The sequence below is a fragment of the Pseudomonas sp. PA-1-3F genome (genome assembly GCF_021609665.1).
Taxonomy (GTDB): domain Bacteria; phylum Pseudomonadota; class Gammaproteobacteria; order Pseudomonadales; family Pseudomonadaceae; genus Aquipseudomonas; species Aquipseudomonas paracarnis.
On the sequence record NZ_WJZD01000008.1, the window covers coordinates 1 to 182,345 of the forward strand.

The following is a 182,345-nucleotide window of genomic DNA, read 5'->3' on the forward strand; positions in this document are numbered from 1 at the left end:
GGGCTGCGTAGCGGCCCCAAAAAAATGGGAGCGCTGCGCACTCCAGCGGGAGCAAGCTCCCTCGCCACAGGTGCGTCGCTTATACAGCACGAGGTTAGCCGCGCTTGTAGGCAATTTCCTTGGTGCCACCTTCGCAGGTGCCAACTACTTTCTGGTCACTTGGCGTAGCACCTTTGTCCACCACTTCCAGCGAATACCCCGAAGCACCCTTGGCGTCGATTTTCGCTGCGATTTCGCTTTTCAGCTCTTCACAAGGCTTGCCCGCCGCCATAGCGGTACCCGCAATGCTCAACAACCCTACCGCTAACAGAAACTTCTTCATCCGTTACTTTCCTTGCGCTGATCAAAAAGAGCGTGCCGACGCTCATCGCGTCGGCACCCGTTGTTTGTAGCGCAGGTTATGGCAATCGGCCAGCGGGCAAAGTTCAACTCTGCCGATCAACTACTGGCAATGCGGAATCCCACTTTGAGCGTGACCTGGAAGTGCGCAGCCTTGCCATCTTTGATGTGACCACGGGTTTCGGTCACCTCAAACCACTCCAGATGCTTGATGCTTTTGTTGGCTTCAGCCAGGGCATTGTTGATCGCGTCTTCGATGCTGGTGGTGGAAGAGCCAACCAGTTCGACTTTCTTGTACGTGTGATGATCACTCATGGCGTTTCTCCTTTAGGTCGTCAATCAAGACTAGCAGCGAATGTGCGTACTGCTTCAGGCGACCGTTGGGAGGCGAAAGTTCAGAATTACTGCACTTTCTGAAAGCGGCGCAGTCGGTATCTACACACGCCACTCAATCACTTCAGGAGATGTCCACATGGCCAACACTTCTTTACGCAAAGCGTCGCTGGAAAGCATGGAAGCCGAGATTTCGAGCCTGCTCAAATCGCTGGAGAGCCTCAAAGACGACGCGTCCGATGAGTCGCGCAAAACGCTGAAGGCCTTGAAAAGCAATGCCGAGAACGCCCTCAAGCACTCTCGCCACCTGATCAGCGACGCCTACGAAGAAAGCAAAGTCAAAATCCGCGAAACCAGCGCTGCCACCCGTGACTACGCACAAGAGCACCCCTGGACGACCGCCGGTGTCGCCGTTGGCGCGCTGGGCCTGCTGGCGGCTTATCTGCTGTGCAAACGCGGTGACTGATTGACCGGTTACATCGGTTGACGCAACAGCTCAGCCTTGAGCCATTGCGCCAACTGCCCGGCGCGCCCGTCTGCGGCGCGCTTGGGTAGCCACAACGCCAGGTGCGCCGGGGTTTCACTGAACCCCCAAGGCGCCACCAGGCGACCCGCTCGCAGGTCCTCTGCCACCAGCGGTTCTGGCGCAATTGCCACTCCCAAGCCGGCAACCGCCGCTTCCAGCAGATAATACAAATGCTCAAACCCCTGGCCGAGTTTCAGCGCGCCGGGCTCTAGGCCGTGTTGCCGTGCCCAACTGGGCCAGGCTTGCGGCCTTGAGGTGGTGTGAAGCAAGGGTTGCTCCAGCAGATCCGACGCTGGGGCCTGACGCAGTTGTTCAAAACCGGCGAAGCGGGGGCTCAAGACCGGGCCGATGCGCTCGCTGGCCAGCTCATACACCTGCATATCCGCCGGCCACGGCGGCTCAGCGAATACCAGCAAGGCATCCAGCCCCGGGCGGCGCGGGTCCAGATCGCCTTCGCCCGCCGACAGGTGCAAGCGTAAATCCGGCAAGTCAGCATTCAACCGCCCCAGCCGAGGGATAAACCAACGCGCCAGCAAACTGCCTGAACAACCAAGAACGAAGGGCGCGTCAGCGCCGCGTTGGGTGAGTTCGGCGCACACGTCGCGCAAACGCTCGAAAGCCTCGCTGCTGGCATCTCGTAGCCTGACGCCAGCATCTGTGAGTTTAAGGCCGCGCCCATCCTTGATGAACAGGCTCACGCCCAAGTGCTCCTCCAGCACTTTCAACTGGCGGCTGACCGCACCATGGGTCACGTGCAATAGCTCCGCAGCCTGGCTGACGCTGTTAAGGCGAGCGGTGGCTTCAAAAGCGCGCAGGGCGTTGAGGGGAGGAAGGTCGCGGCTCATCTGTGAGTTTTCCTGACAGGTTGCGGCGATCTTATCGGTTTTCAGGTCAGAGCGTCACGAGTAGAGTGACCGTCATTGCCTTTAAACACATTTTTCCTGGAGCGTCCCATGACTCAGTCCCAGACCGATCTACGCAACGGCCCTGACGCCAACGGCCTGTTTGGTGCGTTCGGCGGCCGCTACGTCGCTGAAACCCTGATGCCGTTGATTCTCGACCTGGCCCGTGAATACGAAGCGGCGAAGGTAGATCCGGCGTTTAATGAAGAATTGGCCTACTTTCAGCGCGATTATGTCGGGCGCCCAAGCCCGCTGTATTTTGCCGAACGCCTGACCGAGTTCTGCGGCGGCGCCAAGATCTACCTCAAGCGCGAAGAGCTCAACCACACCGGCGCGCACAAGATCAACAACTGCATCGGCCAGATCCTGCTGGCCCGGCGCATGGGCAAGAAACGCATCATCGCCGAGACCGGCGCCGGCATGCACGGCGTGGCCACCGCAACCGTGGCAGCGCGCTTTGGCCTGCAATGCGTGATCTACATGGGCACCACCGACATCGAGCGCCAGCAGGCCAACGTGTTCCGCATGAAGCTGCTGGGCGCCGAGGTCATCCCCGTGGTCGCCGGCACCGGCACCCTCAAAGACGCCATGAACGAAGCCCTGCGCGACTGGGTAACCAATGTCGACAGCACCTTCTACCTGATCGGTACCGTGGCCGGGCCACACCCATACCCGGCGATGGTGCGCGACTTCCAGGCCGTGATCGGCAAGGAGACCCGCACCCAGTTGCAAGCCCAGGAAGGCCGCCTGCCGGACAGCCTGGTGGCGTGCATCGGCGGCGGTTCCAACGCCATGGGCCTGTTCCACCCATTCCTGGATGACACCAGCGTCGAGATCATCGGTGTTGAAGCCGCAGGCCATGGCATCGAAACCGGCAAGCACGCTGCCAGCCTCAACGGCGGCGTACCGGGCGTGCTGCACGGCAACCGCACCTTCCTGCTGCAGGACGACGACGGCCAGATCATCGACGCCCACTCGATTTCCGCAGGCCTGGACTACCCCGGAATCGGCCCGGAACACGCCTGGTTGCATGACATCGGCCGCGTCCAGTACACCTCGGTAACGGACGACGAAGCCCTGCAAGCCTTCCACAAATGCTGCCGCCTAGAAGGGATCATTCCGGCACTGGAAAGCGCCCACGCCCTGGCTGAAGTATTCAAGCGCGCGCCAAACTTGCCCAAAGATCACCTGATGGTGGTCAACCTCTCGGGCCGTGGCGACAAAGACATGCAGACCGTGATGCACCATATGGAACAGTCCAAGCAGGAGAAACACTGATGAGCCGCCTGCAAACCCGCTTTGCGCAACTTAAAGAACAAAATCGCGCCGCCCTGGTGACCTTCGTCACCGCTGGCGACCCCGGCTATAACACCTCGCTGGCGATCCTCAAGGGCTTGCCGGCCGCCGGCGCCGATGTGATCGAGCTGGGCATGCCCTTCACCGACCCGATGGCCGATGGCCCGGCCATCCAGCTGGCCAATATCCGCGCACTGGGCGCCAAGCAGAACTTGTTGAAAACCCTGCAGATGGTTCGCGAGTTCCGCCAGGACAACGACGACACGCCGCTGGTGTTGATGGGCTATTTCAACCCGATCCACAAATACGGCGTGTCGCAGTTCATTGCCGATGCCAAGGCAGCTGGCGTCGACGGCCTGATCGTGGTGGACATGCCCCCCGAGCATAACGGCGAGCTGTGCGACCCGGCCCAGGCCGCAGGTATCGACTTTATCCGCCTGACCACGCCGACTACCGATGACGTGCGCCTGCCTACTGTGCTCAATGGCAGCTCCGGGTTTGTGTATTACGTGTCGGTCGCCGGTGTCACCGGGGCGGGTGCCGCCACCCTGGAACACGTCGAAGAAGCCGTGGCCCGTCTGCGCCGCCATACCGACCTGCCGATCAGCATCGGCTTTGGTATCCGCACACCCGACCAGGCAGCGGCCATCGCACGCTTGGCGGACGGGGTGGTAGTGGGTTCGGCGCTGATCGATCATATCGCCACGGCCAAGAACGACCAGCAAGCCATTGATGGCGTGCTGACCCTGTGCGCAGCGCTGTCGGAAGGTGTGCGCAACGCACGCAAGTAAGTTGCACGGCGCGACGACCGCAGCTTATACGCTAGGCTTCAAAGGAGGTGGGCATGTCGCCCACCTCCTTTTTTAATGCACTTCGTGCCCTTTGCCGTCTAACCACCTTCGCAAGCCCCGCAGTCCTTGCCCCTCGGTCGTTAAGTTAGCCGCATCAGAAGTCATTCTTGGCTCTTAGGAGTACATCATGGCATTTGATCTCGTCACCGTTTCAGACCGTCGTCACTCAACCCTGCAAAAGGGTTTCAATCTGCGCTGGCCCTTTGGCAATGTGCAGGGCCAGTCTTCGCCCAATGGCGCCAACCTGATTTACCTTTGCCGCAGCCCGCAAGACATCATGGACGCCGCCGCCCAGGCCTTGGCCCTGCCCAATGGACGCATCACCGTACGCAGCGGCGGTCATTGCTACGAAGGGTTTGTCGCTAACAAGATGCCAGACAGCCCGAATGAGGTGCTGTCGATCCTGGATATCAGCGCGCTGAACCGAGTGATCTACGATGCCAGCGGCCAGATCGGTTCCGAGCTGCGCCCCACGCAGCCCTTTCGCTACCGCTTTCGCCTGGAGGCCGGCGGCCAGAACTGGGACGCCTATGGCGCTTTGTACAAGCTGGCGAACAAAACCTTGCCCGGCGGCTCATGCTATAGCGTGGGCCTGGGCGGACACATTTGCGGTGGCGGCTATGGGCTGCTGTCGCGCAAGTATGGACTGGTGTGTGACTGGCTCAGCGGGGTCGATATCCTGGTGCCTGACAGCCAAGGCAAAGGGCTAGAACCGCGCCATGTCAGCAGGGACAGCACCCAACAGGACGAATTGGACCTGTTCGCCGCGTGCTGCGGTGCGGGGGGTGGTCAATTCGGCATTATCACCAGCTATTACTTCAAGGACCTGCCACCGGCCCCCAAAGAAGTACTGTGGCTGGTGTTGGAATGGGATTGGTCAGCACTGACCCAGGATGCACTTAACAATCTGCTGGTGGCTTACCAGAGATGGTTCGCCAGTCATCAGAGCAACCCGGACACCTGGGGCCTGGCGACCAAACTGGAAATGCGCCACGAGCACACAGGCAATATCACCTTGGGTATCCATTATGTGGACAAGGAGGGTGAGCTGAACGACCGTGCGCCCTTCGATGATTTTGTCGACAAGATGCTCACGGCCGTCGGCTTACCTGCCACCGAGTCGCTGGTGCCGTTTCATGTGGTCCATTTGCCGCCCGGCACAGCCGGCGGGCGCCCCATCGACTCAGTCTCATCCGCCCAGGCTGCGGCGCGGCGCCTGGACTGGCTGGTGTGCCAGCAAACATTGAATGGTTCGGGAGACAATCAGCGTGGGCGCTATAAATCGGCCTATCAGAAAGGTGAGTTCAGCCCCCAAGTGCTACAGGCCATCTGGACTACCCTGACCTGGCCGGACCCTGACAACCACCTGACACAAAGCCTGATCCAGATTCAGTCCTTCGGCGGCCAGATCAACGCCGCCAGCGCGCCCGTGCGCAAGGAGTCGTCGGCCGCCCAGCGTTCGTCCTTCCTCAAGTGGCAACCCCAGTGTTACTGGCACGACGACAGCGCGGCCGCGGATCAAGCCCATGCCGACTGGATCCGAGGGCTGTACGTCAATGCGTTTGCCGATGCGCAAGGCGTACCGCTCAACAATGCGTTCGAAGGCTGCTACATCAATTACCCCGACCTCGACATGACCTACACAGGCGGTAATCCGGCCAACGGCAAAAACCCCCAGTGGTACAAAATCTTCTTTCCCGATCTGATGATCGAAAGCCGCTTGCGCCGTACCAAGCAGCGCTGGGACCCGCACAATATATTTCGCAACGAGATGTCGGTGCCGTAGAACGAAAAAAGGGCGACCCGAAGGTCGCCCTTTTTACAGCTCGATCCGCTCGACTTTGCCGACCAGCAATATGTAGGAAAGCGCGCCGAGCAGCGCCAGGACCGCAATGTAGGTAATGGCCGGCGCAAATGACGAGCCACTGGCCAGAAAGCCAATCACGATGGGCGTGGCAATTGCCGCCAGGTTGCCGATGAAGTTGAACACCCCGCCGGTCAGCCCCAACAGACGGGCAGGCGCCAAGGTCGACACCAGCGACCAGGTGATCGACGCCAGGCCATTGCCGAAAAACGCCACCGCCAGAAACGCGATGACCCACCCCGTCGAGTCCACATAGTTGGCCCCGATGATCGCCGTGGAAATCAGCAGCCCACTGATGATCGGCAACTTGCGCGCAAAGCCCACCGATGCCCCACGGCGAATCAGCCAATCGGAAAACACCCCAGAACACAGCACGCCCACAAACGCGGCCAGGAACGGCAAGGAGGCCAGCAAGCCAGACTGGATAAAGTCCATGCCGCGATATTTCACCAGGTACGTCGGGAACCAGGTCAGGAAGAACCACAGCGTGGAGTTCAGGCAAAACTGGCCCAGGTAGATGCCCCACAGCTTGCGTTTGCTCAGCACGATGCCGAGGTCGGTCCAGCTGAAGGGTGCCTTGACGGTTTTAGCCTGCATGTCCACCAGCCCGCCACCGTCGCGGATCAGTTGGATTTCGGCTTCGTTGGCGCCTTTGAAATCTTTGGGCTCGCGGTACACCGCGTACCAGATCGCGGCCCACAGGATGCCGACGCCCCCGGTCACCACAAACACCATGTGCCAGCCGTACTGGTGCTGCAGCCACGCCAGCACCGGGGTGAGGAACGCCAGGCCGACGAATTGCCCGGAGGTATAGACGCCGATAGCCGTGGCGCGCTCGCGCTCGGGAAACCAGGTGGTGACCACACGGCTGTTGATGGGATAGGCCGGCGCCTCCAACGCGCCCACGGCCATGCGCAGCACGAACAGCGCGATAAAGCTGGCGGCGAAACCGAGCATCACGGTGGCAATCGACCACAGCAGCAGGGCGGCCGTGTAGAGAATGCGCGGCGGCACCCGGTCTACCAGCCAGCCACCCGGGATTTGCATGGCGGCGTAGGTCCAGCCGAAGGCAGAAAAAATCAGCCCGACTTGCACCGGATCGATCCCCAGCTCGCTGGTCAGCGCGGGCGCAGCAATCGACAGGTTGCTACGGTCGAGGTAGTTGATGACCACGGTGATGAACAGCAGCACCATGATGAAAAAGCGCTTTCTGCTAGGCGTGACTAAAGAAGCCTGCCCGGTGAGGGATTCAGGGTGCATGGGGGTGCCTCTTTTTATATTTGTTGAGGAAGGAACGCGCTCAATGTGGGAACTGGCTTGCCTGCGATGGCGGCATGAATGGCACCACTGCAGTGACTGACCCACCGCCATCGCAGGCAAGCCAGCTCCCACATTTTTTAGCGCGTTTCAATCAGGTGGAAATCACCACTCGGCAAAACTGCCATCGGCATGGCGCCAGATCGGATTGCGCCAGCGATGGCCGATGGCCGCGCGCTCAACCACATACTCCTCGTTGATCTCAATGCCCAGACCTGGGCCGTTGGGGATCTTCACAAAGCCCTGGTCATAGTCGAATACGCCTGGATCACGCACATAGTCGAGCAGATCGTTGCTTTCGTTGTAATGAATACCCAGGCTTTGCTCCTGGATAAACGCGTTGTAGCAAACCGCATCCAGCTGCAGGCATGCAGCCAAGGCAATCGGGCCCAGCGGACAGTGCAGGGCCAGGGCCACGTCGTAGGCTTCTGCCATGTTGGCGATCTTGCGGGTTTCGGTGATACCACCTGCGTGGGAGGCGTCCGGCTGGATAATGTCGACGTAGCCTTCGCTGAGCACCCGCTTGAAATCCCAGCGCGAGAACAGGCGCTCACCCAAGGCGATCGGCGTACTGGTCAGCGGGGCCAGTTCTTTCAGCGCCTCGTAGTTTTCGCTGAGCACCGGCTCTTCAATGAACATCAGTTTGTACGGGTCGAGCTCTTTCATCAGCACCTTGGCCATCGGCTTGTGCACGCGGCCATGGAAGTCGACGCCAATACCCACGTTAGGGCCGACCGCATCGCGCACAGCAGCGACATTGGCCAGGGCCAGGTCGACTTTTTCGAAGCTGTCGACAAACTGCAATTCTTCGGTGCCATTCATTTTCACGGCTGTGAAGCCACGGGCCACCGCCTCTTTGGCGGCACGGGCAGTGTCGGCGGGGCGGTCACCGCCGATCCATGAGTACACGCGGATTTTGTCACGCACCTGTCCGCCCAGCAGATCGCTGACCGACACACCGAGGGCCTTGCCCTTGATGTCCCACAACGCCTGGTCGATGCCGGCGAGGGCGCTCATGTGTACCGCGCCGCCTCGGTAGAAGCCGCCGCGATAGAGCACGGTCCAGATATCTTCGATATTGCGAGGGTCTTTGCCGATCAGGTAGTCGGACAGTTCTTCGACGGCGGCGGCCACCGTGTGAGCGCGGCCCTCGACCACAGGCTCACCCCAGCCGGTCACACCCTGGTCGGTTTCGACCTTGAGGAAGCACCAGCGCGGCGGAACGATAAAGGTCGTCAGTTTGGTGATTTTCATCTCTTGTCTCTCTTATAGATGCAGCGCCTGTGGGCGCGGAATATGCTCTCAGCTCAGGGCTTTCCAGGCGGCGACATAAGCCTGGGCACGGCTCGCAACCTGATCCACTGTCATGCCCGGCTTGAACAGCCCGGAACCCAATCCGAAGCCCTTGGCGCCGGCGTCGGTAAACACCTGCATGTTGTCCGGGGTAATGCCGCCCACCGGCAGCAGCAACGTGCCCGCCGGCAATACCGCCAGCCATGCCTTGATCACTGAAGGGCCCATCTGCTCGGCCGGGAACAGCTTCAACACATCGGCGCCTTCGGCCAGTGCGGCAAAGGCTTCGGTAGGCGTGGCTACCCCAGGCGACAAGTACAGGCCCGCCGCTTTGGCGGCACGCAGCACCTTGGCATCGCTGTGGGGCATGACGATCACCTGGCCTCCGGCCGCCTTGACCTGTTCGACCTGCTCAGGCGTCAACACCGTGCCGGCACCGATCAGGCAATCGGCGGGCAAGCTGTCGCGCAGGGTGCGAATGCTGGCGTAAGGGTCTGGCGAGTTGAGCGGCACTTCGATCACGCGAAAACCCGCGTCGTACAGCACCTGGCCGACCGCCTGGGCTTCGTCGGGGCGTAGGCCGCGCAGGATGGCGATCAAACCGTTTTGTGCGAGTGCTTGCTTGAGCATGTCAGGCCTCCAGTACAGGTCGAATGAGCCCGGCGGCTTGCGCCAGTTGCCACAGGCCACGCTCGGTGGCTTCTTGCGCCAGGCTGACGTGGGCAAATCCGCAAAGGGCGAGGGCGCGTTGATAGCGGGCGCAAAGTGCAGCAGCGCCGACCAGGATGATCGGCTGATGTTTGGCCGAATCTGGCAAGCCGGCGAGCTCATGTCCGATGAGCAGGCCAGACAGGTAATCGGGTTGCTGGTCGGGCGCCAGCTGCGCGGTGAGCCCAAGGGTACGGGCACTGAACAGGGTCGAAAGCACGCCACGCTGGCCATCGTTGGACAGCGCTACGCGCACGCCTTGATCAAACGCCTCGGCCTGGAACTGCTCGCTCGCTTGTTGGGTACGCCCCAGGATGCTGTGCTTGCTCAACACCGCAAACACTTCGCCAGTCATGAAGGTATCGAAATGGGTAATGCGGCCTTCCACCACCTCGACCCACTTGGAATGGCTGCCGGGCAGGCCGATCAACACCTGGGGCCCAAGGCCTTGCAGTACGCCGAGCACTTGGGTTTCTTCGCCACGCATGACATTAGGCAGACCCACTTGCTCGATCACCCCCGGCACGATATGCACCTGCACCCCACGCAGGCTGCGTATGCCATGCAACGCCTGGCCGAGACTGGCGACATCCACCGGCGTGCTGCGATAGGCCGCCTCGCTCCAACCCTGTGCGCTGCCGACCATGCCGCAAGCGATCACCGGTAGCCCGGGCTGGGCATCAAGCCAATCGCCACAGGCGCTATCGAACGCCAGTTCAAAGCCGTCAGTGCATAGCACACCGGCTATTTCCCGGGGCTCTGTGGGCAAATGCATGATGCCCCAGGCTTGCGAGCGCTGTTCCAGCACAACGCCCGCGGGGCCGAGTTTGTAAGCACGAAGGGAGCTGGTCCCCCAATCGAGCGCGATCAATTGCGCCTGCATCGCTTCACCTGAAATGAGTGGGTGCTGAAAAAAGCAGATGGGCGAATATAAACCTAGGGAGCGGAATATCTCAATATATAAATATCAATCCCATATAATGATACAAGACAAGATAAATCCTACAAACATTCTTGTTTTTACTTAGGGAAGGCTGCGGATTTATCGGGTAAGGAAGGTTAAAAAATCGACAAGTCCAGCTCGCGCATCGCGCCCATCCAGATGGCGTAATCGGTGTGGTCCTTGAGGTCGTCACCGGTTTCAGGGTGCAGGAACACCACCAGACCATTGCGATGCAGCGCCAGCCACGGCAACACCACACCGATATATTCCGGCTCGAACGCCAGCTGGCAACTCCAATCCGGGTGCGGGCCCACGGGCCGCTCGTGCACACGGCCCATGCGCAGCGGGAACAACTTGGCGGCGTCCTCACAGAGCGTGCGCGCCTGCTCAATCGTGCTGGCGTCGAAGTAGATATGGGCGTGGTAGCCCTTGATACGTTGCATGACTGACTCCGGTTCCACTGTGGGCCGATCCTAGACCGCAATCGACGGCAGGGCCAGCCCGGTCAACGAGTGCGCACTGTTGGCCTGTTCCGCCACAAGCCACTCGACAAAGCGGTCCACCAACTGTCCGCGGCGTTTGCGCTGGGGTTGCACCACGTAATAGCCCAAGCGCGAGATCACCGTGGAGCTGATCGGCCGGCACAGCCAATTCTGCTCTAGCAGGTTATCCACCAGGTGGCGCCAGCCGATGGCGACGCCCTGGCCGGCAATCGCGGCCTGGATCAGCAAGGTGTAGTTGTCGAAGCGCAATTGCCCCGGGGTCGGCGCAGCCGTGATACCCAGTTCGCGGAACACGCCGTTCCAGTCAAACCACTGGCTGTTGTTTTCCTGGCGCAGGTGCAGCAACGGGCAGTCTTGCAAGGTCTGCACCGTCAGGGGCGCGACCTGCTCCTTGAGCCACTGTGGGCTGCACACCGGGAACACTTCCTCATTGAACAACCACAGGCTCTCGCCCTGCTTGAAACGGCCATCGCCGAACAGCACCGCCACATCAATATCGCTGCGCAGGGTGGCCGGGTTGCGCTCACTGGTGACCAGGCTGACATCCACCTGCGGGTTGGCCTGGTGAAAACGATGCAGGCGTGGCATCAGCCAATAGGCGGCGAAGGCAAAGTCGGTGGCGACTTGCAGCACTTCATGCTGGCTTTGTTGAGTGATGGCGCCGAGCCCCTGGTTGATGTTCTGCAGGCCGCCTTGCACATGCTCGAACAGCAGGGCACCGGCGTCAGTCAGTTCGATGCCGCGGTAAATGCGATCAAACAGGCGGATCGCCAGTTGCTCTTCAAGGCGTTTGATTTGCTGGCTGACCGCCGGTTGGGTGGTGCCCAGCTCCATCGCGGCCGCGGTGAAACTGCGATGACGCGCCGCTGCCTCAAAGGCGCGCAGCAAATCGAGAGAGAGGTCACCCAGCGCTTCATACATAAGCTCAACTTATCCTAGTCATTGCTGCTCATGGGCTTTACCCCATAATTCATGGGCCGCATGCTCATTGGCATAAATACTGCCTATGGAATGCCGAGAAACCATGAAGCGCAAGAACATTCTTTTCATCATGGCCGATCAGATGGCCGCGCCGATGCTGCCGTTCTACGGGCCTTCCCCGATCAAGCTGCCCAACCTCAGCCGCCTGGCGGCACAAGGCGTGGTGTTCGACGCAGCCTATTGCAACAGCCCGCTGTGCGCACCGTCGCGCTTCACCTTGGTCAGCGGCCAGTTGCCGAGCAAGATCGGCGCCTACGACAACGCCGCCGATTTCCCCGCCGATGTGCCGACCTATGCCCACTACTTGCGCCGCCAGGGCTACCGCACCGCACTGTCGGGCAAGATGCACTTCTGCGGCCCCGACCAGTTACACGGCTATGAGGAGCGCCTGACCAGCGACATCTATCCCGCCGACTACGGCTGGGCAGTGAACTGGGATGAGCCAGACGTACGACCTACCTGGTATCACAACATGTCCTCGGTGCTGCAAGCCGGACCGTGCGTGCGCACCAACCAGCTGGATTTCGACGAAGAGGTGGTGTTCAAGGCCCAGCAATATCTGTTCGACCATATCCGTGAGGAAGGTGACCAGCCATTTTGCCTGACGGTGTCGATGACCCATCCCCACGACCCTTACACCATTCCCAAGCCGTTCTGGGACTTGTACGCAGACACCGACATCCCAATGCCCGCGACGCCGCCCCAGGCCGACCTCGACCCGCATTCCCAGCGGCTGCTCAAGGTTTATGACTTGTGGGACAAACCGCTGCCTGTGGATAAGATCCGCGACGCGCGCCGCGCCTACTTCGGTGCCTGCAGCTACATCGACAGCAACGTCGGCAAGCTGCTGCAGACCCTGGAAGACACCGGCCTGGCCGACGACACCCTGATCATTTTCTCTGGCGACCACGGCGACATGCTTGGCGAGCGCGGCCTCTGGTACAAAATGCACTGGTTTGAAATGGCCGCCCGCGTGCCGCTGCTGATCAGTGCGCCGGGGCAGTTCGCCGCTGGCCGCGTCACCCAGGCCGTGTCGACCGCCGACTTGTTGCCGACCCTGGTGGAATTGGCCGGCGGGGAACTGGACCCGCACTTGCCGCTGGACGGCCGCTCACTGGTCCCGCACTTGCAGGGGCAGGGCGGGCATGACGAAGTGTTTGGCGAATACATGGCCGAAGGCACCGTCAGCCCATTGATGATGATTCGCCGGGGCGCCTACAAATTCATCTACAGCGAGGACGATCCTTGCCTATTGTTCGATGTGCACAACGACCCGAGCGAGCAGGAAAACCTCAGCCAGTCAGCTGAACATCGGCCATTGTTCGAGGCGTTCTTGCGTGAAGCGCGGGCTAAATGGGACATCCCGGCGATCCATCAACAGGTGCTCGCCAGCCAACGCCGTCGCCGACTGGTGTTTGAAGCGCTAACCCATGGCAAGCTCAAGAGCTGGGATCACCAGCCACTGGTAGACGCCAGTCAGCAGTACATGCGCAACCATATCGACCTTGATGACCTGGAGCGCAAAGCACGTTTTCCACAACCCTGCCAAAACCAATAAGTAGACAGAGGGAAGGCCATGCAAAAGTTGAACGTGGTACTGAGTTTGGTGATGCTCAGCAGCGCCCAGGTGTACGCAGACACGCGCTGCGAAACGGTAAAGATGGCCGACCCAGGCTGGAGCGATATTGCCGCCACCAACGCTATCACCAGTTTCTTGCTGACGGGCATGGGCTATCAACCCAAGGTCGACACCTTGGCGGTGCCGATTACCTTCGGCGGGCTCAAGGACGGCCAGGTGGATGTCTTCCTCGGCAACTGGATGCCGGCGCAGCAAGGCTTCTACGACAAGTTCGTGGCCAACGGCGATGTGGTGCAACTGGCGAAGAACCTGGAGGGCACCGAGTTCACCCTCGCCGTGCCGGACTATGTGTGGGACGCCGGGGTGCATGACTTTGCCGACCTGAATAAATTTGCCGACAAGTTCGACAAGAAGATCTACGGCATTGGCTCCGGCGCGCCAGCCAATATCTCGCTGCAGGAGATCATCAAGAAGAATGATTTCGACCTTGGGCAGTGGAAGCTGATCGAGTCCAGCGAACAGGCGATGCTCGCAGAGGTCTCGCGAGCGGTGAAAAAACAGCGTTTTATCACCTTTCTCGGCTGGACCCCGCACCCGATGAATGTGCAACTGAAAATGCGCTACCTCAAGGGCGGCGAGCAGTACTTTGGTGCCACCGGCAGCGTCTATACCTTGACTCGCAAGGGTTACGCACAAGCGTGCCCCAATGTCGGCAAACTGCTGACCAACCTGAGTTTTACCCAGGCCATGGAGAACAGCATCATGGCTGACGTGGCCAACAACAAGGTCAGCAATGCGCAGGCGGCGAAGGCGTGGATCAAGGCCAACCCGGCAGTGTTGGACCAATGGTTGGAGGGCGTGAAAACCCTGGATGGCCAGGAGGCGTTGCCAGCGGTAAAAGCCAAACTCTGACGTTAAAATCGGACGCAGAGCGTCCCGAGCAGCATTCCCACGCAGAGCGTGGGAACGATCCCTCTGACGCTTGCCGGCGACCCTGTGGGAGCTGGCTTGCCTGCGATAGCATCACCCCGGTATGCCTGTCACACCGAGGCGCCAGCATCGCAGGCAAGCCAGCTCCCACAAGTACCCATGCATTGATACTCTTGCCAAAACCCTTTACCCGAGCCTGCGATGCCCCGGCCCAACCGCCATACACTTTTGCCCTTCCTGCGCTGGCTGCCGCGCCAAACCCGCGCCAGCGTCGGCCGGGATGCCATCGTCGGCCTCAGCGGCGCGGTGCTTGCGCTGCCGCAGTCGATTGCCTACGCACTGATCGCCGGTCTCCCACCCGAATATGGGCTCTACGCAGCCATCATCCCGGTATTGATCGCCTGCCTCTGGGGCTCGTCCTGGCACCTGATCTGCGGGCCCACGGCCGCCATCTCCATCGTGCTTTACGCCAGCATCAGCCCACTGGCCGTGCCAGGCTCCCAGGACTACATCACCCTCATCCTGTTGCTGACCTTCCTCGCCGGGGTATTCCAGTGGTTGCTCGGCCTGCTGCGCTTCGGCGCGTTGGTGAACTTTGTCTCCCATTCGGTGGTGCTGGGTTTCACCCTGGGTGCCGCCGTAGTGATCGCCTTGGGGCAACTGCCCAACCTGCTCGGCTTGGATTTACCGAGCCAGGCCACGGCTATCAATGGCCTGCTGGCGTTGATCGACCATCGTGGCGAGTGGGACCACGCGTCCCTGGCCCTGGGGCTGGGTACGTTGCTGACAGGTATGCTGCTCAAGTACCTGGTGCCACGCTGGCCGACACTGTTGATCGCCTTGGTGTCGGGCAGCGTGGCGGCATGGCTGTGGCCGGCGATGTTCGGGCATGTGGCACGGGTCAGTTCGTTTATTGGCAAACTACCGCCGTTCAGCCCGTTGCCAATGGATCTGGATCTGGTGCTGCGCCTGCTGCCCAGTGCCGTGGCGGTGGGAATGCTGGGGTTGGTAACCAGCCTGTCGATTGCCCGTTCGCTGTCCGCCCGCTCGCAACAACTGCTCGACGCCAACCAGGAAGTACGCGCCCAGGGTTTATCCAACATCGTGGGCGGATTTTTTTCCGGCTACCTGTCAGCCGGATCGTTCACCCGCTCGGGCCTCAGTTATGAGGCGGGTGCCTGTTCGCCATTGGCGGGTGTGTTTTCGGCCCTGTGGGTGGCGCTATTCGCGTTATTTGGCGCAGCGTTGATTGCGCATATTCCGATCCCGAGCATGGCGGCGAGTATCCTGCTGATCTGCTGGGGCCTGGTGGACCACCGCGGCATTCGTGCGCTGTTCCGGGTCAGCCGCGCCGAATTTGTGGTGATGAGCCTGACCTGTGTCGCCACCTTGTTGTTGGAGCTGCAAACGGCGATCTATGCCGGGGTACTGGCGTCGCTGTTTTTCTACCTCAAGCGCACCTCGCAGCCACGGGTGCAACACTGGCGCGACGGTGAAGCGGATGTGTTGCGGGTGGGCGGCTCGATCTTCTTTGGCGCCAGCCATTACCTGCAAGTGCGCCTGCAACGTCTGCAGGGTGAGCGGGTGGTGATCGAGGCGCAGCAGATCAACTTTATCGACTATTCCGGGGTGGAGATGCTGCACCAGGAGGCGCGGCGGTTGGCGGGGTTGGGCCGTAGCTTGACGTTGCGTGGGGCCAGGCCGCAGGTGGTCGAGGAACTGATGAAGCTGGAGGGCCCGGATAACTGCCCCCTCCATTTCGAAGATTAAACCCGATCAACTGTGGGAGCTGGCTTGCCTGCGATAGCGGTGGATCAGCGAGCACATGGGTAACTGACCTATTGCTATCGCAGGCAAGCCAGCTCCCACATTAAGTGTGCCCACATCAGCGTGTGGGATCAGGCCAATTGCCGGCGCAGTTCGGCCAGTACGGGCGCCGAATCCGGACGCACACCGCGCCACAGCAAGAAGGCTTCCGCCGCTTGCTCCACCAGCATGCCCAGGCCATCCATCGCCACCGCCGCGCCTTGCTCGCTCGCCCAGCGGCAGAATGCGGTGGGTTCCTTGGCGTACATCATGTCGTAGCAGAAGGTCTTGCCCGGCTCGATCAGGCTGCCGGCAATCGGCGGTACATCACCTGACAGGCTGGCCGACGTGGCATTGATGATCACGTCCACCGGCTCACGCAACCAGTCGAAACCACTGGCAGACACCGGGCCCAGGTCATCGAACAGCTCAGCCAGTCGCTCGGCCTTTTCCACGGTGCGGTTGGCGATGATCAACGACGAGGGTTGCTGCGCCAGCAACGGCTCCAGCGCACCGCGCACCGCGCCACCGGCGCCCAACAACAGGATGCGTTTGCCTAGCAGGCTCAGCCCGGCATTGACCGTCAAGTCGCGCACCAGGCCCGCGCCGTCGGTGTTGTCGCCCAACAATGTACCGTCAGCCAGTTTGCTCAAGGTGTTCACGGCGCCGGCGCGCTGGGCACGTTCGGTCAGGGTATTGGCGAGGCGATAGGCCTCTTCCTTGAACGGCACGGTCACGTTGGCGCCACGGCCCTGTTGGAAAAACTCACGGGCACAGGCGGTGAAGTCCTCCAACGGCGCGAGCTTCGTGCTGTAGTCCAGTTGCTCGTCGGTCTGGGCGGCGAACAGACGATGAATCAGCGGCGACTTGCTATGGCCGATGGGGTTGCCGAACACAACATAACGGTCCATCACACCGCCGCCTTGGGCGCGGCAACGCCGAGCCAGTCACGGTCTTGCAGGAAGTAGTCGGTGAGGCGCGCCTCTTCGCTGCCGGCTTCGGCCTTCCAGTCGTAGCTCCAGCGTACCTGAGGTGGCAGCGACATCAGGATCGACTCCGTACGCCCACCCGATTGCAGGCCGAACAGGGTGCCACGGTCATAGACCAGGTTGAACTCAACGTAGCGGCCCCGGCGGAACTCCTGGAACTGGCGTTGTTGCTCGGTGTACGCCATGGCCTTGCGACGCTGCACAATCGGCAGGTAGGCATCGATGTAGGCATCGCCGATGGCGCGGATGAAGGCGAAGCAGGTGTCAAAGCCCCACTCGTTCAAGTCATCGAAGAACAGACCACCGATGCCACGGGGCTCGTTGCGGTGTTTGATGTGGAAGTAGGTGTCACACCAGGCCTTGTAGCGTGAGTACACGTCCGGGCCAAACGGTGCACAGGCCTGCTCGGCCACGCGGTGCCAGTGAATGCAGTCTTCTTCATTGCCGTAATACGGGGTGAGATCGAAGCCACCACCGAACCACCACACCGGTTCTTCACCTTCCTTTTCAGCGATGAAAAACCGCACATTGGCGTGGGAAGTCGGTACATGCGGGTTATGCGGATGGATCACCAGCGACACACCCAGGGCCTCAAACCCACGGCCCGCCAGTTCAGGGCGATGGGCACTGGCAGACGGTGGCAGACCGCTGCCAAACACGTGGGAAAAGTTGACACCGCCTTTTTCGATCACCGAACCGTTTTCCATCACACGGGTACGACCGCCACCGCCGGCTGGCCGGGTCCAGGCGTCTTCGATAAAGCGAGTGTCCGTCTCGAAGGTTTCCAGGGCGCTGCAAATGCGGTCTTGCAGGTCAAGCAGGTAGGCTTTAACGGCCTCGGTGCGGGTAGTCATGGCATCACCTTGAATCGGGCAAAGCTACGCGAGGCCCATGGGGCGTCGGCGGCAAATGGGCGCACAGGATACCACTGCGCCTAGATGCCACTGCACTTAGGTGCACAGCAGTTGACGAGGATCAAGCTTAGGAGTCCGATAGGGGGCTACGCAGATTCGAACCCAAGGAGAAGTGCAGATGGCCAAACGTATCCAGTTCAGCGCCCATGGCGGCCCCGAAGTACTTGAATATGTGGACTACACGCCAGCGGAGCCTGGCCCACAGCAGGTTCGGGTGCGCAACGAGGCCATCGGCCTGAACTTCATCGACACCTACTTCCGCAGTGGCCTCTACGCGCCGCCCGCGCTGCCATCGGGCCTGGGTGCGGAAGGCGCTGGCGTGGTGGACGCGGTGGGCAGTGAAGTCAGCCAATTCAAAGTTGGCGACCGCGTGGCCTACGGCAGCGGCCCGCTGGGTGCCTACAGCGAGCTGCATGTGTTGCCTGCGGCCAACCTGGTGCACCTGCCGGATGAGATCAGCTTCGAACAGGCCGCCGGTGCCATGCTCAAAGGCCTGACCGTGCAATACCTGTTGCGCCAGACCTATGAGCTCAAAGGCGGTGAAACCATTTTGTTCCACGCCGCTGCGGGTGGCGTGGGTTCCCTGGCCTGCCAATGGGCCAAGGCCCTGGGGGTGAAGTTGATCGGCACGGTCAGCTCCCCGGAAAAAGCCGCCCTGGCCAAATCGCTAGGCGCTTGGGAAACCATCGACTACAGCAAGGAAGATGTCGCACAACGCGTACTGGAATTGACTGACGGCAAGAAGTGCCCGGTGGTGTACGACGGCGTCGGCAAGGACACCTGGCTGACCTCACTGGACAGCGTGGCTCCGCGGGGTTTGGTGGTGAGCTTCGGCAACGCGTCGGGTGCGGTGGATGGGGTGAACCTGGGGATTCTGTCGGCGAAGGGTTCGCTGTACGTCACCCGGCCGACTTTGGCGACCTACGCCAACAGTGCGGCAAACTTGCAGGCGATGGCGGACGATCTGTTTTCGATGATCAAGAGCGGCAAGGTGCGCATTGATATCAACCAGCGCTACCCGCTGGCGGAGGCGGCCAAAGCGCAGACGGAGTTGTCGGCACGGCGCACGACTGGCTCAACCATCCTGCTGCCTTAAGATCGTTCACGCTCTGCATGGGAATGCATACCGTGACGCTCTGCGTCACAAGCGGACGCAGAGCGTCCAATGCGGCGTTCCCACGCAGAGCGTGGGAACGAGCTTCACCTTACGAGGGGCGCACCACATCACCCGTCACCAGGTCCCGAATCAGGCTCGGGTTCTTGCGCCCACCCAGGGCGCCGCCCAACACCAAGTCCACTTGCCCGCGAAAATACTGCTCTACGCGAAGCCGCGTGCGGGCCGCCGGGCGGCCCTGAGGGTTGGCCGAGGTGGAAATCAACGGGCCGACCTGGGCGCACAAATCTCTCACCAACGGATGATCACTGACCCGCAGCGCTACGGTGTCATGCACACCCGTGACCCATTCAGGCAGCAAGTCTTGATGGGGCACCAGCCAGGTATTCGGCCCTGGCCAAGTGCTGGCCATGCGTTCGATCCACGTTTGCGGGAAATCTTCAAACAGAAAGTCGAACTGACGAATATTATCCGCCACCAGGATCAGGCCTTTGTCGACCGAGCGGTTCTTGATCGCCAACAGTCGATCCACTGCTTCTTCGTTCCACGGGTCGCAGCCCAGGCCCCAAACCGCTTCGGTCGGATAGGCGATCACTGCGCCTGCGCGAATTTCCCGTGCGGCTTCCAGCACACGCCACCTGTTGACCATTGTTTACTCTCCGGACTAAAGCTCTGGGCAGTTTACCGATCTTCGTTACAAAACCTAGCGCCAAAAACGGGCCACTACAAAAGCGGGCACCGCGCCAGCCAGCGCCCGCTTTCGCAAATCACCTGGCCCTCCAACTCCAGTTCCGTCAGGGTGGCCAGTACTTGGGACAACGGCCGACCGCTGGCAATCGCCAAGGCTTCGCTGGTATGCGGTGCCGCATGCAGCAGCGCTACCAGCGGATGGATCACGGGCACCGGCGCAGCATGGGACAACCGCTGCCAACCGCGCAGGCTTTCAAGAATGTGCTCGATGGTTTCCACAAGCACCGCGCCATCACGGATCAGTTGATGACAGCCCTTGGCGGCGGGGTGGTGGATGGAACCCGGAATCGCGTACACCTCGCGCCCTTGCTCCGCCGCCAGGCGTGCGGTGATCAGCGAGCCGCTGGCCATACTGGCCTCCACCACCAGCACGCCTAACGACAGCCCGCTGATAATCCGGTTGCGCCTTGGGAAATTACCGGCCTGGGGCGCTGCATCCAGCGGAAACTCGGAAACCACGGCGCTGCCTTGGGCAATCATCGCGGCGGCGAGCCTGCGATGGCGCTGTGGATAAAAATTTTCCAGGCCCGTGCCGAGCACGCCTATGGTATGGCCGCCTACGTCCAATGCCGCCTGGTGCGCCGCGCCGTCAATGCCCACCGCCAGCCCACTGGTGATGACAAAACCGGCGCTCGCCAGGCTACGGGAAAAGGCCGCTGCCGTGTCCATGCCCGGGCGAGAGGCACGCCGACTTCCCACCATGGCCAACTGTGGTTTTTCCAGAATACCGGGGTCGCCCGCCACGAATAACAACGGCGGCGCATCGTCGATCTGCGCGAGCAACGCCGGGTAATCAGGTTGGTCCCACATCAGCAAATGCTGGGCCGGGCGCCCCAGCCAGGCCAACGCTTCACTGGCACCGTCACGGACTTTGGGGCTACGTCGGGCCTCGGCACTGACGGCGGGCAAACCGAGGGAATGCCAGGCGCTGGCGGGAGCACTCAGGGCCTTGGAAGCGCAACCAAAGGCTTCGATCAATACGTGAAAACGCTTGGGCCCCAGTTCTGGCAGCCTGTGCAAGCGTAGCCGGGCTTCCAGCTCTGCCGGGGAAATATCGCTACTGTTTATCGGATTCATATGATCATCCTTGACCGGAACAAGCTGTGGATAACTCTGTTGGTAACTTATTTAGCAGGCTATTTATTGCGCTTGATCAGCCGTCTCGAAACGGTCTTGCACGGCTAGCGACCGTGAAGCACTGAGCACCAGGGCATAGCTGAGCTTTTCATAGGTACGAAACACCAGAAGGGTGCCGGCTCGCTCATCCGGGAGTGGCGTGGGCGTGCCGGTGAGGGCGTCTCGCACGGTGGCGCCAGCCTTGATCACCGTCAGCAGTTGGCCCTCCACCAGGCCATCGCGGCGGCCCTTGTTCAGGGTCACAGCGTCGAGCACGCCAATCTGCGTGACGCCCTTGGGGATGTCGATGATACGCCCTGTAATCAAGGGTGCAGGTTTGCACGGCCCCAGGTTCGCCAAAGCAACGGGAGGCTCGGCGCGCAACAAGCGGTCGCCTGGGCGGATTTCCTGGGTCACCCGTTGCACTGCGAGGGTGGTGAGGCTGTCGGCAAGCACAAAGCGCGCAGTGCCGATGTCGTCGGCATTGATGCCGAGTAACTCCTGGGTAACGGGGTCGGTGTAGGCCTTGCCTCGCCGAAAGATCCCGTAGCTCGGCTGGGCCGGGTCCAGACGCCCGCGCGCATGCACACGCTCGTCGTTGGCACCCAGCACGCGCCCGCCTTGCGCCGCAATAATATAAGGCGCGTTATCCAGGTCCTCGGGCGAGTCAAAAATACGGTTGTGCAGTAAAAAATGCTGGATGGCCTGTTGCGCTGCCTGATCCAGGCGCTCAGTGGGTTGCGCAATCAACGCCGTGGCGAACGGGGCCCACAGCAGCAAGACGAGTAGCGATTTCCTCATGGGGTGAATCTCCTTTATTATGTGCGTTCGCGTGAAATGCCATGGCCTTCGCGGCTTCCGAGCGTTTCACACCGGCCGTATGGGTCCATCCCACCGCCGATTTGTCTCTTCCTCACATGTGCAGCAATTACGCTTATGGCTATTTTGAACATCCTCGAATTTCCCGACTCGCGCCTGCGCACGATCGCCAAGCCGGTGGCCGTAGTGGACGACAAGGTTCGTCAGTTGGTCGATGACATGTTTGAAACAATGTATGAAGCCCCGGGCATCGGCCTCGCCGCTACCCAGGTCAACGTGCATCTGCGTGTCGTGGTCATGGACCTGTCGGAAGATCGCAGCGAACCTCGGGTGTACATCAACCCTGAGTTCGAACCGCTGACCGAAGAGATGGGCGAATACCAGGAAGGCTGCCTGTCGGTGCCGGAGTTCTACGAGAATGTGGAACGCCCGCTGCGCGTGAAGATCAAGGCGCTGGACCGTGACGGCAAGCCTTTCGAACTGGTTGCCGAAGGCCTGCTGGCGGTGTGTATCCAGCATGAATGCGACCACCTCAACGGCAAGCTGTTTGTCGATTACCTGTCCACGCTCAAGCGTGACCGCATCAAGAAGAAGCTGGAAAAAAAGCATCGCCAGCAAGCCTGATGCCCTTCTTCCAAAGGCTTGCTGCGGCAAGCCTTTTTCTTTTGTGACTGTTTTTAACCGAGAACTCCCATGACCGAGCCATTGCGCATTGTTTTTGCCGGCACTCCTGAATTTGCCGCCGAACACCTCAAGGCGCTGCTTGCCAGCCCTTATGACATCGTCGCGGTGTACACCCAGCCGGATCGCCCGGCCGGTCGCGGGCAAAAACTGATGCCGAGTCCGGTCAAGCAGTTGGCGCTGGAGCACAACATTCCTGTGCTGCAGCCGCCGACCCTGCGTAACGCCGACGCCCAGGCCGAACTGGCCGCGCTGAAGCCCGACCTGCTGGTGGTGGTGGCTTACGGTTTGATCCTGCCTCAGGCTGTGCTGGATATACCGCGCCTGGGTTGCATCAACAGTCATGCTTCACTGCTGCCACGCTGGCGTGGTGCGGCGCCGATTCAGCGCGCCGTTGAAGCGGGCGATCAGGAGAGCGGCGTGACCGTGATGCGCATGGAAGCCGGCCTGGATACCGGGCCGATGCTGCTCAAAGTCACCACCCCGATCTCCGCCCAAGACACCGGCGGCAGTCTGCACGACCGCCTGGCTGAGCTGGGGCCGCCCGCCGTGATCCAGGCCATCGCTGGCCTGGCTGCCGGCACCCTGCAAGGTGAAATCCAAGACGACAGCCTGGCCACCTACGCCCACAAGCTGAACAAGGACGAAGCGCGCATTGACTGGAGCCGCCCAGCCGTGGAGCTGGAGCGCCTGGTACGTGCCTTCAACCCATGGCCGATCTGCCACAGCACCCTGAACGGCGAAGCCTTGAAAGTGTTGGCCGCGACCCTGGCCGATGGCGTAGGCGCTCCCGGTGAGATCATCGGCGCCAGCAAAGACGGCCTGTTGGTGGCTTGCGGTGAACAGGCGCTGTGCCTGACGCGTCTGCAATTGCCCGGCGGCAAGGCGCTGAACTTCAGCGATTTGTTCAACAGTCGTCGTGAGAAATTCGCCCTGGGCACCACGCTTGGAGTGGTCACTCAATGAACCCACGTCTGGCCGCCGCCAAGGCTCTCGCCGCTGTGCTCAATGGCAAGGCTTCGCTCAACAGTTCTCTGCCGACGCAGTTGGATAAGGTTGAAGACCGCGACCGCGGGTTTACCCAGGACCTGGCCTTTGGCACCGCCCGTTGGCAGCCACGGTTGTCTGCGTTGGCCGCCAAGCTGCTGCAAAAACCGTTCAAAGCGGCGGACGCGGATGTCGAGGCGCTGTTGCTGGTGGGCCTCTACCAGTTGCTCTACACCCGCGTGCCGGCCCACGCCGCTATCGGTGAAACCGTCGGTTGCGCCGACAAGCTGAAAAAGCCCTGGGCCAAGGCCCTGCTCAATGCCGTGCTGCGCCGCGCCCAGCGTGAAGGCGAAACGCTGTTGGCCGAGCTGGAACATGATCCGGTGGTGCGCACCGCCCACCCGCGCTGGCTGCAAAAATCCCTGAAGGCCTTTTGGCCCGAGCAATGGGAGGCTATCTGCGCGGCCAACAACGCACACCCGCCGATGATCCTGCGGGTCAACCGTCGCCACCACAGCCGGGATGCATACCTGCAATTACTAGTCGGCGCGGCCATCAACGCCACCCCGTGCGTGTACAGCACGGACGGTATCGTGCTGGAAGTCGCCGCCGATGTACGCAGCCTGCCGGGCTTTGCCGAAGGCTGGATCAGCGTGCAGGACGAGGCCGCGCAATTGGCTGCCGATCTGCTCGATTTGGCCCCAGGCCAGCGCGTACTCGACGCCTGCTGCGCGCCAGGCGGTAAGACGTGTCACATCCTTGAGGTTGAAAAAGACCTGGCCGGTGTGGTGGCTGTGGACCTTGAGGCCAAGCGCCTGGTGCGCGTGCGGGAAAACCTTGCACGCCTGGGCCTCAACGCCGACCTGATCGCCGCCGACGGCCGCGACACCGCCACCTGGTGGGACGGCAAGCCATTCCAGCGCATCCTGCTGGACGCTCCTTGCTCCGCCACCGGCGTGATCCGACGTCATCCGGACATCAAGCTGACCCGCCAGCCCGACGACATCGCCGCCCTGGCGGTGTTGCAAGGCGAACTGCTCGACGCGCTGTGGCCAACCCTGGAAGTCGGCGGCATCCTGCTTTACGCCACCTGCTCCACGCTGCCCACCGAAAATACCGAGGTCATCCAAGCTTTCCTCGCCCGCACCAGCGGCGCGCGCGAACTGGACCTCGCCACTAGCGCCGGTATCAAGCAGCCCCACGGTCGCCAACTGCTCGCGCAGGAAGGCGGGCACGATGGCTTCTACTACGCCAAACTGATCAAGATCGCTGCCGCGCGCGGCTGAATGGTTTTAAGGGAGTGACCGGATGAAAATCATCATCCTTGGAGCAGGGCAGGTTGGTGGCACGCTGGCCGAACATTTGGCCGGTGAAGCCAACGACATCACCGTGGTCGACACCGATGCCGAGCGCCTGCGCAACCTGGGCGACCGCCTGGACATTCGTACGGTGCAAGGTCGCGCGTCGTTTCCGACGGTGCTGCGTCAGGCCGGTGCCGACGATGCCGACATGCTGGTGGCTGTGACCAACAGCGACGAGACCAACATGGTCGCCTGCCAGGTCGCCCACACCCTGTTCCATACCCCGACCAAGATCGCTCGGGTGCGGGAAGCGGCTTACCTGACCCGCGCCGGGTTGTTCGACAACGACGCCATTCCGGTGGACGTACTGATCAGCCCGGAACAGGTGGTGACCCACTACATCAAGCGCCTGATCGAAATTCCAGGTGCGTTGCAAGTCATCGACTTCGCCGAAGGCAAAGCGCAACTGGTGGCAGTGAAGGCCTATTACGGCGGGCCGTTGGTGGGCCAGCAACTGCGCCAGCTGCGTGAGCACATGCCAAACGTGGAAACCCGCGTCGCCGCGATTTTCCGGCGTGACCGGCCGATCCTGCCCCAGGGCGACACGGTGATCGAAGCAGACGACGAAGTGTTTTTCATCGCTGCCAAGGCGAATATTCGCGCGGTCATGAGCGAAATGCGCAGGCTCGACGAGAGCTACAAACGCATCGTCATCGCCGGCGGTGGGCAGATTGGCGAGCGTTTGGCCGAAGCCATCGAAAGCCGCTATCAGGTGAAGATCATCGAGATGAGCCCGACGCGGTGTCGGCATTTGTCCGACACCCTCGACAGCACTGTCGTACTGCAAGGCAGCGCCTCGGACCGTGATCTCCTGATGGAAGAGAACATCGCCGACGCGGATATCTTCCTGGCCCTGACCAACGATGACGAAGCCAATATCATGTCGTCCTTGCTGGCCAAGCGGCTGGGGGCGAAGAAGGTGATGACCATCATCAACAACCCGGCCTATGTGGACCTGATCCAGGGCGGCGATATCGACATTGCCATCAGCCCGCAGTTGGCGACCATCGGTACCTTGCTCGCCCACGTGCGCCGTGGCGACATTGTCAGCGTGCACTCGTTGCGCCGTGGCGCAGCGGAAGCCATCGAGGCGATTGCCCACGGTGACTCCAAGTCCAGCAAAGTGATTGGCAAGGCGATCCGCGATATCGGCCTGCCGCCTGGTACCACCATTGGCGCGATCATTCGCGATGAAGAAGTGATCATTGCCCATGACGATACGGTGATCGCCACCGGAGACCACGTGATTTTGTTCCTTGTGGATAAAAAACATATTCGCGATGTTGAGAAGCTGTTCCACGTGGGGCTGAGTTTTTTCTGATTAAAAAATTGTGTGAGCCTGCCGCCGCCATCGCGGGCAAGCCCGCTCCCACATATGATCGCGCTCCAAGTGTGGGAGCGGGCTTGCCCGCGATGACGATATCGAAACCGCTATGTAGCTAAAGGATGCACAGCCATGCTCGAATCCCTGGAAAAAATGCTCGCCAAGGGTGTGGATAATTCATTGCTGCGCTTTGGCCTGGGCAAGGGTTATCTGGACCTGAAGGACAACGCAAAGGCGGCCGAGCATTTGCAGCGATGCGTCGAGTTCGATCCGAAGTATTCGGCGGCGTGGAAGTTGTTGGGCAAGGCGCGGCTGGGATTGGAAGATCGCGCGGCAGCACACCTGGCATGGGAGAAGGGCATCGAAGCCGCCCAGGCCCATGGCGACAAACAGGCCGAAAAAGAAATGACGGTGTTCCTGAAGAAACTTGATCGCCAAACCTGAGGTGATCACCTGTGGGAGCTGGCTTGCCTGCGATGCAGACACCTCGGTATATCAGGCACTCCGAGGTGATGCTATCGCAGGCAAGCCAGCTCCCACATTTGATCTCCATTGGGCTGGAGGTCAGCGGTGAGTCAGTACCACCGCGCCTCACCCGGCGGGCGTTTCTTGAAGCGCTTCATGCTCCACATGTACTGGCTTGGGTAAGCACCTACATAGCGCTCAACTACCTTGCTCATCGCCGCACAGGACGTCGCGGTGTCGGTGCTGTACATGTCCTCCGGCGCCGCTTCCAGGATCACCTTGTAGCCCGAGCCGTCCGGCAGGCGCAGGGCGTGCAGGAATACGCCAACGGCCTTGTGGCCCGCGAGCATGTTCGGCACGAATTTACTGGTGAGCGCCTGGGTGGCAAAAAACGGTACGAAGATCCCGGCGGACTCAGCCGGCTCCGGGTCGGCAGGAATACCCACCTGGCCGCCTTTGCGCACTTCCTTGATCACACTGAGAATGCCTTCCTTGGTGGAAGCCGCCACGCGGTTGCCCAACTGCACGCGCTGCTTGCGCAGCAACTCGTCCACGGCCTTGAGCTTGGGCGGGCGATAGAAAATGATCGGTTTGCACTGGCTGCAGTAGAAGTGGTTCAACACTTCCCAGTTGCCCAGGTGGCTGGTGATGCCCACCACGCCTTTGCCAGAAGCCAGGGCCTCGTGCAGCACTTCCAGGCCCTCGACTTCGCGGACCAGGTCGATGGAGCGCTGCGCCGGCCAGATCCACGCGCAGGCGCTTTCGGTGAGGGACTTGCCGATGTCCATCAGGCTGCGGCCCACCAGGCGCTCGCGCTCTGCCGGGTCCATGTCCGGGAAGCATTTGGAGAGGTTGATCCGCACCGTATCGCGGGAACGGTTGGGGGTTTTCCACATGATCCAGCCGATCCCTGTGCCGACGGCTTGTACAGCGCGCCAGGGCAGCAGGGCAAACAACCGAAGAGCGCCTACCAGCAAGGCGCCTTTAAACTTTTCCACAGGTCACTCCTGATCGTGTGTGGTGCGCAAAGCCGGCATTCTAACCGGCGTTGACCAAGTCCGCGTAACGGTCGCAGTCCTGGGTGTGGTCCATGACCATGCCCGAGGCCTGCATGAAGGCGTAGCAGATGGTCGGCCCGACGAAAGTGAAGCCGGCCTTTTTCAAGGCTTTGCTCATGGCTTCGGCTTCGGGCGTGATCGCCGGGACGTCGCTGCGATCCTTGAAGTGATTGACCTTGGGTTTGCCGCCGACAAACGACCACAGCAACCCCACCGGGTCTTCCAGAGCCAGCCAGGCCGCGGCGTTGCGCCGGGTAGCGTTGAGCTTCAAGCGATTGCGCACGATGCCCGGGTCCTGCATCAGCACCTCGATTTCTTCATCGCTCAATTGCGCCAGACGCTGCGCGTCAAAGCCGAACAACACCTTTCGATAATGCTCGCGTTTGCGTAAAACGGTGATCCAGGACAGGCCTGCCTGGAACCCTTCGAGCAAAAGCAACTCGAACAAACCCTGCGCATCGCGCAGCGGCGTTCCCCACTCTTGATCGTGATAAGCCATGTACAGCGGATCTTCAGAACACCAAAAGCAGCGTGGCATAAGGCTCCAGGGAGTGGTGGCGGGGCCGAATCGGGTATACTCCCGCTCTTTAAATCGCAGCCCAAGTAACAGGTGAATTTCGTGAGCCAGCCTACGCCAGCCGTGCGTACCTTCCAAGACTTGATCCTCGCCCTCCAGCAATACTGGGCCGAGCAAGGTTGTGTGGTACTTCAGCCCTACGATATGGAAGTAGGCGCCGGCACTTTCCACACCGCTACATTCCTGCGGGCCATCGGCCCGGAAACCTGGAACGCCGCTTATGTGCAGCCCAGTCGCCGCCCGACTGACGGCCGCTACGGCGAAAACCCGAACCGTCTGCAGCACTACTACCAGTTCCAGGTGGTATTGAAGCCCAACCCGGACAACTTCCAGGAGCTGTACCTGGGCTCGCTCAAGCATGTGGGCCTGGACCCACTGGTGCACGACATTCGTTTCGTCGAAGACAACTGGGAATCGCCAACCCTGGGCGCCTGGGGCCTGGGCTGGGAAGTCTGGCTCAATGGCATGGAAGTGACGCAGTTCACCTATTTCCAGCAAGCCGGCGGCATCGAGTGCTACCCGGTCACAGGCGAGATCACCTATGGCCTTGAGCGCCTGGCCATGTACCTGCAAGGCGTGGACTCGGTCTACGACCTGGTATGGGCTGACGGCCCGTTCGGCAAGGTGACCTACGGCGATGTGTTCCATCAGAACGAGGTGGAGCAGTCCACCTACAACTTCGAACACGCCAACGTCGACAAGCTGTTCGAACTGTTCGACTTCTATGAAAGCGAAGCCAAGCGCCTGATCGAACTCGACCAGCCGCTGCCGTTGCCAAGCTATGAAATGGTGTTGAAGGCGTCCCATACCTTCAACCTGCTGGACGCGCGCCGTGCCATCTCGGTAACCGCACGCCAGCAATACATCCTGCGTGTACGCACTCTGGCGCGTTCCGTCGCTCAAGCCTACCTGCTGGCTCGCGCCAAGCTGGGCTTCCCGATGGCCACCCCGGACCTGCGTGATGAAGTGTTGGCTAAGCTGGAGGCTGCACAATGAGTGCTCAAGATTTTCTGGTTGAACTGGGCACCGAAGAGCTGCCACCCAAGGCACTCAATACCCTGGCCGATGCGTTCCTGGCCGGTATCGAAAAAGGCCTGCAGACTGCCGGCCTGAAGTTTGAAGCCAAAAAAGTCTACGCCGCGCCGCGCCGTCTGGCTGTGCTGCTGACCGCGCTGGAAACCCAGCAGCCGGACCGCAACATCAACCTGGACGGCCCACCGCGTCAGGCAGCTTTCGATGCCGACGGCAACCCGACCCAGGCCGCCCTTGGCTTTGCCAAGAAGTGTGGCGTAGAGCTGAGCGAGATCGACCAAAGTGGCCCGAAACTGCGTTTCAGCCAGGTCATCACCGGCAAGCCAACCGCCAGCCTGTTGCCGACCATCGTTGAAGACTCCCTGAACGACCTGCCTATCCCCAAGCGCATGCGCTGGGGTGCGCGCAAGGAAGAGTTCGTGCGTCCGACCCAATGGCTGGTGATGCTGCTCGGTGACCAGGTCATCGATTGCACCATCCTCGCCCAGAAGGCCGGTCGTGAGTCCCGTGGTCACCGCTTCCATCATCCAGAAAGCGTGCGTATCACTTCGCCGGCCAACTACCTCAACGACCTGCGCGCTGCTTATGTGCTGGCCGACGCCAATGAGCGTCGCGAGCTGATCAGCAAGCGCACCGAAGAATTGGCCCGCCTGCAGGAAGGCACCGCCATCGTGCCGCCAAGCCTGCTGGACGAAGTGACCGCCCTGGTGGAATGGCCGGTGCCGCTGGTGTGCTCGTTCGAAGAGCGTTTCCTCGATGTGCCGCAAGAAGCCTTGATCACCACCATGCAGGACAACCAGAAATACTTCTGCCTGCTGGATGTGGACGGTAAGTTGTTGCCGCGTTTTATCACCGTCGCCAACATCGAAAGCAAAGACCCGCAGCAGATCATCGCCGGTAACGAAAAAGTCGTGCGCCCGCGCCTGACCGACGCCGAGTTCTTCTTCAAGCAAGACAAGAAGCAGAAGCTGGAAGACTTCAACCTGCGCCTGCAAAACGTGGTGTTCCAGGAAAAACTCGGCAGCGTCTACGACAAGGCCGTGCGTGTGTCCAAGCTGGCGGCCTACATTGCCCCACGTATTGGCGGTGATGCCGCATGGGCTGCGCGTGCCGGCTTGCTGTCCAAGTGCGACCTGGCCACCGAAATGGTCGGCGAGTTCCCTGAGATGCAAGGTGTTGCCGGTTACTACTACGCCCTCAACGACGGCGAGCCGGACGATGTCGCCCTGGCCCTGAACGAGCAGTACATGCCACGCGGTGCCGGTGCAGAACTGCCGACCACCCTGACGGGTGCGGCTGTGGCGATTGCCGACAAGCTCGATACGCTGGTGGGTATCTTCGGTATCGGCATGCTGCCCACCGGCAGCAAAGACCCGTATGCCCTGCGCCGTGCGGCATTGGGCGTGCTGCGTATCCTGATCGACAAGAAGCTGGACCTCGACCTGACCCAGGCCGTGGTATTCGCCGTCGGCCAGTTCGGCACCAAGGTCAAGCAAGCCGGCCTGGCCGAGCAAGTGCTGGAGTTCGTGTTCGACCGCCTGCGTGCGCGTTACGAAGACGAAGGCGTGGACGTTTCCGTCTACCTGTCGGTACGTGCCCTGCAACCGGGTTCGGCACTGGACTTCGACCAGCGTGTACAAGCCGTGCAAGCGTTCCGCAAGCTGCCGGAAGCCGATGCCCTGGCCGCCGTGAACAAGCGCGTGTCGAACCTGCTGAGCAAGGCCGATAACCTCGGCAGTGCCGACGTTGATCCAAGCCTGTTTGCCGATGCCAAGGAGTTCTCGCTGAACTCGGCCATCGCCAAGGCCGAGAACGCTGTGAAGCCGCTGATCGCCGAGCGTGACTACGCGCAAGCGCTGGCGCGCCTGGCGTCGTTGCGTGAGCCGGTGGATGCGTTCTTCGAAGCGGTGATGATCAATGCCGACGATGCCGGCGTGCGGAAAAACCGTTACGCCATGCTCGCGCGTCTGCGTGGCCTGTTCATCAATATCGCCGACATTTCCGTACTGGGCTGACCATGTTGAAACTGCTGATTCTCGATCGGGACGGGGTGATCAACTATGACTCCGACGCTTACATCAAGTCGGTGGAGGAGTGGATCCCGCTGCCTGGTTCGATCGAGGCCATCGCGCAGTTGAGCAAAGCCGGCTGGACAGTGGCCATCGCCACCAATCAGTCCGGCATCGCCCGCGGTTACTACGACATCGCCACCCTGGACGCCATGCACGCGCGGTTGCGCACGTTAGTGGCCGAACAGGGCGGTGAGGTGGGGATGGTGGTCTACTGCCCCCACGGGCCGGACGAAGGCTGCGATTGCCGCAAGCCCAAGCCTGGCATGTTGAAAATTATTGCGGAACATTACAAGGTGCCCTTGGCTGGGATATGGTTCGTCGGGGACAGCCTCGGTGACCTGGAGGCGGCCAAAGCCGTCGACTCTCAGCCAGTTTTGGTTAAAACCGGAAAAGGCGAAAAGACCCAGGCTAAAAACCTGCCGGTAGGCACCTTGATTTTTGACGATCTGGCGGCCGTTGCCGCAGAACTTATCAACAACTAGCCGCCCTCGACTTCCTGACCAAGGACTGTTCGGGAGTGCGCTTTTAACAGGCGGGCCGTGTCCCGCAACGGTAAATGCCGCCATGTCGATCTTGCAGGCCATCAGAACCTTTTTCTTTTACCTGCTGCTGGGCACCAGTTCGTTTCTCTGGTGCACCCTGAGCTTTTTTATTGCACCCTTCCTGCCCTTCAAGGCGCGCTATCGCTTTATCAATGTCTACTGGTGCCGCTGCGCTTTGTGGCTGAGCAAGGTGTTCCTGAATATTCGTTTCGAGGTCAAGGGCGCTGAAAACGTTCCTGATCAGCCGTGCGTGATTCTCTCGAACCACCAGAGCACTTGGGAGACGTTCTTCCTCTCTGCGTATTTCTCGCCGTTGAGCCAGGTGCTCAAGCGCGAGTTGCTGTATGTGCCATTCTTCGGCTGGGCCATGGCCATGTTGCGTCCGATCGCCATCGACCGGGACAACCCCAAGGCTGCGCTCAAGCATGTCGCCAAGAAGGGCGATGAGTTGCTCAAGGACGGCGTCTGGGTGCTGATCTTCCCTGAGGGCACGCGGGTCCCCTACGGCACAGTGGGCAAGTTCTCACGCGGTGGTACCGCCCTGGCGGTCAACGCCAACCTGCCTGTGCTGCCGATTGCGCATAACGCTGGCAAGTTCTGGCCCAAGACTGGCTGGGCTAAACGCCCAGGGACTATCACCGTAGTGATCGGCGAACCGATGTATGCAGAAGGCGAAGGACCACGTGCCATCGCCGCCCTGAACGACCGCGCTGCGGCGTGGAATGAGGCGCAGCAACGGGCCATGGGCTCCCTGCCTCCGGAACCGGTGGTGGTGGAGACGCCGGCCGTTTGAGCATCTGTGGATAACCTGTGTACGCTTTGTTGGCGAATTGGCTTTTTTGCTTCATAACAAGCTGATTTACTTACATATTTCTGAAGCTCATAAAATTCAGAAAAACGTGCATAAGTTTTTTCTTCATAAAAAAACCGGTCCTTGTGACCGGTTTTTTATGCACAGCAAAAAAGCCGCTTTTTCAGTCCTCCAATAGCGGCAGCAGCAGGATAAACGTCGAGCCCTTGCCTAGCTCACTTTCGCACACGATCCGCCCTCCATGCCGTTCTACTACCGCCTTGACCATAGTCAGGCCCAACCCAAGACCTTCACTGCCCTGGGCCGAATCGAAACGTCGGTATTGGTTGAACAACTCCGGTAGATCCTTCGGCGCAATCCCCGGCCCCTGATCACTTATCCCGCATTCCAACCAGCCTTGCGCACTGCCATGCCTTAACCTGACGGTGGTGCCAGATGGGGAGTATTTGATCGCATTCTCCAGCACATTGAACAATGCCCGGGTGAGCAGCGATTGGTCGGCATAGACCATGGCTTCATCCGCCTCATCCAGGTCATGGAGCAAATGGATGCCCTTCAACTGAGCAATCACCGCCACTTGATCAAAGGCGTCCATCACCAGCATGGCAAACAGGGTGGGCTGGAACTGGTAACCGTCCGCTTCAGCCTTGGCCAATTGCACAAAGGATTCGGTCAGACTCAAGGCTCGCCGTACCTGCTGTTCGATCTGAGTAAACACCGGGGACTCCCCGTTGTGCACGTCCAGCAGGGCGAGGATCGCTGAATGTGGCGCACGCAGGTCGTGGGAAAGGAAACGCAGCATCGTCTCGCGATGCTGCTGGGCTTCACGCTCCTTGCTCAGGTCCGTCAGGCTCAACAACCAGCCGAGGGCGAAATCCCCTTCGGCAGGCAGCAAAGGGGCCAGTTCCATGCGCAAACTGCGTTGGTGGATATCGCGAAACTCGACCAGCTCCAGCGCCGAGAGGGCAGGGCGTACACCATTATGCAGCGGGGGATAACCCAGATCGGCGAGCTGTTCGACGAGGTTTTCGCCGACCAGGTCATTGCCGAATACTTCACGGGCCACGCGGTTGGCCAACAGGATACTGCCCTGGGGATCGGTAATCAGGGTCGCTACCGGCAGGCACTCCAAGCCATCAGCCATAAAGCGCCGCGTATCGCGGGTACGGCTGACGGCTTGTTCAAGGGCAAAGATCCGCCCTTGCAGCACATCGCCCTTACTGGCGGGCGCGCGACGACGTTCCGGAAGCACCTTGGGCTCGTTATCCAGGCGTGCCAGTTCCCAGCCAAAGTAGGCGAGGATCACGCTCAGACGGCGCCAATTCCAGATCAGGTAACTCAGCAACAAACCGATCAGGCACGCTGCCGGGCTCCACCAGTGGCCCAGGCGCAATAAGGCCCATGAGCCCAGCAAAGCCACGGCCATGCCTGCCAAGGTCATCCACAGGGCGTAGCGCGGGCGCACAAGCAGAAGGCCCAACAGCAGGGCCACCAGGGACGTTGCCAGCAACGCCGCCAGCCAGCCGGGCAAATCGACGATGCTGCGGCCCTGCAATAAACCATTCAGTACGTCCGCCTGGATCTCAACGCCCGCTGTAGTACCTACGGTGGAAGAGAGCGGCGTCACGAAACGATCGGCCATGCCATAGGCTGAGGCGCCGATCAGAACCAGGCGACCACGCAGCGACTCGGGAGGTACCTCGCCGCGCAATACGCTGACGTAGGACACACTGGGAAAATGGTCTGGTTCCGAAGTGAGCGGCACACGGATTTCATGTTCCTGGTGCCAGTGACCTCCAGTAGGCTCTTGCGGCAGGCCCGGCATCGTCTCGGCGTGCTCGCTCATGGCGAATGCCAGCCACGCCAACTGAGGAAGTGTGCTTCCCGGAGGGCCTTCACGTAGATACACGCTGCGCACCACTCCGTCGTTATCCGCTTCGACGTTGATGTGCCCGACGCCCTTGGCGCACTTGAGGAGTGGCGACAACGGCGTTATCTGGGCCCTGGGGCTGACGCTGCTGTCCCCGGCGATGGGCAGCAATACATTGCCGGCTTTGCAGACGGCATCGGCCAGTTGTTGGTCGTCATTATTGTCGCCGGGCTCACTGAAGATCACGTCAAACAAAATGCCCGCTGGCTGTGCGGCGTTCAGGCGTTCAATCAGCTCGGCATGCACGCTGCGCGGCCAGGGCCACGGGCCTAGTGCTTCCAGGCTGGGCGTATCAATGGTCACCAGAACGATCCGTGGATCTGCCGGTAACGGCGTCAGGCGGCGCAGGCTGTCATAGAGCGGATTGTTGAGTGCCAGCCCCGCACTCAAGGATAAGTACGCGGTGAAGGGCAGGAGCACCAAACCGATCAACAGCCATTCACGAACCAGCCCATGAAACAAAAGCTGCGCCTGGGTAGGTTGGCGTTTCTCGGCTTTGCGCCATAGGTTCACAGGGCTACCGCCAAAAGGGTGCCAAGGAGTCGATGGTCATTGAGTAAAGATTTCATAAGCCCAGGATCCCTCTCCATGGGGTTGCGATGAAGTGCATACGGTGTTCTGAAACCAGTGAAGCTTATTTGGGTCTCATTGGAGGAGTTCCCGCGGCCGCGCAATGAACGATACCGCACATTCAAGCAGGCATTACGCACCAGCGAGGCGATCGGCACCGACCCTTTTCCTGACCGACTGGAGCCGGTATCTTTCTTTGAGGACGTAGTGGGTGGCGTTTACGGCGCTTTCAGCGTATCGAGAGATACGAGCACCGTAAAATCCGCCCATAATTATTCAGATTCAGAGGCCGGCATTTGTACAGCATGTGCCCCTATCCAAGCTCTCGTTTTTTGTAGGAAGGACCCCACCCATGCGTGTCGCAATACTGGATGACGAACCCGCGGAGTTGCGACGGGTGGAACAGACACTGCGACAGATTCCCGGCCCGGCTGAACAGCCTTGGTCTCTGCATTTTTTCGAACGTGGTGAAGACCTGCTGCGCCAGCTACGCCGGGAAACCTTTGACCTGCTGATTCTTGACTGGCAACTGCCGGACATCTCCGGGATCGCGTTATTGCGCTGGACTCGCGAGCACATGGAATCGCCCCCTGCCGTGATCATGCTCACCAGTCGCGATGCCGAGAGTGACATCGTAACGGCGTTGAATAGCGGGGCGGATGATTATGTCAGCAAGCCATTTCGGCCCAACGAACTCAAAGCCCGAGTCAGCGCCGTGCTGCGGCGCCACGGTTTGCAAAAGTCGGCTACCCAGGAAGTGCAGAGCTTTAACGATCTGACGTTCGACGATGCCGAACTGACCGTCACCCGAGCGGGCAAACCCATCAACCTCACAGAACGAGAATACCGTTTGGCAAGTTGTCTATTTGCCAACCTGGCCCGACCGTTGTCTCGCGAGTACCTGTATGAGCGGTTCTGGAGCCACGAAGAAATGGTGTCGTCGCGGCCGTTGGACACGCATATCTACCGCCTGCGTAACAAGCTAGGGCTGACAGCTGATCGCGGTTGGCAGCTGTTGACGATCTATGGGTACGGGTATCGGTTGGAGAGTGTGACACCCGCCGCGCAAAATTGAGTACGCCGATGTTCCACGTGGAGCATTTAAGAATTCGAGTCTACAGACCAATAAAAAAGGCCAACGCTAAGCGTTGGCCTTTTGTTTTTAGCTGATGTGCCTGATCAGAAGTCCAGGTTAGACACCGCCAAGGCATTGCTCTCAATGAAATCACGACGAGGCTCGACCGCATCACCCATCAGGGTGTTGAAGATCTGGTCTGCGCCAATGGCGTCTTCGATAGTCACGCGCAGCATGCGACGTTGAGCAGGGTCCATGGTGGTTTCCCACAGCTGATCAGGGTTCATCTCGCCCAGACCTTTATAGCGCTGGATGGTATGACGCTTGGTGCTTTCCGCCATCAACCAGTCCAAGGCTTCCTTGAACTCCTTGACCTGCTTCTTGCGTTCGCCACGCTGAATGTAAGCACCGTCGTCCAGCAGGGTGCTCAGTTGAGCACCGAGGGTGACTACGGTCTTGTAGTCGTTGCTGCCGAAGAAGTCGCGGTTGAAGGTGACGTAGTTGGACAGGCCGTGGGAGATCAGTTCGACCTCTGGCAGCCATACGTTACGTTCACGGTCTTCACGCAGGCTGGCTTTGTATACCAGGCCGGACTTCTCCACAGTACGCAGGCGTACTTCGTACTGGGCCAGCCAATCTTGCATGGCGGCGTGATCGCCCAACTGCTCCAGGCTCACGGCTGGCAGGTAGATGAAGTGCTCGGTCAGCTCCTGAGGGTACAGGCGCGACAAACGCTTGAGCGTCTTCATGACCATACGGAAGTCGTTGACCAGGCGCTCCAGCGACTCACCCGAGATGCCCGGTGCTTCGTCATTCAGGTGCAGGCTCGCATCTTCAAGGGCCGATTGCGTCATGTACTCTTCCATGGCGTCGTCGTCTTTGATGTATTGCTCTTGCTTGCCCTTTTTCACTTTGTACAACGGCGGCTGGGCGATGTAGATATAGCCACGCTCGATCAGCTCCGGCAACTGTCGGAAGAAGAAGGTCAGCAGCAGGGTACGGATGTGGGAACCGTCGACGTCAGCATCGGTCATGATGATGATGTTGTGGTAACGCAGCTTGTCGATGTTGTACTCATCGCGGCCAATACCGCAGCCCAATGCGGTGATCAAGGTGCCGACTTCCTGGGAGGAAATCATCTTGTCGAAGCGGGCCTTCTCAACGTTGAGGATCTTGCCCTTCAACGGCAGGATGGCCTGGGTGCGACGGTTACGCCCCTGCTTGGCGGAACCGCCTGCAGAGTCACCTTCCACCAGATACAGTTCGGAGAGGGCAGGGTCTTTCTCTTGGCAGTCAGCCAGTTTGCCTGGCAGGCCGGCGATATCCAGCGCACCTTTACGGCGGGTCATCTCACGGGCCTTACGCGCGGCTTCACGAGCGCGGGCAGCATCGATCATCTTGCCGACGACCAGCTTGGCTTCGTTCGGGTTTTCCAACAGGAAGTCGGAGAAGTACTTGCCCATTTCCTGTTCAACCGCGGTCTTCACTTCGGAAGACACCAGCTTGTCTTTGGTCTGGGAGCTGAACTTCGGATCCGGTACCTTGACCGAGATAATCGCCGTCAGGCCTTCACGGGCATCGTCACCGGTGGTGGCGACTTTATGTTTCTTCGCCAAGCCTTCCGCTTCGATGTAGGTGTTCAGGTTACGCGTCAGCGCGGAACGGAAACCCACCAAGTGAGTACCGCCATCGCGTTGTGGAATGTTGTTGGTGAAGCACAACAGGTTCTCGTTGAAGCTGTCGTTCCACTGCAGGGCGATTTCCACGCCGATGCCGTCTTCGCGCTGAATGTTGAAGTGGAACACCTGGTTGACCGCGGTCTTGTTGGTGTTCAGGTATTCAACGAACGCACGCAGGCCGCCCTCGTACTTGAACAGCTCTTCCTTGCCGCTGCGCTCATCCTTGAGGACGATGCCGACACCGGAGTTAAGGAAAGACAGTTCACGAATCCGCTTGGCCAGGATGTCCCAGCTGAAGTGGATGTTCTTGAAGGTTTCTTCCGATGGCTTGAAGTGGATCTGGGTACCGGTGGTTTCACTGTCGCCGACAATTTTCATCGGTTCCTGTGGTACGCCGTGGACGTAGGTCTGCTCCCAAATCTTGCCGCTACGGCGGACAGTGAGGATCAGTTCTTCGGACAGGGCGTTCACTACCGACACACCTACACCGTGCAAACCACCGGATACTTTATAGGAGTTGTCGTCGAACTTACCGCCAGCGTGGAGCACGGTCATGATGACCTCTGCCGCCGAAACGCCTTCTTCTTTGTGCACGTCTACCGGGATGCCACGACCGTTGTCACGCACGGTGATGGATTCATCCGGGTGGATGATAATGCTGATGTCGTCGCAGTGACCGGCCAGAGCTTCGTCGATGGAGTTATCGACCACCTCGAACACCATGTGGTGCAGACCGCTACCATCATCGGTGTCGCCAATATACATACCGGGACGTTTGCGTACGGCATCCAAACCTTTCAGCACTTTAATGCTGGTCGAGTCGTACGTGTTTTCTTCGCTCATGCCTTCACTCCCGATGGTCGTGGGTCTGGGTGATACGGCCTTGTTCCACGTGGAACAAAGCGACTGGCGTTTCCGTCTGCCAGCCTTCCCTCAATAATTCGTGGTCTACACAGGTGATAAACACCTGGCAGCGTAAGTCTTCCAACAAGCGGCATAGCGAGCGGCGGTGCTGCTCGTCGAGCTCAGACGGCAAATCATCCACCAAATAAATACACTGACCGCGTCGAGCCTGGCTAACCAAATGGCCCTGCGCGATACGCAACGCACAGACCACCAACTTCTGCTGGCCGCGGGACAAGATATCCGCAGCATTGTGTGCACCTAATCTAAGGCGCAAATCAGCGCGCTGGGGGCCGGCCTGGGTGTGTCCGATTTGCTGATCCCGTTGCAAGGACGTTGCGAGCACTGCACTCAGCTCACGCTCTTTGTCCCAACCCCGGTAATAACTCAGCGTCAGCCCCTCGAGATCCAATAACTCGCTCAAGGTCTGCTCAAAGACTGGTTTCAAGGCTTTGATATAGGCGCGGCGGTATTCATCTATTTCGTCGCTGGCCAGGCACAGTTCACGGTCCCAGGCTGCTTGCGAAGCGGCGTCAAGTGTACCATGCCGCAGCCATGAGTTCCGCTGCCGCAGGGCCTTCTGCAGGCGCTGCCAAGTGGCCATGAAGCGTGGTTCCACGTGGAACACGCCCCAGTCGAGAAACTGCCGACGGATTTTCGGGGCCCCCTCCAACAATCGAAAGCTGTCGGGGTTGATCAGTTGCAACGGCAGGATCTCGGCCAGTTGCGCTGCGCTGCGCGCATTTTGCCCGTCGATTCGGATCTGAAATTCGCCACCGCGATCACGCGATATCCCCAGGCTGCTATGTCCGCCCTCAGCCAGTTCCACTTGGCCAAATACGGTACAGGCCAATTGTTCGTACTGAATAACGGGTAACAAACGGGCACTGCGGAAGGAACGCGCAAGCCCCAGCAGGTGGATGGCTTCCAGCACGCTGGTTTTACCACTGCCGTTGGCGCCATGGAGGATGTTGATGCGGGGGGAAGGGGAGAAGGTCACCGGGTGCAGATTGCGCACCGCGGTGACCGAGACGCGACTAAGGGACATCTAGCTTCTGCTGAGCATGATTACAGGCGCATCGGCATGACAACGTAAGCCGAGTCGTCGTTGTCAGATTCTTGCACCAGGGCGCTGCTGTTGGAGTCCGACAGGATCAGACGAACCTGTTCGGTGGTCATGACACCCAGCACGTCCAACAGGTAGCTCACGTTAAAGCCGATTTCCAGCGATGCGCCGTTGTAGTCGACACCCACTTCTTCTTCCGCCTCTTCCTGTTCCGGGTTGTTGGCCTGGATTTTCAGTTGGCCGTTGGCCAGTTGCAGGCGAATACCACGGTACTTCTCGTTAGACAGAATCGCAGTACGGCTGAAGGCTTCACGCAGGGCCTGACGATCACCGACCACCAGCTTGTCGCCACCTTTAGGCAACACACGCTCGTAGTCCGGGAACTTGCCGTCGACCAGCTTGGAGGTGAAGGTGAACTCGCCGGTGGTGGCACGAATGTGGTGCTGACCCAATACGATGCTGACGTTGCCGTCCGGCTCGGTGAGCAAACGCGCCAGTTCAAGGATACCTTTGCGTGGAACGATCACCTGGTGACGATCCGGCTGACCGATATCGGCACGCATCGAGCACATTGCCAGACGGTGACCGTCGGTGGCCACGGCGCGGATGATGCCTTCCGATACTTCCAGCAGCATACCGTTGAGGTAGTAACGCACGTCCTGCTGAGCCATAGCGAAGCTGGTGCGCTCGATCAAACGACGCAGCTTGCTTTGCTCCAGGCTGCACGTCAGCGAGCCCGGGCCTTCTTCTACGGTTGGAAAGTCATTGGCCGGCAAGGTCGACAGGGTGAAACGGCTACGGCCTGCCTTGACCACCAACTTCTGCTCATCCACCTTGATGTCGATCAGCGCATCGTTGGGCAGGCTTTTGCAGATATCCATCAGCTTGCGCGCCGGCACGGTGATCTCGCCGGGTTCGGCGGGCTCTTCGAGTTGGACGCGACCCACCAGTTCGACTTCCAGGTCGGTACCGGTCAAGGACAACTGCTGCCCCTCGACCACCAGTAATACGTTGGAAAGCACCGGCAAGGTCTGTCGGCGCTCGACGACGCCTGCGACCAGTTGCAGGGGTTTCAACAGGGCTTCGCGTTGAATGGTGAAATGCATGGTCTAGTCCCTTGCCTTAATAAGCTGCGCTGGTGTCATCACGTAGTCAGTGTACGCAGCAGGTTCTTGTAGTCCTCGCGAATATCCGCGTCGGATTCCTTAAGTTCATTGATCTTGCGGCATGCATGCAAGACCGTGGTGTGGTCGCGTCCGCCGAACACATCACCGATTTCCGGCAGGCTGTGGTTGGTCAACTCCTTGGAGAGGGCCATGGCAACCTGGCGTGGACGTGCGACCGAGCGCGAACGGCGCTTGGACAGCAGGTCGGAAATCTTGATCTTGTAGTACTCGGCCACGGTGCGCTGGATGTTATCCACACTCACCAGCTTGTCCTGCAAGGCCAACAAGTCTTTCAAGGACTCGCGAATCAGCTCGATGGTGATATCGCGGCCCATGAAGTGCGAGTGAGCGATGACCCGCTTGAGCGCGCCTTCCAGCTCACGCACGTTGGAACGTATGCGTTGGGCGATGAAGAACGCAGCATCGTGCGGCAGATCGACTTTAGCCTGGTCGGCCTTCTTCATCAGGATGGCAACACGGGTTTCCAGCTCCGGTGGCTCGACTGCAACCGTCAGGCCCCAGCCGAAACGCGACTTCAGACGTTCTTCCAGGCCTTCGATTTCCTTCGGATAACGGTCACTGGTCAAGATGACCTGCTGGCCACCTTCGAGCAGGGCGTTGAAGGTGTGGAAGAACTCCTCTTGGGAACGTTCCTTGCGGGCGAAGAACTGAATGTCATCGATCAACAGGGCATCAACGGAGCGGTAGAAACGTTTGAACTCGTTGATTGCGTTGAGCTGCAAGGCCTTGACCATGTCGGCCACGAAGCGCTCCGAATGCAGGTAAACCACCTTGGCATTCGGGTTCTTCTTTAATAGGTGGTTACCGACGGCGTGCATCAAGTGCGTCTTACCCAAGCCCACGCCGCCATAAAGGAAGAGCGGGTTGTAACCATGCTTGGGATTATCGGCGACCTGCCAGGCGGCCGCTCGGGCCAGTTGGTTGGACTTGCCTTCGACAAAGTTCTCGAAGGTAAAGGTGCGGTTCAGGTAACTGGTGTGCTTGAGCGCGCCTTCTACCTGCACAGTACGTTGCTCGGAGCGCACAGGCGCCTGTTGGGAGCTGGCACCAGCCATCGGGTCGAAGCTGTCGCGGGACGGCTCCTCATTCTCTGGCGCATTTTTGCGCGAGGACGGCTTGGACGGCGCAGCTGTCGGTGCAGGTGCTGCGGCGACAGGCGCCACTGCGGCCTGGGCTTGCGACGCAGCGGCGGCCAATGGCGCATTCGGCGCGGCGCGGGGAGCCGAGCTGCGCTTGCTGCCTATTAATAAGGAGAGAGCAGGCGCCAGACCGTTGCCATGTTCATCGAGCAATTCGAGAACGCGGCCCAGGTACTTCTCGTTGACCCAGTCGAGGACAAAACGATTGGGCGCATAGACACGCAACTCGTCGCCTTCGGCTTCGACCTGTAGCGGACGGATCCAGGTGTTGAATTGCTGGGCAGGCAGCTCATCGCGCAAAAGCTCCACGCACTGCTGCCAAAGTTCCACTGACACGGATATCCCCTAAGTTGAAAGCCGGTGAGGCAAAAACAGCCGCCATTGTAGCGACCAGCCGTCCACTTATCCACATGTAGGTTGCTCACAGGCCACCCAAAATCAATGCTTTAACCGCTAAAAAGGCGACCAGTGGTCTGTGCATAAGCTCTGTGGATAAACCCACCTGAGCTCGTTGCACAAGTGGGGTCAAAAGTCTGTGGGTAACTGGCCTGTGGATAACTGCCCGTTCCACACACAGCTTATCCGATAGCGCAGCACAGGCAGAGCACTGCTTCTCCCCCGTGTTGTCATTCTCTGTACACCACGCGGAACAAGGTCTAAAGGCAGTTATCCACAGATGATCGCGCTCCTAGCTTTTATAAGCTTTACAGAAAAGCTTTAAATAACTTCCTTCTTTATTTTTATATCTATCGCATGCCGGATGGAAGCCAAGCGGGGAGAAGGGCGTCAGGACCCCGTCGACATCTAATTAAAGGAAAAGCTGGTTGGAAATTGACCTAGAGGCTTGCTTTCTCTAGAATCGCCGGTCTCTTAAAACGGGGGCCATTCCGGCCCGTTGTGGACGAACCAGGTAACAACGCCATGAAACGTACTTTCCAACCAAGCACCATCAAACGCGCCCGTACTCACGGCTTCCGTGCTCGCATGGCTACCAAGAACGGCCGTGCTGTCCTGTCGCGTCGCCGCGCCAAAGGTCGTGCGCGTCTGGCAGTTTGATAATCCGGTACTGGTGGTGAGTCAGGACTTCAGTCGGGAAAAGCGTCTGCTAACCCCCCGGCATTTCAAGGCAGTCTTTGACTCCCCCACCGGCAAGGTTCCGGGGAAAAATCTCCTGCTCCTTGCGCGTAACAACGATCTTGATCACCCCCGTCTCGGGTTGGTGATCGGCAAGAAGAGCGTAAAGCTCTCCGTTGAGCGCAATCGCCTCAAGCGTCTGATGCGCGAATCGTTTCGCCTCCACCAGGACACTCTGGTTGGTTGGGATATTGTTATCGTCGCGCGCAAAGGCTTGGGTGATGTAGAAAACCCCGAATTGATTCAGCATTTCGGCAAGCTCTGGAAACGTTTGGCGCGTACCCACAAGCCAGCACCAGCAGTCAGCACCGAAACTGTAGGGGTAGACAGCCTTGATGCGTAAACTGGCAATCGTTCCGATCCAGTTTTATCGCTATGCCATTAGTCCTCTGATGGCCAGTCACTGTCGTTTCTACCCCAGTTGTTCCTGCTACGCGTTAGAGGCCATAGAAAATCATGGTCTTCTGCGCGGTGGCTGGCTGACCTTTCGTCGTTTAGGTCGCTGTCATCCGTGGAATCCCGGTGGTTATGACCCGGTTCCACCTATCCCTACCTCCCGTTCTTCTTCGATGGCCGAGTAATCATGGATATTAAACGCACAATCCTGATCGTCGCCCTGGCAATCGTGTCCTATGTCATGGTCCTTAAATGGAACCAGGACTACGGTCAGGCTGCCCTGCCGACTCAGAATGTTGCTACCAATCAGGCTGCGCCGGCTATTCCGGACACCCCGCTGGGTAACAATGCGTCCGCGAGTGCCGATGTACCCAGCGCGAATGGCGAGACAAGTGCCCCGTTAGAAACGCCAGTGGTCACCAACAAAGACCTCATCCACGTGAAAACGGATGTGCTCGAGTTGGCTATCGACCCACAGGGTGGTGATATCGCACAGCTGAAGCTGCCGCTGTATCCACGTCGCCAAGACCATCCGGATGTGCCGTTCCAACTGTTCGATAACGGCGGTGAACGTACTTATCTGGCACAAAGCGGCCTGACTGGTACCAATGGTCCGGATGCACGTGCTACCGGTCGTCCGGTTTATTCGACCGAACAAAAGACTTATCAACTGGCAGACGGCCAGAACCAGTTGAACGTCGACCTGAAATTCAGCCTCGACGGTGTCAACTACATCAAGCGTTTCAGCTTTACCCGCGGTTTGTACGATTTGAAGGTCACTTACCTGATCGACAACACCAGCGACAAAGCCTGGAGTGGCAACCTGTTTGCCCAGCTCAAGCGTGACGCCAGCTCCGATCCGTCTTCCAGCACCGCCACCGGCACCGCCACTTACCTGGGCGCCGCCCTGTGGACAAGTAACGAGCCGTACAAAAAAGTGTCGATGAAAGATATCGACAAGGGCACGCTGAAAGAAACCGTCCAAGGTGGCTGGGTAGCGTGGCTGCAGCACTATTTCGTGACCGCCTGGATTCCGAACAAGGGTGACGCGAACCTGGTTCAAACCCGCAAGGACAGCCAGGGCAATTACATCATTGGCTTCACTGGCCCGGCGTTGACCGTCGCTCCAGGTGCCAAGGCTGAAACCAGCGCTACCCTGTACGCCGGCCCTAAAAGCCAGGCGGTACTGAAAGAGTTGTCCCCAGGCCTGGAATTGACTGTGGACTACGGCTTCCTGTGGTTCATTGCCCAGCCGATCTTCTGGCTGTTGCAACATATCCACAGCATCGTGGGTAACTGGGGCTGGTCGATCATCTTCCTGACCATGCTGATCAAAGGGCTTTTCTTCCCTCTGTCGGCAGCCAGCTACAAGTCGATGGCGCGTATGCGTGCCGTGGCCCCGAAACTGGCCGCGCTGAAAGAACAACATGGTGATGACCGGCAGAAAATGTCGCAGGCCATGATGGAGTTGTACAAGAAAGAGAAGATCAACCCGCTGGGTGGATGCTTGCCGATTCTGGTACAGATGCCGGTGTTCCTGTCGCTTTACTGGGTATTGCTGGAAAGCGTTGAAATGCGCCAGGCGCCGTTCATGCTGTGGATAACTGACCTGTCGATCAAAGACCCGTTCTTTATCCTGCCGATCATCATGGGCGCGACCATGTTTATCCAGCAGCGTCTGAACCCAACCCCGCCGGATCCGATGCAGGCCAAGGTAATGAAAATGATGCCAATCATCTTCACCTTCTTCTTCCTGTGGTTCCCTGCTGGCTTGGTACTGTACTGGGTGGTCAACAACGTGTTGTCGATCTCTCAACAGTGGTACATCACACGTAAAATCGAAGCGGCTACCAAAAAAGCCGAGGCGTAATTTACTCTGTGGATAACCACTCAAGACGCCCCCTAGTGGGGCGTTTTGCTTTCCGTCACTTTTGTTCTGGAACATGCTGATGAGCGCTCCTCGTGAAACCATCGCTGCTGTCGCTACCGCTCAAGGTCGGGGCGGCGTCGGCATCGTTAGAATTTCCGGGCCATTGGCGGGCGTGGCAGCCAGGGCCATCAGCGGCCGGGAGCTGAAACCCCGTTATGCCCATTACGGTCAGTTCCTGGATGCCGACCACAGCGTATTGGACGAGGGGCTGGCCATCTATTTTCCAGGGCCAAACTCGTTCACTGGTGAAGATGTCCTTGAACTACAAGGGCACGGTGGTCCTGTGGTGTTGGACATGCTGCTGCAGCGCTGCTTGCAATTGGGTTGCCGCCTGGCCAGACCAGGGGAATTCAGCGAACGCGCATTCTTGAACGATAAGCTCGACCTGGCCCAGGCCGAAGCCATCGCCGATTTGATCGAAGCCAGTTCTGCACAGGCTGCACGTAACGCATTGCGTTCATTGCAGGGGGCTTTTTCCCTGCGTGTGCATAACTTGACCGAGCAACTGATCAGCCTGCGCATCTACGTCGAAGCCGCGATTGATTTTCCGGAAGAAGAAATCGACTTCCTGGCGGATGGCCATGTATTGGCGATGCTGGATAAAGTCCGCGATGAGTTATCCACAGTGCTGCGCGAAGCCGGGCAGGGCGCCTTGCTGCGCGATGGTATGACGGTGGTGATTGCCGGCCGGCCCAATGCCGGCAAATCCAGCCTACTCAATGCTCTGGCAGGGCGCGAGGCGGCCATCGTCACCGAGATCGCCGGCACTACCCGGGATATCTTGCGTGAACATATCCACATCGACGGTATGCCGCTGCACGTGGTCGACACCGCTGGTCTGCGCGATACCGACGACCAGGTGGAAAAGATCGGCGTGGAACGTGCGCTTAAGGCGATCAGCGAAGCCGATCGTGTGTTGCTGGTGGTGGATGCCACTGCACCTGAAGCTGTGGATCCTTTTGCCTTGTGGCCGGAATTTCTTGAACAACGGCCAGACCCGGCCAAAGTCACCTTGATCCGTAACAAGGCCGACCTTACGGGTGAAGCCATCGCCCTGGAAACCAGTGAAGATGGCCACGTCACTATCAGCTTGAGCGCGAAATCGGCGGGTGACGGTCTGGAGTTGCTGCGCGAGCACCTTAAAGCCTGCATGGGCTACGAACAGACCTCGGAAAGCAGCTTCAGTGCGCGGCGCAGGCACCTGGAAGCGCTGCGTCATGCCAGCGCGGCCCTGGAGCACGGGCGGGCCCAGCTGACCTTAGCGGGGGCTGGAGAGCTGCTGGCTGAAGATTTGCGTCAGGCGCAGCAGCTGCTGGGTGAAATCACCGGCGCTTTCAGCTCGGATGATTTGCTGGGGCGGATTTTCTCCAGCTTTTGCATTGGCAAATAGCCGAGTTATCCACATCGTCTACCAGTTGTAAGACACCGTACCGAGCAAGGTACGGCTGTCGCCCCAATAGCAACGCCCCGCATCGTTGCAACCGGATACATATTCCTTGTCGAACAGGTTCTTGGCGTTCAGGTCCACCGACCAGTGTGGGTTGATCTGATAACCCAGTGCCGCATCCACCAAGGTGACGCTTCCTGCGTCCAGCTTCCCGTAGAGCGTAGGCGGGGTGTAGGAAAAGGTACTGTCGAAATAGCGCACCCCGCCGCCCACGGAGAAACCCTTGAGTTGGCCGTCGAGAAAGCGATATTTGCCCCACACCGAAGCCTGGTTACGCGGCACGCCTGTCATCTGACGGCCTTCTACCAGCGAAGTGGCCGAATCCTTGGTTATCCGGGCGTCGGTGTAGGTATAGGCTGCCGTCACGTTGAAGTTGGAGCTGATGTTACTGTTGACCTCGACTTCCACGCCCTTGGCGCGACTTTCACCGACTTGGCGATAGCTGTTGGTGGTGGCATCGAGGTAGGTATCGTCCTGCTTGCGCAGGTCATACACCGACACGGTCATCGCCGTATCCCAGCCGATCGGTTCGTACTTAACGCCCACTTCGTATTGGCTGCTGGTGATCGGTTTCAACGGCGAGCCCGCGTTGGAGATCTGCTGCACGGGGACAAACGCGGTGGAATAGCTGACATAAGGCGTAAGGCCGTTGTCGAACTGGTACATCACCCCGCCCTGGTAAGTGAATTTACGATCCTGTGAGTTGATATTGCTCGATGGCTTGACCTTGTCTCGGTAATCGCTGTCGACCCAGTCCTGGCGGCCGCCCAGCAGAAAGAGCCAATGGTCGTATTTGCTTTGGATCTGTGCATAAATCCCTTTCATCTGCTGTTCAAGCAAGGTGTTTTGCACTGCCAGGGGAGTGAGCGGGTCGCGCAGGTACACCGGGTTATACACATCGATGGTGCCGGCGAAACCCGCATCCCAGTCTTGATTGAACGAGGTTCGGTCATAGCTGGCGCCCAATAGCACTGTGTTTTCCACACTGCCCAACTGGAACGTGCCTTCGAGCTGGTTATCCAGGGAATAGACCATCGATTTGTTGTAGCGGTCATAGGCGTTCATGTTCAGCCGGGTGCCGAAGCCACCGTTATTCAATGATCCAGGCCAGGTTTCGTGCCGGTTGATGCGTGACTGCATATAGCGCGAGTTCTGACGGAACTGCCAGTCATCATTGAAGCTGTGGCTCAACTCATAGCCGGTGCTCCACGCTTCGCGTTCAAAGGTGTTCCAGTCCGGATTGCCCAGCAGGGTGTGTTTGGACAGCTTCCCGTTGGGATTTGTGAGCAGCGTACCGGCGGCGGGTAGGCCAAGTTCCAGGTTGGTATGGTCTTTCTGGTAGTTGGCCAGCAGCGTCAGGGTGTTGTAGTCGTCGAAGTTCAGGGTCAGGGATGGCGCGATATATAGACGATCGTCCGGGACGTGATCGGTCTGCGTGTCGGATTTACGCCCCAGTATCACCACCCGGCCCAGAATATTGTCACTGTCGTTGAGCGGGCCCGAGATATCCACACCCAACTGGCGTCGATTATTCGAACCATAACTCACCTGCACCTCGCCTTGCGGGGTTGCAGTCGGGTGTTTACTCACCAGATTAACCAAACCACCGGGTGCGTTTTCACCGTAGAGCAGGGAAGACGGGCCGCGGAAAATCTCGACCCGTTCCAGGCCGTAGGGTTCGCTGGTGGTGTCGTATCGATTGCCTTGCACCCGCAGGCCATCTCGCAGCAGGCCGTAGCCGTAATCCGTGGCGTTGAAACCGCGAATGAAAAACAGATCGCCTGCCAAGCCGTCGCCCGCAGCGAACGGTGGGGCGAAGATTCCCGGTACGTAGCCCAACACGTCTGTCAGGGTTTGAGATTTCTGGTCCTTGATACGCTGGCCAGTGACAACGGACACCGAACGCGGAGTCTCGGACAGCGGCGTGCTGGTCTTCGTGCCGATCCGGCTGTTCTGCGCCTTGTAGCCTACATCCCCGGCGATCTCTTGATTGAAGCCGCCCTGTTGATAAGTGCTCACAGTGGTGGGTGCCAACGTGAGTCGGCCAGCAGGAGCCGCCTGTAATACATAGCTGCCGGGAGCTTGTGCGACCGCCTGCAGGTCCGAGTTCTGCAGCAGCAGCGCAAAGCCCTGGTCCACCGAATAGTCACCTTGCAGCCCCGGCGTATTCAAACGCGCGGTTTGCTGGGGGGAGAAGGACAGAATCACATTGGCCCTGGCAGCAAACTGGCTCAACGCATTGTCCAGCGGGCCAGCGGCAATTGCATAGTATTGCGTTGCGCTGGCGGCCGTGACGGCGGTGGCTAACAACACACCGGTGGTAGCGGTGATGAACTGCAGACCGTAGGTCATGCTGTGGCAGGAAAGTCGTTTGCGGAGCGGGGTGGGAAGGCGCATAGGTGAGTAAGCCCTGAAGGTAGCGTCGTGATTACCTGTAGGGCCGCACCAGGTCAAAAAAAGATAACCCCTCTGTGGATTATTTTTCGATTAGCCGATTCGGGTGACCGACACCCAATAGCGCGTAAAGTATTTCACTTGAATCGGCAGGCTCGCTTGCAGGTTAGTGAGGACGGCATCGGTTGAGTCCAGACGGAAGGTCCCGGAAACGCGTAGGCCTGCAGAGGCTGGGTCGCAGTGCAATACACCCGGCCGATAGCGCGCCAACTCATCGATAACTTCTCCCAGCCGAGCATCGAGCACGATCAGTTGGCCATCGACCCAGGCGGCCTGTACTCCGCCATATCGCTGGGCAGGGCGCACATTGCGCCGATCAAACTCTGCGCTCTCACCCGCGCCAATAGTGCGGCGAAGTTCGGGTTGGTCGCCGGGGGATATCTCAACCCGTTCTTCCAAGACACCAACCCGCGTGGCGTCGGGCAGTTGGCGCACAGTAAACCGAGTGCCCAGCGCCCGGACCCGGCCTTGGCGAGTTTCGACATAAAACGGTAAGTGCCCACCCCGTGTGCCGGTGTGGATAAGTACTTCACCCTCGCGCAAACGGATCAAACGTTGTCGCCCATCAAATGCCACATCGATAGCGGTATGAGTATTGAGATTGATCTGCGTGCCATCCGCCAGCTCGATGCGTCGCCTCTGGCCCACCGACGTGCGGTAATCAGCCCATACGTTGCCCAGCGACGTATGTTGCTGGACGTTCCACCCCAGATAGCCACCGCCGCTGAGCACCAGCATCCACTTGAGGACCTGGCGCCTCTGTTGCGTGGTGGATAACGCGCGGCGTGTGAGGTCAGGGGACAGGGCACCAAGGCTGCGCTGCAACTGCTCCATCTGGTTCCAAGCCGCCTGGTGGGATGGGTCACGATTAAGCCACTGCTGCCAGGCTTGATGTTGCGCGGGCGTCGGTGGTTGCGACTGAAATTGCACATACCAACTGGCAGCGGCCTCGAACGTCTTGCGGTCGGGGCTGACCATTACCGGTTGGCCATGATCAGGGAGCATTCGGTGAGGGCGCGGATCATGTGTTTCTTCACCGTGGTCAGCGATACCTGCAGTTGATCGGCGATCTGTTGATAAGTCAGCCCTTCAATCTGTGCGAGCACGAAAATTCGCCGTGCCCGCTCACCCAGGCCAGACAGCGCTTTATCCACAGCCACCAGGGTTTCGATGATGATTGCCTTGTCTTCTTCACTGATAGCTGTGGTTTCGGGACGCTCTGCCAGGGTTTGCCTGTAGGCCTGCTCGATGGCGTTCCGGCGATACCGGTCAATCACCAGGCCCCTCGCGATGGTGGTCAGATAGTCCCGTGGTTCGAGGATCTGCGCCGCATGTCGTCCACCGAGCATGCGCACGAACGTATCGTGAGCCACATCGGCTGCATCGCTGGCGTTATGCAATTTTCCCTTGAGCCATCCGCGCAACCACGAATGGTGCTGTTCATAGATGTGCTGGACCGCTGCGGTATGTGAGGAGGAAGGCATAGGCGCGACAAGGTAGGTTAATGATAATCGCTATTATTAACTGCCCCAGTGTTTTCCCACAATAGATCTGTTTTTGTCCCACCCAGGATTAATTCCCAGCTTTGCCGTGGACGAAATCGGCCGTTTCTGTGGATTAAGCCCTGTGAATAACAGCGGTTGTGCCCAGTTGATAACAGGGCCTGAAACCTGAGTAAAAACCCACCTGTGGATAACCAGTCGTTTAATTCACAGGCTTAAAGCACTTATCCAAAGGCCTCATCGGCAGATGAACACAACGTTTTGAATCGCTGTACACATTGAAAATAAAGGCCTTCAGAGATCTATCCACAGAAATGTTGCTCAGTATAAATAAACATAAAAACAAAGATTTAATAAATTTCTCTCTTTTAATTTCTATTGTCTGTGATTCATCCACAGCTGGTTAAATTTTGTGCAAAGGGTTCTTTAGGAAAGGCGAAGTCCCTATACTTGCCGCCAAAGCTGTAGAACCCTTTCAACAAACAATTCCTGATTACCTACATAAGCAGGCACGAGGTGCGTGGTGGATTTCCCTTCCCGTTTTGAAGTGATCGTCATCGGCGGCGGTCATGCCGGTACCGAGGCAGCACTGGCGTCAGCACGCATGGGCGTAAAAACCCTGTTGCTGACGCATAACGTGGAAACCCTCGGTGCCATGAGTTGCAACCCCGCAATTGGCGGGATTGGCAAAAGCCATCTGGTCAAGGAAATCGATGCCCTTGGCGGGGTAATGGCGATGGCCACCGACAAGGGTGGTATTCAATTTCGCGTGCTCAACAGCCGCAAAGGCCCGGCCGTACGTGCTACCCGGGCTCAGGCCGACCGCATCCTGTACAAGGCAGCGGTACGCGAAACCCTGGAAAACCAGCCGAACCTGTGGATATTTCAGCAGGCCGCCGATGACTTGATCGTCGAGCAGGACCAGGTACGCGGTGTCGTTACGCAAATGGGTCTGCGTTTTCATGCAGATTCGGTCGTACTGACCACGGGCACGTTCCTCGGCGGACTTATCCACATCGGTATGCAAAATTATTCCGGTGGTCGTGCCGGTGACCCGCCGTCGATTGCCTTGGCAAAACGTCTGCGTGAACTACCGCTGCGCGTCGGCCGTTTGAAAACCGGAACCCCGCCACGCATTGATGGGCGTTCTGTGGATTTCTCGATGATGACCGAGCAAGCCGGCGACACGCCGATCCCGGTCATGTCGTTCATGGGTTCCAAAGAACAGCACCCGAAACAGGTCAGCTGCTGGATTACCCACACCAACGCCCGAACCCACGAAATCATTGCCGCGAACCTTGATCGTTCGCCGATGTATTCCGGGGTGATCGAAGGCATTGGTCCGCGTTATTGCCCGTCGATCGAAGACAAGATCCACCGCTTTGCCGACAAGGAAAGCCACCAGGTCTTTATCGAACCCGAAGGCTTGACCACCCACGAGCTGTACCCCAACGGAATTTCCACTTCGCTGCCGTTCGATGTGCAAATCCAGATCGTGCAGTCGATTCGCGGTATGGAAAACGCGCACATCGTGCGTCCGGGCTACGCCATCGAGTACGACTACTTCGACCCGCGCGACCTGAAATACAGCCTGGAAACCAAAGTGATCGGCGGCCTGTTCTTCGCCGGCCAAATCAACGGCACTACCGGTTATGAAGAAGCCGGGGCCCAAGGTTTGCTAGCCGGGACCAACGCAGCATTGCGTGCACAAGGCAAAGACAGCTGGTGCCCGCGTCGCGATGAAGCCTACATCGGCGTATTGGTCGACGACCTGATTACCCTGGGTACCCAGGAACCGTACCGGATGTTCACATCTCGGGCGGAATACCGCCTGATCCTGCGCGAAGACAACGCCGACCTGCGCTTGACCGAAAAAGGTCGCGAGCTGGGCCTGGTCGATGACGCCCGCTGGGCGGCCTTCTGCAAAAAACGCGAAAGCATTGCGCTCGAAGAACAGCGTCTGAAAAGTACCTGGGTTCGCCCGGGCACGGAGCAAGGCGACGCCATTGCAGAAAAATTCGGCACGCCGTTGACCCATGAGTACAACTTGCTCAACCTGCTTTCCCGCCCGGAAATCGACTACGCTGGTCTGGTCGAAGTGACTGGCCAGGGCGCAGAAGACCCACAGGTTGCCGAACAGGTTGAAATCAAGACCAAATACGCAGGCTACATTGATCGCCAGCAGGACGAGATCGCTCGGCTGCGCGCCAGTGAAGACACCAAACTGCCTGTGGATATCGACTACACCGGAATTTCCGGGTTATCGAAAGAAATTCAAAGCAAGTTGGGGATAACTCGGCCGGAAACCCTCGGGCAGGCTTCACGTATCCCTGGCGTCACTCCGGCAGCCATCTCGCTGTTGATGATTCATTTGAAAAAACGCGGCGCGGGCCGTCAGTTGGAGCAAAGCGCTTGAGTTCGTTGGTCACCTCGCAACACGCCGAAGAGTTATCCACAGGAGCGCGCCAGTTGGGCGTAGCCCTGACCGAAGCCCAGCATGAGCTACTGCTGGGCTACCTGGCCCTGTTGATCAAATGGAACAAGGCTTACAACCTGACAGCAGTGCGTGACCCAGACGAGATGGTGTCGCGGCATTTGCTCGACAGCCTCAGCGTGATGCCGTTTATCGAAAATGGCCGTTGGCTCGATGTGGGCAGCGGCGGCGGCATGCCTGGCATCCCGTTGGCGATCCTGTTTCCCGAGTCCCACGTGACCTGCCTGGACAGCAACGGCAAGAAAACCCGCTTCCTGACCCAGGTCAAACTCGAACTCAAGCTGGATAACCTGCAAGTTATCCACAGTCGTGTCGAAGCATTCACGCCTGAACTGCCTTTCAACGGGATCGTGTCTCGGGCGTTCAGCAGCATGGAGAACTTCAGCAACTGGACACGCCACCTGGGCGACCGTGATACCCGCTGGTTGGCAATGAAGGGCGTTCATCCAAGCGACGAGCTGTTAGCATTGCCGGCAGACTTCCACCTCGATAGCGAACACGCCTTGGCCGTACCTGGTTGCCAAGGCCAACGCCATCTGCTGATACTGCGCCGCACGGCATGATTGGGAACACAAGCAAGAATGGCTAAGGTATTCGCGATAGCGAACCAGAAAGGTGGCGTGGGTAAAACCACCACCTGTATCAACCTCGCAGCATCCCTGGTCGCGACCAAGCGTCGGGTGCTGTTGATCGATCTCGATCCACAGGGCAACGCCACCATGGGTAGCGGTGTGGATAAACACGGCCTGGAAAACTCGGTCTACGATTTGCTGATTGGCGAATGCGACCTGGCCCAGGCCATGCACTATTCCGAGCACGGCGGTTACCAACTGCTGCCGGCCAACCGCGATCTGACCGCGGCGGAAGTGGTGCTGCTGGAAATGCAGATGAAAGAAAGCCGTCTGCGCAGCGCCCTGGCGCCCATTCGCGAAAACTACGATTACATTTTGATCGACTGTCCACCGTCGCTGTCGATGCTCACGCTTAACGCGCTGGTTGCCTCCGATGGGGTAATTATCCCCATGCAGTGCGAGTACTTCGCTCTCGAAGGCTTGAGCGACCTTGTGGATAACATCAAGCGAATTGCCGAGCTGCTCAACCCGAACCTGAAAGTCGAAGGCCTGCTGCGTACGATGTATGACCCGCGCCTGAGCCTGATGAACGATGTGTCGGCGCAGCTCAAGGAACACTTTGGCGATCAGTTGTACGACACCGTGATTCCACGCAACATCCGCCTGGCCGAAGCGCCAAGCTATGGCATGCCCGCGCTGGCGTACGACAAATCCTCGCGTGGTGCCATTGCCTACCTGGCATTGGCTGGCGAGATGGTTCGCCGCCAACGCCGTAATTCACGCACCGCTGCAGCCCAGCCAACTTAAGGAATCCCCATGGCCGTCAAGAAACGAGGTCTCGGACGTGGACTGGATGCACTGTTGAGTGGTCCGACCGTCACATCGCTTGAAGAACAAGCGGTGCAGGCTGACGAGCGCGAGCTGCAGCACTTGCCGCTGGACCTGATCCAGCGGGGCAAATACCAGCCACGTCGGGACATGGACCCCCAGGCCCTGGAAGAACTGTCCAACTCGATCAAGGCCCAGGGCGTGATGCAGCCCATCGTGGTGCGCCCCATTGGCGGTGGCCGCTTTGAGATCATCGCCGGGGAGCGCCGCTGGCGTGCCAGCCAGCAGGCCGGCAAGGAAACCATCCCGGCGATGGTGCGCGATGTACCGGATGAAACCGCGATCGCCATGGCGTTGATCGAGAATATCCAGCGTGAAGACCTCAACCCGATCGAAGAAGCGATTGCGTTGCAGCGTTTGCAGCAGGAATTCCAGCTCACCCAGCAACAAGTGGCCGAGGCAGTGGGCAAGTCCCGCGTCACCGTGTCCAACTTGTTGCGTTTGATCGCGCTGCCGGAAGTGATCAAGACCATGTTGTCCCACGGCGACCTGGAAATGGGCCATGCCCGTGCGTTGCTCGGTTTGCCGGAAAATCAACAGGTTGAAGGGGCGCGACACGTTGTCGCACGAGGCCTGACCGTGCGTCAGACTGAAGCGCTGGTGCGCCAGTGGCTCAGCGGCAAACCTGCACCGGTCGAAACCGCCAAACCTGATCCGGATATCGCGCGACTCGAGCAGCGCCTGGCCGAGCGCCTGGGCTCTGCGGTGCAAATTCGTCACGGCAAGAAGGGCAAAGGGCAATTGGTCATCGGATATAACTCCCTTGACGAGCTTCAAGGCGTCCTTGCCCACATCCGCTGAAACATTTGCTTATGTAGCGCGTGATCGGAAATCACTACCCGACAGTTGAATAGGGGCTGAACCGCCCCTATACTCTGCGCGCATTTTGTCGGCACAAATTATGCCAAGTTATTGATTTCCGGCAGCCGACCATTGAGGAGCAAGAGTGATGGAAACCCGCACGCCAAACACGTTGCCGTTCCATCGCTTGGCTGTTTTTCCGGTTCTACTGGCTCAATTTGTCATTTTGCTGATCGCCGCATTGGCGCTTTGGTATTGGCATGGAGTCGTAGCCGGGTATTCAGGACTCTGCGGAGGCCTGATAGCCTTGCTGCCCAATATGTATTTTGCTCACAGGGCCTTTCGGTTTTCCGGCGCCCGAGCAGCCCAGGCTATCGTCCGGTCTTTTTATGCCGGCGAGGCGGGGAAACTGATTTTGACGGCAGTGCTGTTTGCACTGACCTTTGCAGGTGTGAAGCCATTGGCGCCGCTGGCTGTATTCGGCGTCTTCGTGTTGACCCAACTGGTCAGCTGGTTCGCTCCCCTGCTAATGAAAACAAGACTTTCGAAACCTTAGGGCGTTTGAGGCAACCATGGCAGAAACAACCGCTTCGGGCTATATCCAGCACCACTTGCAGAACCTGACCTTCGGTCAGCTTCCTAATGGCGGCTGGGGCTTTGCCCACACCGCAGCAGAAGCCAAAGAAATGGGTTTCTGGGCTTTCCACCTGGATACTCTGGGTTGGTCGGTCGCATTGGGCCTGATCTTCGTTCTGATTTTCCGCATGGCGGCAAAGAAGGCGACTTCCGGTCAGCCAGGTGCTTTGCAGAACTTCGTTGAAGTATTGGTCGAATTCGTCGATGGCAGCGTGAAAGACAGCTTCCATGGCCGTAGCCCGGTGATTGCACCGCTGGCACTGACCATCTTCGTCTGGGTGTTCCTGATGAACGCCGTCGACCTGATTCCGGTGGACTGGATTCCTCAGTTGGCCATGGCGATCTCCGGCGACCCGCACATTCCATTCCGCGCCGTATCCACCACTGACCCGAACGCCACACTGGGCATGGCTCTGTCGGTATTCGCGCTGATCATTTTCTACAGCATCAATGTCAAGGGCATCGGCGGCTTCATCGGCGAACTGACCCTGCACCCGTTCGGCAGCAAGAACATCTTCGTTCAAGCCCTGCTGATCCCGGTGAACTTCCTGCTGGAATTCGTCACCCTGATCGCCAAGCCGATTTCCCTGGCTCTGCGACTGTTCGGCAACATGTATGCCGGCGAGCTGGTGTTCATTCTGATCGCTGTGATGTTCGGCAGCGGTCTGCTCTGGCTTAGCGGCCTGGGCGTAGTTCTGCAGTGGGCGTGGGCTGTGTTCCACATCCTGATCATTACCCTGCAGGCCTTCATCTTCATGATGCTGACCATCGTCTACCTGTCGATGGCGCACGAAGAGAACCATTAAGACCAGTCTCGACTAGTCTGATGTCCTTCCCGGTCAAACGGGAAGGTGGCCCAACAGGGCTATGAAACGATTTGTTTTACCGCTTTAAAATCTAAAAAACCTAAACCATACGACGTAAAAGTCGGGAGGAAAGATGGAAACTGTAGTTGGTCTAACCGCTATCGCTGTTGCACTGTTGATCGGCCTGGGCGCCCTGGGTACTGCCATTGGTTTCGGCCTGCTGGGCGGCAAATTCCTGGAAGGCGCAGCGCGTCAGCCAGAAATGGTCCCAATGCTGCAAGTTAAAATGTTCATCGTCGCCGGCCTGCTCGACGCCGTGACCATGATCGGCGTTGGTATCGCACTGTTCTTCACCTTCGCGAACCCCTTCGTTGGTCAACTCGCTGGCTAATCACTCGACTTTTCGAGTGATTGGGGTGATGGACAACGAATGAGCGAGGTGTTGGCGTGAACATTAATGCAACCCTGATTGGCCAATCCGTTGCGTTCTTCATTTTTGTAGTGTTTTGCATGAAGTTCGTGTGGCCTCCGGTCATCGCGGCTTTGCACGAACGTCAGAAGAAGATCGCGGATGGTTTGGACGCTGCCAGCCGTGCAGCTCGCGACCTGGAGTTGGCCCACGAGAAAGTGGGTCAGCAACTGCGCGAAGCTAAAGCACAGGCAGCCGAGATCATTGAGCAAGCCAAGAAACGCGGTAACCAGATCGTCGAAGAGGCTGTTGAAAAAGCCCGCGTCGAAGCTGACCGTGTGAAGGCTTCGGCTCATGCCGAGATCGAACAGGAACTGAACGGTGTCAAAGACGCGCTGCGTGCCCAACTGGGTGCTCTGGCCGTTGGCGGTGCTGAGAAGATCCTCGGTGCCACAATCGATCAAAACGCGCACGCGGAGCTGGTTAACAAACTGGCTGCTGAAATTTAAGCGAGGGCGATCATGGCAGAACTGACCACGTTGGCCCGACCTTACGCTAAGGCAGCCTTCGAGCACGCCCAGGCCCACCAGCAGCTGGCCTCTTGGTCAGCCATGCTCGGCCTGGCTGCAGCAGTGTCGCAAGACGACACAATGCAGCGCGTGCTCAAGGCCCCGCGCCTGACGAGCGCAGACAAGGCCGCCACTTTTATTGAAGTGTGCGGCGACAAGTTTGATGTGAAGGTGCAGAACTTCATCCACGTCATTGCCGAAAACGACCGTCTCCCGCTATTGCCGGAGATCGCCGCTCTGTTCGACCTGTACAAGGCCGAAGCAGAGAAATCGGTAGACGTTGAAGTGACCAGTGCTTTCGCATTGAACCAAGAACAGCAAGACAAACTCGCCAAGGTTCTCAGTGCACGACTCAATCGGGAAGTGCGCCTGCAAGCTTCGGAGGACGCATCGCTTATTGGTGGTGTTGTTATCCGTGCCGGCGACCTGGTTATCGATGGCTCGATTCGCGGCAAAATCGCGAAACTTGCCGAAGCATTGAAATCTTGAGTTTGAAGGGGCAGCAGAGCAATGCAGCAACTCAATCCTTCCGAAATAAGTGAAATTATCAAGGGCCGCATCGACAAGCTCGATGTGACCTCCCAAGCCCGTAACGAAGGCACTGTCGTCAGCGTATCTGACGGCATCGTGCGGATTCACGGTCTGGCCGACGTAATGTACGGCGAGATGATCGAGTTTCCGGGCGGCGTCTACGGTATGGCCCTCAACCTGGAGCAAGACTCCGTAGGTGCCGTTGTATTGGGCGCGTACACCAGTCTGGCTGAAGGCATGAGCGCCAAGTGCACAGGCCGCATCCTGGAAGTTCCGGTTGGTAAGGAACTGCTGGGTCGCGTAGTCGACGCACTGGGTAACCCTGTTGACGGTAAAGGTCCACTGGGCAACACCGAGACCGACGCGGTCGAGAAAGTTGCTCCAGGCGTGATCTGGCGTAAGTCGGTAGACCAGCCTGTACAGACTGGCTACAAGGCTGTCGATGCCATGATCCCAGTCGGCCGTGGCCAGCGTGAGCTGATCATCGGTGACCGTCAGATCGGTAAAACCGCTCTGGCGATCGACGCGATCATCAACCAGAAAGACAGCGGCATTTTCTGCGTCTACGTAGCCATCGGTCAGAAGCAATCGACCATCGCCAACGTAGTTCGCAAGCTGGAAGAAAACGGCGCCCTGGCCAACACGATCATCGTGGCTGCCAGTGCTTCGGAATCTCCTGCGCTGCAATTCCTGGCACCGTACTCCGGCTGCACCATGGGTGAATTCTTCCGCGACCGCGGTGAAGACGCGCTGATCGTTTATGACGATCTGTCCAAGCAAGCAGTGGCTTATCGCCAGATTTCCCTGCTGCTGCGCCGTCCACCAGGCCGTGAAGCTTACCCAGGCGACGTGTTCTATCTCCACTCCCGTCTGCTGGAGCGCGCATCCCGCGTTTCCGAAGAGTACGTAGAGAAGTTCACCAACGGCGCAGTGACCGGCAAAACCGGTTCCCTGACCGCACTGCCGATCATCGAAACCCAGGCTGGCGACGTTTCCGCGTTCGTTCCGACCAACGTGATTTCCATCACCGACGGTCAGATCTTCCTGGAATCGGCCATGTTCAACTCGGGCATCCGCCCTGCAGTGAACGCCGGTGTTTCGGTATCCCGTGTGGGTGGTGCCGCTCAGACCAAGATCATCAAGAAGCTCTCCGGTGGTATCCGTACCGCTCTGGCTCAGTATCGTGAACTGGCGGCATTCGCCCAGTTCGCTTCTGACCTGGACGAAGCGACCCGTAAGCAACTTGAGCATGGTCAGCGCGTTACCGAGCTGATGAAGCAGAAGCAATACGCCCCAATGTCGATCGCTGACATGGCGTTGTCGCTGTATGCCGCTGAGCGTGGGTTCCTGACCGACGTTGAAATCGCCAAGGTCGGCAGCTTTGAACAAGCGCTGATTGCTTACTTCAACCGCGATCACGCCGAATTGATGGCGAAGATCAACGTGAAGGGTGACTTCAATGACGATATCGACGCTGGCATGAAAGCCGGTATCGAGAAGTTCAAGGCCACCCAAACCTGGTAAGCCGCAGCGGGAGCCGCAAGGCTCCCGCTTGCTAACCTGATAGGTGTTACATGGCAGGCGCAAAAGAGATTCGCAGTAAGATTGCGAGCATCAAAAGCACGCAAAAAATTACCAGCGCCATGGAAAAAGTGGCGGTCAGCAAAATGCGCAAGGCACAAATGCGCATGGCTGCTAGCCGTCCTTATGCGGAGCGTATCCGCCAGGTAATTGGGCATCTGGCCAACGCCAACCCGGAATACCGCCACCCGTTCATGATCGACCGCGCCGTCAAGCGTGTGGGTTATGTGGTAGTGAGCAGTGACCGTGGTTTGTGCGGTGGTCTGAATACCAACCTGTTCAAGGCCCTGGTCAAGGACATGGCGGTAAACCGCGAAAACGGCGTCGAGATTGATCTGTGTGTTGTTGGTAGCAAGGGTGCGGCCTTTTTCCGCAACTTCGGCGGTAACGTCGTTGCAGCTATCAGCCACCTGGGTGAAGAGCCGTCGATCAATGATTTGATCGGCAGTGTGAAGGTGATGCTGGATGCGTACCTGGAAGGCCGTATTGACCGCCTCTCCGTGGTATCCAACAAGTTCATCAACACCATGACCCAGCAGCCAACCGTGGAGCAATTGATTCCACTGGTGGCGACTCCGGATCAGGAACTCAAGCACCACTGGGACTACCTCTACGAACCAGACGCCAAAGAGCTGCTTGACGGCTTGATGGTGCGCTACGTGGAGTCGCAGGTGTACCAGGCGGTGGTCGAGAACAACGCAGCTGAACAAGCGGCGCGGATGATCGCGATGAAAAACGCTACCGATAACGCCGGTGATCTGATCAGCGATTTGCAGCTGATCTACAACAAGGCGCGTCAGGCTGCGATCACCCAAGAGATCTCGGAAATCGTCGGCGGCGCTGCCGCGGTTTAACGGTTCAAATATTCAGAGGATCCAGCTATGAGTAGCGGACGTATCGTTCAAATCATCGGCGCCGTTATCGACGTGGAATTTCCACGCGACAGCGTACCGAGCATCTACAACGCGCTGAAAGTACAAGGCGCGGAAACTACCCTGGAAGTTCAGCAGCAGCTGGGCGACGGCGTAGTTCGTACCATTGCGATGGGTTCCACCGAAGGCTTGAAGCGCGGTCTGGACGTTGTCGACACTGGCGCTGCCATCTCCGTACCGGTCGGTAAAGCGACTCTGGGCCGGATCATGGACGTACTGGGCAACCCTATCGACGAAGCTGGCCCGATTGCCACCGAAGAGCGCTGGGGCATTCACCGCGCAGCACCTTCGTTCGCAGAACAAGCGGGCGGCAACGACCTGCTGGAAACCGGCATCAAGGTTATCGACCTGGTTTGCCCGTTCGCCAAAGGCGGTAAAGTCGGTCTGTTCGGTGGTGCCGGTGTAGGCAAGACCGTAAACATGATGGAACTGATCCGTAACATCGCCATCGAGCACAGCGGTTATTCCGTGTTCGCAGGTGTTGGTGAGCGTACTCGTGAGGGTAACGACTTCTACCACGAGATGAAGGACTCCAACGTTCTGGACAAAGTGGCACTGGTTTACGGTCAGATGAACGAGCCGCCGGGAAACCGTCTGCGCGTAGCCCTGACTGGCCTGACCATGGCCGAGAAGTTCCGTGACGAAGGTAACGACGTTCTGCTGTTCGTCGACAACATCTACCGTTACACCCTGGCCGGTACTGAAGTATCCGCACTGCTGGGCCGTATGCCTTCTGCAGTAGGTTACCAGCCGACCCTGGCTGAAGAGATGGGCGTTCTGCAAGAGCGTATCACTTCGACCAAGGAAGGTTCGATCACCTCGATCCAAGCGGTATACGTACCTGCGGATGACTTGACCGACCCGTCGCCAGCCACCACCTTCGCCCACTTGGACGCCACCGTCGTTCTGTCCCGTGACATCGCTTCCCTGGGTATCTACCCAGCGGTCGATCCACTCGACTCGACTTCGCGCCAGCTGGACCCGAACGTGATCGGCCAGGAGCACTACGACACCGCTCGCGGCGTTCAGTACGTGCTGCAGCGCTACAAAGAACTGAAGGACATCATTGCGATCCTGGGTATGGACGAGCTGTCGGAAGCCGACAAGCAGTTGGTAAACCGTGCTCGTAAGATCCAGCGTTTCTTGTCGCAGCCGTTCTTCGTGGCTGAAGTCTTCACCGGTGCCTCGGGTAAATACGTTTCCCTGAAAGACACCATTGCTGGCTTCAAAGGCATCCTCAACGGTGACTACGACCACCTGCCAGAACAAGCGTTCTACATGGTCGGCGGCATCGAAGAAGCGATCGAGAAAGCCAAGAAACTGTAATCCTGGCGCCCGGAAACGGGCGCTCATCAGGTTGAGGCAATCAGATGGCTATGACAGTCCATTGCGATATCGTCAGCGCGGAAGGGGAAATCTTCTCCGGTCTGGTAGAAATGGTGATTGCACACGGCGAACTCGGTGACCTGGGTATTGCCATGGGCCACGCGCCATTGATCACCAGCTTGAAGCCAGGTCCGATCACTCTGACCAAGCAAGGCGGGGAAAAGGAGGTGTTTTACATCTCTGGTGGTTTCCTCGAGGTTCAGCCGAACATGGTCAAGGTACTTGCCGACACCGTGCAACGTGCTGGCGACCTGGATGAAGCCTCCGCTCAGGAAGCCGTCAAGGCTGCCGAGAAGGCGCTGAACGAAAAAGGCGCAGACTTCGACTACAGCGCTGCTGCAGTCCGTCTGGCCGAGGCCGCAGCCCAGCTGCGTACTCTCCAGCAGATCCGCAAGAAGTAAGCGGCCACGCCGTTTTGCTTGATGCGTGATTGATTAAAAAGGGTAGCCTCGGCTACCCTTTTTCTTTTTTTGCAAAACACTTCTTTGGTCTGAACCCGGACCGCCCAGGATTGGTAGCCATTCATGTCTCTTGAAATCGTCATTCTCGCCGCAGGCCAGGGCACCCGCATGCGTTCAGCCCTGCCCAAGGTACTGCATCCGGTCGCGGGCAACTCCATGCTGGGCCATGTTATCCACAGCGCCCGCCAATTGGACCCACAACGTATTCATGTGGTGATTGGCCACGGTGCCGATGTGGTACGGGAACGCCTTGCCGCGGACGATTTGAATTTCGTATTGCAAGACAAGCAACTGGGCACCGGCCACGCGACCGCGCAGGCTGTGCCTTTCATCACCGCGGACACGGTATTGATCCTCTACGGCGATGTCCCGCTGATTGAAGTGGAAACCTTGCAACGCCTGCTCAAGCACGTGGTGCCTGGCCAGATGGGCCTGCTGACCGTTGAGCTGGATGACCCTACGGGCTACGGCCGCATTGTGCGCAACGCCGACGGCAAGGTGGCTGCCATCGTTGAACACAAGGATGCCAGCGAAGCCCAGCGCGCGATTACTGAAGGCAATACCGGCATTCTCGCCGTGCCTGCCAACAAGCTCGCCGACTGGATGAGCCGCCTGTCCAACAACAATGCCCAAGGCGAGTATTACCTCACAGACGTCATCGAGATGGCCGTCAGCGATGGCCTGCTGGTCGCCACCGAGCAGCCCCATCATCCGATGGAAGTGCAGGGCGCCAACGACCGCAAACAACTGGCAGAGCTGGAACGTCACTATCAACTGCGCGAAGGCCTGCGCCTGATGACCCAGGGCGTGACCCTGCGAGACCCGGCGCGTTTCGATGTACGTGGCGAAGTCACGGTGGGCCGCGACGTCCTGATCGATATCAATGTGATCCTCGAAGGCCGCGTGATCATTGAAGACGGTGTGGTCATCGGCCCGAACTGCGTGATCAAGGACAGTACCTTGCGCGAAGGCGTGGTGGTCAAGGCCAACAGCCATATCGACGGTGCCGTGATGGGCGAGGGCAGCGATGCCGGGCCGTTTGCGCGCTTGCGTCCGGGTAGCGAGTTGGGGGCCAAGGCGCATGTGGGTAACTTTGTCGAACTGAAAAACGCTCACCTCGGCGAAGGCGCCAAAGTCGGCCACCTGACTTATCTGGGCGATGCCGTCATCGGCGCACGCACCAACATCGGCGCTGGCACCATCACCTGCAACTATGACGGTGCCAATAAGTACCAGACCACCATTGGTGAAGACGTGTTCATCGGCTCCAATAACTCGCTGGTTGCTCCCGTGACCATCGGCGATGGTTCCAACACCGCAGCGGGCTCGACCATCAACCAGGATGTGGATAAGTCCCAACTGGCCGTTGCCCGCGCTCGCCAACGCAACATCGACGGCTGGAAACGCCCGGTCAAAATCAAAAAGAGCTGAGTTATCCACAACTTGATAGGTTGAGACTCACTCCTGTGGGAGCTGGCTTGCCTGCGATAGCGGTCTGACATTCATCATGATGTCGCCTGACACGCAGCTATCGCAGGCAAGCCAGCTCCCACAGTTGTTTAGTGGCATGCCCGAAAGCTCTACAAAAATGCCTTCCGCCTCTTGACGATCTTTCGCCAATAGGTTTTGATTGCCTTCGTTATCTTTCGAAACGAAACTTATCACTACCATGTCGAAACGAAACACCCCCCAACGACGCCACAATATCCTCACCTTGCTCAACGAACAGGGCGAAGTCAGCGTGGACGAGTTGGCCAAACATTTCGAAACTTCGGAAGTGACCATCCGCAAGGATCTTGCTGCCCTCGAAAGTAACGGCTTGCTCCTGCGTCGCTACGGCGGTGCAATCACTATGCCCCAAGAGTTGGTGGGCGACGCTGCCCAGCCCATCTCGGCCTACAAGCGCGCCATCGCCCGTGCAGCCGTGAAGCGTTTGCGTGAACATGCGCGCATCATCATCGACAGCGGCAGCACTACCGCCGCGATGATTCCCGAACTGGGCCATCAGCCGGGCCTGGTGGTGATGACCAACTCCCTGAATGTGGCCCGCGCCTTGAGCGAATTGGAACACGAGCCGGTGCTGTTGATGACCGGGGGTACCTGGGACCCACATTCGGATTCGTTCCAGGGCCAGGTCGCTGAGCAGGTGCTGCGTTCCTATGACTTTGACCAGCTGTTCATCGGTGCCGATGGCATCGACCTGCAGCGCGGTACCACTACCTTCAACGAACTGCTGGGCTTGAGCCGTGTGATGGCCGAGGTCGCCCGTGAAGTGGTGGTGATGGTCGAATCCGACAAGATCGGCCGCAAGATTCCCAACCTGGAACTGCCCTGGAGCAGCGTCCATACCCTTATTACCGATGATCGCCTGCCGCTCGAGGCCCGCGACCAGATCCAAGCCCGCGGCATTACGCTGATATGCGCGGCAATCATCTAGGAGAAGCACCATGTGTGGAATTGTTGGCGCAGTCGCCGAACGTAACGTTACTGCCATCCTGATCGAAGGCCTCAAGCGCCTCGAATACCGCGGTTACGATAGCGCCGGTGTGGCCGTCTTCACCAACGCCGGCAAGCTGGAGCGCATGCGCCGCCCGGGCAAGGTCAGCGAACTGGACCAAGCCCTGGCCGGTGAGCCGCTAGTAGGTCGCCTGGGCATTGCCCACACCCGTTGGGCCACCCACGGTGCACCGTGCGAGCGTAACGCTCACCCGCACTTCTCCGGCGACCTGGCCGTGGTGCACAACGGCATCATCGAAAACCATGAAGTGCTGCGTGAACAACTCAAGGGCCTGGGCTACGTCTTCACCTCGGACACCGACACCGAAGTGATCGCCCACCTGCTCAACCACAAGCTCAAGGATCACAGCGATCTGACCACCGCCCTCAAGGCCACGGTCAAGGAACTGCATGGCGCCTACGGCCTGGCCGTGATCAGCGCCAGCCAGCCTGACCGCCTGGTTGCCGCACGCAGTGGCAGCCCATTGGTGATCGGCCTGGGCCTGGGCGAGAACTTCCTTGCCTCTGACCAACTGGCCCTGCGCCAAGTGACCGACCGTTTCATGTACCTGGAAGAAGGCGACATTGCCGACATCCGCCGTGAAAGCGTGCAGATCTGGGATGTGAATGGTCAGTCCGTCGAGCGCGAAGCCGTGCAATACCGCGACGGTGCCGAAGCCGCCGACAAAGGCGAGTTCCGCCACTTCATGCTCAAGGAAATCCACGAGCAACCATCCGTGGTACAGCGCACCCTGGAAGGTCGCCTGAGCCAGAACCAAGTATTGGTGAACGCTTTCGGCCCGCAAGCCGCCGAACTGTTCGCCAAAGTGCGCAACGTGCAGATCGTCGCCTGTGGCACCAGCTACCACGCCGGTATGGTGGCGCGTTACTGGTTGGAAGAACTGGCCGGCATCCCGTGCCAGGTCGAAGTCGCCAGCGAGTTCCGCTACCGCAAGGTCGTGGTGCAGCCCGACACCCTGTTCGTGACCATTTCCCAGTCTGGTGAAACCGCCGATACCCTGGCTGCCTTGCGCAACGCCAAGGAGCTGGGCTTCCTCGGCAGTCTGGCGATCTGCAACGTCAGCATCAGCTCCCTGGTGCGTGAATCCGACCTGACCCTGCTGACCCAGGCCGGTCGTGAAATCGGCGTCGCCTCCACCAAGGCCTTCACCACCCAACTGGTGGGTCTGTTGCTGCTGACCCTGTCACTGGGCCAAGTACGCGGCACCCTCGCCGACGGTATCGAAGCCACCCTCGTGGAAGAACTGCGACGCCTGCCGACCCGCCTGGGCGAAGCCTTGGCCATGGACAGCACCGTGGAAAAAGTCGCCGAGCTGTTCGCCGACAAGAACCACACCCTGTTCCTGGGCCGTGGCGCGCAATACCCGGTGGCGATGGAAGGCTCGCTGAAACTTAAGGAAATCTCGTACATCCACGCCGAAGCCTACCCGGCCGGCGAGCTGAAGCACGGCCCATTGGCCCTGGTGGATGACGATATGCCAGTGGTTACCGTGGCGCCAAACAATGAACTGCTGGAGAAGCTCAAGTCCAACCTGCAGGAAGTACGCGCCCGTGGCGGCCAACTGATCGTCTTCGCCGATGAGAAGGCCGGCATGACCAATGGTGAAGGCACGCATGTGATCAACATGCCTCACATCCACGACACACTGTCGCCGATCCTCTACACCATCCCGCTGCAGTTGCTGTCGTACTACGTCGCCGTGCTCAAAGGCACCGACGTTGACCAGCCGCGTAATCTGGCGAAGTCGGTGACGGTGGAATAAGCCTTACTGACGTACCCAATAGGGGCTGTTTTAAACAGCCCCTTTTTTCGTTCTGGATTCGCTCAATTCAAGGATGCGTATTGATGCAAAGCCCTTCTGCTACCGTCCACGCACGTCTGCACAATCGTCGGTTTGTGGTCGCGAATAACGCGCAAGGCCTGTCCGGTACCGGCACCGTGTTTCATTACAAAGTCGAAGACGGGGTGATTTCGAGCATTTATCAGGGTGGCCGAATTCGCCTGGGAACGCAGGTCGGGCGGGTGACCGGCCCAGATACTATCGAGCTGCTTTATCAGTGCGTCACCTTGGACGGGGAGCTGCTCGCAGGGTGGTCACGAGGCACGGTAGGTGTTGATCACGCCGGGCGCACTACCCTGAGTTTCGTTTGGGGCTGGCTATCGGGTGCGACCGGAGGCGGAGAGTCTAGCTATATCGAGATCACTGGCTAGAGGCATTGAAAGCACCATAAAACCTACAGGTAGGCGCATATCCCCTGTGGGAGCGGGCTTGCCCGCGAAGGCGGCGTGTCAGTCGCTGCATCTGTTACTGCACTACCGCTTTCGCAGGCAAGCCAGCTGCCACATTTTGATCTCCATCGGGTTTGTGAAAGGGGTGGGTCAGGTCCACCAGTAGCGCACGAGATGAAAGAAGATCGGCGCCGCAAAGCACACCGAATCCAGCCGATCCAACATCCCGCCGTGTCCTTCGATCATGTGCCCCCAGTCCTTCACACCGCGGTCACGCTTGATCGCCGACATCACAATCCCTCCCGCAAACCCCAGCAAGTTGATCAGCAGCGCGATCAGAAACGACTGCCAGGGATTGAACGGTGTGGTCCACCACAGCGCCGCGCCGATCAAGGAGGACAGCAGAATTCCGCCCACAAATCCTTCCACGGTTTTCGACGGCGACAGGTTGGGCGCGATCTTGCGTTTGCCGAACAGCTTGCCGCACACGTACTGCAATACATCCGACAGTTGCACCACGATCACCAGATAGGCGATCAGCAGCAGGTTGCGGCCTTCGTAGCCCGGTATGTCCAAGGTCAGTAGTGCCGGGACGAAAGACACGCAGAACACGGCGATCATCAGCCCCCATTGCACCTTCGATGCCCGTTCCAGAAAGTGCGTACTGTCGCCGCCCAGGGAGGCGAGGATCGGCAGCAGCAGGAACACGTACACCGGGATGAAGATCGAGAACAGCCCGTACCAGTCGGCGTAGATCAGCAGGTATTGCAGCGGCAGGGCCAGGTAGAACGCGGCCACCAGGGCCGGGTAGTCGCTGCGTCGGGTGGGCGTGAGGGTGAGGAACTCGCGCAGGGCGTAGAACGACACCGCGTAGAACAGCAGGATCACCGCGCCGGTGCCGAGCCAGAACGCGATGCCGATCACCACCACCATCACCCACCAGGCGTTGATGCGGGCGTTGAGGTTGTCGATCACGGCATTCGGGCTGCCACGGGTGCGCAGCTTGAGGATCAGGCCGATCAGCGAGGCGATGACCAGGATCGCGCCGATGCCGCCAAATAACATCAGGGTTTGGCTATCCATCTCAGGAATGCTCCGGGGCAAGGGCGAGCAGGGCGTCGCGGCTGCGGGCAAGGAAGTCGGCTTTGTCTTCGCCTTCTTCCAGTTGCAGGGGGGCACCGAAGCTGGTGGTGCATAACAAGGGCAGTGGCAATACGCGGCCCTTGGGCATAACCCGGTTCAGGTTGGCTATCCACACCGGGACCAGCTCGGCCTGTGGGTAACTCTTTGCCAGGTGGTACAAACCGCTTTTGAACGGCAGCAAGCCATCCTCCAGATTGCGCGTGCCTTCGGGAAAAATGATCAGCGAATCGCCGCCCTCCAACGCCGCAAGCATGGGCTGCAATGGGTTGTCCACAGGGTCCTTGCGCTCACGGTCGATCAGCACGCCATTGAACACTCGATTGATGATGTAGCGGCGCAGCGCACTCTTGTTCCAGTAATCACTGCCGGCCACCGGGCGTGTGAATTTGCGCAGGTTCTGCGGCAGTGATGCCCACACCAGGACGAAGTCGCCGTGGCTGCTGTGGTTGGCGAAGTAGATCCGCTGCACCGGGACCGGCGCGCACCCCAGCCACAGGCTGCGGGCGCCAGTGACGGTGCGGGCCATGGAAGTAATCAGCGTGGCGACCACGGGTTCGAACATGGGAATTCCTTATCCGGCGAAAGGTAGCCAAGGGCTGGCGAGAATGACGCCCAGGGTCAACAGCGCTTGCGCGCCCAGCAGCCAGGCTTGTTTACGCAGCAGTTTGAGGGCGCCGCGACGGCGTTCAGTCCATGGCCGACCGGCTCGCTTGGGCGATTGCAGGCCAAGGGTTTGCAGGGCCTGGTCCAGGTCTGGCGTGCGGGTGGTGTCGCGAGCGAGCAGGGCGAACAGGTCGGCGTCGAAGGCCACCCGCAGCGCCCAATACTTTTGCAGCAGGCCCAGCACGATCATCCACAGGGCCAACAGCAGACAAATGGTGGAAATGCTGGCCAACAGCAGCTGGGCGAGGCCAAACAGCACGCCTAGCAACGTCAGGCCTGTGGATAACTGATCCAGGGAGCGGCCGCGGCGCAACAGGCTGGCGACGACCTGGAGTTCCATATCAGCAGGCATTTGGCAAACCCTCCAATGCTTGACGGTGTTCGGGGTGCAGGACCACATCGGCCCGCGCTGTACGAATAATAGCCAGCGCTTGCTCAACCGTGGTGGCTCGCCCCGTGTTCAACAGCCAGGCGGCGACGGCGGTGGCGCTGCGTGAGTAACCGAGGGCACAGCACACCAACAGGGGGCCGCTCGCTTGCAGGCGTTCAATGGTGTGGGCCGCTTTCAAGCATTCGTCGGGGGTTGGGGCGATCAGGTCCAGCACGGGCACGCAGGCGTAAGCACGGCCCTGTGGATTAATCGGCAGTTCGGCGCATAAGTCGACAATGGCCTTGAATGAACCCAGCTCGCGGGTGGCAGGAATACGCCCGAGCCAGACGTTATCCACAATCGGATCGGCCTGAGGATGTTTGCGCGTCCACAGCCGCGAATTGATCCAGGCGCCCGCCAGATAAGGTGCATATAACCAGCGTGCCGCAGGCGTAAGGTGGCCATCCTCACGTTTTTGAAAGCCCGACGCGCCGAGTACGAGGTAGTTGGCCGTGATCAACCCCAGAGAAACCGCAGGCCATAGCAGCCACAGCCAAGCGCCACCGCATAAGCAGGCCAGCACTGTCAGTATCACTGCGCCCAGCCCATAGCGTATCCCTAGCCGCCATCGTTGGTTATCCCGCGTCAGCCGTGCATTCAGTAAGGGGCTCGGGTGCTCCACCGGCCATAACCACACGCACAACCACCCCGCGAGGGCGCCTGTGGGTAAGTCGATAAAGTGATGTTGATAAGTGGTCAGCACCGAAACCCCGATTAGCGCGAACCAGCCGTGCACCACCCAACGCCAGAATCCTTGAGTCTGCCGTTGGTACATCACCCACAGGATCACCAGCAGCGCGATATGCAGCGAAGGAGCCTGGTTGAAGGGCTTGTCAAAACCGGCCAGCACCGCAAACAACCAACCGAACACACCGTCCAGTTCCGGCCGCTCAAACGTGAAGCGCAGTGGCCAGATCAGGAAGCAACTCACGGCTATCACCTGCGCACTCAGCAGGCGCAGCGCATGCTGTTTGAGCTCATGACGCGTGTTGGGTAGCAGCAACGAGAAGCCGTAAAGCAGGTCGATGGACCAGTAGGGCACGATGGTCCATGCCCAGAACGGCATGTGTGTTTCCCAGCCGAACACCAGGGTGCCGACGTCGCTGCGCTGGCTGGTGACCCAGGTGGCGAAGCCGTAGGTGCTGAAAAACAGCGGTGCCAACAGCAGCAGCCAAAGCACCGCAGGTTTCAATAAACCGATTTCGCGCATGTTCAGATCTTCTGTGCCAGGGACACGGTGAAAATGCCCCACTCATCCACGCGCTGGGTGATCTTGCGAAAGCCCGCTGCTTCGACGAGTTGGTCCATTTCCGCCTGGCTGCGCCGGCGCATCACCCAAGCCTGACCCTGACGGTGGCTGGTAAGCGCACGGGCAATCAGCTCCAACTGCGGGTGCCACGGTTGGCCGGTGTAGACCAGGTAACCACCTGGCTCCACGGCTTCGGCCAGGCCCGCCAGTGAACCGCCGACCATGGCGTTATCGGCGAACAATTCGTACAGGCCAGACACCACGGCCAGGGACGGCTTGGGGTCGAGGGCGGCCAGGTCGGCGCGGTCGAACGCGTCGCCTTTGACGAACTGGGCGATGTCCCCCAAACCCTTTTCGCGAATCAGCGCGCCACCGTCGCGCACATTGATATCGCTGTAGTCGCGCAGCAGGATCGACTCCGGCAACGGCGAGACGCCCTGCAAGGCTTCAAGAATGTAACGGCCGTGGCCGGCGGCGATATCGACGATACGGACTTCGCGGTGATCATCACGCAGCTTGGCCATGGCCAGGCGCAGCAGCTCTTCGACGTTCAGCTTGCGCTGGCGAATACCACGCCAGCCGATGGAGTTGAGGTAGTTGGTATCGATCATCCGCCCCAGCCCGCCCTTGCCGGTAGGCTTATTGCGATACACGTAGTCCAGGGTGCTGCCGGAATCGAAGCCGGTGTCGAAGCCCAGCTTCACCCCATCCGACAGGTTCTTGCCCAGGCCCATGCTGGCGCGGGTCATGCGCCAGTACAGGTCGCGCAGTGAATTGCGTGGCAACGGCGCGGCGAGGGATTCGGATTCGGCGCACGTGGCGCCAAGTTTGTCTGCATCCAGTAAAGAAGCGCGGTCCAGCGGGTGGGCGAAGTTCTGCAAGATAAAGCGCTTGGCGCTGGTTACAGCCACGGCGCGATCACGTTCGCCGAGGGTGTCGTGAAAAAAGCCGGGGAGGATATGCAGCTCTTTTTTCAGGCTACCGAGGCGGTCGAAGAACTGCTGCTGGGGTTTACGGTGCACCACAAAGTCGGAGCCCGAAATAAGCAGTTGGGTCGGCACCTGGATCGCCTGGGCGTCGGCGACAACCCGGTCGGCCGCTTCGTAAAGGCCCAGCAGCACATTCACCGAAATGGCCTTGGTGATCAGTGGATCGCTGTCGTAGGATGCCACGCGTTCGGGGTCATGGCTGAGGAACTTGGCCTTGACGTAGCTGTTGACGAAAAAGTTGCCACGAAACTTGCGCATCAGTGCCAGGCCGGGGCGGGCGAAGGGCACGTACAGCTTGACCTTGAAGGCTGGCGAGGCGAGCACCAGGGCGCGGATTTTTGGCGCGTAATCATGAACCCAGGTGGCCGCGATCACCGCGCCGACGCTTTGGGCGATGACGGCGATGTCTTCCTCCTCGATGCCGTAGGTGGCATTGATGTGGTCACAGAAAGTCTGCACATCGCGGGCGCTGGTGGCAAAGCTGGGGCTGTCGCCGCGCTCGCCTGGGGATTGGCCGTGGCCACGGGCGTCCCAGGCGAAGAAGTCGAATTCAGGCAGGCCCAGTTCATCCACCAAGTGGGCAATACGCCCCGAGTGCTCATGGCCGCGATGGAACAACAGGATCGCCTTGCGCGGCCCGACACCTGCCGTGGCCGGCCAGTGCCGATAGAAAAGCTCGACACCATCATGGGTACTGAAGGTGTGCTGTTGCTGTTCGCGCATCGCAAAATCCTTATGCAGAAGGGAGAGATTGTTGTTCTTTGAGGCCCTGACGCACCCGGTTGACCAAGGTATAGGCGAGCAGGGCGGCGACCAGCCACATCACCGCCTCCACCCAACCGGCGCCGAGCCATCCCAGCGCCACGCCCGTGGCCAGCACCCCGAGTACGAACGCCCGATCACTCTTGCCCATGGGCCCGTCATAACGGCGCGACGCGCCCACCATCGGCCCCAGCACTCCGGCGTATTCGCTGAGTACCGCAAGCAGCGTCACCAGCAGCACCGGCGCCAGGCTCACATCGGGGATCAATGCAAAGGGCAGGATCAGCGCACTGTCGGCGATCACATCGCACAATTCATTGAGGTAAGCACCGAGGCGCGACTGTTGGCCGAATTCCCGGGCCAGCATGCCATCGATGGCATTGAGCGCCATGCGCACAATCATCCACAGCGGGATCAGTGCAAACAGCCAGAGGTGTTGGGCAAAGCCCGCGATCAACAGCCCCACCAGCAGGGAAACAACCCCGGCCAGCACGGTGATCTGGTTGGCGGTGGTGCCGTTGTCATAAAGGCGCTGCACGAGAGGCCGCAGCAGGTTTTGAAAACGCGGCTTGAGTTGGTAGATGGAAATCATGGGGGGGCGCTTCCTTGTCCGTGAACCCGCGAAAAACTGTCTGAAGTGTGCCGACTAATCGCAGCCGACACCAGTGATGGCTCGTGTTTATAGGGGATTAGTCACGCTCTTGAGCATAATCAATCACCGCTTGTGGGAGCGTCCTATGGGGCCTCAACAGCAGGTGATCGAGTTCGTGTCTATAGTTACATCTCTACACACGCAGAGGGTCGCAAATGTCTTCGACTTTGCACCGACAGACACCGACTCTGAGGGTGACAGACGCGCGTAGGTTGCAAGTAGCGGTCGTTGCGTATCACCGACAGACATTAGACGAGGCACTGCAGGCACGTACCGAAAGGTATTCGCGCGATGTCCTTGGTCGAGTGCATGCACAATGGGACACGCGATTGTGGGCAACGGGTGGTGAAATAGGGGAGCCCAACCAAGTTATGACCCATAGTCTGTCGGGCCAGCTGTTGCGTGTTGAAAGCGTAGATGCGGGCTGGCGTGTCAACCTTGTGGGCGACGCAGCTCAAACGCTGCATAGTTGGGATGGGCGGGGTACTGTCCGGCGGGTGTGCTATGACTCCCAAATACGTCAGGTTAGTGTGAGCGAAGAGTCAGCGACCACTCTCCAGACCTTCGTCGAGCGGCTGACGTACGGATCATCGACTGAAATGGGCAATCGTTGCGGTCGGCTGGTTCGGCATGACGATGGGGTCGGCAGCCAGGTTTTTGTCGATTACGGTTTGCTGGGGCACGTTGCAGGCCAGACTCAACAGTTTCTCAAGGCATTGGTACCCGCGGATTGGCCTGAGTCTTTGGATGAGCGCGACGCGTTATTGGAGACAGATCACCAAGGCGCGGCAATGCGGTATCTCACGCAATGGCATCACGATGCGTTGAATCAGTTGCTCCGCCAAACCGATGCGTTGGCGAATGTGCAGAGCCATTGCTACAACGTGGCGGGTGAACTGGTTCAATCCAGTCTGACTGAGGATGGAAAACCGGAGCAATTGCTGCTCAGCGCGGTCCGCTATAACGCTTGTGGTCAAGTCGAATCCCAGCTGGCGGGTAATGGTGTCATTTCCCGGCCCGGCTACGACGCCCGCAGTGGGCGACTATTAAGACTGAACACAATCCGGCAGGATAAAGTACTCCAGGACCTACATTATCAGTGGGACCCCGTGGGTAACCTGCAATGCTTGGAGGACCGGGCACAACCAACCCAATGGTTTGATTCTCAACGAATTGTCCCCGTTAGCACTTATCGCTACGACACGCTTTACCATTTGATTGAGGCCACCGGACGGGAAAGCGTCCTGGCCGGCATTCAGCCTGGCCTGCCCGGTGTTGTACTACCAGGAGGAGGTGACGCGAGTCGGTTGCGTAACTACACGCAGGTTTACACCTATGACCTCGGCGGAAATCTAATCACGCTCAAGCATGGCAGCGAACCCTTGCGCATGATGAAGACAGCCGAGCGTAGTAATCGAAGCATGTACATGGCCGATGAGATGAATCCACCGGATTTAGCCAATGGGTTTGATGCAAACGGCAATTTGTTGATGTTGGACGGCGCGCAGAGGATGACATGGGACGCCCGTAATCAATTGCACCAAGTCACCCAGGTGCTGCGCAAGGCGGGGCCTGCGGATAACGAACGGTATTTCTACCATGGCACTGGGCAGCGTGGACGCAAGGTACGAGTGTGGCAGGCAAAGTCTGTTGAGCATGTGGCCCAGGTCATGTATCTGCCGGGTTTGGAGATACACAGCGATACGGCGACGGGAGAAGTCCTGCATGTCATCAGCGTGGCGTTAGGGCGCAGTCAAGTTCGACGGTTAAACTGGCGAGCGAACGGTCGCAAGAGACTACCTGTCCCACAGTGGCGCTACAACGTTGATGACCATCTGGGCAGCGTTGCGTTGGAACTCGATGAATATGGCGACGTGATCAGTCATGAGGGGTATTACCCCTTCGGTGGTACGGCGTGGTGGGCGGTCAGAAGTCAGACTCATGTTAATGGCAAGACCATCCGTTATTCAGGCCAAGAGCGGGATGCGACCGGATTGTACTATTACGGTTCGCGTTACTATGCGCCATGGCTGATGCGCTGGATCAACCCGGATCCCTCGGGCGAAATCGATGGGCTGAATCTGTATCGAATGGTCCGAAATAATCCGCTCCGGTATCGAGACCACGATGGCAGGGCTCCGGAAGTCGCCGACGACTATTCGGATAATTCCCCCAGTGCCCATGTTCCGGCTTATCGACAGAATCCAGAGACATTCCGGCGTCGTGACGTGGATGCTCACGTCGCCGCCGAGCGCCGGGACGCCGTGGAGAGGAGCATGACTCACCGTATGTATGGCGAGCACCGCGTTGAGTCTACTTACACGTCTGCTTCAATCCCAGGCAGGTATCGGTTCAGAAACGAATTCTTGCCCGGCCGCTGGCGCTTGATGGAAAACTACCGTGCGCCAGTAGAGGGGCCCAATGCTACCGACGTTACCTGGCATCAGTATGAAATGATTTCAAGGCATAACAATTTTTACGGTGTTTTACCGCAAGCCATTGTGCGCTGGAACGTTCAAAACAATGAGGCTCTGCTTGCTACGCAGCAGCAGGAAGGCATGCTGGAGCGGTTTTTGGCCAGTGAGGGCAATGGCCGTTCAACTCAGAGAATCATGACTGCTTTCGGCCTGCGTGCTACGGGTATCACGCGACAGGAAGTTTACGATTATCAACTGGGGGCGGACGTTGACATCATAGAGGTTCATGTCGAGCCTCAGCCTGTTCCCGAACCCGCTCCGATGGTTAGGAGCCCGTCCCTGGAGGCTTTGACTCGAGCAGTAGAGCGAGACTTGCGCCGTGCGGCGCGCAACCCTGTCTCACGGGTTGCCCATCGTGTTTGGCGAAACATGCGTAGAGTCATTCAAGGTAGCAGTGCCCGACGTGCCCTGAGGTAACCCTGTGAAGGCCTGACAGCCGATGGATATTTAGCGAGTGCTCCTCGATCTAAATGTGCGAACGGGGTTGAGAACAAAAATTTCACGCTTCGTGTTATATCGTAACGAATTGTGTGCAAGTGGGCGTTGAGCAGATGCAAGTGGATCTAGAGGCTGACGGGGCTTCGGTTGAAGGCCTCGCGCGTTTTCAGCAGGGGCTGTTCCACGCCCGTCGATTGCGCCAGGCCGGTATCGGCCTGACAACCCTGGCCCTCAGTGGTTGGATATTGGCGCTGTTCGTAGCGTTGTTTGCACCCGTGTCGATCTGGCCGGTGGTTTTGATCAACTGCGCGTCGGCCTTGCTGCTGCTGGTGGCCGGCTTGCAGTCCGCCTGGTGGGTGGCCGATTGGCGTGCCCAGGCGCTGGAAGTGCCGCGCGGTGAAGCGGTCGAACAATCCATCGAGCCCACACCCTGGCATAAGGGCCTGATCAACCGGTTCGGCAACGGCCTGTTGGCGCAGATTGGCGCACCGGTGCTGTGGTTGGGCGGCTGGTCGTTGCTGGCGCTGGTCAGCATCCTGCAGTTCTGGAACCTGGGCTTGCCCGCTGCCGCCATCGGGCAGTCGGCAAGTATTGGCGCAGCGCTCGCATTGGCCCTGGCGTTTGGCCTGCTGGTATTCGAACGCCGCCTGGGCCAGGAAACCGCTGCCCAATGGCCGGAAGCCTCGCAGCTGGCGCAGTTGAGCCGGATGGCAATTATCTGCCTGGCGCTCAGCGCGATCTGCCTGCTGTTTGCCAATGCGGAGTCGGTGTGGCCGCTGCGCCTGGCGACACTCGTCGGCCTGTTGCCGGCGCTGGTGGCGCTGGAGTTCCTGCTCCGGGGCGTGCTCTCGCTGTTCAGCCCGCGCCAGCCGCGCCTCGAACCGCGCTTGATGGCGCAGAGTTTCATTGCCGGCCTGCTGCGTTGGCCGCCGCAGCCGTTGCTGGCGTTGCAGCATGAATTGCACAACCGCTTTGGCATCGACCTGCGCCAGATCTGGGCCTTTACCTACATGCGCCGAGCGTTTTTCCCGGTGCTGCTGGTGGTGCTGGGGGTAGGTTGGGCGCTGACCGGTGTGCATGAAGTGCCCCTGCAAGGCCGTGGGATTTATGAGCGTTTTGGTAAACCGGTTGAGGTGTTCGGCCCCGGGCTGCATGCGGGTTTGCCGTGGCCGTTGGGCCGCGTACTGAACGTGGAAAACGGCGTGGTGCATGAGCTGGCGACCAGCGTCAGCGAAGCCGCCACACCGGAGCTGGCCGCAGCCGAAGGCCCGGCGCCGTTGATTGCCAATCGCCTGTGGGACGCCAGCCATGTGAATGATAAATCCCAGGTCATTGCCAGCAGCAGCGGCGACAAGCAGGGCTTCCAGATCGTCAATATGGACGTGCGTTTTGTCTACCGCATCGGCCTCACTGATCAGGCTGCGCTTGCCGCCACCTATAACAGCGCGGATATCCCGACCCTGATACGCAGCACCGCCAGCCGCATCCTGGTGCACGATTTTGCGTCGCGCACCCTGGATGAACTACTCGGGGAAGAGCGCACCAGCCTCGCCGACGAGATTGGCCGCAGCGTGCAAGCCGACCTGCAAACCCTCGACAGCGGTGTGGAAATCCTCGCCACGGTGGTCGAGGCGATCCATCCGCCGGCCGGTGCCGCCAACGCTTACCACGGTGTACAGGCCGCGCAGATCGGCGCCCAGGCGCTGATCGCCCGTGAGCGCGGTGCGGCCAGCGAACAGACCAACCAGGCGCTGCTTCAAGCCAGCACCGCCCGCGATCAGGCCCAGGCGAGTGCCCGCGAGGTGAATGCCGGTGCCCAAGCAGCGAACCTGCGCTTTGCCGCCGAACAAAAAGCCTACGCCGCTGCGGGCCAAGCCTTCGTGCTGGAACAGTACCTGGGCCAACTGAGCCAGGGCCTGGCCCAGGCCAAGCTGCTTATTCTGGATCATCGCTTGGGCGCCGACAGCGCGCCGACGATCGATCTGCGTTCTTTTACCTTGCCCGCCGACCCGTCGGTGCCGCGCAAAGCCGTTCAATAAGGAGTTCGTCTGTTGAGCGCTCATTCCCACGATCATGGTCATCACCACCATCACGGCCACCACCATCACCATCACGGCGATGAGCAGGCGGCCGGGCCTTTTCCCTGGCGGCGCATGGCGTGGGCGGTGTTGCTGGTGCTGTTTGCCGTGGCAGCGGCGAGCCTGGTGCAAGTGCGTTCCGGCGAGGCCACGGTGATTACCCGCTTCGGCAACCCCGCGCGCGTGCTGCTGGAGCCGGGCCTGGGCTGGCGCTGGCCGGCACCGTTCGAAGCAGCGATCCCGGTGGACCTGCGCCTGCGCACCACGTCCAGCGGCTTGCAGGATGTGGGCACCCGCGATGGCTTGCGGATTATTGTGCAGGCCTATGTGGCGTGGCAGGTGCAGGGCGATGCCGACAACGTGCAGCGTTTTATGCGTGCGGTGCAGAACCAGCCGGATGAGGCGGCGCGGCAGATTCGTACCTTCGTCGGCTCGGCGTTGGAAACCACGGCGGCCAGTTTTGACCTCTCCAGCTTGATCAATACCGACGCCAGCCAAGTGCGCATTGCTGATTTTGAAGCGCAGTTGCGCCAGCAGATTGATCAACAATTGCTCACCACCTATGGTGTGCGCGTGGCGCAGGTCGGTATCGAGCGCTTGACGTTGCCATCGGTGACCCTCACCGCCACGGTTGACCGCATGCGCGCCGAGCGTGAAACCATCGCCACCGAACGCACCGCCGTGGGCAAGCGCGAAGCGGCGCAGATCCGCTCCGCTGCCGAGCGAGATGCGCGCATCATGCAGGCCGATGCCACCGTGAAAGCCGCCGACATCGAAGCGCAGTCGCGGGTTGAAGCTGCGCAGATTTATGGCCGCGCCTACGCTGGCAATCCGCAGCTGTACAACCTGCTGCGCTCGCTGGATACCTTGGGCACGGTGGTCACGCCGGGGACCAAGATCATCCTGCGCACCGACGCCGCGCCGTTTCGCGCACTGGTGGATGGGCCGAAGGACCTGCAGCCATGAGCGAGCCTGAAAGCCCGGACAGCCCGTGGATCCAGGCCGGGCGCCTGACGTTCCTGGCACTCTACGCGGTCACCGTATTGGCGGCGTTGGCCTGGGCCTTCTCCAATGTGCGCCAGATTGACCCGCAGAATCGCGCCGTGGTCTTGCACTTCGGCGCCCTTGATCGCATTCAGAACGCCGGGTTGTTGCTGGCCTGGCCGCAGCCTTTCGAACAAGTCGTCCTCCTGCCAGCGGCCGACCGGGTGATCGAACGCAGGGTGGAAAACCTCCTGCGTTCCGATGCGGCGCTGCAGGCCGATCGCGTGGCCAGTTTCGCCACGCCGTTGAGCGATGCCCTGGCCGGTTCCGGCTACCTGCTGACCGGTGATGCCGGGGTGGTTCAACTGGACGTGCGGGTGTTCTACAAGGTGACCGAGCCCTACGCCTTTGTGTTGCAGGGCGACCACGTGCTGCCTGCCCTGGACAGACTGGTGACACGCAGCGCCGTGGCCCTCACCGCAGCGCGGGATCTGGACACCATCCTGGTAGCCCGCCCGGAACTGATCGGCAGCGACAATGGCGCCGCCGAACGGCGTGAGCGGCTGCGCGGCGACCTGGTGCAAGGCATCAACAAACGCCTGGCGGAGTTGGCGGCCAGCGGCTTGGGGCTGGGTATCGAAGCCACCCGCGTCGATGTGCAATCGAGCCTGCCTGGGCCCGCGGTGAATGCATTCAACGCGGTACTGACCGCTAGCCAGCAGGCTGATAAAGCCGTGGCCAACGCCCGCACTGAAGCGGAAAAACTCACCCAGACCGCCAACCAGGAGGCTGACCGCCAAGTGCAAGTCGCCCATGCCCAGGCCAGTGAACGCTTGGCCAATGCCCAGGCGCAGACCGCTACCGTTGCCAGCCTGGCCCAGGTCAAAGATCCCGGTTTGCTGTTGCGCCTGTACCGTGAACGCTTGCCGAAGATTCTCGGCCAGGCCGGTTCAGTGACCACCGTCGATCCCAAAGACGACTCCCGCTTGATCATCCAGGGAGCCGAACAATGAGCGCACCCATGCTGACCTCTGCCGAACAGCGCAGCGCTGCCCGGCAATTGACCTTGGCGATGCTCGCCCTGGGCTTGCTCGTGCTAGGCCTGGTGTGGCGCTGGCTCGCGCCCGACCAGAGCGGCGTCAGCCAGCTGCTGCTGGGGGTGGCTTCGCTGTTGGTGGCGGTGCCGGTGATGCGTTCAGCCTGGTACAGCCTGCGCTTTCCGAGCCTGCACGGCATCACCGACCAATTGATCGCCCTGGCCATGCTCGGCGCCTGGGCCACGGGCGATCTGCTCACCGCCGCGTTGTTGCCGATCATCATGATCTTTGGCCATGTGCTGGAAGAGCGCAGCGTGATTGGCTCCCAGGAAGCGATCCATGCCCTGGGCAAACTCACCCGCAGCCACGCACGCCTGGTGCAGGCGGACGGGACCATCACCGAAGTGGATAACGGCACCTTGAACACCGGCGATATCGTCGAAGTGCGAGCCGGCGACCGCGTGCCGGCCGATGGCGTGGTGTTGTCCGGCCAGGCGAGCCTGGACACGGCGCCGATCACCGGCGAGTCGGTGCCGTTGGAAGCCGGCGTGGGCGTGCAGGTGTTTGGTGGGGCGATCAACCTCGATGGCCTGCTGCGCCTTGAGGTCACGCGTACCGGCAACGAATCGACGTTGGGCAAAGTCATTGCGCTGATGCAGAACGCCGAGCGTTCCAAGCCGCCGATCACCCGGCTGCTGGAGCGCTACGCCGGCAGCTATATGGTGTTGGTGCTGTTGCTGGCGGCGGTCACCTGGTTTGTCACCAACGATGCGCAGGCGATGCTGGCGGTGTTGGTGGCGGCGTGTCCGTGCGCTTTGGTGCTGTCGGCGCCGGCCACCGCGATTGCCGGGATCGCCGTGGCGGCGCGCCATGGCATTCTGATTCGCAGCTCGGCGTTCCTGGAAGAACTGGCCGACCTGACATCGCTGGTGGTCGACAAGACCGGCACCCTGACCTTTGGCACCCTGCGTTTGCAGTCCATCGAGACCGCCGCGCCGGATCGCCAAGCGCTGCTGAACCTGGCGGCCAGCCTCGGTTCGGCAAGCAGTCATCCGGTCAGCCGAGCGTTGGCGGGGTTGGCGACCCAGGAGCAGATGCTGGTGCTTAGCGACATCCGCGAGCGTCAGGGCCTGGGCGTGGTCGCCCAGACCGAGCAGGGCGAAGCGGCGCTGGGACGGCCGGAGTTGTTTGAACAGTTGGGCATCGTCACCACCGCCGTGCCCACCCATGATGGCCCGATTGCCGGGCTGGCGTTGAACGGCGAGTTCCTCGCCTGGCTGCTGTTGGCCGACAGCGTCAAACCCGAAGCGCGCCAGGCCCTGCAAGAGCTGCGTGACTTGGGCCTGGGCCGCCAACTGCTGCTGACCGGCGACCGCCAAAGCGTGGCCGACAGCCTGGCGCTGGACGTGGGCATCAGTGATGTCGAAGCCCAAGCGCTGCCGGAAGACAAGCTCAACCGCGTACTGGGCGAAATCAGCAGTGGCTTCAGGCCAATGGTGGTGGGCGATGGCATCAACGACTCCCTGGCGCTCAAGGCCGGCGTGGTAGGTGTAGCCATGGGCGCGGGCGGTGCGGACATCGCCCTAGCCTCGGCGGACGTGGTGTTGATCGGCAGCGACTTGCGCCGCCTGGGCACCTGTGTGCGCTTGAGTCGCCAGTGTCGGCAGACGTTGCAGGTCAATGTGATCATTGGCTTGGGCTGGACACTGGCCATTGTGGTGTTCGCCGCATTTGGCTGGCTGGGGGCGGCGGGCGCGATGATCGCGGCGGTGCTGCATAACCTCAGCACCTTGCTGGTATTGGGGAACGCCGGGCGTTTACTGCGCTTCCAGGAGCCGCTGTTGAAACTCGACGAATAATTTCAGAAATATTTGCTCACGGCTGTAACGCCGACAGGAGGCCTCACTCTAGTGCTGTGTCGAGACTGAACAATCCGTTCGGACCGGCTCCACTACTGATCATGAGGAATACAACAATGAGCATTAAATCCGCTGCTGCTGGTGCCGCCCTCGCAATGGCCGCTGCTTCTCTGTTCGCGGGTGTGGCCACCCAGGTACAAGCGGCAGACGCCACCGTTCACTGCTACGGCGTGACCTCCTGCAAAGGTATGAACGACTGCAAAACCAAGGACCACGCGTGCAAGGGCCAGGGCGAGTGTAAAGGGATGGGCTTCAAGGCCATGACCAAATCGGCCTGCGACGCCGCTGGCGGTAAAGTCGGCGAGTAACCGGCAAACAAGTGCAACCGCGGCGGCTGCCTGCTACCGCTGCGGACACTTTGCCCTGGAGTGAGTCATGTCCGCGTCCCTTCCAAGTCTGGGTTACGGCCTGGGTTTACGCAGTGAGTACTACCACCAGATCCTAGAACAGTCGCCGGCCGTGGATTGGTTCGAAGTGATCTCCGAGAATTACCTGGTGCAGGGCGGCAAGGCCTTGTACTACCTGGATGCGATAGCCGAACGTTACCCCTTGGTGATGCACGGTGTGTCGTTGTCCATCGGCGGGCCACATGCCCTCGATACGGATTACCTGAACCACATCAAACAGCTCGCAGAGCGCATTCAGCCGGCGTGGATTTCCGATCACCTGTGCTGGAGCCGCGGCAGCGCGCATCAGTTACATGATTTGTTACCCCTGCCTTACACCGAAGAAAGCCTCTACCACGTGGCCGGCCGCGTGCGTCAGGTGCAGGACGTGTTGCAGCGCCCGCTGGTGCTGGAAAATGTCTCAAGCTACGTGCGTTCCAAGGCGGATGAATTCACCGAGTGGGAGTTCCTCAACGCCTTGGCCCACCTGAGCGGATGCCAGTTGCTGCTGGACGTCAACAACGTCTACGTCAGCGCACGCAACCATGGCTTTGATGCCTGGACGTTCATTCGTAACCTGCCAGCCGAAAGCATTCGCCAACTACACTTGGCGGGGCATATGGATTATGGCGACTATGTGGTCGATACCCATGACCATCCAGTGTGCGACCCGGTGTGGGCGCTTTATCAGCAAACTTTGGAGCATTTGGGCCCGGTGTCGACCTTGTTGGAACGCGATGACCATTTTCCGCCCTTCGAAGAGTTGCTCACCGAGTTGAACAAAGCCCGTGAGTTGGGTGCCAGCGCCTTGGCCCGGAGAGCGTTATGCGCCTGATCGACTGGCAGTTGGCGTTTGAACAGCATCTATTATCCGAAGCGCCCGCGGCCAGCAGTGGCTTTGCCGCCACCTTGCTGGGAGGGCCGACATTGGATGTGGACACCGGCCTGGCGATTTACCACAACGCTTACCTGTCGCGTCTGCAAGAGGTACTGCGCCATGACTTCGGTGCCATCTGGTATTGGCTGGGAGATGAGCAGTTTTGCTCACTCACCGAGGCCTACATCCGCCGTTATCCGTCGGCCCATTACAGCGTGCGCTGGTTGGGCGAGCGCTTTGCGATGTTTATCGTTGAGCATTTGATGGCTGCGCAAAGTGCGCCTTTGGCTGAGTTGGCACGCCTGGAGTGGGCGTTCACCTTGGCGTTTGACGCCGCCGAAGGGGAGCCGCTGACCTTGAATGACATGGCGCATTTGGCGCCTGAAGACTGGCCCACCTTGCAGGTTGCGCTGGCGCCTTCGGTGCAGCAGCTGCTTTGCCGTTTCAACACAGTGGCGATCTGGCGAGCCAGCAAGGATGAGTCGGATTTCCCCGGCAGCCAGGCGCTGGAACCGGCGCAAATCTGCCTGGTGTGGCGCAACCAGAACCGCTGCCACTACCGCAGCCTGGAAGCCGCTGAAGCCTGTGCGCTGTCGGGCATGGTGACCATGGGCTGGAATTTTTCAGAACTGTGTATTGAGCTGGCGGTCACTTATTCAGAGGGGGCGTCGCTGCAAGCGGCCACTTGGCTGAAACAGTGGGTCCAGGAAGGTTTGCTCGAGCGCCGAGCGCCATAGCAGGGGAGCTATTCATTCGATAGCTTCCTACTTTGTTTGGCATGGTCTACCCTCACAGCAGACGTCTGAAACAAGGGGGGACTACTCATGCTCGCGCAACTTCCACCGGCCTTACAGAATCTTCAGCTACCGCTGCGTCTTCGACTCTGGGACGGCCATGAATTCAACTTGGGCCCTGAGCCCAGCGTCACCATCGTGGTCAAGGATCCCACTGTTGTATCCAGGCTGACCCATCCAACGCTCGACTCACTGGGCGAAGCCTTCGTCGAGGGCAAGCTGGAGCTGGAAGGCTCCATCACCGAAGTGATCAGGGTATGTGACGAGTTGAGTCACGCCTTGGTCGATGACGACGAGGAGAGTCGTCCGGTGCGCTCGATTCACGACAAGGCCACCGACGCGGCGGCCATTTCCTACCATTACGACCTGTCCAACGAGTTCTACCAGCTATGGCTGGACCAGGACATGGCCTACTCCTGCGGTTATTTCGAAACCGGCAGCGAGTCGATCGACCAGGCCCAACAAGACAAATTTCGCCACCTGTGCCGCAAGTTGCGGCTGCAGCCGGGTGAGTATCTGCTGGATGTGGGCTGCGGCTGGGGCGGGTTGGCGCGCTATGCCGCACGTGAGTTCGGGGTCAAGGTGTTCGGCATCACCTTGAGCAAGGAACAACTGGCGCTGGCCAAGGAGCGGGTGAAAGCCGAAGGCCTGGAAGACCAGGTCGACCTGCAATTACTCGACTACCGCGACCTGCCCCAGGACGGCCGTTTCGACAAAGTGGTAAGCGTGGGCATGTTCGAACACGTCGGCCACGCCAACCTGGCGCAGTACTGCCGGACCCTGTTCGGCGCAGTGCGTGAAGGTGGCCTGGTGATGAACCATGGCATTACCGCCAAGCACACCGATGGCCGCCCCGTAGGCCGTGGCGCCGGCGAGTTTATCGAGCGCTACGTGTTCCCTAACGGCGAACTGCCGCACCTGGCGATGATGACCGCCGAGATCAGTGAAGCAGGGCTGGAAGTGGTCGATGTCGAAAGCCTGCGTATGCATTACGCCCGCACATTGGACCATTGGAGTGAACGCCTGGAAGACAACCTGGAAGCAGCGGCGAAAATGGTACCGGAACAGGCGCTACGCATCTGGCGGCTGTACCTGGCCGGTTGCGCTTATGCGTTTGCCCGAGGCTGGATCAACCTGCACCAGATACTGGCAGTGAAACCCCATGCCGATGGCGGGCATGAACTGCCGTGGACGCGGGAAGACCTCTACCGCTGATCACGCTCAAAACCGTAGGAGCGAGCTTGCTCGCGAAAAACGTCAACGATAACGCGTACTAGCTGAATGAACGCGGCGCCTGTGAGTTTTTCGCGAGCAAGCTCGCTCCTACATTTATTGGTTGTGTGTTGGCGGTTAGAGGATGGGTGAGATCAAGCGCGCCACGCGCATCCCCAGTTGTTGCAGGCGACGGGTCTCGCGGCTTTCTTCCTGGCTGACTTCATGGGCCAGGGCAAAGTCGTCCAGCAGCATCTGCTCAACCTGGCTGGCGAAGGCTTCATCCACCGTCAGCAGCATCACTTCAAAATTCAGCCGGAACGAACGGTTGTCCATGTTGGCACTGCCAATTGCGCTGATTTCGCTGTCCACCAACACCACCTTTTGATGCAAAAAGCCCGGCGTGTAGCGAAACACCCGCACGCCCGCTCGCACCGCTTCGTTGGCATACAGGCTGGACGCGGCATATACGATGCGGTGGTCGGGCCGTGACGGCAGCAGCAGGCGCACATCGACTCCGCGCAATACCGCCAGGCGCAGGGCGGCAAATACCGCCTCGTCGGGGATGAAGTAGGGGCTGGTGATCCACACGCGCTCGGTCGCCGCATGGATGGCCTCGACGAAAAACAGCGAGCAGGTTTCATAAGGGTCCGCTGGCCCACTGGCGAGCAACTGGCAGAGCACGCCGTCTTCCGGGTAGGCATCCGGCAGGATCAGCGGCGGCAGTTCCCGTGCGGCCCAGAACCAGTCCTCGGCAAACGACTCCTGCAGGCAAGCCACCACCGGGCCGGTGACCTGCACATGGGTATCGCGCCATGGCGCCAGGGGCGGTTTTTTACCCAGGTATTCATCGCCTACGTTATGCCCGCCGACAAAACCGGTGATGCCGTCCACCACGACGATCTTGCGATGGTTACGGAAGTTGACCTGGAAGCGATTGAGCCAGCCACTGCGGGTGGCGAATGCCTTGACCTGCACACCCGCGTCACGCAGCGCTTGCACATAACGATGGGGCAGGGCGTGACTGCCGATGCGGTCGTACAGCACGTAAATGGCCACGCCCTGAGCGGCTTTTTCCTTCAACAGGGCCTGCAGTTGGCGGCCCAGTTCATCATCGTGAATGATGAAAAACTGGAACAGCACGGCGGTCTTTGCGTTACGAATAGCCTCGAAGATCGCGCCGAAGGTGGCATCGCCATTGATCAACAGGCGCACTTCGTTGTTGGCCAGGCAGGGCATGCGGCCCAGCTTGGGCATGGCGCGCAAGGAGGCGTAGGCGCTGGAGTTGCGCGCCGCAAGCGCTTCCTCCACCCACGGGCGCCAGTTCAGTTCGGTGATGGCCGTGTGCATTTCCTGGTTGGCCTGGCGACGGGCCTGGATGTACGCGTCGAAGGTGCTGCGGCCAAAAATCAGGTAGGGGATCAGCGTCAGGTAGGGCATGAACATCAGTGACAACGCCCAGGCAATCGAGCCTTGTGCGGTGCGCACGGTCAGTACTGCGTGGATCGCGGCGAGCGTTCCGAGAAAGTGCAGCGTGGCAATGACGTAGGCGAGCAGGTGCGGGCCAAAGAAATCCATGAACGACGTAACTCCAGGCAGTCCAGTGCGTAACAGACCATGAACGGCTGTGAATGTCGCTATTTTATTTGCCATGCAACACTGGCTGCTTTGCGACGTCTAACGCCCACAATTACCCAGGAGTTACCCGATGAATGCTCGTCTGCTTGGTTTGGCCATGGTTGTTGGTTTGTCGCTGCCTGTGGCGGCGCAGGCGCAGGCGCAGATGCTGGCGCCGGGCTTGTGGGAATTGACCACCAGCAATATGAAAGTCGATAACCAGGACCTGCCGGACTTGTCGCTGATCCTCGGTCAACTCAAGCAACAGATGACCCCTGAACAGCGCGCCATGCTCGAAAAGCAAGGCATCAACATGGCCGGTAAAGGCGTACAGGTGTGCCTGACCCCGGCTCAGGTGGCCTCCGATTCGATCCCCCTGACCGACCCTCAATCGGGCTGCAAACAGGAAGTCACCGACAAGAGCGGCAACCAGTGGAAATTCCGTTTCAGTTGCCCGAAAGCCCAGGGCACTGGGGTGGCAACGTTCCAGAGCCAGAAAGAATTCACCACCAGCGTCAACGGTACCTTCAATGCCACCGGGATCCAGCAGAAGGGTAGCCTGGACAGCCACGCCCAGTGGCTGGGCAACGATTGCGGTTCGGTCAAACCCCGCGCTTAACGCCCAAACTGCAGGGGCAAGCCCTGGCAACTGTTGACCACTTGGCCGTTGTGCCAGGCCAAGTGGCCGCTGACCAGTGTGGTACTCACGCTGTGGCGAAAGCTGCGTTCTGCAAAGGGTGTCCAGCCGCAGCGGGCGAGAATAGGCTGGCTGTTGACCGGCTTGCCAGCAGGCTCCGGTTTGATCAGTACCAGGTCGGCCCAGTAGCCCTCGCGCACGTAGCCGCGATCAGCAATGGCAAACAGGTCGGCCACGCGGTGGCTGGTCTTGGCTACCAGAGTGGTCAGGGGTAAATGCCCGTCGGCCACCAACTCCAGCAACGCCGGCATGGCATGCTGCACCAGAGGCAAACCCGAGGGGGCTTCCCGGTAGCCCAACTGTTTTTGCGCCCAGGTATGCGGCGCATGGTCGGTGCCAATCACATCCAGACGATCACTCAATAACGCCAGGCGCAGTGCGTCGCGGTCGGCGCGGGTCTTGATCGCCGGGTTGCATTTGATCTGGTGGCCGAGGCGGTGGTAATCGCGGTCATCGAACAGCAGGTGGTGCAGGCAGACCTCGGCGGTGATGTGCTTGTCGGCCAGGGGCTTGTCTTCGAACAGCGCCAGTTCGCGAGCGGTGGTCAGATGCAACACATGCAGACGCGTGCCATGGCGTTTGGCCAATTCAACGGCAAACGATGACGAGCGATAACAGGCCTCGGCATCGCGGATCAGCGGATGAGCGACGGCGGGAATATGCTCGCCGAAGCGTTCGCGCAGGCGTTGCTCGTTGGCCAGGATGCTGGGCGTGTGTTCGCAATGAGCGAGCAGAACGGTCGGCACCTCGGCAAACAGGCGCTCCAGAATGCGTGGGTCGTCCACCAGCATATTGCCGGTGGAGGCGCCCATGAACACTTTGACCCCAGCCACTTCACGAGGGTCTAGGGCGGCAACGGTGTCGAGGTTGTCGTTGCTCACGCCAAAATGAAAGCCGTAGTTAGCCACTGAGTGCAGGGCGACACGGCGCTTTTTATCGGCCAGGGCTTCCAAGTTCAGGGTGGCCGGGTGGGTGTTGGGCATGTCCATGAAGCTGGTGATTCCACCGGCCACCGCCGCGCGGGATTCGCTGTAGAAGCTGCCTTTTTCCGGCGCGCCGGGCTCGCGAAAGTGCACCTGGTCGTCGATCATCCCTGGCAGCAGCCACTGGCCGTTGGCATCGATTTCCACCGGTTCGTTATCGCCTTGAATGCTGGCGGCAATCTTCTCGATACGACCATTGGCGATCAGTACGTCGGCGTCGAATACCTGGCCCTCGTTGACCAGGCGGGCGTTGCGGATCAGCAGGCGGCTCATGGTTCAGAACTCGTTTTGCAGGGCTTTGTAGCCGCGCACCAGGTCGACGTTGGTGCGTGCCACGTCTTCGGAAAACTCCGAGGCGCTGACACTCACCGGCGGGAAGTGCGACAAGTCGGTGTTGGGGCCGATACGCGTGGTGGAGGGCACGTAGAAAGCGGCGGGCAGGTCGCGGCCGTCGACCACCGAGTTGTGGCGCACCACGCACCCATCGCCCACGGCGCAATTGAACAGCACACTGTTGAAGCCAATAAACACGCGGTCGCCCACTGTGCAGGGGCCGTGGACGATGGAGCGGTGAGCGATGGAGGTGAATTCTCCGATGGTCACTGCTGCGCCGGATTTGGAGTGGATGACCACGCCGTCCTGGATGTTGGAGTTGGCGCCGATGGTGATCGGGTCCATGGCGCCGCTGGCATCCACTTCGTCGGCGCGGATCACGGCGTAAGGGCCGACGAACACGTTCTCACCGATGATGACTTTGCCGCAGATGATCGCGGTCTTGTCGACGTAGGCCGATTCGGCAATCACCGGCAGGTCGCCGGAAGGATTTTTGCGGATCATGGCTGGCTCAGTGCGCCGCACAGGGTGTTGAGGTTGTATTCGAACAGCCCGATAAAGGTGCTGGCCGGGCCTTCTGCGGCGAGGGCGTCGGAGTACAGCGTGCCGCCGATCTGTGCGCCGCTTTCGTCAGCGATCTGCTTGAGCAGGCGCGAGTCTTTGATGTTTTCCATGAACACGGCTTTGACCTTGTCCTTGCGAATCTGGGTGATCAGTGCGGCAACTTCTGCGGCCGAAGGGGCACGTTCGGTGGACAAGCCCTGGGGTGCGAGGAACTGGATGCCATAGGCTTGGCCCAGGTAACCGAAAGCGTCGTGGGAAGTGACGATGCGGCGGTTACCCGGTGGCAGGGCGCCGAACTTGGCCTTGGCCTCGTCCAGCAGGCTATGGATTTGCTTGAGGTAGGCCTGGCTGTTGTTCAGGTAGGCGGTCTTGTTGGCAGGGTCGGCGGCTACCAGCGCTTTGGTGATATTGCTCACATAAATTTCGGCGTTGGCCAGGTTGTGCCAGGCGTGCGGGTCGGGAATGGTTTCGCCATCCTCGTCCATGGTGTGGGAAATCACGCCTTTGCTGGCGGTGACCACCGTTGCCTTGGTTTCGGTGCTGGTGACCAAGCGGTCCAGCCACGGCTCGAAACCGAGGCCGTTCTTGATGATGACCTTGGCCTTGAGCAGTGCCTTGGCGTCGTCCGGCGTGGGTTCATAGGTATGGGCGTCGGCGTCCGGGCCGACCATGTTGCTGATCTGGATATGCTCGCCACCGATCTGGTGGGTGATGTCATCGAGAATACTGAAGCTGGTGACCACTTGCAGTTTGTCGGCGGCGTGGGCCATCGAAAGCGGCAGCAGCAGACTGAACAGCACGAATAGAGCGCGCATCGGGAAACACCTCATTGGGATGTGAGCAAAGGCGGGCGGCGCAACAAGCCGTGCACCGGACCGAATACCACGGACAACAAATACCCAGCGCCTGCCACCAGCACGATCGCCGGGCCGCTGGGCAGTGAGTAGTAGAACGACAGCAGCAGGCCCAACCACACCGACAGGCATCCCAGCAGCGCCGATACCGCGATCAGCACTGGAAGGCGTCGACTCCAGAAGCGTGAGGCGATGGCCGGCAACATCATCAAGCCGACCACCATCAACGCGCCGATGGCCTGGAAACCGATCACCAGGTTCAGCACCACCAGGGTCAGGAACACGCCATGGGCGAGGGGGCCGAGGCGGCTGACGGTTTGCAGGAACAGCGGGTCGAGGGTGTCCAGCAGCAGCGGTTTGTAGATCAGCGCCATGGCGATCAGGCTGAAACCCGAGACCCAGAGCATGCCGGTCAGTGTGGTTTGATCCACGGCCAGGGCGGAGCCGAACAGCAGGTGCAGCAGGTCCAGGCGCTTGCCGGCAAGGCCCAGGATCAGCACCCCGGCGGCCAAAGAGATGGGGTAGATGGCGGCGAGGCTGGCGTCTTCGCGCAGCCCGGTGCGGCGGGTGATCCACGCGGCCAGGCCGGCCATGCTCAGGCCTGCACCCAGGCCGCCGAGGGTCAGCGCGGGCAGGCTCAGGCCGGCGAACCAGAAACCCAGGGCTGCGCCGGGCAGGATGCCGTGGGCCACCGCATCACCGATCAGGCTCATGCGCCTCAGGATCAAAAACACACCTAGCGGCGCGGTGCTGCAAGCCAGTACCAAACCGCCGATGAGTGCGCGGCGCATAAAGACAAACTCATGAAACGGCATCCATAAGTGGGCAGTGAAGTGCATTCAGGCCACCTGCATCTGCGGTTGCGGGCGGATCAGCTCTTTGCTGGGGCCGAATAGGCAGCCGGTGTTTTTGATCTGCAGTACGTGCTGGGTGTGGTGACGCACGGCGGCCAGGTCATGGCAGACGATCACCAGGGTGCGGCCTTCGTTGTGCCAGGCATGGATGTGTTTCCAGCACAGCGCCTGACCGTCCTCATCGAGGGCTGCGTGAGGTTCGTCCAGCAGCAGGACGGCGGCGTCGGCCAGGCTCATGCGTGCCAGCAGGGCGCGCTGCAATTCGCCGCCGGACAATGCCATCAACGGTCGATGTTCCAAGCCAGTCAGGCACCAGTCTTCGAATACCGCGTGCAGGCGTTGGCTGCGTTGTTGCGCGGTGTGTTGGGTGCCCCAGAAACCGGCAGCGACCAGCTCTTGCAGGCTGATGGGGAACTGGCGGTCCAAGTGTTGCTGCTGGGGCAGGAATGCCAGGCCGCCACGGCGTGGAACATCCACAATGACCTTTCCCGCCAGCGGCTTTTGCAGGCCGGCGATGACTTTGAGCAGGCTGCTCTTGCCTGTGCCATTGGCGCCGATGATGCCGGTGAGGCTGCCTTTTTCCAGGGTCAAATCCAGTGCCGGGGTGAGCGGTTGCCCAGGGGCACCCCAGCGCAAAGAGTTACAGGTGATCATGCAAAGTCTCTCGTCCAGCGGCTTTCAGCCACGGCATCGTGCGCGTGCAGGCTTTCGGCGTGGATCACTTTGAGGTGGAAGGCTTTGATGGCATCCGAGCGTTTCAAGGCGAGGTTCAGGCGGCGAGCGGCGTCTTCGCAGAACATCAGGTTCTGCCCGTTGGCCAGGGCGAAGGCTTGTTCGTCTGCGCGTTTCACCGCGGTTTGTACGGCGGTACCGAGCGCGGCTTCGGCAGCGTTGATCAAGTCGATTATCGGCAGGTCAGTACCTTGCAACTGAACGTGCAACTGCGCGCTGCTGCGTTGGCTATGGGGTGTGGCGACGATGCCGTTGGCACTGCCGAGCCAGGCCAGCAGCGCTTCGTGCTGCAACGGCGTGTTGGCGAAATCATCCACAAATTGCTGCTGAATCAACTGCCTGGCGAGTGCGGCGGAGCAAGGGCAGGTTGAGGAATAAGTAACGTCAATTTTTAGTTCCACGTGGAACATTTGGTTTTCTAGACGCGCTTCGATGCTCACCGGGTAGCTCTTCCAGCCGGCTAGCGGACTGACCAGGGCGGGTCGTTTAAGCAACAACTGGGTGTGGATGCGCAGGTAAGCGTTCTTAGATAAACCTTCATGTGTGTCGAGAAAACGCTGCAGTACATTACGCAGCAGTGCAGGTGTCAGCGGGTGTTGATCGAGCATTTCCAGAGCCAGGTACAGGCGTGACATATGAATGCCACGGGCCGTGCCGTCGTCCAGGCTTACGCCCGCATCAGCGGTGGCGGCCAGGCGTTGACCGTCAATCTGGATCGGCAAGGCGATGCCGCACATCCCCACCCAGTCGAGTGGCAAGGCTTGGCGTGAAGCCTGCGCGGCGATATCCGGCAGAGTCAGCGCGTTCATAAGCAGGTCCATCGTTGGAAATAATTCGACATGTTATAGTATAGCAATACGAGCTACGATGAATTTTCTGCTCCAGCCTTTGTTCAGTCATATCGAGTAGGGACACTCCTTTATCTGCGGTATATGCCATGCACCGACGTCAGCTCCTCAACCTGCTGCTGGTCAGCCCCTTGTTCGCCTTGCCTTTGGGGGCTTACGCCACGCAGATTCGCAATGCACGCCTGTGGCGCTCGGAGGACAAGCTGCGCCTGGTGTTCGACCTCAGCGGCCCGGTGCAATACAAGACCTTTTCCCTGACCTCACCGGACCGCTTGATCATCGACTTGAGTGGCGCCGGGCTCAGCGGCGACTTTTCCCAATTGGCGTTGGAGAACAGTGGGATTACCTCGATCCGTTCCGGGCATTTCGGCAAGAGCGATACGCGCATCGTGCTGGACCTGGTCGAGCCCATGCAGCTCAACAGCTTCGTGCTGCCGCCCCAGGATGGCCAAGGCCATCGCCTGGTGTTGGATTTGACCAACGCGACCCGTGCGCCCCGTCAAATCGCCGCTGAGCCGGCACCCTTGGTGACGCCGGTAGACAAGGCGCATCCCAAGCGCGACATCATCGTGGTGGTCGACCCTGGCCATGGCGGCAAAGACCCAGGTGCCATTGGCTCCAAGGGCCAGCGCGAAAAAGATGTGGTGCTGTCGATTGCCCAGTTGTTGGCTAAACGCTTGAAGCGCGAAAAGGGTTTTGACGTAAAACTGGTGCGCAACGACGACTTCTTCGTGCCGCTGCGCAAGCGCGTGGACATCGCCCGTCAGCACAAGGCCGATATGTTTATCTCAGTGCATGCCGACGCCGCGCCACGGCTGATCGCGTCGGGCGCCTCGGTGTATGCGTTGTCGGAAGGGGGCGCCACTTCGGCTACGGCACGTTTCATGGCCCAGCGCGAAAATGGCGCCGACTTGCTGGGCGCCACCACCTTGCTCAATCTGAAGGACAAGGACCCGATGCTGGCCGGGGTCATTCTCGACATGTCGATGAATGCGACCATCGCCTCCAGCCTGCAACTGGGCAGCTCGGTATTGGGCAGCCTGCAAAACATCACCAGCCTGCATCAGAAACGTGTGGAACAGGCCGGGTTCGCCGTGCTCAAGTCACCGGACGTGCCTTCGATCCTGGTGGAGACGGGTTTCATTTCCAACCCTCGGGATGCCCAGCGGCTGGTGACGGCGCGCCATCAACAGGCGGTGGCGGATGGCCTTTTCGAAGGACTCAAGCGTTACTTCCAGAAGAACCCACCCATGAACAGCTACATGGCCTGGGTGCAGGCGCAGAAAAACAGCCAGGTCTAACAGCCGGTCATTCGGCTGCAAGTGAACTTGGCGCTGGCGCCCCCTGAGCTGGAAAACCGGTTGATGGTGGTCCAGCCCACGCGCCGCGTGTAGCCAACCCACGCCTCGCCATCCGATGCCAACCCGGTAAAAAACGTCAGTTGCCCATAACGGCTGTTGGTCTGCGCCCAATAGCGTTTGCCGATCACTTCGAAACCGCGCAGATACGTAGTGCTGCCGACGGTCGCCACGCTATAGGCATTGCCCAACGGGTCTACACAAGCGAGCAGGTTGGCGCTGCGTGTGCAGTTGGCCAACAGGCTGGGTGCCTGGGCGCAGGCAGGCCCGGCGACTGCCAATAGCAGCGCGCACAGCAGGTATTTCATCGAGGTTCTCGACATAGGCAGGTGACCCAGCATTGCGCCCTTCGTCGCGGCGAGCAAGAGGGATTGGCTTATTTGTATTGTTATACTATAACATAAAAGCACAGCCCGATCCGCGAACCGCTTCCCATGACCGAACACGATCTTTTGGCCCAACCAGCGGCCGACTACATGAATGAGGCCCAGCAGCGCTTCTTCCGCGAACTGCTGCTGGCTCAGCGCGATGACCTGCAAGCCCGTATCGACGCAGAGTTCCATGCGCTGCGCGAGCAGGAAACCAACAGCGATCTGGCGGATATCGGCAGTGCCGAAGAGCAACGCCAATGGCAACTGCGCCTGCTGGAGCGTGAAAAGAAGCTATTGGACAAGATCGACGACGCCTTGGAGCTGCTGGCTCGTGGCGAATACGGCTGGTGCCGTGAAACCGGCGAACCCATCGGCCTGCAACGCCTGCTGCTGCGTCCCACCGCCACCTTATGTATCGAAGCCAAAGAACGTGAAGAGCTGCGCGAACGCCATAGACGGGCAGTTTGACCGGCCAACCTTGATGAGGAATACCTGATGCCCAATCGTCTCCCTGTGACCGTGTTGTCCGGCTTTCTCGGTGCCGGTAAAAGCACGCTGCTCAACTATGTCCTGCGCAACCGCGACAACCTGCGGGTGGCGGTGATCGTCAACGACATGAGCGAAATCAACATCGACGGCAGCGAGGTGCAGCGTGATGTCACGCTCAATCGTTCGGAAGAAAAACTGGTGGAGATGAGCAATGGCTGCATTTGCTGCACCTTGCGTGAAGACTTGCTTGAAGAGGTGGGAAAACTCGCCAAAGAAGGTCGTTTCGATTACCTGCTGATCGAATCCACCGGTATTTCCGAACCTTTGCCCGTGGCCGAAACCTTCACTTTTCGCGATGAAAACGAGCAAAGCCTGGCCGACATTGCACGCCTGGACACCATGGTCACTGTGGTCGACGGTATGAATTTCCTGCTCGACTACCAGGCTGCCGAAAGCCTCGCCTCACGGGGCGAAACCCTCGGTGAGGAGGATGAACGTTCCATCACCGACCTGTTGATCGAACAGATCGAATTCGCCGACGTCATCCTGATCAGCAAGATCGACCTGATCAGCAGCCGTGAGCGCGAAGAACTGATGGCCATCCTCGAGCGCCTCAACGCCCAGGCGGAAATCATCCCGATGGTTATGGGCGAAGTGCCGCTGAACAAAATCCTCAACACTGGCCGTTTCGACTTCGAACGCGCCGCCCAGGCCCCGGGCTGGTTGCAGGAATTGCGCGGTGAGCATGTGCCGGAAACCGAAGAGTACGGCATAGCGTCCACGGCTTACCGTGCGCGCCGGCCGTTCCATCCACAGCGGTTTTTCGACTTTATCGACCGCCCCTGGGTCAACGGCAAGCTGTTGCGCTCCAAGGGTTTCTTCTGGTTGGCCAGCAAACATCAGGATGCGGGCAGTTGGTCCCAGGCGGGCGGGTTGATGCGCCATGGGTTTGCCGGGCGTTGGTGGCGCTTTGTGCCGAAAAGCCAGTGGCCTCAGGACGAAGAAAGCGTGGCGGCGATCATGGCTAACTGGCAGTTGAGCACGGGTGACTGCCGTCAGGAATTGGTGTTTATCGGGCAAAACATCGACTTTGCCCAGATGCGTACCGAGTTGGACGCCTGCTTGCTCAACGATGAAGAAATGGCCCTGGGTATCGAAGGTTGGCGCCAGCTGCCTGACCCGTTTGGCCCTTGGTACGAGCAGGTCGCCTGATGCTGGCCCCAGTCATTCCCCTGCGCCCCGTCATCCGCCAGATACATGGGGAAACGCCGCTGGCGCTGTCCGATATCCTCAATGACGGCGTCAACCTGGCCATCTGGCAGCGCCAGCTGCCCCTGCACATCGCCGAGTTTGGCGCTTTGCTGGTGGCGCTCAATGAACCGTTGGCCGAGTCCTTGGTGGTCGAGTTGGTTAGCGAAGACTGCGTGCCGAACTTGCAAGGTTTGGCGTCCAGTTGTCGCGATCTTGAAGGCTACGATGGGTTTATCGCCGATGTGTCGTGGCTGGTCAGTGCATTCGCCTGCCTGCTGGGCGCCAAGCGCATCGGCGTGCGTTTACGGCTGTTGGACAAGGCCATGTGCCCGCGTTTTCACGTCGATCACGTGCCGGTTCGGCTGATCACCACCTACGCCGGTATCGGTAGCCAATGGTTGCGCGAAGGCGTTATGGACCGGCGCACATTGAGCCAGGCGGATGCCGAGCCCACTGAGCGCATCGAGCAGATCCATTGCGGTGAAGTGGCGCTGCTTAAAGGCACCAAATGGCACGGCAATGAAGGACATGGGCTGATCCACCGCTCGCCAGCGCTCAAGGCCGATGAGCGACGGTTGATTCTGACGCTGGATTGGCTGGCATAACCGCGTAGGATCAAACGCTCTACACGGCCTGAACGATGCCTCTCATGTTGCAGAACATTCCTACCCACGTGATTGCAGGGCCCTTGGGCGCCGGCAAGACCAGCCTGATCAAGCACCTGCTTGCCCAGCGCCCGGCCAACGAGCGCTGGGCGGTGCTGATCAACGAGTTCGGCCAGATCGGCCTGGACGCAGCCCTACTCACACAAGACGATGACGGCATCGCCTTGGGCGAGGTGGCTGGCGGCTGTTTGTGCTGTGTGAACGGTGCACCGTTCCAGGTAGGGCTGGGCCGCTTGTTGCGTAAGGCTAAGCCGGACCGGTTGTTTATCGAGCCCTCAGGCTTGGGCCATCCGGCGCAATTGCTCAAGCAACTGCGGCACGCACCATGGCAAGACGTGCTCGCTGTGCAGCCGTGCGTGCTGGTACTCGATGCTCAGGCTTTGGCAGCGGGCAAGCCGTTGCCGCAGGCACAGCAGGAGGCGTTGAGCAGTGCCGGTCTGCTGGTGTTGAACAAGGACGAGACGCTGACTGCGGTGCAACGTCAGGCGATTGAAGTGCAATTACCCGATTGCCCGCTCTATTGGACACGCCAGGCGCAACTGCCACTCGACCGGTTGCCCGGTTTGAAAGCACGGGCCCAAGTAGCGGTGGATAATTTCGGCGTGCCTGAAGCGGTGGGGCAAATGCCGGCGATCTGGAGCGACCCGGGGTTGCCGATCTGTCTGAGTCAGAGCCAGGAGGGCGGCTGGAGCATTGGCTGGCGCTGGCACCCAAGCCAGCGATTCGATGTCAGCCGTCTGCATCAGTGGCTATCGAGTATCGACTGGCGCCGTGCCAAATTGGTTATCCACAGCGTTGAGGGTTGGGTGTCTGCCAACGCTGTGGATAACAGCCCACTGCACTGGCAACCCAGCGCTTGGCGGCGCGATTCACGTGTTGAGTTGATCTTCAGCGCACCACAGAACGTGGCCGCATTGCAAAGCGCCCTGGCAGCCTGCCGTTACTGATGTTTCTTGCTGGCGTGGTCCTGGCGCCACTGGCTCAATTCGATGATCTCGGCGCTGGGCAGCGGCTCCTTGGTTTCGAACGGGTAGGGCGCCAGTTCGATCTGCGCGCTGTGGGCGCCGAATTGGGTGATGACCCCGGCATGCCGGGTTTCGCCGGTCACCGTGAACTCGAAATTATAGATACGCGCCAGGCGTCGGCGGCCATTGGCATCCTTGACGAAACCGATGCGTTTGAGCGCCACGGCACCGTCAAGCAGCTCGATATCGAGCTTGGCGCAATGCTGCTTGACCCGCGCCAGCGCCCGTTCACGCAGGCCGTGGTTGTGCCAAACCCAGGCGGCGCCGGTGGCCAGCAGCATCAAGACGAAGATGTTTCCCAGGGTCAGCATTACGTGAACTCCAACAAAGTGAGCGCAGCTTAACTGTGTCGCCGGTCTGTCGTACAGGCTGCGTTTAGTCGCATACTGCTCGGCCAGAAATTCAACGGTTTTACGGAAATCTCCCGCATGAAACGTACACCTCACCTGCTTGCGATCCAGTCTCATGTGGTCTTCGGCCACGCCGGAAACAGCGCCGCCGTGTTCCCCATGCAGCGGGTCGGGGTGAACGTCTGGCCGCTCAACACGGTGCAGTTCTCCAACCACACACAGTATGGACAGTGGGCGGGCGAAGTGTTGGCGCCGCAGCAAATTCCTGCGCTGGTAGAGGGTATTGCCGCGATTGGCGAGCTGGGCAACTGTGATGCGGTGCTGTCCGGTTACCTGGGCAGTGCCGACCAGGGCCGCGCCATCCTCAGCGGTGTGGCGCGCATCAAGGCGATCAACCCCAAGGCGCTGTACCTGTGCGACCCGGTGATGGGCCACCCGGAAAAGGGTTGCATCGTGCCGCAGGAGGTCAGCGATTTCCTTTTGGATGAAGCCGCCGCCATGGCGGACTTCCTGTGCCCCAACCAACTGGAGCTGGACAGTTTTGCCGGGCGCAAGCCGCAATCGCTGTTCGATTGCCTGGCGATGGCCAAGGCCTTGCTGGCGCGCGGGCCCAAGGCGGTGTTGGTCAAGCACCTGGATTACCCAGGCAAACTGCCAGAAGGTTTTGAAATGCTGCTGGTGACAGCTGAGGGCAGTTGGCACTTGCGCCGCCCCCTGCTGGCGTTTCCGCGCCAGCCAGTGGGCGTGGGCGACCTGACGTCGGGCCTGTTTCTGGCGCGGGTGCTGTTGGGTGATAGCCTGGTGGCTGCCTTTGAATTCACCGCCGCAGCCGTGCATGAAGTGCTGCTGGAAACCCAGGCTTGCGCCAGTTATGAACTGGAACTGGTGCGGGCCCAGGACCGTATTGCCCATCCTCGTGTGCGCTTCGAAGCCACACCGATCAGCCTGTAATGACACAGAATCCAATGTGGGAGCGAGCAAGCCCGCTCCCACATTTTGATTGGGTTTATAAATTACGGCGCGTCGGCTTTGATCTCCCGGTAGCGCTTTTCCAGTTCCTGACGAATCTGCCGACGCTGCTGAGCCTGCACAAAGCGGCGCTTGTCTTCGCTGTTCTGCGGCTGCAACGGCGGTACGGCGGCAGGTTTGCGCTGGTCGTCCACGGCCACCATGGTGAAGAAGCAGCTGTTGGTATGGCGCACCGAGCGTTCACGGATATTCTCGGTCACCACCTTGATGCCCACTTCCATCGACGTATTGCCGGTGTAGTTGACTGACGCCAGGAAGGTCACCAGCTCACCGACATGAATCGGCTCGCGAAAGATCACCTGATCTACTGACAGCGTGACCACATAACGACCGGCATAACGGCTGGCGCAGGCATAGGCCACTTCGTCGAGGTACTTGAGCAGCGTGCCGCCGTGCACATTGCCAGAGAAGTTGGCCATGTCAGGGGTCATCAGTACCGTCATCGACAGCTGGGCGTTTCCGGGTTCCATAGCACACTCACGGGTTGTAGGCATTGGTTGGGGGGAGGCACCTCTGCGGGTACTCAAAGTCTTTGCAGCGCCATCCCTAACGGGACGCCGTCAGGCGGCTTGCCGTCACGCGCGCAGCGATCTGTTTCCATATATTGCACCGGCTTTCCAGCAGAAGTCGCGGTGTTACCCTTCAAAAGCCCTTCTCGGGGCTTTTCTTACGATCAAGGCAGACTTTTCCGACCCGCGGCCGGAAGTGGGAAAAGCGCCGGCACCCTCAAGGAGCCCCTCGCCATGCACGCCATCAGCTTTATCCAGGACTTGGCCGTGATCATGCTGGTGGCAGGGGTGGTCACCATCCTGTTTCACCGCTTCAAGCAGCCGGTGGTATTGGGCTACATCGTCGCCGGCTTCATTATCGGCCCCCACACTCCGCCGTTTGGCCTGATCCACGATGAAGACACGATCAAGACCCTGGCGGAGCTGGGGGTCATCTTCCTGATGTTCTGCCTGGGCCTGGAATTCAGCCTGCGCAAGCTATTCAAAGTCGGGGCCACGGCGTTTATCGCGGCGTTCCTGGAAATCGTACTGATGATCTGGATCGGCTACGAGATCGGCCGCTGGTTCGACTGGAGCACCATGGACTCGCTGTTCCTCGGCGCGATCCTGGCAATCTCCTCGACCACCATTATCGTCAAGGCCCTCAATGACCTGAAGATGAAAGACCAGCGGTTCGCCCAGCTGATTTTCGGTGTGCTGATTGTGGAGGACATCCTGGGTATCGGCATCATTGCCTTGCTGTCGAGCATCGCCGTGAGTGGCACGGTCAGCTCCGGAGAGGTGTTCTCCACTGTCGGCAAGCTCTCGCTGTTCATGATCGTTGCGCTGGTGATTGGTATTTTGCTGGTGCCGCGCCTGCTGGCTTATGTGGCCAAGTTTGAAAGCAACGAGATGCTGCTGATCACGGTATTGGGGCTGTGCTTTGGTTTCTGCCTGCTGGTGGTGAAGTTGGAATACAGCATGGTGCTCGGGGCCTTTTTGATCGGCGCGATCATGGCTGAATCCCGGCAGTTGATTAAGATCGAACGCCTGATCGAACCCGTTCGCGACATGTTCAGCGCGATTTTCTTCGTGGCGATTGGCTTGATGATCGACCCGCAGATCCTGCTGCAATACGCCTGGCCCATTGCGGTGATCACCGTGGCCGTGGTGTTGGGCAAGATGCTGTCTTGCGGGCTGGGCGCGTTTATCGCCGGCAACGATGGTCGCACCTCGCTGCGGGTGGGTATGGGGCTGTCACAAATTGGCGAGTTTTCTTTCATCATCGCAGCGCTGGGGATGACCCTGCAGGTCACCAGCGACTTTCTGTACCCAGTGGCGGTGGCCGTTTCGGCGATCACCACGCTGCTCACGCCCTACCTGATTCGTGGCGCGGACCCGCTGTCATTGAAGATCGCGACGGTAATGCCCAAGCGTATGAGCCGAGTGTTCGGCATGTATGGCGAATGGTTGCGCAGCATTCAGCCACAGGGCGAGGGGGCGATGTTGGCCGCGATGATCCGCAAGATCATCCTGCAGGTCGGGGTAAACCTGGCGTTGGTGACCGCGATCTTCTTTGCCGGCAGCTTTTTCGCGGAGCGCATCGGTGGGTATCTCGAGGGCTGGGTCAGCGATCAGAGTTGGCAGAAGGCGTTGATCTGGGGCGGGGCGCTGCTGGTGTCGTTGCCGTTTCTGATTGCGGCGTATCGCAAGCTCAAGGCGCTGTCGATGCTGCTGGCGGAGATGAGCGTGAAACCAGAAATGGCCGGGAGGCATACCCAACGTGTGCGAAGGGTGATTGCGGAGCTGATCCCCCTCTTGTCGCTGCTGGTGATCTTCCTGCTATTGGCAGCCTTGTCGGCCAGTATTCTGCCGACCAACAAGTTGCTGGTGTTGATTGCCGTGGTCACGGCGGCGGTGGCTGCAGTGCTCTGGCGCTGGTTTATCCGTGTGCATACGCGGATGCAGGTTGCGTTGCTGGAGACGCTGGATAACCACAAGGATACGGAACACTGACTGGCGTTGGCGGGGGCTGCTTTGCAGCCCAGCGGGAGCAAGCTCCCTCGCCACAAAAGCCGTCAAGTATCAGCTTTCCAGCCAGACGTCCCGTGCCCAGTGCCACACCGATTCCCAGGTTTCTTCAGTAACCAGTTCTTCCTCACCGGACCACAGCACGACGGTGCCGTCTTCTTCGACGCAATAGTAGTCGTCGCCGTCCTGGCAGATAGGGATCAGGCTGCGATCAACACCGGCATCCCAGGCGTTGGCGGCAACGTCTGGCAGGTAAGTGTGGGACTGTGGGTCGGTGACGGTCACCGGCTCCAGGCTGCCGTAGACCACGTCACTGACGGTCAGCAAGAATTCACGGAAGACAAAGGGGATGTCGATGAACAGTTGTTCCTCGATTTCCACCAGCAGGTCTTCGTCAGGCAGCTCCAAAGGCACCGGGACCGGTTCGTTGGCTTCACGCAGTTGTTCGATGATTTCTTCCACGGCCGGGATCCTCTTGCTAGATGGCGCGGTTTATAGGGGCGTTTTATACAGTAGCTCGCTATAAGTGCAACCGTGAAATAGAAAACCCCGGACATGTCCGGGGTTTTTGTTACCGCTTGCTCAAACGAGCAGGTATTAGCCGTTCTGGCGGATACCGGCGACCAGCCATGGCTGGTCGTCGCCCTGGGCGCGTTCCATATTCCAGCTTTCGCTGAACACTTCGCCCTGGTCGAAGCGCGAGGACTTCGACACACCGCTGAAGGTCAGGGTGGCGATAGTCTTGTCGGCACGATCATCCACGCCATCGAGCTGTACGCGCAGGTCGTCGATGTAGGTCGACTGGAAGGCGTCACCGATCTCGGCACGTTCGCGCTTGAGGAACTCCAGCAACTGCGGGGTCACGAACTCGGAGATCTTGTCCATTTCGTTGGCGTCCCAGTGCTGTTGCAGGGACTGGAAGTGGCTGCGGGCCGCTTCGACGAAACGCTCTTCGTTGAACCAAGCCGGTGCGTTGATCACCGGACGGGCGGCAGGGGCTGCCGAACCACCGAAGATCGAACCCATGGCAGGCTTCTGTTCGAACGCTTCACGCTGCATCGGCGCGCCGGCTGGAGCCAGGTGCTCCTGCTGCTTGCGGCGACGGGCGGCGATAAAGCGGAAGACCAAAAAGGCGATGACGCCCATGATCAGGATGTCGAAGATCTGCATGCCCTGGAAGCCGTCGCCCATGAACATGGACGCAAGCAGGCCACCGGCGGCGATGCCGGCCAGTGGGCCCAGCCAACGCGAAGCACCGCCGGCCTTGGCAGCAGCGCCAGCGGCACCGGCTGCGCCTGCAGTAGCCGCAGCACCGCCGGCACCGGCGGATGGAGCCATTTGGCTGGTCTGGTGAGTCGGTGCCGCGCCCGAGCTTTTGCCGCCACCGAAGCGTTTGGCGTTGGCGTCGAGGCTCATCGTCAGGCCGATGCACAACGCCATGGCGATGCTAAGAAAACGTTTCATATAGGGAATTCCCATTTGTGGATTGCACGCGCGCCATGTTGCACAGGTGTCGTGGCAGAGGCTAGCGGCATAATGTTTCGGGCTTTTGCGTAAGACCAAATCCGAAGGGTCTGTAGGACCAATTACAGATATTGGCCCGCACGCCTCTAAAACAAGGCTGGGCCAATAATCTTCATGTTACGCAGTGTTTCATGATGGTGGGCTTATTGTGGCCAGAGATTGCTCCCGCTGGGCTGCGCAGCAGCCCCAAAAAACGGGCGCGCTGCGCACGCCAGCGGAAGCAATCTATGGTCACAGGTGATCAGCTCAGACCGCTTCGAGCTTGGCGTAACCCATCATCAGCCACTTGCTGCCCTCGGCGAAGTTCACCTGCACCCGCGCCTGGGCGCCTGCGCCTTCGAAGTTGAGGATCACGCCTTCGCCGAAGATCGCATGCTTGACCTGCTGGCCCAGGCTGAACGGGGTTTCCGGTATTTCGGAACCGGCAAACATGCTGCTGGAGTTCTGTTGCTGGCCACCGCCGAACGGGCGGCTGACGCTGTTGGACAAGCGTACTTCCTGGATCAGCCCTTTCGGCACCTCACGTACGAAGCGCGACACCTTGTTGTAGGTTTCGCTGCCATACAGGCGTCGGGTCTCGGCGTAGGTCATCACCAGGTTCTGCATCGCCCGGGTGATGCCCACGTAGGCCAGGCGGCGTTCTTCTTCAAGGCGGCCGGGCTCTTCCAGGCTCATCTTGTGAGGGAACAGGCCTTCTTCCATGCCCACCAGGAACACATAAGGGAATTCCAGGCCTTTGGCGCTGTGCAAGGTCATCAGCTGGATGCTGTCTTCATGCTCGTCGGCCTGGGTATCGCCGGCTTCCAGCGAGGCGTGGCCCAGGAAGGCGGCGAGCGGCGTCAGCTCTTCGTCGTCCTCGGTGTTTTCGAACGCGCGGGCGGCGCTGACCAGTTCCTCAAGGTTTTCTACCCGGGCCTGGCCTTTCTCGCCTTTTTCCGCTTCGTGATAGGCGATCAGCCCGGACTGCTCGATCACGGTCTGAGTCATCAGGTGCAGCGGCATCTCTGCGCACTTGGCGGCCAGGTTCTCGATCAGCTCGACAAACACCCCCAACGCCCCCGCAGCACGGCCAGTCAGGCCTTTGTTGGCGATCAGCAAGCGCATGGCTTCCCACATCGACACATCGGCATGGCGCGCATGGTCGCGGATCGCTTCGACGGTTTTCTCGCCAATGCCACGCGCCGGGATGTTGATCACCCGCTCCAGCGCTGCATCGTTACCCCGGCCTTCCAGCAAGCGCAGATAGGCCATGGCGTTCTTGATTTCGGCACGTTCGAAGAAGCGCTGGCCGCCGTAGATGCGGTACGGGATGCGTTCGCGCAGCAAGGCCTCTTCCAGCACCCGTGATTGGGCGTTGGAACGGTACAGAATCGCGATATCGCTGCGGGCCAGGCCGGTTTTCAGTGCGCTTTCAATGGTTTCGACCACGTAGCGCGCTTCATCGTGCTCATTGAACGCCGCGTATAGGTTGATCGCTTCGCCTTCGCCGCCGTCGGTCCACAGCTCTTTGCCCAGGCGCCCGGTGTTGTTGGCGATCAAGGCGTTGGCCGCCTTGAGGATCCCGGCGGTGGAGCGGTAATTCTGCTCCAGGCGGATGGTCACCGCGTCCGGGAAGTCTTCGGAATACTGGTAGATGTTCTCGATTTTCGCGCCACGCCAGCCGTAGATCGACTGGTCGTCATCGCCCACCACCATCAGGCTGTCACCGCCCTTGGCCAGTAGACGCAACCAGGCGTACTGCACGGCGTTGGTGTCCTGGAACTCGTCCACCAGGATATGGCGGAAGCGTTTCTGGTAATGGGCCAGCAAACCGGGGTTGTCGCGCCACAGGTCGAGGGCACGCAGCAGCAGTTCGGAGAAGTCGATGACGCCAGCGCGCACGCAGGCCGCTTCATAGGCCTCATAAATGCTGCGCATGGTGGCCAGGAACAGGTCGCCGCTGGCCTGGATATGTTGCGGGCGCAGGCCCTCGTCTTTCTGGCCATTGATAAACCACTGTGCCTGGCGCGCCGGCCAGCGTTGTTCGTCCAGGCCCAGTTCGCGGATCACGCGCTTGACCAGGCGTTGCTGGTCGTCGCTGTCGAGAATCTGGAAGGTCTGGCTCAGTCCGGCTTCCTGCCAATGCGCCCGCAACAGGCGGTGCGCCAGGCCGTGGAAGGTGCCCACCCACATGCCGGCCGGGCTGATGCCCATCAACTGCTCGATGCGATGACGCATCTCGGCAGCAGCCTTGTTGGTGAAGGTCACCGACAGGATGGAATGCGGGGACGCGTTTTCGACCTGGATCAACCAGGCAATACGGTGCACCAGCACTCGGGTTTTACCGGAGCCAGCACCGGCCAGGACCAACTGACGGCCAACGGGGGCCGCTACGGCCTGGCGTTGGGCATCGTTGAGGGAGTTCAGCAAAAGAGAGAGATCATCGCGCATCGACGCATTCTATGGGCCTTGGGGGGCCTGGGCAAATCCCAATGCCGGATGGTCGATGCAAAACGCCTGCAAGCTACCGACGGGCGAACATTCTGACGGGGGTGATGACCGGTTGGTCATCGCCCGCAGCCCATGCTGTGTCTTGCTCAAGCGGTCTGGGCCAAAGGTTTGCGGCCAATCGCAGCAGGTTTTTTATGACTTGTAGCAGTTTGGCCCAGGCGCTTGCTTGTGTATGCTCCGTCGACGTTTCGGGCTCACCATTATAAGAACACCGCCTATGACCCTTAGCACCGACCTGTTTGGCCCCTCGCCGGCCCCAGCGCAGGTCATCCGTAAACACTATGCAACCGAAATCGCGGTTGAGCGCACGCGCCTGCTGTATCAAGGTTCGTTGCTGCCGACGCTGCTGATGCTGGTCAACGGCCTGGTCTGCGCCTGGTTGCTGTGGAACCCCAATCAGTACCTGCTGGACAGCGTCTGGCTGCTCTGGCTGCTTGCCCTGGTGGCGATGCGCGTGATTCAAGTGGCAGCCTTTGATTCGGCCATGCCCAGCCGGCAGGCCCAGCCTGTGTGGCGCCGTATGTTCATGCTCGGCTCGGCGGTCAGTGGTCTGACCCTCTCCGTTGCGGCCATTGCCCTGGTGCCCACGGACAGCTTCATGCATCAGGCCTGGGTGTTTGGCCTGATCGGCGCCGCCACCTTGTCGGCCAGCGTGGCCTATGCCGTGAGCTTTTGGGCTTACCTGTCGTTTGCCTTGCCGTGCCTGGTGCCGGCCATCGTCTACCTGTTCTGGGATGGCACCCCGCAGCAACAAGGCTGGGGCGTGCTCGGGCTGATCCTGCTGGCGTCCCTGAGCCTGGTCGCGTGGCAGGTCAACCGCCTGATCCAGCGCGGGTTGTTGCGCCGTTTCCAGAACCAGGCCCTGATCGAGCATTTACAGCAGGCGCAGCAACGCAGTGAGCAGTTGAACCAGGACCTGGTGCGCGAAGTCGAGCAGCGCCGCGAGGTGGAGCAGAACTTGCGTGAAGCCCAGGTCGGTCTGCAAGATCGTGTGGCGCAACGCAGCCAGCAATTGGATGCTGCCAGCCTCGCCTTGAGTAAAAGCGAAGCGCGCCTGGCTATGGCCCTGCAAGCCAGTGAGCTGGGCCTGTGGGACTGGAACCTGCAAACCGACGAGGTCCACCACACGCAACTCAAGGAGTTGTTTGGCCTGGAGCCCGAATACGTCACGGCGATGCTCAGCCACCTCAAACCGCGCCTGCACCCCGACGATCTGCCACTGCTCAAGCACGCACTGGTAGAGCATCTCAAAGGCCGCAGCGAGGACTATCAGGTGGAGTACCGGATACGTCATGGCGATGGGCATTGGGTGTGGATCGAAGACCGCGGGCGCGCCGTGGAGCGCACGCCCAGTGGCCGCGTCGTCCGTATGCTGGGCACGCGCCGCGACATCAGCGCCGGCAAGGCGGTGGAGGAGCAGCAACGCCTGGCTTCGACGGTGTTCGAGGCGGCCAGCGAAGGCATTGTGATCCTCGACCCGAACTACGCGCTGATCGCCGTGAACCAGGCGTTCAGCCGCGTCACCGGTTTCGACATCGACGACATGCTTGGCCGCAACGTCGTGGAACTGCCCAGCAGTCGCGATGCGCGGCGCCACTTCCCGCTGATCCGCCAGGCATTGCTCAGCCACGGCACCTGGCAGGGCGAATTGGTGGAGACGCGCAAGAACGGCGAACTGTACCCGCAATGGCTACAGCTAAATGTGGTGCGTGATGTACGGGGGAACGTCAGTCATATCGTAGGATTCTTCGCCGATCTGTCCGCCCGGCGCGAGTCGGAAGAGCGCATGCGCTACCTCACCCACTACGACGAGTTGACCGGCCTGGCCAACCGCTCGCTGTTTCGCGAACGGCTGCGCGAAGCTCACCAGCGGGTGCGCCAAGGCGGTCGCAGCCTCGCGCTGCTGCATATCAACCTCGACCGCTTCAAATTGCTCAATGACAGCCTGGGCCATGAAGTGGCCGACCAACTGCTGCAGAAAATGGCGCGGCGCTTGATCAACGCGCTGCCGGAGGCCGACACCATTGCGCGCCTGTCCGGTGATGAGTTCGCCGTACTGTTTGACGCCTATGGCAACTTATCCAGCCTGGCGCGGGTGGCGACCCGGTTGCTGGCGAAGCTGCGCGTGCCGGTGAACGTGCAGGGCCATGAGCTGGTGGTAAGCGCCTCTATGGGCGTCAGCCTGCTGCCTGATAACGCACGGGAGATTTCTGCACTGGTCAGCCAGGCGAATATGGCGATGCAGCACGCCAAGCATTTGGGCGGGAATAATTTCCAGTTCTTCACCGACAGCCTGCAAGCCAGCACCCTGGAGCGTTTGCAGCTGGAAAACCACCTGCGCAAAGCCATCGACGAGCGTCAGCTCACGGTGTTTTACCAACCCAAGCTGTGCCTGGTCACTGGCAAGCTGAAGGCTGCCGAGGCGTTGGTCCGCTGGGAGCATCCGCAATGGGGCATGGTGCCGCCGAGTGACTTTATCGGTTTGGCGGAAGAAACCGGCTTGATCGTGCCGTTGGGCGAATTTGTGCTGCGCCAGGCCTGCTGGCAGGCCTGCGAATGGCAGCGTCAGGGGCTGGCGCCGATTCGCGTGTCGGTCAACCTGTCGGTGCATCAGCTGCGCCAGGGCAAGCTGGTCAGCCTGGTGCGCCAAGTGCTGGAGGAAACCGCACTGGACCCGCAGTACCTGGAGCTGGAACTGACCGAAAGCCAGTTGCTCGACAGCGTTGAACACATCATCGCCACCTTCCAGCAATTGCGCGACCTGGGGGTGAAGCTGGCCATCGACGACTTTGGCACCGGTTATTCGTCCCTCAGCTACCTCAAGCGTATCCCGGTGGACTACGTAAAAATCGACCAGGCCTTTATCCGGGGGCTTGGCCAGGGGCGCGAGGATGCGGCCATCACCCGTGCGATCATCGCCATGGCCCACGGGTTGGCGCTCAAGGTAGTGGCCGAAGGGGTGGAGGATCAGCAGCAGCTGGATTTCCTGCGCGGTGAGCAGTGTGACGAGGTACAGGGTTACCTGATCAGCCCGCCCATGAGGGCCGAAGGGCTGGCGGATTTGTTACGCAAAAACGCAGATTTTTCTTAACGCAGCGTAGGCCGCCTTTATGGCTACATAGCGGCTGCCCGCTGAATCAGAGGGGAGCAGGGCGATTTAGTGATGCATCTAACGGGCAAAACGACAATTCTTGTAGTATAACTACAAGCTTGCTACATCCCTGGCGCCTGCCAATAACAAGAGTCCTGCCCTTTGAACCTGTTGCAACATATCGCCCAGTCGCGCCACCTGTTACGCAAATCGGAACTCAAGGTTGCCGATCATGTGCTGCTTGACCCTGCGGCTGTGATGCACAGTTCCATGGCCGACCTGGCCCACAGCGTGGGCATCAGCGAGCCGACCATCGTGCGCTTCTGCCGCGCCATTGGTTGCTCCGGCTTTCAGGACCTCAAGCTCAAGCTGGCGCAAAGCCTGGCTGCCGGGGCGAGCTTCGGCCAGTTTGCAATCCATGAAGACGACTCCGTTGCCGACTACAGCCTGAAAATCTTCGACACCACCTTGCACACCTTGATGGAAGTGCGTGAGAAGCTCGACCCGGTGGAGCTGCAAAAGGCCGTGACCGCAATGTCCCAGGCCCAGCGCGTCGAGTTCTACGGCTTCGGTGCGTCCGGCGCGGTGGCGGCCGATGCCCAGCACAAGTTCTTCCGCCTGCTGCTGACCGCCGCGGCCTACAGCGACCCGCACATGCAGGCGATGTCGGCGGTGACCTTGAAGCCCACTGACGTGGCCATCTGCATTTCCCAATCAGGTCGTTCCAAAGACCTGCTGATCACCGCCAACCTGGTGCGTGAGAGCGGCGCGTCGTTGATTACCCTGTGCCCGAGCCAGACGCCATTGGCGGAGTTGTCCACGGTGAACCTGGCGATCGACGTGCATGAAGACACCGAAATCTACACGCCGCTGACCTCGCGCATTGCCCACCTGGTGGTCATCGACGTGTTGGCGATGGGCGTGGCCATGGCCCGTGGCCCGAGCCTGGTCAACCACCTCAAGAGCGTGAAGCGCAGCTTGCGTAGCCTTCGCCTCTCGCCAAAATCCGTCAAAGCCCTCGACGACTAAGCCCAGGCCATACTCGGTCAAAGTGTGGGAGCTGGCTTGCTGTGGCGAGGGAGCTTGCTCCCGCTGACTGCGCAGCAGTCTCCGGCTTTTTGGGGGCGCTTCGCACCCCAGCGCAAGCAAGCTTGCTCGCCACAGCGAACCAGCTCCCACAGGGAGTTTGCGTCAATTTCGCAAGATTCATCAACCTGTAATCCCCGCGCCGCCAAACCGTCATCCCCCACGCCCATCCTGTACTCCCCGTACTCGCATTGGGAGACTCCAAATGACCCGGCCCTACGAAGACAGCAACAGCACCGTCAAGACCCGTCGTCAGCAGGAAGACCAGCGCCGCATGGCGTTCCGTCGCGCCATCGAAGACCGTTGCGAGGAGCGCCAGTTGCTCCAGAGCATCAGTGACTACCCGGAACTGCATTGGCAGGCACCCGTGGCTGCCCAGCGAAACGCTCAGCCAGCGCGCTGATCTGCACCCGTTCGCTGCGAATAAAGCCCAGGAACGCATGGGCCACCGGTGACAGGCGTTTAGCCTTGGCCTGCACCAGGCACCAACTGCGGTACAGCGGCAGTTCTTCCACCGGCAGCTCCTTGAGCCCGCCGGTGGCCAACTCCAGGTTCAAGGCGTGGCGCGTCAGCAATGCCACGCCCAACCCTGCACTCACACATTCACGCTGCGCCTCGGCCGAGGCCACTTCCACCGTCTGGGTGAAGTGCACGCGTTTTTCCTTGAAGTATTCCTCGCAGGCCAGTCGCGTGCCAGAGCCCGGCTCGCGGATGAGCAGGGTATAAGGCTCCAGGTCCTGCAAGCGCAGTGGCCCTTGCAGGCTCAACGGATGATCTGGCAGCGCCACGGCGACAATCGGATTGTTGAGAAACGGCAGGAATTCCAGGCCCATGTCCTGGGGCACCATGGACATGATCACCAGGTCGTCGCGGTTGTCCGAGAGCCGGCGGATCACCTGGGCACGGTTGACCACCGTGAGCTGCAATTGCACTTCCGGATGCTGGCGCTTGAAGGCGGCGAACAGGTGCGGCACGAAATACTTGGCGCTGGACTCCACCGCCAGTTTCAGTTGGCCTTGCAGTGAACCCTGCATGTCCGACAGCTGCATATCGAGGTTTTCCAGGCGCCCGAAGATGTCGCGGCTGGCCCGTTGCAAAGCTTCGGCGGCCTCGGTCATGTAGAGTTTTTTGCCGACATAGTCGAACAGCGGCTGGCCGATCAGTTCTTCCAGCTGGCGAATTTGCAGGCTGACCGCCGGTTGGGTGAGGGACATTTCCTCGGCGGCACGGCTGTAGGAACGCAAATCACACACTTCATTGAAGATCTGCAATTGACGCAATGTCATACGCATCAATGACTTACGCATTTTATAAAGCCTCGGCCCCTTGGTGTTCCGGCTAACTATAAGTCTTTACTTATACACAACCCAATAATTATTGATTTTTGTTAATTCTCCTGTGCGCATAGTGTGTGTCTCGCGACTGTCATGAAACATTTGGTCACGCGCCGGCCCGGCTGCAACGGGTCGAAGCACGCAAATCGGCTCAAGGGAATTTCCAAGTGATAAAAAAGATCCTGATCGCCAACCGTGGTGAAATTGCCGTACGAATCGTGCGTGCCTGCGCCGAGATGGGCATTCGCTCGGTCGCGGTTTATTCGGACGCCGACCGCCATGCGTTGCACGTCAAGCGTGCCGACGAAGCCCACAGCATCGGTGCCGAGCCGCTCGCCGGTTACTTGAACCCGCGCAAGCTGGTGAACCTGGCGGTGGAAACCGGCTGCGATGCGCTGCACCCCGGCTACGGCTTCCTGTCGGAAAACGCCGAATTGGCAGATATCTGTGCCGAGCGCGGCATCAAGTTCATCGGCCCCTCGGCAGAAGTGATTCGCCGCATGGGCGACAAGACCGAAGCGCGCCGCAGCATGATCAAGGCCGGTGTGCCGGTCACGCCGGGCACCGAAGGCAACGTTGCCGACATCCACGAAGCCCTCACTGAAGGCGACCGTATCGGTTACCCGGTGATGCTCAAGGCCACCTCCGGTGGTGGCGGCCGTGGCATTCGTCGTTGCAACAGTCGCGAAGAACTTGAACAAGCCTTTCCCCGCGTGATTTCCGAAGCCACCAAGGCCTTCGGTTCGGCGGAAGTGTTCTTGGAAAAATGCATCGTCAATCCCAAGCACATCGAGGCGCAGATCCTCGGCGACAGCTTTGGCAACGTGGTGCACCTGTTCGAGCGTGACTGCTCGATCCAGCGTCGCAACCAGAAGCTGATCGAAATCGCCCCCAGCCCGCAACTGACCCCGGAACAGCGCGCCTACATCGGCGATCTGTCGGTGCGCGCCGCCAAGGCCGTGGGCTACGAGAACGCCGGCACCGTGGAGTTCCTGCTCGCCGAGGGCGAGGTGTACTTCATGGAGATGAACACGCGGGTGCAGGTGGAACACACCATCACCGAAGAAATCACCGGCATCGATATCGTTCGCGAGCAAATCCGCATCGCCTCCGGCCTGCCGTTGTCGGTCAAGCAGGAAGATATCCAGCACCGTGGTTTCGCGTTGCAGTTTCGTATCAACGCTGAAGACCCGAAGAACAACTTCCTCCCAAGCTTCGGCAAGATCACCCGTTACTACGCCCCTGGCGGCCCCGGCGTGCGTACCGACACGGCGATCTACACCGGCTACACCATCCCGCCGTTCTATGACTCCATGTGCCTGAAACTGGTGGTGTGGGCGTTGACCTGGGAAGAAGCCATGGACCGCGGCCTGCGTGCCCTGGACGACATGCGCCTGCAAGGCGTGAAGACCACTGCCGCCTATTATCAGGAAATCCTGCGCAACCCGGAATTCCGTAGCGGCCAGTTCAATACAAGCTTTGTGGAAAGCCACCCTGAGCTGACCAACTACTCGATCAAGCGCAAACCCGAAGAGCTGGCCCTGGCCATCGCCGCCGCCATCGCCGCCCACGCAGGCCTGTGAGGAATATAACAATGAGCAAGAAGATCTTCGTAACCGACACCATCCTGCGCGACGCCCACCAATCGTTGCTGGCCACCCGCATGCGCACCGACGACATGCTGCCGATCTGCGACAAGCTCGACAAAGTCGGCTACTGGTCCCTGGAAGTCTGGGGCGGCGCGACCTTCGACGCCTGTGTGCGCTTCCTCAAGGAGGACCCGTGGGAGCGCCTGCGCCAACTGCGTGCCGCACTGCCCAATACGCGCCTGCAAATGCTGCTGCGCGGCCAGAACCTGCTGGGCTACCGCCATTACAGCGACGACGTGGTCAAAGCCTTCGTGGCCAAGGCGGCGGTCAACGGTATCGACGTGTTCCGCATTTTCGATGCAATGAACGACGTGCGTAACCTGCGCGTGGCCATTGAAGCGGTGAAAGCCGCTGGCAAACATGCACAAGGCACTATCGCCTACACCACCAGCCCAGTGCATACCGTGGAAGCGTTCGTGGCCCAGGCCAAGCAACTGGAAGCCATGGGCTGCGACTCCATCGCGATCAAGGACATGGCCGGCCTGCTCACGCCCTACGCCACTGGCGAGCTTGTCAAGGCGCTGAAAGCCGAGCAGAACCTGCCGATCTTTATCCACTCCCACGACACCGCCGGCCTGGCCGCGATGTGCCAACTCAAGGCCATCGAAAACGGTGCCGACCACATCGATACGGCCATCTCCAGCTTTGCCTGGGGCACCAGCCATCCGGGCACCGAGTCGATGGTCGCAGCCCTTAAAGGCAGCGAGTTCGACACCGGCCTCGATCTGGAACTGCTGCAAGAGATCGGCCTGTACTTCTACGCCGTGCGCAAGAAGTACCACCAGTTCGAGAGCGAATTCACCGCCGTCGACACCCGTGTGCAAGTCAACCAGGTGCCGGGCGGGATGATCTCCAACCTGGCCAACCAGCTCAAAGAGCAGGGCGCTCTGAACCGCATGAGCGAAGTGCTGGCCGAGATTCCACGAGTGCGTGAAGACCTCGGCTTCCCGCCACTGGTAACGCCGACCTCGCAGATCGTTGGCACCCAGGCGTTCTTCAACGTATTGGCCGGCGAGCGCTACAAAACCATCACCAACGAAGTGAAGCTCTACCTGCAAGGCGGTTACGGCAAGGCGCCGGGCACGGTGAACGAAAAACTGCGCCGCCAGGCCATCGGCAGCGAAGACGTGATCGACGTGCGCCCGGCGGATTTGCTCAAGCCGGAAATGACCAAGCTGCGCGGCGAAATCGGCGCATTGGCCAAGTCCGAAGAAGACGTGCTGACCTACGCCATGTTCCCGGACATCGGGCGCAAGTTCCTCGAAGAACGCGACGCCGGCACCCTGGCCCCTGAAGTGTTGTTGCCGATCCCGGAAGCGGGCGGCGTGGCCCGTGCTGGCGGTGAAGGTGTACCGACCGAATTCGTTATCGACGTGCACGGCGAAAGCTACCGTGTGGATATCACCGGTGTCGGTGTAAAGGCCGAAGGCAAGCGTCACTTCTACCTGTCCATCGACGGCATGCCGGAAGAAGTGGTGTTCGAGCCGCTAAACGAATTTGTCAGCAGCGGCGGCAGCAAGCGCAAGCACGCGACCGAACCGGGCCATGTCAGCACGGCGATGCCGGGCAATATCGTCGATGTGCTGGTCAAGGTCGGCGACGTGGTCAAGGCCGGCCAGGCCGTGCTGATTACCGAAGCCATGAAGATGGAGACCGAAGTGCAGGCAGCGATTGCCGGCAAGGTCGCCGCTGTTCATGTGGCCAAGGGCGACCGGGTGAACCCTGGGGAAATCCTGATCGAGATCGAAGGCTGATTACTCAGCCTTCCAACTACCGCTTAAACCTCGGGGGGGCATGTGCCCCCTTTTTTTTGCTGATTTTTTGACCATCAGGCGGTGATTGCCGGGCTCTCCTTGCGTTTGAATTCGACAAAAATGCCCTTCGGGGTGTAGATCAATTCAGGTTCCAGGGTGGTCAGGTTACTGCTGATGGCGCCGAACCTCCCATCAATGGTGGTCGCTTTGGCGATGGGTAGCTGGCGCTTGAGCAACTCGTCGCTCTCTGGCTGTACGTCAAGGTGCAGGGTGGGGTTCCCCAACGTTAATGTGTTGCCGACGTTCAGCACGGAGTGCTGTTGATCCACGCCGATTTTGAAATTCACGCTCGATCCTGGTTTCAGATTCAGATCATTGGTGATCCTTGTCCGCGCCGTAATAGCGGGGTCGAGCAGCAGGGTGCCGGCTACGTTAAGATTGTCGACGTTACCGCCGGAGTAGCTCGCGCCCGGCTCGATATCCATTGTGCCCTTGATCCCACTACGGTTGATCAACGTCGCGTCGCTGTACACCTTGCCTTGTCGGTTGGCGTGCAGTGCACCGGTCAGCTCCCAGGAGCCTTTGCCGACCCACAGATGCTGCATTCTTGTCGCCCCTTCAAAAGTCCCTCCTTCAGCATCGTCGAGAATCACCTGATTGGTGCCACTGCCCCCATCCACTTCGCCGTTGAAACGGCTGCCTTTCTTGATAATCAACAGATCGTCACCGCCTCCCATGTCGAGGGCTACGCCGTTGCCGCCGGTGATAACGCCCTGATTGGTCACTTCATCGGCTTTATTTCCGTCCAGCTTCACACCCGTGCCTGTTGCACCGGTGATGCCCCCTCGGTTATCCAGCCAGACAGAGGTGAGCCCGGAGCTGACCAAGCCATGAACAGGCGCCTTGATCTGTACATCCGGGCTGTTGACGATTTCAACGGCTGTCATGAGGTGGGGGTTAGCCAGATTGGCGTCGCTTTGGGTCAGTTTGGCCAAGTGGTCGATATTCATACCGTGACTGCTCGCTGAGCCTGGGGTAGTCATGAGTTTGATGGTATGGGTATTGAGCAAGCCATTGGACGGTTGGCTATGGGCAGTCTTGAGCTCGCCAGACAACGCTGGCGGGTGTGCAGGTGGCTCTGCTGGTGTGGCCGGGGTGACGGCAGCGGCGAGGGACTGGGTGCCATGGGCAAACAGCATGCCCATGGAAGGGATATACGAGAATGGCGAGATCATGGTTTCCGGCCTCTTCGGTGTAGGAGGCCGGAGTGTAGCGAGCACAATCACCGGCTTAATGTCAGGCGTTGTAACCGGCTTGAGCGTGAAGTTTCCTCAGTTGCTGTCTTAAAACCCCATCTTCCATTCGCCTACCAGCCCATGGTTACGGCTGTTACTGCCGACCTCAGCGGTGTACGCGACGCTCAGTGCCTGATGAGCAGAAAGGCCTATGTCCAACCCCGTGCGCAGGGCCAGGCTGTCGCGGTTCAGCGAGACGCCATCGACGGTGAAATCACTCTTTTCTCCGGTCAGGTCAATCAGTCGGGAAGATTGCTTCACGCTGCTTTGCACGTCGCCGTAGAGGTGCTTCCAGTGGGTGCTCAAATGCGGGGACAGGCTCATGTTGTTATCAAAACGATAAAGGCTGCCCAAGCGAAGCCCCAGGGTGCTGCTGAGGTTTTGCTGGGTTTGCGCACCGACATTCAACGCCGCAAAGCCGCCTTTTTCCTTGAAGCCTTCACGATGGTAGCGCTGGTACCCCAAGCCTGCGAACGGCTCGACGCTTAACGTATCCTTGCCCAGCTGGTAGCCCATTTCGCCAAACACGGTTTGGCTTTGGGCCGTGTATTTGCCTTTGAGTTGCTCGCGATAACCCAAGAAGTCGATATCGACACCGCGTTTGTTTTGCCCGTCATGGTTGCTGTAGATGGCACCCAGGCGCAGAGCCAGCGGGCCGTCCTGGCGTACGGCGTATGCGCCCAGATGCCAGCTGTCGAGCGCTGCTTTGAAACGCTTGTGCTCAAACTCGCTTTCGGATTTGCCTCCCACCACACCGGCACGCCAAGCGTGATCGACTGCCCAGTCGGCGCCCAGAACAACGCCCTTGGTGCTTTGCTGCAACCCGACGCTGCCATATTGGCCGTCAAGTTTGCCGTTGTGGCTGAGGCCTTTTACCCAGATGCGGCCATCGGCATCGTCTGCGACGTTTGCTGGCAGGTCGCGCAGGACCGAGAGCAGCGTGTCGCTGACCTGTTGCGTGCTCATTTGGGTGGCTGCGGCAAGGTTGGCGTTCTGGCTGCCCGCGAGTTGTTCGAGGGCCTGAGCGACCTTCCCCGGTGCGAGGTTATTGAGGTATTCGCCGATATTGCACAGTTCGTACCTGTCCCAGGGGGTGAGTTTGTCTGATTCAAGTAGCGATTTGACCGCCGCGTCCACGGCCAGGGCCAGGCGCTGGCCGTTGCGAGTGTTTGTGTGTTCGGCCAGGTAAAAATCGACGGGGGCGTCTGTCGAAAGGCGATGCAAGACGCCGTCACGATTGATTGACCCGGTCAGTTCTGTGATCCCGGACCGATCGAACACGTGTTCCACGCTTCCCTGCGCTTGGGCAAATTGAATGCTGCTGGCGGCCAGCCCGAAGGACATGACGAGCACGAGTCGCTGTAAGGTGAATGGCATGCAGTCCCAACCTCTTGATTAATGAGGCCGGGAATTTAGGCGAGGTGAGGGGGGGATAACTGTCAGGCCATCGACCCCTGATTTGCGGGAGTTGTCTCTAGTACGGTGCGATTAAAAACTCATCTGCCATTGGCCGGTCAGTGCATGGTTGCGGCTGTTGCCGCCCACTTCGCCTGTATAGCCCAGGCCCAGGCGATGGCGGGCGGATAAACCCAAGTCCAGGCCCGCTTCCAGCAACAGGCTGTCCCGATCCAGGGCGCTGCCTTGCACATTGAACGCCGTGCCCCCGGCCAGGAAAGCCTGGCCGGTGGTGCTGTCGACATCGCCATAGGTGTGCTTCCAGCCAACGCTGGCGCGGGGTGTGAGGCTGACGCCGTTGTCCAGCTGGCTCAGGTGCACCAGGCGCAGGCCGAAGGTGCTGCTGAAGTTGTCCTGGGTCTGGCCCTTGACGTGTAACGCAGCGGCGCCGCCTTTTTCGTTATAGCCGTCGCGCTGGTAGCGCTGGTAGCCCAGGTTGGCGAACGGCTCTGCGCTCAAGCGACCTGCGCCAAGGGCGTATCCCAGTTCAGCAAAAGCCTGCTGACTGTTGGCGTCATAGTCGCCTTTGGGGCGGTCGTTAAAACCGTTGAAGGCCACCGTGCGTTTACTGTCGCCTTGGTGCCCGCTGTAGGCAGCACCCAGGCGCAAGGCCAGTGGGCCACTCTGGCGCAGGGCATAGACGCCGGCGTGCCAGCTGTCGACGCTGCCGTCCACACCGGCGGTGTCCAGGTCGGTCTTGGAATAACCCCCCAGCACACCCAGGCGCCAGTCGCCGTCCAGCGCCCAATCGGCACCGAGCACTGTGCCCTTGGTGCGTTGGGTCAAACCGTCACTGCCGTGCTCGCCGTCGAGCTTGCCGTAGCTGCCGATACCTTGCAGCCACAGGCGGCCGCGGGCGTTCGGGTCATTGAGGTTGCGCACCTCGGCGGGTACGCCGGTGGCCGCCAGTGCGGGTGTGTCTTTGCCGTCCAGCCCCACCAGCAGTCCCGCACCGCCGCCCACCTGGTGCATGGCGGCGAGCATGCTGTTGCCAACTTGAGCACTGGCATTGAGGGTGGCGCTGGTGAGGCTGGCAGTGCTGCTGCCCGCCAGTTGCTCGATGGCTGCACCGGCTGTGGCGGTGGTGGTATTGAGCAGGGCGTTGTACAGCGGATTGTTCGTGCCCAGGCCCGCCAGGCTGCTGGCGGCGCTGGCACCGTTGGCGGTGCTGGCGAACTGGTTGAAGGCGATGTCGTTACGTGTGTACGTGAGGCCGACTTGAGTGGCGCTGTAGTCCAGGGTTGGGGTCAGGAAGGCGTAGTCGCTGGTAACCTTGCCAAACGTGCCGTTGATGCTACCGGCTTGCAGCACGCTGTAATGGCTTTGCCACGGGTAGGTGCCTTCGCCGGGGTTGACCGCCAGGGTCGCGCCATTAAGGTAAGCGGTGCCGCCGACCTTGATCGGTGCGCTACTGCCGTCGGCGTTGACGCCATAGGCGAGGGTCGAGCCGCTGCCCATGCGCAAGTCACGGCTGATGCTGGCGGTACCCAATGCGGTGTTGGTCTGCAGGGTGCCGTTCATCAGCAGGCTGCCCACCGAGCCGCCGCCGGCATACACACCGCCTGCATCGACCGTCACATTACCGGCAATGCCGCCTTGGTTGACCAGCTTGGCACCGCTGGAAATCTCGCCGCCGTCGCTGAAATCACCCTGGCCGGTCAACGTCCAGATGCCTTGCTTGACCTCCAGCCATTCAAGGTTGCGGCTGTCGCCAAAACTGCCCCCTGCGACGTCGTCCAGGGTCAGTCGGTCGTAACCGCTGCCGCCGTCCACTGTGCCGATAAAGCGGCTGCCATTGCGCAAGATCACGTGGTCGTCACCGCCGCCCAAGTCCAGGGCCAGGCCATTGCTGGCACTGATCGTGCCGCTATTGATGACTGTGTCGGCGTAATTGCCGACGAACTTCACACCAAAGCCATCCAGGCCTTGAATCGTGCCGTGGTTCTCCAGGGTGGTAGTCGCAAGCCCGGGCCCGTCGCTGCCGTCGTCCACCAGGATGGCATTGTTGGCACCACTGATCAGCGCGCCCTGGGCGTTGTAGATAGCGCCGCCGCCCAGGGCGATCCCGTCGCTGCCGTTGGCAAAGCCGTTCTTGTCGACACCCCCGGCGCCGACACCCTGGATGACGCCGTAGTTTTCGATATGGGCGATCTTGTCGATGTCCACGCCGTCACCGTCGCCATCCGGTTGCAGCCCGGAGAACGCGCCGGTGATGGTGCCGTGGTTGATCACTGTGCCGTCGCCATCGGAACCAAAGCCCGAGCCGTTGCGGCCGATCACCGTGCCGTAGTTGGTCAGCGTGGCGCCCTCGTCCGTGGTGATGCCATGGCGGCCACCGGAAATCAGGCCATAGTTGGTCACCGTCACGCCGCTGGCGGAGTCGATGTCCACGCCATCGAACTTGTCATCGCGGGAGAAGGTGTTGCCGGTGGAGATCTCACCGTAGTTAGTGATAGAGGCGTTGGCGCCAGTCTTCATGCCGTCGCTGGCCTCCCCGCGAATCAAGCCACCGGCACGGTTGATGATCGTGGTGGTGACGTTGCTGCTGCGCAGCGCATCCAGGTCCAGCCCTTGGCCGGTGGCCGAGCGAAGGGTGCCGCTGTTGTCGATCAGCACGCTGCCGCTGGCAACGTTACTGTTGATGCGCAACGCATCATTGGCGCCTTGGATCACCCCGCCGGCAAGGTTGTAAATGCTGTACCTGCGCTCCCCGCTGACACTTCCTGAACTGTCGATACCCCGACCGCCACTGGAGACCAGCTTGCCCGCGTTAGTCACCACCACCCCCGCACCGCGGGTGCCGTCCTTGAGCGTCACCGCCACCCCAGAGGTTGTAATGCTGCCAGGCGCCGACGTGGTCAACGTATCACTGCCCCCCAAGGTTTGCCCCTGGGTAGTAGGCGTGTCGATCTGCAGGGTCTTGGCTGCGGCTGCTTCGATGAAACCACCGCTGGCCAACAGGGTGATGGCGAGCGCGAGGCGTTGAGGAGACGGGGGCATGCTGGGCGACCTTGTTATGGCAAGCGAGTCGACCTGTATAGCGGAGGGGAGTTGCAGGAATGTGTCGAAAAGATGACGACAATGAATATGCAATCTATTGCAGATCCTTGAGCCTATTCAGCCTGAGCGCTGCAATATATTGCACATTCTGCACGTCAACCGCGCCGCACGTAGCCCTTGCCGAAATGCCGCTCCATCCGCGCCTGGATCAATTCGAGCCCCAGGGACATCACCCAATAAATGATCGCCGCCGTCGTGAGCATCTCGATATAGCGGTAGCTTGAGCGGCCATAGGACTGCGCCAGAAACATCACTTCCCACACGCCCATCACGGAGATCAGCGACGAATCCTTGAGCATCGAGATGAACTGGTTAGTGGCCGGCGGGATGATGGTGCGCATGGCCTGGGGCAGGGTCACGTGCCAGAAGATCGCCCTGTCGCGCATGCCCAGGGCCAGCGCAGCCTCGCGTTGACCATGGGGCACGCCGAGGATGCCAGCGCGGAAAATCTCGCTCAGGTAGGCGCCGTAATTCAGTGACAACGCGATGATCCCGGCGACGATGGCGCCTGGCACCAGCCCCAATTGCGGCAGGCCCAGGTAGATCAACAGGATCTGGATCAGTAGCGGCGTGCCGCGAAAGAACGAGGCGTAGAAACTGGCAATGCCGAACGCCACGGCACTTTTGGACAGGCGCCCCAACGCGGTGATAAAGCCCAGCACCGACGACGCGACAATGGCGCACAGGCACAAGAACAGCGTCAGCGCCGCGCCTTGCAGGAAGCCGTTGGGCGCAAGGTGCAGGCCGACCAGGTTGGGCAGCTTGTCGAGGATGATCGAGAACTTCAGGTCAAAGCTAAGGAAGAAACTCGCAAACAGCGCGAACAGCGCCGCCCAGGTCAGGTAAAGCCGTAGGCGAAAACTCATCGGCTTATATCGGCGCCGATCCATTTTTGCGACAGCGCGCTCAAGGTGCCGTCCTGCTTGAGCTGGGCGAAGACCTCACGCACTTTGCTGTCCCACTGCGGGTCGCCTTTCTCGATGGCCACCGAGTTGGGCTCCGAGTACAGCGGCGCACCGGCGAGCTTGAAACGCTTGTCCTGGGTCAGGCGCGGCTGCGCGGTGACCAGGTTGGTGAGGATCGCATCCAGGCGCACGCCAGCGCCCAGGCCCAGATCCTGGAACGCCACGTTGTCGGTGTCGTACGGGGCGATCTGCACCTCCTCGAACGGGTACTGCAACTGCGTGTCTTCGGCGCCTTCGATCACCAGGTTCTTGTTCAGGTAGCTTTCGTAGCTAGAGGCGCTGGTGAGGCCGACTTTCTTGCCGCTCAGGTCCTTGGCTTCGTGGATGCGGTCGTCCTTGGCATTGACCACAATCACGGCGGGCGAGGCGTAGTACTCCACCGGGAAGTCGAACACCTCGGCGCGTGCCTTGCTTGGGGTCATGGAACAGATGCAGATGTCGTAGCGCCCGCTCCAGCGGCCGGCGGCGATCACGTCCCAGGACGGGGTTTCCAGGCGCAACTTCACGCCCAGTTTTTGCGCCACGGCCTTGGCCACGTCCACGTCGAAACCGTCGAGCTGGTTCTGGTCATTGAGAAATGAAAACGGCGGATAGCTTTCCATCAGCACGCCGACCAGCTCTTTCTTCTGCTCGACACGATCCAGCGTGGCACCGCCAAAGGCTTGGGTTGAAGCAGCCAACATCGTCAGGCCCAGGGCCAACAGCGGTCTGAATTTCAAAATCGAACACCTGAATAAAAAAGAGGTTGTTATTAACCGAACGGTACGCATTAAATAGTTATAAGAACGACTCTCATAGTGAGTTATTTTCATAAGCATATGAGTAAAAAGCATATGGGCGCAGTAAGCACAGTAATTCTCGATGGTGGCATGGGCCGTGAACTGCAACGCCGTGGCGCGCCGTTCCGTCAGCCGGAATGGTCGGCACTGGCCTTGAGCGAAGCGCCGCAAGCGGTGGAGGCGGTGCACGCGGCCTACATCGACAGTGGTGCCAATGTGATCACCAGCAACAGTTACGCGGTGGTGCCGTTCCACATTGGCGAAGCGCGGTTTGCCCAAGAAGGGCAGGCGCTCGCCGCCCTGGCCGGTGAGTTGGCGCGACGGGCGGTGCAGGTCTCCGGTAAAGCCGTGCAGGTAGCCGGCTCACTGCCACCGCTGTTTGGCTCTTATCGCCCAGATCTGTTCCAGGCCGAGCGCGTCAGTGAGTTGCTCACCCCCTTGGTGAACGGCCTGGCGCCGCATGTCGATCTGTGGCTGGCGGAAACCCAGAGCTCAATCGCTGAAGCGCGTGCGATCCATGCCGGGTTGCCGAAAGATGGCAAGCCGTTCTGGCTGTCGTTTACCTTGAAAGACGAAGACACCGACGAGGTGCCGCGCTTGCGCTCCGGCGAACCGGTGGCGGACGCAGCCGAGGCGGCGGCGCAACTGGGCGTGCAGGTATTGCTGTTCAACTGCAGCCAGCCGGAAGTGATCGGCGCGGCCATTGATGCGGCGCGGGCAACTTTCGAACGATTGGGTGTAGCGATTCAGATCGGCGCCTACGCCAACGCTTTCCCACCGCAACCCAAGGAAGCCACGGCCAACGATGGTCTGGACCCGTTGCGCGACGACCTCGACCCGCCCGGTTACTTGCAATGGGCGGCCGATTGGCAAGCGCGCGGCGCTAGCCATTTGGGTGGGTGCTGCGGCATCGGACCGGAGCATATTGCGGTGCTGGCCCAGAAGTTGGCTGGCTGAGCCTAAGTTCCGAGAGTCGCCACCCTCCAATGTGGGAGCTGGCTTGCCTGCGATGGCATCAACTGGTTTGCCTGATACACCGAGGTGTCTGTATCGCAGGCAAGCCAGCTCCCACACATGTGAGTATTAATCCCGACACTCTGTAAGTGTCTTCAACTGGCCCGAACCACTCTGGTTCGCCTCCGACAACCACGCCTCAAACCCGGCACCGACCTTCGGCCATTCCGAATCCAGGATCGAATACCACGCCGTATCGCGGTTCTGCCCCTTGACCACCATGTGCTGGCGGAACACCCCTTCAAAACTGAACCCCAAGCGCTCGGCTGCGTACTTGGACCGCGCGTTGCCGTTGTTGCACTTCCACTCCAGCCGACGGTAGCCCTGCTCGAACGCATATTTGGCCAGCAGGTACACCGCTTCGGTGCTTTTCGGCGAGCGCTGCATGGGTGCGCCGAAGGTGACGTGGCCGATTTCGATACGGCCTTGCGCCGGGACGATGGACATCAGGCTGAGGATGCCCTGAACCTGGCCCGTCGCACGGTCGATCACGCTGAAAAAGTACGGGTCGCTGTGGGCGGCGTGATTGTTCAACCATGCGTCGAAGGCACTGCGCTCGGTGAACGGGCCGTAGGGCAAGTAATCCCACAGCTTCGGATCGGCCCCTGGGCCGTCAAGGGCTTGCCACAGTTGATCGGCATGGCGCGCCGGGTCGAGCTTTTCCAGGTGGATAAAACGCCCTTCAAGCAGTTGCGCAGTCGGCGCCGGGACGCCTTTCCAATCAGCGAGGGAATTGATCATGCAGTGCTCCTTAAAGACCTTTGCGAAATTGGATGAAGCCTGGGCGTTCGGCGATGCGCTCATAGAGCTGGATCGCCGTGGCGTTGGTCTCATGGGTCAACCAGTGCACCTTGCAGCAGCCATCGGCCTTGGCGGTGGCGTAGACGAATTCGATCAGCTTGCGACCGACCCCCGTGCCACGTTGGGCTGGGTCAACCAGCAAGTCCTGCAGGTAGCAGGAGTTCTCGATGCTCCAGTTGGAGCGATGGTAGATGAAGTTGACCATGCCCACCGCCTTGCCGTCCTGCCAGGCCAGTGCCGAATGGGTCGGCTCGCTGGCGTCGATCAGGCGTTGCCAAGTGCTTTGGCTGACGGCGTCCGGCAATTCGGTGTTGTAGAACGCCAAGTAGGCCTGCCATAGCGGCAGCCAGGCGGCTTGGTCGGCGGCTGTGACCTGGCGAATGTCGATCAAGCTCATTCTGAAACTCCTTGGGGAATATAGCGGGCGAGGGTCTGGTCGCGTACATCGGCACTGGCGGCCAGGCCGTCACGGACACCGGCTATGTCGGCGGCGCTGCGGTTCTGGCTGAGCTTGCGTTTGCCCACCAGGCGCTCGATCGGCAAGGCAAAGCCGACGATGGCCTTGAGCATGCCGTCAATGTAGTCCGCCGGTGCGTCGCTGACACGCCAGGGTTGGGCGCGACCGCTCTCATGGCGGTCGGTGAGGGCGGTGACCACCTTGAGCAAGCGCTCGGCGTCGCTGAATACCGCAGGCGTGCCATAGGCGTGCACGGCGATGTAGTTCCAGGTCGGGACCACTTTGCCGTGCTCGGCCTTGGCGGGGTAAAACGCCGGGCTGATATAGGCGTCGGCACCGGCGAAGATCACCAGCGCTTCACCGCCATTTTGCAGCTCGCGCCATTGCGGGTTGGCCTTGGCCAGGTGACCGTACAGCGTGCCATTGGGCCCTTCATCGGGGTTGAGCAGCAAAGGCAAGTGGCTGGCTTGCAGGCCGTTTTCACCCACGGTTACCAACTGCGCCAGACGGGTGTGCTGGATCAGTTGCTGGATTTCGGGCAAGTCATCGAGAGCAAAGGCTCGGGGTGTGTACATGGAGATATTCCTTGGCGAATGCCTGCATCCTAGGCAGGCTATTGGTTCGTTGTAAGAGCCATCTCGCGCTATTTTCATAGGTCCAATATGCCGCCTGTTTCGCCACCGCTGTCCTTCAACCCCGCCGGTATCGAGCTGGACCGCCGCCAGGGCCTCACGCGCCAGCTTTATGAGGCCCTGCGCCAGCGGGTATTGGATGGGCGATTGGTCAGCGGCACGCGGTTGCCCGCAACCCGAGATTTGGCGACAGCCTTGTCGATTTCCCGCAACAGCGTGGTGCGCGCCTACGACCAGTTGTATGCCGAAGGGTTTATCGAGAGCCGGGTGGGTGATGGCACCTATGTTGCCCAATTGCCGATGCCCCAAAAACTATCCACAAAAGTATCCACAGGGTTGTCAACAGGCTTATCCCCAGGGTTATCCACAAAATGGGCAAATTTACCTGAGGATTTGGATGACGAAGTTATCCACAGTGCCGGGTTGGCTCGGGTAAAAGACCACCACCTGCCTCAGCCGCCTTCGGGGCCGCCTCGGGCATTTCGCGTGGGCGTACCCGCCTTCGATCTGTTCCCGTTTGAGGTATGGGCCAAGCTGAATGGGGCGTTCTGGCGCAAACCCGACCTGGAACAGCTGTGCTATGGCGACCCGGCAGGTGATGGCCGCCTGCGCGGTTTGATCGCCGCGTACCTGCGCAGCTCGCGTGGCATGCAATGCACGGCTGAACAAATTGTGATCACCAGCGGCGCACAGCAGGCCATCAGCCTTTGTGCACAGTTGCTGGTGGAGCCTGGGGATGGCGTGGCGGTGGAAAACCCTGGCTATCGCGCGGCCGGCCATGCATTCGCTTTGGCCGGCGGGCGATTGCACGGCGTGCCGGTGGACGGTGAGGGTATGGATTGCCAGGTGCTCAGTACCCTCAATGATTGCCGCGTGGCGTATGTCACGCCTTCCCATCAGTATCCGCTGGGCGTGGTGATGAGCCTGGCACGCCGCCTGGAATTGCTGGCCTGGGCCGAGCGTTCAGGCGGCTGGATCGTGGAGGACGATTACGACGGCGAGTACCGCTACAGCGGCGCGCCGCTGTCACCATTGGCCGCGCTGGATCGCAGTGGCCGCGTGCTGTACGTGGGCACCTTCGGCAAGGTGGCGTTCCCGGCGTTGCGCCTGGGTTACCTGGTGTTGCCACCGGGCCTGGTGCAAGCCTTCACCCGGCGCCGCGCGGTGGACGTGCGTCACTCCGAAATCAGCACCCAGGCGGTGATGGCCGAGTTCATGGCGGCGGGGCACTTCCAGCGCCACATTCGTCGGATGCGCCGTGCTGCGTTGAGCCGTCGCAATGCCTTGCTGGCCGGTTGGCCCGACGGGTTGCCCGGCGTCGGATCCTTGCCCAGCGTTGCGGCCGGGCTGCACATGACGGTACGCGTGGACAGCCTGGCACGTGAGCAGGTGTTGCTCACCCAAGCTCACGCCGCAGGGGTCGAAATCAATGGCTTGAGCGGCTATTGGTTGGCAGGCACCAGCCCACCACATGACCAGCGTGCCGGCCTGGTGATGGGGTTTGCCGCTGTGCCTGAAATGCAGATTGCGCAGGCGTTGGGGCGGTTGCGCCAGGCATGGCTGCCGTAGCGCGTGCCTCCCTGTTTAGTCGGTAGATAGAGGTAGCCCGGCGAGGCGGTGCTTACGTAGGACTACCGTCAAATCCACCGTGGGTTACTTCCCGGATTTGATCTTGGTCCAGGCCCTCGTCCTGGCACGTTCTGCTTTGCTGCCCAGCGGTTTGAGGGTGTAGAGCGTGGCCATGGCGGCTGTGGTCGGGTACAGGTTGGGGTTGTTGCGGATGGCCGGGTCGACCAGTTGAGTCGCGTCCTTGTTAGGGTTGGGGTAGCCGACGAAATCGCTGACCGGCGCGATGACGTTGGGTTGCAGAAGGTAGTTGATGAAGGTGTAGGCGTCCCCCGGGTTTTTAGCGCCTTTGGGAATGGCGAGCATGTCGAACCAGATCGGCGCGCCTTCCTTGGGCAAGCGCATGTCCACGGTCACGCCATTCTTGGCTTCCTTGGCGCGGTTGGCGGCTTGGGAAAAACTGCCGGAGTAGCCCACCGCCACGCAGATATCGCCATTGGCGATGTCCGCCATGTATTTGGAAGAGTGAAAGTAGGTGATGTACGGGCGGATCTTCATCAACAGCGCTTCGGCCTTGTCGTAGTCCTGGGGGTTGCTGCTGTTGGGGTCCAGGCCCAAGTGCTGCAACGCCAGGGGCAGGATCTCCGAGGGCGAGTCCAGCAGTGCGACGCCGCATTGCTTGAGCTTGCTGATGTTCTCTTCCTTGAAGATCAGGTCCCAGCTGTCCACGGGGGCGTTGTCGCCCAGGGCCGCCTTGACCTTGGCTGGGTTGAAGCCGATCAGGATGGTGCCGTACATGTAGGGCACGGCGTATTGATTGCCGGGGTCGTTGGCTTCGATCAGCTTCATCAGTTTGGGGTCAAGATGGTTCCAGTTCGGCAACTGGCTGCGGTCCAGGGGCTGGAACACACCGGCTTCGATCTGCTTGGCCAGGAACACGTTGGACGGCACCACCACGTCATAGCCGGAGTTGCCGGTGAGCAGTTTGGCTTCCAGGGCTTCGTTGGTGTCGAAGATGTCGTACACCAGCTTGATCGACGGGTGCTGGGCCTTGAAGTCTTCCAGCGCCTTGGGCGTGATGTAGTCGAACCAGTTGTAGACCTTCAGGGTTTTTTCTTCGGCCTGGGCTGCGCCGCTGACAACCACGGCGCACAGGGCGAGCGACTTGAGTATGTTCATTGGGCTGCTTCCTCGAAACCTTCCAGCACGTTGACGGCGTTGATACCGATTTCTTCCACCGCGTAGCCGCCCTCCATCACGAACAGCGTGGGTTTGCCCAGGCGGGCAATGCGTGCGCCCATGGTCAGGTAGTCCGGGCTGTCGAGCTTGAACTGCGAGATAGGGTCGTCCTTGAACGTGTCCACGCCCAGGGACACCACGATGATGTCGGCGGCGTAGCGCTCGATTTCGGCGCAGGCCTGTTCCAGCGCGGCGCTCCAGGCCTGCCAGCCGGACCCGGCCGGCAACGGATAGTTGAAATTGAAACCCGCGCCTTCGCCTTCGCCGTGCTCATCGGCATAACCGAGGAAGAACGGAAACTCTGCCTCCGGATGGCCGTGAATCGAGGTGAACAGCACGTCGCTGCGCGCATAAAAAATCGACTGCGTGCCGTTACCGTGGTGGTAGTCCACGTCGAGGATCGCAACCTTTTTGCAGCCTTGATCAAGGAATGCCTGGGCTGCGATGGCCGCGTTGTTGAGGTAGCAATAACCGCCCATCAAATCGCTGGCGGCGTGATGCCCCGGCGGGCGGCACAGCGCGAAGGCACTGTGGGCGCCTCGGGCGATAGCGGCCTGGGCGGTGAGGGCAACTTGTGCTGCGCTGTAGGCCGCTTGCCAGGTGCCGGCTGTAATCGGCGCACCACCGTCGAAGCTGTAATAGCCCAACTGGCCGTGCAGGCTGGTGGGCATCACGCGGCGCAACGTGCGCGCAGGCCAGGTGTAGGGCAACAGATCGCCGTCCTGGCCGTATTCGGTCCAGCGCTGCCAGGCGCCTTTGAAGAAGTCGAGGTAGTCGCGGCTGTGGATACGTTGCAACGGCGCCAGGCCGAAATCCAGCGGCGCTTGCACGGGCCCCAGCTCCCGCGCCTTGACCCGTTGCAGCACATGGTCGGCGCGCGAGGGCATTTCGAAGCAGGGCATCAGTTGCCCGTCCATCAGTTCACAGCGGCCATGGTGCAAATGATGATCGTCCGAGTAGATCGTCAGCATGTTGTTGTTCTCCGAAGGCTCTGGGGTATGCCTTGCAGTGTTGCCAGACGCCGGGTTTTGGAGAACGGCAGGAGCGGCCAAAAGGGGATCGATATGGCCAATGTGTCTGTCCGCTATTCGCCCCTTGCTAAGGCCTGAACTGACTCGGTGCCACACCGCTCCAGCGCACGAACGCATGCCGGAAGCTCGCGGTCTCGCTGAAGCCCAGTTGCTCGGCGATCCGGTAGATCGGCAGTTCATCCTCCCCCAGCAACTGTTTGGCGCGTTCGAAGCGTAGTTCGTCGAGCAACTCCTGATAGCTGCAGCCCAAATCATGCAAATGCCGGCGCAGGGTACGTGCTGAACAGTTCATCTGCCCTGCCAGTCCCTCCAGGCCCGGAGCGGCATTCAGTTGCGCGGCCAGTAACAGGCGCACACGCCCCAGCCAGGCCTGGCGACCGGTGAACTCGGCATTCTGCCGCCGGCAGCGTTCCACCATGGCGCAGTGGGTGACGGCGTCGGCCAGCGGCAGGGGTTGATCGAGCCAGTCACGGTCGAACGCAAAGGCATTGCTGGCGGCGCCAAATTGCAGCGGGCAGTCGAAGCGTTCGGCGTAGCGTGCTCGATAGTCGGGCGCTGGGTATTCAAAGCGCGCGCCGAGTAATGGCAGTGGTTGGCCGAGCAGATCGTCGCCGATGACTTTCAGCGAGAGCAGGCAGAACTCGACATTGAAGGCGTGCAGGGCTGGGTCTTCGCGATAGTCACTGGCGCTGAACCAGACACGCTGGCCGTCCTCCTCCAGGCTCAGTTCAAAAAGTGTTCCCAACAGCGCCGGGTAGCGCAGGGCCAGGCGCAAAGCGTCACCGAAGGTGGCACTGGTGAGCAGTGCATAACCGAGCATGCCGTAGGATGACACATGCATGCGCCGGCCCAGTTCCAAGCCGATACCCCGGCGCAACGCCACGGCGTTGGCGCATACGCGCATTTCCTGATGAGTGGTAATACGCGTATCGGCGCGGCCCAGGTCGGCGCTGCTGATGCCACTGCCGGCCAGCAGGGTTTGGCTGGGTATGCCGTCAGGCTTGAACGTCTCCAGTATCAGCGAGACCGCATTGAGGGTGGTCAGGTGTGAATGCAGCATGATCGATTCCAGCCTGGGTTTGCCAGGCTGGAGCAAGTTATGTGCCGTTGCGCGAGGGGGAGGTCAATAGACCTCTGGCGGGAAAAACAAGCGCTGGGCTTGCGTCAGGTTGATGGAGCTGCGGTAGTAGTTGAGTTGTTCCTCTGCGTTTAAGTCGGTGATCGTGTCAGCCACCTCTTTGAGCTGTTGTTCTGCTGGTGTTTTCAACCGTGCATGGAGAAATCTGTTAAGTGAAGCGTGGGCGCTCGAGTATTGGAAATGTGCATACCAGAGGGGTTTGCTGGTAGACAGATCAATGACGGCATACTCATCTTGATAGCTCCAAGTGGCGCCCTTGAGGGGCTGGCGGGTCGTGACCTTTTTGATCGCAATTTCGCGGTGGTTAATGAGCCAGTCGACATGGGCAATGGTGGGTGGCTGTTGCTTGATCAGCTTTGCCACGGTTTCAGTGGCTCGTGCGTAAAGTGCTTTTGTGGCAGCCTTGAGTCGTTTGCGCAGGTCTGCGCTGGATTGCTTGGTTTGTGCCGTGACTTTGGCTTTGATCAATGCCTCGTCAATATCTTGCTCGCTGCGCTCGAGCAACCAGGCGTGCTGGTGAAACATGTACTCGATGCCGATGGCCGTGCGCGAGGTATCGTTGGCTTGTTGGCTGGCGCGTTCTTGAAACTTCGGCAATTGGGCAAGTAGTTTCTCGCCCGCGGTGGTGGCGTCGTGGAGCGTGAGCGTTGCGGATGTGGCCTGTGCCGGGGGCGTTTCGATGTGTTCGACCCACATACCCGGAGTCTTCTCATGAAAGGTGGCCAGGACCTGGCCGGTTATCGGGGTCTTGATATCAACGAACCTTGATACGGTCCCTATGGGGTCCAAGCGCGGTTCGCCAATCAACACGCCGTTGTAGCGTGTCTGGATAAATTTTTTCAGCGGCCTGGGTAGCGCAGGGGGAGGGGTGGGCCTGATTCGCGTCAGTTTCTGTTCTTCGTGCAGAGGGACGAGTGCCGCCTTGGCGCGGTTGGCGAACCCTTGCAGCGATCGACTCAGGCGTTCCAGGGGTTGGGCCTGGATCTGTTCGGAGAACTCTTGAGAAAAGTCCTTCAAGCGCTCATCGATGAACTTGAACTGCTCCACTAGATTGCTCAAGGCATCGATACGCTCGTCCAGGCGGTATTCGCTTCGCTCATCCAGGGTGTCACGCAGGGTCTGTACCGCGACGTCGGCACTGTCGAGCGTGTCGTTGAGCATCTCCCAGGCATGGGGTTCGGTTGCGAGGGATTCAGGGGTCAGGCACAAGTGACGCGCCAACGTCACCTGCAGGGCCCTCAGATCGTCGCTCATATAGCGGGGCAGTTTGCGTTTGCTCTCCCTGATCACGTCGAATCCGGCCGGGCCGAATTTGCGTAGTTCGGTGAAGCGTGACTGAGCGTAATCCAGGCGCTTGATCATGCTGTCGCTCATCTCGACGATCTGTTGGTAGTCCGCGATATCGCTGGTATGAGGGGGCGGTGCATGGATTGGGAGCTGGTCCAGAACGGGCGAAAGTTTTGAAGTAAAGGGGACAAGTACTTCGTTTACCCCGGCTTCATTGAGCGCCAGTTGGGCCTGTAGATAGCCAATGGCTTTTACTTGGAATTCAGGCTCCGAGGTGAAGACGGCGATGGTCATCAGGTGTTGCCGTGCTTGTTCGTAGTCTTCCGATTGGCCATCGAGCGTGTCCAGGTAGGCCTGGCGTTTGGCTTGGGCACTGGTACTGGGGGCCTCGTCCATTGCTCTGCGGGTTTCTTGCAGTAGGTGCTGCTGGGTTTTCTTCGCGCTTTCAAACGCTTTCAATTTTCTGCGCGATGCGTCGGCTTCGGTGATCGCAAGGTCCTTGGCGGTATTTTTCAACCGATCGGTACTGGGTTTGCGCAGGCGCACCCGGTGGTCGACGGACCATTCGCCCTGAGCGTTGTGAATCAGTATGGGGCCGATGCGGTTGGCCTGGTTGGGGTCAATGACAACAATGTTTTTATCGTCGTCCACTTTTACCATGAACCAATCTTCGCCGACGGGAGCATAGTGTTGCTCTCCTGACTGATACAGGTATCGGTCAGCAGCCGGCTGGTCTATGACGGCGCCGAGGTCAGCGGGCTTTTCTGTTTTAAAGCTTTCAAGCATCGAGGTTTCCAGCGCTGGCGTGCGGTTGATTGCGCCGCTCGTGTTCAGCGCGATCTCGTGATCGGGAGGCGGGGCCAGCGAGGTTCGCTCAGGCAGTTGCTCGACGGTGAAGCTTATCGTGCTGGAGGGGCCCGGCGTTTCAGGCGCAAGCTCGGTCGTCTTGACTTTGGTGGGCTCGATCCTGGCCGGTTCGAACTTAGGTCTGCTGCGCTGTGCGCTGTGTAAAGTGATCGCCATACCCAGGTTAAGCAGCACATCGGTCAGCGCAGACCATTGTGCAGGCTTGTCGCCCTCCTCATGGGCCTGGGCAAAAGTTTCCAGCTGTTCGACGATTTGCCAGATCCACGCGCTAGTGCTTGCGACGCGCCCCATAAAGGGCAGTGCGGCATTGAAGAGCACCCAACCGGCCTGCTTTAGCGTGTCCCAGCGGCTTTCGGCATTCGATACCGATTGGCGGTCCGCCAGTTCAATCAGCGCTTTGGCGTTGCTTTCGAACAGCGTCTTGAACATATCCCCGTTGAGGCTCTCCTCACCAAGACTCACGGGACCGCTATAGGTCCATAGCTCGATGGGGTTTACCAGAAAGTCGGCGATGACCCACGGCGACGGCCAATGACTGGTAAAGACATAATTGGCGTAGTGGTTACGCACCGCGTCCGGTAGCCAGCTAATGACCGAATCGCGCAACGTGCGCGACTGGCTGATGGCATACAGCAAGTTTGCCGGTGATGGGTATTGCAGCAACGCGGGTTCAAACAACGGGCGGTATAGCAGGCAAGGGCCGTCTTGAGCATTTTCTGGGCCGATGATGTACATATTGGTGATGTCATCGTTGCCGTTGATGAGCCGGCGCTTGGGGTTGAAGCTCAGGCGTCGCACCATGATGGCTTTGCCGTCGACGTAATGGTCGCCGCTTTCAGGCTGCATCACAGCCACAACGTAGCGGTAGCCGCGCTCGTCAATCCCGCCCATGCGGCGAATCTTGTGCTGTAAGGCCAGCATCGGCAATTGGACTCGCAGGTGATCGCGGTACAGTTTTTTGCGACGTGACGCCTCGGCCGGGTCATCCAGCAGTTTGCTGCGGATCAATGCAGGGTACGTGACACCGATATTACAGCGGCTGATCAGTGTTTCGAGGTAAGCCACGGTTATCCGATCCGGTATGGATTGGCGGATGTCGCTCAGCAACGTTTTATTACCGGTGGGCAGTGCAATCAGGTTTTGCAGGGCCAGTTCGGCAAGGCTGAACGTGGTGGTTTCGAACTGCCCGGGCACGGTGAAAAGGCCCCATACCACCAGGCTCTTGACCTGGATTTTCAGCTTGTCGAGCTTCAGGTAATGCAGCGTCGGGTGGTCCTTGAGCAGCTCGATTTTCAACTGGTCCAAGGCGAACTGATGAATGCTGGGAATACCGTCATCGTAGGTCTTGCCGGCATTCAGGCTATTGAGCGAGGCCAAGTCCTTGAGGTGGCGTGAATAAAGCGACTGATCGCTGGCAGAGGCATCGGTCAGCCAGTCCGGCAGTTGGGTTTGATACCAGCCTGGGCCCGGCCCTTTGGCGATGGCTTTTTCTGCAGGCATCGGGAGTGTTTGCAGGGGCGGGTGTTTCGCGCTGGGCTGTTTGTAATCCCCGGTTTTGAGGTTTTCCACAGTCTCAAGTTGCAGGGCGATCAGCTTGCAGGCAGCGTGCTCGAAAAAATCGCCGTCAGGTTCATAAAGGCGCCACTCCAGGCGATCAAAAGCCTCCGGTTGCTCCAGGTGATCCTTCAACGAATCGCCTAGCTGTTGGTAGGTGTCGTATTTCTCGTATCCCTTGAAGGGTGAGTAACAGAGGATCAGGGTTTTGTCTTCGAGTTTGCCCTCGAGCACGGTCATGAATACTTGGTCGGTGTGCTGCGTCTTGGAACCTTTTACCAGGTCGGCATCAATCAGATAAGCGCGGCTGCCATAAGGGTTATTGCCTTGGCGAGCGGAGCGGGTGGGTGCATGAAACAGCGTTCGGGCCATCGTGCAGTCTTCGTCGGTCCAGGCATCGACGTGTTGCACATTCCAGGCCCCGCGCAGGCTCTGGGTGAGTGTTTGCCAGCGAGGACCGTTGCCGTTGCTCTGGTTCCAGAACGTTACCAACTGTTCCTGAAAGGCCCGGTAGACCACCGGCGCCAGGGTATTGATAAGATTGGCGATTTCGACAATACGCACGGGTAAATGAAGCGGGGGGGTGGTCAACGGCTTCAGGGTCAGGAAGTGATTGCCCTCGACGCACAGCGTCGGCACCTTGAGGATGGCCTGCCGGGCCAGGATGCTGCTCAAGGTTTCATAGCGTGTTGGCCCTGGCACGATCTGGTCATCGATGAGCTCCCAGGTGGGAGTGCCCATCAGTGTCATGGCCGGGTCGATGTCCAGGTCTGGGTATTTCTCCAGTAAAGACTGGCGCAGCAGTTCGCGAGCTGCTTCACGAAACGAAGGTCCGACGGACAGTTGAGTGGCCAGTTTGTGTGTTTCAGTGTCTGGAGGCGTTTGCTGCGAGGGTGTGGAGTTGGAGGTTGTCATGCGGGCATCCCTGTCTTGCCGATCAATGGAAAAAGCCGAGAGCAGGCTCGGGTTTTCCATGTTAGGTATCAGCAAGCAGGGAATAGCAGTGCTTATGTAGGGCTGTCTTGGGCGTTCAAGTTGGGTTGGTATGCAGGTCCAACTCTACCAGGCGCCGCACTTCCTCGACGGCAAGGCCGGCACCGAGCAGGGCGTGCAACTTGCCGAACGCGGCTTCGCGGGTCATGCCTGCGCCGGACAACACGCCGGCGCCTCGCAAGCGGCTGCCGGCTTCGTAGACATCCAGCTCTACACCGCCTTCATGGCATTGAGTGATGGCGACCACCACCACACCTTGATCCTGCGCACGCTGCAAGCTGGCGAGGAACTGCGGATTATCGCTCGGCCCGGTGCCGCTGCCGAAGCACTCCAGCACCAAGCCCTGAATGCCGCTGCTGATGATTGCGTCTAGCTGTGCAGCGTCGAAACCGGGTATCAGCGGCAGTACGCCGACGTTCGCCAAGGCTTTGGGCTGACGGTAATCCAGCGCTGCCGGCAGGGTTTCGGCACGGGCGAAGTCATCCTTGCGTTGCAAGGCCGCAAACGGATTGCGCCCAAAACTGCGAATCTTCGCGCAGCGGGTCGGTGCCATCAGCGCGCCGTGGAAGTACAGGTGCACACCCGGCTCCAACCCTTCGGCCAAGGCTGTCAACGCACCGCTGACGTTTTCCCAGGCATCGCTGTCGGGCACACCGGCGGGCAGCATCGAACCGGTGAACACCACCGGTGCCGGCAGGCCCAGCAGTTGGAAGCTCATGGCCGCCGCGCTGTAGGCCAGGGTGTCGGTGCCGTGCAGGATCAGCACGGCATCGCAGCCGGCGTCTACCGCCTCGACCACGGCGCTGCGCAGGCGCTGCCAGTAAGCGGGGTTCATGTTGGCGCTGTCGATCAGTGGTGACATTTCCCGGAAGCGCCACGCGGGCAGGTCTGCGTCGGCGAACTGTTCACGCATGCGTACTTCAAAACCAGACGCGGGTGCCAGGCCATTGGCGCTGGCCTGCATGCCAATGGTGCCGCCGGTATAGAGCACCATCACGTTATTAGCTGATTGCATCGAAAATCTCCTGAACGAAAAACGCCGCCGGGCCCAGAGCATGCCCAAGGCCGGGCGGCGTGTCATCTAGCCGTGATTAACGTTGCGCTTGAGCGCTCAGTTCAACTGCCGGGGCCGCTTCGGTTTTCACCGGGTTGGCCGGCCAGGCCTTGCGGTCCAGGTCCAGGTCGGGGAACTGGCTGGAATCGAACACCGGGGTCTTGATACCCGCCGCGCGCTGGTTGTCGTAGTCGTTGAGGATGCGCATGGCAATCTTGAACAGGAACGCCAGGGCGAACAGGTTGACGAACGCGAGCATGGTCATGGTGATGTCGGCGAAGGCAAACACCGTGCTCAAGTTCTCGATGGAGCCCCAGAAAATCAGCACCAGCACCAAAGCGCGATAACCCATCAGCACCTTGCGGTTGTTGCCGACCAGGAAGCGCAGGTTGCTCTCGCCCAAGTAGTAGTTGTACATGATCGACGTGAACACGAACAACGCCAGGGCCACCGAGATGAACATGCGGCCCCAGTCACCCACTACTGCCGCCAGGGAGTTCTGGGTCAGGGCAATGCCGTCGCCTTCAAAGCCTGGGGTGTAGAAACCCGACAGCAGGATCAGCAACGCAGTACAGGTGCAGATCACGAAGGTGTCGAGGAACACGCTGAACGCTTGCACCACGCCTTGGGCGATAGGGTGTTCTACCGACGCCACTGCCGCCACGTTAGGCGCACTGCCCAAGCCTGCTTCGTTGGCGAACACGCCGCGCTTTACACCCATGATGATCGCGCTGCCCACCAGGCCACCGAAGGCTTGGTCGAGGCCGAACGCGCTCTTGACGATGGTCGCGAGCATGGCCGGTACGTGGTCGAATTGCAGCACGATCACGTACAGGGTCACGGCGATGTAGACCAGGGTCTTGACCGGCACCAGCAGGTCGGCGATCGAGGCGATACGCTTGATCCCGCCGATGAACACCAGGCCCAGCAACACCGCCAGCGCGAGGCCGGTGTAGGTGGTGTCGAGCCCGAAGGCGTTGTTCAGCGAGTGGGTGACAGCGTGTGCTTGCAGGCCGTTGAAGGCAAAGCCGAAGGTCACCAGCAGCAGGAACGCCATGACCATCCCCAGCCAGCGCTTGTGCAGGCCGTGCTGGATGTAATACGCCGGGCCGCCACGGTAGGTGCCTTCAGCGTCGGTGCGCTTGTACAACTGGCCGAGGGAGCACTCGATAAAGCTCGAAGACATGCCCACCAGCGCGGTGACCCACATCCAGAACACGGCACCCGGGCCACCCAACGTCACGGCAATGCCGACACCGGCGATGTTACCGGCACCCACGCGGCCGGCCAGGCTGAGCATCAGCGCCTGGAACGAGCTGAGTTGGCCGGCGCTGCTCTTGAGGCTGTCTTTAAACACCGAGAACATGTGGAAAAAGTGACGCAACTGCACGAAACGCGAGCGGATCGTGAAATAACCGCCGAGCCCGACTATGAGCACGATCAGTACTTTCCCTGAGAGGAAGTCGTTGATGACTTCGAGCATGGAGTGTTCCTCGCTGATTTTTCTAATGGCAAACGCAGGACGGTCCGACGCATCGCTCGGCACCAGGCAGTGCACGACGCTCGATCCCCATCCTTTTGCGGGTGTTGTTATTCATGCGCTTTCGCGTGGTTCCCGGGCCTCGTTACCGACAGCCGCAGACGCGAAGAGGGGCGGCACTATACCTAGGCGAGCGTGATCCGTCTGCACGGGGCGATTAAAGGTTTCAGCGCGGTCGCGGAAGGGGAGGAAGGTTTGCGGTGCGATATTAGATTTTTTATGGGCGTCATGGAGCAACCTCAAGGCAAAAAAAAGGGCCTGAAGAACGAGCCTTCAGGCCCTCAAAAGGTGAGAGGTGTCTAGTCCCTCAACCTGGTGAGCGGTGCAACAAACGCTTAGGCCTTCAGCGGGACCAAGCGTGGAGCGATCATGTTTTCCGGGCGCAGGATGTCGTCGAGCATGGCGTCGTCGAGCAAGCCTTCTTCACGCACCAGTTCCAGCACGCCGCGCCCGCTTTCAAGAGCGATACGCGCAATGCGGGTGGCGTTTTCATAGCCGATGTACGGGTTCAGCGCGGTGACCAGGCCGATGGAATGCTCCACCAGTTCGCGGCAGCGTGCTTCGTTGGCGGTGATGCCGACGATGCAGTGCTCGCGCAGCATGTCCATGGCGCGTTGCAGCAGGCGGATCGAGTCGAAGATCTTGAAGGCGATCAGCGGCTCCATCACGTTCAACTGCAATTGTCCGCCTTCGGCTGCCATGGTCAGGGCCAGGTCGTTACCGATCACCTGGAATGCCACCTGGTTAACCGCTTCCGGAATCACCGGGTTGACCTTGCCGGGCATGATCGAGCTGCCTGGCTGGCGTGCCGGCAGGTTGATCTCGTTGATGCCGGTGCGTGGGCCGCTGGACAGCAGGCGCAAGTCGTTGCAGATCTTGGACAGCTTCACGGCGGTACGCTTGAGCATGCCGGAGAACAGTACAAAGGCGCCCATGTCGGAGGTGGCTTCGATCAAGTCGGCCGCCGGTACCAGCGGCTGGCCGCTGATGGTGGCCAGGCGTTGTACGGCCAGGGCCTGGTAACGTGGGTCGGCGTTGATGCCGGTGCCGATGGCGGTGCCGCCCAGGTTCACTTCGGTGAGCAGCTCCGGTGCCAGGGTCTTCAGGCGCGCCAGGTCTTCGCCCAGGGTAGTGGCGAAAGCGCGGAATTCCTGGCCGAGGGTCATCGGCACGGCGTCTTGTAACTGGGTGCGGCCCATTTTCAGCACATGGCTGAACTCGGCGCCTTTGGCGGCGAACGCCTGGATCAGGCTGTCGAGGCTGGCCAGCAGCGCGTCATGGCCCAACAGCAGACCCAGGCGGATCGCGGTCGGGTAGGCGTCGTTGGTCGACTGCGCCATGTTCACGTCGTTGTTGGGGTGCAGGTACTGGTATTCGCCCTTCTGGTGACCCATGGCCTCCAGCGCGATGTTGGCGATGACTTCGTTGGCATTCATGTTGGTTGAAGTGCCGGCGCCGCCTTGAATCATGTCCACCACGAACTCTTCGTGGAAATCGCCGCGGATCAGACGAGCACAGGCTTCGCTGATGGCAGCGTGCTTGGCTTCGCTGAGCTGGCCCAACTCGCGGTTGGCGTCAGCGGCCGCTTGCTTGACCATTGCCAGACCGACCACCAATTTCGGGTAATGCGAAATCGGAACGCCCGAGAGGCGGAAGTTATTCACCGCTCGCAGGGTCTGGATGCCGTAATACGCTTGAGCCGGTACTTCGAGTACGCCAAGCAGGTCTTTTTCGGTACGGAATGATGCAGCAGAGGACATGACGGAAATCATCTCAATATGGACCCGGAACTGGCCGGAACGCTGCGAATGCTAGGCTTGTAGAACTTTTTGGGCCAATGCTGTTAAACACTGGCCTATGCACAAACGGCATAATGTGGATGTGACCCGGTTATCTTGGCGGGCGTGTGTGCCAAAATGGTGCATTCCGTGGGAGGCAGTGATGAACCTTGAGAGCAAGTGGTTGGAAGACTTCAGCGCCCTGGCGGCGACGCGTAGTTTTTCCCAGGCGGCTGAGCGGCGCTTTGTCACCCAGCCGGCGTTCAGTCGGCGTATCCGCAGCCTGGAAGCCGCGTTGGGCCTGACGCTGGTCAACCGTTCGCGTACACCGGTGGAGTTGACGGCGGCGGGGCAGTTGTTCCTGGTTACGGCGCGCACAGTGGTCGAACAGCTCGGTGAAGTCCTGCGCCATTTGCATCACCTGGAAGGCGGGCAGGGCGAAGTCATGCAAGTGGCGGCCGCCCACTCCCTGGCCTTGGGGTTCTTCCCGCGCTGGATCGCGCAGTTGCGCAACGAGGGCTTGAATATCGCCACGCGGCTGGTGGCCACCAACGTCGGCGACGCCGTGCACGCCCTGCGCGAAGGCGGTTGCGACCTGATGCTGGCGTTCTACGACCCGGACGCGGCGATGCAAATGGACGCCGAGATTTTCCCGTCGCTGCATCTGGGCAACACCGAAATGCTCCCGGTGTGCGCCGCCGATGCCGAGGGCAAGCCGCTGTTCGACCTGGAGGGCGAGGGCAGCGTGCCGCTGCTGGCCTACAGCGCCGGCGCGTTCCTTGGCCGCTCGGTGAATTTGCTGCTGCGCCAGAGGGCTCTGCGCTTTACTACCATCTATGAAACCGCCATGGCCGACAGCCTCAAGAGCATGGCGCTCGAAGGCTTGGGGATCGCCTGGGTACCGCAGTTGAGCGTACGTGCAGAGTTGGCGCGCGGCGAACTGGTGGTGTGCGGCGGGCCGCAATGGCATGTGCCGCTGGAGATTCGCTTGTATCGCTGCGCGTTGGTGCGCAAGGCGAATGTGCGGTTGTTGTGGAGGAAGCTGGAAGGTGGGGCAGCGCAAAGCGCTTGAGCCCAGCGCAGAACACATGTGGGAGCTGGCTTGCCTGCGATAGCGGTGTGTCAGCCAACCTATTTGGCTCTGATCCACTGCTATCGCAGGCAAGCCAGCTCCCACAGGATTTCGTGGTGTATTCGCTGACTCTTAAGTCAATAAAACCGCCACTTTGCGCCGCTAGACAGATGGTCATCCCAGGGGCTGTTTATCTGGATTATTACGGTATACTGCGCGGCCTTCGGCCGGTCCAAACCGGCCTTAATTCGTACACCAAGCCACGCTGGATTTCCCGCGTGGCTTGTTGTTTTTTGACGCGCCTGCGGGCGCCCAGAGAGAAGAGGCACGACGATGAGTGCATTGGTTGGCGTGATCATGGGCTCCAAGTCCGATTGGTCCACCCTTAGCCACACCGCCGATATGCTGGAAAAACTCGGCATTCCGTACGAAGTGAAGGTGGTCTCCGCCCACCGCACCCCGGATTTGCTGTTCCAGTATGCCGATGAAGCAGAATCCCGTGGCATCGAGGTGATCATCGCCGGTGCCGGCGGCGCCGCGCACTTGCCTGGCATGTGCGCGGCCAAGACTCACCTGCCCGTGCTTGGCGTGCCGGTGCAGTCGTCGATGCTCTCGGGCGTGGATTCGCTGTTGTCCATCGTGCAGATGCCGGCTGGCATTCCGGTGGCAACCCTGGCAATCGGCAAGGCCGGCGCGATCAACGCAGCCTTGCTGTCCGCCAGCATCCTGGGCGCCAAGCACCCGCAGTTTCATGCGGTGCTGAAAAAATTCCGTGCTGAGCAGACAGACAGCGTGCTGGACAATCCAGACCCACGCATCGCCTGAGGTTGTTGACGATGAAAATCGGTGTAATCGGTGGCGGCCAACTGGGCCGCATGCTGGCTTTGGCGGGTACGCCGCTGGGGATGAACTTCGCTTTCCTGGACCCGGCGCCGGACGCCTGCGCTGCGGCCCTGGGTGAACACCTGCGCGCTGACTACAGCGACCCGGACCACCTGCGCCAACTGGCCGATGAAGTCGACCTGGTGACCTTCGAATTCGAAAGCGTCCCGGCCGAAACCGTGGCCTTCCTGTCGCAGTTCGTGCCGGTGTACCCGAGCGCCGAAGCCTTGCGTATCGCTCGCGACCGCTGGTTCGAAAAGAGCATGTTCAAGGACCTGGGCATTCCGACGCCGGCCTTCGCCGACATCCAGTCCCAGGCGGACCTGGACGCGGCGGTCGCCAGCATCGGCCTGCCGGCGGTGTTGAAAACCCGCACCCTGGGCTACGACGGCAAGGGCCAGAAAGTCCTGCGCACCGCGGCCGATGTGGTCGGCACTTTTGCCGAGCTGGGCAGCGTTGCCTGCCTGCTGGAAGGCTTCGTGCCGTTCACTGGCGAAGTCTCGCTGATTGCCGTACGCGCCCGTGATGGCGAAACCCGCTTTTACCCGTTGGTGCACAACACTCACGTCAACGGCATCCTGAAAGTGTCGGTAGCCAGCACTGACCACCCGCTGCAGGCCCTGGCCGAAGACTATTCCAGCCATGTGCTCAAGCAGCTGGATTATGTCGGCGTGATGGCGTTCGAGTTCTTTGAAGTCGACGGTGGCCTCAAGGCCAACGAAATCGCCCCACGCGTGCACAACTCCGGGCACTGGACCACCGAAGGCGCCGAGTGCAGCCAGTTCGAAAACCACCTGCGGGCGGTGGCGGGCTTGCCGTTGGGCTCCACGGCCAAGGTCGGCGAGAGCGCCATGCTCAACTTCATCGGCTCTGTACCGCCGGTGGAGCGTGTGATGGCGATCGACGATTGTCACGTGCATCACTACGGCAAGGCCTTCAAGGCCGGGCGCAAGGTCGGCCACGTCAACCTGCGTTGCAAGGATCGTGCGACGCTGCAGGCGCAGATCCTCAAGGTTGAAGCGCTGATCGCCGAACAATAAGCCTGGCCACGGCGGGAACCATTGGGGTTCTGCGTCTCTCTGATTGCAGGATGCCAAAGCCTGACTAGGCTTTGGCATGACTCATACCAATCAGAGGGAAATGCCATGGGTATCATCGGAACCATCTTTATCGGCTTGATCGTCGGCCTCCTGGCGCGCTTCCTCAAGCCTGGCGACGACAGCATGGGCTGGATCATGACCATCCTGCTGGGTATCGCCGGTTCCCTGGCCGCGACCTACGGCGGTCAGGCCCTGGGGATCTACCAGGCAGGCCAGGGCGCAGGTTTCATCGGCGCGCTTGTGGGTGCCATCGTGTTGCTGGTGATCTACGGCCTGATCAAAAAGAAGTAATCAGCCGACAAAGTCCTCTGCGCTGCGCAGGCGCAGAGGGCTAGAATGCTCGGCACTTGTATTTGCCGAGCCTCTCCATGCGCCGTCTTCTGTTAACGCTTCTTCTGCTGGGCTCTGGCCTGGCGCACGCTGGCGAACTGCCGGAAACCGACTGGCTCGACCTGATGCCGCTGTCGGATCAGAAAGCTCTCGAAGCCATGCCCGAGATCGACCATAACTCTCCCGAAGCTCAAGGCACGTTCACCGAAAAGGGTGGCTTGAAGCAGAGCAAGGGCCTGCCTGCGGTGATGTATTCCACCAAGACCGTCGCAGCCATGAACGGCAAGAATATCCGCATTGGCGGCTATCCGGTGCCGCTTGAAACGGACGCCAAGGGCCGCAGCACATTGTTCTTCCTGGTGCCTTACCCGGGCGCCTGCATACACGTGCCACCACCGCCGCCTAATCAACTGGTGCTGGTGCGCTATCCCAAGGGGTTGAAGCTGGATGATATCTACACGCCGCTGTGGGTCACGGGCACGTTGAAGGTGGAGAAGGTCAATAACGACTTGGCAGACGCCGCGTATGCGCTGGAGGCCGGGAAGGTGCGGGTGGTGAAGGAGTCTGATCTCTAAAGCTCAGAGCATAACCCCTGTGGGAGCTGGCTTGCCTGCGATAGCAGCGCCTCGGTGTTCCTGATACACCCAGTTGCCTGCATCGCAGGCAAGCCAGCTCCCACATTTGATTGGGTTTACAAGGCCAGTGCTGTGATGCTCACGCCTAGAGTGTGGCTTTCGCCGGGCGCCAGGTTCACCACATCGTCCAGCACGTTGGCCGTCTCGATGCACAACATACCCTGCCAGCCGTCATCGGCCATATCGTCGAAAGCCTTGGCGCGTTCAGTCCAGGGGTTCCAGACCACGGTGGATTTCGAGCCTTCGCTGGTGAGCTGGATACGGCGCTGCCAATCGCTATCGACGATGTTCAACTGGGCCGGCGTATTCAGGTAAATGCGGTCTGTTTCGGCGCTGAAGTGCAGCAGCCCGGCTTGCTGTTTCTCGGCCCACCCGTCGGCGGTATCGATGTAGGCCACGCCATCCAGGCCCTCGACCTGCACCTTGCGCACATCGCTCACGGCGAAATAGGTGTGCAATGCCTGGCTGAGGGTCACGGTGTCGGCGCCGCGGTTGTGGCTGGTCAGGCGGATGTGCAGTTGGTCATCCAACAGCAGGCTCAGCGTCAGGTCTACCTGATGGGGCCAGCCCGGAAAGCCGCCCGCCGGCACCGGCAATACCAGGTCCACTCGCAGCGTCTGGCCGTCGAGTTCGGTGGTGGCCAGTTCCCAGCGGGTGGTGCGCACAAAACCGTGGGCGCCGGCAGGCTGATCGCTCTGGCGCATGGCTTTGACGCTTTGCGGGTTGCGGTCGAACACCCCGAACCACGGCCAGCACACCGGTACGCCAGTACGAATGCCTTTGCCCTGCTTGAACACGGCCTCAGGGTTCGGCCAGATCAGCGGCTGTTCGCCCTCGCGCTGGTAACTGAAGATATGCGCACCCTGTTGGGCCACCATCAACTCGGCACCGTTGTGGCGGATGCGCCAGCAGTCCAGCTCGTCGATTTTTACCGTCTCAACGTGGGGCGTAGGCATGACAAAGCTCTCTTAGTGGCAGGCAATGGGGCAATTGACCGTTAAAACCCGGTGAGGTTTAACGCGCCCGTGACGGTACCGAGCGCGTGCGGCCGCTGCCATCGATGGCGACGAACACGAATACGGCTTCGGTCACCTTGCGCCATTCGCTGGACAACGGATCGTCGCTCCACACTTCGACCATCATCTGGATCGAGCTGCGGCCGATTTCCAGGGCCTGGGTATAGAAGGAAAGCTGCGCACCCACGGCCACCGGCACCAGGAACGCCATGCGATCAATGGCCACGGTGGCCACGCGCCCACCGGCGACCTTGCTGGCCATTGCCGTGCCGGCCAGGTCCATCTGCGCGACCAGCCAGCCGCCGAAGATATCGCCAAAACCGTTGGTTTCACGCGGAAGCGCGGTGATTTGCAGGGCGAGATCGCCTTGCGGGATAGGATCTTCTTGTTCGAGTTCGATCATGCCGAGGGTGCCTCTGACCCGTGACGCTTCATGGGTATTTCAAGTGGATAGCCGTCTTCTCAGAAAAACGTTTCAGCACCAACATACACCGCTCGATGCGTTTCTCGTAAGGCGAACTAAAGGGAAACTCTGCCAAATCGGCTGGATGGTACCCAACAGCGTTTTGGCACAGCAGCCCCTCAAGACAGCGGGTCTGGCGCTTGCACCGGCGAGTATATCGAGACCCTGGCGCCACGACGACCTTCCGACGCTCATTTGGTCGGTAAATAGACGCTGTATCGGGGCTTTTGCGCGCAACTGTGCTCCTGGCGCTGTGCTTTTTCAGGCGATTTGCTATCTTGCCAAACCCGCCGCAAGTCACGGGCGTGCAGTCCTTTACGATGATTACTATAAGAGAAGCCTTGCCATGTCCTCCGTGCCCGCAAGCAGTGCGCAACCCTCGCGCCCGCTGACCCGCAACGACTACAAAACCCTGTCGCTGTCTGCCTTGGGTGGAGCGCTGGAGTTCTACGACTTCATCATCTTTGTGTTTTTCGCCACCGTGGTCGGGAAACTGTTCTTCCCTGTCGACATGCCCGAATGGCTGCGCATGATGCAGACCTTCGGCATCTTCGCCGCCGGCTACCTGGCGCGCCCCTTGGGCGGCATCATCATGGCGCACTTTGGTGACCTGCTGGGGCGCAAGAAAATGTTCACGCTGAGCATCTTCATGATGGCCGTGCCCACCCTGATCATGGGCTTGCTTCCGACCTACGCGCAGATCGGCCTGTGGGCGCCGGTCCTGTTGCTGCTGATGCGCATCATCCAGGGCGCGGCGATTGGCGGCGAAGTACCGGGCGCCTGGGTGTTCGTCTCCGAGCACGTGCCGCCGCGCCACATCGGCTATGCCTGCGGCACCCTGACCAGCGGCCTCACCGCCGGTATTCTGCTGGGCTCGTTGGTGGCTACCGCCATCAATAGCGCCTATACACCGGAACAGGTCTCTGATTACGCCTGGCGGATTCCTTTCCTGCTCGGCGGCGTATTCGGCCTGCTGTCGGTGTATCTGCGTCGTTGGCTGCATGAAACCCCGATCTTCGCCGAGATGCAGCAACGCAAGAGCCTGGCCGCTGAACTGCCCTTGCGCGCCGTGTTGCGCGATCACCGTGGCGCCATTGTGCTGTCGATGCTGCTGACCTGGCTATTGTCGGCCGGCGTGGTGGTAGTCATCCTTATGACCCCGACCGTGCTGCAAACCATCTATCACTTCAGCCCTACGGTTGCGCTGCAAGCCAATAGTCTGGCGATCGTGACCCTGAGCCTGGGTTGCATCGCCGCAGGTGCGCTGGCCGACCGTTTTGGTGCCGGTCGCGTGCTGGTCACCGGTTGCGCACTGCTGCTGGCGACCTCCTGGACGCTGTATCACAGCCTGATGGCCCACCCGGACTGGCTGTTCCCGTTGTATGCCCTGACCGGCTTGTTTGTCGGCACCATCGGCGTGGTGCCCTACGTGATGGTCAAAGCTTTCCCGCCGGTGGTGCGCTTCAGCGGTCTGTCGTTCTCCTACAACGTTGCTTATGCCGTGTTCGGCGGGTTGACGCCATTGGCGGTGTCGCTGCTGATGAAGGAGAGCCCGATGGGCCCGGCTTACTATGTGGCCGTCCTGTGTGTGATGGGGATGCTGGTGGGCGGGTATCTGTGGAAACGCGGTCGCTGAAGCCTGCACATTCAGATAGTGGCCTTTCATCTAATTGTCATATTTCAGACATAGAGTGTTCACACGGCCTGCCGATACTTGGCCCCGATCCAATTATCCCTATCTGCTAGGAGCAAGGCATGAAACTGAAACGTTTGATGGCGGCAATGACTTTTGTCGCTGCTGGCGTTGCGACCGCCAACGCGGTGGCCGCTGGTGTTGATCCGGCAATCCCGGCTTACGTCAAGACCACTGGTGTGTCGGGCAACCTGTCCAGCGTCGGTTCCGATACCCTGGCTAACCTGATGACCCTGTGGGCCGAGGGTTACAAAAAGGAATACCCGAACGTCAACATCCAGATTCAAGCTGCCGGCTCTGCCACTGCGCCACCTGCGTTGACTGAAGGCACCTCCAACCTGGGCCCGATGAGCCGCAAGATGAAGGACACCGAACTGGCGGCCTTCGAGCAGAAGTACGGCTACAAGCCAACGGCAATCCCGGTTGCCGTGGATGCCCTGGCGGTATTTGTGCACAAGGACAACCCGATCCAGCACCTGACCATGGAACAGGTCGATGCGATCTTCTCGTCGACGCGTCTGTGCGGCGCCAAAGCCGATGTGAAAACCTGGGGTGACCTGGGCGTGACCGGCGACCTGGCCAACAAGCCAGTGCAACTGTTCGGGCGGAACTCGGTATCCGGCACCTACGGCTACTTCAAGGAAGAAGCCCTGTGCAAAGGCGACTACAAGCCAAACGTGAACGAACAACCGGGCTCGGCTTCGGTCGTGCAGTCGATCAGCTCCTCGCTGAACGGCATCGGTTACTCGGGCATCGGCTACAAGACCGCCAGCGTGAAGACCGTGCCATTGGCCAAGAAAGGCAGCACTGACTACATCGAAGACTCCGAAGAAAACGCCCTGAACGGCAAGTATCCGCTGTCGCGTTTCCTCTACGTGTATGTCAACAAAGCCCCGAACAAGCCACTGGCGCCGCTGGAAGCTGAGTTCGTGAAACTAGTGCTGTCCAAGCAGGGCCAGGAAGTAGTGGTCAAAGACGGCTACATCCCACTGCCAGCCAAAGTCGCCGCCAAGGCCCTGGCTGACCTGGGTCTGAAAGAAGGCAACTAAGCCTGCGATACCTGATGTAGACGCATGCTTTTCTGTGGGAGCGGGCTTGCCCGCGATGCTGGCGACGCGGTTTAGCGTTGAAATCGTGTTGATGCCATCGCGGGCAAGCCCGCTCCCACATAAGCAGTCTGCATCCCTAATTTTTTATCCGCTGCCAGCCCTGCTTCGCGGCGGATTTGTTGCGTCACTGCACTGTCATCTTTCTGTCATACAGGATCGCTAGGGTGTGCGCATGAATGATCTGGCCAATTCCACCATGACGACGACTTCCCCTCCCAAGCGCATTGATTTCAATACGCCTGAGCTGCAACGCAAGCGCCGCATCCGCGCGCTCAAGGATCGCTTCACCCGTTGGTATGTGCTGGTCGGCGGCCTCGCCGTGCTGGCCGCCATTACCCTGATCTTCTTCTTCCTCGCCTATGTGGTTGCGCCATTGTTCCAGGGCGCCTCGTTGACCAAGGAAGACGCGTTGACGCCCGCTTGGATGCAGGACGCCGGCAAGCCGTTGATGATCTCCCTCGAAGAACAGAACCAGGTCGCCATGCGGGTTTCCGACAAGGGCCAGGCGCTGTTCTTTGCCGTGGACACCGGTGCCGAGCTCAAGCGTGTCGACCTGCCGATTCCGGCCGGTACCAGTGTTGCTTCCATTGGTGAAGATCAGCCGGGCAGCCCGCTGGTGATTCTCGGCTTGTCCAATGGCCAGTCTTTGGTGTTCCGCCACACCTACAAGGTGTCGTACCCGGACGGCAAGAAAACCATCACCCCAGCGATCGAGTACCCCTACGGCGAAACGCCGATCGTGCTGGATGACACCGGTCGTCCCCTGGAACACGTTGCGCTCAACGCCACCGATACCTCCCTGGTGGTGGCAGGTTCCGCCGGTTCGCACTTGAACGTGCTGACCCTGAGCCGTGAAGAAAACATGATGACTGGTGAGGTCACCAGCGAGCAGAAGCGTGTCGAGCTGCCGCAGATGACAGAGCCGGTGAAGGCGATCTTCATCGACCCACGCCAGCAGTGGCTGTACGTGATCAACGGCCGTGCCCTGGCCGACGTGTTCAGCCTGCGCGACAAGAGCCTCAACGGGCGCTACAAGCTGCTGGAAGACGCCGACACGGAAATCACCGCCAGCACCCAGTTGGTCGGCGGCATCTCGCTGATCCTGGGTAACTCCAAAGGCGGCCTGGCCCAGTGGTTCATGGCCCGTGACCCGGATGGCGAGCAACGCCTGAAGCAGATCCGCACCTTCCAGATGGGCACTGCACCCATCGTCGAAATCAGCGCTGAAGAGCGCCGCAAAGGCTTCACCGCCCTGGATGCTGCTGGCCAGTTCGGCGTGTTCCACAGCACCGCTCACCGCACCTTGCTGGTGGACCCGGTGGTCGACGGTCAGGGTCTGTTCGGCATGTCGCCACGGGCCAACCGTGTGATCGTCGAGGCGGGTGGCAAGCTGCAACCGTTGTTGCTCGACAACCCGCACCCGGAAGTGTCGTGGAGCGCGTTGTGGAGCAAGGTCTGGTACGAGAACTACGACGAGCCTAAATACGTCTGGCAATCCACGGCCGCCAACACCGATTTTGAACCCAAGATGAGCCTGGCCCCGCTGACCTTCGGCACCTTGAAGGCCGCGTTCTACGCCATGTTGCTGGCGGCGCCACTGGCGGTTGCTGCAGCGATCTACACCGCTTACTTCATGGCGCCGAGCCTGCGCCGCAAGGTCAAGCCGGTGATCGAGCTGATGGAAGCCATGCCGACGGTGATCCTCGGATTCTTCGCCGGCCTGTTCCTGGCGCCGTATGTGGAAGGGCACCTGCCGGGCATTTTCAGCCTGTTGATGCTGTTGCCGATTGGCATCCTGGTCGCCGGCTTTGTCTTCAGCCGCTTGCCTGAGTCGATCCGCCTGCGCGTTCCCGATGGCTGGGAAAGCGCGATCCTGATTCCGGTGATCCTGTTCGTGGGTTGGCTCTCGCTGTACATGAGCCCGTACCTGGAAACCTGGTTTTTCGGCGGTGACATGCGCATGTGGATCTCCCACGATCTGGGCATTACCTACGACCAGCGCAACGCGTTGGTGGTCGGCCTGGCCATGGGTTTTGCCGTGATCCCGAACATCTACTCCATCGCCGAAGACGCCGTGTTCAGCGTGCCACGCGGCCTGACCCTGGGGTCCCTGGCACTGGGCGCCACGCCGTGGCAGACCATGACCCGCGTGGTCATCCTCACCGCCAGCCCGGGCATCTTCTCGGCGCTGATGATCGGCATGGGCCGCGCCGTGGGCGAGACCATGATCGTACTGATGGCCACCGGTAACACCCCGGTGATGGAGATGAACCTGTTCGAGGGCCTGCGCACCCTGGCGGCCAACGTTGCGGTGGAGATGCCCGAGTCGGAAGTGGGCGGCAGTCATTACCGCGTGCTGTTCCTCTCGGCGCTGGTGCTGCTGTTGTTCACCTTCATCATGAACACCCTCGCCGAGCTGATTCGTCAGCGTCTGCGCAAGAAATACTCGTCGCTTTAAGAAAGGTAGAAGTCTGTGAAACAGAACTCCCTGAATGGATGGTTCAAGAGCGGCGCCCCCGGCGTCTGGATCAGCGGTGGCGCGGTGTCCATCGCGGTCATCATGACCATTGGTTTGCTGGCTGTGATTGCGGTGCGGGGCCTGGGCCATTTCTGGCCGGCCGACCTGATCCAGGCGAACTACAACGTGCCAGGCCAGGCCAACCACATCGTCATCGGCGAAGTGGTCCAGAAAGAAGAAGTGCCGCGCGAGCGCCTGAAAAGCGCGGGCCTGCCGGTGCCGGACCAAGGCCCGGAATTCATGACCCGTGAGCTGATCAAGGTCGGCAACCGCGACCTGAACGGTAACGACTTCACCTGGATTGTCGGTGAGTGGCTGAAGGACCAGACCAAGCCTGCGAACCTGATGGCCATCGAGCGTCGTGAGTGGGGCAACTTCTACGGCACCCTGGTCAACGTCAAGCAGGACGGCAAGGTGATTGCCGAAGGCGAGGCCGCGTGGCCGGAGCTGCAAGCCCGCGTGGACCGCGTGAACAAGCTGGCCGCTCAGCTCAAGAGCCTGGAAAAAACCGACATTGGCGCGATCAACGCCGGGCTGGAGCGCATCCGCCTGCACGGTCGCAAACTGGAACTGGAAGGCAAGCTCGACGCTGCCGCCCAGGCCGACATGGACGCCGACCGCGCCGAGCTGAACGCCCGCTACCAGGACATCGAAGCGCGCCTGGCCGACCTGCATGCCCAGTTCAACCGCGACGCCCTGACGGCGCGTGACGGCAACGGCAAGGAAGTGGAAATCGGCATCGGCAAAGTGGTGCACGCCTACCAGCCGAACGCCATGGGCACGATGACCAAAATCGGCTTCTACTTCAGCAAGGTCTGGGAATTCCTCAGCGATGACCCACGGGAAGCCAACACCGAAGGCGGGATCTTCCCGGCCATCTTCGGCACCGTGATGATGACCCTGATCATGGCAATGATCGTGACCCCGTTTGGCGTACTGGCCGCGGTGTACCTGCGTGAATACGCCAAGCAGAACACCTTGACGCGCATCATCCGCATCGCCGTGAACAACCTGGCCGGCGTACCGGCCATCGTCTACGGCGTGTTCGGCCTGGGCTTCTTCGTGTATGTACTGGGGGGCTCGGTCGACCGTCTGTTCTTCGCTGAAGCGCTGCCTGCGCCGACCTTTGGTACGCCGGGGTTGCTCTGGGCTTCGCTGACCCTGGCGCTGCTGGCGGTGCCTGTGGTGATCGTGGCCACCGAAGAAGGCCTGGCGCGGATTCCTCGCACCGTGCGTGAAGGCTCCCTGGCGCTCGGCGCGACCAAGGCGGAAACGTTGTGGAAGATCGTGCTGCCAATGGCCAGCCCGGCGATGATGACCGGCATGATTCTCGCCGTGGCCCGTGCCGCCGGTGAGGTGGCACCGCTGATGCTGGTGGGTGTGGTGAAACTGGCGCCGTCGCTGCCGCTGGACGGCAACTATCCGTACCTGCACCTGGACCAGAAGATCATGCACCTGGGCTTCCATATTTATGACGTCGGCTTCCAGAGCCCCAACGTCGAAGCGGCACGGCCTCTGGTGTACGCCACCGCGTTGCTGCTGGTGCTGGTGATCGCCACGCTCAACCTGTCGGCAGTGTGGATTCGTAACCACCTGCGCGAAAAATACAAAGCGCTGGACAGCTGATGCGATCCACTGTGGGCGCTGGCTTGCCTGCGATGGCATCAACGCGGTTTTACTGCAATACCGCGCCGCCCGCATCGCAGGCAAGCCAGCTCCCACAGGGCTCGGTGTCAGGCACAGAATTTGAGTAAGCCGCCCCGGCGGTTCAACGAATGAATTGGTAGCACAGGGAGCATCCCATGCAACACGAAACCCAATCCCACGGCATCAACATGTCTGCCCTGGGTCGCGACAAGCAGAGCCTGAGCCTGGCCCAGGAAACCGTGGCCATCGAAGTCCCCGGCCTGAGCCTGTACTACGGCGACAAGCAGGCGCTGTTCGATGTCAGCATGAACATCCCCAAGCAACGCGTGACCGCCTTCATCGGCCCGTCGGGCTGCGGCAAGTCGACGTTGTTGCGTACCTTCAACCGCATGAATGACCTGGTGGACGGTTGCCGTGTGGAAGGCGCGATCAACCTCTACGGCACCAATATCTACCGCAAGGGCGAAGACGTGGCCGAGCTGCGTCGCCGCGTGGGCATGGTGTTCCAGAAGCCCAACCCGTTCCCCAAGACCATCTACGAAAACGTGGTCTACGGCCTGCGTATCCAGGGTATCAACAAGAAACGCATCCTCGACGAAGCCGTTGAGTGGGCGCTCAAGGGCGCGGCATTGTGGGACGAGGTCAAGGACCGCCTGCACGAATCGGCACTCGGCTTGTCCGGCGGCCAGCAGCAGCGCCTGGTGATCGCCCGTACCATCGCCGTAGAGCCGGAAGTGTTGCTGCTCGACGAACCGTGCTCGGCGCTCGACCCTATCTCCACCTTGAAAGTCGAAGAGCTGATCTACGAGCTCAAGTCCAAGTTCACCATCGTCATCGTGACCCACAACATGCAACAGGCGGCGCGGGTTTCCGACTACACCGCGTTCATGTACATGGGCAAGCTGGTGGAGTTCGGCGACACCGACACCCTGTTCACCAATCCGGCGAAGAAGCAGACCGAAGACTACATCACCGGTCGCTACGGCTAGGAAGCTGTGGTTCTGATTGCACTGACGCTGCGGTTCTCCGCACCTTACCGGACGCTCCAAGGACGCCAACATGATTAGCAAAGAAGGCCTTACCCACCACATCTCCGCGCAGTTCAATGCCGAGCTTGAGGAAGTGCGCAGCCACCTCCTGGCGATGGGCGGTCTGGTGGAGAAGCAAGTCAATGATGCGGTCACCGCGCTGATCGAGGCCGACTCGGGCCTGGCTCAGCAGGTGCGTGAGATTGACGAGCAGATCAACCAGATGGAACGCAATATCGACGAAGAGTGCCTGCGCATTCTTGCCCGCCGCCAGCCAGCGGCCTCGGACCTGCGTTTGATCATCAGCATTTCCAAGTCGGTGATCGACCTGGAGCGCATCGGCGATGAAGCCACCAAGATTGCCCGCCGCGCCATCCAGCTGTGCGAAGAGGGTGAAGCCCCCCGTGGCTACGTGGAGGTGCGCCATATCGGCGATCAGGTGCGCAACATGGTGCGCGATGCCCTCGACGCCTTCGCCCGCTTTGACGCCGAACTGGCGTTGTCGGTGGCACAGTACGACAAGATCATCGACCGCGAATACAAGACTGCGCTGCGCGAGTTGGCCACCTACATGATGGAAGATCCGCGTTCGATCTCGCGGGTCTTGAACATTATCTGGGTGCTGCGCTCCCTGGAGCGTATCGGCGACCACGCGCGCAATATCTCGGAATTGGTGATTTATCTGGTGCGCGGCACCGACGTCCGGCACATGGGCCTAAAGCGCATGAAGGCCGAAGTTGAAGGGACTGCTGATCTAATCCCTAATGTTTCGGGCGAATCTGACGATAAGTAAGGTTGCCCGAGAAATTAACGCCCGGCCTCTGGCCGGGCGTTTTCGTTTGTGGCATCTGAATTTTTTGCACAGCAGGCGCCATAAAGTCCTTCTGTGACCCGCGAGTTTTGGCAAAATGCCATCAGTCAGGCGTTTTGCAGACGTTTTTATAGGATGAAGGGTCGATGAGTAAAGTCAGTGTGTTGGTGGTGGATGACGCCTCGTTTATTCGCGACCTGGTGAAGAAGTGCCTGCGCAATTACTTCCCCGGAATCAAGATCGAAGATGCGGTGAACGGCAAAAAGGCGCAATCCATCCTGATGCGCGAAACCTTCGACCTGGTGCTGTGTGACTGGGAAATGCCGGAAATGTCCGGTATTGAGCTGTTGACCTGGTGCCGCGAGCAAGCGCACCTGAAGGCCATGCCGTTCGTGATGGTGACCAGCCGTGGCGACAAGGAAAACGTGGTGCAGGCCATCCAGGCGGGCGTTTCCGGCTACGTCAGCAAGCCGTTCACCAACGAGCAGTTGCTGAACAAGGTCAAGCAAGCCCTGCACAAGATCGGTCGCCTCGATGCGCTGATAGCCAGCGCGCCGACCAAGATGAACTCAGCCTTCGGCAACGACTCCCTGAGCGCCCTGACCGGCGGCAAACCCGAAGCGGTCAAGCCGGCCGCGGTGGCGGCGCCCAGCAAAGGTTTGCTCAATACACCGCCAGTCAAGGCCCCCGCCGCAGCGGCGCCGGCTGGCAGTCGCGGTCAGGGCCAGTTGCGCCTCGCAAGCGGCACCCAGCAATGCGTGATCAAGGCCCTGAGCATCAAGGAAGCGTTGCTGGTGGTAAAGCGTGGCGAGGTCCTGCCTCAGGTGCTGGAAAGCGCCGTGCTCGACCTTGAACAGGGCGACAACGCCGAAGTCGCACGGCTCAACGGCTACCTGCACGCCATCGTCGCCTACGAGCCCAAGCCCGACAGCGACTGGTTGCAGCTGACCTTCCGCTTTATCGACCAGGATGCGCAGAAGCTGGACTACATTTCCCGCCTGATCGCCCGTGGCACGGCGCAGAAGCATTTCGTGCCGGGTGCGTGAAGCACCGCGACGCCTATCCCCTGTAGGAGCGAGCTTGCTCGCGAAAAACGCCAACGATAACGCGTGCTTCCTGAATAAACGCGGCGCCTGTGAGTTTTTCGCGAGCAAGCTCGCTCCTACAGGGGGCGGCTGGTCTACAGTCAGTCCAGCAACAGCACCTTGGCCAACACGATCTTCGGCCCTTTCATCTTCTTGATGATGATCCGCAAGCCTTCAACTTCCAGCACTTCTTCTTCTTCCGGCACGCGCTTGAGCGTGTCGTAGATCAGGCCGGCCAGGGTTTCGGCTTCGATGTGGTCCAGGTCGACGCCCAACAGGCGTTCCACCTTGAACAACGGCGTGTCGCCACGCACCAGCAGTTTGCCGGGCTGGTAGGCGAGGATGCCGCGCTCGGCCTTGCGATGTTCGTCCTGGATATCGCCCACCAACACTTCCAGCACGTCTTCCATGGTCAAGTAGCCGATGATCTTGCCGTCAGCTTCCTCTACCAGGGCGAAGTGCGCGCCGCCTTTGCGGAACTGCTCCAGCAGTTGCGACAACGGCATATGCCGCGATACGCGTTCCAGCGGGCGGGTCAATTCGGCCAGGTTGAACGATTCGGGGATATGGTCCAGGGCAGCCAGTTCCAGGAGCAAATCCTTGATGTGCAGCAAGCCGACAAACTCGTTGCGCACCGCGTCATACACTGGGTAGCGGCTGAATTTATGGCGACGGAACAGCGCGAGGATTTCCTTGAGCGGGGCGTTGAAGTCCAGGGTCACCAGGTCTTCCCGGGAGTTGGCCCAGTCCACCACTTCCAGCTCGCCCATTTCCACGGCGGAGGCCAGTACGCGCATGCCTTGGTCGCTGGGGTCCTGGCCACGGCTGGAGTGCAGGATCAGCTTGAGTTCTTCGCGGCTGTAATGGTGCTCATGGTGCGGGCCAGGCTCGCCTTGGCCAGCGATACGCAGGATGGCGTTGGCACTGGCGTTGAGCAGGTAGATGGCCGGGTACATCGCCCAGTAGAACAGGTACAGCGGCACGGCCGTCCACAGCGACAGCAACTCGGGTTTGCGAATCGCCCAGGATTTGGGGGCCAGTTCGCCGACCACGATGTGCAGGTAGGAAATCACGAAGAAGGCGGCAAAGAACGACACGCCCTTGATCACTTCCGGCGACTGCACGCCGACCGCGCCCAGCATCGGCTCGAGGATGTGCGCAAAGGCCGGCTCACCGACCCAGCCCAGGCCCAGGGACGCCAGGGTGATACCCAGCTGGCAAGCCGACAGGTAGGCGTCGAGCTGGCTGTGCACGGTACGCAGGATCTGCCCGCGCCAGCCGTTCTTATGGGCGATGGCCTCGACGCGGGTGGCGCGCAGTTTGACCATGGCAAATTCCGCCGCAACGAAGAAACCGTTGAGCAGTACCAGGATCAGTGCAAAAAGAATCATGCCGAAATCGGCGAAGAGTGTAGCGAGGGTAATGCCAGGGGAAGGGTCCATGATGGGGTTTTGCAGGTTCCGTGTGTTCAATAAGGGGTGACAGGTAGGCCTGAAAGGCAGACGCAAGTCGGCCAATGTAGCGGCTGACGGGGCGCTTGCCTAGTGCCCGCTGCCGGGCGGGGCTGCAAAGTCGTGTCGCAGAACCCGTGTGGGAGCTGGCTTGCCTGCGATGGCGGTCTGCCTGCTACCGATAATTTGGCTGACCCGCCGTCATCGCAGGCAAGCCAGCTCCCACAGTGGGCCGTGCTCACTTCCGCTTAATCATCGGCCTCGACCGCTCGCGAACGGTTTACCTGCGCCGGCGCAAAATGACAGGTAAAGGTACTGCCATGCCCCAGCACGCTGCTGATTTCCAGGCGGGCCCGATGGCGCAGCAGCACATGCTTGACGATGGCCAGGCCCAGCCCGGTGCCGCCGGTGTTGGAGTTGCGGCTGGAGTCGACACGGTAGAAGCGCTCGGTCAGGCGCGGCAGGTGCTTGGCGTCGATACCGATACCCGAGTCCTGCACACTCAGGTGCGCGCCGTGCTCGTCGGCCCACCAGCGAATGCGGATATTGCCCTTGTCCTGGGTGTACTTCACCGCGTTGAACACCAGGTTGGAGAATGCACTGCGCAATTCGCCTTCACTGCCCTTGAGCAATACAGTTGGGTCGGCCTCCAGCGTAATTTGCTGCCCGCGTTCGCCCGAGAGGGCCTGGGCATCGTTCTTGATCGTCTGCAACAGGCTCTGCACCGCCACGGGGTGGTTGTCCGAGGGGTAGTCCGTGGCTTCAAGCTTGGCCAGCAACAGCAGGTCGTTAAGCAGGGTTTGCATGCGCGAGCCTTGCACTTGCATCTGCTGCAGGGCGCGGCTCCAGCGCGGGTTGATCTCATCGACATTGTCCAGCAACGTCTCCAGGTAGCCGCAAATCACCGTCAAGGGCGTGCGCAGCTCATGGGAAACGTTGGCGACGAAGTCTTTGCGCATCTGTTCCAACTGGTGGATACGGGTCACATCACGTACCAGCATCAAGTGCTCGTTGTTGCCGTAGCGAGTCAGGTACAGCTGGATGCGCACGCGGTCGTTGGTGGGCGAGGGGATTTCCAGGGCTTCTTCGTAGTTGTCCTGCTCGAAGTATTCCTTGAAGCGCGGGTGACGCACCAGGTTGGTCACCGGCTGGCCGCTGTCCTGGGGCGTCTTGAGGCCCAGCAGAGTCTCGGCGGCACGGTTCCACCACTCCAGGTTGCCGTCGCTGTCGAGCATGATCACCGCGTCCTTGAGCGCGGCAGTGGACTCCTGCACCCGGTCGATCACCGCTTGCAGGCGCCCGCGTACCCGTTGGTCGCGGCGCTGCAGGTGGTAGATGCTGTCGAACACCTCGCCCCACAGGCCATAGCCATCGGGGGGGGCCTCATCGGGTTTGTGCTGGCGCAGCCATTCATGCAGGCGCAGCAATTGTTTGAGGGTCCAGCCCAGGTACAACGCGATGCCCGCAGCCAGGCTCCAGCCGTAGTAGCCGCTGACCAGCCCCACCAACAGGCAGCCGGTGACCAGCAAGAGCATGTGGCGGATCAGGGTGCCATGCCAGTTTTGGTTCAAGGTGCGTCCTTCGGAGCAGTTTCAAGTTTCAAGCTGCAAGCTCCAAGCTTAAGCAGTCCCGCTTTTAACTTGCGGCTTGTGGCTGATTGCTCAACCTTTGGTTGAAAACCGATAGCCGGTACCGCGCACGGTTTGTACCAGATTCTCGTACGCGTCGCCCAAGGCTTTGCGCAGGCGGCGGATATGCACGTCCACAGTGCGCTCTTCCACATAGACGTTGCCCCCCCATACCTGGTCGAGCAGTTGGCCACGGGTGTAGGCGCGCTCCTGGTGAGTCATGAAGAATTGCAACAGGCGGTATTCGGTCGGCCCCATCTCCGCAGGCTTGCCGTCGATGGTCACTCGGTGGCTGATCGGGTCCAGGATCAAGCCGTCGACTTCGATAGGCGCTTCGCCATCGGTCGGGCCGGCGCGGCGCAGCACGGCTTTGAGGCGCGCCACCAGTTCCCGTGGGGAAAACGGCTTGGTGATGTAGTCATCGGCACCCACTTCCAGGCCCTGGATCTTGTTGTCCTCTTCGCCCTTGGCGGTGAGCATGATGATCGGGATATCCCCGGTCAGCTCGTCACGCTTGAGACGGCGGGCCAATTCGATGCCCGAGGTGCCGGGCAGCATCCAGTCGAGCAGGATCAGGTCCGGCTTGCGGTCGACGATAATGGCGTGGGCCTGCTGGGAGTTCTCCGCCTCCAGGCAGTCATAGCCGGCCATTTCCAACGCGACGGCGATCATTTCGCGAATGGGCGCTTCGTCGTCAACGATCAGAATGCTCCTGCCAACCATGCTCAATCCTCTTGTCATTTAACTGTCTTGCGCCGCATTAGATAACGGAATTATTGCAGTCGTGTGACAGTAATTTAGTCGCTTGGGCAATTAACGGCACTCTGAACTACCCTTTGGGTCCGAATCCTGACAACCACAAAAGGAAGGTTCCGATGACTTACAGCACTGTTTCCTGGAAAACCCTGCTGGTATCTGCGGTGTTGACGCTGCCAGGGTTGGCGTTTGCGGCAGAGCCGGCGATGACCCAAGACGGGACGTTGGTGGACCACAAGGGCATGACGCTCTACACCTTCGACAAGGACGCTGATGGCAAATCAGTGTGCAAGGACCAGTGCGCGACCAACTGGCCACCGCTGAAGGCAGAGTCCACCGACACCAAGACCGGCGATTGGACGGTGATCACCCGCGACGACCAGACCAGCCAGTGGGCCTACAAAGGCAAGCCTGTCTACACCTACAAGGACGACAAGAAAGCCGGTGACAAGACCGGTGATGGCAAAGGTAGCGTCTGGCACATCATCAAGCCCTGACTAAGCGGCGGCTTGGAGGCCTTCGCGAGCAAGCCCGCTCCCACTTTTGATTTGCGAATACAGTCAAATGTGGGAGCGGGCTTGCCCGCGATGGCGTCCCAACAGTCACCACAGAATCCTCAGCGAACCGCGTAATCCACCACGATCCCGACAAAAATCGCCAACCCCGCCCAGTGATTATGCAAGAACGCCTTGAAGCACTTCATGCGGTCCCTGTCCCGTGTGTACCAGAACTCCCAGACAAAACAGCCCGCTGCCGCCAGCAACCCGAGGTGGAACCACCCGCCCAGCTCGAACCGTGCGCCGGCCAGCAACAGGCACGCCAGCGCCAGGCCTTGCAGGGTGAGGATGATCACGCGGTCAGCGTCACCGAACAGAATGGCGGTGGATTTCACCCCGATCTTCAAATCGTCATCGCGGTCGGTCATGGCGTAATAGGTGTCGTAGCCCACCGTCCACAACAGGTTGGCGATGTACAGCAGCCACGCGGTGGCAGGCAAATGGCCGGTCTCGGCGGTAAACGCCATCGGCATGCCCCAGGAAAACGCTGCGCCCAGCACCACTTGGGGGTAATAGGTGTAGCGCTTCATGAACGGGTAGCTTGCCGCCAGTGCGAGGCCGCCCAGGGACAGCAGGATGGTGCTGGCATTGGTCAGCAGCACCAGCAGGAAACTGATGCCCATCAGCACGGCAAAAAACACCAGCGCTTCCTTCGAACTGATCTTGCCGCTAACCAGCGGGCGTTGCTCGGTGCGTTTCACATGGCCATCGACCTTGCGGTCGGCCCAGTCATTGATCACGCAGCCGCCGGCCCGGGTGAGTACCACGCCCAGCACGAAAATCACGATATTGATCAGTGACGGCGAACCCTTGCCGGCGATCCACAGGGCCCACAGCGTCGGCCACAGCAGCAGGTAGATGCCGATGGGCTTGTCCATGCGCGTCAACTGAATGAAATCCCAGGCCCTGGGGTTCAGGCGGTTCAAGGACTTGAGCAGACGTTGGTACATCAGCAGTTCTCCGGATGATCTTGCAGCGCGTGCCAGAAACTGGGCAGGAAGACTTCCGCCACCAGCACGCTCAGCGCCCCGCGGTCGAAGCGCGAGCGGCGCGCCCACAGATTATCGGCCTGGTCCGCTGTCGGCAGCCAGGCACGAGGGTAGTGACACACTTCAATGGCCTGGCGGGTAAAGGCGCGGTCGCAGAACAGCAACTCGCCCAGCGAGCGGCTGCCCAGTTCGTCCATGTGCAGCCCGTCGCCCTGCAAGGCACTGCGGGCCGCCACGCTGCGGGCGAACACCCAAGGCTGGCCGTGCCCGCGCAAATACACCTCGCGTACCCAACCGATACTGGCCGGCGGCAGGTCCAGGGCGGCGCATTCGTCGTCGCGCAACGGTTGCCAGCCTTCGAACAGCGGCGTCACGCTGAAGCCCTCGTTGGACAGCCACGTCAGCCGTCGCGTCAGCGAGCCTTCGTCAAACAGCCAGTTGAGGGTCAAGGGCGTGGGCAAGGGGCTCAGAAGGCTCTGGGTCAGCCATTGGCAAGCATCGGGAAGGGCGATTGAGTGCGGCACGGTGAGTCAGTATTGGCAGCAAAAGAGGCGGCGAGCTTACCATGGCACCCTGGGCTTTTGCCGTGCCAAACCCGTCGTTTGCGTCGAACGTGCTTGCATCTGCCGGCCCCGATCAGTACAAAACGCCCTGAGCCGCGCGGCAACGCTGGATCCATCGACCGCCGGCCAACACGCCTGAACCTGAGGAAGCATGTAATGAAGAAGTGGCAATGTATCGTCTGTGGCCTTATCTATAACGAAGCGGACGGCTGGCCGGATGACGGTATTGCACCAGGCACTTTGTGGCAGGACGTCCCGGAAGACTGGCTGTGCCCGGACTGCGGCGTGGGTAAGTCGGACTTCGAAATGATCGAAATCGCGTAATCCCGAATTTAAGAAACGTACTACAAGGAGAAAGGAATGAACGCACCTGTCGTGATCATCGGCACAGGATTGGCCGGTTACAACGTCGCCCGGGAGTTTCGCAAGCTCGACAGCGAGACCCCGTTGCTGCTGATCACTGCCGATGACGGACGCTCCTACTCCAAGCCCATGCTCTCCACCGGCTTTGGCAAGAACAAGGAAGCCGATGGCCTGAGCATGGCCGAACCTGGCGCCATGGCCGAGCAACTCAAGGCCCAGGTGCGCACCCATACGCGCATCAGCGGCATCGACCCAGGCCACAAGCGCCTGTGGATCGGCGAGGAAGCGGTGACCTACCGCGACCTGGTCCTGGCCTGGGGCGCAGAAACCGTGCGCGTACCGGTCGAAGGCGATGCGGCTGAGCTGATTTTCCCGATCAACGACCTGGAAGACTACGCACGCTTTCGTGCCGCTGCTGCCGGCAAACGGCGCGTGCTGCTGCTTGGCGCTGGCCTGATCGGCTGTGAGTTTGCCAATGATCTGATCCTGGGCGGCTATGAAATCGACCTGGTCGCGCCGTGTGAGCAAGTCATGCCGACCCTGCTGCACCCGGCGGCAGCCGCAGCGGTGCAAGCCGGGCTGGAAGGCATCGGCGCGCGTTTCCACCTGGGCCCGGTGCTCAATCGCCTGCAACGCACGGCTGATGGCCTTGAAGCGCACCTGTCGGACGGTGAAGTGATCCACTGTGACCTGGTGGTGTCTGCCATTGGCCTGCGCCCGCGTGTAGACCTGGCCGCAGCGGCCGGCCTGCAAATCAACCGCGGGATCATGGTGGACCGCCACCTCAAGACCTCCCACGCCAATATCTATGCCCTGGGCGACTGCGCCGAGGTGGATGGCCTGAACCTGTTGTACGTGATGCCGCTGATGAGCTGCGCCCGTGCCCTGGCGCAAACCCTGGCCGGCAATGCCACGGCGGTGAGCTATGGACCGATGCCCATCACCGTGAAAACCCCGGTGTGCCCGCTGGTGGTATCACCTGCGCCACGAGGCACTGAAGGCGTCTGGAGTGTCGAAGGGCAGGGTGCCGACATCAAGGCCCTGTGCCGCGATGCCAGCGGCCGCCTGCTGGGTTACGCACTGACTGGCAGCGCTGTCATGGAAAAACTGGCGCTGAACAAAGAACTTCCGCCGTTACTGGCGTAAATACCACCCGTTCTGTCGCAAACATCACGTTCATACCCCGAGAAAGGCCCCCGCGAGACTGGCGCGGCGCCCGAGGGCATGCCATCCTCACTCCCGTCTGCCGCAGAGTAGAGCCTGCGGCGCCTTGGCGCTGCTCCACCAGAGAGCAGCACGGACATAACAACAAAAAACCGTCAAAGAGGCTTCACATATGCGTAAACCAGATCTCGCAGCCGCTATCGCTGAAAAAGCCGATCTCACCAAAGAACAGGCCAACCGCGTCCTCAACGCCGTCCTCGAAGAAATCACCGGCGCCCTGCACCGCAAGGACAGCGTCACCCTGGTCGGCTTCGGCACTTTCCTGCAACGCCACCGCGGCGCCCGCACCGGCAAAAACCCGCAAACCGGTGAGCCAGTGAAAATCAAGGCGAGCAACACCGTAGCGTTCAAGCCGGGCAAGTCGCTCAAAGACAGCGTCAACCCGTAAGTTAAGCGGTACCGTCTCGAAGGGAGGCGGGGCGGTAAAGAAGATGGGCACGCCGACTGGGTCGGGTGCCCATTTTTTGTTGGGTGCTGATGCGTATGCCAGATTAAGCCAGCTCGCCTAATCGCATTTTCAGAGCGTCGATTTGTTCCTCCACTGCGTTGATAACATCGGCACTGTCGCCCCACATATCAAGAAACCCCCATTCGTCATTGGGCGGATCAATCAGTTGGGTCAGTATTGAAATAGCCTGCTCGATCAGGGGTTTGAGTTGTGCCAGATATTCAGCTGGCCATATATAGGGGTTGCCTAGGGTTTGTAATAGATAACAGGCAGCCCTAAAGGCGTCATAACGTTCTTCAGCGGGATCAAACTGGCTGATTTCGTTGATCAAGACCGCAAAATTTTGTTGCTTCCAGAACTCCTGAAACCAGTCCGCGGCTTCATCGTTTTCCCAAGGGTTGTAATTCCAGGCGCCCATTTTTGACTCCTTAGCCACATTTTCCGAAACGTGATGGTTTAGATTTTTCTGTTGCGACCCAGTTGGAATGGTTAAAGGGGACGGATTTATTTGATCTTTAGCATTCACTTGACAGGTGTTTATTAAATAAAGCCGTCTTCTTGTTTGCCGCAATTACCCGATAAGTTTGTAGTAGGCGCTTCCGTTCGTTGCAAGAAAGTCTTGCAGCTCAACATCGTCAACTGATGAGCCTTCCTGAGATGTCATCCATGTGTTGTCTTCTATCCAAAACGAATCATCATTGGCTTGAATGAGTATCTGAATTTCAGTTATGAACTTCCTCATAAAAAGCTCAAAGCACGAAGAGATGACGGTGACTTGCTCGGGTTGGTCGGGGGTGTAGTAAGCGATGAAGTGGGAGCCTTTTTTATTTTTCAAATCCAGATAGCCGAACGCATCTCCGGCACTGGTGCCCGCGAATGCCCAAAATTTCATGGCTAATGAATTGTCTGCTTGCCAGAAATCCATAACATTTTCATAAAGGTTCAAGCCCAGCTCGCGGTTTTTGAAACCTAAAAAACAGTAATCAAGAATAGATGCCCCGTTGGTCTCCATCAGGAACGCCATGTACTCCTTGTCAAGCCCCCCGGTGACTTTTCCCATGTTTTTCAGAACAACCATAGTGCCATATGATCTAAATAGCTTAATCTTTTCAGGGTCGGTTGAGAGGTTTTCAATGCTTGAGACTATGTCTTTCATGGTTAATTAACCTTGTTAATATGTTCGGCGATGACTTTGTCGATTTCCATCGCTTTTTTCACGATTTGGGCACGGGTTGGCTTAGGGTTAGTTTTCCGGAAGCTTGCCCACATTGGACTTACTATTTTTCTGTGAACGTTTCTTGGCAACCCTTGCAGGTTTGACAACGAAGTTCGCATGGATTCAGGGAACAACTTTTTAACGCCGATATACATCTGAGGAATTCGATGATGCACTTCCATTTTCAGACGCCCTCTGAATTTCTTCATTCGGGCGTATGCTTTGAAATAAGGTCGCAGGTGACATTTAAGACCCTCAGGGTCTATCCAAGCAATAGGGTTGGGCGCATAGACGTATAGATTCTGCCCACCCAACAGACCAATCGGGTCGGGAGTCGTAAATCGTCCTATATCGGGATCATAAAACCTGAACGTATTGAAATGCAGCCCTGTCTCCCGGTCCAGATACTGTCCTTGGAGCCGCAGGTTTTGCTCTTCAATATAGTAAGGCTCGCGCACCTCCTCCACCGTGTTGCCCCATACCGTATACGTCGCACGCCAAGTGTCACGTCCGTCTGCTTCTGTCAGACGTTCGGGTAAACCGTTGAGGTCGTTGTGGTAATAGCGAATTTTTTGCGACGGGCTGACACCGTCCACGCGGGCTAAAGGCTCGCTTCCTTCTTCCTCATAGACATAAAGGCTGGTCTGGCTATGTTTGTGCTCCTGCAACAGCCTCAATCCATCCCAGGTAAATCGCGTCACGCCCAATCGATAGCCATCGTTGTCATGCTCGGTTTTTTCGACGCGACGGCCCAACGGGTCGTACGTCATTCTGACTACACTGCCGTTTGCATTGTGCACTTCGACCAGTCGGCTTTCAGCGTCGTAGGCAAAACGCTGTAAGCCGCGCGCAGCGCTACGCTTTTCAATCATTCGTCCAAGAGCGTCGTACGTATAACGTTTGTCCTGAAATGTCAGCAGGCGGTTATGTCGTACCAGACCGCTTTGTTGTGGTCCGTCCAGCAGGTTGGCCGCAGCATCATAGGCATAGGTCTCGCTCCGTCCACCCCATTGGCTGACGAGGATGCGTCCGGAACTGTCGTAGCCCAGATACTCTTGACGATCATGCTGGCGGTCAACACGGCGGCGTCCGATCAGGTTGTCGCTAGGATCGTAGCTATAGTCGGTCTCTACCAGTGGTGGCAGCTGCCACGGCTGATCGATGCTGCGACGCTGGCGCGAGCGGACCCTTCCACTTCGATCATAGGCGGTACTCGTCTTGAGTTGACCCTGGGTACGCTGCACTTCGCGATGCAAGCGATCACGCTCGAAGTCGCTGATAACCTTTCCATCGAGATTCAACTGATGCAGGTGGCCACTGCCGTAATACAGGCGGTTCAGCCATCGACCATCAGGCAAGCCGGTTTGAATCAGATTCCCCAGTTCGTCGTAACGATGCTGCACAGATCCTGCCGAGCTTTTCTCCTCAAGGAGCTGCCCCATGGCGTTATAGCTGAAGCCAAGTGATTGCTCACTACCATCAGGCGCCGTGAAAGTAACACCGACCAGTTGGTCGTTGAGGTCGTGCTCGTAGCTGGTGGTACCGTCCGCAGTTATTTTGCTGACCAGGCGTCCCACGGGATCTCGCTGAAACTGATGTGACAGCGGCGCTACCGGCTCACCTTCCGTCCCCGGCAGGTAGTCAACGGCGACGACATCATCCAGCGGATCATAGGTGTAGCAGCGCCGGCTTTTATCCAAGTCTTGCTGCTGCACCATGCGGTCGGCTGCGTCCCACTCAAAGCGATAACTCTCACCGTTCTCGTTGGTCAGCTTGCTCAGACGTCCGTAGGCATCATGATCGAACATGACCGAACGGTTATGCGCGTCCCAGCGCTGTTTGACCAGACCGCGAATGTCATAGGCATAGCGTGTGGTGCTACCGGCAGGGTCTACGTGGGCAGTCAGATAACCATTTGCGTTGCGTTGGAATTGTTCGACGCGGCCGTCCGGAAGCTTACATTCCAGAAGCAGCGCCTGAGGGCCGTATCGGTAACGCACCGATTCACCTTCGGCATTGGTCTGCACGACCAGATTGCCAAACGCGTCATATTGATAACGCGTCGAATAACCGGAGCAATCGACTTCTTCGACCAGTTGGCTCCACTCGTTCCAATGCAATGTTCTGGTTTTTTCCGTCGCATCGATGATGCGCACCGGCTGTCCGAAGCCGTCATAGACATAGCGCGTGCGGTTGCCCAGTGGATCGACTTCCTCAATGCAGTTGCCACGTTGGTCGTAGCGGTAATGCCAACTATTGCCCGCAGGGTCGGTTTCAATCTGAGGCAATGCCCAATGCGCAAGCCATTGTGTGCCACGGGTCCTGCCCAGCGGGTCGGTCACTGTATTCAGGTTGCCGGAGTCGTCGTAACAGAAGCGCCATCTGCCGTTCTTTGGGTCAATCGCGCCTGCAAACTGGCGATCTTCGTTCCATTTGAATTCCCAGATATCGCCCGCGTTATCAACGTATCGGGTGATCTGATATTGCGGGTTCCAATGCCGAGTGCTGACGCGCATCAACCCATCGGTGACGCGTGTAATGCCCGCATCCAAGTCGTAGTCGAAGGTGTATTCATCGCCCGCATCTGTCCAGTGCCGACTGACGCGCCATTCCTGGCCGTCTGGTCCAGGTACTTGAGCCCATTGGTAGAAGCAACGCAGACCACTCGCCAATTGGTGCTCGACCATGCGTCTGCTGCTGTCGTAGGCAAAGCGTCGTAGGGTCGTGCCCTGGGCATCCAATACTTCGGCAAGATCGCCGTTGCTGTCATAGTGATAACTGACAAGTACGTCGCTGCGTGCATTGAAATGGTCCTGGCGCAGGTATCGCCGCTCGATGTGGCTCACACGACGCGGATGCTGAGTTGTATAACTCAACTCGACGTGCATGAAATCATGGGTGTCACGCAAGCGGTGAAGCCTTCCCTGGGCATCGTAATCGAGAAAGATCCGCCCTTCATTGCGATCACCCAGCAGGTGCAAGCGCATCCGTGAGTTGTTCTGCGGGTCGATTTCGAACAGCCGATACAGACCGTCGATGCTCTCGATCAATACTGCGCCATCACCGCTGCGTCTCACCGCGAGGCCTTCGCCGGGATCGAACGCGCCACCGGACAACGGGATATAACCGATCTCCAGGCGCCGTCCCTGCTCATCGATATAGAAAAGGTTTTCATCGGCATCTATTTCGACGGACACCTCATAGTCGACGCTCCAGCCTGCGCCGAAGAGGCCATCGCGACGTGTATCGAGACTGTTGTAGAAACGTTGCCAATCGATAGGGAGCAGACCGGGCAGAACAAAGTCCAACTCCTCCTCTTCGCCCAGTACCTTGGCCCCCGTCGCGCTGTGCACCGGATTGGGCGAGCCATTCATGGCGCTCTTGAGTGCCGAGGTTACCTTGGCGGTCCCGTAAGAGATCGCGCCACCCACCAACGCACCTCCGATCATGCACGGCAGCTTGGTCCAGAAACATTTCAGGTTGCCGCGCAACGCCATCACCACGGCAATCGCCAGCCCCACCCCCGGCGTTTTCCCGCTACGAATTTCCTGCACCACAATGGTCTCGCCACCAATGCGCACATCCGGCGAAATCAGGCCCTCAGCCGTTCCAATCTTGGCGTCACAGGTACTGCGATCCCCGCTGCGTGCCGCAGGCTGCCCGTTGATGAACACCGAACTGGAACCCTCGGCAATGAACTGCAGCGGCATAGGCGGATGCTTGTTGCATGCCACGGTATCCAGCGGGCACGGCTCGGTGCCGGGGGCGGGCGAGGCGACGGTCGGGCGCCACATCTGCGAGAAAAACTCCCCGGCCATGTCCAGGAAGCTGGGTGCCGGCGGCTCGCTGGGCGCGACCGGCACGGCGGTCATCTTGCCGGCTGCACGGGCAGCTTTTTTGCCATTGATAAACACGTTGTGCGAGCCGCTGGTGATGAACGCATCGATTACTGGCGGGAACACCCAGTTGGCGGCGGACTCGCACCAACTGGATATTTTCAAGTCAGCCCCCGTGAGCCCAGCGGTGATGCCGACGACCGCGCCCACCACCAACACCAGGGCCACACCGCCGGTGGCGATGGTCGCACCGGTCGCGAGGAACACTGCCCCGGCAACGGCCAGGCAGCCCACGGTAGTGATCGCCGCATAGGCGGCCACTTCCAGCACACCGCCGAGAATGTCGGCCATCACCGAGGTGTGCAGCAGTGCGTCGCCTTCGCGGGCGGCCCAAAGGTCCTCACTCATTGCTCAGGCTCGACTCAAGGCGTGGCAAGGAAGTTGAGTGTGCTTTTCAGCGTTGCCCAGTGCGCCGCCTCGGCCGGGCCCAGGGGCTGGGCCTTGACGTAACTGAGGGCGATCAAGCGACGTGTGCCCGGTATCTGCATGGCCAGCTGATATTGGTAAATGTTGTCGCTGCCTTTGCTGAAGTGGTTCTGCACTTCAAACGCGTCGATGTCCTGCGCTGGACCGACCTTGACCGCTTGCGCCGGGGAATAGCGAAGGTCCTGGACCTGCTGTTCGAGTTTTTTCAACTGGCCTTCGAAATTGCTTTGCAGGCTCTCGCCATCGGCCAAGGGGCTGCGGCTCACCACCAGGGTAGTGCTCAGCTTGGCGAACTTGAGGATATTGATCGAGGTGTCCTGTACCTCGGCATCGGGCAGGGTGAATTGGGCTTCGTTGATCAGGTAGTTCATGGTGGCGAAATCTCGTTATTGACCAGCACCGGGCTTACCGGGGAATTTTGACTCGACGGCGGACTTGATCGTGCTTTGCACGCCTTGGGCACCGGGCGATGTGCCCTTGTCACTGCCCAGGTTGATGTCCAATTTGCCCTTTGTCTGGATCTTGCTGCTGCCGCTGGAAAACAGGTTGAACGAGCCGCAGGTCAGGTTGATGTCCCCGCCTGCCTTGAGCTCGATCACGCTGTCGCCGCACACCAGGCGAAGACTCTCGCCGGCCTCGATGGTGTAGTGCGTGGCGGCGCTGTCGGACTTGGCACCGCCCACGATCACCGTGTCGTTGTTGCGCACAACCCGCAGGCGATTGCTGCCGATGGTCACCGTCTCGTTATGCCCAATGCTCTTATTCCGGTCATGCCCCACCGAGTGGCTTTCATCCACCTCCACCACGATGTCCTGGTTACGCTCGGCATGGATATACAACTGCTCCAACCCCTTCTTGTCCTCCATGCGGATTTCATTGAAGTTGGCCGGCGTGCCGCCTTTGCTGGAGCGGCTTTTCATGCCGCTTTGGGTGGCGTTCTCCGGCAAGTCGTAGGGCACCGTCTGCTCAGCGTTGTACACCCGCCCGGTGATGATCGGTCGGTCGGGGTCGCCTTCGAGGAAGCTGACGATCACCTCTTGGCCGATGCGTGGAATCTGCATCGAGCCCCAGTTCTTGCCGGCCCAGGATTGCGACACACGAATCCAGCACGAGCTGTTCTCGTTGGATTGGTCGTGGCGGTCCCAGTAGAAATGCACCTTCACGCGGCCGTACTGGTCGGTCCAGATTTCCTCGCCCTTGGGGCCTACCACCAGCGCGGTCTGCGGGCCTTTGACGATGGGGCGATGAGTGTTGGCCAGCGGGCGGAAACTCTGTTGGGCGTCGATGCAGGTCAGGCTGCTTTCGAACTGCGCCGAGCCTGAACCGCCACCGCTTTCCAGGCTTTCCTGCACGATGAAGTAACGGCAACCGACGATCAGGTATTCGCGGTTCTGGTCCTGGCGGCTGAAGCCAGTGAGGCTGAACAGATGGCCCGAGCCCAGGCCGCGCGCATTGCCGCTGAACTCGATCTGTTCATGCAGGGTTTGCAGGGCCTCAATGCGGGTGCGCGCATAGTGTTCGCCGTCGGCGCTTTGCACGTAGGTGCCGGGGTAGTCGTACAGTGGGTAGTCGCCGGCGGTGTGCGGGCGCGGCATGGCCGAGCGCACGTCGATGCTCGCGCTGGGGCGCTGGAAGTCGTAGTCGTTAAGCTCCAGCGAGCCCGGCTGCACCTCCTGCGCCAGGTGCCAATTGTGCATATGGTCGCGTTCGCGCTGCTGCTCGTCCTTGGGGTAGTAGGGGATCGACGCGTAGCCGGGCACGCTGGTGTGGGCGCCATAGGCGTCGGCCAGCACCAGAACATGGCGGTCCTGTTCATGGCGGAAGAAGTAGTAGATGCCTTCCTGTTCCATCAGCCGGCTGACGAAATCGAAGCTGGTCTCGCGGTACTGCACGCAGTACTCCCACTCGCGATACGGCCGGCTGAGCGCGTCTTCGAAGTCGGAAAAACCCAGGTCACGGAACACCTGCTTGATGATCTGCGGGATGCTCAGGTTCTGGAAGATACGGCAGTCGGAGGTCCGGCTGAGCAACCACAGCCAAGGGCGCAGGGTGACTTGGTAACTGGCGAACTGGCCTTTGTCGATGTTCTGGCTGCACCGCGCAACGATCCCGTGGAAATGCCGCTCGCCGCCGTCCGCCAGTTGCAGGCCGACGCTCATCGGTTTACCCAGCAATTGGTTCAGGTCGATGTTGGCGTCCAGGGACGTCAGTTGCAGCTCATAGTTGAACAGCCGGCCCAACTCTTCACCGCCGCCCATTTCGTTGAGCAGCAGCACATCCGGCCCGAGGGGGCTGTTGATCTTGGCCAGGCGTGAGGCTTGGTTGAATAGCATCGGTAGTCCCGTAAATACCGTCATCACTGACGGAACCGGATCAACTGTGGGAGCTGGCTTGCCTGCGATAGCGGTGGATCAGTCAACATCAATGCTGAATGTCAGACCGCTATCGCAGGCAAGCCAGCTCCCACACTGACCGTATTCCAACAATAGTTATTCGGTGTCGCTGAAGTCGTAGTGCAATTCATTATCCCGACTGCTGATCCGCACCCCCGCCAGTGCCTTGCCTTCCAACATGCGCGTGAGGAATTCGCGGCTCATGTCCGGCAGCAGGCTGTTGGTGAGGATGGTATCGATCATGCGCCCGCCACTTTCGGTTTCGGTGCAGCGCGAGACGATCAGGTCGACCACTGCGTCGTCATACTCGAACGCGACTTTATGGGTGTTCTCCACACGCTTCTTGATGCGGTTCAGTTGCAGGCGTGTGATCGCCTTGAGCATCTCGTCGCTCAGCGGGTAGTACGGGATGGTCACCAGGCGACCGAGCAAGGCCGGTGGGAAAATCTCCAGCAACGGCTGGCGCAGGGCCTTGGCGATTTCCTCGGGCTCGGGGGTGTTCGCCGGGTCCTTGCAGACGTGGGAAATCAGTTCGGTACCGGCATTGGTGGTCAGCAGGATCAGGGTGTTCTTGAAGTCGATCACCCGGCCTTCGCCGTCTTCCATCACGCCCTTGTCGAACACCTGGAAGAAAATCTCGTGCACGTCCGGGTGAGCTTTCTCCACCTCATCGAGCAGCACCACGCTGTAGGGTTTGCGCCGTACCGCTTCGGTCAGCACACCGCCTTCGCCGTAGCCGATATAGCCCGGTGGCGCGCCCTTGAGTGTGGACACGGTGTGGGCTTCCTGGAACTCGCTCATGTTGATGGTGATGACGTTCTGCTCGCCGCCGTACATGGCTTCGGCCAGGGCCAGGGCAGTTTCGGTCTTGCCCACACCCGAGGTACCGGCCAGCATGAACACGCCAATCGGCTTGCTCGGGTTGTCGAGACCGGCGCGGGAGGTCTGGATGCGCTTGGCGATCATTTGCAGGGCATGGTCCTGGCCGATGATGCGTTTCTTCAGGTGCTGGTCGAGGTTGAGCACGGTTTCCAGTTCGTTGCGGGCCATGCGGCCCACCGGGATGCCGGTCCAGTCGGCGACCACCGAGGCCACGGCCTGGTAATCCACGGTCGGCAGGATCAACGGGGTCTCGCCTTGCAGGGCGGTGAGGCGCTGTTGCAGATCGACCAGTTTTGCACGCAGTTCATCGTTGCCGCTGTCCACAACCCCGGCCTTCTCGCGCAGGGTTGCGCGGGTGGCGAGCAGCTCATCCACCAGGGTTTTCTCTTCGGCCCAACGGCTTTCCAGCGTGGTCAGACGCTCACGTTCGGCGGTCAGCAGCGCTTCGCTATGGGTTTGACGCGCTCCAATGGCAATGCCGATCGCATGCTCACGGGCGATGATTTGCAGCTCGGTTTCCAGGGCTTCGATACGGCGACGGCTGTCGTCCACTTCCGCGGGGACCGCGTGCAGGCTGATGGCGACGCGGGCGCAGGCGGTGTCCAGCAGGCTCACGGACTTGTCCGGCAACTGGCGCGCCGGAATGTAGCGGTGGGAGAGCTTCACCGAGGCTTCCAGAGCTTCGTCGAGGATCTGCACCTGGTGGTGTTTTTCCATTGTGGAAGCCACGCCGCGCATCATCAGCAGGGCCTTGTCTTCCGACGGCTCGGCAACCTGTACCACCTGGAAACGGCGGGTCAGGGCCGGGTCTTTCTCTATGTGCTTTTTGTACTCGGCCCACGTGGTGGCAGCCACGGTACGCAAGGTGCCACGGGCCAGGGCAGGCTTGAGCAGGTTGGCCGCGTCACCGGTGCCGGCGGCGCCACCGGCACCTACCAGGGTATGGGCTTCGTCGATAAACAGGATGATCGGCTTGGGTGAAGCCTGCACGTCTTCGATGACCTGGCGCAGGCGCTGTTCGAACTCGCCTTTCATGCTGGCGCCGGCTTGCAACAGGCCCACGTCGAGGCTGCGCAGTTCCACGTCCTTGAGCGCAGGCGGTACGTCACCGGCGACGATACGCAGGGCGAAACCTTCGACCACGGCGGTCTTGCCCACCCCGGCCTCACCAGTGAGGATCGGGTTGTTCTGGCGCCGACGCATGAGGATATCCACCAGTTGGCGAATCTCCTCGTCACGGCCCACGATTGGGTCGAGCTTGCCGCTGCGGGCCTGTTCGGTCAGGTCCACAGTGAAGCGCTTGAGCGCTTCCTGCTTGCCCATCGCGCTGGGCGCCATGGCACCGCTGGCCTCGCCAGGGACGCCGGCATTGAAGCCATCGCTGGCGCTCAAGGCATTTTCTGGCGAGTCACCGACGTATTCATCAAAGCGCTCGCTCAGGGCCTCGGCCTTGATCTTGTCGAACTCGCCGGACAAACCCAGCAGCGCATGGCGCAGGCTCGGTGTCTTCAAGATGCCCAGCACCAGATAACCGGTGCGAACCTGGCTTTCACCGAACATCAGGCTGCCATACACCCAGCCGCGTTCCACGGCTTCTTCCACGTGGGACGACAGGTCGGTGATCGACGTCGAGCCACGCGGCAGGCGATCCAGGGCTTCGGTGAGGTCACGGGCCAGGCGCGCCGGCTCCACGTTGAACTGGCGGATGATGCGGTGCAGGTCCGAGTCCTGCAGTTGCAGCAACTGGTGAAACCAGTGGGCCAGTTCCACATACGGATTGCCCCGCAACTTGCAGAACACGGTGGCGGCTTCGATGGCTTTGTAGGCCACGCTGTTGAGTTTGCCGAACAGTGCGGCGCGACTGATTTCACCCATGCTCTGGATTCCTTGAGGTGGTGGCGTGGTCGGCGTAATGCCGGGCCAGGATTAGATCGTTGGCGTCATGCGCAGGTTGGCCGAGCCAGGTGTTGAAGCCCAGGCGGAACTGGCCGTTGAGTTGCAGCGCCGGAACTTCGGGTTGTTGCAAAACCAGGTTCAAGTCCCAGTCCAATTCATGGCCCAGGTACTCGGCCACCCAGGCCACCAGCTCGTTGAACGGCTGTTGGCCGGGCAGCATGCCCATGTAGTCATCCAGCGTGAGCGGGCCCAGGCGGATGCGGAATTTGTGCTGGCGGTCCCACACGTGGCTGCCCAGGCAGAAGTCCACGCCCAACTGGTTGGCGCTGACCCCCACGCGGCTGCGTTCGGGCAGTTCCAGCCATTGGCCGACGTATTCCTCGATCTCTACCGGCAGGCCGAAGTACTCGCTGAGGATCGCTTTCAAGCCATCCGGGTAGCGGGTTTGCGCCGACAGATGGCCGCTGTAATGCAGCTTCGCGGTATCGGGGATCAGCCCTTGATTGAGCAGGCTCGGCATCCCGCGGCCACTCAGGGCGGCGAGGCGGGCGGACCAGTAGTCATCGTCCGGGCGGTCATGGCTGACCGTTGGCCGCGCCTCGGCCCAGGCCCGATAGAACAGGGTCAGCAGGCGATGGTGGAATACATCCAGGAACTGCTTGCTGGTGCTGTCGGCGTTGTTGCGTTGGCGCTCGCGCACGTACTCGGTGATGTGCAGCGGCAGCGGCCCGTTGGGGCCGCCGAGGCCGAAAAAGAACTGCTCCAACCGCGCCGGCTTGCCGTCGCCACCGGGGTCGACCGAGGCGAGGGTGGCGGGTGCGAAGGTGCAATCGGCCTGCTGCCCCAGGCGCAGCGGGTCATCGGCCAGGCGTAGGGAATGGCCCAGGCGTGGCAGCTCGGGCGTTTCGCACTCGATACGCCGCAATGCCTGGAAGAAGTCATATTCCCAGGGCTCCTGGTGCATCGCGTCCAGGGTTCTCACAGGGTCGGACGCCGTCCGGGCTTGGCTTTCCATCGCATGATCTCGCCGCGTTCGGTGGTACGGATTACCGTCTCGGTAAAGCTGTTGATCGACACGTAGCGTGCCAGGAAGCGCTCCAGCACTGCACCGAGCAGGAACACGCCGGTGCCGCGAAACGCGTTTTCATCGAACTCCAAGGTGATTTCCAGGCCGCGGCCAAACACAATCGGGCCAGGCATCGGCAGGCGTCGAGTCACCGCCTTGCTGCTGACTTCGCGCAGGCCTTCGATCTGCAATTGCAGGGCGGCGTCATTGCTGTCGCCGTACAGGCGCAGCAGTTCGCGCAAGGCGCCGGCGCCCTGGCCCTCTTCGCTCAAGGACAGGTAGTTGAGCGACAACTGGCTGATCAGGCGCCAGGCCTTGGCGTCATGCGCATGGCTGGCACGCGGGCGGCTTGGCCCGGCGACGCACCGCACGGCCAGTACCGGCGCACTGTCGGCCAGGGTGAAGTCGGTCTTGCCGTTGCCCACGCTCATGAACAGCGGCAGGTCCCGGTTGGTGCACAGTGCCGTCACGCCCAACTGGCGCAGGTCATGGCGATACGGCGCCTGGCGGCTGTCCACCAGGCTGACGAAGGTTTCACTGCCCACATAAGTGGAGCGCGGGCCATTGCGGCGCTGATCGCTGGACAGCACACGCGGCTCGCGGCGCACGCTGTAATACGCTTGGTCGCGGCCATAGCGCGACGGATCGCGCACCGCATAGAACGGCAAGAACGGCTGCTCCGGTCCGGTGCCATGGCCAGTAATGCCGCTCAAGGAGTGAATCTCGAAATCCATCGGCCGCGTACGGTCGGCGATCACGTGGTGTTCATTGACCCGGTCGGACAAATGGATGCGGTCCACGCGCTTGGGGAACAGGTTGATGGCGGGCGTGCAGAACGGCAAGAACTGCGCCGCGCCGACACTGCCTTCCAGGCTCGGTTCGTGGCGGTCGAACAGCACGATCAGTTCCAGCTCCTGGCCGTCACACCGTTTGACCGCACGGCTCAACTCGGCGAACTCAACGAACAGGAAGCGATGGGGCAGGGCGAAGTACTCCTGCAACAGGCGATAGCCCTGGAACGCCCGCGCTACCACCGGCATGGCCGCATCGGCATCATCGAACCCCCGCGAGCGCAACGCGCCCTGGGGCAGGCGCTCGACCCAATCGCCACCGGGCTGGCGCGCAAACACCGCGCAGGCGTTGCCCAGTAGTTGTTCGTAAAGACGAAACGGTTGTTCATCAGCGCCGCTCAGGTACAGCGGCAAGGTATCCAGGTCGAGGCTGTTGAACGGCAGCTCGGCACCGGTGCGCAGGGTCAGGCGCAGGCCGGCCTTGGCTTTCGGTTCGCTGGCGGCCAGGCGCCCGAGCACGGCGGCGGGGTTGCCGAAATATTCGGCGTTGTTGACCTGCAAAGGCCACAGCGTCACCGGGTGCGCGGTGCGGTACTCGCAGCAGGTCTGGGTTTCACGACCCAGGGCGGCACGCAGCACCGTATCACGGGGTAGCGGGAAACCGCCGGCCAGGGAGCCTTCATCGGGGTCGGTCTGCAGTTGCACTACGGTCATCGACGGCGTCGGTGCCAGGTAGTGCGGGTAGGCGATTTCCAGCAAGTTGTGGGTGAAGGTCGGGTACTCGGCGTCGAGCTTGAGCTGCACGCGGGCCGTGAGATAGGCGAAGCCTTCAAGCAAACGTTCGACGTACGGGTCGGCGCAGTCCATACCGGACAGGGTCAGCCGACTGGCGATCTTCGGGTATTCCTTGGCGAACTCGGCAGCGCTTTCGCGCACGTGGTGCAGTTCCTGGTTGTACAGCTCCAGCAGGCGCGGGTTCATGGGCGTCTCCGCTGGTCGGCATTCAGCACGCGCACATGGCCGGACTCCAGGTCCACGTCGGTCTGCAACAGCAAACGCAACGGCACCGGCTGTGCCCACAGGTCGCCTTCAATCTCGAAACTCAGGGCGTTGTGATTCATCTCGCCATGGCCCATGCGCGCCTTGACCCGCAATGTGTGGCGCAAAATACGCGGCTCGAAGGTGGCGATGGCCTGGTAAATCAAGGCTTCCAGGGCTTTGATATCGACGCTCGAAGCGCTGTTGCCCGCCAGAGCCGGCAGGCCGTAATTGACCACCGAAGTGCCGGCCGGGGTGTGCAGCGTGGCATCGGTATCGAGTAACGAGGTGGTGTTAAGCAACCACGCCAGGTCACGCAGCACCGAGGCCTTCAATTGGGTCAGGGACAGCACGCGTTTGTCGGCGCTTTCCTTGGGGTTGGTCGGGTCTTCGTCGGTCAACCGGTCCAGCAGGGACGGTTGCAGACGGTCGCGGGAAGCGATTTCAGTTACCACCAAAGCAGCTCCACGGACGGGTTGCGAGAGGGACACAATGGCCGTGGCACCGGGCCACGGCCACAAGGGCTATCAGCGTTTGGTGTTGGAACGGATGTTCCAGCCAAACTTGATGGCGCCGCCGTCTTTGGTGCCGTCGGCTTTCTGCGGCTGGTAGTCGACCATCACTTGGGCAAAGTTCAGGGTGACGTTTTCGGTCAGGCGATCATCGCTGCCCGAACCGCCGGTGCTCAAGGAGGTGACCAGCACTTCTTCCAGGTTGATCACCATGTACTCGACCTGGCTCTCGCCACCGGCCTTGCGCACGGTCAGCTTGACCTTGTCGATGTGCTTGCCGCTGGCGCAGTGCATCATCAGGTTGGGCGAAGCCTTGTCGACGTACTTGGTCAGCGACAGGTCCTGGATATTCACCTTGCCCGCGCCACCGCCACCGCCGACGTGCATGTTGCCGGACTGGGACATGCCCCAGCTCCAGTTCAACACATCGATTTCGTCCTTGTGGGCCTTGTCCATGGACTCGCCCTTGATGTCGCCGATCTTGATGAAAATATCAACAGCCATGTTTTCTCCCTGTGTGGCCCATGCCACTTGATTGGGTGATCGTTCCCACGCTCTGCGTGGTAACGCGTCCTGTGACGCTACGCGTCACCGGGACGCAGAGCGTCCCGGGCGGCATTCCCACGCGGAGCGTGGGAACGAGCTAGCTCAATCGTTACTTATGCGCTTTTTGCCGAAGGCAGTTTCGATACCAGGCGCAGCGACACCGTCAGCCCTTCAAGCTGATAGTGCGGGCGCAGGTAGAACTTGGAGTTGTAATACCCCGGGTTGCCTTCGACTTCTTCCACGATCACTTCGGCCGCCGCCAACGGGTGCTGGGCCTTGGTGGTTTCGGTGGAGTGCGCCGGGTCGCCGTCGACGTAGTTGAGGATCCAGTCCTGCAACCAGCGCTGCATTTCGTCCTTCTCTTTGAAGGAGCCGACCTTGTCGCGCACGATGCACTTCAAGTAGTGGGCGAAACGGCAGGTGGCGAACAGGTACGGCAGGCGTGCGGCCAGGTTGGCGTTGGCGGTGGCGTCCGGGTCGTCGTATTCGGCAGGTTTCTGCAGCGACTGGGCGCCAATGAACGCGGCGAAGTCAGTGTTTTTCTTGTGCAGCAGCGGCATGAAACCGTTCTTCGCCAGTTCCGCTTCACGGCGGTCACTGATGGCGATTTCGGTCGGGCACTTCATGTCCACGCCACCGTCATCGGTAGGGAACGTGTGGGCCGGCAGGTTTTCCACTTCACCGCCAGACTCGATGCCGCGGATGCGCGAGCACCAGCCGTAGTGCTTGAACGAACGGTTGATGTTCACCGCCATGGCGTAGGCGGCGTTGGCCCAGGTGTACTTGGAGCTGTCGGCGCCGTCGGTGTTTTCTTCGAAAGCGAAGGCTTCCACCGGATCGGTCTTGGCGCCGTACGGCAGGCGTGCCAGGAAGCGCGGCATGGTCAGGCCGATGTAGCGCGAGTCTTCCGATTCACGCAGCGAGCGCCAGCCGGCGTATTCCGGGGTGGTGAAGATTTTGGTCAGGTCGCGTGGGTTCGACAGTTCCTGCCACGAGCCCATGCCCATCACGGTCGGCGAGGCCGCAGCGATGAAAGGCGAGTGCATGGCGGCGCAGACTTTCGACAGCTCGCCCAGCAGTTCCACGTCGGGCGGCGACTGGTCGAAGTAGTAGTCACCCACCAGGCAGCCGTAAGGTTCGCCACCGAACTGGCCGTATTCTTCTTCGTACATCTTCTTGAAGATCGGGCTCTGGTCCCACGCGGTGCCCTTGAATTTCTTCAGGGTCTTGTGCAGGTCTGGCTTGGAGATGTTGAGCACGCGAATCTTCAGTTGCTCATCGCTCTCGGTGTTATTGACCAGGTAATGCAAGCCACGCCAGGCGCTTTCCAGTTGTTGGAAATCCTGGTGGTGGATGATCTGGTTGACCTGGGCGGTGAGCTTGGCGTCGATGGCGGCGATGATCGATTCGATCGACTTGATCGCGTCGTTGGACACCAGGTCGGTTTGCGCCAGGGCCTGTTCAGCCAAGGTGCGCACCGCGGTTTCAACGGCTTCGCGGGCACGCTCGGTCTTGGGCTTGAATTCTTGCAGCAGCAGGTTCGCGAACTCGCTGGCTTCTTCGGTGGTACCCAGGATCTGGCTGCCTTCGCGGGCGGTATTGTCCGTCATGATTACTGCTCCCCTGCAGGCTTGGGCGCGCTGGCAAGTGCCTGAAGCAATGCCGGGTCCTTGATCGCCTTCATGATGATTTCTTCAGCGCCAGTCTTGCCGTCCATGTAGGTCAGCAGGTTGGCCAATTGGGTGCGGGCTTCGAGCAGCTGGTTCAGCGAGTCGACCTTGCGGGCCACGGCGGCCGGGCTGAAGTCGTCCATGCTTTCGAAGGTGATGTCCAGGCTCAGGTTGCCTTCGCCTGTCAGCTCATTGGGTACGTGGAACGCGACGCGTGGCTGCATGGCCTTGAGGCGTGAGTCGAAGTTGTCGACGTCCACCTCAAGGAACTTGCGGTCGGCCACGGGTGCCAGCGGCTCGGCAGGCTTGCCGGCGAGGTCGGCCATCACGCCCATCACGAAGGGCAGCTGGACCTTTTTCTCGGCGCCGTAAAGCTCGACGTCGTACTCGATCTGCACTCGAGGCGCACGGTTGCGCGCGATGAATTTCTGAGAACTTTGCTTCGCCACGTTGCTGCTCCTGGTCGCTTGAGCGACGGTGTTGTTACTGCACGGTCCGGCGGCTTACTCGCTGTCGGGGCCGCGCAGGTTTTCAAATTGGGACATGCCATCGGGAATCAGATTGCGAACGATGGCCGCAAAGTCGGCATGTACCAGATTCTTGGCTCGGTTCAACAGCACCGGCAGCGGGCTCGAAGGCTCGTGGCGGGTGTAGTACGCAAGGATTTTGTCGAGGCTGCGCAGCACATCGTCGCGGGTGGCGATGTCGCCCGTCGGGCGAGGGGCTGCGGGCGCGGCGGCGTCGACCGAGGGGGCATTGTCTTCACTGACGGCCTCGGGATCGCTGCTGCTGTCGGTGCCTGGCACCGCTTGATTGAGAAGTTGCAGGGCCTGTTTGAGCGGCTGCTTCAAGGCGCTGAGGTCCACGCCCTGGGCGGAACCGACTTGGTCATTGACCTGTTGCTCAATGGCCTCGCACGCCGTGCGCGCCGCGCTCAAGGCGTCGCGGGTGGCTTGCAGTTGTTCGGGGTCGCTGTCCAGGAACGCGGCGTTGAGTTGCTGGTTGCCCAACTGTTCATCGGCAAAACTCTGCAGGCCGCTGGCGTTGAGCGCGGCGCGCAGGCTCACGGGCCCGAAGGTGCGCGAGCGTGTCAGGATGCTTTCGCGCAGCAGCCGAATATTGGTTTCGCAGGTCAGGCCGGTAAGGGCGTTGATGCGCACGGTGGGGTCGTTGTCATCGTCGGCATCCAGGCGCGGGTGCAGATCGGCCCAGTATTGGCGCAGCAAGGCGTTGATCAGCGTGAGGACTTCGGCCAGCCCGGCCACACCCTGGAGGGCGAGGGTGCTTTGCAGCAGAAAGTGGGTGATGCGCAGGTCTTTGCTGCGCTGCAACAGGTCGAGGCTTTGCTGCTGGATGCTGCGCCACTCGGGCGGCTCAGCGGGCAGGATCGAGTCGCCCATGCTGCGTTCGGGTTGGCCCTTGGCATCACGTTCCAATTGCAGAAATTGCGCGTCATATTCCATGTCCCCGCCACAAGGCGACGTCGCGGAAACGGCGGTGAGCAGCAACGGCACATCCACTGAATTCGATCTCCTTATCGGCCCGCTGGATGGCGGGCAATTCATGCACTAGTTGCGTAATGAACTTTGCATGTTTTCTTGGTCATACACTCAGTGCGCCACTACTGTGCCATCACTGATGTTCAAGAAGTTGTGCATTTTTGGTGTAGTACTTATGGCTTGTCAAGGTAAGCTATTCGCCCTCTGTGACAGATGTGCGGTGTTTAACAACCTGCGCGACTGGCGAGTCGAAAGGCGCGCCCAGAGCGGATTTTTGTCATGGAAGCCAGTTAAGATCAGCGATCATGCTGGTAAAAGCAGATTTTGGCGGTCGTTTGTACGACAGGACGGGACTCTCCAGGGCGGTGCTGCCTCCTGGGTAGACTGCGCGCGATGTATCAGCAAGGAGGCAAGATGTCGCTGTGTTTGACTATCACTAGTTATCACAAGATCACCCCTGGGCAATGCCCCGAAAAGTCCATGGATCAGGGCGTGATGGCTATTGGCCGCAGTTCTGACAATGACTGGGTATTGCCCGACCCTGAGCGTCTCGTCTCTTCGCAACATTGCGTTATTCAATACAAAGATGGCCGTTATTACTTGACCGATAACAGCACCAATGGTGTGGAGTTGGTCAAGGCGGGTATTCGTATGCGTCGGGGTAACAGCGAGCCGTTGCAAGATGGTGAGTTGATCCGCATCGGCGATTACGAAATCCAGGCGCGTATCGACTTCAACGTGCAGGCCATCGACAGCCAGCCATTTGCCGGTGACTCACCCAACAGCTTTGAAGCGCTGATGGGCGCCGTGGCGAGCCAACCTGCGCCCACACCGATGATCGCGCCGCAGTTCCAGCGCGCCTCGGCCATGGAAACCTTGCCAGACCTGTTCGACTTCCTCAGCCCCACCGCCGTGCCGCCGCCTACCGTGGCGGATCATGTGCCGTCCGAGCAACACGATTTTCGCCCCCCGGCTCCAGTGGCCGGACCGGCGCCCGAAAAGCCATTGGTGCAAGGCTCGGTGATTCCCGAAGACTGGGACCTGTTCAGCGACGCGCCCGCCCCCGTCGTCAATGC

General features: G+C 60.1%; 160 protein-coding genes. 81 read left to right on the forward strand and 79 right to left on the reverse strand.

The window, feature by feature from the left end; genetic code table 11:
* Nucleotides 1-94: 94 nt before the first annotated feature.
* Entirely contained in the window at nt 95-322 is a 228-nt protein-coding gene (locus GIV26_RS07185) for a DUF1161 domain-containing protein (RefSeq protein WP_054897252.1), read from the reverse strand.
* Between the two features lie 116 nt (nt 323-438).
* Entirely contained in the window at nt 439-654 is a 216-nt protein-coding gene (locus GIV26_RS07190) for a dodecin (protein ID WP_005783406.1), read from the reverse strand.
* Nucleotides 655-811: 157 nt separating this feature from the next.
* Between GIV26_RS07190 and GIV26_RS07195 the strand changes: the two genes are divergently transcribed.
* Entirely contained in the window at nt 812-1,138 is a 327-nt protein-coding gene (locus GIV26_RS07195; RefSeq protein ID WP_003187304.1) for a DUF883 family protein, read from the forward strand.
* Between the two features lie 8 nt (nt 1,139-1,146).
* Here the strand turns inward: GIV26_RS07195 and GIV26_RS07200 are convergent, their stop codons facing one another.
* Complete coding sequence (locus tag GIV26_RS07200; RefSeq protein ID WP_054897253.1) at nt 1,147-2,043, reverse strand: LysR family transcriptional regulator; 897 nt, start codon at nt 2,041-2,043, stop codon at nt 1,147-1,149.
* Between the two features lie 108 nt (nt 2,044-2,151).
* Here GIV26_RS07200 and trpB point away from each other — a divergent pair, with 108 nt between their 5' ends.
* The 3 genes from trpB to GIV26_RS07215 all read left to right on the forward strand — a co-directional run bounded on the left by trpB (nt 2,152) and on the right by GIV26_RS07215 (nt 6,033).
* Nucleotides 2,152-3,378 carry a tryptophan synthase subunit beta gene (gene trpB / locus GIV26_RS07205; protein ID WP_003187301.1) on the forward strand — a complete coding sequence of 409 codons (1,227 nt, stop codon included), beginning with the start codon at nt 2,152-2,154 and terminating at the stop codon, nt 3,376-3,378.
* Nucleotides 3,378-4,187, forward strand: a complete 810-nt coding sequence (gene trpA / locus GIV26_RS07210) for a tryptophan synthase subunit alpha (RefSeq protein ID WP_054897254.1) — start codon at nt 3,378-3,380, stop codon at nt 4,185-4,187. Before trpB ends, trpA begins: the two co-directional genes overlap by 1 nt.
* Before the next feature lie 187 nt (nt 4,188-4,374).
* Nucleotides 4,375-6,033, forward strand: a complete 1,659-nt coding sequence (locus GIV26_RS07215; protein WP_236279904.1) for an FAD-dependent oxidoreductase — start codon at nt 4,375-4,377, stop codon at nt 6,031-6,033.
* A gap of 33 nt (nt 6,034-6,066) precedes the next feature.
* On the opposite strand, the gene GIV26_RS07220 is transcribed toward GIV26_RS07215, so the two are convergent.
* The 6 genes from GIV26_RS07220 to GIV26_RS07245 form a co-directional block, all read right to left on the reverse strand.
* The gene (locus GIV26_RS07220; RefSeq protein WP_032894350.1) at nt 6,067-7,371 is read right to left on the reverse strand and encodes an MFS transporter; all 1,305 of its coding nucleotides are present in this window, start codon (nt 7,369-7,371) and stop codon (nt 6,067-6,069) included.
* Between the two features lie 162 nt (nt 7,372-7,533).
* The gene (gene dgoD, locus GIV26_RS07225; RefSeq protein WP_003187297.1) at nt 7,534-8,682 is read right to left on the reverse strand and encodes a galactonate dehydratase; all 1,149 of its coding nucleotides are present in this window, start codon (nt 8,680-8,682) and stop codon (nt 7,534-7,536) included.
* Nucleotides 8,683-8,730: 48 nt separating this feature from the next.
* Entirely contained in the window at nt 8,731-9,351 is a 621-nt protein-coding gene (locus GIV26_RS07230; RefSeq protein ID WP_054898859.1) for a 2-dehydro-3-deoxy-6-phosphogalactonate aldolase, read from the reverse strand.
* A gap of 1 nt (nt 9,352) precedes the next feature.
* The gene (locus tag GIV26_RS07235) at nt 9,353-10,312 is read right to left on the reverse strand and encodes a 2-dehydro-3-deoxygalactonokinase (RefSeq protein ID WP_034129204.1); all 960 of its coding nucleotides are present in this window, start codon (nt 10,310-10,312) and stop codon (nt 9,353-9,355) included.
* Nucleotides 10,313-10,488: 176 nt separating this feature from the next.
* Nucleotides 10,489-10,815, reverse strand: coding sequence for a DOPA 4,5-dioxygenase family protein (locus GIV26_RS07240; protein WP_014716300.1), 327 nt, complete (start codon nt 10,813-10,815; stop codon nt 10,489-10,491).
* A gap of 30 nt (nt 10,816-10,845) precedes the next feature.
* Nucleotides 10,846-11,796 (reverse strand): choline sulfate utilization transcriptional regulator, encoded by a 951-nt coding sequence (locus GIV26_RS07245; RefSeq protein ID WP_034129203.1) that lies wholly within the window; start codon nt 11,794-11,796, stop codon nt 10,846-10,848.
* 103 nt (nt 11,797-11,899) lie between these two features.
* Here GIV26_RS07245 and betC point away from each other — a divergent pair, with 103 nt between their 5' ends.
* The 3 genes from betC (at nt 11,900) to GIV26_RS07260 (ending at nt 16,135) form a co-directional block, all read left to right on the forward strand.
* Nucleotides 11,900-13,414, forward strand: coding sequence for a choline-sulfatase (gene betC, locus GIV26_RS07250; RefSeq protein WP_236279906.1), 1,515 nt, complete (start codon nt 11,900-11,902; stop codon nt 13,412-13,414).
* 18 nt (nt 13,415-13,432) lie between these two features.
* A complete protein-coding gene (gene choX, locus GIV26_RS07255) occupies nt 13,433-14,347 on the forward strand; it encodes a choline ABC transporter substrate-binding protein (RefSeq protein WP_034129201.1) in 915 nt (304 codons plus the stop codon).
* Between the two features lie 219 nt (nt 14,348-14,566).
* On the forward strand, nt 14,567-16,135 hold the full coding sequence (locus GIV26_RS07260) for a SulP family inorganic anion transporter (RefSeq protein ID WP_198862133.1): 1,569 nt from the start codon (nt 14,567-14,569) through the stop codon (nt 16,133-16,135).
* Nucleotides 16,136-16,263: 128 nt separating this feature from the next.
* Here the strand turns inward: GIV26_RS07260 and aroE are convergent, their stop codons facing one another.
* Both aroE and hemF read right to left on the reverse strand, forming a co-directional pair.
* The gene (aroE, locus tag GIV26_RS07265; RefSeq protein WP_197900090.1) at nt 16,264-17,082 is read right to left on the reverse strand and encodes a shikimate dehydrogenase; all 819 of its coding nucleotides are present in this window, start codon (nt 17,080-17,082) and stop codon (nt 16,264-16,266) included.
* Entirely contained in the window at nt 17,082-18,014 is a 933-nt protein-coding gene (hemF, locus tag GIV26_RS07270; protein WP_014716294.1) for an oxygen-dependent coproporphyrinogen oxidase, read from the reverse strand. The genes aroE and hemF overlap by 1 nt, the downstream gene beginning before the upstream one ends.
* Before the next feature lie 178 nt (nt 18,015-18,192).
* Here hemF and GIV26_RS07275 point away from each other — a divergent pair, with 178 nt between their 5' ends.
* Nucleotides 18,193-19,170, forward strand: coding sequence for a quinone oxidoreductase family protein (locus tag GIV26_RS07275; RefSeq protein WP_034129198.1), 978 nt, complete (start codon nt 18,193-18,195; stop codon nt 19,168-19,170).
* A gap of 109 nt (nt 19,171-19,279) precedes the next feature.
* On the opposite strand, the gene GIV26_RS07280 is transcribed toward GIV26_RS07275, so the two are convergent.
* From GIV26_RS07280 to GIV26_RS07290, 3 genes are all read right to left on the reverse strand, one after another.
* Entirely contained in the window at nt 19,280-19,837 is a 558-nt protein-coding gene (locus tag GIV26_RS07280; protein ID WP_034129197.1) for an L-threonylcarbamoyladenylate synthase, read from the reverse strand.
* A gap of 74 nt (nt 19,838-19,911) precedes the next feature.
* Nucleotides 19,912-21,015 carry a DNA-processing protein DprA gene (dprA, locus tag GIV26_RS07285; RefSeq protein ID WP_236279915.1) on the reverse strand — a complete coding sequence of 368 codons (1,104 nt, stop codon included), beginning with the start codon at nt 21,013-21,015 and terminating at the stop codon, nt 19,912-19,914.
* 63 nt (nt 21,016-21,078) lie between these two features.
* Nucleotides 21,079-21,855, reverse strand: a complete 777-nt coding sequence (locus GIV26_RS07290) for a peptidoglycan-binding protein (protein WP_236279917.1) — start codon at nt 21,853-21,855, stop codon at nt 21,079-21,081.
* Nucleotides 21,856-21,990: 135 nt separating this feature from the next.
* Between GIV26_RS07290 and def the strand changes: the two genes are divergently transcribed.
* From def to GIV26_RS07315, 5 genes are all read left to right on the forward strand, one after another.
* Complete coding sequence (gene def, locus GIV26_RS07295) at nt 21,991-22,497, forward strand: peptide deformylase (protein WP_020301426.1); 507 nt, start codon at nt 21,991-21,993, stop codon at nt 22,495-22,497.
* A 69-nt stretch (nt 22,498-22,566) separates the two neighbouring features.
* The gene (fmt, locus tag GIV26_RS07300) at nt 22,567-23,520 is read left to right on the forward strand and encodes a methionyl-tRNA formyltransferase (RefSeq protein WP_034129194.1); all 954 of its coding nucleotides are present in this window, start codon (nt 22,567-22,569) and stop codon (nt 23,518-23,520) included.
* Nucleotides 23,517-24,827: a 16S rRNA (cytosine(967)-C(5))-methyltransferase RsmB gene (rsmB, locus tag GIV26_RS07305; RefSeq protein ID WP_236279919.1), complete on the forward strand. Its 1,311-nt coding sequence runs from the start codon at nt 23,517-23,519 to the stop codon at nt 24,825-24,827. Before fmt ends, rsmB begins: the two co-directional genes overlap by 4 nt.
* Nucleotides 24,828-24,849: 22 nt before the next feature.
* Nucleotides 24,850-26,223: a Trk system potassium transporter TrkA gene (gene trkA / locus GIV26_RS07310; RefSeq protein ID WP_014716287.1), complete on the forward strand. Its 1,374-nt coding sequence runs from the start codon at nt 24,850-24,852 to the stop codon at nt 26,221-26,223.
* Nucleotides 26,224-26,358: 135 nt separating this feature from the next.
* Entirely contained in the window at nt 26,359-26,670 is a 312-nt protein-coding gene (locus GIV26_RS07315; RefSeq protein WP_044270209.1) for a tetratricopeptide repeat protein, read from the forward strand.
* Nucleotides 26,671-26,801: 131 nt separating this feature from the next.
* Here GIV26_RS07315 and GIV26_RS07320 read toward each other — a convergent pair whose 3' ends face one another.
* Nucleotides 26,802-27,689, reverse strand: a complete 888-nt coding sequence (locus GIV26_RS07320) for a lysophospholipid acyltransferase (protein ID WP_014716285.1) — start codon at nt 27,687-27,689, stop codon at nt 26,802-26,804.
* A gap of 40 nt (nt 27,690-27,729) precedes the next feature.
* Nucleotides 27,730-28,287: a DNA-3-methyladenine glycosylase I gene (locus GIV26_RS07325; RefSeq protein WP_003187266.1), complete on the reverse strand. Its 558-nt coding sequence runs from the start codon at nt 28,285-28,287 to the stop codon at nt 27,730-27,732.
* Between the two features lie 81 nt (nt 28,288-28,368).
* On the opposite strand from GIV26_RS07325, the gene glyQ reads away from it, so the two are divergent.
* From glyQ to GIV26_RS07345, 4 genes are all read left to right on the forward strand, one after another.
* Nucleotides 28,369-29,322 (forward strand): glycine--tRNA ligase subunit alpha, encoded by a 954-nt coding sequence (gene glyQ, locus GIV26_RS07330; protein WP_003187265.1) that lies wholly within the window; start codon nt 28,369-28,371, stop codon nt 29,320-29,322.
* Nucleotides 29,319-31,373, forward strand: coding sequence for a glycine--tRNA ligase subunit beta (glyS, locus tag GIV26_RS07335; RefSeq protein WP_236279921.1), 2,055 nt, complete (start codon nt 29,319-29,321; stop codon nt 31,371-31,373). The genes glyQ and glyS overlap by 4 nt, the downstream gene beginning before the upstream one ends.
* On the forward strand, nt 31,370-31,912 hold the full coding sequence (gene gmhB, locus GIV26_RS07340; RefSeq protein ID WP_329610233.1) for a D-glycero-beta-D-manno-heptose 1,7-bisphosphate 7-phosphatase: 543 nt from the start codon (nt 31,370-31,372) through the stop codon (nt 31,910-31,912). The genes glyS and gmhB overlap by 4 nt, the downstream gene beginning before the upstream one ends.
* A gap of 82 nt (nt 31,913-31,994) precedes the next feature.
* Nucleotides 31,995-32,765, forward strand: coding sequence for a lysophospholipid acyltransferase family protein (locus tag GIV26_RS07345; RefSeq protein ID WP_003187258.1), 771 nt, complete (start codon nt 31,995-31,997; stop codon nt 32,763-32,765).
* A 181-nt stretch (nt 32,766-32,946) separates the two neighbouring features.
* On the opposite strand, the gene GIV26_RS07350 is transcribed toward GIV26_RS07345, so the two are convergent.
* Nucleotides 32,947-35,226, reverse strand: coding sequence for a CHASE2 domain-containing protein (locus GIV26_RS07350; RefSeq protein ID WP_186527019.1), 2,280 nt, complete (start codon nt 35,224-35,226; stop codon nt 32,947-32,949).
* A 409-nt stretch (nt 35,227-35,635) separates the two neighbouring features.
* Between GIV26_RS07350 and GIV26_RS07355 the strand changes: the two genes are divergently transcribed.
* Nucleotides 35,636-36,358 carry a response regulator transcription factor gene (locus tag GIV26_RS07355; RefSeq protein ID WP_057975200.1) on the forward strand — a complete coding sequence of 241 codons (723 nt, stop codon included), beginning with the start codon at nt 35,636-35,638 and terminating at the stop codon, nt 36,356-36,358.
* Between the two features lie 104 nt (nt 36,359-36,462).
* Here the strand turns inward: GIV26_RS07355 and gyrB are convergent, their stop codons facing one another.
* From gyrB to dnaA, 4 genes are read right to left on the reverse strand one after another with little or no spacing between them, the layout of a single operon-like run.
* Nucleotides 36,463-38,880 (reverse strand): DNA topoisomerase (ATP-hydrolyzing) subunit B, encoded by a 2,418-nt coding sequence (gyrB, locus tag GIV26_RS07360; protein ID WP_003187253.1) that lies wholly within the window; start codon nt 38,878-38,880, stop codon nt 36,463-36,465.
* A gap of 4 nt (nt 38,881-38,884) precedes the next feature.
* On the reverse strand, nt 38,885-39,988 hold the full coding sequence (gene recF / locus GIV26_RS07365; protein ID WP_003187251.1) for a DNA replication/repair protein RecF: 1,104 nt from the start codon (nt 39,986-39,988) through the stop codon (nt 38,885-38,887).
* A gap of 20 nt (nt 39,989-40,008) precedes the next feature.
* Entirely contained in the window at nt 40,009-41,112 is a 1,104-nt protein-coding gene (gene dnaN / locus GIV26_RS07370; RefSeq protein WP_003187250.1) for a DNA polymerase III subunit beta, read from the reverse strand.
* Nucleotides 41,113-41,150: 38 nt separating this feature from the next.
* On the reverse strand, nt 41,151-42,668 hold the full coding sequence (dnaA, locus tag GIV26_RS07375) for a chromosomal replication initiator protein DnaA (RefSeq protein WP_032894380.1): 1,518 nt from the start codon (nt 42,666-42,668) through the stop codon (nt 41,151-41,153).
* Between the two features lie 585 nt (nt 42,669-43,253).
* Here dnaA and rpmH point away from each other — a divergent pair.
* From rpmH to mnmE, 5 genes are all read left to right on the forward strand, one after another.
* On the forward strand, nt 43,254-43,388 hold the full coding sequence (rpmH, locus tag GIV26_RS07380; RefSeq protein WP_003213577.1) for a 50S ribosomal protein L34: 135 nt from the start codon (nt 43,254-43,256) through the stop codon (nt 43,386-43,388).
* Nucleotides 43,389-43,401: 13 nt separating this feature from the next.
* Nucleotides 43,402-43,809 (forward strand): ribonuclease P protein component, encoded by a 408-nt coding sequence (gene rnpA / locus GIV26_RS07385; protein WP_020302575.1) that lies wholly within the window; start codon nt 43,402-43,404, stop codon nt 43,807-43,809.
* A complete protein-coding gene (yidD, locus tag GIV26_RS07390) occupies nt 43,802-44,047 on the forward strand; it encodes a membrane protein insertion efficiency factor YidD (protein WP_019816912.1) in 246 nt (81 codons plus the stop codon). Before rnpA ends, yidD begins: the two co-directional genes overlap by 8 nt.
* Before the next feature lie 2 nt (nt 44,048-44,049).
* Entirely contained in the window at nt 44,050-45,732 is a 1,683-nt protein-coding gene (gene yidC / locus GIV26_RS07395; protein ID WP_054898311.1) for a membrane protein insertase YidC, read from the forward strand.
* A gap of 79 nt (nt 45,733-45,811) precedes the next feature.
* The gene (gene mnmE / locus GIV26_RS07400) at nt 45,812-47,182 is read left to right on the forward strand and encodes a tRNA uridine-5-carboxymethylaminomethyl(34) synthesis GTPase MnmE (RefSeq protein ID WP_236279925.1); all 1,371 of its coding nucleotides are present in this window, start codon (nt 45,812-45,814) and stop codon (nt 47,180-47,182) included.
* Between the two features lie 18 nt (nt 47,183-47,200).
* Here mnmE and GIV26_RS07405 read toward each other — a convergent pair whose 3' ends face one another.
* The 3 genes from GIV26_RS07405 to GIV26_RS07415 form a co-directional block, all read right to left on the reverse strand.
* The gene (locus GIV26_RS07405) at nt 47,201-49,591 is read right to left on the reverse strand and encodes a TonB-dependent siderophore receptor (RefSeq protein WP_442962901.1); all 2,391 of its coding nucleotides are present in this window, start codon (nt 49,589-49,591) and stop codon (nt 47,201-47,203) included.
* A gap of 135 nt (nt 49,592-49,726) precedes the next feature.
* A complete protein-coding gene (locus tag GIV26_RS07410; RefSeq protein ID WP_236279929.1) occupies nt 49,727-50,671 on the reverse strand; it encodes a FecR domain-containing protein in 945 nt (314 codons plus the stop codon).
* Nucleotides 50,671-51,177: a sigma-70 family RNA polymerase sigma factor gene (locus tag GIV26_RS07415; RefSeq protein WP_236279931.1), complete on the reverse strand. Its 507-nt coding sequence runs from the start codon at nt 51,175-51,177 to the stop codon at nt 50,671-50,673. Before GIV26_RS07415 ends, GIV26_RS07410 begins: the two co-directional genes overlap by 1 nt.
* A gap of 541 nt (nt 51,178-51,718) precedes the next feature.
* Between GIV26_RS07415 and mnmG the strand changes: the two genes are divergently transcribed.
* The 17 genes from mnmG (at nt 51,719) to GIV26_RS07500 (ending at nt 67,990) form a co-directional block, all read left to right on the forward strand.
* Complete coding sequence (gene mnmG / locus GIV26_RS07420; RefSeq protein WP_014720591.1) at nt 51,719-53,611, forward strand: tRNA uridine-5-carboxymethylaminomethyl(34) synthesis enzyme MnmG; 1,893 nt, start codon at nt 51,719-51,721, stop codon at nt 53,609-53,611.
* Nucleotides 53,608-54,252: a 16S rRNA (guanine(527)-N(7))-methyltransferase RsmG gene (gene rsmG, locus GIV26_RS07425; protein ID WP_003195893.1), complete on the forward strand. Its 645-nt coding sequence runs from the start codon at nt 53,608-53,610 to the stop codon at nt 54,250-54,252. Before mnmG ends, rsmG begins: the two co-directional genes overlap by 4 nt.
* 18 nt (nt 54,253-54,270) lie before the next feature.
* Nucleotides 54,271-55,068 carry a ParA family protein gene (locus GIV26_RS07430; RefSeq protein WP_236279933.1) on the forward strand — a complete coding sequence of 266 codons (798 nt, stop codon included), beginning with the start codon at nt 54,271-54,273 and terminating at the stop codon, nt 55,066-55,068.
* Between the two features lie 9 nt (nt 55,069-55,077).
* Nucleotides 55,078-55,950 (forward strand): ParB/RepB/Spo0J family partition protein, encoded by an 873-nt coding sequence (locus GIV26_RS07435; RefSeq protein ID WP_003195890.1) that lies wholly within the window; start codon nt 55,078-55,080, stop codon nt 55,948-55,950.
* 148 nt (nt 55,951-56,098) lie between these two features.
* Nucleotides 56,099-56,506 carry a F0F1 ATP synthase subunit I gene (locus GIV26_RS07440; protein ID WP_010565865.1) on the forward strand — a complete coding sequence of 136 codons (408 nt, stop codon included), beginning with the start codon at nt 56,099-56,101 and terminating at the stop codon, nt 56,504-56,506.
* A 16-nt stretch (nt 56,507-56,522) separates the two neighbouring features.
* The gene (atpB, locus tag GIV26_RS07445) at nt 56,523-57,392 is read left to right on the forward strand and encodes a F0F1 ATP synthase subunit A (protein ID WP_236279935.1); all 870 of its coding nucleotides are present in this window, start codon (nt 56,523-56,525) and stop codon (nt 57,390-57,392) included.
* A gap of 133 nt (nt 57,393-57,525) precedes the next feature.
* The gene (atpE, locus tag GIV26_RS07450) at nt 57,526-57,783 is read left to right on the forward strand and encodes a F0F1 ATP synthase subunit C (RefSeq protein WP_002555987.1); all 258 of its coding nucleotides are present in this window, start codon (nt 57,526-57,528) and stop codon (nt 57,781-57,783) included.
* 56 nt (nt 57,784-57,839) lie between these two features.
* Nucleotides 57,840-58,310: a F0F1 ATP synthase subunit B gene (locus GIV26_RS07455; protein ID WP_003195835.1), complete on the forward strand. Its 471-nt coding sequence runs from the start codon at nt 57,840-57,842 to the stop codon at nt 58,308-58,310.
* A 12-nt stretch (nt 58,311-58,322) separates the two neighbouring features.
* A complete protein-coding gene (locus tag GIV26_RS07460; RefSeq protein WP_003195833.1) occupies nt 58,323-58,859 on the forward strand; it encodes a F0F1 ATP synthase subunit delta in 537 nt (178 codons plus the stop codon).
* A gap of 21 nt (nt 58,860-58,880) precedes the next feature.
* Nucleotides 58,881-60,425: a F0F1 ATP synthase subunit alpha gene (gene atpA, locus GIV26_RS07465; protein WP_003195831.1), complete on the forward strand. Its 1,545-nt coding sequence runs from the start codon at nt 58,881-58,883 to the stop codon at nt 60,423-60,425.
* Nucleotides 60,426-60,475: 50 nt separating this feature from the next.
* Nucleotides 60,476-61,336 (forward strand): F0F1 ATP synthase subunit gamma, encoded by an 861-nt coding sequence (gene atpG, locus GIV26_RS07470; RefSeq protein ID WP_003233565.1) that lies wholly within the window; start codon nt 60,476-60,478, stop codon nt 61,334-61,336.
* A 27-nt stretch (nt 61,337-61,363) separates the two neighbouring features.
* A complete protein-coding gene (atpD, locus tag GIV26_RS07475) occupies nt 61,364-62,740 on the forward strand; it encodes a F0F1 ATP synthase subunit beta (RefSeq protein ID WP_003195827.1) in 1,377 nt (458 codons plus the stop codon).
* 44 nt (nt 62,741-62,784) lie between these two features.
* Nucleotides 62,785-63,201 (forward strand): F0F1 ATP synthase subunit epsilon, encoded by a 417-nt coding sequence (locus GIV26_RS07480; protein WP_003177061.1) that lies wholly within the window; start codon nt 62,785-62,787, stop codon nt 63,199-63,201.
* A 123-nt stretch (nt 63,202-63,324) separates the two neighbouring features.
* Nucleotides 63,325-64,692, forward strand: coding sequence for a bifunctional UDP-N-acetylglucosamine diphosphorylase/glucosamine-1-phosphate N-acetyltransferase GlmU (gene glmU, locus GIV26_RS07485; RefSeq protein WP_236279937.1), 1,368 nt, complete (start codon nt 63,325-63,327; stop codon nt 64,690-64,692).
* Nucleotides 64,693-64,930: 238 nt separating this feature from the next.
* On the forward strand, nt 64,931-65,698 hold the full coding sequence (locus GIV26_RS07490; protein ID WP_003195822.1) for a DeoR/GlpR family DNA-binding transcription regulator: 768 nt from the start codon (nt 64,931-64,933) through the stop codon (nt 65,696-65,698).
* A 10-nt stretch (nt 65,699-65,708) separates the two neighbouring features.
* Nucleotides 65,709-67,541 (forward strand): glutamine--fructose-6-phosphate transaminase (isomerizing), encoded by a 1,833-nt coding sequence (gene glmS, locus GIV26_RS07495; RefSeq protein WP_236279939.1) that lies wholly within the window; start codon nt 65,709-65,711, stop codon nt 67,539-67,541.
* Between the two features lie 83 nt (nt 67,542-67,624).
* The gene (locus tag GIV26_RS07500) at nt 67,625-67,990 is read left to right on the forward strand and encodes a hypothetical protein (RefSeq protein ID WP_054896099.1); all 366 of its coding nucleotides are present in this window, start codon (nt 67,625-67,627) and stop codon (nt 67,988-67,990) included.
* Between the two features lie 168 nt (nt 67,991-68,158).
* Here GIV26_RS07500 and GIV26_RS07505 read toward each other — a convergent pair whose 3' ends face one another.
* The 6 genes from GIV26_RS07505 to GIV26_RS07530 are packed head-to-tail and all read right to left on the reverse strand — an operon-like array spanning nt 68,159 to nt 73,836.
* Nucleotides 68,159-69,091: a phosphatidate cytidylyltransferase gene (locus GIV26_RS07505; RefSeq protein WP_034129176.1), complete on the reverse strand. Its 933-nt coding sequence runs from the start codon at nt 69,089-69,091 to the stop codon at nt 68,159-68,161.
* A gap of 1 nt (nt 69,092) precedes the next feature.
* Nucleotides 69,093-69,713: a lysophospholipid acyltransferase family protein gene (locus GIV26_RS07510; protein WP_034129175.1), complete on the reverse strand. Its 621-nt coding sequence runs from the start codon at nt 69,711-69,713 to the stop codon at nt 69,093-69,095.
* 9 nt (nt 69,714-69,722) lie between these two features.
* Nucleotides 69,723-70,166 carry a hypothetical protein gene (locus tag GIV26_RS07515; RefSeq protein WP_054896098.1) on the reverse strand — a complete coding sequence of 148 codons (444 nt, stop codon included), beginning with the start codon at nt 70,164-70,166 and terminating at the stop codon, nt 69,723-69,725.
* On the reverse strand, nt 70,156-71,454 hold the full coding sequence (locus tag GIV26_RS07520; RefSeq protein ID WP_236279941.1) for a phosphatase PAP2/dual specificity phosphatase family protein: 1,299 nt from the start codon (nt 71,452-71,454) through the stop codon (nt 70,156-70,158). Before GIV26_RS07520 ends, GIV26_RS07515 begins: the two co-directional genes overlap by 11 nt.
* 2 nt (nt 71,455-71,456) lie before the next feature.
* The gene (locus GIV26_RS07525; protein WP_089041556.1) at nt 71,457-73,205 is read right to left on the reverse strand and encodes a bifunctional alpha/beta hydrolase/class I SAM-dependent methyltransferase; all 1,749 of its coding nucleotides are present in this window, start codon (nt 73,203-73,205) and stop codon (nt 71,457-71,459) included.
* 10 nt (nt 73,206-73,215) lie between these two features.
* Nucleotides 73,216-73,836: a CDP-alcohol phosphatidyltransferase family protein gene (locus GIV26_RS07530; protein WP_236279943.1), complete on the reverse strand. Its 621-nt coding sequence runs from the start codon at nt 73,834-73,836 to the stop codon at nt 73,216-73,218.
* Nucleotides 73,837-74,267: 431 nt separating this feature from the next.
* Between GIV26_RS07530 and GIV26_RS07535 the strand changes: the two genes are divergently transcribed.
* From GIV26_RS07535 to cfaB, 9 genes are all read left to right on the forward strand, one after another.
* Nucleotides 74,268-76,790 carry an RHS repeat-associated core domain-containing protein gene (locus GIV26_RS07535; protein ID WP_236279945.1) on the forward strand — a complete coding sequence of 841 codons (2,523 nt, stop codon included), beginning with the start codon at nt 74,268-74,270 and terminating at the stop codon, nt 76,788-76,790.
* A 134-nt stretch (nt 76,791-76,924) separates the two neighbouring features.
* Nucleotides 76,925-78,850: a protease modulator HflK gene (gene hflK / locus GIV26_RS07540; RefSeq protein ID WP_236279947.1), complete on the forward strand. Its 1,926-nt coding sequence runs from the start codon at nt 76,925-76,927 to the stop codon at nt 78,848-78,850.
* Nucleotides 78,851-78,859: 9 nt separating this feature from the next.
* Nucleotides 78,860-79,855, forward strand: coding sequence for a protease modulator HflC (gene hflC / locus GIV26_RS07545; RefSeq protein ID WP_168220206.1), 996 nt, complete (start codon nt 78,860-78,862; stop codon nt 79,853-79,855).
* Nucleotides 79,852-80,886 (forward strand): protease modulator HflK, encoded by a 1,035-nt coding sequence (gene hflK, locus GIV26_RS07550; protein WP_003195796.1) that lies wholly within the window; start codon nt 79,852-79,854, stop codon nt 80,884-80,886. Before hflC ends, hflK (GIV26_RS07550) begins: the two co-directional genes overlap by 4 nt.
* Entirely contained in the window at nt 80,883-82,769 is a 1,887-nt protein-coding gene (locus tag GIV26_RS07555; protein ID WP_236279949.1) for a cation-translocating P-type ATPase, read from the forward strand. Before hflK (GIV26_RS07550) ends, GIV26_RS07555 begins: the two co-directional genes overlap by 4 nt.
* A 116-nt stretch (nt 82,770-82,885) precedes the next feature.
* The gene (gene bufA2 / locus GIV26_RS07560) at nt 82,886-83,137 is read left to right on the forward strand and encodes a BufA2 family periplasmic bufferin-type metallophore (RefSeq protein WP_003195792.1); all 252 of its coding nucleotides are present in this window, start codon (nt 82,886-82,888) and stop codon (nt 83,135-83,137) included.
* A 67-nt stretch (nt 83,138-83,204) separates the two neighbouring features.
* Nucleotides 83,205-84,050, forward strand: a complete 846-nt coding sequence (gene bufB / locus GIV26_RS07565; protein WP_054896094.1) for an MNIO family bufferin maturase — start codon at nt 83,205-83,207, stop codon at nt 84,048-84,050.
* Nucleotides 84,041-84,829, forward strand: coding sequence for an HvfC/BufC N-terminal domain-containing protein (locus GIV26_RS07570; protein ID WP_054896093.1), 789 nt, complete (start codon nt 84,041-84,043; stop codon nt 84,827-84,829). Before bufB ends, GIV26_RS07570 begins: the two co-directional genes overlap by 10 nt.
* Before the next feature lie 87 nt (nt 84,830-84,916).
* Nucleotides 84,917-86,101, forward strand: coding sequence for a C17 cyclopropane fatty acid synthase CfaB (cfaB, locus tag GIV26_RS07575; RefSeq protein ID WP_014720571.1), 1,185 nt, complete (start codon nt 84,917-84,919; stop codon nt 86,099-86,101).
* 135 nt (nt 86,102-86,236) lie between these two features.
* Here the strand turns inward: cfaB and cls are convergent, their stop codons facing one another.
* A complete protein-coding gene (gene cls, locus GIV26_RS07580; protein WP_072445673.1) occupies nt 86,237-87,676 on the reverse strand; it encodes a cardiolipin synthase in 1,440 nt (479 codons plus the stop codon).
* Nucleotides 87,677-87,806: 130 nt separating this feature from the next.
* Between cls and GIV26_RS07585 the strand changes: the two genes are divergently transcribed.
* Nucleotides 87,807-88,334, forward strand: a complete 528-nt coding sequence (locus GIV26_RS07585; protein WP_236279951.1) for a DUF3617 domain-containing protein — start codon at nt 87,807-87,809, stop codon at nt 88,332-88,334.
* Here GIV26_RS07585 and GIV26_RS07590 read toward each other — a convergent pair.
* From GIV26_RS07590 to folE2, 6 genes are read right to left on the reverse strand one after another with little or no spacing between them, the layout of a single operon-like run.
* Nucleotides 88,331-89,668: a dihydroorotase gene (locus tag GIV26_RS07590; RefSeq protein WP_236279953.1), complete on the reverse strand. Its 1,338-nt coding sequence runs from the start codon at nt 89,666-89,668 to the stop codon at nt 88,331-88,333. The genes GIV26_RS07585 and GIV26_RS07590 overlap by 4 nt on opposite strands.
* Nucleotides 89,669-89,671: 3 nt before the next feature.
* Nucleotides 89,672-90,232, reverse strand: a complete 561-nt coding sequence (locus tag GIV26_RS07595; RefSeq protein ID WP_054916971.1) for a gamma carbonic anhydrase family protein — start codon at nt 90,230-90,232, stop codon at nt 89,672-89,674.
* The gene (locus GIV26_RS07600; RefSeq protein ID WP_236279954.1) at nt 90,229-91,107 is read right to left on the reverse strand and encodes a metal ABC transporter substrate-binding protein; all 879 of its coding nucleotides are present in this window, start codon (nt 91,105-91,107) and stop codon (nt 90,229-90,231) included. The genes GIV26_RS07595 and GIV26_RS07600 overlap by 4 nt, the downstream gene beginning before the upstream one ends.
* Before the next feature lie 11 nt (nt 91,108-91,118).
* The gene (locus GIV26_RS07605; RefSeq protein WP_054916968.1) at nt 91,119-91,985 is read right to left on the reverse strand and encodes a metal ABC transporter permease; all 867 of its coding nucleotides are present in this window, start codon (nt 91,983-91,985) and stop codon (nt 91,119-91,121) included.
* On the reverse strand, nt 91,986-92,654 hold the full coding sequence (locus tag GIV26_RS07610; RefSeq protein ID WP_236279961.1) for a metal ABC transporter ATP-binding protein: 669 nt from the start codon (nt 92,652-92,654) through the stop codon (nt 91,986-91,988).
* Nucleotides 92,651-93,541, reverse strand: coding sequence for a GTP cyclohydrolase FolE2 (folE2, locus tag GIV26_RS07615; protein ID WP_236279963.1), 891 nt, complete (start codon nt 93,539-93,541; stop codon nt 92,651-92,653). Before folE2 ends, GIV26_RS07610 begins: the two co-directional genes overlap by 4 nt.
* 128 nt (nt 93,542-93,669) lie before the next feature.
* Between folE2 and GIV26_RS07620 the strand changes: the two genes are divergently transcribed.
* Complete coding sequence (locus GIV26_RS07620; RefSeq protein WP_236279965.1) at nt 93,670-94,881, forward strand: N-acetylmuramoyl-L-alanine amidase; 1,212 nt, start codon at nt 93,670-93,672, stop codon at nt 94,879-94,881.
* On the opposite strand, the gene GIV26_RS07625 is transcribed toward GIV26_RS07620, so the two are convergent.
* Nucleotides 94,878-95,246 carry a hypothetical protein gene (locus GIV26_RS07625; RefSeq protein ID WP_034129159.1) on the reverse strand — a complete coding sequence of 123 codons (369 nt, stop codon included), beginning with the start codon at nt 95,244-95,246 and terminating at the stop codon, nt 94,878-94,880. The two genes, GIV26_RS07620 and GIV26_RS07625, sit on opposite strands and share 4 nt — an antisense overlap.
* A 126-nt stretch (nt 95,247-95,372) precedes the next feature.
* On the opposite strand from GIV26_RS07625, the gene dksA reads away from it, so the two are divergent.
* Genes dksA through GIV26_RS07645 form a run of 4 tightly spaced genes read left to right on the forward strand, consistent with a single transcriptional unit; the run spans nt 95,373 to nt 98,661 of the window.
* A complete protein-coding gene (dksA, locus tag GIV26_RS07630; RefSeq protein ID WP_236279974.1) occupies nt 95,373-95,777 on the forward strand; it encodes an RNA polymerase-binding protein DksA in 405 nt (134 codons plus the stop codon).
* Nucleotides 95,778-95,804: 27 nt separating this feature from the next.
* Complete coding sequence (gene zigA / locus GIV26_RS07635; protein ID WP_054916960.1) at nt 95,805-97,010, forward strand: zinc metallochaperone GTPase ZigA; 1,206 nt, start codon at nt 95,805-95,807, stop codon at nt 97,008-97,010.
* Complete coding sequence (locus GIV26_RS07640; protein ID WP_236279976.1) at nt 97,010-97,654, forward strand: DUF1826 domain-containing protein; 645 nt, start codon at nt 97,010-97,012, stop codon at nt 97,652-97,654. The genes zigA and GIV26_RS07640 overlap by 1 nt, the downstream gene beginning before the upstream one ends.
* Before the next feature lie 44 nt (nt 97,655-97,698).
* A complete protein-coding gene (locus GIV26_RS07645) occupies nt 97,699-98,661 on the forward strand; it encodes a CobW family GTP-binding protein (protein WP_236279978.1) in 963 nt (320 codons plus the stop codon).
* Here GIV26_RS07645 and GIV26_RS07650 read toward each other — a convergent pair.
* A complete protein-coding gene (locus GIV26_RS07650) occupies nt 98,655-99,050 on the reverse strand; it encodes a DUF3301 domain-containing protein (RefSeq protein ID WP_003195752.1) in 396 nt (131 codons plus the stop codon). The genes GIV26_RS07645 and GIV26_RS07650 overlap by 7 nt on opposite strands.
* A gap of 117 nt (nt 99,051-99,167) precedes the next feature.
* Between GIV26_RS07650 and pdxY the strand changes: the two genes are divergently transcribed.
* Nucleotides 99,168-100,040 (forward strand): pyridoxal kinase PdxY, encoded by an 873-nt coding sequence (gene pdxY / locus GIV26_RS07655; protein ID WP_032878650.1) that lies wholly within the window; start codon nt 99,168-99,170, stop codon nt 100,038-100,040.
* Nucleotides 100,041-100,102: 62 nt separating this feature from the next.
* Here pdxY and GIV26_RS07660 read toward each other — a convergent pair whose 3' ends face one another.
* Complete coding sequence (locus tag GIV26_RS07660) at nt 100,103-100,588, reverse strand: acyl-CoA thioesterase (RefSeq protein ID WP_003195747.1); 486 nt, start codon at nt 100,586-100,588, stop codon at nt 100,103-100,105.
* Between the two features lie 273 nt (nt 100,589-100,861).
* Between GIV26_RS07660 and GIV26_RS07665 the strand changes: the two genes are divergently transcribed.
* Entirely contained in the window at nt 100,862-102,622 is a 1,761-nt protein-coding gene (locus GIV26_RS07665) for a cation:proton antiporter (RefSeq protein WP_054916952.1), read from the forward strand.
* 69 nt (nt 102,623-102,691) lie between these two features.
* On the opposite strand, the gene GIV26_RS07670 is transcribed toward GIV26_RS07665, so the two are convergent.
* From GIV26_RS07670 to uvrD, 3 genes are all read right to left on the reverse strand, one after another.
* Nucleotides 102,692-103,099 carry an SMI1/KNR4 family protein gene (locus GIV26_RS07670; protein WP_034129154.1) on the reverse strand — a complete coding sequence of 136 codons (408 nt, stop codon included), beginning with the start codon at nt 103,097-103,099 and terminating at the stop codon, nt 102,692-102,694.
* Nucleotides 103,100-103,234: 135 nt separating this feature from the next.
* Complete coding sequence (locus GIV26_RS07675) at nt 103,235-104,101, reverse strand: Tim44 domain-containing protein (RefSeq protein WP_003195740.1); 867 nt, start codon at nt 104,099-104,101, stop codon at nt 103,235-103,237.
* A 306-nt stretch (nt 104,102-104,407) separates the two neighbouring features.
* Nucleotides 104,408-106,591: a DNA helicase II gene (uvrD, locus tag GIV26_RS07680; RefSeq protein ID WP_014720554.1), complete on the reverse strand. Its 2,184-nt coding sequence runs from the start codon at nt 106,589-106,591 to the stop codon at nt 104,408-104,410.
* 277 nt (nt 106,592-106,868) lie between these two features.
* On the opposite strand from uvrD, the gene GIV26_RS07685 reads away from it, so the two are divergent.
* The 3 genes from GIV26_RS07685 to GIV26_RS07695 all read left to right on the forward strand — a co-directional run bounded on the left by GIV26_RS07685 (nt 106,869) and on the right by GIV26_RS07695 (nt 111,231).
* Nucleotides 106,869-109,742: a putative bifunctional diguanylate cyclase/phosphodiesterase gene (locus GIV26_RS07685; protein ID WP_236279980.1), complete on the forward strand. Its 2,874-nt coding sequence runs from the start codon at nt 106,869-106,871 to the stop codon at nt 109,740-109,742.
* A 162-nt stretch (nt 109,743-109,904) separates the two neighbouring features.
* The gene (gene hexR / locus GIV26_RS07690; RefSeq protein WP_003177007.1) at nt 109,905-110,771 is read left to right on the forward strand and encodes a transcriptional regulator HexR; all 867 of its coding nucleotides are present in this window, start codon (nt 109,905-109,907) and stop codon (nt 110,769-110,771) included.
* A gap of 262 nt (nt 110,772-111,033) precedes the next feature.
* On the forward strand, nt 111,034-111,231 hold the full coding sequence (locus GIV26_RS07695; protein ID WP_073526287.1) for a PA3496 family putative envelope integrity protein: 198 nt from the start codon (nt 111,034-111,036) through the stop codon (nt 111,229-111,231).
* Here the strand turns inward: GIV26_RS07695 and GIV26_RS07700 are convergent.
* Nucleotides 111,161-112,135 (reverse strand): LysR family transcriptional regulator, encoded by a 975-nt coding sequence (locus tag GIV26_RS07700; RefSeq protein WP_034129151.1) that lies wholly within the window; start codon nt 112,133-112,135, stop codon nt 111,161-111,163. The two genes, GIV26_RS07695 and GIV26_RS07700, sit on opposite strands and share 71 nt — an antisense overlap.
* A 194-nt stretch (nt 112,136-112,329) precedes the next feature.
* Between GIV26_RS07700 and GIV26_RS07705 the strand changes: the two genes are divergently transcribed.
* Both GIV26_RS07705 and oadA read left to right on the forward strand, forming a co-directional pair.
* Nucleotides 112,330-113,745, forward strand: coding sequence for an acetyl-CoA carboxylase biotin carboxylase subunit (locus tag GIV26_RS07705; RefSeq protein ID WP_003195732.1), 1,416 nt, complete (start codon nt 112,330-112,332; stop codon nt 113,743-113,745).
* 11 nt (nt 113,746-113,756) lie between these two features.
* The gene (gene oadA / locus GIV26_RS07710) at nt 113,757-115,565 is read left to right on the forward strand and encodes a sodium-extruding oxaloacetate decarboxylase subunit alpha (RefSeq protein ID WP_034129149.1); all 1,809 of its coding nucleotides are present in this window, start codon (nt 113,757-113,759) and stop codon (nt 115,563-115,565) included.
* Between the two features lie 74 nt (nt 115,566-115,639).
* Here oadA and GIV26_RS07715 read toward each other — a convergent pair whose 3' ends face one another.
* From GIV26_RS07715 to GIV26_RS07735, 5 genes are all read right to left on the reverse strand, one after another.
* Nucleotides 115,640-116,575 (reverse strand): hypothetical protein, encoded by a 936-nt coding sequence (locus tag GIV26_RS07715; protein WP_127880328.1) that lies wholly within the window; start codon nt 116,573-116,575, stop codon nt 115,640-115,642.
* Nucleotides 116,576-116,908: 333 nt separating this feature from the next.
* Nucleotides 116,909-118,204, reverse strand: coding sequence for an autotransporter outer membrane beta-barrel domain-containing protein (locus GIV26_RS07720; RefSeq protein WP_236279982.1), 1,296 nt, complete (start codon nt 118,202-118,204; stop codon nt 116,909-116,911).
* 144 nt (nt 118,205-118,348) lie between these two features.
* On the reverse strand, nt 118,349-121,315 hold the full coding sequence (locus tag GIV26_RS07725) for an autotransporter outer membrane beta-barrel domain-containing protein (RefSeq protein ID WP_236279991.1): 2,967 nt from the start codon (nt 121,313-121,315) through the stop codon (nt 118,349-118,351).
* Nucleotides 121,316-121,470: 155 nt separating this feature from the next.
* On the reverse strand, nt 121,471-122,241 hold the full coding sequence (locus GIV26_RS07730; RefSeq protein ID WP_014720547.1) for an amino acid ABC transporter permease: 771 nt from the start codon (nt 122,239-122,241) through the stop codon (nt 121,471-121,473).
* Nucleotides 122,238-123,059 (reverse strand): ABC transporter substrate-binding protein, encoded by an 822-nt coding sequence (locus GIV26_RS07735; protein WP_034129145.1) that lies wholly within the window; start codon nt 123,057-123,059, stop codon nt 122,238-122,240. Before GIV26_RS07735 ends, GIV26_RS07730 begins: the two co-directional genes overlap by 4 nt.
* A 114-nt stretch (nt 123,060-123,173) precedes the next feature.
* Between GIV26_RS07735 and GIV26_RS07740 the strand changes: the two genes are divergently transcribed.
* Nucleotides 123,174-124,076: a homocysteine S-methyltransferase family protein gene (locus GIV26_RS07740; protein WP_236279993.1), complete on the forward strand. Its 903-nt coding sequence runs from the start codon at nt 123,174-123,176 to the stop codon at nt 124,074-124,076.
* A 126-nt stretch (nt 124,077-124,202) separates the two neighbouring features.
* Here GIV26_RS07740 and GIV26_RS07745 read toward each other — a convergent pair whose 3' ends face one another.
* Genes GIV26_RS07745 through GIV26_RS07755 form a run of 3 tightly spaced genes read right to left on the reverse strand, consistent with a single transcriptional unit; the run spans nt 124,203 to nt 125,966 of the window.
* Nucleotides 124,203-124,874: a GNAT family N-acetyltransferase gene (locus tag GIV26_RS07745; RefSeq protein WP_034129143.1), complete on the reverse strand. Its 672-nt coding sequence runs from the start codon at nt 124,872-124,874 to the stop codon at nt 124,203-124,205.
* Between the two features lie 10 nt (nt 124,875-124,884).
* The gene (locus tag GIV26_RS07750; RefSeq protein WP_054896072.1) at nt 124,885-125,331 is read right to left on the reverse strand and encodes a GNAT family N-acetyltransferase; all 447 of its coding nucleotides are present in this window, start codon (nt 125,329-125,331) and stop codon (nt 124,885-124,887) included.
* A complete protein-coding gene (locus GIV26_RS07755; protein ID WP_236279995.1) occupies nt 125,328-125,966 on the reverse strand; it encodes an FMN-binding negative transcriptional regulator in 639 nt (212 codons plus the stop codon). The genes GIV26_RS07750 and GIV26_RS07755 overlap by 4 nt, the downstream gene beginning before the upstream one ends.
* A gap of 87 nt (nt 125,967-126,053) precedes the next feature.
* Here GIV26_RS07755 and pdxR point away from each other — a divergent pair, with 87 nt between their 5' ends.
* Nucleotides 126,054-127,592, forward strand: a complete 1,539-nt coding sequence (gene pdxR / locus GIV26_RS07760) for a MocR-like pyridoxine biosynthesis transcription factor PdxR (protein WP_236279997.1) — start codon at nt 126,054-126,056, stop codon at nt 127,590-127,592.
* A gap of 84 nt (nt 127,593-127,676) precedes the next feature.
* Here pdxR and GIV26_RS07765 read toward each other — a convergent pair whose 3' ends face one another.
* The 7 genes from GIV26_RS07765 to aspA form a co-directional block, all read right to left on the reverse strand.
* Complete coding sequence (locus GIV26_RS07765) at nt 127,677-128,768, reverse strand: polyamine ABC transporter substrate-binding protein (protein ID WP_096143032.1); 1,092 nt, start codon at nt 128,766-128,768, stop codon at nt 127,677-127,679.
* Entirely contained in the window at nt 128,765-129,799 is a 1,035-nt protein-coding gene (locus GIV26_RS07770) for a histone deacetylase family protein (RefSeq protein WP_096143033.1), read from the reverse strand. Before GIV26_RS07770 ends, GIV26_RS07765 begins: the two co-directional genes overlap by 4 nt.
* Nucleotides 129,800-129,926: 127 nt before the next feature.
* On the reverse strand, nt 129,927-130,919 hold the full coding sequence (locus GIV26_RS07775; RefSeq protein ID WP_054896067.1) for an AraC family transcriptional regulator: 993 nt from the start codon (nt 130,917-130,919) through the stop codon (nt 129,927-129,929).
* Between the two features lie 63 nt (nt 130,920-130,982).
* Complete coding sequence (locus tag GIV26_RS07780; RefSeq protein WP_236279999.1) at nt 130,983-135,620, reverse strand: hypothetical protein; 4,638 nt, start codon at nt 135,618-135,620, stop codon at nt 130,983-130,985.
* A 115-nt stretch (nt 135,621-135,735) separates the two neighbouring features.
* Nucleotides 135,736-136,713, reverse strand: coding sequence for an asparaginase (locus tag GIV26_RS07785; protein ID WP_054896065.1), 978 nt, complete (start codon nt 136,711-136,713; stop codon nt 135,736-135,738).
* Nucleotides 136,714-136,789: 76 nt separating this feature from the next.
* A complete protein-coding gene (locus GIV26_RS07790) occupies nt 136,790-138,235 on the reverse strand; it encodes an alanine/glycine:cation symporter family protein (protein WP_054916993.1) in 1,446 nt (481 codons plus the stop codon).
* Between the two features lie 392 nt (nt 138,236-138,627).
* Nucleotides 138,628-140,052, reverse strand: coding sequence for an aspartate ammonia-lyase (gene aspA / locus GIV26_RS07795; RefSeq protein WP_003195657.1), 1,425 nt, complete (start codon nt 140,050-140,052; stop codon nt 138,628-138,630).
* Between the two features lie 181 nt (nt 140,053-140,233).
* Between aspA and GIV26_RS07800 the strand changes: the two genes are divergently transcribed.
* From GIV26_RS07800 to GIV26_RS07820, 5 genes are all read left to right on the forward strand, one after another.
* Nucleotides 140,234-141,142, forward strand: a complete 909-nt coding sequence (locus tag GIV26_RS07800; protein ID WP_019818139.1) for a LysR substrate-binding domain-containing protein — start codon at nt 140,234-140,236, stop codon at nt 141,140-141,142.
* 333 nt (nt 141,143-141,475) lie between these two features.
* Entirely contained in the window at nt 141,476-141,967 is a 492-nt protein-coding gene (purE, locus tag GIV26_RS07805; RefSeq protein ID WP_003195648.1) for a 5-(carboxyamino)imidazole ribonucleotide mutase, read from the forward strand.
* Nucleotides 141,968-141,978: 11 nt separating this feature from the next.
* On the forward strand, nt 141,979-143,064 hold the full coding sequence (locus GIV26_RS07810) for a 5-(carboxyamino)imidazole ribonucleotide synthase (RefSeq protein WP_236280001.1): 1,086 nt from the start codon (nt 141,979-141,981) through the stop codon (nt 143,062-143,064).
* A gap of 105 nt (nt 143,065-143,169) precedes the next feature.
* The gene (locus GIV26_RS07815; protein WP_005792540.1) at nt 143,170-143,415 is read left to right on the forward strand and encodes a GlsB/YeaQ/YmgE family stress response membrane protein; all 246 of its coding nucleotides are present in this window, start codon (nt 143,170-143,172) and stop codon (nt 143,413-143,415) included.
* Between the two features lie 77 nt (nt 143,416-143,492).
* A complete protein-coding gene (locus GIV26_RS07820; RefSeq protein WP_003195640.1) occupies nt 143,493-144,029 on the forward strand; it encodes a DUF3299 domain-containing protein in 537 nt (178 codons plus the stop codon).
* A gap of 116 nt (nt 144,030-144,145) precedes the next feature.
* Here the strand turns inward: GIV26_RS07820 and GIV26_RS07825 are convergent, their stop codons facing one another.
* Together GIV26_RS07825 and GIV26_RS07830 are read right to left on the reverse strand one after the other, a co-directional pair.
* On the reverse strand, nt 144,146-145,045 hold the full coding sequence (locus tag GIV26_RS07825) for a D-hexose-6-phosphate mutarotase (RefSeq protein WP_236280003.1): 900 nt from the start codon (nt 145,043-145,045) through the stop codon (nt 144,146-144,148).
* Nucleotides 145,046-145,103: 58 nt separating this feature from the next.
* Nucleotides 145,104-145,508, reverse strand: a complete 405-nt coding sequence (locus GIV26_RS07830; RefSeq protein ID WP_003176975.1) for an acyl-CoA thioesterase — start codon at nt 145,506-145,508, stop codon at nt 145,104-145,106.
* Nucleotides 145,509-145,914: 406 nt separating this feature from the next.
* Here GIV26_RS07830 and GIV26_RS07835 point away from each other — a divergent pair, with 406 nt between their 5' ends.
* The 7 genes from GIV26_RS07835 to GIV26_RS07865 all read left to right on the forward strand — a co-directional run bounded on the left by GIV26_RS07835 (nt 145,915) and on the right by GIV26_RS07865 (nt 155,420).
* Nucleotides 145,915-147,204: an MFS transporter gene (locus GIV26_RS07835; protein ID WP_014720517.1), complete on the forward strand. Its 1,290-nt coding sequence runs from the start codon at nt 145,915-145,917 to the stop codon at nt 147,202-147,204.
* A 119-nt stretch (nt 147,205-147,323) separates the two neighbouring features.
* Entirely contained in the window at nt 147,324-148,310 is a 987-nt protein-coding gene (locus GIV26_RS07840; protein ID WP_003195633.1) for a phosphate ABC transporter substrate-binding protein PstS, read from the forward strand.
* 484 nt (nt 148,311-148,794) lie between these two features.
* The gene (locus tag GIV26_RS07845) at nt 148,795-150,828 is read left to right on the forward strand and encodes an ABC transporter permease subunit (protein ID WP_181004880.1); all 2,034 of its coding nucleotides are present in this window, start codon (nt 148,795-148,797) and stop codon (nt 150,826-150,828) included.
* A 15-nt stretch (nt 150,829-150,843) separates the two neighbouring features.
* Nucleotides 150,844-152,514 carry a phosphate ABC transporter permease PstA gene (gene pstA, locus GIV26_RS07850; protein ID WP_034129126.1) on the forward strand — a complete coding sequence of 557 codons (1,671 nt, stop codon included), beginning with the start codon at nt 150,844-150,846 and terminating at the stop codon, nt 152,512-152,514.
* A 176-nt stretch (nt 152,515-152,690) separates the two neighbouring features.
* Nucleotides 152,691-153,524, forward strand: coding sequence for a phosphate ABC transporter ATP-binding protein PstB (pstB, locus tag GIV26_RS07855; RefSeq protein ID WP_003195626.1), 834 nt, complete (start codon nt 152,691-152,693; stop codon nt 153,522-153,524).
* A gap of 70 nt (nt 153,525-153,594) precedes the next feature.
* On the forward strand, nt 153,595-154,356 hold the full coding sequence (gene phoU, locus GIV26_RS07860) for a phosphate signaling complex protein PhoU (protein WP_003195624.1): 762 nt from the start codon (nt 153,595-153,597) through the stop codon (nt 154,354-154,356).
* 164 nt (nt 154,357-154,520) lie between these two features.
* Nucleotides 154,521-155,420 carry a response regulator gene (locus GIV26_RS07865; protein ID WP_102665838.1) on the forward strand — a complete coding sequence of 300 codons (900 nt, stop codon included), beginning with the start codon at nt 154,521-154,523 and terminating at the stop codon, nt 155,418-155,420.
* A gap of 140 nt (nt 155,421-155,560) precedes the next feature.
* Here the strand turns inward: GIV26_RS07865 and GIV26_RS07870 are convergent, their stop codons facing one another.
* The 3 genes from GIV26_RS07870 to phoB all read right to left on the reverse strand — a co-directional run bounded on the left by GIV26_RS07870 (nt 155,561) and on the right by phoB (nt 159,261).
* A complete protein-coding gene (locus GIV26_RS07870; RefSeq protein ID WP_003195620.1) occupies nt 155,561-156,901 on the reverse strand; it encodes a hemolysin family protein in 1,341 nt (446 codons plus the stop codon).
* A 257-nt stretch (nt 156,902-157,158) separates the two neighbouring features.
* A complete protein-coding gene (gene phoR, locus GIV26_RS07875; RefSeq protein ID WP_233097291.1) occupies nt 157,159-158,445 on the reverse strand; it encodes a phosphate regulon sensor histidine kinase PhoR in 1,287 nt (428 codons plus the stop codon).
* Between the two features lie 126 nt (nt 158,446-158,571).
* On the reverse strand, nt 158,572-159,261 hold the full coding sequence (phoB, locus tag GIV26_RS07880) for a phosphate regulon transcriptional regulator PhoB (RefSeq protein ID WP_003195617.1): 690 nt from the start codon (nt 159,259-159,261) through the stop codon (nt 158,572-158,574).
* Between the two features lie 152 nt (nt 159,262-159,413).
* On the opposite strand from phoB, the gene GIV26_RS07885 reads away from it, so the two are divergent.
* Nucleotides 159,414-159,791 (forward strand): COG4315 family predicted lipoprotein, encoded by a 378-nt coding sequence (locus GIV26_RS07885; RefSeq protein ID WP_236280005.1) that lies wholly within the window; start codon nt 159,414-159,416, stop codon nt 159,789-159,791.
* Between the two features lie 119 nt (nt 159,792-159,910).
* Here GIV26_RS07885 and ubiA read toward each other — a convergent pair whose 3' ends face one another.
* Entirely contained in the window at nt 159,911-160,801 is an 891-nt protein-coding gene (gene ubiA, locus GIV26_RS07890) for a 4-hydroxybenzoate octaprenyltransferase (protein WP_014720511.1), read from the reverse strand.
* The gene (locus GIV26_RS07895) at nt 160,801-161,364 is read right to left on the reverse strand and encodes a chorismate--pyruvate lyase family protein (protein WP_034129121.1); all 564 of its coding nucleotides are present in this window, start codon (nt 161,362-161,364) and stop codon (nt 160,801-160,803) included. Before GIV26_RS07895 ends, ubiA begins: the two co-directional genes overlap by 1 nt.
* A 195-nt stretch (nt 161,365-161,559) precedes the next feature.
* Between GIV26_RS07895 and GIV26_RS07900 the strand changes: the two genes are divergently transcribed.
* From GIV26_RS07900 to GIV26_RS07910, 3 genes are all read left to right on the forward strand, one after another.
* Nucleotides 161,560-161,727 carry a rubredoxin gene (locus tag GIV26_RS07900; protein ID WP_014720509.1) on the forward strand — a complete coding sequence of 56 codons (168 nt, stop codon included), beginning with the start codon at nt 161,560-161,562 and terminating at the stop codon, nt 161,725-161,727.
* A gap of 36 nt (nt 161,728-161,763) precedes the next feature.
* A complete protein-coding gene (locus GIV26_RS07905) occupies nt 161,764-162,912 on the forward strand; it encodes an NAD(P)/FAD-dependent oxidoreductase (RefSeq protein WP_003195591.1) in 1,149 nt (382 codons plus the stop codon).
* A 190-nt stretch (nt 162,913-163,102) separates the two neighbouring features.
* Nucleotides 163,103-163,378, forward strand: coding sequence for an HU family DNA-binding protein (locus GIV26_RS07910; RefSeq protein ID WP_003195589.1), 276 nt, complete (start codon nt 163,103-163,105; stop codon nt 163,376-163,378).
* 103 nt (nt 163,379-163,481) lie between these two features.
* Here the strand turns inward: GIV26_RS07910 and GIV26_RS07915 are convergent, their stop codons facing one another.
* The 13 genes from GIV26_RS07915 to tssA form a co-directional block, all read right to left on the reverse strand.
* Nucleotides 163,482-163,856, reverse strand: coding sequence for a DUF4259 domain-containing protein (locus GIV26_RS07915; RefSeq protein ID WP_044269929.1), 375 nt, complete (start codon nt 163,854-163,856; stop codon nt 163,482-163,484).
* Nucleotides 163,857-164,009: 153 nt separating this feature from the next.
* Complete coding sequence (locus GIV26_RS07920; RefSeq protein ID WP_044269927.1) at nt 164,010-164,594, reverse strand: SMI1/KNR4 family protein; 585 nt, start codon at nt 164,592-164,594, stop codon at nt 164,010-164,012.
* A 2-nt stretch (nt 164,595-164,596) separates the two neighbouring features.
* Nucleotides 164,597-168,898, reverse strand: a complete 4,302-nt coding sequence (locus tag GIV26_RS07925; RefSeq protein WP_236280007.1) for an RHS repeat-associated core domain-containing protein — start codon at nt 168,896-168,898, stop codon at nt 164,597-164,599.
* A gap of 14 nt (nt 168,899-168,912) precedes the next feature.
* Complete coding sequence (locus GIV26_RS07930) at nt 168,913-169,347, reverse strand: DcrB-related protein (protein WP_054896056.1); 435 nt, start codon at nt 169,345-169,347, stop codon at nt 168,913-168,915.
* Nucleotides 169,348-169,362: 15 nt separating this feature from the next.
* Nucleotides 169,363-171,309: a type VI secretion system Vgr family protein gene (locus GIV26_RS07935; protein ID WP_054896055.1), complete on the reverse strand. Its 1,947-nt coding sequence runs from the start codon at nt 171,307-171,309 to the stop codon at nt 169,363-169,365.
* Nucleotides 171,310-171,465: 156 nt separating this feature from the next.
* Nucleotides 171,466-174,126: a type VI secretion system ATPase TssH gene (gene tssH / locus GIV26_RS07940; RefSeq protein WP_072445651.1), complete on the reverse strand. Its 2,661-nt coding sequence runs from the start codon at nt 174,124-174,126 to the stop codon at nt 171,466-171,468.
* A complete protein-coding gene (tssG, locus tag GIV26_RS07945) occupies nt 174,119-175,162 on the reverse strand; it encodes a type VI secretion system baseplate subunit TssG (RefSeq protein ID WP_034129114.1) in 1,044 nt (347 codons plus the stop codon). The genes tssH and tssG overlap by 8 nt, the downstream gene beginning before the upstream one ends.
* Nucleotides 175,126-176,985 carry a type VI secretion system baseplate subunit TssF gene (gene tssF, locus GIV26_RS07950; protein ID WP_054896053.1) on the reverse strand — a complete coding sequence of 620 codons (1,860 nt, stop codon included), beginning with the start codon at nt 176,983-176,985 and terminating at the stop codon, nt 175,126-175,128. Before tssF ends, tssG begins: the two co-directional genes overlap by 37 nt.
* A complete protein-coding gene (gene tssE, locus GIV26_RS07955; protein WP_034129256.1) occupies nt 176,982-177,497 on the reverse strand; it encodes a type VI secretion system baseplate subunit TssE in 516 nt (171 codons plus the stop codon). Before tssE ends, tssF begins: the two co-directional genes overlap by 4 nt.
* Nucleotides 177,498-177,569: 72 nt before the next feature.
* Nucleotides 177,570-178,058 carry an Hcp family type VI secretion system effector gene (locus GIV26_RS07960; RefSeq protein WP_003195562.1) on the reverse strand — a complete coding sequence of 163 codons (489 nt, stop codon included), beginning with the start codon at nt 178,056-178,058 and terminating at the stop codon, nt 177,570-177,572.
* A gap of 155 nt (nt 178,059-178,213) precedes the next feature.
* Nucleotides 178,214-179,710, reverse strand: a complete 1,497-nt coding sequence (tssC, locus tag GIV26_RS07965; RefSeq protein WP_003195559.1) for a type VI secretion system contractile sheath large subunit — start codon at nt 179,708-179,710, stop codon at nt 178,214-178,216.
* A gap of 2 nt (nt 179,711-179,712) precedes the next feature.
* Entirely contained in the window at nt 179,713-180,219 is a 507-nt protein-coding gene (gene tssB / locus GIV26_RS07970; protein ID WP_003195557.1) for a type VI secretion system contractile sheath small subunit, read from the reverse strand.
* Nucleotides 180,220-180,273: 54 nt separating this feature from the next.
* The gene (tssA, locus tag GIV26_RS07975; protein ID WP_236280009.1) at nt 180,274-181,290 is read right to left on the reverse strand and encodes a type VI secretion system protein TssA; all 1,017 of its coding nucleotides are present in this window, start codon (nt 181,288-181,290) and stop codon (nt 180,274-180,276) included.
* Between the two features lie 393 nt (nt 181,291-181,683).
* Here tssA and tagH point away from each other — a divergent pair.
* The coding region (tagH, locus tag GIV26_RS07980) for a type VI secretion system-associated FHA domain protein TagH (RefSeq protein WP_236280011.1) at nt 181,684-182,345 on the forward strand (662 nt) is incomplete at its 3' end.

Bases quoted from the DNA above. Each gene is read 5' to 3' on its own strand.
- GIV26_RS07185 (WP_054897252.1), bottom strand. From the start codon at position 322: ATGAAGAAGTTTCTGTTAGCGGTAGGGTTGTTGAGCATTGCGGGTACC.
- GIV26_RS07190 (WP_005783406.1), bottom strand. From the start codon at position 654: ATGAGTGATCATCACACGTACAAGAAAGTCGAACTGGTTGGCTCTTCC.
- GIV26_RS07195 (WP_003187304.1), top strand. From the start codon at position 812: ATGGCCAACACTTCTTTACGCAAAGCGTCGCTGGAAAGCATGGAAGCC.
- GIV26_RS07200 (WP_054897253.1), bottom strand. From the start codon at position 2,043: ATGAGCCGCGACCTTCCTCCCCTCAACGCCCTGCGCGCTTTTGAAGCC.
- trpB (WP_003187301.1), top strand. From the start codon at position 2,152: ATGACTCAGTCCCAGACCGATCTACGCAACGGCCCTGACGCCAACGGC.
- trpA (WP_054897254.1), top strand. From the start codon at position 3,378: ATGAGCCGCCTGCAAACCCGCTTTGCGCAACTTAAAGAACAAAATCGC.
- GIV26_RS07215 (WP_236279904.1), top strand. From the start codon at position 4,375: ATGGCATTTGATCTCGTCACCGTTTCAGACCGTCGTCACTCAACCCTG.
- GIV26_RS07220 (WP_032894350.1), bottom strand. From the start codon at position 7,371: ATGCACCCTGAATCCCTCACCGGGCAGGCTTCTTTAGTCACGCCTAGC.
- dgoD (WP_003187297.1), bottom strand. From the start codon at position 8,682: ATGAAAATCACCAAACTGACGACCTTTATCGTTCCGCCGCGCTGGTGC.
- GIV26_RS07230 (WP_054898859.1), bottom strand. From the start codon at position 9,351: ATGCTCAAGCAAGCACTCGCACAAAACGGTTTGATCGCCATCCTGCGC.
- GIV26_RS07235 (WP_034129204.1), bottom strand. From the start codon at position 10,312: ATGCAGGCGCAATTGATCGCGCTCGATTGGGGGACCAGCTCCCTTCGT.
- GIV26_RS07240 (WP_014716300.1), bottom strand. From the start codon at position 10,815: ATGCAACGTATCAAGGGCTACCACGCCCATATCTACTTCGACGCCAGC.
- GIV26_RS07245 (WP_034129203.1), bottom strand. From the start codon at position 11,796: ATGTATGAAGCGCTGGGTGACCTCTCTCTCGATTTGCTGCGCGCCTTT.
- betC (WP_236279906.1), top strand. From the start codon at position 11,900: ATGAAGCGCAAGAACATTCTTTTCATCATGGCCGATCAGATGGCCGCG.
- choX (WP_034129201.1), top strand. From the start codon at position 13,433: ATGCAAAAGTTGAACGTGGTACTGAGTTTGGTGATGCTCAGCAGCGCC.
- GIV26_RS07260 (WP_198862133.1), top strand. From the start codon at position 14,567: ATGCCCCGGCCCAACCGCCATACACTTTTGCCCTTCCTGCGCTGGCTG.
- aroE (WP_197900090.1), bottom strand. From the start codon at position 17,082: ATGGACCGTTATGTTGTGTTCGGCAACCCCATCGGCCATAGCAAGTCG.
- hemF (WP_014716294.1), bottom strand. From the start codon at position 18,014: ATGACTACCCGCACCGAGGCCGTTAAAGCCTACCTGCTTGACCTGCAA.
- GIV26_RS07275 (WP_034129198.1), top strand. From the start codon at position 18,193: ATGGCCAAACGTATCCAGTTCAGCGCCCATGGCGGCCCCGAAGTACTT.
- GIV26_RS07280 (WP_034129197.1), bottom strand. From the start codon at position 19,837: ATGGTCAACAGGTGGCGTGTGCTGGAAGCCGCACGGGAAATTCGCGCA.
- dprA (WP_236279915.1), bottom strand. From the start codon at position 21,015: ATGAATCCGATAAACAGTAGCGATATTTCCCCGGCAGAGCTGGAAGCC.
- GIV26_RS07290 (WP_236279917.1), bottom strand. From the start codon at position 21,855: ATGAGGAAATCGCTACTCGTCTTGCTGCTGTGGGCCCCGTTCGCCACG.
- def (WP_020301426.1), top strand. From the start codon at position 21,991: ATGGCTATTTTGAACATCCTCGAATTTCCCGACTCGCGCCTGCGCACG.
- fmt (WP_034129194.1), top strand. From the start codon at position 22,567: ATGACCGAGCCATTGCGCATTGTTTTTGCCGGCACTCCTGAATTTGCC.
- rsmB (WP_236279919.1), top strand. From the start codon at position 23,517: ATGAACCCACGTCTGGCCGCCGCCAAGGCTCTCGCCGCTGTGCTCAAT.
- trkA (WP_014716287.1), top strand. From the start codon at position 24,850: ATGAAAATCATCATCCTTGGAGCAGGGCAGGTTGGTGGCACGCTGGCC.
- GIV26_RS07315 (WP_044270209.1), top strand. From the start codon at position 26,359: ATGCTCGAATCCCTGGAAAAAATGCTCGCCAAGGGTGTGGATAATTCA.
- GIV26_RS07325 (WP_003187266.1), bottom strand. From the start codon at position 28,287: ATGCCACGCTGCTTTTGGTGTTCTGAAGATCCGCTGTACATGGCTTAT.
- glyS (WP_236279921.1), top strand. From the start codon at position 29,319: ATGAGTGCTCAAGATTTTCTGGTTGAACTGGGCACCGAAGAGCTGCCA.
- GIV26_RS07345 (WP_003187258.1), top strand. From the start codon at position 31,995: ATGTCGATCTTGCAGGCCATCAGAACCTTTTTCTTTTACCTGCTGCTG.
- GIV26_RS07355 (WP_057975200.1), top strand. From the start codon at position 35,636: ATGCGTGTCGCAATACTGGATGACGAACCCGCGGAGTTGCGACGGGTG.
- gyrB (WP_003187253.1), bottom strand. From the start codon at position 38,880: ATGAGCGAAGAAAACACGTACGACTCGACCAGCATTAAAGTGCTGAAA.
- recF (WP_003187251.1), bottom strand. From the start codon at position 39,988: ATGTCCCTTAGTCGCGTCTCGGTCACCGCGGTGCGCAATCTGCACCCG.
- dnaN (WP_003187250.1), bottom strand. From the start codon at position 41,112: ATGCATTTCACCATTCAACGCGAAGCCCTGTTGAAACCCCTGCAACTG.
- rpmH (WP_003213577.1), top strand. From the start codon at position 43,254: ATGAAACGTACTTTCCAACCAAGCACCATCAAACGCGCCCGTACTCAC.
- yidD (WP_019816912.1), top strand. From the start codon at position 43,802: ATGCGTAAACTGGCAATCGTTCCGATCCAGTTTTATCGCTATGCCATT.
- yidC (WP_054898311.1), top strand. From the start codon at position 44,050: ATGGATATTAAACGCACAATCCTGATCGTCGCCCTGGCAATCGTGTCC.
- mnmE (WP_236279925.1), top strand. From the start codon at position 45,812: ATGAGCGCTCCTCGTGAAACCATCGCTGCTGTCGCTACCGCTCAAGGT.
- GIV26_RS07405 (WP_442962901.1), bottom strand. From the start codon at position 49,591: ATGACCTACGGTCTGCAGTTCATCACCGCTACCACCGGTGTGTTGTTA.
- GIV26_RS07410 (WP_236279929.1), bottom strand. From the start codon at position 50,671: ATGGTCAGCCCCGACCGCAAGACGTTCGAGGCCGCTGCCAGTTGGTAT.
- GIV26_RS07415 (WP_236279931.1), bottom strand. From the start codon at position 51,177: ATGCCTTCCTCCTCACATACCGCAGCGGTCCAGCACATCTATGAACAG.
- GIV26_RS07430 (WP_236279933.1), top strand. From the start codon at position 54,271: ATGGCTAAGGTATTCGCGATAGCGAACCAGAAAGGTGGCGTGGGTAAA.
- GIV26_RS07435 (WP_003195890.1), top strand. From the start codon at position 55,078: ATGGCCGTCAAGAAACGAGGTCTCGGACGTGGACTGGATGCACTGTTG.
- GIV26_RS07440 (WP_010565865.1), top strand. From the start codon at position 56,099: ATGGAAACCCGCACGCCAAACACGTTGCCGTTCCATCGCTTGGCTGTT.
- atpB (WP_236279935.1), top strand. From the start codon at position 56,523: ATGGCAGAAACAACCGCTTCGGGCTATATCCAGCACCACTTGCAGAAC.
- atpE (WP_002555987.1), top strand. From the start codon at position 57,526: ATGGAAACTGTAGTTGGTCTAACCGCTATCGCTGTTGCACTGTTGATC.
- GIV26_RS07460 (WP_003195833.1), top strand. From the start codon at position 58,323: ATGGCAGAACTGACCACGTTGGCCCGACCTTACGCTAAGGCAGCCTTC.
- atpA (WP_003195831.1), top strand. From the start codon at position 58,881: ATGCAGCAACTCAATCCTTCCGAAATAAGTGAAATTATCAAGGGCCGC.
- atpG (WP_003233565.1), top strand. From the start codon at position 60,476: ATGGCAGGCGCAAAAGAGATTCGCAGTAAGATTGCGAGCATCAAAAGC.
- atpD (WP_003195827.1), top strand. From the start codon at position 61,364: ATGAGTAGCGGACGTATCGTTCAAATCATCGGCGCCGTTATCGACGTG.
- GIV26_RS07480 (WP_003177061.1), top strand. From the start codon at position 62,785: ATGGCTATGACAGTCCATTGCGATATCGTCAGCGCGGAAGGGGAAATC.
- glmU (WP_236279937.1), top strand. From the start codon at position 63,325: ATGTCTCTTGAAATCGTCATTCTCGCCGCAGGCCAGGGCACCCGCATG.
- GIV26_RS07490 (WP_003195822.1), top strand. From the start codon at position 64,931: ATGTCGAAACGAAACACCCCCCAACGACGCCACAATATCCTCACCTTG.
- glmS (WP_236279939.1), top strand. From the start codon at position 65,709: ATGTGTGGAATTGTTGGCGCAGTCGCCGAACGTAACGTTACTGCCATC.
- GIV26_RS07500 (WP_054896099.1), top strand. From the start codon at position 67,625: ATGCAAAGCCCTTCTGCTACCGTCCACGCACGTCTGCACAATCGTCGG.
- GIV26_RS07505 (WP_034129176.1), bottom strand. From the start codon at position 69,091: ATGGATAGCCAAACCCTGATGTTATTTGGCGGCATCGGCGCGATCCTG.
- GIV26_RS07510 (WP_034129175.1), bottom strand. From the start codon at position 69,713: ATGTTCGAACCCGTGGTCGCCACGCTGATTACTTCCATGGCCCGCACC.
- GIV26_RS07515 (WP_054896098.1), bottom strand. From the start codon at position 70,166: ATGCCTGCTGATATGGAACTCCAGGTCGTCGCCAGCCTGTTGCGCCGC.
- GIV26_RS07520 (WP_236279941.1), bottom strand. From the start codon at position 71,454: ATGCGCGAAATCGGTTTATTGAAACCTGCGGTGCTTTGGCTGCTGCTG.
- GIV26_RS07525 (WP_089041556.1), bottom strand. From the start codon at position 73,205: ATGCGCGAACAGCAACAGCACACCTTCAGTACCCATGATGGTGTCGAG.
- GIV26_RS07530 (WP_236279943.1), bottom strand. From the start codon at position 73,836: ATGATTTCCATCTACCAACTCAAGCCGCGTTTTCAAAACCTGCTGCGG.
- GIV26_RS07535 (WP_236279945.1), top strand. From the start codon at position 74,268: ATGACCCATAGTCTGTCGGGCCAGCTGTTGCGTGTTGAAAGCGTAGAT.
- hflK (WP_236279947.1), top strand. From the start codon at position 76,925: ATGCAAGTGGATCTAGAGGCTGACGGGGCTTCGGTTGAAGGCCTCGCG.
- hflK (WP_003195796.1), top strand. From the start codon at position 79,852: ATGAGCGAGCCTGAAAGCCCGGACAGCCCGTGGATCCAGGCCGGGCGC.
- GIV26_RS07555 (WP_236279949.1), top strand. From the start codon at position 80,883: ATGAGCGCACCCATGCTGACCTCTGCCGAACAGCGCAGCGCTGCCCGG.
- bufA2 (WP_003195792.1), top strand. From the start codon at position 82,886: ATGAGCATTAAATCCGCTGCTGCTGGTGCCGCCCTCGCAATGGCCGCT.
- bufB (WP_054896094.1), top strand. From the start codon at position 83,205: ATGTCCGCGTCCCTTCCAAGTCTGGGTTACGGCCTGGGTTTACGCAGT.
- GIV26_RS07570 (WP_054896093.1), top strand. From the start codon at position 84,041: ATGCGCCTGATCGACTGGCAGTTGGCGTTTGAACAGCATCTATTATCC.
- cfaB (WP_014720571.1), top strand. From the start codon at position 84,917: ATGCTCGCGCAACTTCCACCGGCCTTACAGAATCTTCAGCTACCGCTG.
- cls (WP_072445673.1), bottom strand. From the start codon at position 87,676: ATGGATTTCTTTGGCCCGCACCTGCTCGCCTACGTCATTGCCACGCTG.
- GIV26_RS07585 (WP_236279951.1), top strand. From the start codon at position 87,807: ATGAATGCTCGTCTGCTTGGTTTGGCCATGGTTGTTGGTTTGTCGCTG.
- GIV26_RS07590 (WP_236279953.1), bottom strand. From the start codon at position 89,668: ATGAGCCGCCTGCTGATCCGCAACGCCCGCCTGGTCAACGAGGGCCAG.
- GIV26_RS07595 (WP_054916971.1), bottom strand. From the start codon at position 90,232: ATGATCCGCAAAAATCCTTCCGGCGACCTGCCGGTGATTGCCGAATCG.
- GIV26_RS07600 (WP_236279954.1), bottom strand. From the start codon at position 91,107: ATGCGCGCTCTATTCGTGCTGTTCAGTCTGCTGCTGCCGCTTTCGATG.
- GIV26_RS07605 (WP_054916968.1), bottom strand. From the start codon at position 91,985: ATGCACTTCACTGCCCACTTATGGATGCCGTTTCATGAGTTTGTCTTT.
- GIV26_RS07610 (WP_236279961.1), bottom strand. From the start codon at position 92,654: ATGATCACCTGTAACTCTTTGCGCTGGGGTGCCCCTGGGCAACCGCTC.
- folE2 (WP_236279963.1), bottom strand. From the start codon at position 93,541: ATGAACGCGCTGACTCTGCCGGATATCGCCGCGCAGGCTTCACGCCAA.
- GIV26_RS07620 (WP_236279965.1), top strand. From the start codon at position 93,670: ATGCACCGACGTCAGCTCCTCAACCTGCTGCTGGTCAGCCCCTTGTTC.
- GIV26_RS07625 (WP_034129159.1), bottom strand. From the start codon at position 95,246: ATGAAATACCTGCTGTGCGCGCTGCTATTGGCAGTCGCCGGGCCTGCC.
- dksA (WP_236279974.1), top strand. From the start codon at position 95,373: ATGACCGAACACGATCTTTTGGCCCAACCAGCGGCCGACTACATGAAT.
- zigA (WP_054916960.1), top strand. From the start codon at position 95,805: ATGCCCAATCGTCTCCCTGTGACCGTGTTGTCCGGCTTTCTCGGTGCC.
- GIV26_RS07640 (WP_236279976.1), top strand. From the start codon at position 97,010: ATGCTGGCCCCAGTCATTCCCCTGCGCCCCGTCATCCGCCAGATACAT.
- GIV26_RS07645 (WP_236279978.1), top strand. From the start codon at position 97,699: ATGTTGCAGAACATTCCTACCCACGTGATTGCAGGGCCCTTGGGCGCC.
- GIV26_RS07650 (WP_003195752.1), bottom strand. From the start codon at position 99,050: ATGCTGACCCTGGGAAACATCTTCGTCTTGATGCTGCTGGCCACCGGC.
- pdxY (WP_032878650.1), top strand. From the start codon at position 99,168: ATGAAACGTACACCTCACCTGCTTGCGATCCAGTCTCATGTGGTCTTC.
- GIV26_RS07660 (WP_003195747.1), bottom strand. From the start codon at position 100,588: ATGGAACCCGGAAACGCCCAGCTGTCGATGACGGTACTGATGACCCCT.
- GIV26_RS07665 (WP_054916952.1), top strand. From the start codon at position 100,862: ATGCACGCCATCAGCTTTATCCAGGACTTGGCCGTGATCATGCTGGTG.
- GIV26_RS07675 (WP_003195740.1), bottom strand. From the start codon at position 104,101: ATGAAACGTTTTCTTAGCATCGCCATGGCGTTGTGCATCGGCCTGACG.
- uvrD (WP_014720554.1), bottom strand. From the start codon at position 106,591: ATGCGCGATGATCTCTCTCTTTTGCTGAACTCCCTCAACGATGCCCAA.
- GIV26_RS07685 (WP_236279980.1), top strand. From the start codon at position 106,869: ATGACCCTTAGCACCGACCTGTTTGGCCCCTCGCCGGCCCCAGCGCAG.
- GIV26_RS07695 (WP_073526287.1), top strand. From the start codon at position 111,034: ATGACCCGGCCCTACGAAGACAGCAACAGCACCGTCAAGACCCGTCGT.
- GIV26_RS07700 (WP_034129151.1), bottom strand. From the start codon at position 112,135: ATGCGTAAGTCATTGATGCGTATGACATTGCGTCAATTGCAGATCTTC.
- oadA (WP_034129149.1), top strand. From the start codon at position 113,757: ATGAGCAAGAAGATCTTCGTAACCGACACCATCCTGCGCGACGCCCAC.
- GIV26_RS07715 (WP_127880328.1), bottom strand. From the start codon at position 116,575: ATGAATATCGACCACTTGGCCAAACTGACCCAAAGCGACGCCAATCTG.
- GIV26_RS07720 (WP_236279982.1), bottom strand. From the start codon at position 118,204: ATGTCCTTCGGGCTGGCCGCCAGCAGCATTCAATTTGCCCAAGCGCAG.
- GIV26_RS07725 (WP_236279991.1), bottom strand. From the start codon at position 121,315: ATGCCCCCGTCTCCTCAACGCCTCGCGCTCGCCATCACCCTGTTGGCC.
- GIV26_RS07730 (WP_014720547.1), bottom strand. From the start codon at position 122,241: ATGAGTTTTCGCCTACGGCTTTACCTGACCTGGGCGGCGCTGTTCGCG.
- GIV26_RS07740 (WP_236279993.1), top strand. From the start codon at position 123,174: ATGGGCGCAGTAAGCACAGTAATTCTCGATGGTGGCATGGGCCGTGAA.
- GIV26_RS07745 (WP_034129143.1), bottom strand. From the start codon at position 124,874: ATGATCAATTCCCTCGCTGATTGGAAAGGCGTCCCGGCGCCGACTGCG.
- GIV26_RS07750 (WP_054896072.1), bottom strand. From the start codon at position 125,331: ATGAGCTTGATCGACATTCGCCAGGTCACAGCCGCCGACCAAGCCGCC.
- GIV26_RS07755 (WP_236279995.1), bottom strand. From the start codon at position 125,966: ATGTACACACCCCGAGCCTTTGCTCTCGATGACTTGCCCGAAATCCAG.
- pdxR (WP_236279997.1), top strand. From the start codon at position 126,054: ATGCCGCCTGTTTCGCCACCGCTGTCCTTCAACCCCGCCGGTATCGAG.
- GIV26_RS07765 (WP_096143032.1), bottom strand. From the start codon at position 128,768: ATGAACATACTCAAGTCGCTCGCCCTGTGCGCCGTGGTTGTCAGCGGC.
- GIV26_RS07770 (WP_096143033.1), bottom strand. From the start codon at position 129,799: ATGCTGACGATCTACTCGGACGATCATCATTTGCACCATGGCCGCTGT.
- GIV26_RS07775 (WP_054896067.1), bottom strand. From the start codon at position 130,919: ATGCTGCATTCACACCTGACCACCCTCAATGCGGTCTCGCTGATACTG.
- GIV26_RS07780 (WP_236279999.1), bottom strand. From the start codon at position 135,620: ATGACAACCTCCAACTCCACACCCTCGCAGCAAACGCCTCCAGACACT.
- GIV26_RS07785 (WP_054896065.1), bottom strand. From the start codon at position 136,713: ATGCAATCAGCTAATAACGTGATGGTGCTCTATACCGGCGGCACCATT.
- GIV26_RS07790 (WP_054916993.1), bottom strand. From the start codon at position 138,235: ATGCTCGAAGTCATCAACGACTTCCTCTCAGGGAAAGTACTGATCGTG.
- aspA (WP_003195657.1), bottom strand. From the start codon at position 140,052: ATGTCCTCTGCTGCATCATTCCGTACCGAAAAAGACCTGCTTGGCGTA.
- GIV26_RS07800 (WP_019818139.1), top strand. From the start codon at position 140,234: ATGAACCTTGAGAGCAAGTGGTTGGAAGACTTCAGCGCCCTGGCGGCG.
- purE (WP_003195648.1), top strand. From the start codon at position 141,476: ATGAGTGCATTGGTTGGCGTGATCATGGGCTCCAAGTCCGATTGGTCC.
- GIV26_RS07810 (WP_236280001.1), top strand. From the start codon at position 141,979: ATGAAAATCGGTGTAATCGGTGGCGGCCAACTGGGCCGCATGCTGGCT.
- GIV26_RS07815 (WP_005792540.1), top strand. From the start codon at position 143,170: ATGGGTATCATCGGAACCATCTTTATCGGCTTGATCGTCGGCCTCCTG.
- GIV26_RS07820 (WP_003195640.1), top strand. From the start codon at position 143,493: ATGCGCCGTCTTCTGTTAACGCTTCTTCTGCTGGGCTCTGGCCTGGCG.
- GIV26_RS07825 (WP_236280003.1), bottom strand. From the start codon at position 145,045: ATGCCTACGCCCCACGTTGAGACGGTAAAAATCGACGAGCTGGACTGC.
- GIV26_RS07830 (WP_003176975.1), bottom strand. From the start codon at position 145,508: ATGATCGAACTCGAACAAGAAGATCCTATCCCGCAAGGCGATCTCGCC.
- GIV26_RS07835 (WP_014720517.1), top strand. From the start codon at position 145,915: ATGTCCTCCGTGCCCGCAAGCAGTGCGCAACCCTCGCGCCCGCTGACC.
- GIV26_RS07840 (WP_003195633.1), top strand. From the start codon at position 147,324: ATGAAACTGAAACGTTTGATGGCGGCAATGACTTTTGTCGCTGCTGGC.
- GIV26_RS07845 (WP_181004880.1), top strand. From the start codon at position 148,795: ATGCAGGACGCCGGCAAGCCGTTGATGATCTCCCTCGAAGAACAGAAC.
- pstB (WP_003195626.1), top strand. From the start codon at position 152,691: ATGCAACACGAAACCCAATCCCACGGCATCAACATGTCTGCCCTGGGT.
- phoU (WP_003195624.1), top strand. From the start codon at position 153,595: ATGATTAGCAAAGAAGGCCTTACCCACCACATCTCCGCGCAGTTCAAT.
- GIV26_RS07865 (WP_102665838.1), top strand. From the start codon at position 154,521: ATGAGTAAAGTCAGTGTGTTGGTGGTGGATGACGCCTCGTTTATTCGC.
- GIV26_RS07870 (WP_003195620.1), bottom strand. From the start codon at position 156,901: ATGGACCCTTCCCCTGGCATTACCCTCGCTACACTCTTCGCCGATTTC.
- phoR (WP_233097291.1), bottom strand. From the start codon at position 158,445: ATGCTCTTGCTGGTCACCGGCTGCCTGTTGGTGGGGCTGGTCAGCGGC.
- phoB (WP_003195617.1), bottom strand. From the start codon at position 159,261: ATGGTTGGCAGGAGCATTCTGATCGTTGACGACGAAGCGCCCATTCGC.
- GIV26_RS07885 (WP_236280005.1), top strand. From the start codon at position 159,414: ATGACTTACAGCACTGTTTCCTGGAAAACCCTGCTGGTATCTGCGGTG.
- ubiA (WP_014720511.1), bottom strand. From the start codon at position 160,801: ATGTACCAACGTCTGCTCAAGTCCTTGAACCGCCTGAACCCCAGGGCC.
- GIV26_RS07900 (WP_014720509.1), top strand. From the start codon at position 161,560: ATGAAGAAGTGGCAATGTATCGTCTGTGGCCTTATCTATAACGAAGCG.
- GIV26_RS07905 (WP_003195591.1), top strand. From the start codon at position 161,764: ATGAACGCACCTGTCGTGATCATCGGCACAGGATTGGCCGGTTACAAC.
- GIV26_RS07910 (WP_003195589.1), top strand. From the start codon at position 163,103: ATGCGTAAACCAGATCTCGCAGCCGCTATCGCTGAAAAAGCCGATCTC.
- GIV26_RS07915 (WP_044269929.1), bottom strand. From the start codon at position 163,856: ATGGGCGCCTGGAATTACAACCCTTGGGAAAACGATGAAGCCGCGGAC.
- GIV26_RS07920 (WP_044269927.1), bottom strand. From the start codon at position 164,594: ATGAAAGACATAGTCTCAAGCATTGAAAACCTCTCAACCGACCCTGAA.
- GIV26_RS07925 (WP_236280007.1), bottom strand. From the start codon at position 168,898: ATGAGTGAGGACCTTTGGGCCGCCCGCGAAGGCGACGCACTGCTGCAC.
- GIV26_RS07930 (WP_054896056.1), bottom strand. From the start codon at position 169,347: ATGAACTACCTGATCAACGAAGCCCAATTCACCCTGCCCGATGCCGAG.
- GIV26_RS07935 (WP_054896055.1), bottom strand. From the start codon at position 171,309: ATGCTATTCAACCAAGCCTCACGCCTGGCCAAGATCAACAGCCCCCTC.
- tssH (WP_072445651.1), bottom strand. From the start codon at position 174,126: ATGGGTGAAATCAGTCGCGCCGCACTGTTCGGCAAACTCAACAGCGTG.
- tssG (WP_034129114.1), bottom strand. From the start codon at position 175,162: ATGGAAAGCCAAGCCCGGACGGCGTCCGACCCTGTGAGAACCCTGGAC.
- tssF (WP_054896053.1), bottom strand. From the start codon at position 176,985: ATGAACCCGCGCCTGCTGGAGCTGTACAACCAGGAACTGCACCACGTG.
- GIV26_RS07960 (WP_003195562.1), bottom strand. From the start codon at position 178,058: ATGGCTGTTGATATTTTCATCAAGATCGGCGACATCAAGGGCGAGTCC.
- tssC (WP_003195559.1), bottom strand. From the start codon at position 179,710: ATGACGGACAATACCGCCCGCGAAGGCAGCCAGATCCTGGGTACCACC.